General features: G+C 72.4%; 215 protein-coding genes and 1 tRNA gene (1 of these 216 cut by a window edge). 130 read left to right on the top strand and 86 right to left on the bottom strand.

The features are described 5' to 3' along the window. The 4 genes in view from KU893_RS02810 to KU893_RS02795 are tightly spaced (at most 27 nt apart) and all read right to left on the bottom strand, a layout consistent with a single transcriptional unit that may run on beyond the window. Window positions 1-1283, bottom strand: the 5' portion of a protein-coding gene (locus KU893_RS02810; protein WP_218232786.1) for a bifunctional salicylyl-CoA 5-hydroxylase/oxidoreductase. It extends 1093 nt beyond the left edge of the window; the window shows 1283 of its 2376 coding nt (coding positions 1-1283); its start codon is at window positions 1281-1283; its stop codon lies beyond the left edge, outside the window. Beyond that, complete coding sequence (locus tag KU893_RS02805; protein ID WP_218232785.1) at window positions 1280-1525, bottom strand: hypothetical protein; 246 nt, start codon at window positions 1523-1525, stop codon at window positions 1280-1282. Before KU893_RS02805 ends, KU893_RS02810 begins: the two co-directional genes overlap by 4 nt. Then, window positions 1522-2439 (bottom strand): acyl-CoA thioesterase, encoded by a 918-nt coding sequence (locus KU893_RS02800; RefSeq protein ID WP_218232784.1) that lies wholly within the window; start codon window positions 2437-2439, stop codon window positions 1522-1524. Before KU893_RS02800 ends, KU893_RS02805 begins: the two co-directional genes overlap by 4 nt. Window positions 2440-2466: 27 nt before the next feature. Further along, window positions 2467-3273 carry a fumarylacetoacetate hydrolase family protein gene (locus KU893_RS02795; protein WP_246591637.1) on the bottom strand — a complete coding sequence of 269 codons (807 nt, stop codon included), beginning with the start codon at window positions 3271-3273 and terminating at the stop codon, window positions 2467-2469. A 64-nt stretch (window positions 3274-3337) separates the two neighbouring features. On the opposite strand from KU893_RS02795, the gene KU893_RS02790 reads away from it, so the two are divergent. The 3 genes from KU893_RS02790 to KU893_RS02780 are packed head-to-tail and all read left to right on the top strand — an operon-like array spanning window position 3338 to window position 4780. Continuing rightward, window positions 3338-3793: a RidA family protein gene (locus KU893_RS02790; RefSeq protein WP_218232782.1), complete on the top strand. Its 456-nt coding sequence runs from the start codon at window positions 3338-3340 to the stop codon at window positions 3791-3793. Between the two features lie 17 nt (window positions 3794-3810). Then, entirely contained in the window at window positions 3811-4212 is a 402-nt protein-coding gene (locus KU893_RS02785) for a cupin domain-containing protein (protein WP_218232781.1), read from the top strand. A 1-nt stretch (window position 4213) separates the two neighbouring features. Further along, window positions 4214-4780: a fumarylacetoacetate hydrolase family protein gene (locus KU893_RS02780; protein WP_218232780.1), complete on the top strand. Its 567-nt coding sequence runs from the start codon at window positions 4214-4216 to the stop codon at window positions 4778-4780. On the opposite strand, the gene KU893_RS02775 is transcribed toward KU893_RS02780, so the two are convergent. The 3 genes from KU893_RS02775 to KU893_RS02765 are packed head-to-tail and all read right to left on the bottom strand — an operon-like array spanning window position 4743 to window position 8600. After that, window positions 4743-6335: a phytoene desaturase family protein gene (locus tag KU893_RS02775; RefSeq protein WP_218232779.1), complete on the bottom strand. Its 1593-nt coding sequence runs from the start codon at window positions 6333-6335 to the stop codon at window positions 4743-4745. The two genes, KU893_RS02780 and KU893_RS02775, sit on opposite strands and share 38 nt — an antisense overlap. Then, window positions 6332-7804: a flavin-containing monooxygenase gene (locus KU893_RS02770; protein WP_218232778.1), complete on the bottom strand. Its 1473-nt coding sequence runs from the start codon at window positions 7802-7804 to the stop codon at window positions 6332-6334. Before KU893_RS02770 ends, KU893_RS02775 begins: the two co-directional genes overlap by 4 nt. 10 nt (window positions 7805-7814) lie before the next feature. Beyond that, window positions 7815-8600 carry an SDR family oxidoreductase gene (locus KU893_RS02765; RefSeq protein ID WP_218232777.1) on the bottom strand — a complete coding sequence of 262 codons (786 nt, stop codon included), beginning with the start codon at window positions 8598-8600 and terminating at the stop codon, window positions 7815-7817. Between the two features lie 232 nt (window positions 8601-8832). On the opposite strand from KU893_RS02765, the gene KU893_RS02760 reads away from it, so the two are divergent. From KU893_RS02760 to KU893_RS02730, 7 genes are all read left to right on the top strand, one after another. After that, window positions 8833-9795: an AraC family transcriptional regulator gene (locus KU893_RS02760; RefSeq protein ID WP_218232776.1), complete on the top strand. Its 963-nt coding sequence runs from the start codon at window positions 8833-8835 to the stop codon at window positions 9793-9795. A gap of 204 nt (window positions 9796-9999) precedes the next feature. Next, window positions 10000-10818 carry an SPFH domain-containing protein gene (locus tag KU893_RS02755; protein ID WP_218232775.1) on the top strand — a complete coding sequence of 273 codons (819 nt, stop codon included), beginning with the start codon at window positions 10000-10002 and terminating at the stop codon, window positions 10816-10818. 2 nt (window positions 10819-10820) lie between these two features. Further along, a complete protein-coding gene (locus tag KU893_RS02750; protein WP_246591726.1) occupies window positions 10821-11405 on the top strand; it encodes a phage holin family protein in 585 nt (194 codons plus the stop codon). After that, window positions 11402-11986: a DUF3618 domain-containing protein gene (locus KU893_RS02745; protein ID WP_218232773.1), complete on the top strand. Its 585-nt coding sequence runs from the start codon at window positions 11402-11404 to the stop codon at window positions 11984-11986. Before KU893_RS02750 ends, KU893_RS02745 begins: the two co-directional genes overlap by 4 nt. After that, window positions 11983-13029 carry a YihY/virulence factor BrkB family protein gene (locus KU893_RS02740; protein WP_218232772.1) on the top strand — a complete coding sequence of 349 codons (1047 nt, stop codon included), beginning with the start codon at window positions 11983-11985 and terminating at the stop codon, window positions 13027-13029. Before KU893_RS02745 ends, KU893_RS02740 begins: the two co-directional genes overlap by 4 nt. Before the next feature lie 148 nt (window positions 13030-13177). Then, window positions 13178-13873 (top strand): response regulator transcription factor, encoded by a 696-nt coding sequence (locus tag KU893_RS02735; RefSeq protein WP_218232771.1) that lies wholly within the window; start codon window positions 13178-13180, stop codon window positions 13871-13873. Between the two features lie 159 nt (window positions 13874-14032). Then, window positions 14033-19573: an ATP-binding protein gene (locus tag KU893_RS02730; protein WP_218232770.1), complete on the top strand. Its 5541-nt coding sequence runs from the start codon at window positions 14033-14035 to the stop codon at window positions 19571-19573. Between the two features lie 15 nt (window positions 19574-19588). Here KU893_RS02730 and KU893_RS02725 read toward each other — a convergent pair whose 3' ends face one another. From KU893_RS02725 to KU893_RS02715, 3 genes are all read right to left on the bottom strand, one after another. Then, entirely contained in the window at window positions 19589-21154 is a 1566-nt protein-coding gene (locus tag KU893_RS02725) for a non-homologous end-joining DNA ligase LigD (RefSeq protein WP_218232769.1), read from the bottom strand. A gap of 24 nt (window positions 21155-21178) precedes the next feature. Further along, window positions 21179-21415, bottom strand: coding sequence for a putative antibiotic biosynthesis monooxygenase (locus KU893_RS02720; protein WP_246591636.1), 237 nt, complete (start codon window positions 21413-21415; stop codon window positions 21179-21181). Between the two features lie 95 nt (window positions 21416-21510). Continuing rightward, window positions 21511-22395 carry a CPBP family glutamic-type intramembrane protease gene (locus KU893_RS02715; RefSeq protein ID WP_218232768.1) on the bottom strand — a complete coding sequence of 295 codons (885 nt, stop codon included), beginning with the start codon at window positions 22393-22395 and terminating at the stop codon, window positions 21511-21513. 121 nt (window positions 22396-22516) lie between these two features. Here KU893_RS02715 and KU893_RS02710 point away from each other — a divergent pair, with 121 nt between their 5' ends. Both KU893_RS02710 and KU893_RS02705 read left to right on the top strand, forming a co-directional pair. Next, the gene (locus tag KU893_RS02710) at window positions 22517-24448 is read left to right on the top strand and encodes a sensor histidine kinase (RefSeq protein WP_218232767.1); all 1932 of its coding nucleotides are present in this window, start codon (window positions 22517-22519) and stop codon (window positions 24446-24448) included. Continuing rightward, entirely contained in the window at window positions 24445-25104 is a 660-nt protein-coding gene (locus KU893_RS02705) for a response regulator transcription factor (protein WP_257440885.1), read from the top strand. Before KU893_RS02710 ends, KU893_RS02705 begins: the two co-directional genes overlap by 4 nt. 67 nt (window positions 25105-25171) lie before the next feature. On the opposite strand, the gene KU893_RS02700 is transcribed toward KU893_RS02705, so the two are convergent. Continuing rightward, window positions 25172-26800 (bottom strand): GMC oxidoreductase, encoded by a 1629-nt coding sequence (locus tag KU893_RS02700; RefSeq protein ID WP_218232766.1) that lies wholly within the window; start codon window positions 26798-26800, stop codon window positions 25172-25174. A gap of 222 nt (window positions 26801-27022) precedes the next feature. On the opposite strand from KU893_RS02700, the gene KU893_RS02695 reads away from it, so the two are divergent. Next, window positions 27023-28495 carry a calcium-binding protein gene (locus KU893_RS02695; RefSeq protein ID WP_218232765.1) on the top strand — a complete coding sequence of 491 codons (1473 nt, stop codon included), beginning with the start codon at window positions 27023-27025 and terminating at the stop codon, window positions 28493-28495. Here KU893_RS02695 and KU893_RS02690 read toward each other — a convergent pair. The 3 genes from KU893_RS02690 to KU893_RS02680 form a co-directional block, all read right to left on the bottom strand. Continuing rightward, window positions 28479-29054 (bottom strand): HutD/Ves family protein, encoded by a 576-nt coding sequence (locus KU893_RS02690; protein WP_218232764.1) that lies wholly within the window; start codon window positions 29052-29054, stop codon window positions 28479-28481. The two genes, KU893_RS02695 and KU893_RS02690, sit on opposite strands and share 17 nt — an antisense overlap. Window positions 29055-29166: 112 nt before the next feature. Next, a complete protein-coding gene (locus KU893_RS02685; protein ID WP_218232763.1) occupies window positions 29167-29856 on the bottom strand; it encodes a lysoplasmalogenase in 690 nt (229 codons plus the stop codon). 26 nt (window positions 29857-29882) lie between these two features. Beyond that, entirely contained in the window at window positions 29883-30335 is a 453-nt protein-coding gene (locus KU893_RS02680; protein WP_308167160.1) for an HNH endonuclease, read from the bottom strand. Between the two features lie 244 nt (window positions 30336-30579). Here KU893_RS02680 and KU893_RS02675 point away from each other — a divergent pair, with 244 nt between their 5' ends. Then, entirely contained in the window at window positions 30580-31047 is a 468-nt protein-coding gene (locus KU893_RS02675; RefSeq protein ID WP_218232762.1) for a hypothetical protein, read from the top strand. Between the two features lie 37 nt (window positions 31048-31084). Here the strand turns inward: KU893_RS02675 and KU893_RS02670 are convergent, their stop codons facing one another. Next, window positions 31085-32230, bottom strand: coding sequence for a PucR family transcriptional regulator (locus KU893_RS02670; protein ID WP_218232761.1), 1146 nt, complete (start codon window positions 32228-32230; stop codon window positions 31085-31087). 82 nt (window positions 32231-32312) lie between these two features. Here KU893_RS02670 and KU893_RS02665 point away from each other — a divergent pair, with 82 nt between their 5' ends. From KU893_RS02665 to KU893_RS02645, 5 genes are all read left to right on the top strand, one after another. Continuing rightward, window positions 32313-33248 (top strand): proline dehydrogenase family protein, encoded by a 936-nt coding sequence (locus KU893_RS02665; RefSeq protein ID WP_218232760.1) that lies wholly within the window; start codon window positions 32313-32315, stop codon window positions 33246-33248. Between the two features lie 32 nt (window positions 33249-33280). Beyond that, window positions 33281-34918 carry an L-glutamate gamma-semialdehyde dehydrogenase gene (pruA, locus tag KU893_RS02660; RefSeq protein ID WP_218232759.1) on the top strand — a complete coding sequence of 546 codons (1638 nt, stop codon included), beginning with the start codon at window positions 33281-33283 and terminating at the stop codon, window positions 34916-34918. 179 nt (window positions 34919-35097) lie between these two features. Next, window positions 35098-36156, top strand: coding sequence for an alpha/beta fold hydrolase (locus KU893_RS02655; protein ID WP_218232758.1), 1059 nt, complete (start codon window positions 35098-35100; stop codon window positions 36154-36156). 126 nt (window positions 36157-36282) lie between these two features. Beyond that, entirely contained in the window at window positions 36283-36648 is a 366-nt protein-coding gene (locus tag KU893_RS02650) for a DsrE family protein (protein WP_218232757.1), read from the top strand. A gap of 64 nt (window positions 36649-36712) precedes the next feature. After that, window positions 36713-37675 carry a type IV toxin-antitoxin system AbiEi family antitoxin domain-containing protein gene (locus KU893_RS02645; protein ID WP_218232756.1) on the top strand — a complete coding sequence of 321 codons (963 nt, stop codon included), beginning with the start codon at window positions 36713-36715 and terminating at the stop codon, window positions 37673-37675. Between the two features lie 58 nt (window positions 37676-37733). Here the strand turns inward: KU893_RS02645 and KU893_RS02640 are convergent, their stop codons facing one another. Then, the gene (locus KU893_RS02640; RefSeq protein ID WP_257440894.1) at window positions 37734-38669 is read right to left on the bottom strand and encodes a 2-hydroxyacid dehydrogenase; all 936 of its coding nucleotides are present in this window, start codon (window positions 38667-38669) and stop codon (window positions 37734-37736) included. 51 nt (window positions 38670-38720) lie between these two features. Then, entirely contained in the window at window positions 38721-40055 is a 1335-nt protein-coding gene (locus KU893_RS02635; protein ID WP_218232755.1) for an FAD-dependent oxidoreductase, read from the bottom strand. 76 nt (window positions 40056-40131) lie between these two features. Between KU893_RS02635 and KU893_RS02630 the strand changes: the two genes are divergently transcribed. Then, on the top strand, window positions 40132-41052 hold the full coding sequence (locus KU893_RS02630; RefSeq protein ID WP_218232754.1) for a LysR family transcriptional regulator: 921 nt from the start codon (window positions 40132-40134) through the stop codon (window positions 41050-41052). Window positions 41053-41062: 10 nt separating this feature from the next. On the opposite strand, the gene KU893_RS02625 is transcribed toward KU893_RS02630, so the two are convergent. Then, window positions 41063-41959: a phenylalanine 4-monooxygenase gene (locus KU893_RS02625; RefSeq protein ID WP_218232753.1), complete on the bottom strand. Its 897-nt coding sequence runs from the start codon at window positions 41957-41959 to the stop codon at window positions 41063-41065. Between the two features lie 90 nt (window positions 41960-42049). On the opposite strand from KU893_RS02625, the gene KU893_RS02620 reads away from it, so the two are divergent. From KU893_RS02620 to KU893_RS02570, 11 genes are all read left to right on the top strand, one after another. Beyond that, window positions 42050-42481, top strand: coding sequence for an Lrp/AsnC family transcriptional regulator (locus KU893_RS02620; RefSeq protein WP_218232752.1), 432 nt, complete (start codon window positions 42050-42052; stop codon window positions 42479-42481). Window positions 42482-42508: 27 nt separating this feature from the next. After that, window positions 42509-43321 (top strand): SDR family NAD(P)-dependent oxidoreductase, encoded by an 813-nt coding sequence (locus KU893_RS02615; protein ID WP_218232751.1) that lies wholly within the window; start codon window positions 42509-42511, stop codon window positions 43319-43321. Then, window positions 43321-44091 (top strand): SDR family NAD(P)-dependent oxidoreductase, encoded by a 771-nt coding sequence (locus tag KU893_RS02610; protein WP_218232750.1) that lies wholly within the window; start codon window positions 43321-43323, stop codon window positions 44089-44091. The genes KU893_RS02615 and KU893_RS02610 overlap by 1 nt, the downstream gene beginning before the upstream one ends. 311 nt (window positions 44092-44402) lie before the next feature. Next, entirely contained in the window at window positions 44403-44735 is a 333-nt protein-coding gene (locus tag KU893_RS02605; RefSeq protein ID WP_218232749.1) for a prepilin-type N-terminal cleavage/methylation domain-containing protein, read from the top strand. Window positions 44736-44817: 82 nt separating this feature from the next. Further along, window positions 44818-45924 (top strand): type IV pilus twitching motility protein PilT, encoded by a 1107-nt coding sequence (locus tag KU893_RS02600; protein ID WP_218232748.1) that lies wholly within the window; start codon window positions 44818-44820, stop codon window positions 45922-45924. Between the two features lie 16 nt (window positions 45925-45940). Next, complete coding sequence (locus KU893_RS02595) at window positions 45941-47674, top strand: GspE/PulE family protein (protein ID WP_218232747.1); 1734 nt, start codon at window positions 45941-45943, stop codon at window positions 47672-47674. 2 nt (window positions 47675-47676) lie between these two features. Further along, window positions 47677-48882, top strand: a complete 1206-nt coding sequence (locus KU893_RS02590) for a type II secretion system F family protein (RefSeq protein ID WP_218232746.1) — start codon at window positions 47677-47679, stop codon at window positions 48880-48882. Then, window positions 48882-49364, top strand: coding sequence for a type II secretion system protein (locus KU893_RS02585; protein WP_218232745.1), 483 nt, complete (start codon window positions 48882-48884; stop codon window positions 49362-49364). Before KU893_RS02590 ends, KU893_RS02585 begins: the two co-directional genes overlap by 1 nt. Further along, complete coding sequence (locus tag KU893_RS02580; RefSeq protein ID WP_218232744.1) at window positions 49355-50011, top strand: type II secretion system protein; 657 nt, start codon at window positions 49355-49357, stop codon at window positions 50009-50011. Before KU893_RS02585 ends, KU893_RS02580 begins: the two co-directional genes overlap by 10 nt. Further along, window positions 50008-52128 carry a hypothetical protein gene (locus KU893_RS02575; RefSeq protein WP_218232743.1) on the top strand — a complete coding sequence of 707 codons (2121 nt, stop codon included), beginning with the start codon at window positions 50008-50010 and terminating at the stop codon, window positions 52126-52128. Before KU893_RS02580 ends, KU893_RS02575 begins: the two co-directional genes overlap by 4 nt. 32 nt (window positions 52129-52160) lie before the next feature. Beyond that, window positions 52161-52925: a prepilin peptidase gene (locus KU893_RS02570; RefSeq protein WP_218232742.1), complete on the top strand. Its 765-nt coding sequence runs from the start codon at window positions 52161-52163 to the stop codon at window positions 52923-52925. Window positions 52926-52983: 58 nt separating this feature from the next. Here the strand turns inward: KU893_RS02570 and KU893_RS02565 are convergent, their stop codons facing one another. The 3 genes from KU893_RS02565 to cls all read right to left on the bottom strand — a co-directional run bounded on the left by KU893_RS02565 (window position 52984) and on the right by cls (window position 55159). Beyond that, window positions 52984-53190 carry a DUF6458 family protein gene (locus tag KU893_RS02565; RefSeq protein ID WP_218232741.1) on the bottom strand — a complete coding sequence of 69 codons (207 nt, stop codon included), beginning with the start codon at window positions 53188-53190 and terminating at the stop codon, window positions 52984-52986. Between the two features lie 73 nt (window positions 53191-53263). Then, on the bottom strand, window positions 53264-53473 hold the full coding sequence (locus tag KU893_RS02560; RefSeq protein ID WP_218232740.1) for a hypothetical protein: 210 nt from the start codon (window positions 53471-53473) through the stop codon (window positions 53264-53266). A 213-nt stretch (window positions 53474-53686) separates the two neighbouring features. After that, the gene (cls, locus tag KU893_RS02555; RefSeq protein WP_218232739.1) at window positions 53687-55159 is read right to left on the bottom strand and encodes a cardiolipin synthase; all 1473 of its coding nucleotides are present in this window, start codon (window positions 55157-55159) and stop codon (window positions 53687-53689) included. Between the two features lie 27 nt (window positions 55160-55186). On the opposite strand from cls, the gene KU893_RS02550 reads away from it, so the two are divergent. Beyond that, window positions 55187-56092, top strand: coding sequence for an RDD family protein (locus KU893_RS02550; protein ID WP_218232738.1), 906 nt, complete (start codon window positions 55187-55189; stop codon window positions 56090-56092). 106 nt (window positions 56093-56198) lie between these two features. On the opposite strand, the gene KU893_RS02545 is transcribed toward KU893_RS02550, so the two are convergent. Together KU893_RS02545 and KU893_RS02540 are read right to left on the bottom strand one after the other, a co-directional pair. Beyond that, window positions 56199-56369 (bottom strand): DUF8730 family Cys-rich protein, encoded by a 171-nt coding sequence (locus tag KU893_RS02545; protein ID WP_218232737.1) that lies wholly within the window; start codon window positions 56367-56369, stop codon window positions 56199-56201. A 3-nt stretch (window positions 56370-56372) separates the two neighbouring features. Next, entirely contained in the window at window positions 56373-56762 is a 390-nt protein-coding gene (locus KU893_RS02540) for a carboxymuconolactone decarboxylase family protein (protein ID WP_218232736.1), read from the bottom strand. Between the two features lie 135 nt (window positions 56763-56897). Here KU893_RS02540 and KU893_RS02535 point away from each other — a divergent pair, with 135 nt between their 5' ends. Together KU893_RS02535 and KU893_RS02530 are read left to right on the top strand one after the other, a co-directional pair. Further along, entirely contained in the window at window positions 56898-57350 is a 453-nt protein-coding gene (locus KU893_RS02535) for a DUF302 domain-containing protein (protein WP_246591632.1), read from the top strand. Then, window positions 57347-57607, top strand: a complete 261-nt coding sequence (locus tag KU893_RS02530; protein ID WP_218232735.1) for a metal-sensitive transcriptional regulator — start codon at window positions 57347-57349, stop codon at window positions 57605-57607. Before KU893_RS02535 ends, KU893_RS02530 begins: the two co-directional genes overlap by 4 nt. A gap of 22 nt (window positions 57608-57629) precedes the next feature. Here the strand turns inward: KU893_RS02530 and KU893_RS02525 are convergent, their stop codons facing one another. The 6 genes from KU893_RS02525 to KU893_RS02500 form a co-directional block, all read right to left on the bottom strand. Further along, complete coding sequence (locus tag KU893_RS02525; RefSeq protein ID WP_218232734.1) at window positions 57630-58262, bottom strand: serine aminopeptidase domain-containing protein; 633 nt, start codon at window positions 58260-58262, stop codon at window positions 57630-57632. A 45-nt stretch (window positions 58263-58307) separates the two neighbouring features. Further along, window positions 58308-59621 (bottom strand): cryptochrome/photolyase family protein, encoded by a 1314-nt coding sequence (locus KU893_RS02520; RefSeq protein ID WP_218232733.1) that lies wholly within the window; start codon window positions 59619-59621, stop codon window positions 58308-58310. Window positions 59622-59673: 52 nt separating this feature from the next. Further along, window positions 59674-61089: a phytoene desaturase family protein gene (locus tag KU893_RS02515; RefSeq protein WP_218232732.1), complete on the bottom strand. Its 1416-nt coding sequence runs from the start codon at window positions 61087-61089 to the stop codon at window positions 59674-59676. 104 nt (window positions 61090-61193) lie between these two features. Next, window positions 61194-62471, bottom strand: coding sequence for a PucR family transcriptional regulator (locus tag KU893_RS02510; protein WP_218232731.1), 1278 nt, complete (start codon window positions 62469-62471; stop codon window positions 61194-61196). 34 nt (window positions 62472-62505) lie between these two features. Beyond that, window positions 62506-63975 carry a class I adenylate-forming enzyme family protein gene (locus KU893_RS02505; RefSeq protein ID WP_218232730.1) on the bottom strand — a complete coding sequence of 490 codons (1470 nt, stop codon included), beginning with the start codon at window positions 63973-63975 and terminating at the stop codon, window positions 62506-62508. After that, complete coding sequence (locus KU893_RS02500) at window positions 63972-65759, bottom strand: DUF3556 domain-containing protein (RefSeq protein WP_218232729.1); 1788 nt, start codon at window positions 65757-65759, stop codon at window positions 63972-63974. Before KU893_RS02500 ends, KU893_RS02505 begins: the two co-directional genes overlap by 4 nt. A 150-nt stretch (window positions 65760-65909) precedes the next feature. Here KU893_RS02500 and KU893_RS02495 point away from each other — a divergent pair, with 150 nt between their 5' ends. Together KU893_RS02495 and KU893_RS02490 are read left to right on the top strand one after the other, a co-directional pair. Beyond that, window positions 65910-66308, top strand: coding sequence for a homing endonuclease associated repeat-containing protein (locus KU893_RS02495; RefSeq protein ID WP_218232728.1), 399 nt, complete (start codon window positions 65910-65912; stop codon window positions 66306-66308). A gap of 25 nt (window positions 66309-66333) precedes the next feature. Then, a complete protein-coding gene (locus KU893_RS02490; protein ID WP_218232727.1) occupies window positions 66334-66870 on the top strand; it encodes a DUF4334 domain-containing protein in 537 nt (178 codons plus the stop codon). 4 nt (window positions 66871-66874) lie between these two features. Here KU893_RS02490 and KU893_RS02485 read toward each other — a convergent pair whose 3' ends face one another. From KU893_RS02485 to KU893_RS02465, 5 genes are read right to left on the bottom strand one after another with little or no spacing between them, the layout of a single operon-like run. Next, window positions 66875-67258 (bottom strand): DUF1304 domain-containing protein, encoded by a 384-nt coding sequence (locus KU893_RS02485; RefSeq protein ID WP_218232726.1) that lies wholly within the window; start codon window positions 67256-67258, stop codon window positions 66875-66877. 33 nt (window positions 67259-67291) lie between these two features. Further along, complete coding sequence (locus tag KU893_RS02480) at window positions 67292-68215, bottom strand: ABC transporter substrate-binding protein (protein WP_218232725.1); 924 nt, start codon at window positions 68213-68215, stop codon at window positions 67292-67294. Continuing rightward, a complete protein-coding gene (locus KU893_RS02475) occupies window positions 68212-68880 on the bottom strand; it encodes an ABC transporter permease (RefSeq protein ID WP_218232724.1) in 669 nt (222 codons plus the stop codon). The genes KU893_RS02480 and KU893_RS02475 overlap by 4 nt, the downstream gene beginning before the upstream one ends. Next, window positions 68877-69530: an ABC transporter permease gene (locus tag KU893_RS02470; RefSeq protein ID WP_218232723.1), complete on the bottom strand. Its 654-nt coding sequence runs from the start codon at window positions 69528-69530 to the stop codon at window positions 68877-68879. The genes KU893_RS02475 and KU893_RS02470 overlap by 4 nt, the downstream gene beginning before the upstream one ends. A 7-nt stretch (window positions 69531-69537) precedes the next feature. After that, entirely contained in the window at window positions 69538-70350 is an 813-nt protein-coding gene (locus KU893_RS02465; protein ID WP_218232722.1) for an ATP-binding cassette domain-containing protein, read from the bottom strand. A gap of 287 nt (window positions 70351-70637) precedes the next feature. Between KU893_RS02465 and KU893_RS02460 the strand changes: the two genes are divergently transcribed. Next, window positions 70638-71117, top strand: coding sequence for an SRPBCC family protein (locus KU893_RS02460; protein ID WP_218232721.1), 480 nt, complete (start codon window positions 70638-70640; stop codon window positions 71115-71117). A gap of 98 nt (window positions 71118-71215) precedes the next feature. Here KU893_RS02460 and KU893_RS02455 read toward each other — a convergent pair whose 3' ends face one another. The 4 genes from KU893_RS02455 to KU893_RS02440 all read right to left on the bottom strand — a co-directional run bounded on the left by KU893_RS02455 (window position 71216) and on the right by KU893_RS02440 (window position 75313). Beyond that, complete coding sequence (locus KU893_RS02455; protein ID WP_257440922.1) at window positions 71216-71629, bottom strand: nuclear transport factor 2 family protein; 414 nt, start codon at window positions 71627-71629, stop codon at window positions 71216-71218. Then, window positions 71626-73629 (bottom strand): NADPH-dependent 2,4-dienoyl-CoA reductase, encoded by a 2004-nt coding sequence (locus KU893_RS02450; protein WP_218232720.1) that lies wholly within the window; start codon window positions 73627-73629, stop codon window positions 71626-71628. The genes KU893_RS02455 and KU893_RS02450 overlap by 4 nt, the downstream gene beginning before the upstream one ends. Then, window positions 73626-74171 carry a PadR family transcriptional regulator gene (locus KU893_RS02445; protein WP_218232719.1) on the bottom strand — a complete coding sequence of 182 codons (546 nt, stop codon included), beginning with the start codon at window positions 74169-74171 and terminating at the stop codon, window positions 73626-73628. The genes KU893_RS02450 and KU893_RS02445 overlap by 4 nt, the downstream gene beginning before the upstream one ends. Before the next feature lie 68 nt (window positions 74172-74239). Continuing rightward, window positions 74240-75313 (bottom strand): nuclear transport factor 2 family protein, encoded by a 1074-nt coding sequence (locus KU893_RS02440; RefSeq protein WP_281426583.1) that lies wholly within the window; start codon window positions 75311-75313, stop codon window positions 74240-74242. Window positions 75314-75432: 119 nt separating this feature from the next. Between KU893_RS02440 and KU893_RS02435 the strand changes: the two genes are divergently transcribed. After that, window positions 75433-76326: a LysR family transcriptional regulator gene (locus KU893_RS02435; RefSeq protein WP_218232717.1), complete on the top strand. Its 894-nt coding sequence runs from the start codon at window positions 75433-75435 to the stop codon at window positions 76324-76326. Here the strand turns inward: KU893_RS02435 and KU893_RS02430 are convergent. Both KU893_RS02430 and KU893_RS02425 read right to left on the bottom strand, forming a co-directional pair. After that, window positions 76290-77141, bottom strand: a complete 852-nt coding sequence (locus KU893_RS02430) for an SDR family oxidoreductase (RefSeq protein WP_218232716.1) — start codon at window positions 77139-77141, stop codon at window positions 76290-76292. The two genes, KU893_RS02435 and KU893_RS02430, sit on opposite strands and share 37 nt — an antisense overlap. Before the next feature lie 238 nt (window positions 77142-77379). After that, on the bottom strand, window positions 77380-77970 hold the full coding sequence (locus KU893_RS02425; RefSeq protein ID WP_218232715.1) for a hypothetical protein: 591 nt from the start codon (window positions 77968-77970) through the stop codon (window positions 77380-77382). 368 nt (window positions 77971-78338) lie between these two features. On the opposite strand from KU893_RS02425, the gene KU893_RS02420 reads away from it, so the two are divergent. From KU893_RS02420 to sigJ, 3 genes are read left to right on the top strand one after another with little or no spacing between them, the layout of a single operon-like run. Beyond that, window positions 78339-80489, top strand: a complete 2151-nt coding sequence (locus tag KU893_RS02420) for a DEAD/DEAH box helicase (protein ID WP_257440930.1) — start codon at window positions 78339-78341, stop codon at window positions 80487-80489. Between the two features lie 35 nt (window positions 80490-80524). Next, window positions 80525-81268: an SDR family oxidoreductase gene (locus tag KU893_RS02415; RefSeq protein ID WP_218232714.1), complete on the top strand. Its 744-nt coding sequence runs from the start codon at window positions 80525-80527 to the stop codon at window positions 81266-81268. Beyond that, entirely contained in the window at window positions 81261-82157 is an 897-nt protein-coding gene (gene sigJ / locus KU893_RS02410; RefSeq protein ID WP_257440933.1) for an RNA polymerase sigma factor SigJ, read from the top strand. The genes KU893_RS02415 and sigJ overlap by 8 nt, the downstream gene beginning before the upstream one ends. A 13-nt stretch (window positions 82158-82170) precedes the next feature. Here sigJ and KU893_RS23095 read toward each other — a convergent pair whose 3' ends face one another. Next, window positions 82171-82767: a TetR/AcrR family transcriptional regulator gene (locus tag KU893_RS23095; protein WP_308167159.1), complete on the bottom strand. Its 597-nt coding sequence runs from the start codon at window positions 82765-82767 to the stop codon at window positions 82171-82173. Window positions 82768-82843: 76 nt separating this feature from the next. Here KU893_RS23095 and KU893_RS02400 point away from each other — a divergent pair, with 76 nt between their 5' ends. The 3 genes from KU893_RS02400 to KU893_RS02390 all read left to right on the top strand — a co-directional run bounded on the left by KU893_RS02400 (window position 82844) and on the right by KU893_RS02390 (window position 86274). Continuing rightward, window positions 82844-84292, top strand: coding sequence for an MFS transporter (locus KU893_RS02400; RefSeq protein WP_257440935.1), 1449 nt, complete (start codon window positions 82844-82846; stop codon window positions 84290-84292). A gap of 218 nt (window positions 84293-84510) precedes the next feature. Continuing rightward, window positions 84511-85770 (top strand): DUF445 domain-containing protein, encoded by a 1260-nt coding sequence (locus KU893_RS02395; protein WP_257440937.1) that lies wholly within the window; start codon window positions 84511-84513, stop codon window positions 85768-85770. 270 nt (window positions 85771-86040) lie between these two features. Beyond that, window positions 86041-86274 (top strand): RNA-binding S4 domain-containing protein, encoded by a 234-nt coding sequence (locus KU893_RS02390; protein WP_218232805.1) that lies wholly within the window; start codon window positions 86041-86043, stop codon window positions 86272-86274. A 33-nt stretch (window positions 86275-86307) separates the two neighbouring features. Here KU893_RS02390 and KU893_RS02385 read toward each other — a convergent pair whose 3' ends face one another. Further along, complete coding sequence (locus KU893_RS02385) at window positions 86308-86679, bottom strand: FKBP-type peptidyl-prolyl cis-trans isomerase (protein ID WP_218232711.1); 372 nt, start codon at window positions 86677-86679, stop codon at window positions 86308-86310. A gap of 118 nt (window positions 86680-86797) precedes the next feature. Here KU893_RS02385 and KU893_RS02380 point away from each other — a divergent pair, with 118 nt between their 5' ends. The 13 genes from KU893_RS02380 (at window position 86798) to KU893_RS02320 (ending at window position 108601) form a co-directional block, all read left to right on the top strand. Next, window positions 86798-87655, top strand: coding sequence for a PP2C family protein-serine/threonine phosphatase (locus KU893_RS02380; protein WP_218232710.1), 858 nt, complete (start codon window positions 86798-86800; stop codon window positions 87653-87655). Continuing rightward, the gene (locus tag KU893_RS02375; protein ID WP_218232709.1) at window positions 87652-88752 is read left to right on the top strand and encodes an FHA domain-containing protein; all 1101 of its coding nucleotides are present in this window, start codon (window positions 87652-87654) and stop codon (window positions 88750-88752) included. Before KU893_RS02380 ends, KU893_RS02375 begins: the two co-directional genes overlap by 4 nt. Window positions 88753-88754: 2 nt before the next feature. Next, complete coding sequence (locus KU893_RS02370) at window positions 88755-90311, top strand: serine/threonine-protein kinase (RefSeq protein ID WP_218232708.1); 1557 nt, start codon at window positions 88755-88757, stop codon at window positions 90309-90311. Continuing rightward, window positions 90308-96451: an Ig-like domain-containing protein gene (locus KU893_RS02365; RefSeq protein ID WP_218232707.1), complete on the top strand. Its 6144-nt coding sequence runs from the start codon at window positions 90308-90310 to the stop codon at window positions 96449-96451. Before KU893_RS02370 ends, KU893_RS02365 begins: the two co-directional genes overlap by 4 nt. A gap of 25 nt (window positions 96452-96476) precedes the next feature. Continuing rightward, window positions 96477-97448, top strand: a complete 972-nt coding sequence (locus KU893_RS02360) for an AAA family ATPase (RefSeq protein WP_218232706.1) — start codon at window positions 96477-96479, stop codon at window positions 97446-97448. Next, window positions 97445-98731, top strand: coding sequence for a DUF58 domain-containing protein (locus KU893_RS02355; protein ID WP_218232705.1), 1287 nt, complete (start codon window positions 97445-97447; stop codon window positions 98729-98731). The genes KU893_RS02360 and KU893_RS02355 overlap by 4 nt, the downstream gene beginning before the upstream one ends. Continuing rightward, entirely contained in the window at window positions 98728-101196 is a 2469-nt protein-coding gene (locus KU893_RS02350) for a transglutaminase domain-containing protein (protein ID WP_218232704.1), read from the top strand. The genes KU893_RS02355 and KU893_RS02350 overlap by 4 nt, the downstream gene beginning before the upstream one ends. Window positions 101197-101236: 40 nt before the next feature. Further along, window positions 101237-102628: a lipase family protein gene (locus KU893_RS02345; protein ID WP_218232703.1), complete on the top strand. Its 1392-nt coding sequence runs from the start codon at window positions 101237-101239 to the stop codon at window positions 102626-102628. Window positions 102629-102747: 119 nt separating this feature from the next. Continuing rightward, window positions 102748-103623, top strand: coding sequence for an esterase/lipase family protein (locus KU893_RS23450; RefSeq protein WP_218232702.1), 876 nt, complete (start codon window positions 102748-102750; stop codon window positions 103621-103623). Next, window positions 103620-104402 (top strand): lysophospholipid acyltransferase family protein, encoded by a 783-nt coding sequence (locus tag KU893_RS02335; RefSeq protein WP_218232701.1) that lies wholly within the window; start codon window positions 103620-103622, stop codon window positions 104400-104402. The genes KU893_RS23450 and KU893_RS02335 overlap by 4 nt, the downstream gene beginning before the upstream one ends. A 67-nt stretch (window positions 104403-104469) precedes the next feature. Continuing rightward, on the top strand, window positions 104470-106098 hold the full coding sequence (locus KU893_RS02330; RefSeq protein WP_218232700.1) for an AMP-binding protein: 1629 nt from the start codon (window positions 104470-104472) through the stop codon (window positions 106096-106098). After that, window positions 106095-107621, top strand: coding sequence for a WS/DGAT/MGAT family O-acyltransferase (locus KU893_RS02325; RefSeq protein ID WP_218232699.1), 1527 nt, complete (start codon window positions 106095-106097; stop codon window positions 107619-107621). The genes KU893_RS02330 and KU893_RS02325 overlap by 4 nt, the downstream gene beginning before the upstream one ends. Beyond that, window positions 107618-108601: an alpha/beta fold hydrolase gene (locus KU893_RS02320; protein ID WP_218232698.1), complete on the top strand. Its 984-nt coding sequence runs from the start codon at window positions 107618-107620 to the stop codon at window positions 108599-108601. Before KU893_RS02325 ends, KU893_RS02320 begins: the two co-directional genes overlap by 4 nt. A gap of 40 nt (window positions 108602-108641) precedes the next feature. On the opposite strand, the gene KU893_RS02315 is transcribed toward KU893_RS02320, so the two are convergent. Both KU893_RS02315 and KU893_RS02310 read right to left on the bottom strand, forming a co-directional pair. Further along, window positions 108642-109073, bottom strand: a complete 432-nt coding sequence (locus tag KU893_RS02315) for a CBS domain-containing protein (protein WP_218232697.1) — start codon at window positions 109071-109073, stop codon at window positions 108642-108644. 10 nt (window positions 109074-109083) lie between these two features. Then, the gene (locus KU893_RS02310; protein WP_218232696.1) at window positions 109084-109992 is read right to left on the bottom strand and encodes an inositol monophosphatase family protein; all 909 of its coding nucleotides are present in this window, start codon (window positions 109990-109992) and stop codon (window positions 109084-109086) included. Window positions 109993-110082: 90 nt separating this feature from the next. Here KU893_RS02310 and KU893_RS02305 point away from each other — a divergent pair, with 90 nt between their 5' ends. Further along, window positions 110083-110541, top strand: a complete 459-nt coding sequence (locus KU893_RS02305) for a DUF2231 domain-containing protein (protein WP_218232695.1) — start codon at window positions 110083-110085, stop codon at window positions 110539-110541. Window positions 110542-110668: 127 nt separating this feature from the next. Here the strand turns inward: KU893_RS02305 and rsgA are convergent, their stop codons facing one another. From rsgA to KU893_RS02290, 3 genes are read right to left on the bottom strand one after another with little or no spacing between them, the layout of a single operon-like run. Next, the gene (gene rsgA / locus KU893_RS02300; protein ID WP_218232694.1) at window positions 110669-111670 is read right to left on the bottom strand and encodes a ribosome small subunit-dependent GTPase A; all 1002 of its coding nucleotides are present in this window, start codon (window positions 111668-111670) and stop codon (window positions 110669-110671) included. Beyond that, window positions 111670-112968, bottom strand: a complete 1299-nt coding sequence (gene aroA, locus KU893_RS02295) for a 3-phosphoshikimate 1-carboxyvinyltransferase (protein ID WP_218232693.1) — start codon at window positions 112966-112968, stop codon at window positions 111670-111672. Before aroA ends, rsgA begins: the two co-directional genes overlap by 1 nt. A 13-nt stretch (window positions 112969-112981) precedes the next feature. Beyond that, window positions 112982-113494: a DoxX family protein gene (locus KU893_RS02290; protein WP_218232692.1), complete on the bottom strand. Its 513-nt coding sequence runs from the start codon at window positions 113492-113494 to the stop codon at window positions 112982-112984. A gap of 62 nt (window positions 113495-113556) precedes the next feature. Between KU893_RS02290 and KU893_RS02285 the strand changes: the two genes are divergently transcribed. The 4 genes from KU893_RS02285 to rsrA all read left to right on the top strand — a co-directional run bounded on the left by KU893_RS02285 (window position 113557) and on the right by rsrA (window position 116050). Continuing rightward, entirely contained in the window at window positions 113557-114354 is a 798-nt protein-coding gene (locus KU893_RS02285) for an SOS response-associated peptidase (RefSeq protein WP_218232691.1), read from the top strand. Further along, window positions 114351-115010, top strand: a complete 660-nt coding sequence (locus KU893_RS02280) for an alpha/beta hydrolase family protein (RefSeq protein WP_218232690.1) — start codon at window positions 114351-114353, stop codon at window positions 115008-115010. The genes KU893_RS02285 and KU893_RS02280 overlap by 4 nt, the downstream gene beginning before the upstream one ends. A 69-nt stretch (window positions 115011-115079) precedes the next feature. Continuing rightward, on the top strand, window positions 115080-115742 hold the full coding sequence (locus KU893_RS02275) for a sigma-70 family RNA polymerase sigma factor (protein ID WP_246591630.1): 663 nt from the start codon (window positions 115080-115082) through the stop codon (window positions 115740-115742). Further along, on the top strand, window positions 115742-116050 hold the full coding sequence (gene rsrA / locus KU893_RS02270; protein WP_218232689.1) for a mycothiol system anti-sigma-R factor: 309 nt from the start codon (window positions 115742-115744) through the stop codon (window positions 116048-116050). The genes KU893_RS02275 and rsrA overlap by 1 nt, the downstream gene beginning before the upstream one ends. Window positions 116051-116268: 218 nt before the next feature. Here rsrA and KU893_RS23755 read toward each other — a convergent pair whose 3' ends face one another. From KU893_RS23755 to KU893_RS02255, 4 genes are read right to left on the bottom strand one after another with little or no spacing between them, the layout of a single operon-like run. After that, window positions 116269-116343, bottom strand: a complete 75-nt coding sequence (locus KU893_RS23755) for a 50S ribosomal protein bL37 (protein WP_370249596.1) — start codon at window positions 116341-116343, stop codon at window positions 116269-116271. A 47-nt stretch (window positions 116344-116390) separates the two neighbouring features. After that, the gene (locus KU893_RS02265) at window positions 116391-116774 is read right to left on the bottom strand and encodes a thioesterase family protein (RefSeq protein WP_218232688.1); all 384 of its coding nucleotides are present in this window, start codon (window positions 116772-116774) and stop codon (window positions 116391-116393) included. Between the two features lie 31 nt (window positions 116775-116805). Continuing rightward, window positions 116806-118500: an acetolactate synthase gene (locus KU893_RS02260; protein ID WP_218232687.1), complete on the bottom strand. Its 1695-nt coding sequence runs from the start codon at window positions 118498-118500 to the stop codon at window positions 116806-116808. Between the two features lie 40 nt (window positions 118501-118540). Further along, the gene (locus KU893_RS02255; RefSeq protein ID WP_218232686.1) at window positions 118541-119398 is read right to left on the bottom strand and encodes a DUF2785 domain-containing protein; all 858 of its coding nucleotides are present in this window, start codon (window positions 119396-119398) and stop codon (window positions 118541-118543) included. A 103-nt stretch (window positions 119399-119501) separates the two neighbouring features. Here KU893_RS02255 and KU893_RS02250 point away from each other — a divergent pair, with 103 nt between their 5' ends. After that, window positions 119502-120980, top strand: coding sequence for a sensor histidine kinase (locus KU893_RS02250; RefSeq protein WP_218232685.1), 1479 nt, complete (start codon window positions 119502-119504; stop codon window positions 120978-120980). 63 nt (window positions 120981-121043) lie between these two features. Here KU893_RS02250 and KU893_RS02245 read toward each other — a convergent pair whose 3' ends face one another. After that, window positions 121044-121298: a WhiB family transcriptional regulator gene (locus KU893_RS02245; RefSeq protein WP_038678054.1), complete on the bottom strand. Its 255-nt coding sequence runs from the start codon at window positions 121296-121298 to the stop codon at window positions 121044-121046. Between the two features lie 209 nt (window positions 121299-121507). Here KU893_RS02245 and KU893_RS02240 point away from each other — a divergent pair, with 209 nt between their 5' ends. Continuing rightward, on the top strand, window positions 121508-121933 hold the full coding sequence (locus KU893_RS02240) for a hypothetical protein (protein ID WP_218232684.1): 426 nt from the start codon (window positions 121508-121510) through the stop codon (window positions 121931-121933). An 88-nt stretch (window positions 121934-122021) separates the two neighbouring features. On the opposite strand, the gene KU893_RS02235 is transcribed toward KU893_RS02240, so the two are convergent. The 7 genes from KU893_RS02235 to sodN all read right to left on the bottom strand — a co-directional run bounded on the left by KU893_RS02235 (window position 122022) and on the right by sodN (window position 127236). Continuing rightward, the gene (locus tag KU893_RS02235; protein WP_218232683.1) at window positions 122022-122789 is read right to left on the bottom strand and encodes a hypothetical protein; all 768 of its coding nucleotides are present in this window, start codon (window positions 122787-122789) and stop codon (window positions 122022-122024) included. Between the two features lie 147 nt (window positions 122790-122936). Further along, the gene (locus KU893_RS02230) at window positions 122937-123755 is read right to left on the bottom strand and encodes an RNA polymerase sigma factor SigF (RefSeq protein WP_218232682.1); all 819 of its coding nucleotides are present in this window, start codon (window positions 123753-123755) and stop codon (window positions 122937-122939) included. After that, window positions 123752-124174 (bottom strand): ATP-binding protein, encoded by a 423-nt coding sequence (locus KU893_RS02225; protein ID WP_218232681.1) that lies wholly within the window; start codon window positions 124172-124174, stop codon window positions 123752-123754. The genes KU893_RS02230 and KU893_RS02225 overlap by 4 nt, the downstream gene beginning before the upstream one ends. Before the next feature lie 99 nt (window positions 124175-124273). After that, window positions 124274-124837: a hypothetical protein gene (locus KU893_RS02220; RefSeq protein WP_218232680.1), complete on the bottom strand. Its 564-nt coding sequence runs from the start codon at window positions 124835-124837 to the stop codon at window positions 124274-124276. 200 nt (window positions 124838-125037) lie between these two features. Then, entirely contained in the window at window positions 125038-125592 is a 555-nt protein-coding gene (locus KU893_RS02215) for a hypothetical protein (protein ID WP_218232679.1), read from the bottom strand. Window positions 125593-125776: 184 nt separating this feature from the next. Beyond that, window positions 125777-126592, bottom strand: a complete 816-nt coding sequence (locus KU893_RS02210; RefSeq protein WP_218232678.1) for a hypothetical protein — start codon at window positions 126590-126592, stop codon at window positions 125777-125779. Window positions 126593-126810: 218 nt separating this feature from the next. Beyond that, window positions 126811-127236, bottom strand: a complete 426-nt coding sequence (sodN, locus tag KU893_RS02205) for a superoxide dismutase, Ni (RefSeq protein ID WP_218232677.1) — start codon at window positions 127234-127236, stop codon at window positions 126811-126813. A gap of 58 nt (window positions 127237-127294) precedes the next feature. Here sodN and KU893_RS02200 point away from each other — a divergent pair, with 58 nt between their 5' ends. The 4 genes from KU893_RS02200 to KU893_RS02185 all read left to right on the top strand — a co-directional run bounded on the left by KU893_RS02200 (window position 127295) and on the right by KU893_RS02185 (window position 131629). Then, window positions 127295-127618: a S24 family peptidase gene (locus KU893_RS02200; protein ID WP_218232676.1), complete on the top strand. Its 324-nt coding sequence runs from the start codon at window positions 127295-127297 to the stop codon at window positions 127616-127618. 176 nt (window positions 127619-127794) lie between these two features. Continuing rightward, window positions 127795-128910 carry an NAD(P)-dependent malic enzyme gene (locus KU893_RS02195; protein ID WP_218232803.1) on the top strand — a complete coding sequence of 372 codons (1116 nt, stop codon included), beginning with the start codon at window positions 127795-127797 and terminating at the stop codon, window positions 128908-128910. 21 nt (window positions 128911-128931) lie between these two features. Further along, window positions 128932-129906: a zinc-binding dehydrogenase gene (locus KU893_RS02190; protein WP_218232675.1), complete on the top strand. Its 975-nt coding sequence runs from the start codon at window positions 128932-128934 to the stop codon at window positions 129904-129906. A 238-nt stretch (window positions 129907-130144) separates the two neighbouring features. Next, a complete protein-coding gene (locus KU893_RS02185; RefSeq protein ID WP_218232674.1) occupies window positions 130145-131629 on the top strand; it encodes an MDR family MFS transporter in 1485 nt (494 codons plus the stop codon). Window positions 131630-131750: 121 nt separating this feature from the next. Here KU893_RS02185 and KU893_RS02180 read toward each other — a convergent pair whose 3' ends face one another. Continuing rightward, the gene (locus tag KU893_RS02180) at window positions 131751-132809 is read right to left on the bottom strand and encodes a polyhydroxyalkanoate synthase family protein (protein WP_218232673.1); all 1059 of its coding nucleotides are present in this window, start codon (window positions 132807-132809) and stop codon (window positions 131751-131753) included. 113 nt (window positions 132810-132922) lie between these two features. After that, window positions 132923-133549 carry a TetR family transcriptional regulator gene (locus tag KU893_RS02175; RefSeq protein WP_218232672.1) on the bottom strand — a complete coding sequence of 209 codons (627 nt, stop codon included), beginning with the start codon at window positions 133547-133549 and terminating at the stop codon, window positions 132923-132925. A 129-nt stretch (window positions 133550-133678) separates the two neighbouring features. Between KU893_RS02175 and KU893_RS02170 the strand changes: the two genes are divergently transcribed. Genes KU893_RS02170 through KU893_RS02160 form a run of 3 tightly spaced genes read left to right on the top strand, consistent with a single transcriptional unit; the run spans window position 133679 to window position 136278 of the window. Further along, window positions 133679-134836: a ferredoxin reductase gene (locus KU893_RS02170; RefSeq protein ID WP_218232671.1), complete on the top strand. Its 1158-nt coding sequence runs from the start codon at window positions 133679-133681 to the stop codon at window positions 134834-134836. A gap of 10 nt (window positions 134837-134846) precedes the next feature. Continuing rightward, window positions 134847-135989 carry a fatty acid desaturase family protein gene (locus KU893_RS02165; RefSeq protein WP_218232670.1) on the top strand — a complete coding sequence of 381 codons (1143 nt, stop codon included), beginning with the start codon at window positions 134847-134849 and terminating at the stop codon, window positions 135987-135989. A gap of 25 nt (window positions 135990-136014) precedes the next feature. Then, on the top strand, window positions 136015-136278 hold the full coding sequence (locus KU893_RS02160) for a hypothetical protein (protein WP_218232669.1): 264 nt from the start codon (window positions 136015-136017) through the stop codon (window positions 136276-136278). Window positions 136279-136327: 49 nt separating this feature from the next. Here the strand turns inward: KU893_RS02160 and KU893_RS02155 are convergent, their stop codons facing one another. From KU893_RS02155 to KU893_RS02145, 3 genes are read right to left on the bottom strand one after another with little or no spacing between them, the layout of a single operon-like run. Further along, a complete protein-coding gene (locus KU893_RS02155) occupies window positions 136328-136933 on the bottom strand; it encodes an acetoacetate decarboxylase family protein (protein ID WP_218232668.1) in 606 nt (201 codons plus the stop codon). Beyond that, window positions 136930-137598, bottom strand: a complete 669-nt coding sequence (locus KU893_RS02150) for a hypothetical protein (RefSeq protein ID WP_218232667.1) — start codon at window positions 137596-137598, stop codon at window positions 136930-136932. Before KU893_RS02150 ends, KU893_RS02155 begins: the two co-directional genes overlap by 4 nt. 10 nt (window positions 137599-137608) lie before the next feature. Continuing rightward, complete coding sequence (locus tag KU893_RS02145) at window positions 137609-138268, bottom strand: TetR/AcrR family transcriptional regulator (RefSeq protein ID WP_218232666.1); 660 nt, start codon at window positions 138266-138268, stop codon at window positions 137609-137611. An 80-nt stretch (window positions 138269-138348) separates the two neighbouring features. Here KU893_RS02145 and KU893_RS02140 point away from each other — a divergent pair, with 80 nt between their 5' ends. After that, complete coding sequence (locus KU893_RS02140) at window positions 138349-140481, top strand: MMPL family transporter (RefSeq protein WP_218232665.1); 2133 nt, start codon at window positions 138349-138351, stop codon at window positions 140479-140481. 77 nt (window positions 140482-140558) lie between these two features. On the opposite strand, the gene KU893_RS02135 is transcribed toward KU893_RS02140, so the two are convergent. The 4 genes from KU893_RS02135 to KU893_RS02120 all read right to left on the bottom strand — a co-directional run bounded on the left by KU893_RS02135 (window position 140559) and on the right by KU893_RS02120 (window position 145353). Next, complete coding sequence (locus tag KU893_RS02135; protein ID WP_179650634.1) at window positions 140559-140735, bottom strand: DUF6104 family protein; 177 nt, start codon at window positions 140733-140735, stop codon at window positions 140559-140561. Continuing rightward, the gene (locus KU893_RS02130) at window positions 140735-144433 is read right to left on the bottom strand and encodes a multifunctional oxoglutarate decarboxylase/oxoglutarate dehydrogenase thiamine pyrophosphate-binding subunit/dihydrolipoyllysine-residue succinyltransferase subunit (RefSeq protein ID WP_218232664.1); all 3699 of its coding nucleotides are present in this window, start codon (window positions 144431-144433) and stop codon (window positions 140735-140737) included. The genes KU893_RS02135 and KU893_RS02130 overlap by 1 nt, the downstream gene beginning before the upstream one ends. Before the next feature lie 187 nt (window positions 144434-144620). After that, a complete protein-coding gene (gene rnhA, locus KU893_RS02125; RefSeq protein ID WP_218232663.1) occupies window positions 144621-145088 on the bottom strand; it encodes a ribonuclease HI in 468 nt (155 codons plus the stop codon). 192 nt (window positions 145089-145280) lie between these two features. After that, window positions 145281-145353, bottom strand: a tRNA-Arg gene (locus KU893_RS02120). A 96-nt stretch (window positions 145354-145449) separates the two neighbouring features. Here KU893_RS02120 and argS point away from each other — a divergent pair. Together argS and lysA are read left to right on the top strand one after the other, a co-directional pair. Continuing rightward, window positions 145450-147120, top strand: a complete 1671-nt coding sequence (argS, locus tag KU893_RS02115) for an arginine--tRNA ligase (RefSeq protein WP_218232662.1) — start codon at window positions 145450-145452, stop codon at window positions 147118-147120. Beyond that, complete coding sequence (gene lysA / locus KU893_RS02110; protein WP_218232661.1) at window positions 147120-148505, top strand: diaminopimelate decarboxylase; 1386 nt, start codon at window positions 147120-147122, stop codon at window positions 148503-148505. The genes argS and lysA overlap by 1 nt, the downstream gene beginning before the upstream one ends. 26 nt (window positions 148506-148531) lie before the next feature. Here the strand turns inward: lysA and soxR are convergent, their stop codons facing one another. Further along, window positions 148532-148993 (bottom strand): redox-sensitive transcriptional activator SoxR, encoded by a 462-nt coding sequence (gene soxR, locus KU893_RS02105; protein WP_218232660.1) that lies wholly within the window; start codon window positions 148991-148993, stop codon window positions 148532-148534. A 36-nt stretch (window positions 148994-149029) separates the two neighbouring features. Between soxR and KU893_RS02100 the strand changes: the two genes are divergently transcribed. Both KU893_RS02100 and KU893_RS02095 read left to right on the top strand, forming a co-directional pair. After that, window positions 149030-149989 carry a zinc-binding dehydrogenase gene (locus KU893_RS02100; protein ID WP_218232659.1) on the top strand — a complete coding sequence of 320 codons (960 nt, stop codon included), beginning with the start codon at window positions 149030-149032 and terminating at the stop codon, window positions 149987-149989. Further along, a complete protein-coding gene (locus KU893_RS02095) occupies window positions 149986-151329 on the top strand; it encodes an MFS transporter (RefSeq protein ID WP_218232658.1) in 1344 nt (447 codons plus the stop codon). Before KU893_RS02100 ends, KU893_RS02095 begins: the two co-directional genes overlap by 4 nt. Here the strand turns inward: KU893_RS02095 and KU893_RS02090 are convergent. Next, window positions 151326-152273 (bottom strand): GlxA family transcriptional regulator, encoded by a 948-nt coding sequence (locus KU893_RS02090; protein ID WP_218232657.1) that lies wholly within the window; start codon window positions 152271-152273, stop codon window positions 151326-151328. The two genes, KU893_RS02095 and KU893_RS02090, sit on opposite strands and share 4 nt — an antisense overlap. 103 nt (window positions 152274-152376) lie before the next feature. Here KU893_RS02090 and KU893_RS02085 point away from each other — a divergent pair, with 103 nt between their 5' ends. The 22 genes from KU893_RS02085 (at window position 152377) to KU893_RS01980 (ending at window position 172941) form a co-directional block, all read left to right on the top strand. Then, on the top strand, window positions 152377-153318 hold the full coding sequence (locus KU893_RS02085; protein ID WP_218232656.1) for an NADP-dependent oxidoreductase: 942 nt from the start codon (window positions 152377-152379) through the stop codon (window positions 153316-153318). A gap of 106 nt (window positions 153319-153424) precedes the next feature. Then, entirely contained in the window at window positions 153425-154729 is a 1305-nt protein-coding gene (locus KU893_RS02080; protein WP_218232655.1) for a homoserine dehydrogenase, read from the top strand. Window positions 154730-154731: 2 nt separating this feature from the next. Then, the gene (gene thrC / locus KU893_RS02075; protein WP_218232654.1) at window positions 154732-155802 is read left to right on the top strand and encodes a threonine synthase; all 1071 of its coding nucleotides are present in this window, start codon (window positions 154732-154734) and stop codon (window positions 155800-155802) included. A 4-nt stretch (window positions 155803-155806) separates the two neighbouring features. Continuing rightward, on the top strand, window positions 155807-156721 hold the full coding sequence (thrB, locus tag KU893_RS02070; RefSeq protein ID WP_218232653.1) for a homoserine kinase: 915 nt from the start codon (window positions 155807-155809) through the stop codon (window positions 156719-156721). A gap of 192 nt (window positions 156722-156913) precedes the next feature. Continuing rightward, window positions 156914-158854 carry a transcription termination factor Rho gene (gene rho, locus KU893_RS02065; RefSeq protein WP_372449654.1) on the top strand — a complete coding sequence of 647 codons (1941 nt, stop codon included), beginning with the start codon at window positions 156914-156916 and terminating at the stop codon, window positions 158852-158854. A 123-nt stretch (window positions 158855-158977) separates the two neighbouring features. Continuing rightward, window positions 158978-159193 (top strand): 50S ribosomal protein L31, encoded by a 216-nt coding sequence (gene rpmE, locus KU893_RS02060; RefSeq protein WP_218232652.1) that lies wholly within the window; start codon window positions 158978-158980, stop codon window positions 159191-159193. 157 nt (window positions 159194-159350) lie between these two features. Then, entirely contained in the window at window positions 159351-160424 is a 1074-nt protein-coding gene (gene prfA / locus KU893_RS02055) for a peptide chain release factor 1 (RefSeq protein ID WP_218232651.1), read from the top strand. 2 nt (window positions 160425-160426) lie between these two features. Further along, window positions 160427-161311 (top strand): peptide chain release factor N(5)-glutamine methyltransferase, encoded by an 885-nt coding sequence (gene prmC, locus KU893_RS02050; protein ID WP_218232650.1) that lies wholly within the window; start codon window positions 160427-160429, stop codon window positions 161309-161311. Then, window positions 161308-162048 carry an L-threonylcarbamoyladenylate synthase gene (locus KU893_RS02045; RefSeq protein WP_257440971.1) on the top strand — a complete coding sequence of 247 codons (741 nt, stop codon included), beginning with the start codon at window positions 161308-161310 and terminating at the stop codon, window positions 162046-162048. The genes prmC and KU893_RS02045 overlap by 4 nt, the downstream gene beginning before the upstream one ends. Continuing rightward, window positions 162041-163210: a glycosyltransferase family 4 protein gene (locus KU893_RS02040; protein ID WP_218232648.1), complete on the top strand. Its 1170-nt coding sequence runs from the start codon at window positions 162041-162043 to the stop codon at window positions 163208-163210. The genes KU893_RS02045 and KU893_RS02040 overlap by 8 nt, the downstream gene beginning before the upstream one ends. Window positions 163211-163328: 118 nt before the next feature. Beyond that, entirely contained in the window at window positions 163329-163727 is a 399-nt protein-coding gene (locus tag KU893_RS02035; protein ID WP_218232647.1) for a hypothetical protein, read from the top strand. 30 nt (window positions 163728-163757) lie between these two features. Then, on the top strand, window positions 163758-164021 hold the full coding sequence (locus KU893_RS02030; RefSeq protein ID WP_218232646.1) for an AtpZ/AtpI family protein: 264 nt from the start codon (window positions 163758-163760) through the stop codon (window positions 164019-164021). Between the two features lie 16 nt (window positions 164022-164037). Then, window positions 164038-164835: a F0F1 ATP synthase subunit A gene (gene atpB / locus KU893_RS02025; RefSeq protein WP_257440973.1), complete on the top strand. Its 798-nt coding sequence runs from the start codon at window positions 164038-164040 to the stop codon at window positions 164833-164835. Between the two features lie 74 nt (window positions 164836-164909). Next, window positions 164910-165128 carry an ATP synthase F0 subunit C gene (atpE, locus tag KU893_RS02020; protein ID WP_036542107.1) on the top strand — a complete coding sequence of 73 codons (219 nt, stop codon included), beginning with the start codon at window positions 164910-164912 and terminating at the stop codon, window positions 165126-165128. Window positions 165129-165176: 48 nt separating this feature from the next. After that, a complete protein-coding gene (locus KU893_RS02015) occupies window positions 165177-165737 on the top strand; it encodes a F0F1 ATP synthase subunit B (RefSeq protein WP_218232645.1) in 561 nt (186 codons plus the stop codon). Continuing rightward, window positions 165737-166543: a F0F1 ATP synthase subunit delta gene (locus KU893_RS02010; protein ID WP_246591626.1), complete on the top strand. Its 807-nt coding sequence runs from the start codon at window positions 165737-165739 to the stop codon at window positions 166541-166543. The genes KU893_RS02015 and KU893_RS02010 overlap by 1 nt, the downstream gene beginning before the upstream one ends. A 62-nt stretch (window positions 166544-166605) precedes the next feature. Next, a complete protein-coding gene (atpA, locus tag KU893_RS02005; protein ID WP_218232644.1) occupies window positions 166606-168243 on the top strand; it encodes a F0F1 ATP synthase subunit alpha in 1638 nt (545 codons plus the stop codon). 3 nt (window positions 168244-168246) lie between these two features. Next, entirely contained in the window at window positions 168247-169161 is a 915-nt protein-coding gene (locus KU893_RS02000; protein ID WP_218232643.1) for a F0F1 ATP synthase subunit gamma, read from the top strand. A 31-nt stretch (window positions 169162-169192) separates the two neighbouring features. Beyond that, window positions 169193-170647 (top strand): F0F1 ATP synthase subunit beta, encoded by a 1455-nt coding sequence (gene atpD / locus KU893_RS01995; RefSeq protein ID WP_218232642.1) that lies wholly within the window; start codon window positions 169193-169195, stop codon window positions 170645-170647. 2 nt (window positions 170648-170649) lie between these two features. Next, a complete protein-coding gene (locus KU893_RS01990) occupies window positions 170650-171057 on the top strand; it encodes a F0F1 ATP synthase subunit epsilon (protein ID WP_218232641.1) in 408 nt (135 codons plus the stop codon). 18 nt (window positions 171058-171075) lie between these two features. Continuing rightward, complete coding sequence (locus tag KU893_RS01985) at window positions 171076-171519, top strand: DUF2550 domain-containing protein (protein ID WP_218232640.1); 444 nt, start codon at window positions 171076-171078, stop codon at window positions 171517-171519. A 9-nt stretch (window positions 171520-171528) separates the two neighbouring features. Beyond that, window positions 171529-172941: an MFS transporter gene (locus KU893_RS01980; protein WP_218232639.1), complete on the top strand. Its 1413-nt coding sequence runs from the start codon at window positions 171529-171531 to the stop codon at window positions 172939-172941. Between the two features lie 188 nt (window positions 172942-173129). Here the strand turns inward: KU893_RS01980 and KU893_RS23090 are convergent, their stop codons facing one another. From KU893_RS23090 to KU893_RS01965, 3 genes are read right to left on the bottom strand one after another with little or no spacing between them, the layout of a single operon-like run. Continuing rightward, complete coding sequence (locus tag KU893_RS23090; protein ID WP_218232638.1) at window positions 173130-176297, bottom strand: DEAD/DEAH box helicase; 3168 nt, start codon at window positions 176295-176297, stop codon at window positions 173130-173132. 57 nt (window positions 176298-176354) lie between these two features. After that, the gene (locus KU893_RS01970; RefSeq protein ID WP_218232637.1) at window positions 176355-176888 is read right to left on the bottom strand and encodes a hypothetical protein; all 534 of its coding nucleotides are present in this window, start codon (window positions 176886-176888) and stop codon (window positions 176355-176357) included. Between the two features lie 54 nt (window positions 176889-176942). Then, complete coding sequence (locus tag KU893_RS01965) at window positions 176943-177521, bottom strand: cob(I)yrinic acid a,c-diamide adenosyltransferase (RefSeq protein WP_218232636.1); 579 nt, start codon at window positions 177519-177521, stop codon at window positions 176943-176945. Window positions 177522-177650: 129 nt separating this feature from the next. On the opposite strand from KU893_RS01965, the gene KU893_RS01960 reads away from it, so the two are divergent. Together KU893_RS01960 and KU893_RS01955 are read left to right on the top strand one after the other, a co-directional pair. Next, a complete protein-coding gene (locus KU893_RS01960) occupies window positions 177651-178001 on the top strand; it encodes an STAS domain-containing protein (RefSeq protein WP_218232635.1) in 351 nt (116 codons plus the stop codon). Window positions 178002-178109: 108 nt separating this feature from the next. Further along, the gene (locus tag KU893_RS01955; RefSeq protein ID WP_218232634.1) at window positions 178110-180149 is read left to right on the top strand and encodes an ethylmalonyl-CoA mutase; all 2040 of its coding nucleotides are present in this window, start codon (window positions 178110-178112) and stop codon (window positions 180147-180149) included. Window positions 180150-180235: 86 nt separating this feature from the next. On the opposite strand, the gene KU893_RS01950 is transcribed toward KU893_RS01955, so the two are convergent. Continuing rightward, window positions 180236-180601: an ArsC/Spx/MgsR family protein gene (locus tag KU893_RS01950; protein ID WP_257440985.1), complete on the bottom strand. Its 366-nt coding sequence runs from the start codon at window positions 180599-180601 to the stop codon at window positions 180236-180238. Between the two features lie 83 nt (window positions 180602-180684). Here KU893_RS01950 and KU893_RS01945 point away from each other — a divergent pair, with 83 nt between their 5' ends. Further along, window positions 180685-180891 (top strand): hypothetical protein, encoded by a 207-nt coding sequence (locus KU893_RS01945; protein WP_218232815.1) that lies wholly within the window; start codon window positions 180685-180687, stop codon window positions 180889-180891. A 33-nt stretch (window positions 180892-180924) separates the two neighbouring features. Beyond that, window positions 180925-181452: a ferritin gene (locus KU893_RS01940; RefSeq protein WP_218232633.1), complete on the top strand. Its 528-nt coding sequence runs from the start codon at window positions 180925-180927 to the stop codon at window positions 181450-181452. Between the two features lie 7 nt (window positions 181453-181459). On the opposite strand, the gene KU893_RS01935 is transcribed toward KU893_RS01940, so the two are convergent. Together KU893_RS01935 and nucS are read right to left on the bottom strand one after the other, a co-directional pair. Further along, window positions 181460-182074, bottom strand: coding sequence for a DUF952 domain-containing protein (locus tag KU893_RS01935; RefSeq protein ID WP_218232632.1), 615 nt, complete (start codon window positions 182072-182074; stop codon window positions 181460-181462). After that, window positions 182071-182769, bottom strand: a complete 699-nt coding sequence (gene nucS / locus KU893_RS01930; RefSeq protein WP_218232631.1) for an endonuclease NucS — start codon at window positions 182767-182769, stop codon at window positions 182071-182073. Before nucS ends, KU893_RS01935 begins: the two co-directional genes overlap by 4 nt. Window positions 182770-182794: 25 nt before the next feature. On the opposite strand from nucS, the gene KU893_RS01925 reads away from it, so the two are divergent. The 3 genes from KU893_RS01925 (at window position 182795) to KU893_RS01915 (ending at window position 185157) form a co-directional block, all read left to right on the top strand. After that, the gene (locus KU893_RS01925) at window positions 182795-183106 is read left to right on the top strand and encodes a DUF167 domain-containing protein (RefSeq protein WP_218232630.1); all 312 of its coding nucleotides are present in this window, start codon (window positions 182795-182797) and stop codon (window positions 183104-183106) included. A 68-nt stretch (window positions 183107-183174) separates the two neighbouring features. Further along, window positions 183175-184347, top strand: a complete 1173-nt coding sequence (locus KU893_RS01920) for a 3-hydroxyacyl-CoA dehydrogenase family protein (protein WP_218232629.1) — start codon at window positions 183175-183177, stop codon at window positions 184345-184347. Between the two features lie 9 nt (window positions 184348-184356). Further along, entirely contained in the window at window positions 184357-185157 is an 801-nt protein-coding gene (locus KU893_RS01915; RefSeq protein WP_218232628.1) for an alpha/beta fold hydrolase, read from the top strand. A gap of 7 nt (window positions 185158-185164) precedes the next feature. Here the strand turns inward: KU893_RS01915 and KU893_RS01910 are convergent, their stop codons facing one another. After that, entirely contained in the window at window positions 185165-185701 is a 537-nt protein-coding gene (locus KU893_RS01910; protein WP_218232627.1) for a CGNR zinc finger domain-containing protein, read from the bottom strand. Between the two features lie 39 nt (window positions 185702-185740). On the opposite strand from KU893_RS01910, the gene KU893_RS01905 reads away from it, so the two are divergent. Next, window positions 185741-186703, top strand: coding sequence for an EamA family transporter (locus KU893_RS01905; protein WP_218232626.1), 963 nt, complete (start codon window positions 185741-185743; stop codon window positions 186701-186703). Window positions 186704-186712: 9 nt separating this feature from the next. On the opposite strand, the gene KU893_RS01900 is transcribed toward KU893_RS01905, so the two are convergent. The 3 genes from KU893_RS01900 to ccrA all read right to left on the bottom strand — a co-directional run bounded on the left by KU893_RS01900 (window position 186713) and on the right by ccrA (window position 190615). Continuing rightward, window positions 186713-187855 (bottom strand): AI-2E family transporter, encoded by a 1143-nt coding sequence (locus KU893_RS01900; RefSeq protein WP_218232625.1) that lies wholly within the window; start codon window positions 187853-187855, stop codon window positions 186713-186715. After that, window positions 187852-189078 carry a coiled-coil domain-containing protein gene (locus KU893_RS01895; protein ID WP_218232624.1) on the bottom strand — a complete coding sequence of 409 codons (1227 nt, stop codon included), beginning with the start codon at window positions 189076-189078 and terminating at the stop codon, window positions 187852-187854. Before KU893_RS01895 ends, KU893_RS01900 begins: the two co-directional genes overlap by 4 nt. Before the next feature lie 199 nt (window positions 189079-189277). Beyond that, on the bottom strand, window positions 189278-190615 hold the full coding sequence (ccrA, locus tag KU893_RS01890) for a crotonyl-CoA carboxylase/reductase (protein WP_218232623.1): 1338 nt from the start codon (window positions 190613-190615) through the stop codon (window positions 189278-189280). Window positions 190616-190817: 202 nt separating this feature from the next. Here ccrA and KU893_RS01885 point away from each other — a divergent pair, with 202 nt between their 5' ends. Genes KU893_RS01885 through KU893_RS01875 form a run of 3 tightly spaced genes read left to right on the top strand, consistent with a single transcriptional unit; the run spans window position 190818 to window position 193062 of the window. Then, window positions 190818-191582, top strand: a complete 765-nt coding sequence (locus KU893_RS01885; RefSeq protein WP_218232622.1) for a LamB/YcsF family protein — start codon at window positions 190818-190820, stop codon at window positions 191580-191582. Then, entirely contained in the window at window positions 191579-192214 is a 636-nt protein-coding gene (locus KU893_RS01880; protein WP_218232621.1) for a 5-oxoprolinase subunit B family protein, read from the top strand. The genes KU893_RS01885 and KU893_RS01880 overlap by 4 nt, the downstream gene beginning before the upstream one ends. Then, window positions 192211-193062 carry a 5-oxoprolinase subunit C family protein gene (locus KU893_RS01875; RefSeq protein WP_218232620.1) on the top strand — a complete coding sequence of 284 codons (852 nt, stop codon included), beginning with the start codon at window positions 192211-192213 and terminating at the stop codon, window positions 193060-193062. The genes KU893_RS01880 and KU893_RS01875 overlap by 4 nt, the downstream gene beginning before the upstream one ends. A 217-nt stretch (window positions 193063-193279) precedes the next feature. On the opposite strand, the gene mce is transcribed toward KU893_RS01875, so the two are convergent. Beyond that, a complete protein-coding gene (gene mce, locus KU893_RS01870) occupies window positions 193280-193735 on the bottom strand; it encodes a methylmalonyl-CoA epimerase (protein WP_246591615.1) in 456 nt (151 codons plus the stop codon). 139 nt (window positions 193736-193874) lie between these two features. On the opposite strand from mce, the gene KU893_RS01865 reads away from it, so the two are divergent. Together KU893_RS01865 and meaB are read left to right on the top strand one after the other, a co-directional pair. After that, window positions 193875-195074, top strand: coding sequence for an acetyl-CoA C-acetyltransferase (locus KU893_RS01865; RefSeq protein ID WP_218232618.1), 1200 nt, complete (start codon window positions 193875-193877; stop codon window positions 195072-195074). Between the two features lie 10 nt (window positions 195075-195084). Continuing rightward, window positions 195085-196065 (top strand): methylmalonyl Co-A mutase-associated GTPase MeaB, encoded by a 981-nt coding sequence (gene meaB / locus KU893_RS01860; RefSeq protein WP_246591613.1) that lies wholly within the window; start codon window positions 195085-195087, stop codon window positions 196063-196065. Here meaB and KU893_RS01855 read toward each other — a convergent pair. Beyond that, complete coding sequence (locus KU893_RS01855) at window positions 196058-197158, bottom strand: polysaccharide deacetylase family protein (RefSeq protein ID WP_218232617.1); 1101 nt, start codon at window positions 197156-197158, stop codon at window positions 196058-196060. The two genes, meaB and KU893_RS01855, sit on opposite strands and share 8 nt — an antisense overlap. 122 nt (window positions 197159-197280) lie before the next feature. Here KU893_RS01855 and dxr point away from each other — a divergent pair, with 122 nt between their 5' ends. The 4 genes from dxr (at window position 197281) to KU893_RS01835 (ending at window position 201870) form a co-directional block, all read left to right on the top strand. Further along, on the top strand, window positions 197281-198378 hold the full coding sequence (gene dxr, locus KU893_RS01850) for a 1-deoxy-D-xylulose-5-phosphate reductoisomerase (protein WP_218232616.1): 1098 nt from the start codon (window positions 197281-197283) through the stop codon (window positions 198376-198378). 22 nt (window positions 198379-198400) lie between these two features. Next, complete coding sequence (locus KU893_RS01845) at window positions 198401-199756, top strand: M50 family metallopeptidase (protein WP_281426574.1); 1356 nt, start codon at window positions 198401-198403, stop codon at window positions 199754-199756. A gap of 81 nt (window positions 199757-199837) precedes the next feature. Then, window positions 199838-200989: a flavodoxin-dependent (E)-4-hydroxy-3-methylbut-2-enyl-diphosphate synthase gene (gene ispG / locus KU893_RS01840; protein WP_218232615.1), complete on the top strand. Its 1152-nt coding sequence runs from the start codon at window positions 199838-199840 to the stop codon at window positions 200987-200989. 35 nt (window positions 200990-201024) lie between these two features. Beyond that, a complete protein-coding gene (locus KU893_RS01835) occupies window positions 201025-201870 on the top strand; it encodes a GNAT family N-acetyltransferase (RefSeq protein WP_218232614.1) in 846 nt (281 codons plus the stop codon). A 9-nt stretch (window positions 201871-201879) separates the two neighbouring features. Here the strand turns inward: KU893_RS01835 and KU893_RS01830 are convergent, their stop codons facing one another. Beyond that, window positions 201880-202500 (bottom strand): TetR/AcrR family transcriptional regulator, encoded by a 621-nt coding sequence (locus tag KU893_RS01830; RefSeq protein ID WP_218232613.1) that lies wholly within the window; start codon window positions 202498-202500, stop codon window positions 201880-201882. 146 nt (window positions 202501-202646) lie between these two features. Here KU893_RS01830 and KU893_RS01825 point away from each other — a divergent pair, with 146 nt between their 5' ends. From KU893_RS01825 to KU893_RS01810, 4 genes are all read left to right on the top strand, one after another. Further along, entirely contained in the window at window positions 202647-204395 is a 1749-nt protein-coding gene (locus KU893_RS01825; RefSeq protein ID WP_218232612.1) for a hydroxysqualene dehydroxylase, read from the top strand. Between the two features lie 129 nt (window positions 204396-204524). Further along, window positions 204525-206276: a proline--tRNA ligase gene (locus KU893_RS01820; protein WP_246591645.1), complete on the top strand. Its 1752-nt coding sequence runs from the start codon at window positions 204525-204527 to the stop codon at window positions 206274-206276. A gap of 2 nt (window positions 206277-206278) precedes the next feature. Continuing rightward, window positions 206279-207784 carry a succinyl-CoA:acetate CoA-transferase ScpC gene (gene scpC, locus KU893_RS01815; RefSeq protein ID WP_218232610.1) on the top strand — a complete coding sequence of 502 codons (1506 nt, stop codon included), beginning with the start codon at window positions 206279-206281 and terminating at the stop codon, window positions 207782-207784. A gap of 2 nt (window positions 207785-207786) precedes the next feature. Continuing rightward, window positions 207787-208497, top strand: a complete 711-nt coding sequence (locus tag KU893_RS01810; RefSeq protein ID WP_218232609.1) for an HAD family hydrolase — start codon at window positions 207787-207789, stop codon at window positions 208495-208497. 602 nt (window positions 208498-209099) lie between these two features. Here the strand turns inward: KU893_RS01810 and KU893_RS23445 are convergent. Continuing rightward, window positions 209100-210050 carry a ferritin-like domain-containing protein gene (locus KU893_RS23445; RefSeq protein WP_218232608.1) on the bottom strand — a complete coding sequence of 317 codons (951 nt, stop codon included), beginning with the start codon at window positions 210048-210050 and terminating at the stop codon, window positions 209100-209102. A gap of 77 nt (window positions 210051-210127) precedes the next feature. On the opposite strand from KU893_RS23445, the gene rimP reads away from it, so the two are divergent. From rimP to KU893_RS01760, 9 genes are all read left to right on the top strand, one after another. Then, a complete protein-coding gene (rimP, locus tag KU893_RS01800; protein ID WP_218232607.1) occupies window positions 210128-210676 on the top strand; it encodes a ribosome maturation factor RimP in 549 nt (182 codons plus the stop codon). Continuing rightward, window positions 210676-211644, top strand: a complete 969-nt coding sequence (nusA, locus tag KU893_RS01795) for a transcription termination factor NusA (protein ID WP_218232606.1) — start codon at window positions 210676-210678, stop codon at window positions 211642-211644. Before rimP ends, nusA begins: the two co-directional genes overlap by 1 nt. Before the next feature lie 207 nt (window positions 211645-211851). After that, complete coding sequence (locus KU893_RS01790; RefSeq protein ID WP_218232605.1) at window positions 211852-212178, top strand: YlxR family protein; 327 nt, start codon at window positions 211852-211854, stop codon at window positions 212176-212178. Between the two features lie 93 nt (window positions 212179-212271). Beyond that, window positions 212272-215172, top strand: a complete 2901-nt coding sequence (gene infB, locus KU893_RS01785) for a translation initiation factor IF-2 (RefSeq protein WP_218232604.1) — start codon at window positions 212272-212274, stop codon at window positions 215170-215172. A gap of 91 nt (window positions 215173-215263) precedes the next feature. After that, on the top strand, window positions 215264-215710 hold the full coding sequence (rbfA, locus tag KU893_RS01780; RefSeq protein ID WP_218232603.1) for a 30S ribosome-binding factor RbfA: 447 nt from the start codon (window positions 215264-215266) through the stop codon (window positions 215708-215710). After that, complete coding sequence (truB, locus tag KU893_RS01775) at window positions 215710-216579, top strand: tRNA pseudouridine(55) synthase TruB (protein WP_257441001.1); 870 nt, start codon at window positions 215710-215712, stop codon at window positions 216577-216579. The genes rbfA and truB overlap by 1 nt, the downstream gene beginning before the upstream one ends. 25 nt (window positions 216580-216604) lie before the next feature. Continuing rightward, window positions 216605-217564 carry a bifunctional riboflavin kinase/FAD synthetase gene (locus tag KU893_RS01770; RefSeq protein WP_218232602.1) on the top strand — a complete coding sequence of 320 codons (960 nt, stop codon included), beginning with the start codon at window positions 216605-216607 and terminating at the stop codon, window positions 217562-217564. A gap of 10 nt (window positions 217565-217574) precedes the next feature. Continuing rightward, window positions 217575-218582 carry a hypothetical protein gene (locus tag KU893_RS01765; protein ID WP_218232601.1) on the top strand — a complete coding sequence of 336 codons (1008 nt, stop codon included), beginning with the start codon at window positions 217575-217577 and terminating at the stop codon, window positions 218580-218582. Beyond that, complete coding sequence (locus tag KU893_RS01760; protein WP_218232600.1) at window positions 218579-219355, top strand: nucleoside hydrolase; 777 nt, start codon at window positions 218579-218581, stop codon at window positions 219353-219355. The genes KU893_RS01765 and KU893_RS01760 overlap by 4 nt, the downstream gene beginning before the upstream one ends. A gap of 81 nt (window positions 219356-219436) precedes the next feature. Here the strand turns inward: KU893_RS01760 and arfB are convergent, their stop codons facing one another. Both arfB and KU893_RS01750 read right to left on the bottom strand, forming a co-directional pair. Continuing rightward, the gene (gene arfB, locus KU893_RS01755) at window positions 219437-219868 is read right to left on the bottom strand and encodes an alternative ribosome rescue aminoacyl-tRNA hydrolase ArfB (RefSeq protein WP_218232599.1); all 432 of its coding nucleotides are present in this window, start codon (window positions 219866-219868) and stop codon (window positions 219437-219439) included. A 21-nt stretch (window positions 219869-219889) separates the two neighbouring features. Further along, on the bottom strand, window positions 219890-222013 hold the full coding sequence (locus KU893_RS01750) for a molybdopterin-dependent oxidoreductase (protein ID WP_257441003.1): 2124 nt from the start codon (window positions 222011-222013) through the stop codon (window positions 219890-219892). 141 nt (window positions 222014-222154) lie between these two features. Between KU893_RS01750 and rpsO the strand changes: the two genes are divergently transcribed. After that, window positions 222155-222430: a 30S ribosomal protein S15 gene (rpsO, locus tag KU893_RS01745; RefSeq protein WP_107776975.1), complete on the top strand. Its 276-nt coding sequence runs from the start codon at window positions 222155-222157 to the stop codon at window positions 222428-222430. A 243-nt stretch (window positions 222431-222673) separates the two neighbouring features. Continuing rightward, window positions 222674-224902: a polyribonucleotide nucleotidyltransferase gene (locus tag KU893_RS01740; protein ID WP_218232598.1), complete on the top strand. Its 2229-nt coding sequence runs from the start codon at window positions 222674-222676 to the stop codon at window positions 224900-224902. Window positions 224903-224980: the final 78 nt, after the last annotated feature.

Below are 224980 nucleotides of genomic sequence, written 5' to 3'. Positions count from 1 at the left end.
TCCGTCGGCACGCCCTCGACGGCGCAGTACTGGTCCATGGGCGAGAGCATGACCCGGTTCTTCAGCTCCAGCTCGCCGATCCGGACGGGCTGGAACATGGCCGGTGCGGCCTCGTCGCCGCCCTGGTTGCGGGCGAACTCGCTCTCCATCAGGCCGGCGAAGACGGCGTCGCGGTCCTTGAGGTTCTCGAAGGTGATCCGGCGCGAGCGGGTGAGCAGGTTGAAGACGAACTGCGCGGGGTCCTGGGCGGCGTACATGCCGATGTTCTCGAACCACTCCAGCGAGGCCTGGGCCGCGCGCTGGGTCGACTCGACCACCGGCTTCCGCTCGGTCTGGTACGCCGCCAGGGCGGCCTCGACGCTCGGGTGCTCGTGCAGGCAGGCGGCCAGCGCGAGCGCGTCCTCCATGGCGAGCTTGGTGCCCGAGCCGATCGAGAAGTGCGCGGTGTGGGCGGCGTCGCCGAGCAGCACGACGTTGTCGTGGTACCAGCGCTCGTTGCGGACGGTGTGGAAGTTGAGCCACTTGGAGTTGTTGGTGAGGATCCGGTGGCCCTGCAGCTCGTCGGCGAAGATCTCGGCGATCCGCTCGACGGCGTACTCGTCGGAGACGCCCGGCCCGAAGAGCTCGTGCTCGGTGCGGTCCAGCCCGGCGCGGCGCCACACGTCGTCGTGCATCTCCACGATGAACGTCGAGCCCTCGGCCGAGTACGGGTAGCCGTGGATCTGCATGGTGCCGAACTCGGTCTGCTTGACGAAGAACTGGAAGGCCTCGAAGACGAGGTCGGTGCCGAACCAGATGTACTTGTTGTCCCGCCGGTCCAGTGTCGGCCGGAAGATGTCGGCGTACTTGGTGCGGACGGCGGAGTGGAGGCCGTCGGCGGCGAGCACGAGGTCGTACTCCGCGCGCAGCTGGTCGGGGTCCGGGGCCTCGGTGCGGTAGTGCACGCTCACGCCGAGCTCGGCGACCCGCTCCTGCATGATCTGCAGCAGCTCCTTGCGCGACATCGCGGCGAAGCCCTGGCCGCCCACGGTGAAGGGGGTGCCGTTGAACTCGACGTCGATGTCGGTCCAGCGCGCGAACCGGGTCTCCATCCGGTCGTGGATGACCTGGTCGGCGCCCTCGATGCTGCCGAGGGTCTCGTCGGAGAACACGACGCCGAACCCGAAGGTGTCGTCGGGCGCGTTGCGCTCCCAGACAGTGATGTCGTGGCTGGGGTCGAGGGTCTTCATCAGGGTGGCGAAGTAGAGCCCACCGGGCCCGCCACCGACGATCGCGATCTTCATGCTCGGTTCTCCGATTCGCTGAGCTGGGGCAGCTTGAGGTGCTGCGGCTTTCCACTGGTGGTGTGCGGCAGGGCGGTGACGCACCGCACCTGGCGCAGGTCGTTGGTCTCGACCGCCGCGTCGAGAGGCTCGGGGTGTCGCAGGAGCGGCGTGGTGGGCTCCGTGGGCGGCCCCGGCTGCGTCGGCGGTCGGTGGTCGCGGGCGAAGGAGTCCGCCCCGACCGTGGGACGCGGTGCGCTCACGACACCGGGCCGGCCGCGCGGATCAAGCCCTCCTGCACCACGGTGGCGACGAGCTCGCCCTCGGGTGTGAAGAAGCGGCCGATCGCCGAGCCGCGGCCGTTCTCGACGGACACGGCCTCCTGCGCGTAGAGCAGCCAGCCGTCCATCCGGACCGGCCGGTGGAACCACATCGCGTGGTCCAGGCTGGCCGTCACGAGTCCCTCGTCGGCCCAGGCCAGGCCGAGCACCCGCAGAGCGGGCTCGAGGATCGTGTAGTCGCAGACGTAGGCGAGCGCGGCGAGGTCCCGCTGCTCGTCGGTGAGGCCCTCGACGGGCCGCAGCGCGTCGTACGGCTTGACCCAGACGGCCTGGTGCGGCGTCCGCTCGCCGTCGACGGTCAGGTAGACGGGGCCGGGCGTGTGGCGCATGTCGAAGCTGCGGCCGCCGGACCAGTACGCCTTCGACGCCTCGGTCATGGTGCCGCCCGCCCGGTCCGCGAGGTAGGCCGCGGAGGTCGGCAGGTCCTCCGGGGCCGGGAACCCGGTGGGGAGGCTGGCCTGGAACGAGCCGCCCGGCTCGCCGGCGGCGAAGCTCGCCAGGCAGACGTAGACGACCTTGCCGTTCTGGAAGGCCCGCACCTGGCGGGTGCTGTAGCCGCGCCCGTCGCGGAGCAGCTCGACCTCGTAGCGGACCTCCGCGCCGATGTCGACGGGCCGCATGAAGTAGGAGTGCATCGAGTGCAGCGACTTGGCGTCCGGCCCGGCCGAGGGCACGGTGCGGACCGCGGCCACGACCGCCTGCGCGACCATGTCGCCGCCGTAGGCCTTGGGCCACGGGCACGGCTGGGTGGTCGCCGTGAACGCCACGTCGAAGACCTCGGCCTGGCTCTCCTTGAGGGTGATGGCGTCGGTGAGGATCGAGCTGGTCGGTGCCATGGGAGTGTCCTTCGGTCGGGTGGGGGATCAGGCGATGCGGACGGTGTTGGACAGCAGGCCGATGCCGGGGATCTCGGTCTCGACGACATCGCCGTCGCGGAGGTAGGTGGGCGGCTCCATGCCCATGCCGACGCCGCCGGGCGTGCCGGTCAGCACGACGTCGCCCGGGCGCAGCACGGTGAAGGTCGAGATGTAGGACAGGAGCGCCGCGCTGTCGAAGACCAGCGTCTTGGTGTTGCCCCGCTGTCGCTCGACGCCGTTGACCCGGCAGACCACCTCGACGCCGGACGTCGGGTCGAGCTCGTCGGGCGTGACGACGACCGGGCCCAGGGGGGTGGTCGCGTCCCAGGCCTTGCCCTGGAACCACTGCAGGGTGCGGCGCTGCCAGTCGCGCACCGAGATGTCGTTGGCGACCGTGTAGCCCGCGATCGCTGCCTCGGCCTCCGCGGGCGTGGCGTGGCGCAGCTCCGCGCCCACCACGACGGCGAGCTCGGCCTCCCAGTCGAGCTCGAGGCCGTCGTGGGCGGGCAGGACGATGTCGGCCCCGGGCGCGAGCAGCGTGTCGGCGTACTTGGCGAACAGCGTCGGGTACGACGGCTTCTCGCGACCGGTCTCGGCGATGTGGTCGCCGTAGTTGAGCCCGCAGCAGATCACCTTGCCCGGTCGCGGCAACGGCAGGGTCGGCCGGGCGCCCGCCAGCTCGTCGCCGGGGACGGGGGCGATGCCGGCTGCCAGCAGCTCGCTCAGGTCCGCGGCCGGCAGGGCGTGCCACCGGCCCTCGATCTCGATCGCGGCGGTGGTGCCGACGGTGTCGGGCAGGGTGACGGTCGCCATTCGCATATGACATTTTTGACACGAACGTTGCGCTGATGTCAATACGCAACCTATGGTTGTCCCCATGACCACCGACCTGACAGCCCCGCTCGCGAAGGACCTCACGCCTGTCGCGGTGAATCCCGCCGAGCTCGCCGCCCCGAGCGGCTACTCGCACGGCACGTTGAGCGGCAACACGCTCTACCTCGGGGGGCAGACCGCTCTCGACGCCGACATGCGGATCGTTCCCGGCGGCATCGTCGAGCAGTTCCGCCAGGCCTTCGGCAACGTGCTCGCCACGCTGCGCGCCGCCGGTGGCGTGCCGGAGGACCTCGTCTCGATCACGATCTACCTGACCGACATCCCCGACTATCAGGCCCACGGCCGCGAGATCGGCGCCGCCTGGCGCGAGCTCGCCGGTCCGGTCTACCCGGCCATGGCCGGGATCGGCACCACCGGCCTGTGGCAGCCCGAGGCCCTCATCGAGATCCTCGGCGTCGCGGTCATCCCCGACGAGCGGCTCGTCCGCCCCGCCAACTGAACCCGAAGGAGAACGCCATGCCCGCCATGACCCCGTACGCGGACGAGCTCAACGCCCTTCCGCCGCTCGCCTCCCGCTACGTGCAGGTCGACGAGCTGCCCTGGAAGCCGACCGGCTTCCCGGGCATCGACATGAAGGTCCTGCTCCGCGAGCCGGAGACCGGCCTGCTGACCGCCCTGTTCCGCTGGGAGCCGGGCGCCGTCCTCCCGCTGCACGAGCACGTCGAGATCGAGCAGACCTACGTGCTCGAGGGGAGCATCGTCGACGAGGAGGGCGAGACCACGCCCGGCAACTTCTCGTGGCGTCCCAAGGGCAACCAGCACCGCGCGCACGCACCCAACGGTGCGCTGCTGATCGCCTTCTTCCTCAAGCCGAACGTCTTCCTCGAGGGCGCCGAGGCCGGCACCACCCTCGAGTGACGTGAGGATCACGACCTTCCGGCACGTCGGCGGGATCGGCTGGGGCCTCGTCGAGGGCGACGGCATCGTCGACCTCAGCGCCGACCCTTCGTTGCCGTACGCCGACGCGTCGGAGGCGCTGCGGAGCGAGACCGTCCTCGACCTCGCGATGTCGGCCTGCGGGCTGGCGCCCCAGCACCGGCTCGAGGAGGTCACCCTCCTCGCGCCCCTCCCGGCGCCGGGCCGGGTGCTCCTCGCCGACGGTGGGCGGATCACGCACCTCCCGCAGCCGGTCGTGCACGCCGCCGGCAGCGAGGTCCCCGACGGCCTCCGGATGCTCGCCGTGGTCATCGGCAGCCCGACCCGGCAGGTCGCGGTGGAGCGCGCCGTCGAGCACCTGCTCGGCGCCGCCGACGCCGTCCTCGGCAACGACCGCCTCGCGCTCGGCCCCTGGGTCGTCAGTCGCGACGAGACGGGGGACCTCGACCTCCTCCACAACGCCGAACGAGGCCTCGCCGACATCGTCAGCGAGGCCTCGTGGCAGTGGTCGCTCAGCTCCGGCGACGTCGTCCTGCTGCCCGGCGCCTGATCAGCTGCTGGGCGACGAGGTGGCCGGAGCCGCCGCCGAGGCCCGGACCCGGGTGCGTGAACGCCCCGATGTGGAAGACGTTCGGTACGCCGGTGCGGTGCCCGGTGGCCGTTCCGGGACGCCACAGCAGCGACTGGTCCAGCTCCGCCGCGCCGCCGTACGGGTCGCCGTGCACCGCGTTGGCATTGGCCGCGGCCAGCCCGGTCGGGTCGATGACGTGACGCGCGATCACGCTGTCCGCCAGCCCGGGAGCGAACTGCTCGATCCGGTCGATCACGCGCTCGGCGTACGCGTCGGCGAGGGCGGGTGTCCAGCCCTCGCTCGTGTCGAGCCGCCCCGCGGCGTCGCCGACCGGCCGCCACGGGAGCTCCTGCAGCTGGATCCACAGGGTCGCCCCGCCCTCCGGGGCGCGCGTCGGGTCGAGCACGCACTGCTGGCCGACCACGACGGTCGGCTCGGCGGGCAGCAGGCCCGCCTCGGCCTGCGCGCAGGCGATGGCGGTGCTGTCCGAGCCGTTGCTGACGTGGACCAGCGGGACCGTGTCGAGCCGGCTGTCGCTCCAGCGGAGCGGAGCCTCGAGCGCGAGGTGGATCTGCGCGGCCGCGCGGCCGGGGCGGTGACGCGCGACCGCGGCGCGGCCCGCCGGGCCCACGGCGTCCGGGGGGAGGAGCCCGTCGTACAGGCGACCGGTCGAGGTCGATGCCAGCACCGCTCCGGCCCGCAGGTGGCCGGCGCCGGTGTCGACACCGACCGCGCGGCCGGACCGGACGGCGATCGCCTTCGCCGGCGTCCCCCGCAGGATCTCGACCCCGCGCTCCATGAGCAGCGCCTCGAAGGCCGCGACGAAGCTCGCCGCCCCGCCCTCGACGACCGGCAGCCCGATCTCGTGCATGGTGAAGGCCATCACGGGCAGCATCAGGCCGCCCGTGGCCTGGTCGGGGGCGAGGCCGGCGTGCAGCAGCCAGGGCGCCCACAGCTGGTCGACCTCGGTCCCGGCGAAGCGCTCCCGGGTCAGGCCGCGGCCGCTCTGCGTCGCGACCCTGGCCAGCTCGGTCAGGCCGTCGCGGCCGAGGCCGCGCACCGCGCCGAGCCCGAGCCGGGCCAGGTCGCGGGCGCGCAGCTCCGAGCCGAGCGCGCCGAAGACGTGCGGCGCCCAGCGCCCCAGTTCCGCCAGCATCGCGCCGTACGACGCCCGGTCGGCGGCGCGGGCGAAGCCGGCCGCCGTCTCCTCGGGATCGCGGTGCGCCACCACGGCTCCACGTTCGGAGACCGAGGCGGTGACGGGGCCCTCGGCGTTGCGGTAGCTGAGCCCGTGCCGGTGGAGGTCGGCGCCGAGGTCGGCGTAGGCGCCGCCGGCCTGGAACAGCGGGTGCCAGGAGCTGAAGGTGTCGTGCACGAACCCGGGCACGGTGAGCTCGTCGGAGGCGATGAAGCCGCCGAGGCGGTCGCGCTCCTCGAGCAGCGCCACCGACCGGCCGGCGCCGGCGAGCTCGGCCGCGGCGACCAGCCCGTTGATCCCCGAGCCGATCACCACGACGTCGTAGCTGTCCCTCATCGGCTGTCGACACCCATCCGGCGCGCGAGCCGCGGCGTGATCCGGCGGTAGTCGGCGGGCTTGACCGGCATCAGCCACTGCTTCGCCTTGGTCCGCCGCGGCACGTCGAGGCCGACGTCGGAGAGCACCTCGTCCACGTTGTGCATCGAGAACGGGATGATGTTGGTGCCCCGTGCGTGCATCCCTCCGGTGCGCTCGCGCATCCAGGCGAGCCGGGCGCGGGTCTGCTCCAGCATCTCCTCCCGCGACGGCACCTGGTGGTGCCCGCCGAGGTGGGAGCCGATCCAGATCGCCGAGACCTCGGCTGACAGCGGCGAGAAGAAGGACGAGTTGTAGCCCGCGAAGCTCAGGTCCGCAACGTTGATCGGGTGGATCTGCCGGTAGAGCAGGAAGTCGCCGTTCTCGTCGAGGAGCTGGTCGAGCACCTCCCGCGGCAGGAACGGGATGTCCTGCGTCCAGCCGGTGGCCGCGATCACGACGTCGGCGCGGAGCACCTGTCCGTTGGCGAGCTCGGCGTGGGGCTTGCCGTCCTTCTCGAGGAAGCGGCTGATCACCGTGTCGCGGTGGACCCGGATCGCTCCGGTCGAGACGCCCTCGAAGAAGCCCTCGGTGGCGAGGGAGACCGTCGACTTCGCGATGTCGGCGAAGGTGCCCTGGGGGATGAGGCCGAGCTTGTCGAGCTTGAGCTGCTTGGTCGTGACGCTCTCGACCGTGCCGAGCATGTTGTTGGCCATCATCGAGTCCTTGGCGTGGAGCAGCCGCTCCGCGCCGTTGACCGAGCGGTAGCGGAACAGGCCCTCGCCGAGGCGGGTGAGCATCAGGTACTTGTAGTTCACGACGCCGCTGACCTTGCGCGGCATCTTCCAGAGCAGCTCGCGGGCGACGACGGAGGTGGCGGCCGCCTCCTTGGCGATCTCGACGGTGATGTCGCAGGCCGACTTGCCGTAGCCGAGGACCACGGTGTGCTTGCCGCGGACCTGGTCCATGCTGTGGAACTCGCTGGAGGGGAGGTACTGCCCGCCGGCCTGCTCGAAGTCCTCGAGGCCCTCGACCGGCGGCACGAAGGGCCGCGAGAAGATCCCGCTCGCCAGCACGAGGTGGTCGAAGTGCTCGGTGCCCTGGGCCGTGGTGACGTCCCAACCGCCGCCGGGCGTGGGGGCGGCGTGCTGCACCTCGGTGTCGAGCCGGACGTACGGCGTGACGCCGAACTCGTCGGCGTAGGACGAGAGGTACGCCGCCACCTGCTCGCCGCTGGGCCACTCGGGGTAGTCGCGCGGCATCTTTTTGTCGGAGAGGCAGTAGGTGCCCTTGTTGTTCTGGGTCTTCAGGCCCGGGTAGCGGCGGGTGCGGCTCCACACGCCGCCGATGTCGGGGGTCTTCTCGAGGACGGTCACGTCGTGACCGAGCTGGCGCAGGACCTTGGCGGAGGAGATGCCGGCGAACCCGGCTCCGACGATCGCGATCTTCATGACGGTGTCCTCACTCGGAGAGCTGCGGGATGGCGGGAACGGCCCCTTCGGGGCCGAGGGCGGAGTAGCCGCCGTCGGCGGCCCAGTCGGCGCCGGTGACGACGGAGGCGGCGTCGGAGACGAGGAAGGCGACGACCGCGCCCACCTCGGCTCCGTCGCCGACGCGGCCGGTCAGGTGGAACGGCGCGGCGACGGCGTCGGTCTTCTCACGGTTGCCGCCGGAGAGCTCGTCCATGATCTTCGACCAGGTCCAGCCGGGGCTGACCGAGTTCACCCGGATGCCGTCGGGCGCGAGGTCCATGGCCATCGAGCGGGTCAGCGAGACGATCGCGGCCTTGGAGGCGGGGTAGACCCAGCGGCCGGTCTGCGCGACCTTGCTGGAGATCGAGGTGAAGTTCACGACCGCCGCGTGCTCGCTGGCCCGCAGGTGCGGATGGGCGGCTCGGACGACCTCCACCATCGACACCACGTTGACGTCGAGGGCCTTGAGCCAGTCGCCGCGGGGCGTGGCGAAGCCGTCGTCCAGGTAGGTCGCCGCCAGGTTCACGACGATGTCGATGCCGCCGAAGCGGTCGACGGTCCCGGCGACCAGGTCGGCGACCGAGCCGTCGTCGGTGACATCGGCGCGGAGGAAGACCACCTCGTCGCCGAGCTTCTCGGCGGCCCGGCCGCCCTCCTCGTCGATGTCGGCGACGACGACACGCGCCCCGGCCCGAGCGAGCGCGCTCACGACCCCGTGGGCCAGCAGCGTTGCGCCGCCGGTGACGATCGCGGTCCGACCGGTCAGATCGGTCATGGTGGGATACCTCCGCCTCAGAGCTGTGCGATGCAGGTCACATCGCGTTGCCGGGAACGTAGACATGCCGGCGAGCGCGCACTATCCGGAAAGCGCGGCCGGCGTCCGCGAACCGCGACGGATCGCAGATCCGCCCCCGCCGGGCGGTGTGGCTTGCCCGTGACGATCGTGCGGGCATTGACATGCACGCCGGAGAGGTGCGCCAATGGGCCAGCCGACCGAAGGAGCAGAGGTGACCCGGACGCTGCTCGCCGAGCACCGCCAGATCGAGACGGCGGACGTCGATGAGGCGCGCCGCGAGGTCGGCGAGCGCTTCTGCGCCCACCGGCTCGAGCTGACCCGCCGTGACGGCCGGCTCGACATGGTGCACAGCTCGGCCTCGATCGGCGCCGACGTCAGCCTCAACTACCTCCGCTACGGCGACGAGGTCCGGATCACGCCCGGCACCTTCGACGACTTCTTCCTGGTCCAGGTCCCGCTGCGGGGCACCGCGCGGGTCCGCGTCGGGGACCAGGTCGTGGCCTCCTCCCGAAGCCGCGCGTCGGTGGGCTCGCCGACCGAGGCCGTCGACATGGTGTGGAGCGACGGGTGCGAGCAGCTGCTCGTCTACCTCCGGCGCCGCGCCGTCGAGGAGCTCGGCGCCGACGGCGACGAGCCGACCCCCGTGGTCTTCACCCCGGCGATGGACCTGGAGACGCCGGCCACCCGCGCCTGGCTGCGCCTGGTCCACCTCGCCCTCGACGACATCGAGGCCGGCGGCGCCCTGTTCCGCTCGCCCCTCGCCTCGACCCACTTCGAGCAGACCCTCATCGCCGGGCTGCTCTCGGCCCAGCCCAACAACCGGCGGCCCGTGGCCGCGCCCGAGACCTCCTGTCCCCGCGTGGTCCGCACGGTGGTCGACCTGATCGAGGCCGAGCCCGAGCGCGCCTGGCGCCTGGCCGAGCTGGCCCGGCACGCGGGCGTCTCGGCCCGCACCCTGCAGGAGGCGTTCCAGCGCGAGCTCGGCATGACGCCGCTCGAGCGGCTGCGGAGCGCACGGATCGCCCGGGCGCGCGCCGACCTGCTCGCCGCGGACCCCGCGACGGTGTCGGTCACCGACGTCGCGGCGCAGTGGGGCTTCTTCCACCTCGGCAGGTTCGCCCAGGCCTATCGCGCGGCCTACCAGGAGCTCCCGTCCCAGACGCTCAAGCGCTGAGCGGGCCGGCTCGGCGCGGACCGGGTCGGGGTCCACGCGTCGTGACAGCCGATGGCCCCGCCGGGATCGAGGAGACGAGCCGGAGACCCGGCGCCGACAGGCCTCGGTCGTCCCCCACGTGGGGGCACCTTTGGTTGCAGTGCGCATGTTTCGCCCGTCGCGGGTACCTCCGATGCACTCGACGATCGAAGGGAGGAACCGCGCATGAGCACGTACGACTTGGGAGCCTCGGCGCTCGACCCGGACAACCCGGGCGATGCCCAGGCAGGCGCCTACGCCGGGACCGGCAGCGGCAGCGGCACGCAGAGCGACAGCAGCGGCGCCACGAGCGGAACGCAGCGTGGTGGTGACAGCGGTGGCGGCGGTGGCGTCAAGGAACAGACGCAGGCCGCGGCGGGCACCGCGAGACAGGAGGCGCAGCACGTCGCCGAGGTGGCGAAGGGTGAGGCGCAGAGCGTCGTGGGGGAGGCGAGGACCCAGGCGAGCCAGCTGCTCGACGACGCCCGCCTCCAGCTCGAGGAGCAGTCCAGTACCCAGCTCGACCGGCTCGTCGGCGTCCTCCGCGAGCTCGGCGACGATCTCGACCGCATGGTGCGCGGCGAGCCCAGCCACGGAGGTCCCGCGCGGGAGCTGGTCGGTGAGGTTGCCGACAGGGCACGAGCCCTGCGCTCCCAGCTCGAAGGGCGCCAGCCGGCGGAGCTCCTCGACCAGGTGCGCGGCTTCGCCCGGCGGCGCCCCGGGACGTTCCTGCTGGGCTCGCTCGTCGCCGGCGTCGTCGCCGGCCGGCTGACGCGAGGCGCTCAGCAGGCCAGCAGCGACGACAGCGACACGCACACCGGGGCGCCGGCAGGGACCGCGTCGGCCGGTGCGCCCGGGTCCGGTTCCGCAGGGCCGCTGGCAGGGACGGCCAGTCCGGTCGCGGGCACGGGCGCCCCCCTGGACCCGCTCTCACCCGGCGCCACCCCGCCCGCGGGCACGCCGCCGCCGGCGACGGGCACCGGCCCGACCGGGGGGATGCCGTGAGCATGCAGCCGCCCACCGATGCCCCGGGCGGGCGGGGCGAGCGGCTGGGCGACCGGCTGGCAGGGATGCCGTCCAGCGCCCCGGACGCCGCGATGCCGCCGCCACCGACGGCCGACCTGTCCGGAGCACGGGACGCTGCCCCACCCGGCGTCCCCCGGGGCGGGGCCCATCTGGAGGAGCGCCCCGACCTGCCTGCCGGTCCCGGGGAGACCCGGTCGCTCGGTGACATCGTCGGCGACATCGCCGGCGACCTCACCACGCTGGTCAAGCAGCAGCTCGACCTCGCCAAGGCCGAGGCGAAGACCGAGGCGGCCAAGGCCGGCAAGGGCGCCGGCTTCCTCGCCGGTGCCGGCGTCGCCGCTCACCTCATGCTCCTGTTCGTGTCGTTGGCACTGATGTTCCTGCTCGGCAGCTGGATGGACCTCGGCTGGGCAGCCCTCATCGTCGGCGTCCTGTGGGCCGTCGCGGCCGCGCTGCTCGCCCAGACCGGACGCCGAGAGCTCATGACCATGAACCCGACGCTGGAGACCACCCAGCGGACCCTGAAGGAGGACGTGCAATGGGCGAAGCAGATGAAGCCCGAATGAGCGCGGAGATCGCCGGCACCCGTCGAGAGCTCTCCCGCGATGTCGACGAGCTCTACGACAAGGTGGCGCCGAGCCGACTCATCGAGCGCCGCAAGGCGTCGTTGCGTGGACGAGTGACCTCGGTGAAGGACCGCGTGATGGGTACGGCCGAGAGCGGTGCGCAAAGCGCGGCGGGCACGGGAAGGAGTGCGGTCAGCACCCTCTCCGACACCGCGTCCGGTGCCGTCCACGGCGTCGAGGGGACTGCCCAGAGCGCCGTGCACGCCGTCGAGACCCGAACCCAGGGCGCACCGCTGGCGGCGGGACTCATCGCGTTCGGGGCCGGCATGGTCGTGTCCGCGCTCGTTCCGGCCTCCGAGGCCGAGACCGCAGCAGCCCGACGGCTGACCGAGGCCGCCCAGGAGCACGGCCTCGTCGACGAGGCCAAGGCCATGGGGCAACAGGTCGGCGAGGACCTCAAGGAGAGTGCCGCCGAGGCGGCCGACCAGCTGAAGGCGTCGGTCCAGGACTCGGCCCAGAGCATCAAGGAGGAAGGACGCACCTCGGCCGAACACGTCCGCGACGACGCCCCGGGAACATGACGAACCACGACCGCGACGCCGACTACCCGGGGGCGGGAGCGGAGACTCCCGTGGAGATCCCGCCCCGCGGGTGGTGGCAGATCACCCGGCGTGCGTGGCGGGAGGCGAAGGCGGACCAGGTGCCGCTCATGGCGGCCGGCGTGGCCTTCTACTCCTTCCTCGCCCTGTTCCCCGCGATGATCGCCGGGGTCCTGCTCTACGGGCTGGTCCGCGACCCGCAGGACGTCGAGGCCCAGGTGCGCGACCTGGGCCGAGCACTGCCGGCGGATGCGACCTCCCTGCTGACCGACCAGCTGAGAGCCATCGCCTCCACGCCCCAGCAGTCGCTCGGGCTGGGGCTGATCGTGAGCCTCGTTCTCGCCCTGTGGAGCGCGTCGGGCGGTGTCGGCAACATGGTGACGGCCATCAACGTGGCCTACGACGAGGAGGAGACCCGGGGGTTCGTCAAGCGCAAGCTCCTCTCGCTCGGGCTGACCCTCGGTGCCATCGTGTTCGTGGTGGTCGCGTTGACCCTGGTCGCCGCGGCGCCCGCCGTGCTCGACGACCTCATCGGCTCCGGGCCGCAGCGGTGGCTGCTCGAGGGCCTCCGGTGGCTCGGGCTCGTCGCGGTCATGACGGTGATGCTCGCACTCCTGTACCGGCTCGCACCCGACCGCGACGACCCCCGCCTGTCGTGGGTCTCGGTCGGCGCGAGCGTCGCCACCGTGATCTGGGTCGTCGCGAGCCTCGGGTTCTCGCTCTACGTCAACTCCTTCGGTTCCTACAACGAGACCTACGGCGCGTTGGCTGGTGTCGTCATCCTCCTGCTGTGGCTGTGGCTCACCATGTTCGTCGTCCTCCTCGGAGCCGAGGTCAACGCCGAGGCCGAGCAGCAGACCGTCACGGACACCACTGTCGGGCCGCCGCGACCCCTCGGGGAGCGGCATGCGGTCAAGGCGGACACCCTCCCCGGCGAGCGGGTACCGGACCGCGCGGAACCACCGCGACGGCAGGGTGAGCCGGGTCGGGGCGGAGCGCCCACCGACTCCCGCCGACGGAGCTGACCGGCCGGCAAGAATGGGGTACGCCGCACCCGAGGTGCTGGCGCCGTGAGGGTGATGCGCGCATACTCACCCCCACGGCGGGTCTGGCAGTAGGCCACCGGTAGGAGCGTCGAACGGGAGCGCCTGCGGTGGATGACGGGAAGCACGCATGACGGCGGGCGCGCGGCCGACCCGGTTGACGATCGTCGAGGACCACGTGCTCTTCGCGGAGTCGGTCGCCGCGACCCTGGCTCACGAGGGCTACCTGGTCAAGCGCATCAACCTCGCCGACTCGCGGGCGACGCTCGCGTCCGTGCTGGCGTGCGTGCTGCGCTCGGTGCCCCGCGTGGTGCTGCTCGACCTGGACCTGGGCCGGATCGGCGACGGCATCCGTCTGGTCGCCCCGTTGGCCGGCGCGGGGGTGTCGGTCGTCGCCCTCACCGATGGTCGGCGCCGCGGGGGAGAGTGCCTGCGGCGGGGGGCGAAGGCCGTCGTACCGACGACGGGCTGTCTCGAGGAGGTCCTGGCCGCCGTCGGCCGCGTCCGGGACGGGCTCCCGGCGATGGCCGCCGCCGAGCGCGCGGAGCTGGTCGAAGCCGCGCTGCGCGATCGCGAGGAGGCCCGGAGGCTACGGGCCCGGCTGGAGCACCTCACCCCGCGCGAGAGGGAGATCCTCGGGGCCCTGATGGACGGTGCGCAGGTGCGTGACATCGCGCGTACCTGTGTCGTCGCCGAGGCGACGGTGCGCACGCAGGTCAAGTCGATCCTGGCGAAGCTGGACGTGCGCTCGCAGGTGGCGGCCGTGGGCGCCGCCGCCCGGGTGGGCTGGCGCCCGCCCGGGCCCGACCGGAGCCGGGCGAGCTGACCGGTCGGCGCCTCGACCGCTCGCCGCTGGACGGATCCCACAACGATTCGCCACCAAGCCTGTGGGATCCGCGCTGTCCCGTGCGCGTCGCGAGATGGAAGGGTCGAGAACGTGCCAACGGTCTCGCGAATCGCCATCGTCAACCGCGGTGAAGCCGCGATGCGTCTGATCCACGCCGTGCGGGACATCAACGCCCGGCCCACGTCCGGGAACGAGCAGATCCGCACCATCGCGCTGCACACGGACGTCGATGCCGGCTCGGCCTTCGTGCGGGAGGCCGACGAGGCCTACCTGCTCGGCGCGGCCGCGGACCGGCCCTATCTCGACCTCGCCGTCCTCGAGCGGGCGCTGACCGCGAGCGGGGCGGACGCGGCCTGGGTCGGGTGGGGCTTCGTGGCCGAGGACCCGGCGTTCGCCGAGCTGTGTGCGCGGCTCGGGGTCACCTTCATCGGCCCCGGCGCCGAGGCGATGCGCCGGCTCGGCGACAAGATCGGCTCGAAGCTGATCGCCGAGGAGGTCGGCGTACCCGTGGCGCCGTGGAGCCGCGGCGGCGTCGACAGCCTCGAGGCGGCGCTCGCCAGCGCCGAGCGGATCGGCTACCCGCTGATGCTCAAGGCCACCGCCGGTGGCGGCGGTCGGGGCATCCGGAAGGTCACGTCCGCCGAGGAGCTCACCGACGCCTACCAGCGCACCCGCGACGAGGCCGAGCGCGCGTTCGGCAGCGGCGTGGTCTTCCTGGAGAAGCTGGTCACCGACGCCCGCCACGTCGAGGTCCAGGTGATCGCCGACGGCCAGGGCACCGCGTGGGCGATCGGCGTGCGCGACTGCTCCGTGCAGCGCCGCAACCAGAAGGTCATCGAGGAGTCGGCCTCGCCGCTGCTCGAGGACGCCCAGACCGCCGACCTCAAGGCGGCGGCCGAGCGACTCGCCAACGCGGTCGGCTACGCCGGCGCCGGCACCGTCGAGTTCCTCTACCACCCCGGCGAGCGCACCTTCGCGTTCCTCGAGGTCAACACCCGGCTCCAGGTCGAGCACCCGATCACCGAGGAGGTGACCGGCACCGACCTGGTCGCCCTGCAGATCCAGGTGGCGCGGGGCATCCCCCTGTCCGGCGAGCGGCCGGTCGAGCGGGGCCACGCCGTCGAGGCCCGACTCAACGCCGAGGACCCCGACCGCGACTTCGCGCCCGCCCCGGGCCGGATCAGCCGGCTCGAGCTGCCCGCCGGACCGGGCATCCGGGTCGACACCGGCGTCGCCGAGGGCGACGTCATCCCCGCCGACTTCGACTCGATGATCGCCAAGGTCATCGCGTGGGGCGCCGACCGCGAGCAGGCGCTGGCCCGCCTGCGCCGCGCGATGGGGGAGACCACCGTCGTCATCGAAGGCGGCGCCACCAACAAGAGCTTCATCCTCGACCTGCTCGACCAGCCCGAGGTCGTCGGGCCCGCGAGCGAAGCGAGCCTGGCCCGGCGGGAGGCAGGGAGCGGGGAGCGAAGCGACCACGATGCCTCGTCGGGGGGCACACGGGGGGCGAAGCCCCCCGTGCGGTGGGCCGACACCGGCTGGATCGACCGGGTCCGCGGCGAGGGCCGGCTGCAGTCGGCCCGGCACTCCGGCGTCGCGCTCGTCGCGGCCGCCATCGAGGCCTACGACGAGGAGGAGCGCGCCGAGATCGCCCGCTTCCTGCAGGCTGCGCAGGGCGGGCGCCCGCAGGTCCAGCACGACCCGTCCCGCACCATCGAGCTCAAGCTGCGCGGGACGACCTACGCCCTCACGGTGCGGCAGACCGGACCGGCGCAGTACGACGTGACCGTCGCCGGCGGAGGTGCCGAGCGCACCGTGACCGCCGTGCTCGACCGGATCGACGACGTGCACGGTCGGCTGACGCTCGACGGCCACCGCTACCGGCTGGTCACCGCCACCCACGGGACGGTCCACGTCGTCGAGGTCGACGACGTCATGCACCGGGTCAGCCGCGACGAGGGCGGCATGGTGCGCTCGCCCGCGCCGGCTCTCGTGGTCGCCACCCCGGTCGCCGTCGGTGATGAGGTCGCCGCCGGGCAGCCGGTGCTGGTGCTCGAGTCGATGAAGATGGAGACCGTCCTCTCCGCGCCGTTCGCCGGCCGGATCAAGGAGCTGATGGTCCGCGTCGGCGGCCAGGTCGAGACCGGCGCGCCGCTGGTGCGCCTGGACCCGACCGGCGACGCCGACGAGGCCGCCGCCGACGCCGGCGCGGCGTCGGCCGTCGACCTCGACCTGCCGACCTCGCACCGGGCGAGCGTCGCCACCGACTGCCTGGGCGCACTCAGCGGCCAGCTCCTCGGCTACGACGTCGCGCCCGACCAGCGCGGCACCCTGCTCGCCACTCACCTCGCGACCCGCGAGCCGGGCGCGCTGCGCGCCGAGATGGACCTGCTCGCCCTCTTCGCCGACTTCGCCGAGCTCAGTCGCAACCGGCCCGCCGGCGACGAGGGGCACACCGAGCTGCGGGTGCACAGCTCGCGGGAGCACTTCCACACCTACCTGCGCAGCCTCGACCCCGACCGTGGCGCGTTCCCGGACCACTTCCGCGACAAGCTGCTCCGGGTGCTCGGGCACTACGGCATCACCGACCTCGAGCGCACGCCCCAGCTGGAGCGGGCGGTGTTCCGGGTGTTCCTGGCCCAGCAGCACCCCTCCGACGTCGACATCGCCGTCGGTGTGCTGCAGCGCTGGCTGAGCACGCCGCCGCCGCCCCCGGCCGAGGAGCGGGCCGAGGCGCGGGCGCTGCTCGAGCGCCTCGTGCGGGCCACCCAGCTCCGGTTCGCGGTGGTCGGCGACCTGGCCCGGTCGGTCCGGTTCGCCTGGTTCGACCAGCCGCTGGTCGACGACGAGCGGCGCGCGGTGCTCGAGGGCGTGGCTGCCGAGGTCGCCGCCCTCACCGACGACGCCACTCCCGACCGCGACGCCCGGATCGCCGCTCTGACCGCGATCCCCGAGCCGCTCGTCGGCTTCCTCCGCGACCGGCTCGCCGACGGCCTGCCCGGGCGGGAGCCCCTGCTGGAGGTGCTGATCCGGCGCCACTACCTCGAGTACGACCTGCACGACCTGACCGTCACCTCGGCCGGCGAGCACGGCGACCGCCCGGTGGTGCACGCCGAGTACGCCACCGACGACAAGGGCGCCACGCGGGTCGTCTCCACGATCGGCGACGTGGCCGAGCTGGCCGACCCCGCCAGTGCCCTCGGCGCGGCGATCACCGCCGCGCTGACCGAGGACCACGACGATGTCGTCGAGATCTACCTGCGCTGGCCCGACGCTCCCGCCGACCCCGACAGGGCCTCGGCCGAGGTCGCCAAGATGCTCGCGGGCCAGGACTTCGCCGCCCGCGCCCGTCGCGTCTCGGTCGCGATCTGCCCGAGCGCGCCGCAGCCGGTCGACTACTTCACGTTCCGTCGCGACGGTGGCGAGCTGGTGGAGGACACCCTGATCCGCGGCATGCACCCGATGGTCGGGCGCCGGCTCAACCTGTGGCGGCTGCGGGAGTTCGACGTGACCCGGCTCGCCGCGCCCGACGACGTGCTGCTCTACGAGTGCGTCGCCCGCACCAACCCCGCCGACCGGCGCCTGGTCGCCGCGGCGCAGGTGCGCCAGCTGGCCGTCGTCCGCGATGACGAGGGGCGGGTGATCGCGCTCCCGCACGCCGAGCGCGCCGTCGAGAACTGTCTCGAGGCGATCCGCCGGGTGCGTACGGCGCGTGGCCGCGAGGGCACCAAGCTCGACGTCAACCACGTGTGGGTCACGGTGTGGCCGGTGGTTGACGCCGACCTCGACCAGCTGACCGCGCTGCAGGGCAAGATCACGCCGCTCAGCGAAGGCGCGGGCATCGAGGAGGTGCTCGCCGAGGGCCGGGTCGCGGGCCCCGACGGCGGTGCGCCGACCCCGCTGGCGATCCGCTTCCATGCCAAGCCCGGCGCGGGCGTCGTGGCCGACGTGGTCGCGCCGCCGACCGAGCCGCTGGCCCCGCTCGACGACTACGCCGGCAAGGTGCTGCGCGCCCGCCGGCGCGGGCTGGTCTACCCCTACGAGCTGCAGCCGGTGCTCGCCGGCGGCGGCACCGTGGTCGAGCACGACCTCGACGCGAACGGTGTCCTGGTGCCCGTCGACCGGGCGCCGGGGCAGAACACCGCGGGCATCATCGTCGCCGTCGTCTCCACCCCGACGTCGCTGCACCCCGAGGGCGTCACCCGCGTCGTGCTCTGCGGCGACCCGCTCATGTCCCTCGGCGCGCTCTCGGAGCCCGAGTGCGCCCGGGTGATCGCGGCGATCGACCTCGCCGAGCAGATGGGTGTCCCGGTCGAGTGGTTCGCCGTCTCCGCCGGTGCCCGGATCTCGATGGAGAGCGGCACCGAGAACATGGACTGGGTGGCCGCCGCGCTGCGCCGGATCGTCCACTTCACCCAGGCCGGCGGCGAGATCAACATCGTGGTCGCCGGGATCAACGTCGGGGCCCAGCCGTACTGGAACGCCGAGGCCACGATGCTGATGCATACCAAGGGCATCCTCGTGATGACCCCGGACAGCGCGATGGTGCTCACCGGCAAGCAGTCCCTCGACTTCTCCGGTGGCGTCTCGGCCGAGGACAACCACGGCATCGGCGGCTACGACCGGGTGATGGGGCCCAACGGCCAGGCGCAGTACTGGGTCCCCGACCTGGCTGGCGCGTTCGGCGTGCTGATGGCGCACTACGACCACACCTACGTCGCTCCCGGCGAGACCGGGCCGCGGCGCGCGCCCTCGACCGACCCGGTCGAGCGCGACGTGACGTCGTACCCGCACCCGGGCGCGGACTTCTCGACCGTCGGCGAGGTCTTCTCGCCCGAGCACAACCCCGACCGCAAGAAGCCGTTCGACATCCGCACCGTGATGCGGGCGCTGGCCGACGCCGACCACGAGATGCTCGAACGCTGGGCCGGCATGGCCGACGCCGACACGGCGGTGGTCGTCGACACCCGGATCGGTGGCTATCCGGTCAGCCTGGTCGGCATCGAGTCGAAGCCGGTGCCGCGCGCCGGCTTCCCGCCCACCGACGGCCCGGACACCTACACCGCGGGCACCTTGTTCCCGCGGTCGTCGAAGAAGGTGGCGCGCGCGATCAACGCCGCCTCCGGCAACCGGCCGCTCGTCGTGCTGGCGAACCTGTCGGGCTTCGACGGATCCCCGGAGTCGATGCGCAACCTCCAGCTGGAGTACGGCGCCGAGATCGGCCGCGCGATCGTCAACTTCGAGGGCCCGATCGTGTTCTGCGTGATCTCCCGCTACCACGGAGGCGCGTTCGTCGTGTTCTCCAAGCAGCTGAACCCGGGGATGACGGTGCTCGCGATCGAGGGCTCCTACGCGTCGGTGCTCGGTGGTGCCCCGGCCGCGGCCGTCGTGTTCGCCGCCGAGGTCGCCAAGCGGGCGGCCTCCGACCCGAAGGTCGCCGAGCTCCAGGAGCGGATCGACCACGCCCAGGACGGTGAGCGCGGCGCCCTGGTCGTCGAGCTCGCCGAGCTGAGGGCACAGCTGCGGGCCGACAAGATCGCCGAGGTCGCGGCCGAGTTCGACGGCGTCCACGACATCCACCGCGCGGTGCGGGTCGGCTCGGTCGACGAGGTGATCGCGGCGAGCGACCTGCGGCCGAAGGTGGTCGAGGTGATCGAGCGGAGCTGGCGCGGCTGATCTCGGCCAGGTCCCTCAGCTGATCTCGGGCAGCTCCTGGCCCGCGCCGAGCAGCGCCCGGAACGGATCGCCTCGGGCGGCCAGCCGGTCGAGGACCGTCCGGATCGTCCAGCGGTCGGGGCGCAGCTCGGGGTCGTCGAGCTCGCCCCACCCGATCGGCACCGAGACGGGCGCCCCGGCAGCCGGGCGCGGCGAGTACGGCGCGACCAGGGTCTTGTTGACCGCGTTCTGCGTGTAGTCGAGCCGGGCCCGTCCCTTCCGGGCTCGGACCTCCCACTTCCAGCTGACCAGGTCCGGGAGGACCTTGCCGACCGTCCGGGACAGCCGCTCCACCCAGGCCCGCGTGTCGTCGAAGGTGTAGCCGGCGACCACCGGGATCCACACCTGGATGCCGCGGCGCCCGGTGACCTTGGGCCGCGCGAGGACACCGAGGTGGTCCAGCGCGGTGCGGTGCAGCCGGGCGAGGGTCAGCACCTCCTCCCACGTGGTGTGCTCGCCCGGGTCGATGTCGACGAGGGCGTACGTCGGCTCCTGCGGTGAGGCCACCAGAGACGTCCACGGGTGCCACTCGAGCGCGCCGAAGTTGGCGGCCCACACCAGCGCGGCGGGCTCGTCCGCGACGACGTAGGTCGTCGTCTCGCCGGGATCGGCGTCCGGGTTGTCCCAGGCGCCGAGCCACTCCGGCGCGTGGTCGGGCCGCTGCTTGTGCCAGAACCCCGGCGCGTCGGCGCCGTCGGGGTAGCGGTGCAGGTTGAGCGGCCGCCCCCGGAGGTAGGGGAGCGCGACGGGAGCGATCCGGGCCGTGTAGGCGAGCAGCTCCCGTTTGGTGACCGGCGGGTCGCCGGGGAAGAGCACCTTGTCGAGGTTGGTGACCTTCAGCCTGCGGTCGAACACCTCCCAGGTGCCCTGCTCGCCGAGGTCCTCGAGCTCGGCGACGGCCTCGTCCGGCAGGGGATCGGGCAGCAGCACCTCCTCGGCCTCGGAGGCCGGGGCGCCCGAGCGCCAGGCCCGGTCCGGGTCCGCGGCGACGTCGTCGTTGGTGCGCCCGGTCAGCACGGAGCGCGGGTGCTCCTCGGGGTCCCAGCCGTCGACTGCGTGCTGGTCGCGCTTGTGCAGGAGCATCCACGACTCCCGGTCGCCTTCGTCGCCGGTCCGCACCAGCACGAGCCGGCCGTGCAGCTTGTGGCCGTGCACCTCGGCGTGCAGCTCGCCGTCGCGTACGGCGGCCCGCGGGTCGTCGGTCTTCACCGGCTGCCAGGTCCCGGTGTCCCACACGATGACGTCGCCGCCGCCGTACTGCCCGGACGGGATGACGCCCTCGAAGTGCAGATACTCGATGGGGTGGTCCTCGACGTGCACGGCCAGCCGCCGCGTCCCGGGGTCCAGGGTCGGCCCCTTCGGCACCGCCCAGCTCACCAGGACACCGTCGATCTCGAACCTCAGGTCGTAGTGCAGCCTGCGGGCCCGATGGCGCTGGACGACGAACCGCGCGCCGTCGCGACCGCCCGCCACGGCGCCCGCGGGCTCGGGCGTGCGCGTGAAGTCCCGCTTGCGCCGGTACCGCTCGAGCAGCTCACCCATGCGCGAGCGGTGCCCGCCCCGGCCTCATCCATGCGGGCCGCGCAGCACGCGGGCGCGTAGGCGGTGCAGGCGCGGGACGATGCCGTAGACCACGATCGGCACCGCGATCGTCGCGAGCACGAAGGTGCGCAGCACCACGGGCAGGTCGCCGAGCCAGCCGCCGAGCAGCAGGTTGAGCACGGTGAGCGTCGGGAACACCGCGAGCCAGATCATGAGGGCGAGCTGGTGGCGCGAGGGGGCGGGGACGGCGAGCTCGGACATCGTGCTCCTCAGGTCGGCCGGCCGGAAGGGGCCGGGTCTGGTGAACACCCCCGAGGGGCCGGGGTAGTCCCGGCCCCTCGTGTGACCTGCGCCGCTCAGCGCGCCGTGCGCCACCACCGCGCGGTGGCCCCGACGGCGAGTGCGGTCCCCACCGCGGTCAGCAGCGCGCCCTCGCCGAGGTACCACTCCGTGCGGGGACCGGCCACGGTCAGCAGGTCGCCGACGAAGTAGATGCTCGCGTTCAGGCCGGCGTGGAGCACCAGGACCGGCCAGATGCTGCGGCTGTCCAGGCGCAGCCACACCAACGGCCAGGCGAGCGCGGTGGTCTGGGTGAGGAACAGGGCGACGGCGTACGCCAGCGGGATCCCGTCGGGGACGGCACCCGGGATGAGCACCATGAGCGGGACGTGGGCGAGCCCCCACGCGATGCCGTACGTCGTCGCGACCGTGCCGCGCCCCGCGACCTCCGCCATCCGCACGACCAGCCAGGAGCTCCAGCCGAGCTGCTCTCCGAGGGCCAGGGCGATCCACGGGACCAGGCCCGGCAGCAGGGCGACGAGGACGGCGACCGGCGCGGGCAGGCCGCCGAATTGCTCCTCGAGCTCGGTGACCTCGAAGCCGGCGACGTCGCTCAGCCAGGCCGGGAGGTAGGCGAACGCGGCGGAGAGGACCGGGACCAGCCAGGCGACCGCGAGCAGCCGGAGCCGCACGCGCCGGAAGCCCCAGTCGGGGCCGATCCGGCTGACCAGCCAGGCCACGAGCATCGAGACGGTCGGGACGAAGGCGCCGCCGAACAGCGCCAGCTGGCCGGCGACCGGCACGTCGTCGAGGTTCCCGACGTCGGCGCCGTTGGCCCGGGCCACCAGGACCAGGCCGACGGTGGCGACCACCTCGGTGGCGGCGAAGGCGGCGAGTCCGCGGCGCAGACGCCGGGTGCGGTCGGGGGAGTGCGGCGGTGCCGCGAGGGGCGTGGTCGTCATGGCCGCACTCCATCGCTCGGACCCGTCCCGGCGCAGGAGGCTGCAGTCCCGTCCTGGTCACCGGTGGAGTCGGGACCGGTGTCCCTGGTCGGCACCCGGCGGGGTCCGCGAGGATGTGCCGGTGACTCGACCGTCGGCCCTCCTCGTGCCCGTGACGGTCCTGGCGTTGCTGGTCGCCGGTGTGGCCCTGGCCTGGTACGCCGAGGCGCCCGAGCCGGGCTACCTCGGTCTCGACGTGGCGGTCGGCCTGAGCTGTGCCGCCGTCGGTGGGCTGGTGCTGTCCCGGTTGCCGCGCCAGCCGATCGGCTGGCTGTTCGGCGTCTGCGCCCTGGGGCTGGCCGCGCAGGCCGCGGCCGGCGGGTACGCCGTCGCCGCGCACGCCCGCGGCTGGCCGCTGGAGGCGCTCGCGTTCTGGACCACCAACTGGGTCTTCGTCGTCGGCCTGGTGCCAGCACTGCTGCTCCTGCTGCTCCTGCCGGACGGCCGGTTGCCGTCTCGCGCGTGGCGGCCCGTCATGGTCGGCGAGGTGGTCCTCGGCGTCGCGCTCACGGTGGTCCTCATGCTGCGCGACGAGGCCTGGGCGTGGGGCGTCGTCGTCGAGAACCCGGTCGGCCGGCTCTCGACCGACGACGTGGCCGGCCCGGCGTTCGCCACGGTCATGGTCACCGCGGTCGTCGCCGGCTCGGCCGCCCTGGTGAGCCGGCTGCGCGGCGACCGCGGCGAGGCCGAGCGCCGGCAGATGTACCCGCTGCTCGGCGCGGGGCTCGCCGTCGCCGTCGCGGTCGTCGTCGACGCGGCGCTGCCGGTCGGGTCGGTGCTCGGGCTGTGGCTGGTCGCCCTGGCCCTGACGACGCTGCCGGTGGCGGTGGCGTTCTCGGTGTTCCGGCACCGGCTGTTCGAGATCGAGGTCGTGGTCCGCCGTACCCTCGTCCACGTCGTCGCCTCCGCCGTCCTGCTCGGCGTCTACCTCGCCGTCGTCGCCGTCGTCGACGTGCCGATCCTGGGCGCCGCGGTGGTGGCGGTCGGGTTCGCGCCGGTGCGTGACCAGGTGCAGCGGTCTCTTGCCCGGTTGTTGTTCGGCGACCGCAGCGACCCGGCGACGGCGCTCTCGCTGCTGGGGCGCCGGCTCGAGGACGCCTCGGAGACGCCGCTGAGGGGCGCGGCCAACGTCGTCGCGACCACGCTGCGGCTGCCGGCGGCGACGGTCCTCGATGGCGCCGGCCGGACCGTCTCGGCCCACGGCAGCGTGCCGACCGACGGCCTGACCGTGCCGCTCGTCGCGGCCGGCCGCGCCGAGGGTGAGCTGCGGGTGGCGCGGCGCTCGCCCGACGAGCGGCTCTCCGCCGCCGACGAGGCCGTGCTCGCCGAGCTGGCCCGTCCACTCGCGCTGGCTCTCGCGACGGCCCGCCTCGACGCGGAGGTACGACGCTCGCGCGCGCTCCTCGTGTCTGCGCGCGAGGAGGAGCGGCGCCGGCTGCGCCGCGAGCTGCACGACGGGCTCGGGCCGGGGCTGGCGGCGATCGGGATGGAGCTGGACCTCGCCATCGCGCTCGCCGGCGAGCGCGAGGACGTCGGCGTCCGGGCGACCGCGCGGGCCCGGGAGCTGGCCGGGACGCTCATCGGCGACGTGCGTCGCATCGTGCACGAGCTGAGGCCCGCGGCGCTCGACGAGCTGGGCCTGGTCGGGGCGCTGGAGGACCTCGCGCTGACGCCCGGTGCCGGCCCCCGGGTACGGGTGGAGGCGACGACGCTGCCGGAGCTGCCCGCGGCCGTCGAGGTGGCGGCGTACCGGATCGCCCAGGAGGCGCTGGCCAACGCGGTCCGGCACGCGGGGGCGGACGCGGTGACGATCGCGGTCGACGTGCAGGGGGCGTGGCTGCGGGTGCAGGTCCGCGACCACGGGCGAGGGATGCCCGACCCCGTGGTCGAGGGCGTCGGGTCCGCCAGCATGCGCGAGCGCGCCGCCGAGGTGGGTGGCCGGTTCTGGCGCGGAGCGGCACCCGGTGCTGGCACCATCGTGCGCGCCGAGCTGCCGTGGAAGGAGGACCGGTGAACGGACTGCGGGTCGTGCTGGTCGACGACCACCCGATGGTGCGGGAGGGGCTGCGTGCCGTCCTCGAGCACCTCGGTGGCGCCGAGGTCGTCGGCGAGGCCGGGGACGGCGAGGAGGCCGTCCGCGTCGTCGGCGACACCCGCCCGGACGTCGTGGTGATGGACCTGACGATGCCCGGCCTGTCCGGCATCGAGGCGACCCGCCGGCTGGTCGACGCCGACCCCGGCCTCGGCGTCCTCGTGCTGACCATGAGCGAGGACGACGCCTCGGTGTTCGCCGCGCTGCGGGCCGGAGCACGGGGCTACGTGCTCAAGGGCGCCTCCGGCTCCGAGCTGCTCGCCGCCGTGGGCAGCGTGGCGCGCGGTGAGGCGGTGTACGGCGCCGCCGTCGCCGGCCGGATCCGCCGCTTCCTCACCGAGGGCCTGGACCGTGGCCTGCCGGCCGACCCGAGCCCCTTCCCGGAGCTGACGGCGCGCGAGCGGGAGATCCTCGATCTCCTGGCCGACGGTCTCGCCAACGCCGACATCGCCCGCACCCTGTTCCTCAGCCCGAAGACCGTGCGGAACGTCGTCAGCGCGGTCTACGCCAAGCTGCAGGTCGCCGATCGCGCCCAGGCCGTGGTGCGGGCGCGCCAGGCGGGCCTCGGCACGCCCTGAACCGGGCGCACCGCGGCCCCACCACCCCCCAAGGCGGTGGGGCCGCGGCGACCGGGGAGGCCGACGCTCAGATGTCGTTGGCCAGGATGTTGTCGATGTTGCGCTCGGCGAGCGCGGTGATCGTGACGAACGGGTTGACCGTGGTGTTGCCGGGGATCAGAGCGCCGTCGATGACGTACAGGCCGTCGTACCCGGCGAGGCGGCCGTAGTTGTCGGTGGCCTTGTTGAGGACGGCGCCGCCCAGCGGGTGGTAGGTGAGCCCGTCCTGCCAGACCTTGTAGCCGCCGAAGAGGTCGGTGCGGTAGATCGTCCCCTCCTTGCTGTTGATCTTGTCGAAGATCGTCTTGGCCATGGTGATCGAGTCCTGCTTCCACGCGGTCTGCCAGGACAGGTCGACCTTGCCGGTCGAGGCGTTCCAGCTGAACTCCGCGCGCCGGGTGGTGCGGGTGATCGAGAGGTACAGCGAGGCGTAGGTCTCGATGCCGGTCGGCAGGGGAGCGACCTCGGCGAAGGCGCCGCCCGCGTCCCAGTTGTCGATGCCCGAGCAGGGGATCGTCGACTGCAGCTCGCCGGTCGGGTCCCACATGTGGTTGGCGCGCCCGCACATGACGTTGCCGTTGTCGCCCCAGCCCTTGCCGATCTCGCCGTTGAGGTTGGGGAGCACGCCGGTCGCCTTGAGCTTGACCAGCAGCTTGCTGGTGCCGACGCTGCCGGCGGCGAAGAACACCTTCGCGGCGGTGACGGTCTTGGTCGCGACGACGTCGCCGGTGGTGTTGATCTGGTCGATCGTCACCGTGTAGCCGGGACCGCCGGACACGGGGGCGACCGAGGTGACCTTGTGCAGCGGGGAGACGTTGACCCGGCCGGTGGCGAGCGCCTGCGCGAGATAGGTCTGCACGAGCGACTTCTTGCCGTGGTCGTTGCCGTACATGACCTGGCCGTCGAGCGCGGACCGGGTGACGGTGCCGGCCTGCTCGGCCTTCATGTAGTTCCAGTCGTAGACGTCGGGCACGAAGGTCCACGCGAACCCGGAGCGCTGCGCGTGCTTCCGGCCGACCCGGGCGTACTGGTAGCAGGCGGCGGTCTCGAACCAGGTGGGGTCGATGGCGCCGACGCCGAGGCCGGCGTTGGCTCGCGGGTAGTAGGTGTCGTACATCTCGGCGGCGTCGACCGAGGGCAGGATCGAGCTGAACCGGGACTGCTTCGGCGTCACCGCCATGCCGCCGTTGACCAGCGAGCCGCCGCCGACGCCGCGGCCCTGGTAGACCGTGATGCCGGCGAACTCCTCGGCGTCGAGGACGCCGGTGTAGCGCTCGATGTTGCTGTCGATCGGGAAGCCGAAGAAGTTGCTGACCGGTGCCTTCGTCTTCGTGCGCAGCCAGTAGGCGCGCTTGTCGGGCGCGGTGACCTTGGGGAAGATCTTGCCGTCCGAGCCGGGGGTGTCCCACGTCATGCCCATCTCGACCATCTCGACCGGTACGCCGGCCTGCGCGAGCCGGAGCGCGGCCACGGCGCCGCCGTACCCGGTGCCGATGACGAGCGCCGGGACCTGGGCGCCGTTGCCGATGGCCGCGCCGGCGGCCGGGCTGGTCAGCGCCGGCAGTCCGAGGGACGCGGCTCCGACGGCTGCACCGGTGGTCGTCAGGAACCCGCGACGGGTGAAGCCGGACGGCGCGGAACGGGGGCTGGATGACATGTGACCTCCATCACAAGGGGCAGGATCAGAACGTGTTCTACCGGTTGTGGTGAGGGTTCGTCACTACTTACCGGCCGGTAACCTGCGCCGGGCCCGGATTCCTGCCGGCGGCGCCCCCAGCTTTCTGGGTCCCGAAGCACCCCCGGGTTCCGGGATGGTGCCCGGCGCCGGGGGTCTCGATGCTGGGGACGCTCCTGTCCGCTCCGGTCACCAGAGGAACCCATGCATCCCCGAACCAGCCGGCGCCTGCGCGCCCTCGGCGGCCTGGCCGCCCTCGTGGCGGCCCTCGCCGTCCCGGTCCCGGCGGCCGACGCCGCCGCGAAGCCGCGCTGCGGGGGACTGCGCGCCACCATCGTCGGCACCAGCGGCGACGACGTCCTGCGCGGCACTCGTGGCAAGGACGTCATCGTCGGCCGCGGCGGCGACGACCGGATCCTGGGCCGCGGCGGCCGGGATGTCATCTGCGGTGGCGGCGGCAAGGACGTGATCGTCTCGGGGTCCACCGGGGGCTCGCGGCTGCTCGGCGAGGGCGGCGCCGACCGGGTCGCAGGCAACGGCGCCGGCGACCGCGTGGAGGGCGGAGTGGGGAACGACGTCCTCCAGACGACCGCGCGCGGCGTCACGATCACGGGCGGCGCCGGCGACGACCGGCTCACCGGCGGCGCGTACGACGACCGCCTCGACGGCGGCCCCGGCGACGACGCCCTCCATGGCGGCGCGGGTTCGGACATCCTGCACGGCGACGACGGCGCGGACCGGCTCTGGACGGACGGGGGTGTCGGCGACCAGGTGTGGGGAGACGCCGGCAACGACGCGCTCGTCGCGGACGCGGCCAGGGCGCAGCTGATCGGTGGCGCGGGCGACGACCTGCTCCGCGCGCAGGCGGCGGGGGTGCTGCTGCTCGGCGGGGACGGGGACGACCAGCTTGACGGGGCCGACGCACCCGGGGCCGCGGACGGCGGGTTCGGCGACGACCTGATCCTGCTCGGGGACGGCGACGACGCCGACGTGCACGGCGGACCTGGCAACGACGAGATCGATGGCGGGGGCGGGGACGACGTCCTCGACGCCGACGACGGGGTTGACACCTGCCGCGGCGGCCCCGGCGCGGACACCTGTCACGGCGGTGCGCCCGAGGGGCCCGAGAACACCCCGGGCGACCCGGACCGCTGCGACGCCGAGGAGCAGATCTCCTGCCGCGCGGGCGCCCTGCCCGCCCGATGGCGGGTGCACCTCGAGGGCACCGCGGTGCACACGGTCGGGGACAGCGACCAGACCACGACCGTCTGGTCGCTCACGGGCGAGGTCGTCAGCACGCTCGCCCAGGACGGCGTCACCTGGTACTTCCTCGGCGCCGGTCTCAGCGGGACCTGGCACGCCGAGGGCCACTCGCAGTACTGCACCATCAACGGCAGTGGCCCCCTCGAGGACGGTGACCTGTCCTTCGTCCTGGCCCTCGACGAGCCCGGCCGGGCCTACCGCTTCCAGTGGGGCGGCCTGGCCGACCTGACCGCGACGGCGACCTGTCCCTGGGGCGAGGAGCCGCACCAGGTCCACGCCGACACTCAGGGCGAGGTGGTGGCGGACTGGAACCCCGCCGACCTCGCCACCCCGCTGGCCGGGCACCAGGACTCCCAGTCCGGCGAGGCGGACGACACCCTGGCCTACACCTGGACGATCACACCGCTGGACTGAGCACGATCCGGGCGAGCGCCAGCCGAGCCGCGCCGGTGAGCTCGACCCGCTCGCCCGTGGTCGCGACGTCGCCCGCCCCCAAGGTGGTGTCGTCGGTCGCGCCCAGCCGGACGGTGCCCTCAAGGACGACCAGGACCACCGTCCCCGCCGCCGGTACGACGACCGGCGCGTCGCCGTCCGCCAGCACCCGCACGTCCACGGTGGCCCGCGCCGCGCCCCGTCGGGTCATCACGTTGAGGTCGCGGGTGGGCTGCTCGACGGTGCACCGCACGGGCACGCCGCCGTCGAAGGCGAACGGCTCGTCGCGACGCAGCACGCGGGTCCGGTCGGGCAGCCGCAGCGTCATCGTGGAGCCCTCGACCAGCACGATGATCCGGTCGATGCCGGGGAACGCCGAGAAGTCACCGCTCTGCGCGACCTCCGCGAGGCTCACCCGCCAGGTGAAGTCATCGGGGGTGCCGCCGAGGGCGATCTCGGTGGTCATCCCCCGGCCGTTGCGCCACGGGGCCCGCGGGAGGTCGGTGGCGCGCCTGATCGTCGTCCTCGGCTCGGTGCTCATCGTGACCAGTGCACCGGATCGCGGACCGCGACGGAACCGCGAGGGGCGCCGCGGTGTCTGGGATATGAGACACCGCGGCGCGAGGTCGGTATCGGCGCGGCAGCGGGAGGGGTCACCGACCGGCGCGCGCCGCGCCCTCGGCGAGAAGCAGCTGGGCGCCGGTGTAGGTCGCCATCACGACCGACTCCAGCCGCTCGGGCGCGTCGGGCAGCAGGAAGGTGCGGGCGCCGAGGACGGCGTCGGAGGCCAGGAACATCGCGCCGCCGGCGGCGCTCAGCAGCCGGGCGTCCCGGGGCAGCGCCGGGTCGAGGTGGGAGGCGGCCGCAGCCATCGCGGCCAGCAGCGCGGAGTAGCCGAGCAGGGTCGCGCCCAGCCGGGGGTCCCTGCCCGCTGCCTTCGCCGCGACGACCGGCCCGCTGGCCGCCCACAGACCCCCGATGACGCGGGCGGTGCGGCTCGCCGTGATCGGCGTACGACGGTCGCGGTGGCGCAGGAAGCCGGAGAGGTAGGCGAGGTGGCCCACGCCGAACGACGTCGCCCCCGCCGCGAACGCCCGCTCGCCCTCGCCGAGCAGCAGCACGTCGCCACCCCAGCCCCCGACCTGCGCCGCGAGCGTCGTGGTCCGCAGCGGCGACCGCGCGGCGCGCGGGTCGGTCGCCAGCGCGGAGCCGAGGGCCGGCAGCAGCAGCGGCTTGGTGACGTGACGCACCCGGTGCGCCCAGGGGCGGCGTGACCCCGCCAGGGCGGTGTCGGCCGCTGCGAGGGCGACGTAGGCGAGCTTGAGCTTCGTGGACGTGCGCATCCGCCGAACTGTAGTGCTGCGTCGCCTCAGCCGAGGGCCAGCTGGGCGCGGGTCGGCACGAACGGGTCGAGCCGCAGCCGCATGCCGGCCTCGGTCGGCGTGCGGTTGGCCTTGCGCCCGTTGCACGGGCTGCACGCCGCGACGGTGTTGAGCCAGGTCCAGCCACCGCCACGGCTCTGCGGGACCAGGTGGTCGATCGTCGTCGCGTGGTCGCCGCAGTAGGCGCACCGGTGACGGTCGCGCTTGAGGACGTTGCTGCGCGAGTACGCCGCGGGGCGATACATCCACTTCGCGGCGACGTAGCGCACCAGCCGGATCACCCGCGGCCACGGGTGCGGGCCGATCATCCGGTCGTCGTGCGCCTCCTCGACGGTGGCGACCTCGCGGAACAGCATCCGCACGGCGTGCTGGAAGCTCACCGTGCCGAGCGGCTCGTAGGAGGCGTTGAGCAGCATCACGCTCGCCATGGCTGCCGTCACCCCTTCTTGCTCGCTGCCGTCGCCGCTCGGCCCTACGGTGCCTGTCGGAGGGATCGTCCAGGGTCCGTATTTCCGTTCGGCCACGAAGGCATGAAGGGCAGGAGACCTCTGCGCGAGGTCCGACCCCTCGAATGTACGTCGGCGCGTGCGGTGACCTCCACCGAATTGGCCGGACGGCGAGCCGTCGCGTCGAGTCCGTGCTTCCATGGTTCCGGTGAACGGCGCGATCGACAGGACGGCACAGATGGACGACATGACCTGGGACGAGGACCGCAAGCTGCGGGTCAAGGATGCGCTGCGCCGCCGGGCCGAGGCGGCCCTGGCCAGCGCCCGGGAAGCGGTGGCCGACCAGCGCGGGGCGGCCGAGCTCGACCCCGACGACGTGCACGACACCGACGGCCTCTCGCAGTCCGACGCCGGGGGTGACCTGGTCCGGCTGTTCGGCGGGATCGTGGCGCGACGGCAGGCGGACCTGGCGCTCGTCGAGGCGCTCGACGTCACGCCCACCCAGGTCGTGGCGGACGGCTCGATCGTGTCCTTCGGCGGCGACCACTACGTCGTCGGAGTGGCGGCCGAGGCGTTCGACGTCGACGGCACCACGCTCGAGGGGATCGCCGCCGATGCGCCGCTGCACGCGGCGATCGCCGGGTTGAAGGCCGGCGACAGCTTCACGATCAACGGCGCCGAGCACCGGCTCGACCTGGTCGTGTGAGCCGCCGGCTTCTCGTGGCGGTCACCGGCTGCGGGGATCATCGGCTGAGGTACGGCGCGAGCTCCAGCGCGAGGTGCAGGCGAAGCCGGTCCGGGCCGCGGCCCAGGTCGTAGCCCGTGGCCTCCTCCACCTGTCCGATCCGGTGGTAGACGGTCTGCCGGTGCACGGCGAGCCGGGCCGCCGTACGTCCGGCGCTGCCGGCCTCGTCGAGCCAGACCCGGACGGTGTGGAGGACGTCGGGGGCCGCGGCGGCGAGGAAGCCGCGCACCCCGGGGTCGATGACGGCGGCCTCGAGGTCGTCGTCGCGGGAGACGCCGAGCAGCGCGAGCGGACCGAGGGACTCCCAGCGCACGACGGTGCCGGGCTCGGCGGTGCGGGCGACGCGCAGGCTGACCCGGGCGCCGCGGTGGGCCGCGGCCAACGCGTCGACCCCGGGCACGGTGGGGCCGGTGGCGGCGCGGGTGACCCGGTCCAGGCTGTCGACGCGGCGGCCGAGGCCGAGGGCGCCGAGCAGGTCGGTGAGCCCGTCCGTCTCGGCGACGAGGGAAGCGCGGGCCACCGCGCAGGCCACGCCGGGGCTGGACCGGACCCAGACCAGGCCGGCGCGTGACGGGCGGCTGGCCACCTGGTCGAGCAGCTCGGGGCGTTCGAGCAGCACGCACGTGACCGGCTCCTGCAGGTCGAGCCCGCCGGCCTGCGCCAGGTCGACGGCCGACTCCCGGGCAGCCAGACGACCACCGTCGACCAGCTCGCGGAAGAGTGCGTCGCGGTGGGCCTGGCGACGCTCGGCGACGCTGAGCAGGCGGGCCGCGGACTCCGCGATCCGGGTCGCCTCCGGCCAGGTGGACTCCGGGATCCGGCCGTCGGGGTCGATCAGCCAGAAGTACCCGTGCACCCGGTCCAGGTGCCGGGCCGGGACGCAGAGCCGCGCCACGATCCCGAGGTCCGGGTCGGCCGGCGTCCGCAGGGGGCCGGGGGAGTGCTCGATGCCCTGGCCGCGGAACCACGAGCGCACCTCGTCGCTCGAGCGGCGCTGCAGGATCGAGCGCTGCCGGATGGAGTCGACGACGTCGTCACCGCGGTGGTCGGAGAACCCGATCAGCCGGAAGTCGGGGTCCTCGAGGGTGCAGGGCGCGTCGGTCAGGCGGGCCATGTCCTCCACGAGGTCGTCGAGTGAGGTCACTGGACAAGTGTCACACCGTGGCGGTCGAAAGATGTGGCAGATGTCGGTTTCGTGTGATCCGCCACGCTCCTAGCGTGGAGACATGCTGGACCAGGCCCTGAGCCACACCCTGAACCGCGCCTCCCGCAGCGCCCGGGCCCGCCGCGCGGTCGAGTCCTTCCCGATCACCCGCAAGGTCGTCGACCGGTTCGTCCCCGGCGAGACCACCGCCGACGCGGTCGCCGCCACCCGCCGGCTGGTCGCCGGCGGCCGCTCGGTCACCATCGACGTGCTCGGCGAGGACGTCCTCGACCTGGCCGGCGCCCGCGCGATGCGCGACGCCTACCGCGACCTGCTCACCGCCCTCGCCGAGTCCGGCTGTGCCGCCGGCGCCGACGTCTCGCTCAAGCTGTCCGCGATGGGCCAGGCCCTCCCCGGCGGTACGACGATCGCGACCGACCACGCCGCCGAGATCGCCGACGCGGCCGCGGCGCTCGGCTGCACGCTCACCCTCGACATGGAGGACCACACGACCGTCGACTCGACGCTCGCGATCGGCGCCGCCCTGCGTGTGTCGTACCCGTCGGTCGGGAACGTGCTGCAGACCAACCTGCGCCGTACCCCCGCAGACATCGCCGACCTCGACGGCACGGGCGCCCGGATCCGGCTGGTCAAGGGCGCCTACCGCGAGCCGGCGTCGGTCGCGCTGCAGCGCAAGGCCGAGGTCGACCACGCCTACGAGCGCGCGATCGACGCGCTGATGGCCTCCGACTGCTACCCGATGATCGCCACCCACGACCCGGCGATGCTCGAGCGTGCGGTGGCCTCGGCGGTGGGTGCCGGCCGTGACGCGGACCGCTGGGAGGCGCAGATGCTGTACGGCGTACGCCCCGAGCTCGAGCAGCGCATGATCGACCAGGACGTGCGGATGCGCGTCTACGTCCCGTTCGGCACCGACTGGTACGGGTACTTCATGCGGCGGCTGGCCGAGCGCCCCGCCAACGTCGCCTTCTTCCTGCGCGCCCTCGCGCGCCGCTGACCTGTTTCGCTTCCCCCACCGAGAGGACTGACATGGACGCCATCACCACCCCGCCGGCCCCCGTCAACGAGCCCAACCTGACCTACGCCCCCGGCAGCGCGGAGCGCGAGGCGCTCGTCGTCCAGCTCGACGCGCTCGGCGGCGCGACGCGGCAGCTCGACGCGCACATCGGGGGCGAGAAGGTCGTCGGGGGCGGCGAGGAGATCGCCGTCGTCCAGCCGCACGCCCACCAGAAGGTGCTCGGCGTGCTGCGCAACAGCACCGCTGACGACGCCAAGTCCGCGATCGCCGCGGCCCGCGAGGCCGCCCCCGGCTGGCAGGCGCTGCCGTTCGACGAGCGCGCCGCCGTCCTCCTGCGCGCCGCCGAGCTGCTCGCCGGTCCCTGGCGCCAGAGGCTCAACGCCGCCACGATGCTGGGCCAGTCGAAGACCTCCTTCCAGGCCGAGATCGACGCCGCGTGCGAGTTGATCGACTTCTGGAGGTTCAACGTCCACTTCGCCCGGCAGGTCCTGGCCGAGCAGCCGATCGTGAACGCACCCGGCATCTGGAACCGGACCGACCACCGCCCGCTCGAGGGCTTCGTCTACGCGGTCACGCCCTTCAACTTCACCGCCATCGCCGGCAACCTGCCGACCGCGCCCGCCCTCATGGGCAACACGGTGATCTGGAAGCCCTCGCCCACCCAGCAGCTCGCGGCGTCGCTCACCATGGAGCTGCTCGAGGAGGCGGGCCTGCCGCCGGGCGTGATCAACATGCTGCCCGGTGACGGGCTCGCGGTCTCCGAGGTCGCGCTCGCGCACCCCGACCTCGCCGGCATCCACTTCACCGGCTCCACCGCGACCTTCCAGAAGCTGTGGTCGACCGTCGGCGCCCACCTGCCGTCGTACCGGACCTATCCGCGGCTCGTCGGCGAGACCGGCGGCAAGGACTTCGTCATCGCGCACCCCTCGGCCGACCCGGACGTGCTGCGCACCGCCTTGATCCGCGGCGCCTTCGAGTTCTCCGGCCAGAAGTGCTCGGCCGCCTCGCGCGCCTACGTCCCCGCCTCGCTGTGGTCGCGGATGGGCGCCGACCTCGCGGCGCAGACCGATGCCCTGCCCGTCGGAGACCCGACCGACTTCACCAACTTCACCGGCGCCGTCATCGACGCCCGTGCGTTCGCCAAGCACAAGGCGGCGCTCGAGCGCGCCGCCGCCACCCCCGGCCTGCAGGTCGTCGCGGGTGGCACGGTCGACGACACCGTCGGCTGGTTCGTCCGCCCCACCGTCGTGGTCGCCGAGGACCCGGCCGACGAGATGTTCTCCACCGAGTACTTCGGTCCCATCCTCGTCGTCCATGTGTACGACGACAGCCGGCCCGGCGCGTTCGAGGAGGTCGTCACGCAGGCCGAGTCGGCGGCGCCGTACGCCCTCACGGGGTCGGTGCTCGCCACCGACCGCGCCGCCATCGACTGGGCGAGCAACCGCCTGCGCTTCGCGGCTGGCAACTTCTACGTCAACGACAAGCCCACCGGCGCCGTCGTCGGCCAGCAGCCCTTCGGCGGTGGCCGGGCCTCCGGCACCAACGACAAGGCCGGCTCCGCGCTCAACCTGCTGCGCTGGACCTCCCCCCGCTCGATCAAGGAGACCCTGGTCCCCCCGACGGACCACCGCTACCCCCACATGGGCTGATCCTGATCTGTTGAGTCGGCGCAAACTCACCGTTGAGCTGCCGGACTCAAGGGGGCGGGTTGAGGATGTGGCAACTCAACGGGAGAAAGTGGCAACTCAACGGGAGAAAGTGGCGACTCAACGGCCCGGGGTGAGGAAGTCCTGACGGTCGACCCGCGGTGCGGCGTACGCTGCGGTTCGTGGCGAAGGCCGTGACCCAGGAGGTCCGCTTCTGTCGCACCGACGACGGCGTGCGGCTCGCCTGGGCGCGCCACGGGGCCGGTCCGCCGCTGCTCATCGTCTCGTGCTGGCTCAGTCACCTGCAGCACGACTGGCAGAGTCCGGTGTGGCGCCACTTCCTCGACGACCTGGGCGAGGTGGCCACCGTCGTCCGGTACGACGAGCGCGGGTTCGGGCTGTCCGAGTGGGAGGTCGCCGACTTCTCCCTCGAGCGGCGGCTGGCCGACCTGGAGACGCTGGTCGAGGCGACCGGGCTCGAGCGGTTCGCGGTGCTGGGGATGTCCGGTGGCGCGCCTGTCGCGGTCGCGTACGCCCGCGCTCACCCGGAGCGGGTGAGCCGGCTGGTGCTGTACGGCGGCATGGCGGGTGGCGGCATCCAGCAGGAGGACGAGGCGGCCGAGGCGGCGTTCCTGGCGATGATCCGGGCCGGCTGGGCGCGGCCCGACCCGCTGTTCCGGCGGGTGTTCACCAACGCCTTCATCCCGGACGCGACCGAGCAGCAGATGGCCTGGATGGACGAGCTGCAGCGCACCTCGACCAACACCGAGAACGCCGTGTGCAGCCGGATCGCGCGCCACGCCGTCGACGTCCGGGACCTGCTGCCCGGCATCACCGCACCCACGCTGGTCCTGCACGCCGAGGGCGACCGGGTGGCGCCCGGTTGGGGGCCGCGTCTGGCCGCCGCCATCCCCGGCGCACGTCTGGTGATGCTCGACTCCCGCAACCACGTGCTGCTCGCCGACGAGCCGGCCTGGCCGGTGTTCCGGGACGAGGTCGCCGGGTTCCTCGCGGCCGATCGCGTCGTCGTCCCGGCCGACCACCTCTCGGCCCGCGAGCGCGAGATCCTGCTGCTGGCCGCCGAGGGGCTCGACAACGCGGCGATCGCGGACCGGCTGACGCTCAGCGTGCGCACCGTCGAGCGTCACTTCCACAACGTCTACCTCAAGCTCGGCCTGTCCGGGCGTACGGCGCGCGCCGCCGCGGTGTGCCGCGTCCTCGGGCTCGACCCGCGCGGCTGACGCGTACGCGTCCACTGACCCCGGGCGGGCTCCGACTGCGCGTCGGCGCCGATGCCCGCAGCCACTGGGGACTCCTAGCGTCGGCGACATCGGCGAACACGCGCCGCACCGACGGAGGAGACGACGATGTCGAACAAGGCAGTGGTCAGCCTGACCACCGGGATGGAGGACCCTGAGCGGGTCACCGTGGCGTTCCTGGTCGCGCTCGGCGCGGCCGAGCAGGGGCGCCCGACCCTGATGTTCTTGACCAAGGAGGCCGTCCGGCTCGCCGTACCGGGCGTCGCGGTCGGCCGCGCGTGTGAGGGCTGCCCGTCGCTGCCCGAGCTGCTCGAGCGCTACCTCGCGGCGGGCGGGACCTACCTGGTCTGTCCGGTGTGCTTCAACGCCAAGGCGCTCGACCCGGAGAACCTGGTCAAGGGCGCGGAGATCGGCGGCACGATCCCGATGTGGCAGTGGATCGGCGACGAGGGCGCGACGACCTTCAGCTACTGAGCGTTCTCCACAGGCGGCGACGCCGCGGGTGCGGCAGCGGTGCCCAGCGGGAATCCTCGGGTGCATGGTTGCCCGGTTCGACCTGGACGAGCCCGGCATCGCGCACCTGCTGGAGTACGTGCAGTCGGGCGTCGTGGCCCGCTTCCAGCTGGTCGCGGCCGGGGCGAGCGACTCCGACATCGACCGGATGATCCGTCGGCGCGAGCTGACCCGGGCCCGTCCGGGTGTCTACGTCGCGCACTCAGGGGCCCTTGCGCGGGCCCAGCGGGAGTGGGTCGCGGTGCTGGCCGCCTGGCCGGCGGCGCTCGCCGACGCCGCGGCACTCGCGTGGGAGACGAGCGCGCCGATCACCGTGGTCGTCGAGCACGGGCGGAAGGTGACGGTGCCGGCAGGGGTGCGGATCCGCCAGGTCAGGCACCTGCCGGAGCGTCTCCACCCGGGAGCCGAGCCGCCGAGGCTGCGGGTGGAGCACGCCGTGATCGACGCGATGTCCCGCCTGATCGCGTCCGGGGACCTTGCCGAGGCCTACGCGCTGCTGGGCCGCGCGTGCTTCGCGCGGCGTACGACGCCGGACGCGATCGCCACCGTGCTGCGCTCCCGGGCGCGGGTCGCTGGGCGTCGGGTGATCGTCACGATGATCGAGGACCTGCGGACCGGCGCCTGCTCGGTCCTCGAGCGGGGCTATCTCCACCTCGTCGAGCGGGCGCACGGGCTGCCCCGGGCGCGACGCCAGGCAGCGAGCACGGCAACGGGCCGCCGGACCGAGCAGGACGCGCGGTACGAGCCCTTCGGTCTCGTGGTCGAGATGGACGGCAGGAGCACGCACGACACCGCCGCTGCCTACGACGCGGACGCCATCCGCGACCTTGCCGAGAAGGCGCACGGTGACGCGGAGACAGTCCGGGTCACCTACGGCATGGTGTTCCGCACGCCGTGCCGGACTGCCGCGCAGATCGCGACGATCCTGCGGCGACGCGGCTGGACGGGCTCGGCGCACCGGTGTCCGCGTTGCACGGCGGAGCGGTGACGCGCTCGGTGGAGTCATCTGCCGGCACCAGGTGCGGGCGAAGGACTCCACAACGGGTCTAGCGGGCGGACAGCTCGGGGATCGGTGTGCGCAGCGTCCCGTCGGCCAGCCATGCGGCGAGGTTGTCGAGGGTGAGCGCGCGCATCGCCGCCCGGGTGACGTGGGTGCCGGACGCGACGTGGGGGAGCAGGACGACGTTGTCCATCGTGGTCAGCTCCTCGGGAACGCGCGGCTCGTCGGCGTACACGTCGAGCCCGGCGCCGCCCAGTCGGCCCTCCCGCAACGCGGCGACGAGCTCGGGCTCGTCGACCACCGATCCGCGGGCGATGTTGACGAGCACGCCGTCCGGGCCGAGGGCGTCGAGCACTGAGCGGTCGATCAGTGCCTCGGTGCCGGCGCCGCCGGGTACGACGACCACGAGGTTGTCGACGGCCGCGGCCAGGGCGGCGGGGGAGGCGGCGTAGGTGTAGTCGACATCGGGCACCTGCCGCCGGTTGTGGTAGCTCACCGCGCAGCCGAGCGCCTCCAGCCGGGTCGCCACGGCCCGTCCGATCCGGCCCAGCCCGATGATGCCGACCCTGCTGTCGGCGACCTGCGCCGTCAGCGGATAGGGGCCGTCGGGCCAGCGGCCGTCGCGGACGAACCGGTCGGCGGCGACCACCTCGCGTCGTACGGCGAGCAGCAGGGCGATCGCGGTCTCCGCGACCGCGTCGTCGAGCACGTCGGGGGTGTTGCTGATCGCGATCCCGCGAGCGAGGGCGGCCGGCACGTCGATGTTGTCGTAGCCGACGCCGTGGTTGACGATCACGCCCAGCCGAGGCAGTGAGGCGATCAGGTCACCGTCGACGCGGCCGGTGTTCGTGCACACGATGCCGACCACGTCGTCCCGGCGTGCCGGGAGGTCGGCGGGGTCCACGGCGTCGTACTGCTCGCCGACGGCGTCGTGCAGCTGCGGGCTGAGTGGGGGCACGCGGAGGATCGTCGCTCGGCTCACCCGTTCACCCTAGGACGGGCGGGCCGACATGCGGGCGCCGCGCCGCGGCGGTCAGCCGCGGCCGGCCGCCAGCATGTCGGCGCGGGTCGCGACCTTCACCCGGGCCCGGCCCGCGGCCTCGCCCAGCGCGATCTCGTGCGCGTCGAGCCGCTCCCACGAGGCGTGGGTGACGACCTCGACCTCGCGCTCGGCGAAGTAGGCGTCGACGTCCTCGGGACGGCGGGCGGTGGCGGTCGGCTGCGTCTCGGCGAGCAGGTGGCCGACGGTCTCGGCCGCGTCGGACTTGGTGTGGCCGATGAGGCCGACCGGGCCGCGCTTGATCCAGCCGGTCACGTAGGTGCCGGGGATCGGGGTGCCGTCGAGGTCGAGCACCCGGCCGCCGTCGTTCGGGATCACAGCCGCGCGGGTGTCGAAGGGCAGGCCCGGCAGCGCGCTGCTGCGGTACCCGATCGCGCGGTAGACCTGCTGGACGTCCCAGTCGGTCACCTCGCCGGTGCCCTCGACGTTGCCGTCGGCGTGGGGGGAGTGGGTGCGCTCGGTGCGCAGCGTGGTCACCTTGCCGTCGGCGTCGGCGACGATCTCGAGCGGCGCCTCGGCGAAGTGCAGGTGGATCCGGTGCGGCTTGCCGACCGGGTCGGCCCCGACCCAGCTGGTCAGGGTGTTGAGCACCATCTTCTGTGACTTGTGCTGGGCGATGTGCGCCATGCCGTGCTCGTCGACGTCGAAGCCCTCGGGGTGCACGATCACCTCGACGTGGGGCGAGTGGTTGAGCTCGCGCAGCTCCAGCGGCGAGAACTTCGCGTACGCCGGGCCGCGGCGCGCGAAGACGTGCACGTCGGTGATGGTCTTGGCCTCGAGGCCCGCGTGGACGTGGGGCGGGATGTCGGTCACGAGCATCTCGTCGCCGGTCTTCGCCAGCACCCGGGCCACGTCGAGGGCCACGTTGCCGACGCCGAGGACGGCGACACTCGTCGCCTCGAGCGGCCAGGTCTGCGGCACGTCCGGGTGCGCGTCGTACCAGGACACGAAGTCGGCGGCGCCGTACGAGTGCTCCTCGCCGGGGATGCCGAGGTCGCGGTCGGCCATCGCCCCGGTCGCGATGACGACGGCGTCGTAGAACTCCCGCAGGTCCTCGAGCTTCACGTCGACGCCGTACTCGACGTTGCCGAGGAAGCGCACCTCGGGCTTCGCGATCACCCGCTGCAGCGCCTTGATGATCTCCTTGATCCGCGGGTGGTCGGGCGCGACGCCGTACCGGACCAGGCCGAAGGGTGCGGGGAGCCGCTCGAGGATGTCGACGGACACCTCGGCGTCCGATCTGGTGAGGATGTCCGCGGCGTAGATGCCGGCCGGGCCACCGCCCACGATCGCTACACGGAGAGTCATGCTGACGATCCTGGACGGCGGCGCGCCCTCACAGAACGAGGTTGTGGTTGGGTGCTCACAAGGTTAGGTTGTGAGTGTGCTGGGTTCTCACGTCCCCGACCTCCGGGCGCTGGAGCTGCTCGTGGTGGTCGCGCGGACCGGATCGCTGGGCGCTGCGGCGGCCGAGCTCGGCATCACCCAGCAGGCCGCGTCGTCGCGGGTGCGGACCATGGAGGCGCTCGTCGGTGAGCCGCTCGTGGCCCGCAGCAAGCGGGGGTCCGAGCTCACGCCGACCGGTGAGCTGGTCGTGCAGTGGGCAGATCGCGTGCTCGACGCGGCCCAGGAGCTGGATGCCGGCATCACCGCCCTGCGGGCCGACCGGCGCGGCCATCTCGACATCGCCGCCAGCCTCACCATCGCCGAGCACCTGCTGCCCGGCTGGCTGGTCGGCCTGCGCGCCCAGCAGGTGCAACGCGGCCAGCAGCCGACCGAGGTCAAGATGACAGCCACCAACAGCGCCCGGGTGGCCGAGCTGGTCGAGGCCGGCGACGTCGCCCTCGGGTTCGTCGAGGGGCCGGAGGCCCCGCGCGGACTGCGGCGCCGCCTGGTCGGCACCGACGAGCTGCTCGTCGTCGTCGGACCCCAGCACCCGTGGGCGATGCGCGCCCGCCGGCGGGTGAGTGCCGAGACGCTCGCGGCCACGCCGCTCGTCGTACGGGAGGCCGGGTCGGGGACCCGGACCGTCCTCGAGCGCGCCCTCGCCGACCTGCCCGGCGCGACGCCCGTCCTCGAGCTGTCGAGCACGGCGGCCGTGCGGGCCGCTGTCGCCGCGGGTGCCGGTCCGGCGGCCGTGGGCGCCCACGCCGTCCGCGACGACCTCGCCACGGGCCGGCTGGTGCGGATCACGGTCACCGGGCTCGACCTCACCCGGCGCCTGCACGCGGTGTGGAAGGGCGGGCCGCACCCGCCGGAGGGGCCGGCGCGGGAGCTGGTGGCGTGGGCGGCGCGCCGGTCGTAGCCCAGGGCCGTCAGGCGTGGGCGGGGGTGCGGGCCAGGACCCGGGCGATCGAGTCGTCGGTGCACTCGGCCCAGAAGGTGCCGACGACGTCCTCGAGCTGCGTGAACGACTCCGCGACGTACAGCACGTCCTGGTAGTCGGTGATGTCGTAGAGCTGGGTGCCCATCGCGGCGATGTCGAGCGGGCGGATGTTCATGCCGCGGAAGGCCTCGATCTCGCCGGGGGAGGAGAGGATGCCGGCGCCGTACGCCTTGAGCTCGCCGGCCTCCCAGAGCACGCCGAACTCGAGGGTGAACCAGAAGACCTTGCTGACGAACTCCAGCGCCTCGGTCGACACGACGCGGCGCGACGCCTGGCCGGCGAGCTCGTAGAGGGCGGTGAAGCGCGGGTTGGCGAGGGTGTTGCCGTGGCCGACGACCTCGTGGAGGACGTCCGGCTCGGGCGTGTAGAGCGGCACCGAGTGGTGGCGGACGTACTGGGTGGACCAGAACGCCTTGTCGGCCAGGGCTCCGTAGAACTCGCGGAGCGGGACCAGGCCGGCTGCCGGGCGGTAGCTGAAGCCGGTCAGCGGCGCGAGCCACTCACTGACCTCGGCGAGCTGGGGGATGCGGTCGATGGGGAGGCCGAGGGACTCCTTGCCGTCGAGGAACTCGCGGCAGGCGTACGCGCGATGCTTGGTCACGAGCGCCTCGCTGACGACGCGCCAGACCTCGTGCTCCTCGGCGGTGTAGTCCGCCGTGGGGCAGGGCTCGCCGGGACGCCAGCTGCTGGCGAGGGTGGCGAGGGCGTCACGACGCGCGCGGTAGGCCGGATCGGCGAAGCCGGGGTGGTCCGCACCGAGATGGACCTTGAGCGAACCGTCCTCGTCGGCGGTCACGGGCGCGAAGTACTGACCTTCCTCGAACATGCCTGCAGTCTGTGACGCAGTCCACAAGAATGCGAGTCGCGTCGGACGAATGGCTGGCCGCCAGCGCCGATCGGTGGCAATCTGTCCGGCATGGACCCCGTCGACCGCGGAATCCTGGACGTCCTGCGCGCCGACTCGCGGACCTCGATCCGGGAGGTCGCCGAGCGCCTCGGGATCAGCCGCACCAGCGCCTACGCGCGGGTGAAGCGGCTCGTCGACAGCGGTGTGATCCGCGGCTTCACCATCGACGTCGACCACGCGGCCCTGGGGCTCGGCCTGCCGGCCTACATCCACGTCCGGATCAAGCAGAACACCTGGAAGTCGTTCCGCTCGAAGGTGTGGGCCATGGAGGAGGCGGCGCACGTCGCGCTGGTCGCCGGTGACTTCGACTGCGTGATCCTGGTCCGCGCCCGCGACGCCGAGCACCTGCGCGAGCTGGTCCTCGAGCGGATCCAGGCCCTGCCCGAAGTGGTGGCCACCCAGACGGTGCTGGTGTTCGAGGAGCACGTCGGGCACGTGTGAGCCCCCGTGTTTCTATAACCTGTTCTCGTGCAACGACTCGACGGACGCGTGGCGGTGGTGACCGGGGCCGGCAGCGGCATCGGCCGGGTGACGGCCCAGCGCCTGGCGGGCCGCGGCTGCCACCTGGCGCTGGTCGACCTGGCGCCGGAGGGGCTCGCCGAGACGGCCCGCCTGGTCGCGGCCCAGGGGCGGCGGGCCACCACCCACCTCGCCGACGTCTCCGACGCCGATCGGATGGCCGCGCTGCCCGACGAGGTGCGGGAGCGCCACGACGTCGTCCACGTCCTGGTCAACAACGCCGGCATCACCTCGGTGGGCGCGTTCAGCGAGGAGCGGCTCGAGGACATGCGGCGCCTGGTCGACGTCAACATCTGGGGCGTCGTGCACGGCTGCCGCGCGTTCCTGCCCGTGCTGCGCGCGCAGGACGAGGCGCACATCGTCAACGTGTCCAGCATGGCCGGGCTGATGGGGCTGCCGCACACGGCGACCTACGCGATGACCAAGGGCGCCGTGAAGGCGTTCTCCGAGGCGCTGCGCGGTGAGCTGGCGGGCACGACGGTCGGGGTCAGCGTGGTCTTCCCCGGCACCCACCGCACCGGCATCGCCGGGTCCGCCCGGGGCGCCGACGGAGCGCGGATCGCCCAGGTGTCGCAGGGCCCGCTGGGTGTGCTGATGCCGCCGCCGTCCTTCGTGGCGCGGCGCATCGTCAAGGCGATCGAGAAGGACCAGCCCCGGGCCGTCGTCGGTCCCGACGCCCGTGTCATCGACCTCGCCTCGCGCATCGCGCCCGGCCGGACCCGGCTGATCGGCCGGCTCACCGGCAGGCTGGCGAGTCACTGATGGCCGGACTCGCGCTGGTCTTCGGCGGCTCGGAGGGGATCGGCCTCGCGGTCGCGGAGCGGCTGGTCGCCTGCGGGGAGCGGGTGGTCGTGCTGTCGCGCTCGGCGGCCAAGCTGGCCACGACAGTGGACCGCCTCGGCCCCGGGGTCGAGGTGCGCACGGTGGACGTGACCGACGCCGTGGCGACAGGCGCCGTCGTCGACGCGCTCGTCGCCGAGGTCGGCGTACCGGACCTGGTGGTGAACACCGCGGGCTACGCGCGGCCCGGGTACCTCGAGGACCTGCCCGCCGAGGACGTCACCGGGATGGTCGCCACCAACCTGCTCGGCACGATCAACGTCTGCCGGGCGGTGCTGCCGCACCTGCGGTCCTCCGGTCGCGGCACCATCGTGACGACGTCCTCGATGGCCGGCCTGGCGGGCGTGTTCGGCTACACGGTCTACAGCGCGACGAAGTTCGGCGTGATCGGCTTCTCCGAGGCACTGCGCCGCGAGGTCCGCCCCTACGGCCTGCGGGTGCTGGTGCTCTGTCCGCCGAACACGCTGACCCCCGGCTTCGACGAGGAGAACCGCCACAAGCCGGCCGAGGTGCTCGCCGCCGAGGAGAACGTCGCCACCCTCAGCCCCGAGGCCGTGGCCGACACGCTGCTGCGTGCGCTGCGGCGCCGGCGCGGCTTCCTCGTCGTACCGGGGCGGGACAGTCGGCTCGCCGCGGTCGCGATCCGGCACCTGCCGTTCGTGGTGGACCGCGCGCTGCGTCGCCCGGTCTGAGCCGACGTCGAGGAGGTCCTGCACGGGCGCACCGGCAGGACCGGAATCCCCTTGCTGCGCGCGCCCTTCGCCGTGCCGGAGCGGTGCGGCTCGCGGGTCCGGCCGGTGTCGATCACCTCTGACGGGGGCCGGGTCAGGTCGGCGAGCTAGCACGACTCGTCGCCGAAGTCCCCGGATTCCTGAGGTGTACCCAAACGGCGGTAACGGCGAGGGAAAACCCACGAATGCGCGGCGCGGTCGACGTTTGCTTGTCATCAGCACTCGGGGCTGCTCCTTTCACATCCGTCCTCTCTCCTACTGGAGGCTCAGGCATGCGTCGACTCACTGACCGCCTTTCGGCGGTCCGCCGCGACGACCGCGGCTTCACCCTCATCGAGCTCCTCATCGTCATCATCATCCTCGGCGTCCTCGCCGCCATCGTCGTCTTCTCCGTCCAGGGCATCACGGACCGTGGCAAGACCTCGGCGTGCGACACCACCAAGAAGACCGTCGAGACCGCGTACGAGGCATACATCGCCAACAGTCCGACCGGAGCGAAGCCGGCGGCGTGGTCCGACCTGTACCCGAACTACGTCCACTCCGCGACGCAGCCGACGGGCGTCACCATCACCTGGGCCACCGGACAGGTCAGCGGTACCTGCTGACGCAGAGCGCCGGCCCGAGGGCCGTCGCTCCGGCGGCGGCCCTTGCGCGGCAGCCATCGGCACCCCTGACAGGAGGGGCTACATGTTCCATCAACTGCACCGCATCGGTGCTCGGGTCGACGGCCTCCTCGAGGCGCTGTGGAACGCCCGGGGGACCGACCTCATGCTCACGGTGGGTCTGCCGCCGATGATCCGCGTGGACGGCACGCTCACGCCCGTCCCCGGCGAGGCGGCACTGAGCAGCGACGACGCCGACGAGCTGGTGTCCGAGGTGTTGACGCCCGAGCAGCGTGACCTCTGGGAAGGCAGCCACGAGTACGACTTCTCCTTCTCCTGGCGGGAGCACGCACGGGTCCGCGGCAACGCCTTCACCCAGCGTGGGCTGACTGCCGTGGCACTGCGGATGATCCCGCGCACCGTTCCGACGCCCGGCGAGCTGGGACTGCCGCCGGTGCTGCGCGAGCTGTCGATGAAGCACCAGGGCCTGATCCTGATGACCGGGCCGACCGGCTCGGGCAAGTCGACCACGCTCGCCTCGCTCATCGACCTGATCAACACCAACCGCGGTTGCCACATCATCACCGTCGAGGACCCGATCGAGTACGTCCACGACCACAAGACGGCGGCGGTCAACCAGCGCGAGGTCGGCACCGACACCGCGAGCTTCCACGACGCGCTGCGCTCGGTGCTCCGCGAGGACCCGGATGTCCTGCTGGTCGGTGAGATGCGCGACCTGGAGTCGATCCAGTTCGCCCTCACCGTGGCAGAGACCGGCCACCTGGTCTTCGCAACCCTGCACACCAACGACACCGCCCAGTCGCTGGGCCGCATGATCGACGTCTTCCCGGCCGAGCAACAGGCCCAGATCCGGGTCCAGCTCGCGGCGGCGCTGTCGTGCGTCGTCTACCAGCGACTCGTCCCGCGCATCGGCGGTGGGATGGTCGCCGCCTACGAGGTGCTCACGGCCACGCCCGCGGTCCGCAACCTGATCAAGGAGGGCAAGACCCACCAGCTGAGGAACTCCCTCGTCACGGGTGCCCGGGACGGCATGCTCACGCTCGAGAAGTCGCTCTCGCAGCTGATCCAGCAGGGAGTCGTCAGCGAGGACGAGGCGGTCGCGCGCAGCCTCTACCCCCAGGACATCGACGCCCGCCCGCGGTACGCCGCAGTCGTCGGGGCGCACCAGTGAGGCGGAAGTACGTCAGATGAGACTGAAGGGCAAGCACAGCAAGGTCGAGGAACCGCTCGCCGTTCCCCGCACCGACGAGGACGACGAGCGGCTGGGCCGGATCCTCGTCGCGGCCGGGAGGGTCCAGCCCTACCAGCTCGACGCCGTGCGGGGCAGGAGCGGTGCGCTGGGCCGCCGGCTCGTCGAGAGCGGCGCCATCACGGACGAGGTGCTCGCTCGCACGCTCGCCGAGCACCACCAGGTCGGCGTCGCCGACTTCCGTACGCTCGAGCCGACGGCCGAGGCGCTCGCGTTGCTCAGCCGGGACCAGGCTGTCACGCTCGAGGCGCTGCCGATCTCGGTGGACGACGCCGGCGTCGTCGTCGCCGTCCTCGACCCGGCCCCGGAGCGGGTCGCCGCCGTCGTCGCCGTGATCGAGAGGCCGGTCCGTGCGCTCGTGACCACTCGTCGCGACCTCGACCGCGGGCTCGCCACGTCCTACCGAGCGACCCAGGACGTCGGAGGACAGGTCCAGGCCTTCGAGGCCCGCGACGTGCTGCGTCGCGAGGCCGAGGCCCTCGCCGACGTGAGCGTCAACGAGGAGGCGCCGGTCGTCCGGGTGGTCCAGTCGATCATCACCCAGGCCCTGCGCGACCGCGCCTCCGACATCCACGTCGAGCCGGCGGGAGAGCGGGTCCGGGTGCGCTATCGCATCGACGGTGCGCTCACCGAGGTGCTCGACCTGCCGGCCTCGATCGGTCCGGCCATCGTCAGTCGGGTCAAGATCCTCGGCGGGATGAACATCGTCGAGCGCAGGCGCCCGCAGGACGGCCAGATCAGCATGGACGTCGACGACCGTGAGATCGACATTCGGGTCTCGACCACCGCGGTCGTCGGCGGCGAGAAGGTCGTGATGCGGCTCCTCGACAAGAGCCGATCGCTCTACGACCTCGAGCAGCTCGGCATGCCGGCCGACACGGCCGCCCGCTACACCCAGCTGATCCACTCACCCTTCGGGATGGTCATCTGCGCGGGACCGACCGGTGGCGGCAAGACCACCACTCTCTACGCCTCCCTCGGCGAGCTGAACAGCCCCGAGAAGAACCTGATGACGATCGAGGACCCGGTCGAGTACACCTTCGACTCGATCAACCAGATCCAGATCAACGAGCAGGCCGGCATCACCTTCGCCGGAGGGCTCAAGTCGATCCTGCGCCAGGACCCCGATGTCATCCTGGTCGGCGAGATCCGCGACGTCGACACAGCGCGGATCGCCGTCCAGTCCGCCCTCACGGGCCACTTCGTGCTGTCCTCCCTGCATGCCACCGAGGCCGTCTCGGCGCTGTACCGGCTGCTCGACATGGGCATCGAGGCGTTCCTCATCGCCTCCTCGGTGACTGCGGTGGTGGCCCAGCGCCTGGTCCGCCGCAGCTGCACCTCGTGCCTGGCGCCCTACCAGCCCTCGCCCGACGAGCTCGCGTTCGTGCAGCACTTCGGCAGCGACGAACCGATCGACGGATGGCTGCACGGGACCGGCTGCCACCTCTGCGCCCACACCGGGTACCTCGAGCGGATCGGGGTCTACGAGATGCTCGTGGTCACCGACGAGGTGCGGGAGCTGATCGTCGACCGGGCCCCGCAGGACCTGATGCGCAAGCTCGCCCGGAACCAGGGGATGCGCACCCTCCAGGAGCAGGCGGTCCGCCTGGTCAGCGACGGCACCACCACGGCCGCCGAAGTCATGCGCTCGATCTACGTCGCGGGGGTCTGAAGATGCCGAAGTACGCATTCGCCGGGATCGACCTGGAAGGCAGGCAGATCAAGGGCACCGAGAGGGCCGCGAGCCGCGGTGACGCGGAGGTCGCGCTCTACCAGCGCGACCTGCGGGACCTGCGGGTCAGCGAGAAGAAGAGCATCCTTCGGTACGAGATCTCCGGCCCGCGGATCAAGAAGGAAGAGGTGATGCACCTCTCCCGGCAGATCGCGGCCTTCCTGCGCGCGGGCCTGCCGATCCTCGACGCCGTGCATTCGATCGGCGCCGACCACGTCAACTCGTCCGTGCGCCGAATGATGCATGACATCGAGGACGGTCTGCGGACCGGTGAACGATTCTCGGACACGCTGGAGCGCTACCCGAAGGTGTTTCCGGAGTACTACCGCGGCATCGTCCGATCAGCCGAGCTCAGCGGCGAGCTCGACACGGTCCTGTCTCGGCTGGCGCGGTACATGGAACGGGACATCGAAGCCCGACGCAAGATCAAGTCGGCCCTGATCTATCCCGTCGCGGTCGCCGTGATGTCGGTGGCCACCGTCCTCGTCCTGGCGCTGTGGGTCCTGCCGCGGTTCGCGGACTTCTTCGAGGACCTCGATGCGAAGCTTCCGCTGCCGACGCGGATGCTGATGTCCTTCACCGGCTTCCTCGGCCAGTGGTGGTGGGTCATCCTGGCGGTGTTGGCGGCATGGACGGCCCTCTTCCTCGTCTCGCAGCGGTTCGAGCGAGGGAAGTACACGTGGCACAGGTTCCTGCTGGCCGTGCCCGTCCTCGGGACGACCATCCAGTACGCGTTGGTCGAGCGGTTCTGCCGGGTGATGGCGTCCATGGTCAGCGCGGGCGTGAACCTGCCGGAAGCGATCGAGGTCGCCACGGACTCGCTGCGCAACCGGGTGTTCATCAAGCGCCTCAACGGCGTCACCGAGCAGATGCTCGAAGGCCAGGGACTTGCCGGTCCGCTGGCGCGGACGGCCCTGTTCCCCGGAACGGCTACCTCGATGATCCGGGTCGGCGAGGAGACCGGGTCGATGGACACCCAGCTCGAGGTGACCGCCGAGTACTACGAGGACGAGCTCGACTACAAGATCGCCAAGCTGACCGCGCTCTTCGAGCCCATCGTGATCATCGTGATGGGTCTGATCGTGGGATTCGTCGCCGTTGCCCTGGTGTCGGCGATGTACGGCATCTTCCGGCAGGTGGACATCTGATGCACCGACCCCGGCGCGCGACGAGCGATGAGCGAGGCGAGACGCTCATCGAGCTGGTGGTGTCCGTGTCCATCCTCGGGATCGCGGCGGTCGCCATCCTGAGCGGGGTCATGCTGAGCGTGAAGACCTCGACCCTGCACCGGAACGAAGCGACGGGCGGCGCCTACGTCCGCAGCTTCGCCGAGGCCATCCAGAACCACGTCGACAGCACCGGCTACGCGGCGTGCGGGTCTGCGGTCTCCTCCTACCAGGCAGTGGCGGTTCCGAACCTGCCGAGCGGCTACACGAAGACTGTCACCGCGGTGCAGTCGTGGAACGGGTCGGGGTGGGGCAGCTGCACCGCAGATGGCATCCAGCGCGTCGAGCTGACCGTCGCGACCACGGGTGACGCGACGCGACGGGCCGACGAGACGCTCACGGTGGTCCTGCGCCGCCCCTGCAACGGGGCGGCGACGGCGGTCGGGAGCAACCCGTGCGCCTGATTCGCCAACGTCTCGCCCGCGGAAAGGACGACGGTCTCACGCTCGTGGAGCTCGTCGTGACGGTAGCGATCCTCGGCATCGTCGCAGTGGTGCTGCTCGGGGTCGTGATCGAGTACCTCAAGGTGACCGGCTCGACGCGTGCTCGCCTGGGAGAGTCGACCGACCAACAGTTCATCTCGACGTACTGGCAGAACGACGTCAGCAGCCTGGGGCGACGCGACTTCAACCCCGGGAACGCCGACCCGGTGCCGACCGTCCCGTCGGTGTCCGTGGGTACCGCGGGACCGGGCGGCTGCGGTGCGTCCGTCGGCCCGGTCGTCGTGGCCTTCGCCTGGGTGGAGTACCCCGTGGGAGCCTCCGTCCCGGCGAACGCCTGGAACCCGACCTCCCAGGAGGTCGCCTATGTCCGGGCGGGGAGTGCGGCGCCGTTCGTGCTCCAGCGTGTTCGGTGCAAGGGGGGCGTGGAAGGTGCTCCGCTCACCGTCGCCCACAACCTGACCAGAACTCCCACCGTCACCTGCGACACCTCGTGCAGCGGGTCGACCCTGCCCAACCGGGTGTCCATGGAGTTCACGGTCCGTGACGCCTCTGAAGCGGCCAGCGTCGGCTACACCACCACCGTCTCGGCGGATCGGAGGCAAGGATGAGATCCCGACTGCGCAGGTACCGGGACGACACGGGCGCGATGCTGGTGATCGCCCTGGTGGTCATCACGACGGTCGCCCTGGTGACGGGTGCGATGCTCACGCACGGCTTCACCAACTTCAGCACCACGGTGACGCTTCGCGGCGTGGCCGGCACGTCCTATGCATCGGACGCGGCTGCCAAGGTCGCTCTCAACAATCTTCGGTTGGGCGCCACCGCTCCGGGCTGGACGACTCCGTCCTTCCCGGGGGCGTGGACCAACTGGGTCTACACCAACAACGCCGACGGCACGGGGTGCTTCGGTGCCACCGGCGACGTACCGGACGACACGCTGGAGCTGAACGGCGCGTTCTACCCGAAGACCGGCACGCAAGCCAGCGCCACGTCGGCGCGGGTCGAGTGCAGTCCCGTCCCGGGGACCGGCATCTTCGGCGGTGGGGCGGGGGTCGGTATCAACGACCCCGACCCGACCGATGCCTACGCCCGGGCGCTCACGACGATCGGTACGTCGGGCGCCCGGCAGGGGATCACGGTCAATCCCCTGGGCACGGGCGGCGACGCGCCGCTACCGATCCGGGGCGGCGTCGCGTCGAAGTCCTTCATCACCGTGGAGTCCGGCTCGCTGGTCACCGACGGGTACGTCAGGGCCGAGGGCGCATGCGCGGGTGACATCGTGGCCGGCGTCGACGACAACGGTGCCGAGCAGCGCTTCTGCAACGCGAGCGGGTCGGTACCCGTCCCCGCAACGCCGACCGCGCCGCTGACCAGCGTCCCGACCTACCGCAACGCTGCTGACTACGCCGGGAGCTGCGAGTTCCAGCCCGGCTTCTACAACAACGCCGCTGCGCTCACCACGGCCGTCAACGGCTGCGGAACCGCCCACTTCAACAACGGTGCCTATTACTTCGACTTCGTCGACGAGGAGCACGGACTCCAGAACGTCTGGAACATCACGACCACGGTGCTCGGTGGCGACACCACCTCGGACACCACCATCCCGGGGCGTTGTGCGACGCCGATCGCTCGCAACTCGGGTGGAGGCGTCCAGTTCGTCTTCGGCGGCACCAGCCGGATCCAGGTCCAAGACACTGCGCACGTCGAGCTCTGCGGACCGACCAACGGCGGCAGTCCGCCGATGGTGCTCTATCAGCAGGGGACCGGATCGACGGCCTCGCCGACCACGCTGACCGACGTCGCGGCCGCCACGGTCACGAACATGGCCGGGTCGAAGATCGACAACCTCGCGCCCTCGGCGGGCAGTCTGCGCGACTCCGTCGCCGCGGCGGGCGGAGCAACGGCTTCGGTGACGTTCTCCAAGAACAACAACGACGCAGGTCTCGACCTCCGGGACTTTCCAGGGCTCGCCGCCATTCCGGCCGGTTCCGACATCACCTCCGCCCAGGTCCGGGTCAAGTACGCGAAGTCGAGCGCACAGCCGCTGTCGGTGACGATCAAGGACCAGTCACCGACGGTCAACCTGCCGGCACCGACGATCGTCGCGCCCGACGACACCGGTTGGGCGAGCGCCGACGTCGCTGCCCCGTTGCGCACCTCGCTGCAGAGCGGTGCTTTCGGCGTCACCAAGCCGACGGTGCAGCTGCGGCTGCTCAACGGCACCAGGAACGACACCCTCAAGGTCGATGCCGTGACGCTCACCCTCACCTACGTCCCGCCGACGCTCCGGGCGGCAGGCGATGTCGACTTCATCAGCGACTTCGGCGGCAACTTCCACGGCGAGTTCGTGGTCCAGGGAGCGACCTGGGCACCCCACGGCTTCGTGCACCTGGTGCCCGGCTCGTTCGACAGCGCCCTGGTGGCCTTCCGCTGGGGCCTGGTCGCGTTGGGTGTGGACTTCAAGGCCCAGCCGTCCCAGCAGTTCGGCTATCCCCTCGTCTCCATCCCGGATGCGGGGACCGGACTGGGGAGCCGCGTCACTGTCGTGGACCTCAAGGTCTTCGTCTGCGTCGCAGCGGCCACGTGCAGCTCGGGCGGCACGCATGCGTTGACGGTTCGCGCGATGATCACCGACCCGCCGTACAACACGTCGGGTACGTTCGACGGCATCCCGGAACCGGGGCGTCGCAGGATCGAGGTGTTGAGCTGGGCGGAGCAGCACTGACCGAGCAGCAGGTCCTCGACGTCCTCATCCCCGTGTTCGCCGGCCTCCTGGGCCTGAACATCGGGTCGTTCCTCAACGTGGTGGCGCACCGGGTGCCGGCGGGGGAGTCGGTGGTGAGCCCGCCGTCGGCGTGCCCGAAGTGCGGGCACCTGATCCGCAACCGGCACAACGTCCCGGTGCTGGGGTGGATGGTGCTGCGGGGGAGGTGCTTCGACTGTGGCGAGCCGATCAGTGCGCGGTACCCGCTGGTTGAGGCGGGGACGGGTCTCGTGTTCGCGCTGGTGGCGGTGCGGTTCGGGGCGGACGCCGAGGGGTTGCGGCTGCTGCCGGCGTACCTGACGTTCGCGGCCGTGGCGATCGCGCTGGCGCTCATCGACCTCGACGTGCACCGGTTGCCGGACGTGATCGTGCTGCCGTCGTACCCGGTGCTGGCGGTGCTGCTGGCGATCGGTGGGGACGGGCCCGCGTTGCTGCGGGCGGCCGAGGGGGCGGCGGTCCTGGGGGTGTTCTTCTTCGTCGTCTGGTACGTCGCGCCCGGGGGGATGGGGTTCGGGGACGTGAAGCTCGCGGGCCTCGTGGGCGCCATGACGGCCTACCTGACGTGGGGGACCTTCCTGGTGGGGGCGTTCCTGGGGTTCGTGCTCGGGGCGGTGGCCGGGCTGCTGCTGATGGCCGGGGGCAGGGCGGGGCGGAGGACGGCGCTGCCCTTCGGCCCGTTCATGGTGCTGGGGGCGTGGAGCGCGATCCTGGGCGCCGGCTACCTGGGGGACCTCTACCTGGATTCGCTGGGCCGGTGAGCTCACCGTCTCCACCCGACACACGGGAGGAGACGGATGTGACGGGCCCGGGCGCCTCTCAGATCCGGTCGTCGTAGTGGTGCACGGTCCGGTCGCGGCGCCACGGCGGCGCGACGACGAGCGAGAGGACGATCGCGAGCGCGCCCGCGACGATCAAGATGGTGCCCAGGAGGTCGTCGTTGACGTAGTCGATGTCGACCGTGATCACGTCGAGAGCGAGGATCAGGCCCAGGACGAGCAGGACGATGCCGAGTCCGATGTACATGGACCCCCAGTGCCCGTTGTCGGCGTTCCGATACGCCTTCGACCCGCGGCTCGGGGCTCCTCGACCAGCTCGGTCAGCGCTGGCTGAAGCAGACCAGGCAGGAGCGCGGGTCGTGCTGCAGGTGGCTCTCGTGCATCCGGGACGCCCGCGCGAGCAGGTCGTCCAGGGCACGCTCGGACGCGGCGATTTCGACGATCGCGTCCGCGAGCTCGGGTGACATCCGCGCGCCGGACTCCGCCGTCCGGACGTCCGGCTCGGCGTAGGTGGCTTCGAGTGCGCTCATGGTCCCTCCCCAACATCGACGACCGAGACGCTCCTTCGAGGATCGGGGCTCGGGCGGGGAAGGACAACGGCTGGCGGCGAGGTCGGCACGGTTGCACCGGGAGGCTGGTTCGTCCGGGCCAGCCGGCCGGGACCTACCGGCCCGGGTGCCTCGTGACGCTCCCCGCGCACCCCGCCCGACGCCCGGTCGTCGGAGGGCAGTCATCGAGGGCGGTCACTGGAGGGCGGCGGTGAGCCGGGCCACGTTGTCGACGTACTTCGCGCCGGGCGAGCGCTCCTGCCACGCGTCGAGGGTGAGCTCCTTCGACAGGGCGCGGTAGGTGTCCTCGACGCGGCGCATCTTCGCGACCACGGCGGGGTCCGGCATCATCAGCGACACCTCGTAGTTGAGGGCGAACGAGCGCATGTCCATGTTGCTGGATCCGACCACGGCGACCTGGTCGTCGATCGTGAAGTGCTTCGAGTGCAGGACGTACGGCGCCGGGTACAGGTAGATCCGGACGCCGGCCTCGAGCAGCGCCTTGTAGTACGACGCCTGCGCGTGCCCGACGAGGAACTGGTCGGACACCTCGCTGACGAACAGCTCGACGTCGATGCCGCGCTCGGCGGCGGTCGTGACCGCGTAGAGCAGTGACTCGTCGGGGACGAAGTAGGGCGAGGTCAGCGAGATCCGCTCCCTGGCGGCGTACAGCAGCGTGGTGAACATCCGCAGGTTGTTCTCCGCGACGATGCCCGGGCCGCTCGGCACCACCTGGCACGGGACGTCGAAGACCTCCTCGGGGCGGCGGTCCTGTTCGCCGTGAACGGCGACGAGGTCGACGACCTGGCCGGTCTCGACGTACCAGTCGGAGGCGAAGACGGCGTTGAGCGCGCCCACGACGGGCCCCTCGAGGCGCACCATCAGCTCGACCCACTCGCGGCCGAGCCGGTGGTTGGCGGGCTTGTTGTAGCCGGGCTCGGTCAGGTTGAGGGAGCCGGTGAAGCCGACGCTGCCGTCGACGACGAGGATCTTGCGGTGGTTGCGCAGGTCCGGGCGGCGGAACCGGCCCTGCAGCGGGTTGATCGGCAGCATCGGGTGCCAGGCGATCTTCGTGCCGCGCAGCCGCCTGACCATCTTCTTGTAGCCCGGGATCCGGCGCGAGCCGATGTGGTCGAAGAGCAGGCGTACGTCGACGCCGCGCTCGCTCGCGCGGAGCATCGCCTTGAAGACCGGCTCGGTCACCTCGTCCCAGGCGGTGATGTAGAACTGCACGTGCACGTGGCTGCGCGCGCGGTCGATCTCGCGGGCCATCTCCTTCATCAGGGCGCGGTAGTCGGTCCACAGCTCGACCTCGTTGCCGCCGGTGATCGGCAGCGCCCCGAGGTTCTGGTTGAGGGTCGTGACCCCGGCCATCGTGGAGGGCAGCCGGGTCGTGTCGAACGACAGCGGCAGCCGGGCGCTGCGCTCCCGGATCGTGTCGATCGCCGTGCGTTGGCGCCTGATCCGGCGGTTGCCGAGGCGGATCCGGCCGAAGAGCAGGAAGACCGAGAAGCCGATGACCGGCTCGATCAGGATGAGCAGCAGCCAGGCCATGCCGGTCGACGGCTTGCGGTTCCCGGGGATGACGCCGAGAGCGACGAGGCGGAGCACCATGTCGAGACCGAAGACGATCCACCCGAGCGTCGAGGTCGGAACCAGCCAGTCCATGGGCGCAGCCTATGGAATCCTGACCGCATGACGCCCTCCGAGCCGGGTCTGTTCAGCCGTGTCGCCGGTGCGGTGACGGGCAAGGTCGTCGACGCCGTGCCGGTGGAGGAGATCCTCGGGCACGTCGACATCGACGCCGTCCTCGACCAGATCGACGTCAACCACCTGCTGGACCGGATCGACGTCGACCGGCTGCTCGACCGCGTGGACATCGACCGCCTCCTCGCGCGAGCGGACGTCGAGGCGCTGGTGCAGCGTTCCGGGATCCCCGACGTCGTCGCCGAGACCACGAGCCACCTCGCCGGTCGCACCCTCGACGTCGCCCGCAGTCAGGTGACCGGCCTCGACACCGTGGCCGCGCGGGTCGTCGACCGGGTCCTGCGCCGCCGCGGCCCGGCACCGCTCGGGCCGGACCTGCTGATGGACGGGGAGGGCGGGGCGACGGTCACGGGGCGGTACGCCGGCGCGGTGAGCCGGGCCGCGGCGCTCGCCGTCGACGTGGGGGTCGTGCTGGCGTCGTACTCGATCGGGGTGGGGCTGACCGGCTTCCTGCTCGACGCGATCTTCGACGCCTCGCTCGACGGCGTCCCCGGGGTGGTCGCGTCGGTCGTGCTGCTCGGCTGGGCGGGGCTCTACGTCGCGGTCGGCACCACGGTCGCCGGCCGCACCGTGGGCAAGGCGATGGTGGGACTCAAGGTCGTGTCCGGCGCGGGACGACCGGTACGCCCCGCAGCTGCGGTGGTGCGGGTGTGCGCGTTCCCGCTGAGCACGCTGCTGTTCGGGTTGGGGCTGGTACTCGTCGTGCTGCGCCGTGACCACCGCGCGCTGCACGACCTGGTCGCGCGCACCGCGGTGGTCTACGACTGGGGAGACCGACAGGCCCAGCTGCCGGGCCCGCTGGCGGCGTACCTGCGCGCCCACGACGCGGCCTGAACGCCGGGGGTCGGCGCCACCTCGTCGGCCTGCGGGCCGGTTCCGCTCACCGAGAGCCCCAGCGGGCCGCAGCGGGCCGCGGTGGGCCGTGGCGCGGCGGGTCTCCTCAGCGCCCGAAGAGCCGGCGGAACGGGCTCTCGCCGCCGGTCTCGCGGTCGGTCGTGTGCCCGGCGCACCACTGGTCGGCGGGCACCTGCGCCTGCACGGACGCGACGTGCTGGCCGCAGCCGGCCCAGGTCGTCCTGCCGCACGTCTTGCAGTCCACGGGACGGCACACGGCTCAGGCCTCGGTCGAGGGCGCAGCGGCCGGCTCGAGGGCGTCGGCGAACGAGCAGAACGCGTCGTACGCGCGGGCGCCGTGGATGGTCGCGGGACCGCCGTGCATGAGGAACGTGACACCGATGGCCTCCGCCGCCTCCTGCTTCGTGGCGCCGGCGCGCGCGGCGGCCTGGCCGTGCGAGGCGATGCACCCGTCGCAGCCCTCGACCACGCCGATCGCCAGCGCGATCAGCTCCTTGGTGCGCTTGGGGAGCGCGCCGTCGGCGAAGGCGGCCTGGGAGAGCGCGCCGAATCCCTGGTAGACGTCGGGGATCGCGCGGCGGAGCTGGCGGTGCAGCGGGGAGAGCTCGTCGAGGACGGGCTTGGCGTGGGGAGAGTCGTGCTCGGTCATCGTGGTTCCTCTCAGGTGGGCTGGGCTCCATCGTGGCAACGTGGAGAAGATCGGGTCCGTCACCCGGCCGGGGTCGCTTTCGCTTTATCCCCCCAGGGGGTTACGATGGAAACGGTAGCAGATCCCCTAGGGGGGATGGCCAATCTCAAGGAGGACCTGATGGAGCTGACCGACTTCACGATGAGCGCGACCCTCGAGGCGTCGTACGACGACACGGTGGCGCTGGTGCGTGAGCTGCTCGCCGAGGCCGGGTTCGGGGTGCTCACGGAGATCGACATCCGGGCCACGCTGAAGGCGAAGCTCGACGTGGAGGTGCCGGCGCAGCTGATCCTCGGCGCCTGCCGGCCGCAGCTCGCGTACCGCGCCCTCCAGGTCGAGCCGCGGATCGCGACGCTGATGCCCTGCAACGTCGTGGTCGCCGACGCGGGGGAGGGGCGTACCCGGGTCGACGTGATGGACCCCGGCCTGCTCGCCTCGCTGGCGCCGGATCCGGCACTCGCCGAGGTGGCCGCCGACGGCCGCGCCCGGCTCACCGGGATGATGGAGAGCCTGACCGCGACGAGCCGGACCGACGGGAGCAACCGATGAAGCTGGAGCCTGAGGAGATCAAGGCGATCATCACCCGCCTCAAGCGGGCGAACGGACACCTTGCGTCGGTGATCCGGATGCTCGAGGAGGGCAGCGAGTGCGAGGACGCGTTGACCCAGCTCGCGGCCGTCAACAAGGCCGTCGGCCGCGGCGGCTACGCGCTGGTCGCCAGCGGCCTGCAGAAGTGCCTGGTCGAGGGCGGGCCCGACAGCGTCGACGCCAAGAAGATGGAGAAGCTGTTCCTGGCGCTGGCGTGAGCCGGGTGCCCGCCCCACCGACTCAGCCGAGCACCTCGCGGACGCCCGCGGCGGCGTAGGCGTTCCACAGCGGGATCCGGCGCAGCAGGTAGTGCCCGACGGCGCCCATGTCGGTGAACTCCGCGTCGGCGACCTCGGCGGCGCGGGCGACGTAGGCACTTGTGGCGCGGGCGGAGGTGATCCGGTCGAGGCGGCCGTGGGCGGCCCGGAGCATCTTGCCGGCCAGCGGCGCCACCGGGTCGTCGGGCGGCAGCCACGGAGCGAGGGCGACGACGCCGCGGACCGACGGGTGGTCGGCGACGGCGACGCCGGTCCGGGCACCCATCGAGTGGCCGAGGACGGCGACCGGGAGGTCGTGGGTGCGGGCGATCTCGTCGAGGGCCCAACGGGCGTCCGCGACGGGGGAGGGAACCGAGCCGTGGCCGGCGTTCCAGCCGCGGACGCGGTAGCGCAGCAGCAGCACGCCGACGTCGTCGGCGGCGACCGCCGCCGCGACGTGCCGGGCCAGCGCGCGGCCGCGCCGCCACGACAGGCTCCGGCCGTCGAGCGGGTCGGTGCCGTGCTGGGCGCCGCCGTGCAGCACGAGCGTGATCGCCCGGGCGGAGTCGGGGACCCAGGTGTCGGTGAACACCGGTGTCGCGGAGCTGGTCGTCATCTCGGGCATCACCGGGTCTTCGGAGCGGTCGGCGTCGTGGATGGGTCAGCCTCCGTGTCGTCGTAGCAGCTGGTAGGCCTCCAGCGTCGCCGCGCGCTGCTCCGCGTGGTCGACGATCGGCTCGGGGTAGGTGCCCACGGACGGATCGGTGAGCTCGGGCACCCAGCGCCGCACGTACCCGCCGTCGGGGTCGAACTTCTTGCCCTGCGTGGTCGGGTTGAAGATCCGGAAGTACGGCGCCGCGTCGGTGCCGCAGCCCGCGACCCACTGCCAGTTGTGCTGGTTGCTCGCGAGGTCGCCGTCGACGAGGTGGCGCATGAAGTGCCGGGCGCCGTGCTGCCACTCGACGTGCAGGTCCTTGACCAGGAAGGACGCGACGATCATCCGCACCCGGTTGTGCATCCAGCCCTCGGCCAGCAGCTGGCGCATCCCCGCGTCGACGATCGGGTAGCCGGTGCGGCCCTGCGTCCACGCGTCGAGGCGGTGCTCCAGCTCGGCGCCGGTGACGTACGGCAGTCCGCGCAGCTCGGGACGGAAGTACTCGCGCGCCGAGCTCGGCCAGTGGTGCAGCACGTGCGCGTAGAACTCCCGCCAGGCCAGCTCCTTGCGGAAGGTCGCGGCGTGAGGGTTGCGGGCATCCAGGTCGGCGAGCACGGTGCGCGGGTGGATCGTTCCCCAGCGCAGGTCGGGGGAGAGCCGCGAGGTGGCGTCGAGGTCGGGGCGGTCGCGCACGTCGTCGTACGGCGTCCCGCGCCACGCCGTCCAGCGCGCCAGCGCCGCGGCCTCGCCCGCCTCGGGGAGGTCGACGCCCGACACGTCCGGCTCCGCGGGCAGGTCCTCGGACGGTGCGCCGACCCAGTCGACCGACGCCGGGTCCGACTCCGCAGGCGCACGCCAGCCGTGGTCGACCCACGCGCGATGGAACGGGGTGAACACCTGGTAGGGCCTGCCGTCGTTGGTGAGCACCCGGCCCGGCGCGACGGCGTACGGCGACCCGGTGCGCACGAGCGGCACGTCGCCGAGCGCTTCCTCGACGCGGGCGTCCCGGGCGGCACCGTAGGGACCGAAGTCGGCGCTGACGTGCACCGCCTGCGCTGCGACCTCGGCCACCAACGCCGGTACGACGGACTCCGGGCGGCCCGACCGGACCACCAACCCCGGGCCGAACCGGCGCAGGTCCGCGTCCAGCGCGCGGAGCGTGCGCAGCAGGAACGCCCGACGGACGTCACCGGACGTCCCCCACAGGGCCGGGTCGAGCACGAACAGCGGCAGCACCGGTCCGTCCGCGGCCGCGGCGAGCAGGGCCGGGTGGTCGCGGAGCCGCAGGTCGCGGCGGAACCACAGGATGCTCGCACTCACCCGGCCATGCTGGCAGACGGCCCCGAACCCGGGGCGGCCCGCGGTGCCGAGGTCAGCCGTCCAGGCCCAGGTCCTTGAGCGCCAGCCGGGCGGCGCGGAAGCCCGCCATGCCGTGGGCGCCCGGTCCCGGCGGGGCGGCCGCCGAGCAGAGGTAGATCCCGCGAGCGCCGGTGCGGTACGGGTTGCGGCCGGGGCGCGGCCCCAGCAGCAGGGCGCCCGGCGACTTGGCGCCGGTGAGGATGTCGCCGCCGACATAGTTGGCGTTCTCGGCGCTGAACCGGCCGGGTGCGGTGACGTGGACGTCGACGATCCGTTCGCGGAACCCGGGAGCGAAGCGCTCGACCTGGGCGGTGATCGCCTCGGTGGCGTCGCCGTCGAACCCGGCGGGGACGTGGGCGTAGCTGTAGACCGGGTGGACGTCGCCGCGCGAGCGGGAGGGGTCGGCGAGGTACTGCTGGCCGAGCAGCACGAACGGGCGGGCGGGCATCCGGCCCGCCGCGACCGCCCGCTCGTTGGCGATGATCTCGGCCGGACCGCCGCCCAGGTGCACGGTCCCGGCGCGGCCGAGGTCGGCGTCGCGCCAGGGCACGCCCTGCTCGACGGCGAAGTCGACCTTGAAGGCGGCCGGACCGTAGCGGTAGCGGCGGTAGGACCGGCGGGTGCCGGCCGGCAGCCGGTCGCCGTAGAGGTCCAGGGCGGCGGTGGGGGACAGGTTGAGCAGGACGGCGTCCGCCGGTGGCAGCTGGTCCAGTGAGGTGACCCGGACGCCGGTCTCGATCCGGCCGCCGTGGTCGAGCAGGGCCTTGGCGAGCGCCTCGGTGAGAGCCTGGGTGCCGCCGACGACGACCGGCCAGCCGTCGTGGTGGCCGGCGGTGAGGATGCCGGTGCCGATGGCCGAGGAGACGACCTCCGTGAGCGGGCGCATCGCGTGGGCCGTCGTACCGAGGAAGAGGGCGCGGGCCTGCTCGGTGCGGAAGAACCGGGCGAGCAGCGCGGCGGGCAGCACCGTCGGAGCGCCGAAGCGGCCGAGCAGGAACGGGTGCCGGGGCAGGTGCACGACCGGGCCGAGGATGTCGGTGGCCAGCTTGCCGTAGGCCCGTGACGGGCCGCCGAACAGTGCTCGCCAGCGCCGCGCGTCGGCGCCGAGCCCGGCGGCGGTGGCCTCGACCGAGCGGTGCAGCAGCGCGGGGGCGGCGTCGTCGAGGGGGTGGGCCGCGTCGATCTCGGGCCACGCCCACTGCAGCCCGTAGCGGTCGAGGCCGCTCAACGCGGGCGAGCCGACCGCCATCGGGTGGAAGGCGGCGCAGTGGTCGACCAGGATCCCCTCGCCGAACGGCTGGGTGGTCCGGGTGCCGCCGCCGATCTCGTCGTGCGCCTCGAGCACGGTCACGGCCACGCCCGCGCGGGCCAGGGTCAGCGCCGCGGCCAGGCCGTTGGGCCCGCTGCCGATCACGATCGCGTCCGTCATGGTCCGACCGTACGGCGGCCGCGGGCTCGTGCCCCATGTCCCGGGAGGCCTGACTTCGCGGACCCGCTTTGGTCCCGGCGCACAAGGTCGGCCGCCGCCATCGATCAGCCCGCCTCGACCAGGACCGCGCGGCCCAGCCAGTGGCACGCGGTCAGCGCGAGCTCGATCGCCTGCCGGTCCGAGCCGATGGGGCGGCCCAGCGCCTTCGCGGCGGACGCGATCCGGTACTTCACGGAGTTCTTGTGCATCAGCATCGCCTCCGCGGTGGCCGTGTAGCTGCTGTCGTTCTGGAAGAACAACAGCAGCGTGTGGCGCAGCCGCTCGTGCTGCTCGTCGTCGCGGGCGAGGTCGCCCAGCGTCTCGTGCACCCAGGCGCGGGTGGTGTCGAGGTCGTGGGTCAGCAGCGAGGCGACCTTGAGGCCGGGCTCGTCGAAGCTGGTCACCGAGCGACGCGGGTCGTCGCCGACGGTTGCGACCTGCTGGGCCTGCAGCGCCTCGAGGTGGGTGCGCCGGAAGCCGTCGACGCCCGACGTCGGCCGGCCCAGCGCCAGCCGGGGGACCGGCGGCTCGCCCGCCTGCGTGAGCCGGGCGGCGAGCGCGCCGAGGTCGGGCACGGCGTCGGCGGAGTCCTCGGGGACGGCGAACCAGGCCCAGGCGGTGGCGCGGTCGTGTGGCACCAGCAGCGGCGTGCCGCGGGCGCCGAGCACCTCGGCGATGGCCGCCGCGGCGCTGGTGAACCGGGTGAGCTGGTCCTGCTGTGCCCCGGTCTCGTGCACCCACAGCACGGCCCCGAGGTGCGTGACCCGCAGCCGGTAGCCGAGCACCTTCTCGGCGGCGTCGACATCGGTCACGGTGCCGGCGATGAGCTCGTCGACCCGACCGGAGCGTGCGCTGTTGCGCTCGGCCAGCCACCGCTCGCGCTCGTCCTCGTAGACCGTGATCACCCGCTGCGAGATCCAGTCGATGTAGTCGAAGGTGACCTCGACGACCTTCTCGTACGCCGCCGCGCGGTCCGCCGGCGCGACGTCCATCCGCTCGCACTCGGCGAACACCAGCTCCAGCAGGTTCTGCTGACCCAGCCGGTAGGCGCGGACCAGCGCGCTGACCGCCACGCCGCGCTGCGCGAGCCGTCGTGCGTACTCGTAGGCCGCCGACGGCGGCTCGATCTTGTCGAGCGCGATGTCGTGGCGCAACGCGTTGAGGATGTTCTCGATGTTGCCCTCGATGCTCGCGTAGAGCAGGTCGATGATGACCGCGTCACCGTGGAGCTCCTCGATCCGGGTCGCGAGCCGGTCGCGCAGGGCGCCGGTGAGGTCGGCGAGCCGCGACTGCAACGCAGCCGCGACCGCCTCGACGAGTTCGGCGCCGGATCGCTCAGCCACGACCGGCATCCTCGCAGAAGACCGCGCCGTCGAGTCAGACCTGGCTCGGCTCACGCAGCAACCCCTTGACCAGCTTGCCGACGGAGTTCTTCGGCAGCTCCGTGCGGACCTCGAACTCCGCGGGCACCTTGTAGCGCGCGAGGCGCTCCGCGCAGTGGGCGTGCAGCTCCTCGGACGTCACCACGTGACCGGGCCGCGGGGCGACGTACGCGACCGGCACCTCGCCGAGCACCGCGTCCGGCCGGCCGACCACGGCCGCCTCGAGCACCGCCGGGTGCGCGTAGAGGCACTCCTCGATCTCCTTGGGGTAGATGTTCTCGCCGCCGCGGATGATCAGGTCCTTGATCCGGTCGACGATGCTCAGGTACCCGTCCTCGTCGATGATCCCCACGTCGCCGGTGTGCAGCCACCCGTCCCGGATCACCTTCGCGGTCTCCTCGGGCCGGCCGAGGTAGCCGCGCATCACGTTCGCGCCACGGATCACGACCTCGCCGCGCGCGCCCGGCGGCAGCTGCTCGCCGGACGAGGAGACCACCGCGACCTCCTGGCCGGGCAGTGCGATGCCGACCGTGCCGGGCTTGCGCGGCCCGTCGAGCGGGTTGATGTTCGAGGCGACGCTGCTCTCCGACAGGCCGTATCCCTCGACCACAGGGACGCCGAACCGTTCCTCGAACCGCACGATCAGCTCGGCCGGCATCGGCGCCGCCCCACACACCAGGAACCGCAGTGACGAGGTGTCCACCGCCCGCTCGGTGCGGGCCTCGAGCACGGCGTAGATCGTCGGCACCGCCGAGAAGTACGTCGGCCGGTGGGTCTCGACCAGGTCCCAGAAGGTGTCGGGGGAGAACCGCGGCGCGACCACCACGTCGCCCCCGGCGCGCAGCGGCGCGAGGGTGCCGGCGATCAGCCCGTTGGCGTGGAACAGCGGGAGGACCAGCAGGCTGGTGTCTGCGGAGGTCAGCGAGAAGTGCTCGACCAGGGAGGCGCTCATCGCGTCCAGGTTGGCGTGGTCGAGCAGCACGCCCTTGGGCCGCCCGGTCGTGCCGCTGGTGTAGATGATCAGCGCGAAGTCCTCCGCCGTCGCGACCGGTCCGTCGTCCGGCTCCGGGGCGCTGTGACCGGTGTGGATCGACGCCGCGTCCAGCCAGGCGATCCCGACCGAGGCGGCCAGCTCGCGCGCCCGCTCGTCGCCCACCAGCACCGCGGCCGCCGAGTCCTGCAGCTGGTAGCGGGCCTCGTCGTCGGTCAGCACCGCGTTGACGGGGGTCAGCGCCGAGCCGCGGTGCCAGGCCGCGAACATCGTGGTGATGATCTCCGCGCAGTTCGGCAGCATCACCGCGACCGTGTCGCCGGGGGCGACGCCGAGGTCACCGAGCTGCCGCGCGAGGCGGCGTACGTCGGTCGCGAACGTGGCGTTGTCGAGGACCCGTTCGCCGTCGCGGACGCAGGACCCGGTCGGGTCGTGCTCCGCGCGGGCGAAGGGGATCCGGGCCAGCGCGCTCATGCCGAGACCTCGGTGACCGGCCGGTGCTCCGGGTGCCGCCAGGTGACGGTGGTCGGGACCGGGCCGTTGGGCAGCCACGGCTGCTCCTTGACGCAGTCGGAGACCAGCCAGGTGCCGCGCTCGACGATGCCGAGGGCCGCGTCCATCACGAAGTACTCCTGGGTCGGCTTGTGGATCGGCTGCGACTCGACCCAGACCACGACGAACTCACCGGGAGCGAAACCGATCCGCCTCTGGATCGCCTCGATGAGCTGGTCGTCGTGCAGGTGGCCGTCGCCGAAGTTCCAGCCGATGATCGCGTTGCAGCAGAACTCGGCCTCGCGCAGCGAGTAGGTCTCGTACTGCTCACCCAGGTAGTCCTGCATCACCGAGAACAGGCCCCGGCCCTGGCTGTGCATCGCGCGCCAGCTCAGCGTCATCTGCATGGTCATCTCGGCGACCTCGGGCGAGTAGCCCATGCCCTCGACGAGCTGGTCGATCTGGTTCTTCGCGGGCTTCTTGAGCTGGTTGAGCTTCGCCTCCGCCCCGGGCGCGAAGGCCCAGGTCGCCGAGGCCCAGTTGCCGGCGTACTGGCGCATGGAGGGGAGGAAGGAGACCAGGTCGGGGCGCAGGTTGCCGAGCACCGGGAAGAAGACGAGGGCCGCGACGAACACCGGCAGCATCCAGGGCTCGCTGAGGTCGCCCACGCCGTAGCCGTCCCCGGCGAAGTGGCCCGCGAACAGGAAGACCGTGATGTAGGAGAACAGGATGTTCCACTCGAGCGGTACGGCGAGCGGGAACGTCTGCGTGATGAACAGGTGGAAGAGCACCATCGAGCCGACGGCGAGCAGGGTGATCGTCCAGTTGGTGCTGAGCAGCAGGACCAGCGGGACGACCAGCTCGGCCGTCGTGCCGAGGACGTGGGCCATGAACCAGGCGACCTTCGAGGGCTTGAGGTCGTCGGGCAGCGAGCGATAGTGAGCACGCTTGACGCGCTTCGGGGTGAAGGGCGCGTTGGAGACCATCGGCGGGACGACGTTCTCGAAGTGCGCGTTCATCTTGGAGATCGCCGCACCCACCCACACGATGACGATGATCAGCTTGGCCGCGACGATGACGTCGGTGAGGGTGAGCACGCTGCCGGCGAGCGCGGAGACGACCAGGATCGGCAGGTACTGCTCGCCGCGGGCCGCGAGGAACAGGATCTTGTCGCGCAGGCCGCAGAGCACGAGCAGGCCCGCCGAGAGGGCCATCAGCCGCGGGTCGACCATCTCGACGCCGCGCAGGCCCTCGATCGTCGTGCTGCTGCCGGCGACGACGGCGAACAGGAAGCTGGCGAGGGTGGTGAGGTAGAGCAGGACGTCGAACGGGCTGCGGTTGTCGCCGGCGGTGAAGGGCACCTTCCCGGGCCACGGGGGCAGCCGGATGGTGTCCGGCCGCGCCCAGTAGGCGATGCCGCCGGTCATCGGCTTGAAGTGCGCGGCCAGCGGCCCCCACGTGCCGCCGATGCCGAACAGCTCGAGGAAGAGCGTCCAGAGCACCAGCTTCTGGTAGATGACCGGCTGGTCCCACCAATGCCCGACGTCGAGCGGGCCCCCGACGTCCGAGGTGAGCGTCGCGAGCGCCACACCGCCGCCGATGTAGAGGACGAGCAGCTTCACGATGTAGATCGTGTGCACCATCTTCGGGGTGCCGAAGCCGTGCTCGGCCCAGAAGGTGGCGAGGAGGCGGATCCGCTCCTGTCGGGGACGGGCGAGCAGCTCCGCCGGGTCGACGGGCGGGGCATCGGGGGTGAGGAAAGGCATCGGTCTGGCTCCTTCAGGACGGGCCGCCGCAGCGGATGTCCCGACCGTAGGTTCGCCCCTGTGTCGACGGTCACGGCCACGACGACCGAAGATCGCGCGCGCCTTCGTCCCCGACGGACAACAGGCGGCCGGATGGCTACGGTGGGCTGCATGCGGGTCCCTGAGTTCTCCGACGAGCAGATCGCCGCCGACCTCGCCGCCGCGGCAGCCGAGCTCGGCGAGCCGCTGACCGCGGCGGCGTACGACGGCTGGCAGCGCCAGCGTCTCGCCGCCTCGCCCGCGCTGCTGATCCGCCGGTTCGGGTCGTGGAACGCCGCGTGCGCGCAGGCGGGGGTCGCCACCAACAAGACCCGGTCGACCAGCCGTCGGTGGAGCGACGACGACGTCGTGGCGATCGTCGCCCGCTACCTCGCCGAGCCCGGCAGCACCGGCTCGTTCGCCGACTACGCGGCCTGGGCCAAGGGCCACGACGGCGTGCCGAGCGGAGCGACACTGCGGCAACGGTTCGCGTGGGCCGATGTCAAGAAGCGGGCGTCCGGCGGGCGCTGAGCCGCCCGTGCGGAACAATGACAGCATGACTGTCATTCCCAGCGACCGCCTCGCTGCGCTCGAGCCCGCCTGCGCGCTCGACGACGCCCTCGCCCTCTTCGACAGCCTCCCGGCGGTGCGGGCCGAGGAGATCACCGGTCGCTGGCACGGCCGGGAGCTCGCCACCGGCCACCCGATGGACGGGCTGCTGGAGGCGTCGGGCTGGTACGGCAAGCAGTTCGACTCGGTCGACGACGTGCACCCGCTGCTGTTCCGCGCGCCGTCCGGCGACATCGTCTCGGTCGACCCGCGACGGATCCCGTTCGGCCTCCTCGACAAGATCCCGTCCGGCGTGGTCGCCCGCGGACGCACCGTCATGGGGGCGGCGCTGCCGGCGCTGCGGACGAGGAAGGCGCGGGCGCGGCTGCGCAACGTCGAGTACCGCGGCGTCGTCACGGCGGGGATGAGCTACGACCACCTGCCGATCATCGACCTGTTCCGGCGGGTCGACGAGGACACCCTGCTGGGCTGCATGGACCTGCGCGACGCGCCGCCGTACTTCTTCGTCCTGGCGCGGGACTGACGTCTCAGGCCAGCGCGACCGCCAGCAGCGCGACCGCGACCGCCGGGAGGGCGAGCTGGGTGATCGCGGCGCGCGCCTTGTCGGGTGAGGACAGCAGCAGCACCAGGCCCGCGGCGACCATCGAGCCGGCGCCGCAGAACACCAGCGTGGCGCCGACGCGGTCGTCGTCGGCGCCGAACGCGGCGATGCCGCCCGCGGTGATGACGGCGAGGAAGAGGTTGTAGAAGCCCTGGTTGAAGGCCATCTCCTTCGTCGCCTCCGCCTCCGCCGGGCTGATGCCGAACGTCGCGCGGGTGCGGGGAGTGGTCCAGGTCAACGACTCCATCACCCAGATGTAGACGTGGAGCAGGGCGGCGAGGCCGGCGAACGCCAGCGCGGCGGTGGTCATGTCAGAGATCCTCGCGTGCCCCGTGGTCCGCGCTCAGAGCAACCCCTCCTTCTGCAGCCAGTCCTTCGCGATGGTCGCGGCGGGCAGCTCCTCGTCGACGCTGCGGGCGTCGAGGTCGACCAGGTCCTCCGGCGACATCGCCGCGCTCACCTTGTTGATGATGCCCTTGGCCTTGTCGCTGAGGTCGTCGCTGGCGACGGGGACCACGTGCGAGGCCAGGAACAGTCCCTTGGTGTCCTCGAGGGTCACCAGGTCGTTCTTCTTGATCGAGGGGTCGCCGGTGTAGATGATCGCGAGCTGGATCGATCCGTCCTTGAGCGCCTTGACGGTGAGCGGGCCGCCGCTGTCCTCGATCGGCGTGAAGGCCACGTCGACCCCGTAGGTGTCCTTGAGGCCCTTCGGGCCGTTGGGGCGGCTCTCGGCCTCGGAGTTCGCGCCGAAGGTGAGCTTCTCGGTGACCTTCGCGAGGTCCTCGATCGTGGCGAGGTCGTACTTCTCGGCGAACGCAGCGGTCACGACGTAGGAGTCCTGGTCGGTGGCGGGGGACTGGTCGAGCACCTCCAGGCCCTTGTCGTCGGCGGCGTCCTCGAGCTCGTCGTACACGTCGTCGGCGAGGCGGGCGGTGGTGTCGGGCTGCCAGACCTGCAGCAACGGGCCGGTGTACTCCGGGAACAGGTCGATCGAGCCGTCCTCGATGCCGGGGAGGTAGGCCTCGCGCTGGCCGATCCGGAAGTCCCGCTCGACCTCGATGTCGGCGGCCTCGAGCGCCTGGGCGTAGGCCTCGGCGATGATCTCGTTGGAGTAGTAGTCCTGCGAGCCGATCACGATCTTGTCGCCGCCCTTGCCGCCGTCGCCGGAGCTGAGCGGGTCGTCGCTGCCGCAGGCGGTGAGGGAGAGCGCGGCGGCCGCGACCAGGGCGAGACCGAGCTGCCTGGACCGGAGCGGGGTGCGGGTCATGAGGGAACCTTTCGGGTGGTGGGTCGGCTGGCCCGCTGGAGGGCAGCCATGGTGAGGTCGAGCACGAGCGCCAGGGCGGCGACGAGGAGTGCGCCGGCGAGCATCTGGTCGTACTGGCGGGACTTGAGGCCGGAGAAGAGGTAGCGGCCCAGCCCCGTGTCGGAGATGTAGGCCGCCAGCGTGGCCGTCGCGACGACCTGCAGCGTCGCGGCCCGGATCCCGCCGAGGATGACGTCGGCGCCGAGGGGGATCTCGACCCGGGTGACCAGCTGCCACTCGCTCATCCCGACGGCACGGGCGGCGTCGACCGCCCCGCGGTCGGCGGCCTCGATGCCGGCGTACGCACCGGCCAGGAGCGAGGGGAAGGCGAGGGCGACCAGCGCGATCAGCGGCGCCTGGATGCCGATGCCGAGCGCCAGCCCGAGCAGGGTGAGCAGGCCGAGGGTCGGGACCGCCCGCACCGCGCCCGCCAGGGCGACCACGACCAGCCGACCGCGGCCGGTGTGGCCGATCAGGATCCCGAGCGGGAGTGCCAGCACGGCCGCGAGGGCGACCGCGGCGAAGGTGACGAGCAGGTGCTGCACGACCCGGTGGTCGATGCCGCCCGGGCCGCCCCAGTGGGCGCCGTCGGTGATCCAGGCCAGGGCGTCGCCGAACAGGTTCACGACGCGCCTCCCGCCGGGGTGGCCGCCCGCCAGGGGGTGACGACCCGTCCGAGCGCGACCAACAGTGCGTCGAGGGTGACGGCGAGCAGCATGGTGCCGAGCACGCCGGTCACGATCTCGGCACGGATGTCGCGCTGGAAGCCGTCGGTGAGGAGGTTGCCGAGGCTCGGGATGCCGACCAGCGCGCCGATCGTGACCAGGCTGACGGTGCTGACGGTGACCACCCGGATCCCCGAGAGCAGCACGGGGACGGCGAGCGGCAGGTCGACCTTCCAGAGCAACCCGGCCCGCGAGTAGCCCATCGCCTCGGCCGCCTCCCGCACCCGCGCGTCGACGGAGCCGAACGCGTCGGCCGCCGTACCGGCGAGCAGGGCGGTGCCGTAGACGGCCAACGCCACGACGAGCGTGAGGCCGGAGCGCAGCGGGATGCCGAGCAGGACCGGGATCACGATGAGCAGCGGCAGCGCGGGCACCGAGTAGAGCAGGCTCGCGCTGCCGAGGACCACGGTGCCGGCGCGGGGCCAGCGCCAGGCGACCCGGCCCAGGACCACCGCGACCAGGACGCTGATCACGATGGCGGGCACGGACAGCCGGACGTGCTGGAGCAGCATGTCGAGGACGTAGTCGCGGTTGGCGTCGAGCCAGCTCACCGGGTGATCACTCCAGCACCCCGACCGGTCGGCCGTCGCCGTCGACCACGACGCTGCGGCCGTCGACGTCGACGGTGCGCAGCGCCCGCTCGGCGCGGTCGGCGCCGATGAAGTCGCGCACGAACTCGTCGGCCGGCGCGGCCACGATCTCCTTGGGCGTCCCGGTCTGCGCGACGATCCCGCCGGTGCGCAGGATCACCACCTCGTCACCGAGCCGGAAGGCCTCGTCGATGTCGTGGGTGACCAGCACGATGGTCTTGCCCAGCTCGGCCTGCAGCTGCAGCAGCTGGTCCTGCAGGCCGCGGCGCACGATCGGGTCCACCGCCCCGAACGGCTCGTCCATGAGCAGGATGTTGGGCTCCGCGGCGAGCGCCCGAGCCACCGCCACCCGCTGCTGCTGGCCACCGGAGAGCTGCGCGGGGTAGCGCCTGCCGAGCGCGGGATCGATGCCGACCCGCTCGAGCAGGGCCAGCGCGGCGTCGCGGGCCGCGCGCCTCGGCGTACCGGTCAGGACCGGGACCGTCGCCACGTTGTCGACCACCCGCCGGTGGGGGAGCAGTCCGCCGGCCTGGGGCACGTAGCCGATCGAGCGGCGCAGGGCGACCTTGTCGAGCTCGCGCACGTCGCGCCCGTCGATGAGCACCGAACCCGTCGTCGGCTCGACCATCCGGTTGACCATCCGCATCAGCGTGGTCTTCCCGGACCCGGACGTGCCGACGAGGGCGAGGGTGCGGTGGGAGGGGACGGTGCACGAGAAGCCGGTCACCGCGACGGTGCCGTCGGGGTAGGTCTTGCCGACGTCCCGGAACTCGATCCCCATGCGGGGAACCCTACGGTGCGGCGGGGACAAGGGGCACGAGCTTTGCGCCAGCAGGGTCGGGGCACCGTGACAGGCGGGGCGGTGAGGGAGTTTCACCGGCCGGCCGGTGAAACTGGCGCTGGGACGAGGAAACTTCCTCGTCCCAGCGCCAGTTTCGTCGTCCAGGTTCGCGTTATGTCACGCCGGATCGCCGGTCTGCTCGATCTTCTCGGTCCTCTCGATCAGCCCGGTTCCGCTCGGACGGACTCGGGTACTGCCCGGGTGAACCGACGAGAGGAGCACGAAGCATGAGCACGATCGAGAAGTCCGTCGTCGTCGACGTTCCCGTCCGCACGGCCTACGACCAGTGGACCCAGTTCGAGACCTTCCCGTCCTTCATGGAGGGCGTCGAGGAGGTCCGCCAGCTCGACGACACGCACCTGCACTGGCGCGCCGACATCGCCGGCGTGCGCCGCGAGTGGGACGCCGAGATCGTCGACCAGACCCCCGACGAGAGGATCACCTGGCGTGCCCTCGGTGGGACGAAGAACGACGGCACCGTGTCCTTCGCGCCGGGCGAGCTCGGTCATTCGACCCGGGTCACGCTGCGGATGGAGTTCGAGCCCGAGGGGATCGTCGAGAAGGCGGGCGACGCGTTGCAGATCGTCGACCGCCGCGCCGAGGGCGACCTGGTGCGCTTCAAGGACTTCATCGAGTCCCGCGGCGCCGAGACCGGTGGCTGGCGCGGCGACGTGAGGCCCGGGGACGCCGACAACCCGGCTTTGTGAGGGCAGCCGAGGACAGATTCGCCGGCCGGCCGGTGAAACTCACGCTGGGACGAGGAAACTTCCTCGTCCCAGCGCCAGTTCTGTCGTCCAGGCTCGCGTTATGTCGCGTCCGACTCGGCCAGGGCGACGATCCGGTCGAACCGGGCGCCCATCTGCTCGGCCAGGGCCTGGGCGGCCCTGAGCGGGCGGACCATCACCATGAAGTCGCTGATCAGGCCGTCGTCGTCGAGGACGAGGAAGTCGCAGCCGGTGAGCTCGAGGCCGTCGACCGTCGCCTCGAAGACGAGGGCGTGCCCGGTGGTGTCCTCGAGCTCGCGGACGTAGCGGAAGTCCTCGAAGACCTCGATCACGTTCGCCAGGATGGCGCCGGTGATCGCCTTGCCCGCGTAGGGCTTGTGGGCGACCGGGCTGCGGAACACGACGTCCTCGGCCAGGCAGGCCCGCATCGCCGCGATGTCGCGGGCCTCGACGGCGGCCCGGAACGCGGATCCGTCGCTCGCCGGGGCGCTCACAGCGCCGCCGCCAGCTCGGTGCCCTGCTTGATGGCGCGCTTGGCGTCGAGCTCGGCCGCGACGTCGGCGCCGCCGATCAGGTGGACGCGGCCGGGGAAGGACGAGGCAAGCAGGTCGTCGTACAGGCCGCGGACCGACTCCTGTCCGGCGCACACCACGACGTGGTCGACGTCGAGCACCTGCGGGCGCCCCTCGACCGAGATGTGCAGGCCCTGGTCGTCGATGCGCTCGTAGGTGACGCCGCTGAGCTGGTGCACGCCGAGGTCCTTGACGGCGGCGCGGTGCACCCAGCCCGACGTCTTGCCGAGGCCCTTGCCCTGGGCCGACTCCTTGCGCTGCAGCAGCCACACCTCACGGGCCGGGATGCGGGGCGCCTTGTCCGTCACGCCCCCGCGGACGACGGCCGGGTCGGCCACCCCCCAGTGCGCCTTCCACTCCTCGACGGTCTCGGGCGTGTGCGCCAGCAGCTCGGACACGTCGAAGCCGATGCCGCCCGCCCCGATGACCGCCACCCGGGCGCCCACAGGAACGCGGCCGGTGATCGCGTCGGGGTAGGAGACGACCTTGGCGTGGTCGATGCCGGGGATGGTCGGGGTGCGCGGCGCGACGCCGGTGGCGACCACGACCTCGTCGTACCCGGCAAGCAGGTCGGGGGTCGCCCGGGTCGCCAGCTTCACGTTGACGCCGAGCACCTCCATCCGGCGGCGGTAGTAGCGCAGGGTCTCGGCGAACTCCTCCTTGCCGGGGATCTGCATGGCCAGTCGGAACTGGCCGCCCAGCTCGTCGGCGGCCTCGAAGAGCGTGACGTCGTGGCCGCGCTCGGCGGCGCTGACCGCGGTCGCCAGGCCGGCGGGGCCGCCGCCGACGATCGCGACCCGCTGGGCGCGGCGGGTGGGGCTGAGCACCAGGGTGGTCTCGTGGCAGGCGCGCGGGTTGACCAGGCAGGAGGCCCGCTTGGCCTGGAAGGTGTGGTCGAGGCACGCCTGGTTGCAGCCGATGCAGGTGTTGATCTCGTCGGCGCGACCGTCACGGGCCTTCGCGACGAGGTCGGCGTCGGCGAGGAACGGACGGGCCATCGAGACCAGGTCGACGCCCTGCTCCAGCACGGACTCCGCCACGTCGGGGGTGTTGATCCGGTTGCTCGCGCACACCGGGATCGACACGACCTCCTTGAGCCGCAGCGTGCTGTCGACCCAGGCGCCGCGCGGGACGCTGGTGACGATGGTGGGGACCCGTGCCTCGTGCCAGCCGATGCCGGTGTTGAAGACGCTGGCGCCGGCCTCCTCGAGCCGGTGCGCCAGCTCGACGGTCTCGGCCCAGGTCTGGCCGTCGGGGACGAGGTCGAGCAGCGACATCCGGTACATGACGAAGAAGTCCGGCAGCTCCTGCCGGATCCGGCGCACGATCTCGACCGGGAAGCGCATCCGGTTCTCGGCCGAGCCGCCCCACTTGTCGGTACGACGGTTGGTGCGTGCCGCCAGGAACTGGTTGATCAGGTACCCCTCGGAGCCCATCACCTCGATGCCGTCGTACCCGGCCTTGCGGGCGAGCTTGGCGGAGGCGACGAAGTCGTCGATGGTCCTCTCGACCGCGCGCCCCGACAGGGCGGAGGCCTTGAACGGGGTGATCGGCGACTTGGTCGCGCTCGCCGAGACGCTGAACGGCGTGTAGCCGTAGCGGCCGGCGTGCAGCAGCTGCAGCGCGATCTTCCCGCCGTTGGCGTGGACCGCCTCGGTGACCCGCTGGTGGCGGTGCGCGTTGAGGCGGGTGGTCATCTGCGAGCCGAACGGCAGCAGCCAGCCGCGCACGTTGGGGGAGTAGCCGCCGGTGACGATCAGGCCGACGCCGCCCGCCGCGCGCTCGGCGAAGTACGCCGCCAGCTCGTCGATGTGCCACGGCCGGTCCTCGAGCCCGGTGTGCATCGAGCCCATCACCGCCCGGGACTGGAGCTCCAGCCCGCCGACCGTGGCGGGGGTGGTGAGGAGGGGGTAGGCGGTCATCGGGACTCCTTGCGGGTGTGGGCGTCGAGGTACTCGGTCAGCCAGCGGATCCAGAACTCCTCCATCAGGAGGCCGCCGCGCAGCACGAGGTAGATGTCGAGGTCGGCGTCGGTGAGCGCGCCGGGGTCGGGGAAGTCGCGGGCGGCCAGGAACTCGTAGAGGGAGTGCCGCTTGGTGTGCTCGTCGAGCTGGCGGCGCAGGTCGTCGAGGAGCGCCGCGCGGTCGCCGTACGACGCCCCGCGCATCTTGACGCTCACGCTGCTGCGCATCGCGTCGGGCGTGGTGGGCTCGGCGATCCAGCGGGCCAGCTCGGCGCGTCCGGCGTCGGTGACGGCGTAGACCTTCTTCGTGGGGCGGTCGGGTTGGGCGACGGACTCGGAGGAGATCCAGCCGTCGCCCTCCATCCGGCCCAGGACCCGGTAGATCTGCTGGTGGGTCGCGGACCAGAAGAAGCCGATCGACGCGTCGAAGCGCCGCACCAGGTCGGAGCCGGACGCGGCGCGTTCGCTCAGCGACACGAGGATCGCGTGCTCGAGGGCCATGCCCGTCAGGATGCCCGAACACCCGGGGCTATGCAACTAGTTGCGCAACTCGTTGCAGGTGGACTCGGTCACGCGCGGTGGTACGTCTTGTTCGCGATCCGCCAGGCACCGTCGACCCGCAGCAGGACGAAGGAGTCGGTGAAGACGTCCGGGCCGTGGTGGAGCGTCATGGTGGCGGTGCCGGTGGTGCCGGTGACGCTGACCTGGTCGACTCGTCGCCACCGGGCGGCCTCGTCGGGGGCGGGGGAGCCGGTGAACAGGGCGCAGTACTCCTCGAGTGTCCACGACGTGAAGCGCCCCTCGCGCAGGCCCTCGACATGGGCGGTGGGCAGGAAGGCCCGGCGGTGGTACGACGAGTCTCCGGTCGCGTGCCCGGCCGCGTAGTCGTGCAGTGGCGCGAGCACGGCGGGGTCCGCCTCGGCGGGCGTCATCAGGGCGGCGATGTCGGCGTCCGAGGCGGTGGGAGCGAGCGCGGCGGCCAGGAGGGCGACGTCCTTGCCCAGGGCGGCGGCGGTGAAGTCGGCCCCGGGCCTCTCGCCCGGGTCCGCCGAGCCCGTCGCCAGCCGATCGCGCTTGGCCCGCACCAGCGCGCCGAGCGCGGTGCGCTCCAGCACGTCGAGGGCCAGGTCCGTGGGCAGGTCGAGGCGCGCGGCCCGGACGAGGCCGTCGCGGACGGTCAGCGCGGCGCCGGCGAGCACGCCGTTGGCGACCAGCTTGGCGGCCGCCGCCTGCGCGGCGTCGCCGCAGGCCAGCACGTCGCCGAGGTCGACGAGCACCGGTGCGGCGCCGCCGGGGTCGCCGCCGGCCAGCACGGTGAGCCCGCCCGACGCGGCCGCGCTGGTCGAGCCCAGCACGGGCGCGTGCAGGTACCGGGCGCCGGTCGTGGCCACCTGCTGCGCGAGGGTGGCGGCCTCCTGTGGCCCGACGGTCGCGGTGTTCACCACGACCGCACCGGGGGGCAGGTGTCCGGCCACCTCGTCGAGCACGGCGGCGCAGGCCGCGGCGTCGTACAGGCAGAGCACGACGACGTCCGCGGAGGCGACCGCGCCCCGCGGGGGGCGCGCGGCCCCGCCCGCGGGGGGGCCGCGGGGGGGGGGGGGGGGGGGGGGGGGGGGGCGCCGCCCCCCCACGGCCCGGCCCATCCGGCCGAGTCCGAGAAGGGTGATCTGGCGAGCCATGTGCTCATGCTCGGCCGGATCGTGCCTTGCGACAAGCGCAGATATCTCATGCCTGCCATGCCTGGTACGCATAGAATGCCGGCGTGGTGCTGACCTCGTGGCGGACCTTCCTCGCCGTGTGCCGGCTCGGCTCGCTGTCGGCCGCAGCGGCCGAGCTGGGCTACACCCAGTCCGCGGTCTCGCGCCAGGTCGCCGCCCTCGAACGGGAGGTCGGGCAGCCCCTGCTCGAGCGGCGCCCGCGCGGCGTCGCGCTGACGCGAGCGGGGGAGGCCTTCGCCCAGCGCGCTCGGGCCGCGGTGTCCGCCGCCGACCGGGCGTTGCGTGCCGCGGCCGAGGCGGGCGGTGCCGAGCGGGTGCTGGCCGTCGGCGCCACGCCGTCGGCCGTCGCCGGGCTGGTGCCGACGGCCCTTCGCGAGCTCGGTGCGACGCCGTGGTCGCTCGCCACCGGGTCCTCCGACGAGCTCGAGGAGCTGGTCGCGACCGGCGGCCTCGACGTCGCCGTCGTCACCGATGCGCCTCCGGGGCGCTCCGACGACGACCGGTTGGTCCGCCACGCGCTCGGTGCGGACCCGATGTGCGTGGTGGTCCCCACGGGCCATCCCGCGGCCGGCCGGGACGAGGCGGACCTGGGCGTCTTCGCGGCCGAGACCTGGGTCGAGGACGACGACGGCTCGGCGGCGCTGCTGCGAGCCGCCGCCGCCCGGGCCGGCTTCGAGCCGCGGATCGACCTGGCCGCCGCCGACCTCGCGGGCAAGGTCGCGCTCGTCGCGGCGGGGCACGCCGTCGCGCTGGTGCCCGGTCTGCTGGTGCCGGCGCTGCGTCGCGACGTCGTGGCGGTCGGCCTCACCGGCGGCCCGATGCGCCGGCTCTACGCGAGCGTCGCGGCGGGACCCCCCGACCCGCCGGCGGCCGCCGTGCGCCTGGTGGAGGTGCTGGTCGATCAGTACGCGCGGAACGACCTCATCCGCGCCAGGTAGCGGCGCAGCCGCACGGCCGGTACGGCGCGCGGCCAGTCGTCGGCGCGGAACCACGCGTCGGAGCCGCCGTCGACGAAGACCACGCTGCCGCACAGGAAGTCGGCGGCGTCGGAGAGCATGAAGACCACCCACGCGGCCAGCTGTCCGGGGTCGCCGAACCCGCCGATCGGGACGGGGAAGGCGTTGATCCGCTTCGCCTCGGCCGGCGTGGCGAGCTGCTGCTCGAGCAGGGGGGTGAGGATCGCGCCGGGCGCGATGGCGTTGAGCCGGATGCCGGCCCCGGCCCACTCCCGGGTGACCGCCTGGCGCCGGACCCACTGGCTGACCGCGATCTTGCTGGCGCCGTACGCGAACGACGGCGCCATCTTCCCGAACATCCGCAGCGAGCCGAGCGCCTTCGGGACGTCGCGGTCGAGCAGTGCGCGCACGGCGCGTCGGGGCACCATCGGCATCGTCGTGGTCGAGTTGCTCGAGAAGACGACGACCTTCGCCCGCTCGGCGGCGGCCAGCGCCGGACGCCACGCCTCGAGCAGCTCGACGACGCCGAGGTAGTTCACCTCGGCGATCAGCCGCGCCCGGTCGCGCCCCGGGGCCGGGCCGAGCCCGGCCGCGAGCACCGCGCCGTCGAGCACGCCGCCGGCCCGGTCGAGGACGGCGGTGGCCGCGGTACGCCGGCCCTCGGGGGTGGAGAGGTCCGCGACGACGTCGGCCTCCTTGATGTCGACGCCGATGACGGTGTGGCCGTCGCCGACCAACCGGTCGACGACGGCCGCGCCCATGCCGGAGGCGGCGCCGGTGACTGCGTAGGTACCCACGCCGGAGATACTAGAACGAGTTCTACTCGGGTGGGTGCGCGATCGTCCTGTTGTCCGGGAGCCGTCGCCCCGAAGGTGCCTCGGAGCCTGCTGAACGATCCGCGCGGCTGCGCGGCGCCGGCTGGAGCGTTCGCTGCGTTCGGCTCGGTTGAGGTGACCCGCCACGCCTGTCCTCGCCGCTCTGGCGACCGCACGCACCCGGCGTCGCTCGCGCTCGCCCGTCTTGTTCAGCCGGCTCCTAGCGCGGGCCGCCGAGCACGCCGGCGTCGTACGCCTTGAGGACCGAGGCGCGGTCGCCGGCGGTGAGGTCGCCGTCGGTCACCGCCTGGTCGAGACGATCGGAGAGGTCCTGGCGGCGCTCGGCCTCGTGGGCCGCGCGGACCTCGTCGAGGGCGGCGCTCACCTTCGCCTCGCCGAGGCCGAGCTCGGCGGCGAGCGCCTTCGCGAGGGCGGCCTCCCGCTCGGTCCGCTCGGCCTCGGTCGGGGGCGTCGGCCGCTCGCCCGTGGCCGGCTTCGTGGCGTCGTCGGGCGCGAGCTGGTCGCGGACCGCGACGAGCGCGTCGCGCACCTGGTCCTCGCCGACCCCGAGGGCCTCGGCCAGAGCGGCGGCGTCGAGGCCGGGCCCGTGCCCGGGGCCGCCGGGGCCGCCCGGGCCGGGGCGCCCGTCCTGGCCGGTGGCCTGGTCGGTGGCCTGGTCGGTGGTCTGGCCGGTGGCGCTGGCAGTGCCGGTCGTGTCGTCGGCGTTCGCGGCCAGGCTGGTGGCGGTGACGCCGCCGGCGACGGCGCCGGCGGCCAGCAGGGCGGCGGCACGGATGCGGTACTTGCTCATCGGGTGCTCCTCTCGGGTGGCCCGCTCGGTGCGGGCCTGCGGCGACCTTCCCGGCGGCTGCTGGGTCCGGGCTGCGGCGATGCTGGGAGGAGCCTGTGAGTCCGAACCGCACCCCATGCGTTCTGGTCGTCATCCGGCTGGATCGCCGACCAGACCGCATGGGGTGCGGTGCCACCACGCCCAGGGTGACGCTGCCCACGGGCCGACCGGTGGTGGGGTAGGGTGGACCCACCACCGGACGCCGTCCTCCCGACGGGAACCCGGTGTCGTACGCCGATCGGCGCCCTCCCGCAGCAGCGCGAGCCGCCGGTCGAACCTGCCGAAGAACCGGGGTCGTCGCATCGCGGCGGCCGCTTGGAAGGACACCTGTGGCTCGAGGAGGCCAGCGGGGAGCGACGCAGCAGCGCCGCAACTCGCAGCCGGCGCGCACGCGCCGCAACGAAGTCGGCATCATCCCCCAGCTCGCCCGCGCGGTGCGCGAGGTCGAGGCGGCGGTCGCGCGGCGCTCGGCCATGCCGGAGGTGCGCGCGAAGTTCCAGGTCGTGGCGCTGCTGGCGCGCGAGGAGAGGGCGCGGGTCAAGTCCGACCCCGGTCTCTCCGAGAGCCGGCGGGGCGAGGAGCTCAAGCGGCTCGACGGGATCGCGACGATCCTGGCCCAGACCGCGGCCCGCGACAGCACGCTGTTCACGCTGCTCGACGAGAACGCCGAGGTGTCGGAGTCGGCCAAGGCGATGCGCCGCGAGCTGCTGCGCAAGGCCGGGGTCGACGAGCCGGAGCCCGAGCCGATGCCGGTGGTCGTCGACCCCGAGCTGGCGGCGCTCGCCGAGAAGCGGGTCACGCCGCTGTCGGTGCAGGCCTACCAGCTCTCGCACCCGTTCCTCGCGCCCGACTTCGCCCACGCCCGGGTCAAGGTCCCGCCGCGGCGGCTGGCCGGCTGGGAGCTGCTCGAGCCGCTGTTCCGCTCCTTCGAGCGCGCCGCGCCCGACGCTCCGGCGTGCATGCCGCTGCCCGACGCGGACCAGCTCACCGCCCTCACCGGCCGGCACGCGCCGGTGGGCCGCGAGCTGATGGAGCACCAGGCCCAGCTCATCGCCTCGGCCGCCGAGGGGCACCGGACCTACCTGCTCGCCGACGAGCCGGGTCTCGGCAAGACCGCCCAGGCGCTGCTCGCCGCCGAGGCCGCGGGCGCGTTCCCGCTGCTGGCCGTGGTGCCCAACGTGGTCAAGACCAACTGGGCGCGCGAGGTCGAGATCTGGACGCCGAACCGGCGCGCCACCGTGCTGCACGGCGACGGCGACGATGCCGACGGCTTCGCCGACGTGTTCGTCGTCAACTACGAGATCCTCGACCGTCACGTCGGCTGGCTCGGCAACCACGGGTTCCGCGGGATGATCGTCGACGAGGCGCACTACATCAAGAACAAGTCGTCGCAGCGCTCGCAGAACGTGCTGGAGATCGCCTCCCGCATCCGCTCGCGGATCGCCCGGCCGTTGATGATGGCCCTGACCGGCACCCCGCTGATCAACGACATCGAGGACTTCCGGGCGATCTGGCAGTTCCTCGGCTGGATCGACAACGTCGTGCCGCAGGGCGAGCTGATGGAGGCGCTGGAGGAGACCGGGCTGACCCCGGCCGACCCGGCGTTCTACCCGGCCGCCCGCCGCGCCGTCATCGAGCAGGGCATCGCCCGGCGCCGCAAGATCGACGTCGCCGCCGACATCCCGGCCCGCCGGATCGCCGACATCCCGGTCGAGCTCGAGGGCGAGGCCGGCCGCTCCATCCGCAAGGCCGAGCAGGAGCTGGCCCGCCGCATGGTCGAGCGGTACGACGCCGCGATCGCCACCCGCCGTACCGGGGCCGAGGTCGAGGGCATCGACCACCGCCTGGTCCGCCAGGTCGCCGGCTGGGAGCGCGAGGACAACTCGACCAAGACCGGCGAGAACGTCTTCACGATGATGCGCCGCATCGGCCAGGCCAAGGCCGGTCTCGCGGCCGACTACACCGCCCAGCTGGCCCGCAACGTCGGCAAGGTGGTGTTCTTCGCCAAGCACATCGACGTCATGGACACCGCCGAGCGGACCTTCACCGAGCGCGGCATCATGTACAGCTCGGTCCGTGGCGACCAGAGCTCGACCACCCGGCAGAAGGAGATCGACGCCTTCGTCAACGACCCGGACGTCCAGGTCGCGGTCTGCTCGCTCACCGCGGCCGGCGTCGGCCTCAACCTGCAGGTCGCGTCGAACCTGGTGCTCGCCGAGCTCTCCTGGACCGACGCCGAGCAGACCCAGGCCATCGACCGGGTGCACCGGATCGGTCAGGCCGAGCCGGTGACCGCCTGGCGCGTCATCGCCACGCAGACGCTCGACACCCGGATCGCCGAGCTGATCGACAAGAAGGCCGGGCTCGCGGCCCGCGCCCTCGACGGTGCCGGCGAGGAGGTCGGGGGCGGGGCCATCGACCTGCAGACCGAGGCCCTGGTCGCGCTGCTCACCGGCGCCCTGGAGGCCCGCGGGGACTGATGTCACACCCCGCCGACCCGTCTCGTCCTCCTGGCATGGAGACGAAGATCGCCGTGGCAGGCGGAACGGGACTGGTCGGCGCGATGGTGGTCGAGGAGGTACGACGCACCGGCGCGACACCGGTCGTCATCGCCCGCTCCCAGGGCATCGACCTCACCACCGGTGGGGGACTGGCGCAGGCGCTGGACGGCGTCGACGCCGTGGTCGACGCCAGCAACGTCGACACGATGAGCGCGCGGAGGTCGGTCGCGTTCTTCGAGGCGGCGACCGGCCACCTGCTGGCCGCGGGCGCCGCGGCCGGCGTGCGCCACCACGTCGCGCTCTCCATCGTCGGCTGCGACCGGGTGGACCTGCCCTACTACCTCGGCAAGCGTCGCCAGGAGGAGCTGGTCGCGGCCGGTCCGGTGCCGTGGTCGGTGTTGCGCGCCACCCAGTTCCACGAGTTCGCCGCGCAGCTGGCCGCCCGCAGCCCGCGCCCGTTCGCGTTGGCGCCGCGGATGCGGACCCGGCCGGTCGCGGCCCGCGAGGTGGCCGCCGCCCTGGTGAGGGCCGCGCGCGGCGAGCCCGCCGGGCGGCTGCCCGACCTGGGCGGTCCGCGAGCCGAGGACATGGGGCGGATGGTGCGCGACCTGGTCCGGGCGCGCGGGATCCGCCGGATCGTCGTACCGGTGCCGATGGCGGGCCGGGCGGGCCGCCAGGTCGCGGCCGGTGGCCTGCTGCCCGGTGAGGGTGCCACGCTGGGCAGCGTGACCTTCGACGACTGGCTCGCGCGTGGGTGACCCGCTCGCGCGGGTCCAGGCGCTCGCGGGGGAGTACGACGCCCTGCGCCCGCGGATGGTCCGCGTCGCCTACGCCATCCTCGGCAGCCGCGCGGAGGCCGAGGACGTGGTCGCCGACTGCTGGACCCGGCTGGTCGAGGCGGACGCCCGCGAACCGGTCCGCGACCTCGCCGGCTGGTTGACCGTCGCGGTCGCCCGCGCCGCCACCGACGTGCTGCGCTCGGCCCGCGTCCGCCGCGAGGAGTACGTCGGCCCCTGGCTGCCCGAGCCGTTCGTGAGCGAGGGCGGGACGGGCGCGGATCCCGCCGACCGGGTCACCCTCGACGAGACCGTGAGCTACGCGCTGGCCGTGGTCCTCGAGTCGCTGTCCCCTGCAGAGCGGACCGCCTGGGTGCTGCACGACGTCTTCGGCATGGGCTTCCCCGAGGTCGCGCGAGTCGTGGGCCGCACCCCGGCGGCCGTGCGCCAGCTGGCCTCGCGCGCCCGGACCCACCTCGCGGCCCAGTCCGCGCGCTTCGAGGTCGACCGCACCACCCACGAGGAGGTCCTCGGCCGTTTCCTCGCCGCGGCCGCCGGCGGCGACCTCGCCGGGCTCCTGGAGGTCCTCGACCCTGACGTCGTCTGCACCTCCGACGGCGGCGGTGCCGTCAGCGCCGCCCGCCGGCCGGTCCGTGGTGCGGACCGGGTGGCGCGGTTCCTGGTGGGCCTGGTCGCCAAGTACGTCGGGGACGTGGAGGTCGGGCTGGTCGAGGCCAACGGCGCCCCGGCGCTCGCACTGCGCGAGGACGGGGTGCTGACCTCGCTGCTGGTGCTGACGGTGGTCGGCGGCCGGGCGTGCCGGGTCGACCTGCTGCGGGCGCCGGCCAAGCTGGCGGCCGTGGACCGCTGAGCCCGGTCCGCGCTCAGGGGGTGTCGGGCGGGGTGAGCAGCCGCTGGATCGCGTCGCCGTACGTCGCGATGACGACCTCGGGGTCGGCGGCGGTGACGATCGGGTCGCGCTGGAGGAAGAGCAGGTTGAGCAGGCCGCCGAGCTGGGCGACGGCGAGTGCGACGCGTAGCTCGGGGTGCGGGCCGGTGAGCCGGGGCGCCAGCGGGCCGACGTACGTCTCGGCGGTGTGCCGGATCATCTCCTCGCGGACCTGGTCGTGGTGGGCGGCCTGGGCGAGGGCGACGTACCGCTGCCGGATCACGGGCCGGCGCGGGTCGAGGAAGTACGCCACGAGCCGCCGCCCGAGCGTCTCCAGCGGGCCGTCGAGGACGGTGCCGATGCCGAGCGAGGTGTCGACGGTGCGCAGGAACAGCGCCTCCTTGGACCCGAAGTGCCGGATCACGAGCGCGGGGTCGACGCCGGCCTCCGCGGCGATCGCACGCACGGAGGCGCCGTCGAAGCCGCGCTCGGCGAACAGGCTCCGGGCGGCGTCCTCGATCGCGGTCCGGGTGGCGAGTCCGGCGGGCCGGAGCGCTCGGGGCCGCTGCGCGCCGGGGGAGGTCTGGGTCACACGGCAACCGTAGGCCATGGGGAGCAACGGTCAACGGTGTTGACACAACCACGTCAACGCCGTTGACTCAGCGCTCGTGACAGCGACCTCTCCCGCGTCGGCGACCGGCGCTCCCAGCGCCGGTACCCCGCAGCACGCCTCCCGCTCCGCCTTGCTCACCGTGGCCGTGCTCTGCTTCGGCGGCCTGGTCGCCTCGGTGAGCCAGACCATGGTGATCCCGATCCAGGGCGAGCTCGGACGGCTGCTCCACACCAGTGAGGCCAACGCCTCCTGGGTGGTCACCGCGACCCTGGTCGCGGGCGCGGTCGCGATGCCGATCTCCGGACGCCTCGGCGACCTGTACGGCAAGCAGCGGGTGCTCGTCGTCAGCGCGGCGCTGCTCGTGGTCGGCTCGCTGGTCTGCGCGCTCAGCAGCAGCCTGGTCCCGATGCTCGCCGGCCGCCTGCTCCAGGGCTTCGCGATGGGCTTCATCCCCGTCGGCATCGCGCTGCTGCGCGAGGTCACCCCGCCGCGCCTCACGCCGACCGCGATGGCCGCGATGAGCGCCACGCTCGGCGTCGGCGGCGCGATCGGCCTGCCGCTGTCGGCCTGGATCGTCGAGGACTTCAGCTGGCACACCCTGTTCTGGGTGTCGACCGGACTCGCCGTCGCGGTCGCCCTCGCGGTGGTCCTGCTGGTGCCCCACGTCCGCGACGCCACGCCCGGCCGGTTCGACGCCGTCGGCGCGCTCGGCCTCGCCATCGGCCTGGTCGCCGTCCTGGTCGCCGTGTCCAAGGGCAACGCGTGGGGCTGGGGCCAGGGCCGGACCCTCGGCCTGCTCCTGGCCGGTGGGCTCGTGCTCCTCGCCTGGGGACGCCACGAGCTGCGCGTGAGCGACCCGCTGTGCGACCTGCGCGTCTCCGCCCGCCGCCCGGTGCTGCTCACCAACGCCGCCGCCATCGCGGTCGGCTTCGGGATGATGGCCCAGGCGATCGTCGTACCCCGGCTGCTGCAGTCGCCGGTCCAGACCGGCTACGGCCTCGGCCAGAGCCTGCTCGAGACCGGCCTGTGGATGGCGCCCGGCGGCCTGGTGATGATGCTCTTCTCGCCGGTCTCCGGCCGCCTGATCCGCGTCGTCGGCGCCCGGGTGACGCTGATGATCGGCGGCACCGTGCTCGGCCTCGGCTACGTGTTCGCGTTCTTCCTCATGGACGCGCCGTGGCAGCTGATGGTCGCCAGCTGCATCAACTCCGCCGGCGTCGGCATCGGGTACGCCGCCATGCCGACCCTGATCCTGGAGTCGGTTCCCCTCGCCGAGGCCGGATCGGCGGTCGGCGTCAACGGGCTGATGCGCTCGATCGGCACGAGCGTCTCGTCGGCCGTGATGGCCGCGATCCTGACCGCCTCGACCCTCGACCTGGGTGGGTACGCGCTGCCGACCGAGCGGGCTTTCGCGATCTGCTTCGGGGTCGGCGCCGCGGCAGCGTTCGTGGGCGTGCTGCTGGCAGCCTTCGTCCCGCGCCGTCAGGGCGCCGGCGCGAGCTGACGAGCGCGACATCGGCGCGACGACCCATCACGGGTAGGTCCGGAACCTCTCCGTTCACCGTTCGTTGTTACCGACGTACGACGGCGCGGTGACTGGGGGGTTCCGCAGCTGTCGCGAGCGGCCCCGGGTCATCGACCCGGGGCCGCTGCTCGTCGGACGGCGCGCCGCGGGAGCCGGCGCCCGGGCGAGACCGGTCGCGGATGGTCGAGGATGGTGTCGTGTCCGGCCCGCTGATCCCGTCCGACCCCTCCGCCGATGCCGTCCGCCGCAGCGCGCTGCGGCGGATGCGCACCGTGGCGGTGTCCCTGCTCCTGTTCGCCGCCGCGGTCTACCTGCTGACCCTCGGGGAGGACGGCTTCTGGGGCTACGTGAACGCCGGCGCGGAGGCCTCGATGGTCGGCGCGATCGCCGACTGGTTCGCGGTGACCGCGCTGTTCAAGCACCCGTTGGGCCTGCCGATCCCGCACACCGCCCTGGTGCCGAAGCGCAAGGACGAGCTCGGGAAGGGGCTCGAGCAGTTCGTGGGGGAGAACTTCCTCCACGAGGACATCATCCGCGAGCGGGTCCTCGGGGTGCAGGTCGCGCAGCGGGTCGGTGACTGGCTCGCCGTCCCGGCCAATGCCGAGCGGGTCGTCACCGAGGGCTCCGAGATCGCCGCGCTCGCGCTCGGCAAGGTCCGCGACGACCACATCGAGGCGCTGGTGACCGAGGCGCTCGTGCCCCGGTTCCGCGAGGAGGCGATCGCGCCGCTGCTGGGCGGGCTGCTCGCCGAGGCGATCCGCGACGACCTGCACCACGGGCTGGTCGACCTGATGCTCGAGGAGATGCACGGCTGGCTGCTCGCCAACCCCGACACGGTCCACGACGTGCTGGGCGAGCGGGCGCCGTGGTGGGCGCCCGACTCGGTCAACACCTACGTCATCAACCGGCTGCACCTGGAGATGGTCCGTTGGCTCGCCGAGATCCGCGAGAGGCCCGAGCACCGGGCCCGCCGCGCGCTCGACTCGATGCTCGGCCAGCTGGCCGAGGACCTGCTCGCCAACCCCGACACCCAGGCACGGGCCGAGCGGCTCAAGGACCGGGTCCTCGACCATCCGGCCGTGATCGCCACCGCCATCTCGTTGTGGCAGGCCCTGCGCAAGGCACTGCTCTCCTCGCTCGGCGACCCGCACGGCGCCGTACGCCGCCGGCTGCTCGTCGAGATCGACGGCGCTGCTGCGCGGCTGCGCTCCGACGCTGCGTTGCGCGCCCGGATCGACACGATGGCGGCCGACGCGGCCGTCTTCGCCGTCGACCGGTACGGCGCCGAGCTGACCGCCGTCATCACCCACACCATCGAGCGGTGGGACGGCAAGGAGGCGGCCCGGCGCATCGAGCTGCACGTCGGGCGCGACCTGCAGTTCATCCGGATCAACGGCACCATCGTCGGCGGCCTGGTCGGCGTCCTCATCCACAGCGTGTCGGTGGTGGTCCCCTGACGCGGGCCGGACTGGTGCGGTTCAACGACCGGAACGGTCGCGATCGGGCCGCGGCCCCGACATATGCGGTAGTTGAACCGCAACGAGGGCGTGTCTCCCAAGTCCCCGCCTGCTCCGCGACGTTTCCGACTCGATCTGGCGGCGTTGGCGTCGCTCGAAGGGCGATCCGGCACGACTTCGCTCCGCCGCCTTGCCAGATCGGCCGCAAACGCCGCTCGCGACGGCGCTCACTTGGGAGACACGCCCTAGGCTGGCCCCGTGCTGGAGCCGATGGACGTCCCGATCCGTGACGAGTCGATCCGGCTCGGTCAGTTCCTCAAGCTCGCCAACCTGGTCGAGTCCGGCGCCGAGGCCAAGCCGGTGATCGCCGACGGCCTGGTCAAGGTCAACGGCGAGGTCGAGACCCGGCGCGGACGCCAGCTCGTCGTCGGTGACGTCGTGGAGCTGCAAGGGCAGGCCGCCCGGGTGTCCGACGAGGACGTCCCGGACAACCTGCCCTGGTGAACGACGGGGCGCGAGCCCCGCGCGGCGGCTGCCTCAGCTGACGGCCAGCAGGTCCACCACGAAGATCAGCGTCTCGCCCGGCTTGATGACGCCGCCGGCGCCCCGGTCGCCGTACCCCAGGTGCGGCGGGATGACGAGCTGGCGGCGACCGCCGACCTTCATGCCCTGCACGCCGGTGTCCCAGCCCTGGATGACCTGGCCGATGCCGAGGCGGAACTGCAGCGGGGTGCCGCGGTTGTAGGACGCGTCGAACTCCTCGCCGCTCGACAGCGCGACACCGACGTAGTGGACGGACACGGTGCTGCCGGAGGTGGCCTCGTCGCCGTCGCCGACGGTGAGGTCGGTGATGACGAGGTCGGTGGGCGGGGTGGGGTCGACGAAGTCGATCTCGGGCTTCTGGCTCATCGGGCCAGCGTAGAGGAGGGGACGGAGCGGCACGGCCCGCCTTCCCATCGATGCCTCACCACTCCGGGACGCGGGTTAGGCTGCGCGCAGCGCGTCCCAGCCGCCGGGTGGTTGGGGCATGGGGATGGTCTCGGGGGTGGGAGAGGTGCGGGTCAACGCGACGGGAGCCGAGTCCTGGTCGTCGCCGGGGCAGGCCACGCGGCTCGTGCACGCCGCCGGCACCCATCCGGGCCGGGTCCGGCAGGTCAACGAGGACTCCTCGCTGGTTGCGCCGCCGCTCTTTCTCGTCGCCGACGGCATGGGCGGCTACGCCCGCGGTGACGTCGCGAGCCGGCTGGTCGTCGAGTCCTTCGAGTCCCTCGCCAGCCTCCACGAGGTGCAGCCGGCCGACGTCGAGGCCGCGATCTCCGCCGCCCAGACCCGCGTCGCCTCGCTCGCCGCCGAGTTCAGCTCCGCGCCCGGCTCGACCCTGGTCACCGCGGCCTACGTGCTCGAGGACGGCCGCGGCTACTGGCTGCTGGCCAACATCGGCGACTCCCGCGCCTACACCTACGCCGGCGGCGTGCTCGAGCAGATCTCCACCGACCACTCCGTCGTCCAGGAGCTGATCGACGCCGGCCAGCTGACCCGTGACGAGGCCCTCGGGCACCCCGAGCGGCACGTCATCACCCGCGCGATCGGCGCGCTGACCCGCTCCGAGGCCGACTTCGCCCTGGTCCCGGCCGAGCCGGGCTCGCGGCTGCTGCTGTGCTCCGACGGGCTCACCTCGGAGCTCTCCGACACCGCGATCCTGCACATCCTGTCCGAGGGGATGGCGCCGGACCGGACCGTGCTGACCCTCGTCGAGGCCGCGGTCGCGGCCGGCGGCCACGACAACGTCACCGTCGTGGTGGTCGACGTCGAGGCCGTCGGCGCCGTCGCCGCGGTCGCGCCGGCCTGTGAGGACACCGCCCCCAACCCTCGGGTGCGCGGATGACGACCTACCTCCCGGGCGACCTGCCCACCCTCGTCACCGCCGAGGGTGTCGTCGTCACCACCCCCGACCGGCTCGCCGAGATGGTCGCGCTGCGCGAGCGCGACCTCGAGGCGCCCACCGTCGTCGAGGTGCTCTCCCGCGGCGACCTGCGCGCCCTGCCCGACTTCGCCGCGGTGCGGCTCGAGGGCGCGGAGGCCCGGATCCTGGTCCGTGGCGCTCTCGTGGTCCGCGTCGACGGGTTCGCCGTCGACGGCCGCGACGCGACCATGTGGACCGAGGCCTCGGCGACGCTGGTCCCCGGCGCGGTGGTCGAGGTCGCCCCGTCCGGTACGACGCCCGCCGGGCCCGCCCTCCCGCTCACCGCCGGCGTGGTCCGCAGCGCCGGTGTCACCTGGCGCCCGGTCGTCGTCGCGACGAGCACGCCGGTCCCGGCCGCTCCGGTCCCGGCGGCGGCGCCGACCCCGCCCGCGTCCGAGTACACCGTCGTGCGCGGCAGCCAGCGGGCCGCCGTACCCCCGCCCACGTCCCCGCCACCGACGTCCCCGCCACCGACGTCCCCGCCACCGACGTCCCCGCCACCGACGTCCCCGCCGCCGTCGGCCCCGCCGGCCGGCTGGCAACCGCTCCCGCCGGGCGACCAGTCGGTCGAGCACGACGGCCGTACCATCACCCCGGCCCAGCTCCAGGCCCTGCGGGCGGGTGCGGCCGTGTCCGTCCCGTCGCCGACGTCCCCGGCGCCCGTCCCCGTGCGGCCCACGGTCGCGCTCGCGCTGTCGACGGGCCGGGTGGTCCCGGTCCGGCGCCGGGTGCTGATCGGCCGCAGTCCTCGCATCCAGCAGGTCGGCGGCAGCCAGAACCTCCCGGCCCTGGTCACCGTGGACGACCCCTACGTCTCGAGCACCCACCTCGAGGTCGCGGCCGACGGCAGCCGGGTGACGGTCACCGACATGTCGACCAACGGCACGCTGCTGGCCCGGCAGGGTCGGGTCCCGGTGCCGCTCGACCGCGGGGTCGCGACCGAGGTCGCGCTCGGCGACGTGCTCACCCTCTCCAAGGGCCTGACCGCCACCGTCGTCCCGGCGCCGGACGAGGTCTGAGCATGCAGCACCCGCCGCAGATCCCGGGCTTCACCTTCGTCGACCTCGTCGGCGAGGGCGGGTTCGCCGACGTGTTCCGCTACCAGCAGGAGCTGCCGACCCGGCAGGTCGCGATCAAGGTGCTGCGCAGCAGCGGCGACGCGGCGTCGATCGAGCTGTTCCGGGCCGAGGCCAACGTGATGGCCCAGCTGTCCAACCACCCTTCGATCGTGCCGATCTACCAGGCCGGGGTGAGCTCCGACGGCCGGGCCTTCCTGGTCATGGAGTACTGCCCCCCGCCCCACGTGGCCCAGCGCTACCGGACCCGGCCGCTGGCCGTCGCCGAGGTCCTCGACATCGGGGTGAAGATCGCCAGCGCGGTCGAGACGGCCCACCGTGCGGGGATCCTGCACCGCGACATCAAGCCCCACAACATCTTGACCAGCACCTTCGGCGTCCCGCTGCTCACCGACTTCGGCATCGCCTCGGTGGTGGGGGAGACGGGTGCCGGCGCCCAGGGCCTGTCGATCCCGTGGTCGCCGCCGGAGGCGCTGAGCGCCGACAGCCACGACGTGCGCAGCGACGTCTACTCGCTGGCCGCCACTCTCTACTCCCTGCTCATCGGACACCCGCCCTTCGAGCGGCGTGACGCCCCCAACGACAACGCCAGCCTGATGACCCGGATCGAGCGCGGCCAGCTCACCCCGCTTCGCCGCCCCGACGTCCCGGCGTCGCTGGTCGACGTGCTGCGCCGGGCGATGTCCGTCGAGGTCGACCGGCGTCCGGTGTCGGCCATGGTGCTCGGTCGCCAGCTCCAGGACGTGCAGATCGAGCTGCGCCAGTCACCGACCCGGCTCGAGGTCATGGACGCCTCGCCGTCGGCGCTGGTCGAGGAGCATCCCAACGACGCCCGGACCTTGGTCCGGCCGGTCTCGGTGATCATCCCGGCCGCGGTGCACGAGCGTCCCGGCCCGCTGCAACCGGGCCGTGACGAGGACACCCGCCACCCGGACCACCCCGGCGCACCCGGCTCCTCGGGCAGCACCGGCGCCTCGGGCCACGTCGGGCACTCCGGCCCCCGGTACCCCTCCGGTCGCAGCGCGACCGGGGGCAGCGCGCCGCGCCACCCGGGCCCGCAGCGCGCGACGCAGCGGCGTCTCGGCGTACCGGCCCGGATCGGGATCGGCGTGGCCGGTGCCGTGCTGGCCGGTGCGGTCGGCTACGCGCTGCTCGCCGGCAGCCCGGACGACGCTCGCGGCGACGCGGGGACCCTGCGGGGGGAGGACCCGCCCGACCCCGAGGCGTTGGCCGACGCGCCGCCGGCTCCCGTCGTGACGGCCTCCGGCAAGGGTGCGCGGTGGACGTTCGCCTGGGCCCCGGCCGATCCCCAGCCCAACGACGAGTTCAAGGTGCTGCTCTCCGGCAACGGCGTGCAGCCCACGCCGCCCGAGTACACCGAGGCCACGAGCAAGACGGTCACCGTCGCGCCGGGCGCCACCGTGTGCGTCCGGGTGGCCGTGTCCCGCAAGGGCGGCGAGCCGTCCGCCCTGTCCGAGCAGACCTGTGTGGTGGGTCGATGACGACGAAGCTCCGGCGATGGCGCCGTACCGCGTCCGCCTCCGCGCTGACCCTGCTCCTCGGCACCCTCGTGGTGCTCGCCTTCGAGCACGACGGCAAGCCGTTCACCGAGGTGGACCTCAACGACGGCGGCGTGTGGGTCACCAACCGCGACCTGGGCCTGGTCGCGCGGCTCAACCCCCAGATCAAGGAGCTCGACCTCGGCGTCGACGCCGCGAGCGCCGACTTCGACATCTTCCAGCGCGCCGCGAACCTGTACGTCGACGACGAGTCCTCCGAGCGTGCCGTCAAGCCGGTCGACGTGGCGCGGGCCAAGGCGCTCGAACCGACCGGGCTGCCAGCCGGTGCGGTCGTCGCCCAGGGCGGGACGACGTTCGCGGTCGTGGACAAGGTCAGCGGCAAGGCCTGGGTCCGCTCCGCGGAGCGGTTCCGGGCCTTCGCCGCGAAGTCGACGCCGCCCGACCTCGAGCACGCGCTGAGCGCCGCGGTCGGCACCGACGGCCAGGCCTGGGTGCTCGGCCGCGACGGCAGGGCCACGCCGTTCACCCTCGACGAGAGCGGCAACGCCGTCGCCGGCGACGCGGTCGAGCTGGGCGAGGGTGTCGGGTCCGACCCGGAGATGGTGGCGCTCACCGTGGTCGGCGACACCCCGGTGCTGTTCAACCGCCAGTCGCTGGAGCTCACCCGCCCGGACGCGGACCCGGTCGTCGTCGAGACCGCCGACCCGACCCAGGTCGAGCTCCAGCAACCCTCCGCCGCCAGCGACGACGTCTACGTCGCGACCCGCGAGGGCCTGCTGGCCACCCCCGTCGGCGGCGGCAAGCTGCGGACGGTGAGCCGCGGCGACGTGGCCGGCCGGCCGGCCGCGCCGGTGCAGATGACCGGCACCGGCTGCGTCTACGCCGCCTGGTCCGACCCCCAGTCACCCCACAACTACCTGCGCGACTGCGCCGGCGAGACGCACGACGACAGCTCGCCGATCTCCGGGATGCAGGCCGGCGCCTTCCTCCAGTTCCGGGTCAACCGCGACGTGATCGTGCTCAACGACTCGGTCACCGGCGACAGCTGGCTCGTGCAGGATCCCGGCAAGGCCAAGATCGACAACTGGCCCGCCGTGGACCCGCAGAACCAGAACAAGTCCAAGCTCAAGGAGATCACCGAGGAGGTTCCCGACCAGGAGAACCGCCCGCCCGAGCCGCAGGACGACGCCCTCGGTGCGCGTCCGGGCCGGTCGACGGTGCTGCCCGTCGTGGCGCTCAACGACCACGACCCCGACGGCGACATCATCAGCATCTCCAAGGTCGAGCCGCTCGGCGGCACGGACATCGAGGTCAAGATCGTCGGCGGCGGCACCCAGCTGCAGGTCGCCGTACCGGCGGACGCCTCGGGGACCTCGACGTTCCGCTACTACGTGACCGACGGTCGCGTGAACGACGAGGTCTTCGCCACCGTCACCCTGCAGATCAGGGCGAACGGGCAGAACGTCAAGCCGGAGAAGATGCCGAAGCGGGAGCCCCGGCTCACGGTCGCCAGCGGAGCCAGCTCCAGCTACTACCTGCTGGCCGACTACTACGACAAGGACGGCGACGACCTCACGTTGACCTCCGCGACGGTCCGGGGCGGTGAGGTGGAGTGGCGCCCGGACGGCACCATCACCTTCTCCGACACCGGCGCGGGCGGGAAGGTCTCCGAGATCGAGTTCACCGTCGAGGACGGTGCCTCGGTCCTCAGCGGCACGCTGCCGGTCGAGATCCTCGGCGACACCGCGCCTCCCGAGCTGGTGCCCGACCTGGCCACGGGCGTGGCCGACACCGCGGTCGTCGTGCAGCCGCTGACCAACGACCGCAACCCCGAGGGCACCGACCTCACCCTCAAGAGCGTCAAGGTGGTCGGCGACGACGCCGGCACCGAGATCTCCACGGACCTGGAGACCGGCACCTTCACCTTCCGGTCGGTCAAGGCACGCAGCTACTACCTCTCCTACGCCGCCTACAACTCCTCGGCCACCAAGACCTCGATGATCCGCCTCGACATCGAGTCGCCGCCCAAGGACAACCGTCCGCCGATCGCCGTGCGCGACAAGGCAGCGATCGTCCCCGGCGGCACCGCTCAGGTCGACCTCCTGCTCAACGACCTCGACCCCGATGGCGACGTCCTCGTCGTCAAGCGGATCGGCCGCCCGTCGGTGCCGGGCGTGAAGGTGTCCGTGGTCGACAAGCGCCTCGCGGTCGTCAGCTCGGCCGCCGACCTGGTCGGCGAGCCCGCCACGGTCGACTACTGGGTCTCCGACGGGCGCAGCACCGTCGTCGGCCAGCTGGTGATCGCGCAGCGGCGGACCACCGAGCAGAACCGGCACCCGATCGCCAACAAGGACCAGGCGACGGTGCGCGCCGGCGCGGTGACCACCATCCCCGTGCTGGCCAACGACTCGGACCCCGACGGCGCCAAGCCGCGGCTGTTCCAGTCCGACCTCCGCAACGACCAGGACCTCGACGTCTGGGTGGCCGGCGACTCGCTGCGGCTGCGGGCGCCGGAGAAGCCCGGTACCTACTCGGTGATCTACGGCGTGCGCGACGCCGAGGGGCTGCGCGCAGCCGCGGACGTCGACATCTTCGTGATCCCCGACTCCGCCAAGAACAACCAACCGCCGCTGCCCCAGCCGATCACGGACCGGGTGATCGCCGGGCGGCCCAAGGTTATCGGCGTCGACCTCGGGGGAGCCGACCCCGACGGCGACTCGGTGACCTTCCGCAGCATCCTCACCGCCCCGGCGCTCGGCCGGATCATCGACACCGGGGTCGACTGGATCCGCTACGAGGCGTTCGACGACAAGACCGGGACCGACTTCTTCCAGATCCGGGTCCAGGACAAGTACGGCGCGACCGGCGTCGCCCAGGTCCGCGTGGGCGTCGTGCCCGAGGAGACGGAGAACCAGCCGCCCGTCGCCCTCGACGACAGCGTCCTGGTCCAGCCGAACCGGACCATCTCCTACAACGTCCTCACCAACGACGTCGACCCCGACGACGACGCGCTGCGGATCGTGGGGCTCAACAGCACCACGAGACCGGAGCCCAAGCACGACGACGGCTTCGTCGAGCTCGAGGTCGGGGACGCCCCCGAGACCGGTACGGCGGCCACCAACATCGGCTACAGCATCGAGGATGCGGCGGGCGCGAAGGACAACGCGGTGCTCAAGGTCACCGCGAGCCACGACGCGCCGTTCTACGCGCCGATCGCCCGCGACGACGTCGCGGAGCTGGGCGAGGTCATCGGCCGCGACCCCGGTGAGACCGTGGAGATCCCGGTGCTCGACAACGACCTCGACTTCGACGGCGCCAAGGCCGACCTGTCGGTCACCGGCTGCGACGCGGGCAGCAGGGGCGAGTGCGAGGTCGGCGCGGACGAGGCGAGCGTCCGGGTGCGGCTCGCCGCCCAGGACCAGGTCGTGCTCTACAGCCTCGACGACGCCGACGAGGAGTCGACCGGCACCTTCGGGGTCATCTACGTGACCGGCACCGACAACGTCCCGCCGCAGCTGACCACCGACGAGGACCTGGTCCCGGTGAAGGCCGTGGCGGGGGAGCCGGTCGTCTTCGACCTCAAGGACATCGTCGTGACCCGGGCCGGTCGGGAGCCGCGGATCGTCCCCGACGCGTTCCCGACGGCCGTCAACGGCTCGGTCGACGTCGCCGACGCCTCGCCCACCTCGCTGGTGTTCACCCCCGGCCGCAACCGGGTCGGGGCCGCCTCGGTCACCGTCAAGGTGTCCGACGGGCGCACCGCCGCCGAGGACGCCGCCCTCGAGTCGCTGCTGACCATCCCGATCGACGTGCGGCCCTCGGGCAACGTCCCGCCCGAGATGCGCGACGCGTCGCTCGACGTCACCCTCGACGGCGACCCGGGCGAGGTCGACCTCGCCGGGCTGACCCGCGACGCCAACGAGGACGACCTGAAGACGATGACCTGGACGGTCGACTCCGCTGACAGCGGGCTCAGCGCCAGCATCGGGTCCGACAGCAGCGTGCTCAGCATCGAGGCCGGCGGCGGCGCCAGGAACGGCGACACCCCGCAGGTCGAGGTCGTCGCGGACGACGGGCACGGCGGTCGTGACGAGGCGGTCGTGACGGTCCGCGTCGTCGGAACCGACCGGCCGGTCGTGACGGTCCCGCCGATCAGCGTCACGGCGACCCGCGACGAGGAGCTGAGCGTCGACATCGCCGACTACGCCGTGAACCCCTATCCCGGCGAGCCGCTGGAGGTGAGCGACGCGCGGGTGGAGGGCGACGGCCAGCTGCGCGGCCTCGAGACCGACGGCTCCCGGGTCCGGTTCACCCCCACCGCGACCGGTACGTCGGTCGTCCGGCTCACCGTGGCCGACGCCTCGGGCGACCCGGAGCGCAACGGCACGGCGCGGATCACCGTCACCGTGGTCGCGGTGCCCGACGCGCCGCAGCGGCCCCTCCTCTCCTCGGTCGAGGCGTCCTCCGCCGTCTTGTCCTGGCAGGAGCCGGCGGCCAACGGCGCCCCGATCGAGCAGTACGAGGTCACCGCGCCCGGCACCGGCTACCAGCAGAGCTGCGCCGACCCGACCTGCCGCCTGGTCGGTCTGACGCCAGGCGAGGCCTACTCCTTCGTCGTGCGGGCCAGGAACCGCGAGGGGTGGAGCGACCCGAGTCCCGCCTCGGAGGAGATCGTCCCCAACAAGGCGCCCGAGCTGATGTCGCCGCCGACCATCGTCACCGAGGCGAAGCCCACCGGCAGCCGGATGGACCGTCAGCTCACCGTGCGCTGGTCCGCGCCCGCCAACGAGGGCTCGCCGATCACGTCCTACGAGATCAAGGAGGCCGGCGGAGCGACCATCTGGACGGCGAGCGGAAGCGCCCGGTCGCTGGTCATCCCCGGGCTGACCAACGGGACGCCGTACGCCTTCGAGATCCGGGCGGTCAACGACGTCGAGCCCCGGCGCCAGTTCTCCGGGGCGTCCAAGGCGGTCGCCCCCTTCGGCGTGCCGGTCCGGTCCGGTGCCGCGCCGCAGCTGACGGCCAGCGAGGCCGGGGCGGTCACCCAGGAGCCCTGGGTACGCATCGACTGGGCCCGGTGGTCGGAGTCGCAGAGCAACGGCAACCCCGTGTCGAGCTACGAGATCACCTGCAACGGCTGCAACCGGTCGACCTACACCGTCGACGCCGCCACGACCTCGAGGACCTTCGACCCCAGCGACGGCATCGAGAAGGGGAAGATCGTCACCTTCACGGTCGCGGCGACCAACGACGCCGGTACGAGCGACCGGAGCCCGGGGGTGTCCGGGCGGCCGTGGACCAAGGCCGGCCCGGTGCGCAACCTCGGGGAGGTGGGCTCCTCGCCCTCCGACAAGACCGCGGTCATCGCGTGGGACCCGCCGGCCGACGACGGCGGTCTCGCGATCCGGCACTACGTGGTCCAGTCCGGGAGCTGGTCGACCGAGGTCAACGCGGCTCCGGGTGGCGGCGGGCAGCAGATCACCTTCCCGGAGAACGGCAACCACGAGGTCCGGGTCTGGGCCGTCACGATGAACGGCAGCAGCCCGGTCGACGGCGCGTCGTCGAGCGTCTCGAACGTGCTGACCTGGGGCAAGCCGGGGGAGCCCACCACCACCGGTTCGGTCGAGAACGACTGGTACGCCATCAACCTGCCGATCAAGCCCGGCGCCGAGAACGGACTGCCCGTGACGGGCGTCGAGATCAGTGTCGGGGGTGGGGACTTCGCCCGGCTCAACACGGGCAGCTACTACGTGAAGGTCCCCGAGGGCGGCACCCAGCAGACCATCAAGGTCCGCACCGTGTCCCAGGCCGAGGGCGAGCGGAAGTACAGCAACGAGATCTCGATGACCGGCAAGTCGCGGGCCAAGGTGCTCACCATCGACTTCAGCTGCAACAGCGCCGGAGCCAACTGCGGCCTCGAGCTGCACGCCGGGGGCTTCCCCGACGCGCAGAACGCCGCGCATGCCACCTACAGCGAGACGACGCTGCAGAACCCTGACCGGTGCAACCTCGACACGCCCATCGGCATGTCCTACGACGGTCGCTGGTACGGCTCCTGCGTCTTCAGCAACGCCGGCAAGGTCGCCATCACGATCGCCGGCGTGCCGGCCAGGAACTACTAGTCCGCCCGGACGACGAAAGGACACCATGTCGCTCACCACCGAAGAGACCGAGTGGTTCTCGCAGACCTTCGCCCAGCTCGTCGCCAACGTCGAGCAGGCCATCGTCGGCAAGACCGAGGTCGTCCGGCTGGCGTTCGTCTCCCTGCTCGCCGAGGGGCACCTGCTCCTCGAGGACTACCCGGGCACCGGCAAGACCTCGCTCGCGCGGGCCATCGCCCAGACGATCCAGGGTGACCACCACCGGATCCAGTTCACGCCGGACCTGCTGCCGAGCGACGTCACGGGTGTCACGATCTTCGACCAGCGCTCCCAGCAGTTCGAGTTCCACCAGGGCCCGATCTTCTCCAACGTGGTGCTGGCCGACGAGATCAACCGCGCCTCGCCCAAGACCCAGTCCGCGCTGCTGGAGGTGATGGAGGAGAACCAGGTCACCGTCGACGGCGTGACCCACGAGGTCGGTCAGCCGTTCATGGTGATCGCGACCCAGAACCCGATCGAGCAGGCCGGCACCTACCGGCTGCCCGAGGCCCAGCTCGACCGCTTCCTGATCAAGACCTCGCTCGGCTATCCCGACCACGAGCACACCGTGCAGATCCTCGCCAACGCGCCGAAGGGCAAGGCGGCGACGGTGCTCCGTCCCATCATCAGCGGCGAGAACGTGCTCCACCTGATCCGGCTCGCCCAGCAGGTCCACGTCGAGCCGACCGTCTACGAGTACGTCTCGAGCATCACCGGGGGCACCCGCGAGGCCCCCGAGGTCGTCCTCGGCACCAGCGTCCGGGCCGGCCTGGCCCTGGTCCGGGCCGCCCGCGCCCAGGCCCTGTCCTACGGCCGCAGCTATGTCGTCCCCGACGACGTGAAGGCCCTCGCCGTGCCGGTGCTCGCCCACCGGATGGTCCTCGACCCCGAGGAGGACTTCCGCGGTACGACCACCGAGGACGTCGTGCGCCGGGTGCTCGAGCGGGTCTCCGTCCCCCTGGAGCCCGCCCGTCCATGAAGGGTCCCCGCTCCTGGGCGGCCGGCGCCCGCCGTACGCTCACCGACCTGTCCCGGCGCCGCCAGGCGCTGGGCGGCCGGCTGCGCGACGGTGTCGTCGACCGCACCCAGCGGGTCCGTCGTGTCGTCGGGCCGGTCGCCGGCACCGTCACGCCGGCCGGCTGGGTGGTCGCGGTGATGGCGGTCGCGCTGCTGGTGGCGGGGCCGATGCTGCACTGGCCCGAGCTGGTCGTCGGCGGGGCCTTCCTCGCCCTGGTGCTGCTCCTCGCGGTGGTCTTCGTGGTCGGCCGGCTGCCGCTGCTCGCCCGGCTCGACCTGGCCCGGGACCGGGTGATCGTCGGCGAGCGCGCCAACGGCTACCTGAGCGTCGCCAACCCGAGCCAGCGGCGCTCGCGCTCGCTGGTCGTGGAGTTCCCCGTGGGTGCGGGCCGTGCCGCCTTCGAGCTCCCGGGGCTGGCGCCCGGTGCCGAGCACGAGGAGCTGTTCGCCGTCCCCACCGCCCACCGGGCGGTGCTCGACGTCGGCCCGGTGACGGCGGTGCGCGCCGACCCGCTCGGCCTGATGCGCCGCGAGCGGCACCTCAGCGAGATGGACACCCTCTACGTCCACCCCAAGACCCTGCGCGTCGAGGGCTCGGCGGCCGGCCTGGTCCGCGACCTCGAGGGCCGCACGGTGCCGAAGGTGTCCGACAACGACGTCTCCTTCCATGCCCTGCGCGGCTATGTCTCCGGTGACGACCGGCGCCACATCCACTGGAAGTCGAGCGCCAAGACCGGCACCCTCATGGTGCGCCAGTTCGAGGAGACCCGGCGCTCCCACCTGCTGACGATGGTGAGCTCGCGGCTCGAGGACTACGCCAGCGACGACGAGTTCGAGCTTGCCATCTCCGTCGCCGGCTCGCTCGGCACGCAGGCGCTCGCCGACGGCCAACAGCTCAGCGCGGCCTCGTCCCACGGCTCGCTGCCGTCCGCGAGCGCGCAACGCTTCCTCGACGGCCTGTCGGGACTGACCTACGACTGGCACGCGAGCCGCCTGGTCGACGTCGCCCGCCACCTCAGCGCCGGCGAGCTCGCCGCGAGCGTGATGGTGCTCTGCGTCGGCTCCGGGGTCTCGATCACCGAGCTGCGCCGCGCCCGCCAGTACCTCCCCGTCGACACCCGGGTGATCGCGGTGCGCTGCCTGGTCGGCAACGAGCCGTCGGTGCGCTGGCTCGGCGACCTGGGCGTCGCCACGGTCGGCCGGCTCGAGGAGCTCGGCATCGCCGTACGACGGGTGTCGGCATGACCTCACCCCCCACGAACCCCGTGGGTGGCGTCCCCCTCGCGCCTCCCGTGCGATCCGCCAGCCGCAGCGGCCCGGTTCTGATCGTCCCCGACCGCCGCCGCGGCCGGGGCGCGCTTCCGCCGTGGTGGCTGGTGCTCACCGACGCTGCCCTGGTGATCGGGCTCGGCGTGCTCGGCGCCTGGCCGCTGGGGCAGGCCTGGACCGGCCACCGCTGGCTGATCGCCGTCGTGGTCGGCCTCGCCCTCGGCGTGGCGATCGCCTGGGCCGGCGCCCGGTGGCGGCTGGGCCCGTGGCTGACCGCGCTGCTCACGGCCGCCGCCTACCTCGCGGTCGGCTCCGCGGTCGCCGTCCCGAACCGCACGAGCGGCGGCGTCGTCCCCACGGCCGACTCGCTGCACGACCTGGTCGTCGGGCTGGTCCAGTCCTGGCGCGAGTCGCTGACCCTGCCCGTGCCGCTCGGCGAGACCGGGGTGGTGCTGCTGGTCCCGTTCCTCACCGGCCTGCTCGGGGGGCTGGCGGCCGCCGTCCTGCTGTGGCGCTCGCGCTGGCCGGGTCTGGCCGGCGTCGTGCTCGCCCTGGTCCTCGTGGTGTCCTCCGCGTTCGGCGACGTCACGGCGCAGGCCGCGCTCGCCCGCGGCCTGGTGATCGCGGTCGTCGCCCTGGTCTGGCTGCGCTGGCGCTCGCTGCGCCACGTCCGGGCCCGCTGGGGCCGGCGGGTGCTCGCGACGCTCGTCGTCGTCGGGGTGGCCGGGGGAGCGGCGAGTGGGCTGGGCGCCCTCGCCGACCCCGAGGCCAACCGGGTCGTGCTGCGCGACCACGTCGACCCGCCGTTCGACCCCCACGACTACCCCAGTCCGCTGGCGAAGTTCCGCGCCTACAAGAAGGAGCCGCTGCGGACCGAGACCTCGCTGTTCGCCGTCGACGGCCTCGACAGCGGGACCCGGGTCCGGCTCGCGGTGATGGACACCTACGACGGGATCGTGTGGAACGTGTCCGGCGGGCCCGAGGCGGCCCACGACTCCGGCACCTTCCGGCGGCTGCGCAACGATCCCGAGGCCAACGCGAAGGCCACCACCCGCGGCGCGGTCACCGTCACCGGCTACACCGGCGTGTGGGTGCCCAGCGTCGGCGACACCTTGGCGATGACACCGGTCAAGGACGGGCGGACCGACGACGAGGCGGCGGCCGAGCTCGTCGTCAACCGCGAGACCGGCACCGTCGCGCAGATCGGCGGGGTCGAGCCGGGCACCACCTTCGAGGTCGAGGCCCTCGCGCCACCGGTCCCGGTCGAGGAGGACATCGCGACCCGGGAGGCCGACAGCTCCGTCTCGCTACCGGCGCCGGCGGTCGTGCCCGAGGAGCTGGTCGACCGGGTGCAGCGCTGGCAGGCCGAGGACGGCTTCGGCGGCGGCACCGGCGGCGAGCTGGCGCAGTTCCTGCGCGACTCCTTCCGTGAGCACGGCTTCTACTCCGACGGCATCGACGACGACGTCCCCGCAGGCCACGGCGCAGCCCGGCTGGCCGAGCTCACCAAGACTCCGAACCCGGTCGGCAACGCGGAGCAGTACGCCGCCGCGATGGCGCTGATCGGTCAGCGGCTGGGGCTCCCGATCCGCGTGGTCCTCGGGTTCAAGGTGCCGCCGGGCGGCGACGACGTGCGCGGCGAGGACATCAGCGCCTGGACCGAGGTCAAGCTCCGCGACGTCGGCTGGGTGCCGTTCGACCCGACGCCCCCGGAGGACCAGAAGCTCCGCAAGCCCAACGACGACCCCGACGAGGACCCGCAGCCGCAGGTGCTGCAGCCGCCGCGCGTGCCCGGTGAGCCCAAGGAGGCCAGCGACAACCTGCAGCAGGGTGACGGCCAGCGTCGCGAGCTCGACGTCCTCGCGGTGCTCGGCACGATCCTCGGTATCGCCCTCGACGTCGCCAAGGTCGCGCTGCTGCTCTCCCCGCTGTGGGGCGTGCTGCTGTTCAAGTTCTGGCGCCGACGCCGCCGGCGGCGCGCGGACGACCCGACGCTGCGCCTGACCGGTGCCTGGCACGAGCTCGCCGACCGGATGCGCGACCTCGGCGTGCGGCCCCCTCCCGGGGCCACCCGCCGCGAGAGTGCGTACGCCGCCGCCGACCGCTACGAGGCGGTGCCGGTGGTCACGCTGGCCCACACCGCCGACCGCCACGTGTACGGCGAGGGCGAGCCCACTCCCGAGGAGGTCGGCGCCTACTGGGCCGACGTCGACACGGCGGTGCGCCGGATGCGCAGGGCGACCCCGTGGTGGCGCCGGCTGCTGGCCCGGTTCTCGCTGGCGTCGGTGCCGTGGCGGGCGGGGGTGGAGCGGCTGCGCTCCGCCGTCGGGCGGCGCGGGCGGGGCGCCGGTCGCTGGTTCGCCGCTCTCGGTCCGGTGGTCCGGGGTCGGGCCGTCGTGCGGCGTGCCGTGCGGGCCACGACGAGGGTCGTCCGCCGCTGAGCGTTGACAAGTGACGACACTGTCAACAACGATGCCCGCCATGGGGATCTCCAGGGGACGGGTGCGGCTCGCTGCCGCACTGGTGGCAGTGACGGCATCCGCGGCGACGCTGGCTCCGGCCGCCTCGTCGGCCACCTCGTCGGCCGTGCCGTCGGCGGTTTCGCAGGTGGTGTCGCAGGCGCGCGTGGGTGCCGTCGTACCGGCGGTGGCCACTTCGGCGCCGGACCCGTTCTTCACCTACGCGGGCAGCACGCCGCTCGCCGACCTGCCGCCGGGAGCGGTGCTGGCGACCCGAGCGCTGCCGTACCGGATCGCGAAGCTGTCGCTGCCGCTGCAGCTCGTGCAGATCCTGTTCCGCACGACCAACCAGCGCGGCGAGGCGGTCGCCGGCGTCACGACGGTGGTCAAGCCGCTGCTCGGCCGCACTGCCAAGGTGATCGGCTACCAGTCGTTCTATGACTCGCTCAACCCCGAGGACGGCCCCTCGCGCGCCTACTCCGGCGTGTTCAGCCCGGGGGTCATGGCGGCCCACGTCGAGACCACGCTGTTCGCCGGCTTCCTGCTCCAGGGCTACGCGATCGTCGTCGCCGACACCCAGGGGCCGACGGCCGACTTCGCCGCCGGACCCGAGTACGGCCAGGTCACCCTCGACTCGCTGCGCGCCGCCCTGAACGCGCCGGGCACCGGCATCGCGCCGAGTGCCCGGGTCGGCCTGATCGGCTACTCCGGCGGCGCGATCGCCACCAACTGGGCCTCGGTGCTCGCGCCCAGCTACGCCCCCGACATCGACCGGCGCCTGGTCGGCGCCGCCGAGGGCGGCGTCCTGGTGCGTCCCTCGGCCAACCTCGGGTACGTCGACGGCTCGATGGTCTGGGCCGGCGTGATCCCGATGGCCGTGGTCGGCGTCGCCCGCGCCTTCGGCGTCGACCTCACGCCCTACCTCAACGACTACGGCAAGCAGGTCTACGCCCGGCTCCAGCACGCCTCCATCTCTCAGGTGCTCGGCGCCTACCCGGGCCTGACCTGGCAGAAGATGACCAAGCCCGAGTACGCCGACCCGGCGCGGATCCCCGTCTTCGTCGAGACCGTCAACCAGCTCAACCTCGGCACCCGGCCCACGCCGAGCGTCCCGATGTTCATCGGTCAGGGCACGGCCGGGCAGATCGAGGGCACGGCGCGCTCGGCGAGCGTGGGCCCCGGTGACGGCGTGATGATCGCCGGCGACGTGCGCTCGCTCGCCCGCCAGTACTGCGCCGACGGGCTGCCGGTCGTCCACCGCGAGTACCCCCTGAGCCACTTCACGTCGGTGCCGTTCTGGCTGCCCGAGGCGATGGCCTGGCTCAACGCGCGTTTCGCCGGCACCCCGGCGCCGGACACGTGCGCGTCCATCCCGGCCGGCAACCCGCTTACGCCGCTCGTCCCGGCGTCGTAGCGCCGGTCCGGACTGGTCCGGACTGGTCCTGTGATCTCCGTCCCGCGTGGAGGCGGAGTCTTGCCGCGGGGCCGTACCTGTGGGGATACTTCTAGAAACTAGAACGTGTTCTACATGGGGTGAGCAGGGTGTACGACTTCAACGACCACGGTGCGGCGGCGTCGCCGGCCGGCGGGAGCGGACCGCACCGCGGGCTGCTGCTGCTCGAGCTGCCCCGCTGGACGGTGGAGTACGGCGCCTCGCGCCTCGTCGACCTCCTGCACGCCGCGAGCGGTCCGGCGCTGCCGGGCGAGCGGGACCTCGGCCGCGGCCGGCCGGTGCTGGTGCTGCCCGGGTTCTCGGCCAACGACCGGCTCACCGGGCGGCTGCGCGGCCATCTCGTGCGCCGCGGCTGGGAGGTCCACGGCTGGAACCTCGGCAGCAACCACGGGCTCACCGAGACGATCGTCACCGGCCTGCCGCGGCGTCTCACCGAGGTCGCGGACCGGTACGACGAGCCGGTCAGCGTCGTGGGCTGGAGCTTCGGTGGCCTGCTGGCCCGTTGGCTGGCCCACGAGCACCCCGACCGGGTCCGCCAGGTCGTCTGCCTCGGCTCGCCGTGGCGCGCCGAGGGGGAGCGCACCCGCGCGACCGGCCTGTTCGAGAAGTCGCGCGAGAAGCACGGCATCGTCGCCGACGCCCGCGAGATCGTCGACCGGCTGCGCGGCCCGGTGCCGGTGCCGCTCACCGCCGTCTGGTCGAAGAGCGACGGCATCGTCCCGTGGCGCGGCTGCACGGTCGACCAGCAGGACGGCGGCGCCGGCCGGGCGCCGGCCGAGAACGTCGAGGTGGTCAGCAGCCATGTCGGCATGGTCGCCAACCCGCTGGTGCTCTCCGTCGTGGTCGACCGGCTCCGCCAGGACCCGGCCCACTGGCAGCCGTTCGCCTGGTCGCGGGTCGTCCCGGGGCTCGGGGGGGTCGCGGGGCTCGGGGGAGTCGCGGGGGCGGCGTCGTGAGCGCGCTCGCGGGCCGCGACCCGGCGTACCTCGCCAAGGTGCTGCCGCTGCTCAAGCTGGCGATGAAGGGCTACTTCCGCTCCCGCGTGAGCGGCATGGACAAGATCCCCGACGGCGGCGCGCTCATCGTCGGCAACCACTCCGGCGGCCTGACGCCGATGGACGTGCCGATCATCGCCGTCGCGTTCGCCGACACCTTCGGCGCCGAGCGGCCGCTGTACTGCCTGGCCCACGACATGCTCTTCACCGGCGCGGCCGGGCCGGTCATGCGGAAGTTCGGGTTCGTCAACGCGAACCGCGAGGCGGCCCACGAGATCCTCACCAGCGGTGGGGTCACGATCGTGTTCCCGGGTGGTGACCACGACACCTTCCGCCCCACGCTCCAGTCGAAGGTCGTCGACTTCAACGGGCGCACCGGCTACCTGCGCACCGCGCTGCGCGCGGGCGTCCCGATCGTGCCGGTGGTCTCGATCGGCGGCCAGGAGTCGCAGCTGTTCCTGACTCGCGGCGAGTGGATCGGCAAGCGCTCGCCGCTGCGCAAGGTGATGCGCACCGACCTGTTCCCGATCGGCGTCGGCTTCCCGTTCGGGCTCTCCCCGGCGCCGCTCAACCTGCCGCTGCCGACCAAGATCACCACCCGGGTGCTGGACCCGATCGACATCGAGGCGGAGTTCGGGCCCGACCCCGACCTCACCGAGGTCGACCGGGTCGTCCGCGGACGGATGGAGGAGGCGCTCGCCGAGATGGCCCGCACGCGGCGCTTCCCGGTGCTGGGATGAATCACCCCATGAAGTTCTTCGCTTCCCCCGCTTCGCTCCTCCAGCGCACAACTTCAAGGGGACCCCGATGAGGACCGTGCTGCAGCGGCTGCGCACCCAGCTGTGGGTCCTCCGGATGCTCGTTGCCAGCCGGATGCTGGTGCTGATGAGCCCGGCGAAGTACCTCCGGCTGGTGCGGGTCCTGCGCCAGCAGGGCACCAACGCGACCACGAGCTTCGCGCTGGCCGCCGTACGACGCCCCGACGGCCCGGCCTTCGTCGACGAGCGCGGCACCCTGACCTGGCAGGACCTGCAGGACCGCTCGGCAGCGCTCGCCGCCGGCCTGGTCGAGGTGACCGGCGGCCCGGTCGAGACCGTCGCGATCCTGTGTCGCAACCACCGCGGCTTCGTGGACGCGCTGATCGCCAGCTCCCGGCTGGGCGCCAGCGCGCTGCTGCTCAACACCGGCTTCTCCGGGCCGCAGCTGGCCGACGTGATGGAGCGCGAGGGCGCCCGCGTCCTCCTGTACGACGAGGAGTTCGCCGGTGTCGTCGCCGACGCCCGCGCCCGCGTCGAGGGCCTGGTCGAGGTCCTCGGGTGGACCGACGCCCCTCTCCCGGACGGCACACTCAGCATCGAGGGCCTCATCGCGCAGCACACCGGGCGGGTTCCTCCGAAGCCGGCCCAGCGCGGCCGGGTGGTGCTGCTGACCTCCGGCACGACCGGTTCCCCGAAGGGTGCGCGCCGCAGTGGGGGCGGCGCGGACGAGCTGGCGGGGATGCTGGAGAAGATCCCGTGGCGCGGCGAGGAGACCGTCGTCGTCGCTGCGCCGATGTTCCACGCCTGGGGTTTCGGGCAGCTGGTCGTCGCGGCCACGATGACCTGCACCGTGGTCACCCGCCGCAGGTTCGACCCCGAGGCCACCCTCGCGCTGGTCGACGAGCACCGGGCGAGCGGCCTCAGTGTCGTCCCGGTCATGCTCGAGCGGATCATGGACCTGCCGGCCGCGACCCTCGACCGGTACTGCCTGGGCTCGCTGCGGTTCGTCTCGGCCAGCGGCTCGCGGATGAGGCCGCAGTCGGTGGTCGCGTTCATGGACCGCTTCGGCGACCTGGTCCACAACAGCTACAACGCCACCGAGGCCGGGCAGATCAGCGTCGCCCGGCCCGCCGACCTGCGGCACGCCCCCGACACCGCAGGCAGGGCCGTGCGCGGCACCCTGCTCCGGGTCGTCGACGACGCCGGGCGCGACGTCGGCACCGACGTGGTCGGCCGGATCCTGGTCCGCGGCGCCTCGCCGTTCGACGGCTACACCGCGGGGGCGTCGAAGGAGTTCATCGACGGCTACATGGTCAGCGGGGACGTCGGCCGGCTCGACGCCGCCGGCCGGCTCTACGTCGTGGGTCGCGACGACGACATGATCGTCTCGGGCGGCGAGAACGTCTACCCGATCGAGGTCGAGAAGGTCCTCGGCGCCCATCCGGCGGTGCGCGAGGTGGTCGTGGTCGGCGTCGACGATGAGGCGTTCGGTCAGCGGCTCGCGGCGTACGTCGTGCTCGGCGAGGGTGCCAGCGCCGACGCCGACGAGCTGCGGTCCCACGTGAAGGGCCGGCTCGCCGGCTACAAGGTGCCGCGCGACGTCGTCCTCCTCGACGCGCTGCCGCGCAACGCCTCCGGGAAGATCATGGTCCGCGAGCTGCCGGGGGTGGCGTCGTGAGCGAGCAGGGACCGGACCGGCCCGTCCGGCGGGTCCGGCCCGTCCGGCCGGCCATCGAGCGGATGACGGGCATCGACGCGGGCTTCCTCTACATGGAGACGCCGTCGGTCCACATGCACACGCTCAAGATCGCGGTGCTCGAGGCCGACGAGGCGCTGACCTACGACGCCTTCGTGGCCGGCCTGCTCGCCCGGCTCAAGCGGCTCCCACCCCTGCGCCGCCGGGTGGTCGAGGTGCCGTTCGGCATCAACCACCCGGTGTGGGTGACCCAGCCCCGGATCGACGTGCCCCACCACATCCGGCGGCACCGGGTCGGCGGCCCCGACGCCCCGGGCAGCATGCGCGAGCTCGAGCAGCTGATCGGCATGATCGCCAGCACCCCGCTGCACCGCGACCGGCCGCTGTGGGAGCTGCACTACTGCGAGGGCCTCGAGGGCGGCCGGGTCGCCGTCGTCGGCAAGCTGCACCACGCGCTCGCCGACGGCGCCGCCGCCAACGCGCTGCTCGCCAACGTCACCGACGTGCGCACCGCGGCCACCCCCGAGGCGGTCCAGGAGGAGTACGCCTCGACCGACCGCCTGCCCAGCCGGCTGAACCTGGTACGGCACGCCTGGGCCGACGCCGCCGCGCAGATCACCACGATCCCGGGGCTGCTGCTGCGCACCCTGCTCGGCATCCTCGGCGTCCTCCGCGAGCGGCGGGCCGGTGCGAGGTCGCCGGTCCCGGTGCTGCACGCGCCCCGGGTCTCGTTCAACGGCGCGCTGAGTCCGCTGCGCTCCTTCGCCACCGCGACGCTGCCGCTCGCCGAGCTCAAGCGGGTCCGGGCCCAGCACCGGGCCGCCGGTCTCGACGTCACCCTCAACGACGTCGTCCTCGCCGTCACCTCCGGCGCGCTGCGACGCTGGCTGGCCGACCACGGCGAGCGACCGGCGTCCTCGCTGCTGGCGGGTGTCCCGGTGAGCGCCGACGAGCGCGACGCCGTACCCCGCCTCGGCGGGAACCGCGTCTCCAACCTGTTCACCACCCTGGCCACCGACGTCGAGGACCCGGTCGAACGGCTGCGGACCATCGCCGCGACCACGGCGCACGCCAAGCGGATCAACGCCCAGCTCGGCTCCTCGATCCTCGCCGACTGGTCGCAGTTCACCCCGCCGCGGCCGTTCGCGGCGGCGGTGCGGGCCTACTCGCGGCTGAACGCGGCCTCGTGGCACCCGGCCGCGTTCTCCGCGATCGTGTCCAACGTGCCCGGCCCGCGCGAGCCCGCCACCGTCGGCGGCGCCCGCCTCGCCGACCTGTTCAGTGTCGGGCCGCTCGTCGACGGCATCGGCCTCAACATCACCGTCTGGTCCTACGTCGACCGGATGAACTTCTCGCTGCTCGCCTGCCCCGACCTGCTGCCCGACGTGCACGTGCTGGCGTCGTACCTCCCCGACGCGCTGACCGAGCTCGACCTCGCGCCGCCCGCCGCCGACCGGACGCCCGAGCAGGCGCCCGACCAGACCCTTCGAAGGAACCCTGCGTGACCACCCGTGTGATGAAGACCGCGTCCCGTCATGCCCTCAAGGGCTCGCTCGTCGCGGCCGGCTACGGCGGCAAGGCGGCGGTGCACGGCCTGCGGACCGGCATCCGCCGTACCCAGCGCTTCCCGGCCCTGCCCGAGCTGCCGGCCGGCCGGCTCGTCGACCTGCCCGGTCGCGGCGAGGCGTTCGTCGTCGACACCGGCGCCCCCGAGGGCAACCCCGGCGCACCGACCCTGCTGCTCTTCCACGGGCTCGCCACCACGTCGTACCTCACCTGGTTCAGCACCCTCGCCGAGCTCTGCGAGACCCACCGGGTGGTGATGCTCGACCAACGCTGGCACGGCCACGGCATCGTCTCGGAGCGGTTCTCCCTCGAGGACTGCGTCGACGACGCCGCCGCCGTCCTCGACGTGCTGGGCATCGAGAGGGTCGTCGCGGTCGGCTACTCGATGGGCGGCGCGCTGGCCCAGCTGTTCTGGCGGCGGCACGGCGAGCGGACCGCGGGCCTGGTGCTCGCCTCGACCGCCGCGTGCTGGCGGGAGAGCCGCGGCGACGCGCTGTTCTACCCGACCCTGGACCGGGCCAACGACTGGCTGCGCGACCACTACCGCCGCCAGGTCCTCGAGGTGCGGGCCGGCCTCAGCGACCAGCGGCACGTCGGACGGGAGATGTCGGCCTGGGCCTGGGGCGAGTTCCGCAGCACCAGCGCCTGGGCGATGTTCGAGGTCCTCGGCGCCCTCGGCGGCTTCGACTCCCGGCCCTGGCTGGGGGAGATCGACGTCCCCACCGCCGTCGTGGTCACCGGCCGCGACCGGGCCATCCCGACCGCTCGGCAGCGCGCGCTGGCAGCCGCGATCCCGGGCGCGAGCGTGCACGAGACGCCCGGTGGGCACGCCTCGGTGGTGTTCGACGTGCACCGGTGGCGCCCGGTGTTCCTCTCCGCGGTGGAGGACGTCGTGTCCGAGGTCGCCCGGGCCGAGTGACGCGTCGAGACCGGGTGTGCTGCTGCCGGGACCCCCGGGACTAGCTCTGGTGCACGTAGTTGTCGAGCTGGTCGCGCTCGAACTGCAGCTGGTCGATCTTGTGCTTGACGAGGTCGCCGATGCTGACGATGCCGACCACCTGCTCGCCGTCGGCGACGGGGATGTGCCGGAACCGGCGCTCGGTCATCACGGCGAGGACCTCGTCCAGGCCGTCGTCGGGGGAGCAGGTGCTCACCTCGGTGGTCATGATCGCCGAGACGACGTTGTTGATGACCGTGCCGTCGCTGTGCAGACGGCGCACGACGTCGCGCTCGGAGACGATCCCGTCGAGCGAGGTGCCGTCGGTGCTGACCACGACGGCGCCGATGTTGTGCTCGGAGAGCACCGCGAGGAGCTCGCGGACCCCGGCCTCGGGGCTGATGGTGATCACGTCGCGAAGCGACTTGGAGTGGAGCACGTCAGCGATGCGCATGTGACGCAGGTTACTCGGCGTGGTCGCCTTCGTCACTGGTCTCGTCCGACACGCGGTGCCGGTGCGAGCGCAGGTCGGACACGCTGCCCGGCCCGGTCCGCGGCCAGTCGGGGTCCTCGTCGAGGTCGCTGACGCTGCCGAGGAACGACAGCGCGGCCTCGTGCAGGTGTGCGTTGCTGGCCAGCGCGTTGCCGCCCCACGGGCCGTCGCGGCCCTCGAGCGAGGTGAACCGGCCACCGGCCTCGCGCACGATGATGTCGAGCGCCGCCATGTCGTACACCTCGAGCTCGGGCTCGGCCGCCAGGTCGACGGCGCCCTCCGCGAGGAGCATGTAGGACCAGAAGTCGCCGTACGCCCGGGTCCGCCAGACCCGGCGCATCAGCGCGAGCAGGTCCTCGCCGAGGCCGCGGTCCTCCCAGCCGCTGATCGAGGAGTACGAGAACGACGCGTCCTCGAGCCGTCGTACGTCGGAGACACGGCACTCGGTCGCCTTCATCAGCGACTTGCCGGTCCACGCGCCCTGGCCGGCCGAGGCCCACCAGCGGCGCTGGAGCGCGGGCGCCGACACGACGCCGAGGACGACCTCGTCGTCGACGGCCAGCGAGATCAGCGTCGCCCAGACGGGGACGCCGCGGACGTAGTTCTTCGTGCCGTCGATCGGATCGATGATCCATCGTCGCTGCGAGTGCCCGGAGGTGCCCTGCTCCTCGCCGGTCACCGCGTCGCGGCTGCGCGCCTTCGAGAGGGTCCGGCGGATCGACTCCTCGACGGCCTGGTCGGCGTCGGTCACCGGCGTCAGGTCGGGCTTGCTCATCACGTGCAGGTCCAGCGCGCGGAACCGGGCCTGGGTGAGCGAGTCCGCGTCGTCGGCGAGGAGGTGCGCCAGACGCAGGTCGTCGGTGTAGTCGGGGGCTGCCACAGGGGCACCCTAGCCGCCGCTCGCAGCGGGGACGGCGCGGGGACGGCGCGGGTCTGCCCCGAGCGACCGGCGCTCGTGCAGGATTCAACCATGGAGATCAACGGCCTTCCGCTGCACCCGCTCGCCGTCCATGCAGCCGTGGTGCTCGCGCCGCTCGTCGGCGTCCTCGCCCTGGCCTCCCTCGTCCCGTCCTGGCGCGACCGCCTTCGATGGCCGCTCGTGGTCGGTGCGCTGGTCGCGATCGGCGCGGTGGTGCTGGCGTTCGTCTCCGGCAACAGCTTCCGCAACGCCAACGACTTCTTCTCCACCCCGCCCTCGCAGGTCACCCGCAAGATCGACCACCACCACGCGCTGGCCCTGACCACCGTGCGGGTCACCGTCGGCTTCGGCGCCGTCGCCCTGCTCTCCGGCCTGCTCCACCCCAAGGACGGCCCGCTCCGCTGGCTGCTCGGCGCCCTCCTCGCCGCCGGCGCGATCGCCGTCATCGTCCTCGTGGCCCTCACCGGCGACGCCGGCGCCCGGGCCGTCTGGGGCGGCTTCAACGGTTGACCTGCCACTTACTCACCGTTGACCTGCCACTTTCTCACCGTTGACTTGCCGCGTCCTCGCCGTTGACCTGCGCACTCGACGGTGAGGAACCGGCAGGGCAACGGTGAGGAACCGGCAGGTCAACGCGTCAGTAGTCGGTCACCGACCGGGCGGCGAGGAGCCGGCGGAAGGACGCCACTCGCTCCGGGTCGGCGTCGCCGGCCGCGACCGCCTCGTCCAGGCCGCACTCCGGCTCGTCCTCGCCGTGGGTGCACCCGCGCGGGCAGTCCTCGGTCATCTCGTCGAGGTCGGGGAACGCCTCGATCAGGTGCTCGGGACGGACGTGCGCGAGCCCGAACGACCGGATGCCGGGAGTGTCGATGATCCAGCCGTCGCCGTCCGCCAGCGGCAGCATGAGCGCGGAGGTCGAGGTGTGCCGACCCTGGCCGGTCACCGCGTTGACGTGCCCGGTCTCGCGGCGGGCATCGGGGACCAGCGCGTTCACGAGCGTCGACTTGCCGACCCCGCTGTGCCCGATCAGCACGCTGGTCTCGCCGCGCAGCCGGTCGTGCAGCGCGTCCAGGCCGATGATCGTGCGGTTGCGGTCGCGGCGGGTGACCTCCCACGGCACCCCCAGGGAACGGTACGTCGCCAGCAGGGTCTCGGGGTCCTCCAGGTCCGCCTTGGTCAGGCACAGCAGCGGCGTCATCCCGCCGTCGTACGCCGCCACCAGGGCCCGGTCGATCCAGCGCGGTCGCGGTTCGGGGTCGGCGAGGGCGGTGACGATGACGAGCTGGGTGACGTTGGCGACGATGACCCGCTCGACCGGGTCGTCGTCGTCGGCGGTACGGCGCAGCGTGCTGCTGCGCTCGAGGACCTCCACGATCCGCGCGAGCGAGCCGTCGGCGCCGGTCACGTCGCCGACCACGCGCACCCGGTCGCCCACGACCACGCCCTTGCGGCCGAGCGGGCGGGCCTTCATCGCCATCACGGTGCGGCCCTCGATGAGCAGGGTGAACCGGCCGCGGTCGACGGTGACGACCAGGCCCTCGACGGCGTCGTCGTGGGTGGGGCGGTCCTTGGTCCGGGGGCGGGTACGACGGCGCGGTCGCTCGTAGTGCTCGACGTCGTGCTCGTCGTACCGCGGCATCAGAACAGCCCGGACCAGAAGCCGGCGAAGTCGGGGAAGGTCTTGCTGGTGGTGGCGACGTTCTCGACGAGGACGCCGGGGACGGCGGCGCCGACGATCACGCCGGCGTGGGCCATCCGGTGGTCGGCATAGGTGTGGAACACCCCGCCGGTCAGTGCGGCCGGACGCAGGGTGAGGCCGTCGGGGTGCTCCTCGACGTCGGCGCCGAGTGCGCCGAGCTCGGTCGCGAGCGCTGCCAACCGGTCGGTCTCGTGGCCGCGGATGTGCGCGATGCCGGTCAGGCGCGAGGGGGTCTGGGCGAGCGCGCACAACGCCGCGATCGCCGGGGCCAGCTCGCCGACGTCGTGCAGGTCGGCCTCCAGCCCCCGCAGCCCCCGCCACCCGTCGGTCGGGCCGGTCACCCGCAGCCCCTCGGGCGCCCGGGCCACGGTGCAGCCCATCCGGGTGAGCAGGTCGCGCAGCGCGTCGCCCGCCTGCGTGGTCGCCTCGGGCCAGTCGCGCACGACGACCGAGCCGCCGGACACGGCCGCGAGCGCCAGGAAGGGCGCGGCGTTGGAGAGGTCGGGCTCGATCGCCTCGTCGTACGCCGCGATCGGGCCGGGCGCCACGGTCCAGCGGTTGGCGTCGCTGTCGTCGACCGTGACGCCGCGGTCGCGCAGCATCGCGATCGTCATCTCGATGTGGGGGAGCGAGGGGATCGGCTCACCGTCGTGGCGGACGTCGACGCCCGCCTTGAACCGGGCACCCGCCAGGAGCAGGGCCGAGACGAACTGCGACGACGCGGACGCGTCGATCACGACCGTCCCGCCGGGCACGGCCCCGGTGCCGTGGACGGTGAACGGCAGGGCCCCGTCGCTGTCGTCGATCGCCATGCCGAGCCCGCGCAGCGCCGCGAGGATCTCGCCGACCGGCCGCTTGCGCATGTGCTCGTCGCCGTCGAACGCGACCTCGCCGCGCACCAGGCCGGCCGCGGGCGGGACGAACCTCATCACGGTCCCGGCCAGGCCGCAGTCCACGGCCGCCCGGTCGCCGGGCACCGAGCCGTCGAGTGGCGTCACCGTCCAGTCCTCGCGCGACGTGTCGACCGAGGCGCCCAGCGCGGTCAGCGCCTGCGCCATCAGCAGCGTGTCGCGCGAGCGCAGCGCCCGGCGTACGACGCACGGCCCGTCGGCGAGCGCCGCGAGCACCAGCGCCCGGTTGGTGAGCGACTTGCTGCCGGGCAACGTCACGGTCGCGTCGAGCGGCCCGGTGGTGGTGGGCGCGGGCCAGGGATCGGCGTACGTGGCGGGAGTCGTCATCTCCCGCGTGAGTCTAGTGAACCCGAGCGCGAACCCGGGCGCCCACCAGCGCGGCCTCCCGGCGTGCGTCGTGGGTGGCGTGCCGGGCCCGCCAGGCGACGCCGGGCCGGCCGGCGGTGTCGAGCGCGGCGATGAGCAGACCGCCGGCGAGCGCGGTGTTCTTCAGGAAGTGGGTGAGCTGCTCTCGCCGCTGGTCCTTGTCGGTGGCCTCCCAGAACCGGTACCGGGCCGCCGTCGACGGCACCAGGGTGGCGCCGAGGAGTGCGGACGACAGACGGGGGAGGTGGCCCGTCGCCAGCGCCAGTCCGGCGACGACCTGGACCGCGCCGCTGGCCCGCACCCACAGCACGGGGTCGCGCGGTACCGGCAGCCCCTCGGGCGTCGCGCTGTCCAGCACCGGCGCGACCGCCTCGGTCACGGGTGCGGCCTGCGCCGCCAGGGCGGGGGCGTCCTTGAGGTCCTGCGCGCCGTTCGCGAGGAAGTACGACGCCAGCAGCGGTCGGGCGATCAATCTGCTCAGAGCCATGGCCGGTCGGTACCCGGTCGCGGTCCGGCCAGACCGATGCCCAGGCCGATACATTGGCTCGCATGTGCGGCCGCTACGCCTCCAGCCGGAGCCCGGAGGACCTCGCGGAGGAGTTCGAGGTGCTCGACCCGCGCCTCGAGCGGGCCATCGCGCCGTCGTGGAACGTGGCGCCCACCGACGAGGTGTACGCCGTCATGGAGCGGGCCTCGCGCGACGCCGAGGGCCACCAGGCCGACGAGCCGACCCGTCAGCTGCGTGCCCTGCGCTGGGGCCTGGTCCCGTCGTGGGCCAAGGACGCCAGCATCGGCAGCCGGATGATCAACGCGCGGATGGAGACGGTGGCCGAGAAGCCCGCCTTCCGCAAGGCGTTCGCCGCTCGGCGCTGCATCGTGCCGGCCGACGGCTACTTCGAGTGGTACGAGACCCAGCAGAAGACGGCCAAGGGGAAGCCGAGGAAGCAGCCCTTCTTCATCACCTCCGGCGACGGCTCGTCCCTCGCGATGGCCGGGCTCTACGAGATCTGGCGCGACCCGTCGAAGCCCGAGGACGCCGAGGACCGGTTCCGCTGGACCTGCACGATCCTCACCACCGAGGCCACCGACGACCTGGGCCGGATCCACGACCGGATGCCGCTGCTGGTCGAGCCCGAGCGTCGCCACGACTGGCTCGACCCGCGCACCCCGGCGGCCGACCTGCCCGGCCTGCTGCAGCAGCTGCGGCCCGCGCAGCAGACCGGCCTGACGGCGTACCCGGTCTCGACGGCGGTCGGCAACGTCGCCAACAACGGACCGGAGCTGGTCGAGCCGATCCCGTTCACCGACGCCGAGGAGCCCGACGAGGGACAGGGGACGCTGCTGTGAGCGAGGAGCGCATCGTCGAGACCGCGTACGGCGAGGGCCGGCTCGTCGTCCGCCGCGCCCGCAAGCCGCTGGTGACCCTGCTCGTCAGCCACGGCGCCGGCGGCGGCATCGACGCCCGCGACCTGGCGGCGCTGGCCGCCCAGCTGCCGGGGCAGGGCATCACCGTGGCCCGGTTCGAGCAGCCCTGGCGCCGCGCCGGGCGCAAGGTCGCCAGCCCGCCCGCCACCCTCGACGTCGGCCTGCGCGCGGCCGCGAAGGCGCTGCGCACCCGCACCCCGCTGGTCGTCGGCGGCCGCTCGGCCGGCGCCCGTTCGGCGTGCCGCACCGCGCGCGAGCTCGGTGCCGCCGGCTGCCTGGCGCTGTCGTTCCCGCTGCACCCGCCGGGCAGGCCGGAGCGCTCCCGGCTCGACGAGCTCGCCGGCGCCGGCGTGCCGACCCTCGTGGTGCAGGGGGAGCGGGACCCCTTCGGCCGCCCCGAGGAGTTCCCCGACCCGCTGCCGGGGCGCACCGACCTCGCCGTCGTTCCCGGAGCGGACCATGGCCTGGCGGTCCCCAAGCCTGGAGTGCTGAGCCAGGAGGAGGCGATGGGCGTCGTCGTCGAGTCGACCCTGGAGTGGATCGTGCGCGAGGTCGTGGGGAATGCCACCCGCCGGTGAGGCGTTCTGGCTTCCATGATCGCGACGCTGGAGCGCCCCCGAACGGGGAGCACCGTAGTCTGGGACGCGATGACCGAGATTTCCGATCTTTCGTCCCTGGACGCCGACGCCTCCCACCCCGAGGACACCGTCGACGTCGCCTCGGAGACCCCCGACGAGCGGGCCGCGCGCTTCGAGCGTGACGCCCTGCCCTTCCTCGACCAGCTCTACGGTGCGGCGATGCGGATGACGCGCAACCCGTCCGACGCCGAGGACCTGGTCCAGGAGACCTTCGCCAAGGCGTTCTCCGCGTTCCACCAGTTCAAGCCCGGCACCAACCTGAAGGCCTGGCTGTACCGGATCCTGACCAACACCTTCATCAACACCTACCGCAAGAAGCAGCGCCAGCCGCAGCAGGCGCTCGTGGGCGACACGGGGGACGTCGAGGACTGGCAGCTGGCGCGTGCGGAGTCGCACACGTCGAGCGGGCTGAAGTCGGCGGAGATGGAGGCGCTGGAGCACCTCCCCGACAGCCAGGTGAAGGACGCTCTGCAGCGGCTCCCCGAGGAGTTCCGTCTCGCGGTCTACCTCGCCGATGTCGAGGGCTTCGCCTACAAGGAGATCGCCGAGATCATGGAAACCCCGATCGGGACCGTCATGTCCCGCCTCCACCGCGGCCGGCGCCAGCTGCGCGACATGCTCTCCGACTACGTCCGCTCCGGCGGCGACGCTCCGCTCGAGGGGGACAAGTGATGTCCGACCTGACACACGGTCCCGCCGGCCACGAGCACGTGCACGTGTCGGACGACCCCAGCAACGCCGAGTGTGCCGACTTCCTCGAGCGCATCGTGCGGCTCATCGACAACGAGCTCGAGGCCGGCGACTGTGCCGTCGTCCGGGCCCACATCGACTCCTGCAGCCCCTGCCTGGAGCGCTACGACCTCCAGCGCACGGTCAAGGCCGTCGTCGCGCGTTCCTGCGGCGAGACCGCGCCGGCCGACCTGCGTGAGCGGGTCCGGATCCAGATCCAGCAGATCCAGGTCCAGATCACCGAGGGCTGAGCCGCCCGGCCCGAGCTCCTCGGGCGGGCGGCCCCGAGTTCGTCGACAGCCCGAGCCCCTGGGCGAACTGGCGAGCTGTCGTGAGGGACGAGCGAAGATGTATCGAGACGCCCCAGCGGCTCTCGACACGAGCGATGCGACCTCGCGGCGCGGCGGGCCGGTGAAAAGTGCCGAACCCCCGGACCGCGAGGGTCTCGGGGGTTCGTCGGTGCCTGCGCTCAGCTGTTGGGGCGCTTGCCGTGGTTCGCGCCCTTCTTGCGGCGCGCGCGGCGCTTGCGGCCGGTCTTGCCCATGGTTCCTCCTGAAGTCGTGAATCGCGCCATTCTCTCAGCCGAGGCACTCAGCCCGAAATCCGGGCCATGAAGCGCTCGGCGTCGACCACGACCCGGGTCACCTCGCCCGACCCGACCAGCTTGCCCGGCCGGCCCTCGGGGCCGACCTCGCGGGCGGAGACGGCGAAGTGGCGCAGCCGGCCGTCGGCGTACACCTGCCGGGCGCTGACCTCGACCGTCCCGCCGACGGCGGTGGCGGCGAGGTGCTCGAGGTCGACCCGGGTGCCGACGCTGGTCTCGCCCTCGGCCAGCGCGTCCTCGACGGCCGCGCAGGTCACCGCCTCGCACCACGCCAGCAGCCGTGGGGTGCCGAGGACCGGAAGGCTGCCGGACCCGACGGCCAACGCGGTGTCGGCGTCGGTCACCGTGAACCTCGAGGACGCCTCATTCATGATCCGCCTCCTCAACTGATCGCAGTGGGTATCAGATGCCGAACGTGGCGCGCGGGTAGGCGGCCTCGACGTCGGTGATCACGTTGACCAGGTAGGGCACGTTCGCCGCGAACGCCCGGTCGAGCGCCGGCCCGATCAGGCGCGGGTCGCTGACCGTCTCCCCGGCGCCGCCGAGGGCGGACACCACCTGGTCGTACGCCGTGCGCGGGGCCAGGTCGGCCGCGACGTCGTAGCCGTAGAGCATCTGCATCGGGCCCTTCTCCAGCCCCCAGGCGGAGTTGTTGCCCATCACCATCACGACCGGCAGGTCGTGGCGGACCAGGGTGTCGACGTCCATCAGCGAGAAGCCCGCGGCGCCGTCGCCGAGGAGCAGCACGACCTGCGACGAGGGGCGGGCGATCCGGGCAGCCACCGCGGCGCCGAGCCCGGCGCCGAGGCAGCCGTACGGGCCGGGGTCGAGCCAGCAGCCGGGCCGCTTCGGCTCGACGAACTTGCCGGCGAAGGAGACGAAGTCACCGCCGTCGCCGATCACGACGGCGTCGTCGGCGAGGCGGGGCACCAGCTCGCCGTAGATCCGGGCCGGGTGGACCGGGTCCGCCTCGGCGCCGAGCAGCGCGGCGTCCTTGGCGCTCGCGGCGGCGACGGTGTCCTGGAGCAGGGCGAGCCAGGCCGAGCGGTCCGGCTGGTTCGTCCTGGCCAGCGCCTCGAGCAGGCCGTCGAGGACCCGGGTCAGGTCGCCGCTGACCGATGCCGCCAGGGCGGCGTGGCCGGAGACCTGGCCGGGGGAGTCGGCGATGTGGACGACTGGTGTGGGGGTGGCCGGCGCGCCGCTGCCCGACGCGCGCGCGCCGAACACGCCGTAGCCGAGCCGGAAGTCGAGCGGCGTGCCGATCACGACCACCAGGTCCGCGCCGTTGAAGGCGGCCCCGCGCGCCTTGGTCACGAGCAGCGGGTGCCCGCCGGGCACCACGCCGCGGCCCATGCCGTTGGTGATCGCCGGCAGGCGCATCTCCTCGACCAGGCGCAAGACCGCCTCCTCCGCGTGGTCGGCCCACACGTCCGTGCCGAGGACGAGCACCGGCCGGTGCGCGTCGGCGACCAGCCCGGCGACCCGGGCCACGGCGTCGGGGTCCGGCTCGGCGCCGCGCAGGTCGCCGATCGAGGGGACCGGGCCGACGCCGGTGTTGAAGAACTCGTCCATCGGCACGTCGACGTAGGTCGGGCCCCGGTGCGAGGAGCGGGCCTCGGTGAACGCCGTGTGGAACCCCGCGGCCACGTCGTTCGCGGTCATCAGGGTGGCCGCGTGCTTGGTGACCGGCGCGACGATCGGCAGGTGGTCGATCTCCTGCAGCGCGCCGGTGCCCCAACGGTTGTTGGGCGCCCGGCCGCCGACGACCACCATGGGGGAGCCGGCGAACCGGGCCTGGGCCAGTGCGCTGACGCCGTTGGTGACGCCCGGGCCGGCGGTCAGCACCGCGAGCCCCGGCACCCGGGTCAGCTTGCCGGTCGCCTCGGCCGCGAAGGCCGCGGTCTGCTCGTGGCGCACGTCGACCAGCCGCACCGGCGTGCCGCCGTCCTGCTGGGACTTCACGGCGCCGTCGTACATCGGGAACACGTGGGCGCCCGAGAGGGTGAACATCGTCTCCACGCCGTGGGCGCGAGCGACGGCGGTGGCGATCTCGCCGGCGTGGCCGGTGAGCTGGTCGGTGTCCGGGGTGGTGGTCACTCCGGCACCTTAGCCAGCGCCGCGGCCCCGGTGAGCCACCTCAGCCGACGTCGTCGAGGAAGTACGGGTGCACCCGGCGCAGCGAGGCGACGAGGGCGAGCAGCAGGTCGGGGCGCACCGCCGGGTGCCGCGGCGAGATGGTGAGCTGGAGGTAGAGCGCACGCAGCACGAGCTGGGCGTTGCCGGTGGTGCGGTAGGGGTCGCGACCGCTACGGGTCTTGGCCCGGGCGCCGTGCTCGAGGCGGACCACCCACGGCTCCAGGACGCTCAGCGGGACCCGGTCGCGCCGCAGCACCTCCATCACCGCGTGCGCGATCCGGTCCGGCTCGCCGTGCACCAGCGGTGGGGTGTCGGGGTTGAGCACCCGGTCGGCGATGACGTCGAGGAGCACGGTCAGCTCGGTCATCCCGAAGTGGCGGGAGGCGGCCAGGGCGGCCAGTGCGTCGGCGCCGTGGGCGGCCGCGTGCGCCCAGCCCTTGCCGGGCACGAACCCGCGCAGGTCGCGCTCGCGCACGTACCAGGCCGCGATCCGGTCGCCCCAGTGCAACACCTTGCTCGGGGGCAGGCGGCGGATCCGGGTGTCGCGCTGGATGCACTCGGCCAGCAGCAGCACCGAGAAGCTGCGTCGGAACACCGAGTCGGTGTCGCGCTCGCCCAGGCCGGTGTTGAGCCCGGCGCACATGCCGTCGCCGAGGCCGGCCAGCAGGTCGTCGTAGGCGCCGTGCTCGATCCAGGTCGCCAGGAAGGAGTACGCCATCCCGTCGCGGACCTGGGGGTCCGGGTCGCCGAGCATCTGGGTCAGCTGGGCGGTCAGGTCGCCGATCGGGTGGTCGGCGGGCGGGCGCCGTTCACCGTCGCGGAGGGCCTGCTGGAGGCGCGCCCAATCCACCGACACCATCAACCCACACCCTCCGGAGCAGCCGAGCCTTGTTCCCCCTGCTCCCTATCCTGCCAAACAATCTGAAGGCGCCCTAAGTGGGGACGTGCCCTAAGTTGTGCTCGTGCCTTCCCTGTCCGCGATCGCCCGGCGTCACACCGACCTCGACGACGCCGACATCGCCTGGCTCCAGCTGATCCAGGCCGACTGGCAGGTCATCGCCGACCTCTCCTTCGCCGACCTGGTCCTGTGGTTGCCCGACCGGGGCGGAGCCGGGTTCTGGGCGGGGGACCAGATGCGTCCCACCACCGGCCCGACGGCGTACGTCGACGACATCGTCGGCACCTTCGCGCCGACCGGGCGGCGGGCGCTGGTCGACGCCGCCTTCGAGCTCGGCCGGATCGCGCGCGAGGGCGACCCCGAGTGGCGCGACGACGTGCCGGTCCGGGTCGAGGCGATCCCGGTGCGTCGGGCCGGCAAGGTGATCGCGGTGATCAGCCGCAACACCAACCTGCTCGGCGTACGGACCCCCAGCCTGCTGGAGATCAACTACCTGCAGGCCGCCACCGACCTGTCCCAGATGATCGCGGCGGGCCTGTTCCCGTCCACCGCGCAGCGCAGCGACCACGCCGACTCCCCACGGGTCGGTGACGGCTTCCTCCGGGTCGACGCCGACGGCCGGGTGATCTATGCGAGTCCCAACGCGCTGTCGACGTACCGCAAGCTCGGTCTGACCGGTGACCTCACCGGCCACCGGCTGCCCGACCTGACCCGCGAGCTGGTCCCGCCGAAGAAGCGCCCCGACGAGGAGACGCTCAGCGCCGTCCTCGGCGGTCGCGCGCACCGCGACACCGAGCTCGGCGCCTCGGGCGGCCCCGGCGACGGCGCCGCGCTGATCGTGCGGTCGATCCCGTTGCGCCCCAAGGGCGAGCACATCGGCGCGATCATCCTGCTGCGCGACGTCACCGACCTGCGTCGCCGCGACCGCGAGCTGGTCACCAAGGACGCCACCATCCGCGAGATCCACCACCGGGTGAAGAACAACCTGCAGACCGTCGCCGCGCTGCTGCGCCTCCAGGCCCGCCGGATCGGCTCACCCGAGGCCGCGTCGGCGCTCGAGGAGGCGGTGCGCCGGGTCGGCTCGATCGCGATCGTCCACGAGACGCTGAGCCAGGCCGTCGAGGAGACCGTGGAGTTCGACGACATCGCGGACCGGCTCGCCCGGCTCGTCGTCGACGTCGGCTCGACCACCGCCCAGGTCGGGGTGCGCCGCGAGGGCAGCTTCGGGGTGCTCCCCTCGGAGATCGCCACGCCGCTCGCGATGGTGGTGATGGAGCTGCTGCAGAACGCCGCCGAGCACGGCTACGACGCCGGCGGCTCCGGTCAGATCCTGATCCACGCCGTCCGGCACGGTGCCGTGCTCGAGGTCGCGGTCGAGGACGACGGCCGGGGCCTGCCCGAGGACTTCGACATCGACACCGCGACCAGCCTGGGGCTCTCGATCGTGCGTACGCTGGTCGAGTCCGAGCTCGGTGGACACCTGACGCTGGGGCACGCCCCGGACGGTGGTACTCGGGCAGGCTTCAGCATCCCGATCGAGTAGGGAGACCGAGGCTCGCTGCCCGTCGACGGCGCGGGCCGGGGCCTCGGCCGAGTGGCCGAGGCGTCAGACGGGGGTGCGGACGCGGGCCCGGGCGTTGCGGCGCTTGAGCGCGCGACGCTCGTCCTCGCTCAAGCCTCCCCAGACACCATGGTCCTGCCCCGCCTCGAGCGCCCAGGCGAGGCACTGCTCGCGCACGTCGCAGCGACGGCACACCGCCTTGGCTTCCTCGATCTGGAGGATCGCCGGGCCGGTGTTGCCGATCGGGAAGAACAGCTCCGGATCCTCGTCGAGGCATGCGGAACGGTGTCGCCAATCCATGGGTGAGGATGCCCTCTACTTTCCACTGCCGGTGGTGCCCCCCTATGGGCACGCGTGAACCCGCAAAAGTGAACGGCTTCACGATCGCTCGTGCAAGGTTTCCAAGGATTGCGTCACGAATCAAGGGATTCGGGTGGTCTGTTGGGTCACAACCGGAGGTTGGCCCCCCGCTGCGGCTCCTCGTCGACCCCGCCGCCTAGGCTGCGCCCGTGACCGAAGGGCCGAACGACCACCCGGACGAGCCGGACGCGAGTGCCTCGACCGTGCCGCCGCCGTTGACCGTCGCGGCCTCGGTGGCCGCTGTCCAGGGGTTCGTGCTCCTCGTCCTGGCGGTGCTCGAGCTGGCCAACGTCTCCTCGGACCGGCTCGGTTTCGGGCTGTCGACGGCCGTCTTCTTCGCGGTGTACGGCGCCGTGCTGATCGGCGCCGCCCTGGCGCTGTGGCGCCGGCACGGCTGGGCGCGGGGCCCGGTGCTGATCACCCAGCTGATCGTGCTCGGCCTGGCCTGGAACCTGCGCGAGCACGTGCTCGTCGCGCTCGGCCTGGCCGCGGTCGCGGTCGTCGTGGTGGCCGGGGTCGTCCACCGCGACACGATCGCCGCTCTGGAGGATCGGCCCGACGACGAGGACGCCTAGCCTTGGGATCTCACGAGGCTCGGCGGTCGAACGCCGACGGCCCGGCACCCCCGAGAGGGAGCCGGGCCGCCCGTGCGGTGCCGGGTGGTCAGGCGACGACGTTCACCGTGATGACGTTCGACGAGAAGTAGTCGTCGAAGCCCGCGTCCTTGGTGTAGTACGCCTGGAACGTGATCGTCTGGCCGGCGGTGGCCGGCGCCATCTTCGAAGTTCCCGAGATGACGCGGCTGCAGACACCGGTGCTGAAGTCGAAGGCACCGTACGGAGCGCGGACGCTCGCCATCGTCAGGTAGTCCGGCGACTGCGAGCCGCCGACCGCGTTGCCGTTGCGGTAGATGTCGACGTACCCGCCGGTGGCCGGGGCACCCTTGTACTTGACCGTGCCGGTGAGTGCCGTGCGGTTCTTGTAGTTGCTGATCGAGCAGGTCAACGACGTGGTGCTGAGGGAGAGAGCCGAGTCGTAGACCTCGAACTTGGTCTTGCCCTTGCGGCCCTTGAAGCCGGCCTTCACGGAGTAGTGGCCGGTGCCGAGCGCGGGCACGAGGAGCTTGGCCTTGCCCTTCTTGACCTTGGCCTTCTGGCTGACGACGGCGCCGTTGTCGCCGGTGATCGTGAACTTCACCTTGCCGCGGCCCTGGACCTTGGCGGTGAGCACCAGCTTGCTGATCCCGGGCTGCACGCCGGGAGCGGACTTCTTGATCTTGAACTTCTTCGCCATCGCCTTGGCCGCCACGGTGGTGGAGGCGGCCGCGCGGTCGGCGGTGCCGGGGGTGGCGTGGGCGGTGGACGTCAGGGCCGGCGTGGCGAGGGCGAGCGAGGTGATCGCGACGACGCCAGCGGAGACGAGCCTGCGCATGGAGGAGCTCCTTCGAGATGAGACCGACCCGCATGACGAGGTCTCTGGGATCGGTCAAGAGATGAGACGCATGGGGTACTTCCCGCGCCCTCCCGCGGCAAACGTCGTCCTCGCCAGAATCGCGGGCATCCCTGCTCGGGGAGCTGCTCAGGCCTCCGACTCGAGCGACTCGCGCAGCTGGGCCAGGGTCCGGCTCAGCAGCCGGGAGACGTGCATCTGGGAGACGCCGATCTCCTCGGCGATCTGCGACTGCGTCATGTTCTTGAAGAACCGCAGCAGCAGGATCTTCTTCTCCCGCGGCGGCAGGTTCTCCAGCAGCGGCTTGACCGACTCCCGGATCTCGACGTGCTCGAGCGCCTCGTCGTCGACGCCCATCGCGTCGAGCATGCTCTGGCCGCTGCCGCCGTCGGAGTCGTCGTCGGTGGCGTCCAGCGAGAGCGTCGAGTAGGCATTGCTCGACTCGAGGCCCTCGACGATCTCCTCGACGGAGCAGCCGATCGCCTCGGCGAGCTCACGCGGTGTGGGGGAGCGGCCCAGGCTCTGGGTCAGCTCCGCGGTGCTGGCGCTGATCTGCATCCGCAGCTCCTGGAGCCGCCGCGGCACCCGGATCGCCCACCCCTTGTCGCGGAAGTAGCGCTTGATCTCGCCGATGATCGTCGGCGTCGCGTACGTCGAGAACTCGACCCCGCGTTCGGTGTCGAACCGGTCGACGGACTTGATCAGGCCGATCGTGCCGACCTGGACCAGGTCCTCGTAGGGCTCCCCGCGGTTGCGGAAGCGCCGGGCGCAGTGCTCGACGAGAGGCAGGTGGAGGTGGACCAGGGCGTCGCGGGCGGTGTCGCGGGCGGCCTGGGAGGCGTGCTCGTCGCGCAGCTGCGTGAAGAGCTCGGCGCTGCGCTGACGGGTGAGCTCGATGTTCGTCGGCGTCCCACGCTGGCCGCCGCCCCGAGAGAGGTCGGTGGTCATGACGCCAGGGACGACCGAACGAGGAGGCGCACGGAGTAGCGGCCGGCGACGGCGTCGATGGCCGCCTCATCGGCGAGGGTCGCCAGCACCTGCCATCCGAAGCTCTCGTAGTCGGGGGCGGTGGGGGCCTGGGCGTCGGCGGCGATCGTGAGCGCCAGCTCGCTGGTGCCCAGCTGGAAACGGCACTCGAGGACGGCGTCGTCGTCCGCCTCGTCGAGCACCATCGCGGCGGCCTCCGAGACGGCGATCCGCAGGTCCTCGATGTCGTCGAGGGTGAAGTCGAGGCGGGCGGCGAGCCCGGCGGTCAGGGTCCGCAGGACAGAGGCGTAGGCGCCGTCCGCGGGCAACCGCAGCTCGACCTCGTCGGGTCGGCTGTCGGCCGTCGTACCGCCGACAGCAGGGCTGCTCGTCTCCGACATGCCGCAATCCTCCGGGGTCGCGTGGGAATCAGGTCGGCACGACCCTACGCCAACGGCCGTGCCCTCGAAGGACACGGCCGTCGGACGGGTGGTGCGGGATCAGCCGCGCAGGGCACCCAGGCCCAGCAGGTCGAGCAGACCCATCTGGTCGAGCAGGTCGAGCACGGCGTCGAGGCCGAGGGCCCGCACCAGGTCGCCGAGCCCGATGCTGGCGAGCAGCTCGCCGACGTGGTCCAGCAGGTTCTGGTTGTCCGGGATGACGATCGGGGCGACCTGGCCCTGCTGGCACGAGGTGAACGCGGCACTCGTGGCCGTGGCGACGGTCTCCGCCTTGGCCCGGAAGATGCGGGCCTGGCGGATCTTGACCCGCTTGTTCTTCAGCTTCTTCTTCAGCTTCGCGACCTTGGCAGGCTGGTGGGCGCGGTGGGCCTTCTTGATCCGCTTCTTGAGCTTGGTGATCTTCTTCTTCAGCTTGGCGACGCGCGCGTCCGCGGCGGCGTGGTTCGCCTTGGCGCTCTCGGCCGCGGTCTTCTGGACGGTGCAGCTGACGGCACGCTCGACCGGGGCGGCCGACGGAGCCGCCGAGGCGACCGGAGCAGTGGACAGCGTGAGGCCGAGCGCCACGGCGAGGCCGAGGATCAGCTTGAGCAGGGCACGATTCATGCCGGTTTCTCCCTCAGGTGAAGTCGGCTGCCGCACGCCCCCCATTGGCGGCGGCCGAGAATGCGGCCGGGCGCATGGGATGCCCGGCTCGGGGGTCACCCTAGAACACGTGGTGGTGGGGCAACGCACAGGGCCCCGGGACGATGTCCCGGGGCCCTGCTCGGCGTGTCCAGCCGGCGTGCTCGACGCACGCCCGGCGGTCAGTCCAGGATCGCGCCGAGGCCGAGGGCCTCGAGCAGCGGGCGCAGGCCCAGCATGTCGACGACCAGGTCCAGGCCCAGCAGGTCGACGAGGGCACCGACCCCGAGCATGTCCAAGATGTCGCCGAGGAAGTCGAGCGGGCTCGTGTTCTCGGGAACCTGGCTCGGGATCGGGGTCTGTGTACCACGCTGGCAGGCGGCGTACGCCGAAGCGGTGGCCGTCGCGGCGGTGGTGGCCTGGGCGCTGAACGCCCGGGCCTTGCGCAGGTGCTTGCGGGTCTTCTTGGCCTTCTTCTTCAGCTTCAGGGCCTGGGCGCCGTGCGCCTTCTTGGCCTTCTTCTTGAGCTTCTTGACCTTCTTGGCCAGCTTGGCGGCCTTCGCGTCCGCTGCCGCGCGAGTGCTCTGGGCACCCTGGGCGGCGGTGTACTGGACGCTGCAGCTGACCGCGCGCTCGGCCGGGGCCGCCGGAGCGGCGGAGGCCACGGGGGCGGCGGCGAGCGTCAGGCCGAGTGCGACGGCGACGCCGATGATCATCTTGAACAGGGCACGGTGCATGCCGGTTCCTCCCTCGGGTGTGCCGGTCGTCGTCGTGTCCCTCCGCGACGACCGGTCGTGGTGCCGGGTGCATGGGACACCCGGTTCGGGGGTCACCCTAGGGCATTTGGTGAGCCCTGACGCAGAAGACCCCGGGGGCGGATGCCCCCGGGGTCTCGGTCACTGCTTGTTCAGCTGGCTGCGATCAGCACACGCCCGGAAGCGGGAGGATGGCGCACAGCGGGTTGTCGCTGCCGGTCGGCAGGCCCGGGAGACCGGGAAGGCTCGGCAGGTCACCCGACGGGATGCCGCCGGCCAGCAGGCCGAGGAGCGTGTCCACCAGGTCGAGCACCGGCGCGAGCGCGTCGACGACGGCGCCCAGGCCCAGGCTGGTCAGGGTCGACTTGAGGATGTCGACGAGGCCCGCCAGCTGCGCGGGGTCGGTGAGACCGCCGCCGCTGATCGCGTCGCACAGCGGCTGCATCTGCGGGACCGCGGTGCACAGCGTGTCGAAGGACGCGCCCGCGCCACCGACGCCCGGCAGGTTGCCGAGAGCGTCACAGACCGGCTGCAGCTCCGGGATCGCGTCGCACAGGGACTGGATCGGGCTGGCCGTGCTGGTCGGGGCGGACTGCCGCCAGCAGGTCGTCAGGGCGACGGTGGCGCTGTTGCGCTGGGCGGCGGCCTGGTCGCGGTAGGCGATGCCGGCGGCGCGGGCCTTCTTGGCCTTCTTGAGCTTCTTCTTGAGCTTCTTGACCTTCTTGACCGGCGCGTGGTGCTTCTTGGCCTTCTTGAGCTTCTTCTTGAGCTTCTTGACCTTCGCGTCAGCGGCCGCGACGTAGGCGTTGGCGGCGTTGTAGTTGCCGTTGGCGCTGTTGTACGTCGTCTGCTGGGTGGTGCAGTTCGGCGCGGCCTGTGCCGCGGCTGCCACGGGCGTGGCCGACGCGACGGATGCCGTCGTGAAGGTCAGGCCGAGCGCAACCGCCAGGCCGAGGAACATCTTGAAAAGGGCGCGATGCATCGCGTCTTCTCCCTCCGGATGGTGTGGGTCCCCGCCGACCCTGTGCTCCCTGGCCGGGGGGATGGATATCTCAGTGCAGACAACGACTTGCCCGACTCGGTGTCACGCTAAGGGACCGTCGAGTTTCGTGGGACATGAAACACAGGCCGCACGCCCGAAATGGACGTGCGGCCTGTGGGGGGTGGGCACATCGGCCCGGGATGACTAGTCCGTTCGGATCAGGCCTTCTTCGTGGCCCAGAAGATCTCGGCGATCTCGTCGATCTTCGCGAGCAGCTCGTCGGCCTTGGCCGCGTCGAGGGTGCCCTTGGTGCCGGCGGCGCCGGCCAGCTTGGTGGCCTCGTTGACCAGCGTGTGCAGCTGCGGGTAGGCCTCGAAGTGCGGGGGCTTGAAGTAGTCGGTCCACAGCACCCACAGGTGGTGCTTGACGAGCTCCGAGCGCTGCTCCTTGATCAGGATGGCGCGGGTACGGAAGTCCGGGTCGTCGCTGTCGAGCGCCTTGGCGATGACGGCCTTGATGGACTCGGCCTCGATGCGGGCCTGGGCGGGGTCGTACACACCGCACGGCAGGTCGCAGTGGGCGGAGACGTCGACAGTGGGGGCCGTGAAGGCGGCACGGATGTTCGCGGTGATGCGGGAGAACATGTCGGTCCTCTCAGAGGTTCAGGCGGGCAGGGACTTGCTGGCTGCGACACTACTCGGCATGGGGCAGGCGGCAACGACAGGTCGACGCAGGGTCGGCATCGCGGTCGTGCGTGGAGACTCCATGAGGCCCGCGTTGCGCCCCGGGCAGCGCCTGCTCGTCCTGTACGGCGCCCGCGCGCGCCCCGGGCGGATCGTCGTCGCGCGCTTCGCCGACGGCACCCTGGCCGTGAAGCGGGCTGCCGAGCGGCGGGGGAGCGGCTGGTGGCTGCTGAGCGACAACGCGGGCGTCGGCGTGGACTCGCGGCACCGGGGTGTCGTGCCGGACGCTGATGTCGCGGGCGTCGTACGGGCCCGGTTGTGGCCGTGGCCCCGCCCGTTGTGAAGCGAGCGTGGTGAGCCGGCGGCTGTGAACCGGCCGGCCGCTGTGACCTGTCCCATGCGGACACCTCCGTTGCCCGGGCGGTCGGTGTGAAAGGATGGGGAATCGTGGCTGACGACGTTCTTCCCTCCCACCCGCACGCGGGTGAGCCGGTCTTCGATCTGCACCTCGGCGGGAAGATGGCGACCGTACCGACGGCCGATGTCAGCACCCGTGACCAGCTCTCGCTGGCCTACACCCCCGGCGTTGCCGAGGTGTGCGAGGCGATCGCCGCCGATCCGGAGATGACCCGGCACTACACCTGGGTCCCCAACACCGTCGCGATCGTCACCGACGGCACCGCGGTCCTCGGCCTCGGTGACATCGGCCCGGCAGCGGCCATGCCGGTGATGGAGGGCAAGGCGGTCCTGTTCAAGCAGTTCGGCGGCGTCGACGGCATCCCGATCTGCCTGGCGACCACCGACGTCGAGGAGATCATCGAGACCGTCGTCCGGCTCGCGCCCAGCTTCGGCGGCATCAACCTCGAGGACATCTCGGCGCCGCGCTGCTTCGAGATCGAGGACCGCCTCAAGGAGGCCCTCGACATCCCCGTCTTCCACGACGACCAGCACGGCACCGCGGTCGTGACCCTCGCGGCCCTGTCCAACGCCCTCAAGCTCACCGGCCGCACGCCCGAGTCGACCCGGGTGGTGATCTCGGGTGCCGGTGCGGCGGGCGTGGCGATCGCGAAGATCCTGCTCGCCGCGGGCATCAAGGACATCGCGGTCACCGACCGCAAGGGTGTCGTCAGCTCCGACCGCACCGACCTGACCTCGGCCAAGAAGGCGCTCGCCGAGCTCACCGCCGACCAGTGCGGTCGTCGCGGCACGCTGGCCGACGCCTTCGACGGCGCCGACGTCTACATCGGTGTCTCCGGCGGCACCGTGCCCGAGGAGGTCGTCGCCACCATGGCCGACGACGCGATCATCTTCGCGATGGCCAACCCCAACCCGGAGGTGCACCCTGACGTCGCGCACCGCCACGCGCGGGTGGTCGCGACCGGTCGCTCCGACTTCCCCAACCAGATCAACAACGTGCTGGCCTTCCCCGGCATCTTCCGCGGTGCGTTCGACGTCCACGCCAGCGCGATCACCGAGGGGATGAAGGTCGCCGCGGCCGACGCGCTCGCCGCGCTGGTGGGCGAGGACCTGTCCGAGGACCTGGTCATCCCGTCGCCGTTCGACCCGCGGGTCGGCCCGGCGGTGGCCGCCGCTGTGGCGGACGCCGCACGCCGAGACGGTGTCGCCCGGATCTGATCGCCGGATAGCGTCGGACGCATGTTCGCCGTCTACGCCGACTCGTTCGCCAGCTCCTCCGAAGACCCGCTGAAGGGCCTCGTCGTCGGGGAGCGCCCCGACCCGGTCGTCCCCGACGGCTGGACCACGGTCACGGTCAAGGCGGCCTCGCTCAACCACCACGACCTGTGGTCGCTGCGCGGAGTGGGCCTCAAGGCCGAGGCGCTGCCGATGATCCTGGGCTGCGACGCGGCGGGGTACGACGAGGACGGCAACGAGGTCGTCGTGCACGCCGTGGTGTCCGACCCCGACTGGTCCGGTGACGAGACCTTCGACCCGCGCCGCTCGCTGCTCTCCGAGCGGCATCAGGGCACCTTCGCCGACAAGGTGGTCGTGCCGCGGCGCAACGTGGTGCCGAAGCCCGCCTCGATGTCCTTCGAGGAGGCCGCCTGCCTGCCGACCGCCTGGCTGACGGCGTACCGGATGCTGTTCACCCAAGGTGGGCTCAAGGCTGGTGACACCGTGCTGGTGCAGGGCGCCGGCGGCGGCGTCGCCACGGCCCTGATCGCGCTCGCCCGGGCCGGTGGCCTGCGGGTGCTCGCCACCAGCCGCGACGAGGCCAAGCGGGCCAAGGCGCTCGAGCTCGGCGCGCACGAGGTGTTCGAGTCCGGTGCCCGGCTGCCCGAGAAGGTCGACGCCGTGATGGAGACCGTCGGGCGCGCGACCTGGTCGCACTCCATCCGCGCGCTGCGCCCGGGCGGCAAGATCGTCATCTCCGGCACCACCTCGGGTCCGAACCTGGACGACGCCGAGCTGACCCGGATCTTCTTCCTCCAGCTCAGTGTCATCGGCTCCACCATGGGCACCCGGGGCGAGCTGGCTGCACTGGTCAACCTGCTCGACAGCACCGGCGTGCGGCCGGTCATCGACCGGGTGCTGCCGATGACCGAGGCGCGCGAGGGGTTCGCCGCGATGGCGACCGGCGACGTCTTCGGGAAGGTCGTCTTCACCCGCTGACCGGCCTCCCCAGGCTCTGGTGAGACCTTTTTAACCATTGGCGGGAATGGCTGTCGGTGGGGGACGATTGACTCCTGTCAGCGCCCCGACGAGGCAGACCGATGAATCTCCTCGGTTCGCCATGTCGATCTGGTGAGGCCCGGTTCGTCGTACTTGTGAAGCGACGGCCGGCCCGAGCCGCCCGGCGTCATGGGACCGGCCACCGCCGGACCCTGCCACCCAACCGATAGGACCTGTCATGACTGCGCCCTCCGGACCCGCTGAGACCGGCGACCTCGCCGCGCTCGAGCAGGAGCTCACGCGTGCCCCGGCGACCCCGGGGCGCACGCCGCTCGTCATCAAGCTCCTGGTCGCGGCCACCTTCGTCGTGATCCTCAACGAGACGACGCTCGTCAACGCGGTCCCGCGGCTGATGGCCGACTTCCGCATCACCGAGACGACCGCCCAGTGGTCGCTGACGGTGTTCATGCTGACCATGGCCGCGGTCATCCCGGTGACGGGCTGGTTCCTCCAGCGCGTGACCACCCGCACGGCGTACGCCACCGCGATGATCACGTTCAGCATCGGCACCCTGATCGCGGCGGCCGCCCCGACCTTCGGCCTGCTGCTCGTCGGCCGGATGGTCCAGGCCGGCGGTACGGCGGTCATGATGCCGCTGCTCATGACGACCCTGATGACGGTCGTGGCCGCCGAGGACCGTGGTCGCGTGATGGGTCAGGTCACCCTCGCCATGTCCTGCGCCCCGGCGCTCGGTCCGGCGGTCTCCGGCGTGCTGCTCCACTTCGGCTCGTGGCGGCTGATCTTCATGGTGGTCCTCCCGATCGCCGTGCTGGTGGGCTTCTTCGGCTTCCGTCAGCTCGAGAACGTCGGCGAGACCAACCGCAGCCCGATCAGCTGGCTCAGCGTCGTGCTGGCCGCGTCGGGCTTCAGCACCTTCGTGTTCGGTCTGAGCAAGGTCGGCAAGGCGGACTGGCCCGAGCCGGCGCTGCTCATCGGTGCGGGTGTCGTGCTGATCGGCGCCTTCGCCGCCTACCAGCTCTTCCTGCAGCGCTCGGACCGCCCGCTGATGGACCTGCGCACCCTGAAGGTCCGCAACTTCACGGTGTCGCTGATCCTGATGTCGGCCGGCTTCATGGCCTTCCTCGGCTCGATGCTGCTGCTGCCGCTCTACTTCCAGAACCTGCGCGGCCTCAGCGAGCTGCAGACCGGCCTGCTGGTCATGCCCGGTGGCCTGACCATGGGTCTGCTCGGCCCACAGGTCGGCAAGGTCTTCGACCGGATCGGCGCCCGCCCGCTGGTCATCCCCGGCTCGGCCGTGATGGTCGCGCTGCTGTTCGCGCTGAGCCGGATCGGCGTCGAGACGCCGTACCTCCTGCTCGTCGCCCTGCACGTCGCGCTGATGGCCAGCCTGGCCACCATCTTCACGCCGGTCTTCACCATCGGCCTGGGCGACCTCGCGCCGCACCTGTACTCGCACGGCAGCTCCCTACTCGGCACGCTCCAGCAGGTCGCCGGCGCGATCGGTACGGCGCTGCTGGTCGTGATCATGACCAACCGCACCGAGAGCCTCGCCGAGTCCGGCAGCTCCCCGGCCGACGCCTTCATGGGCGGCCTGCAGTGGGCGTTCTTCGCAGGCGCGGTGATCGGCCTCGTGGTGATCGCGATGTCGCTGCTGCTGCCGTCGAAGTCGAACCTGCCGGCGGGTGCGCACGGCGGGCACTGACCGGCCGGTCGCAGGTGCATGGATCCCCGGATGTCCGGGGATCCATGCGCTGGTCAGGGGTTGCAACCCCTGACCAGCGCATGAACTGCGTCTGCCGTGTGACCGGTGGGGCCCGTGTGCTTCAGTCCAGGAACGCGTCGAGCAGCGGCCAGCTGACCTCGGCCGCCTTCGGGCCGGCGACCAGGCCGAGGTGACTGAGGCCGTCGGCGGCGGCGTACCGGGCGCCGGGGACGACGTCGACGCCGGCCCGCACGGCCGGGCCGTCGGCGATGTTGTCGGTCTCGCTGCCGACGAACAGCACCGGCGTGCGTACGTCGGCCAGCCGGACCTCACGCTTGCGGCTGAGCCGGACGGTGCCGGATGCGAGCTCGTTGCGGACCATCAGCCGGGTGTGGATCTGGTGGTAGGCGCGGCCGGGATAGCCCGGCATCTCGCCGATGAACTCGTCGACGGCGCTGGTACGGGCGAGCGCCTCGGTGTCCAGGATGTTCTTCGCCAGGTGCACGGCCTTGGTCAGCTCGCGCTTCGGCGCCATCGCCCGGTAGCTGGCCCGCACCAGGTGGCGGGGCACGCCGCCGAGGGCCGCGGTGGGTGCGGTGACGGCCCGGGTGCCGAGCAGCCGGTCGGCCACGACGAGCGGTTGGATCGCCGGGATCTGCGCGTAGTCGATCGGTGTGCCGAAGGCGGTCAGCGACGCGATCGGCAGGTCGGGGTGTGCCGCGGCGGTGAGCAGGCTCATCGTGCCGCCGAGCGACCAGCCGACCAGGTCGACGCCGTCGACCTGGTCGCCGCCGGCCGCGTGGTCGGCGAGCACCGCGTGGATCGCGGTCGGGAGGATGTCGTCGATCCAGGCCTCGAACCCCATGCCGCGGTCGGCGAAGGTGATCCGCCCGTAGTCGACGAGGTACGTCGCCCGGCCGGCCTCGAGCAGGTGGGCGGCCAGGCTCTGCCCGGGGCGCAGGTCGAAGCAGCGGGCCGAGACCGCCAGCGGTGGGACGAGCAGTACCGGGCGTGGGGCGCGGGCGGCCGTGGTCCGGTCGAAGCGGACGAGCCGTCGGTGCGGCGCGTCGGAGAGCACGGTGGCCGGCAGGCCGTCGTACTGCTCGACGCCGTCGCCGAGGGGCGAGATGGCCCAGGCGTTGCGGGCGGCGGTGCTCAGGAGGTCGGTCGCGGTCGGCACCGCGCCATGGTCCCTGCCGGGCTCGCCGGGCGTCCACCGAACGTGACGAGCGTGACGCCCGGGCGGCCGGGCTCGCCCGCAGCGCACGGTGGCGCGCGGCCCCGGCTCGTGGTTCAGGTCGTGCGGGAGCGCCAGTTGCGGGCGCCGACGAGCATCATCCGCAGCTGGGTGCGGGCGGCCTCGGCGACCCGCTCCTCGGCTGCGGAGCCGGGGGCGGTGCCGAGCAGGCGCTCGGCCGTGGTGACCATGGAGCCGACGATGAGCTCGGAGAGCACCTGCAGGTCGCGCTCGGTCCAGGTGTCGGCGCCGGGCAGGTGGGCGATGTCGGTGGCCAGCTCGCGTTCGGCCAGCTCGATGCCGCGGGCGATCGCCTCGCGCACCCCGGCCGGACCGGCGAACCGCTCGCGCGCGATGAAGGCGTAGTGGGCGTGATCCTGGCGGACCTGCTCGACGAGCACGGCGACCGAGCCGTCGATGATGGTGCCGGCGTCCTCGCCCGCCGTACGACGCAGTTCGCGCAGCAGCGTGCGCAGGGTGTCGAGCGACTCCGCGACCAGCGCCAGCCCGAGGTCCTCGATCGACGGGAAGTGCCGGTAGAAGGCCGTCGGCACGATGCCGACCTCCTTGGCGACCTGGCGCAGGGACAGGGCCACCAGGGTGGAGTCCTCGGACAGTGCGAGGGCCGCGTCGAGGATGGCGCGGCGCGTCCGCTCCTTCTGCTCGACGCGGGTCTGTGCCATGGCCACAGTCTACGTGAGTGAACATGTGTGCACTGTCACGCGGTGGGCCGGTTGACCGCTTCCGTGCGAGCGGGAGAGAGTTTCGGTGTACGGATGTACACCGAAATTCCCGTCACCGAAGGAGGCGCGATGTCCGCGCTCATCTCTCCGCCGGGTCCCGGCCGCGCCGGTCACGTGGTCCAGCGGCTCCTGCGCTCGCGGCTCGCCGCGGCGCTGGCCACGCCGCACGGCGTCGACCGGTACCTCGAGCGGTTCAACCCGATGTGGGCCGCGCACGAGGTGCGCGCTCGCGTCGTGTCCGTCCACCACGAGACTCCCGACGCGGGCGGCAACGCGCCCGTCGCCACCCTGACCCTCCAGCCCACCAGCACCTGGCGCGGCCACCGCGCCGGACAGCACGTGCTCGTCGGAGTCGAGCTGCCCGGCTCGGCCAAGCGGCACACCCGGGCGTTCTCGATCTCCTCGGCCGCCTCGGCGCCGGGGGAGCAGTTCACCCTCACGATCCGCGCCCACGACGAGGGCCAGGTGTCGTCGTACCTCGTCCGCGAGGCGCAGCCCGGCACCCTGCTGCACCTGAGCCAGGCGCAGGGCGAGTTCACGCTCGTCGAGAGCCCGGCCACGCCGACGATCAGCCGGCTGCTGTTCATCACCGGCGGCTCCGGCATCACCCCGGCCATGTCGATGCTGCGCACCCTCCTCCGGGACGGGTACGACGGGCACGCGGGTCGCCGGGTGACCTTCCTGCACTTCGCGCGCAGCCCCGAGGACCAGATCTTCGCGACCGAGCTGGCTGAGATCGCCGCCGCCGACAACGGCGTCGACGTCCACCTGCGCCACGGCGACCAGCTGTTCAGCGAGTTCGAGCTGCGGCGCCTGGTGCCGGACTACCGGGACACCGACACCTGGCTCTGCGGTCCGCCGGGCCTGGTCGAGCTGGTCAAGGCGGCGTACGACGACGGCGAGCCCAACCCGCGCCTGCGGATGGAGTTCTTCAAGCCGGCCGTCGCCCGGGCGGCCCAGCCCGGGGAGCAGGTCGAGGGCGAGATCGCCTTCACCCGCTCCGGCGCGACCGTCGCCGCCTCCGGCGCGAGCCTGCTGGAGCAGGCCGAGGAGATCGGCCTGCAGCCGGAGTTCGGCTGCCGGATGGGCATCTGCTTCTCCTGCACCCGCACCAAGACCGCGGGCACCGTTCGCAACATCCTCACCGGCGAGGAGTCCTCCCTGCCGGACGAGGAGATCCGCATCTGCGTCACTGCCGCTGCCGGTGACTGCCACATCGACCTCTGAGGAGATCACCATGAGCATCGACACGACGGCCGCCCCGGCCGACGAGAAGTACCACGGCCTGACCGCCGAGGAGATCGAGCGGCTCGGCACCGAGCTCGACGCCCTGCGCCAGCGCGTCATCGCCGACCTCGGCGAGGCGGACGCGGCGTACCTGCGCAAGGTCGTCAAGACCCAGCGCAGCATGGAGGTCGCCGGCCGTGCCCTGTTCTACCTGCCCGTGATCGGCTGGCTGCCCGCCGTCGCCTGCCTGAGCGTGTCGAAGATCCTCGACAACATGGAGATCGGGCACAACGTCATGCACGGCCAGTACGACTTCTTGGGCGACCCGGCGTTCAACTCGCGGATGTTCGACTGGGACACGGTGTGCCCCGGGGAGCAGTGGAAGTACTCGCACAACTACATCCACCACACGTTCACGAACATCGTGGGCAAGGACCGCGACGTGGGCTACGGCATCCTGCGGATGGACCCCGAGCAGAAGTGGCACCCCTACTACCTCGGCAACCCGCTCTACGCGTTCCTCCTGATGACCTTCTTCGAGTGGGGCGTCGCCCTGCACGACCTCGAGGTCGAGAACATCGTGTCCGGTCAGCGGAAGCTCGCCGACAACAAGCCGCTCTACCCGGGCCTGCTCAGGAAGATCCGGCGGCAGGCGCTCAAGGACTACGTCCTGTTCCCGGCGCTCACCGGCCCCCTGTTCCCGCTGACCTTCGCCGGCAATGTCGCGGCCAACCTGGTCCGCAACGTGTGGGCGTTCAACATCATCTTCTGCGGGCACTTCCCGGCCGGCGTCGCGTCGTTCTCCGAGGAGGAGACCGAGAACGAGACCCGTGGCCACTGGTACCTGCGGCAGATGCTCGGCTCGGCCAACATCAAGGGCAGCAGGCTCCTGCACCTGATGAGCGGCAACCTCTCGCACCAGATCGAGCACCACCTGTTCCCCGACCTGCCGGCCCGCCGCTACCCGGAGCTGGCCGTCGAGGTCCAGGAGATCTGCGAGCGCTACGGCCTGCCGTACAACACCGGTCGCCTGCACCAGCAGCTGTGGAGCGTCTTCAAGAAGATCTGCCGCTACTCGCTGCCGGGCGGGGAGGCCCGGGTCGCGCCGGTCCGCGGCCCGGATGCCGTGACCGATGACTCGTTGGCAGCCTGAGGTCCTGCGGGGGAGACTGACGGACATGAGCGACGGACGCGACCACCTCAGCAGGGCCGAGATCACCAAGGACGCGCTCCAGGCAGGCGCCGAGGCCGCGGCCCAGACCGTCGGCGAGGTCGCGAGCATCGTGACCCGCGCTGTCGGCGAGGTCGCCGCCGCTGTCGGCGGCTTCGCCACCGAGATCTTCGAGATCAAGGACTCCTCGCAGCGCGCGCTCGCCGAGCACAGTGAGGCGGCCGCGGGGCCCGGTTCGATCGATGCACCTGACGAACCGGCTGTGGACTAGCCCGTTCCGCAGCCCGTTCGTCGGGTGCGACGTCGGGAGGCGAGCCAGGTCAGTCGAACGCGAGCCGGAAGCCCGCCATCCGGAACGAGCCCAGCTGACGGGCCTCGCGCATGAACCCCAGGGGCCCGTCGGCGGCGAAGCTCCACCGGCCGCGGCACGGCAGTGCCTTGGCGTTGCCCTTCATCACCACATCGGCCGTCTCCGGGTGCTCGGGGATGCCGGGCTGCTCGACCAGGCCGGTGAACGGCATCCGGATCGCGGCGCGCGACACGTCGGTGAAGCTGGCCTCGACGATCGGTCGCCGCTCGACGCTGGCCGACCAGTCGGTCGAGGTGACCGGGCCGCGGAAGCTGGTGTCGAGGTCGAAGTCGCACAGCTCCTTGGGGATCGCCCACAGCGCGCGGCCGCCGGCCTGCGAGGCCGGGGAGTCCACCCAGATGTCAGTGATGGTCACCGCGCCCTTGCCCGCACGGTTCTTGACCGTCCGGGCGAGTAGCAGCTCGTGGTAGGTCAGCGGGCTCGGCTCCTCGTAGGAGACCAGCGCGACGCCGTACGTGCCGGCGGGGTGGTGGACGTCGACGTCCCGGGCGAGCCGGAACACGGAGAGCCACAGCGATCCGTGCATGTGCCACGGGGCCGGGGGATAGGCGTTCATTCGTCGTCCTCCAAGAGCAGCTGGGCGGTGTGGGCGAGCTCGGCCTCGATCGCGGCCGGCAGCTCGTCGGTCAGCTCGTGGGCCATCGCGCTGTCGTCGCGCGGTCCGAGGCCGGCGGCCGCCTTCTCGACGGCGGCGCGGACGTCGATGGTCGTGGCGCTGCGGACGTAGGGCTTCTCGAGCTCCTTGGCGACGTAGCGTGCCACGAACCGGCGCAGCTCGCCCTCGACGTTGGCGGCCCTGCTGGTCAGCGAGGCGCGCAGCCCCTGCGCCCTGAGCCGGACGACGACCTGCGCCGAGCGCGGCGGCGTCACGTCCAGCACGATCGCCAGGTCCGCGCGGCCGTGGGCGGTGATCACCAGCGGCACGGTGATCTCGGCGTCGAAGCGCTGCTTGTCCATGCCGAGGTCGACGGTGAACCTCAAGGCGACCGGCAGGTCGACCTGGAACGACACCGGGTCGGCCCCGATCCGCTCGCCGGTGGCGGTGCCGATCGTGCCCGTCGCGGTCACCTTGGCGATCCGGCCGGGCCCCACGCCCAGCGGCCCGACGTCGATCGGGCGTCCGGCCAGCACGTTGACGCCGGCCAGCACCCGTTCGGCGGTCACGGCGGTCGCGAAGAACCGCTCGCCCCAGGCCGCGTGGTCGATCAGCTCCTCGCTCACGGGCGTGAGACTAGTGGGTACGACGTCCCTGCGGGCCGGTCGCCAGTCCGCGGCTGACCATGTCGAGGGTGCGGGCGATCGCGACGTCCTGCTCCTGCTTGCCCAGCTCGGACAGCGGGCCGTCGATGAGCAGCATCGCCAGTCCGTGGACCGCTGCCCACGGGCCGGCCTCGGCGTCGGGGCGGTCCTCGGGAGCGAGGTAGCCCACCGCGACGAGCTGGTCGAGCATCTCGCCGAGCAGCAGGTAGGGAGCGGGTTCGCCCATCCCGTCCGCGCCGCCCTCGTCGCGCAGGCCGCCGGTGAAGCAGGTCCGGAACACGCCCGGCTCCTCGATCGCGAACCGGATGTAGCCGCGTCCGGTGGACCTCAGCCGCTCGAGGGCGCGCTGGACGGGGTCGCCGTCGGTGGGGACCTGCTCGAGGTAGTCGGCCATCGCGGCGACCATCCCGTCCATCGCGAGCGAGCGTGCGGCCCCGAGCAGCTCGGCCTGGTTCTCGAAGTGCCGGTAGGCGGCGGTCGGGGTGACGCCGACCTCGCGCGCGGCGCCGCGGATGGTGACCGCGTCGGGGCCGCCGGTCGCGGCGAGGTGCGCGGCAGCGCGGGCGAGCGCGTTGCGCAGGTCGCCGTGGTGGTAGCCCCGCTTGCCGTCGGCCGGGGTCGAGGTGGTCACGAGGAACATGTTGACACCCGCAAACATCCGTGCCAAGTTAACGGCTACAAAGTTTACGGTCGCACACATTGGAGGGCGCGATGTTCAGCTGGATCGGTGGCTGGGTGACCAGGCGGGCGCGCACGGTGCTCGCCCTCGGCCTGCTCGGCGTGGTGCTCGCCGCGGTCGTCGGCGTCGGCGCCTTCGGCAAGCTGCAGACGGCCGGCTTCGACGACCCCGACTCGGAGAGCAGCCGCGCCGCGGCGCTGCTCGAGGAGCGGTTCGCCGGCGGGGCCGACTACGTGTTCGTCGTCGAGGCCGCGGACGGCGACGTGGACGCCCCGGCCGCGACCGCGGCGGGCGGCGCGCTGACCGAGCGGTTGCGCTCGGACCCGGCGCTGTGCGATGTCGTGTCCTACTTCGACGGCCGGGCGGGCCCGATGCGCTCGACCGACGGCCGCTACGCCCTCGTGACCGCGTCCGTCGCGCCCGGCCAGGAGGCCGACCCGGGGGCCGTGCTCGACGCGTACGCCGGCAGTGACGGCCCCGTCTTTGTCGACGTCGCCGGTGCCGACGTGGTCGGAGAGGAGATCGGCGCCCAGATCGGCCAGGACCTCGGCCTCGCCGAGAGCATCGCCATCCCGCTCATCCTGGTCCTGCTCGTCCTGGCCTTCGGCAACGTCGTCGGCGCCCTCGTCACGCTCGCCGTCGGCGTCGCCGCCATCGTCGGCACCTTCGCCGAGCTGTCGATCCTCGGCTCGGCGACGGACGTCTCGATCTACGCCGTCAACCTCACCACCGGCCTGGGGCTCGGCCTCGCCGTCGACTACGGCCTGCTGATGGTGGCTCGGGTCCGCGAGGAACGCGCCGCCGGACGCGCCCACCAGGCCGCCGTACGACGCGCGGTGGAGACCGCCGGCCGGACCATCGCCTTCAGCGCGACCACGGTCGCGGTGGCGCTGGCCGCACTCCTGGTCTTCCCGATGTACTTCCTGCGCTCCTTCGCCTACGCCGGCATCGGCGTCATGCTGATCACCGCCTTCGCCGCCGTGGTCGTGCTCCCCGCCGGGCTCAGCCTGCTCGGCGACCGGATCGATGCCTGGCCGGTCCCGTGGGTCCGCGGCATCCGGGGCGAGGAGGCGCCGGCCTGGGCGCGGCTCGCCCGTCTCGTCGCCCGGCGACCGCTGCTCACCGCGGTGCCCGTGCTGGCCGGCCTGCTCGTGATGGCGTTCCCGCTGGCCGGCATCGAGCTCGGGACGCCGGACGACCGGGTGCTGCCCACCAGCGCCTCCAGCCGCCAGGCCGGTGACGTGCTGCGCTCGGCCTTCGCCGGTGACGGCACCCACCCGATCCAGGTCGTCACGACCTCGACGGTGCCCGAGGCCGAGCTGGCGTCGTACGCCGTGAGGCTGCGGGAGCTGCCCGGCGTGATCCGGGTCGACACGCAGCCCGGCCGCGGCGCCGACCTGGTCTCGGTGGTCACCGGGCTCGACCCGATGTCCGACGCCGCGCGCGCTCTGGTCGGCGACGTCCGATCCGTGCCCGCACCGGCGGGGACCGAGGCCCTCGTGGGCGGCGCGAGCGCGGAGCTGCACGACCAGATGAGCGGGATCGGCGACCGGCTGCCGCTCGTCGCCGCCTGGCTGGTGCTCACGACGGCGGTGATCCTGTTCCTGTTCACCGGCAGCGTCGTCCAGCCGCTGCGGGCCCTGGCGCTCAACGCCGTCGGCCTCGGTGCCACCCTGGGCGCGATGGTCTGGGTGTTCCAGGACGGCCACCTGTCCGGGGCGCTCGGGTTCACCCCGCAACCGATGGACAGCTCGATGATGGTGCTGCTGTTCTGCGTCGCCTTCGGGCTGTCGATGGACTACGAGGTCTTCGTGATGAGCCGGATCAAGGAGATGCGCGAGCGTGGGCTGTCCAACGACGAGGCGCTGGTGCACGGACTGGCCCACACCGGCCGGATCGTCAGCACCGCGGCGGCCCTGATCGCGATCAGCTTCTTCGCCTTCCTGGTCAGCTCGGTCAGCTTCATCCAGTTCTTCGGGCTCGGCACCGGGTTGGCCATCCTGATCGACGCGACCCTGGTCCGCGGCGTCCTGCTCCCGGCCAGCATCCGGCTGCTGGGGGAGCGGTCCTGGTGGGCACCCGGCCCGCTACGGGCGCTGCACCGCCGGGTCGGGCTCTCGGAGGCCGCACCCGAGACGAGTCCGGATCCGGTTCCGGTCGGCTGACCTCCCACGGTCGCCGGAACGGGGCGAGGGCCCGGCGGAGATCCGCCGGGCCCTCGTCGTACGTGATCGGTCCTGGTTCAGTCCTCGGGGTCGTCGAGGCGGGCCAGCCAGGTGGCGAACCGCTCGACGGCGACCTCGAACTCCGGGTGGGTGTCGACGAACTCCTGCAGCCGCTCGCCGAGCCAGGCCAAGGTGACCTCCTCGTCGCCCCGGCGCTGCTCGAGCTCCTCGATCCCGCGGTCGGTGAAGTACATCAGGCGCCGAACGCTTCGCCGATGAGGACCTTGGCCTCCTCCTGGTGGCGCTTCGCCGTACCGACCGCGGTGGTCGAGGACGCGGCGCGGGTGACCGGCTGGATCGCCCGGCCCAGCTGCGGGACCACGTTGAGGTAGAACGACGGCCACGGACCCTGGTTGTAGGGCTCGTCCTGGACCCACTTCACGGTGGCGTTCGGGTACTTGTCGAGCTCGGCCCGCACCTGCTCGGTCGGCCACGGGTAGAGCTGCTCGACACGCAGGATCGCCACGTCGTCGCGCTCGGACTTGCGGCGCTCGACCATGAGGTCCCAGGTGAGGCGGCCCGAGACGAGCAGCACGGTCTTCACCTTCGCCGGGTCGGCCGTCGCGTCGCCGATCACCGGGCGGAACTCGCCGGAGGTGAAGTCGGCGGGGACCGACGCGGCCTCCTTGCGCTTGAGCATCGACTTCGGGGTGAAGACGATGAGCGGCTTGTGCTCACCGCCGAGCGAGTGCCGGCGCAGCAGGTGGAAGTACGACGCGGGCGTCGACGGCTGGGCGACGACCATGGCGTCGTCGGCGCACAGCGCGAGGAACCGCTCGATGCGGGCCGACGAGTGGTCGGCGCCCTGGCCCTCGTAGCCGTGCGGCAGCAGCAGCACGACACCGGAGTCCTGGCCCCACTTGGTCTTGCCGGCCGAGATGTACTCGTCGATGACCGACTGGGCGCCGTTGACGAAGTCGCCGAACTGGGCCTCCCACAGGACCAGCGCGTCGGGGCGCGCCACCGAGTAGCCGTACTCGAAGCCGAGGGCGGCGTACTCCGAGAGCAGGCTGTCGTAGACGAAGAACTTGGCCTGGTCCTCGGTGAGGTTGGCCAGCGGCGTCCACTCGTCGGCGTTGACCCGGTCGATGATCGTCGCGAACCGCTGCACGAAGGTGCCGCGGCGCGAGTCCTGGCCGGCCAGGCGCACCGGGCGGCCGTCCATCAGCAGCGAGCCGAAGGCGAGGATCTCGCCGGTGCCCCAGTCGATCGGGCCGTCGGCGATCGCGGCCGCGCGGCGCTGGAGCTGGGGCATCACCTTCGGGTGGACGGTGAAGCCGTCCGGCGGCGTGACGTAGGCGTCGGCGATCCGCTTGAGGACCTCCGGCGTCACGGCGGTCTGGGTCTCGCCGACCGGCTTGTCCGGGTAGTCCGGGACCGTGGTCCACTCGGACGGCGCGGCGGTCGCCTCGCGGACCTCGGTGAACACCCGCTCCAGCTGCTGCTGGTAGTCGCGCAGGACCTGCTCGGCCTCCTCGATCGTGATGTCGCCACGACCGATGAGGGACTCCGTGTAGAGCTTGCGGACCGAGCGCTTCTGCTCGATCAGGTCGTACATCAGCGGCTGGGTGTACGACGGGTCGTCGCCCTCGTTGTGCCCGCGGCGGCGGTAGCAGACGAGGTCGATGACGACGTCGCTGTTGAACGCCTGGCGGTACTCGAACGCGAGCCGCGCCACGCGGATGCACGCCTCCGGGTCGTCGCCGTTGACGTGGAAGATCGGCGCCTGCACCATCCGGGCCACGTCGGTGCAGTAGAGCGTCGAGCGCGACGAGCCGGGGGAGGTGGTGAACCCGACCTGGTTGTTGATGACGACGTGGATCGTGCCGCCGGTGCGGTAGCCGCGCAGCTGGGAGAGGTTGAGCGTCTCGGCCACGACACCCTGGCCGGCGAAGGCGGCGTCGCCGTGGATGAGCATCGGCAGCACCGGGAACTCGGCGCCACGGTCGAGGACGTCCTGCTTGGCGCGGGCGATGCCCTCGAGCACCGGGTCGACCGTCTCGAGGTGCGACGGGTTCGCCGCGATCGAGACGGCGATGGTCTCGCCGGTGCCCGCCACGAAGGTGCCCTCGGCACCCAGGTGGTACTTCACGTCGCCCGACCCCTGCACGGTGCGCGGGTCGATGTTGCCCTCGAACTCGCGGAAGATCTGGTTGTAGGACTTGCCGACGATGTTGGCCAGCATGTTGAGACGGCCGCGGTGGGCCATGCCGATCGCGACCTCGACCAGGCCCGCCTGGGCGGCGGCCTCGGCGATCTCGTCGACGACGGGGACGGTGGTCTCGCCGCCCTCGAGCGAGAACCGCTTCTGGCCGACGAACTTGGTCTGCAGGAACGTCTCGAACGCCTCGGCCTGGTTGAGCTTCAGCAGGATCCGGAGCTGCTCCTCGCGGGGCGGCTTGGTGTGGGGCTGCTCGACCCGCTCCTGGATCCAGCGGCGTTGCTCGGGATCCATGATGTGCATGTACTCGATGCCGGTGGTGCGGCAGTACGAGTCGCGCAGGATGCCGAGGATGTCGCGCAGCTTCATGAAGCGCCGGTCGCGTCCGCCGAAGGACCCGGTCGGGAACTCCCGCTCGAGGTCCCACAGGGTCAGGCCGTGCGACTCGATGCGCAGGTCGGGGTGGCTGCGCTGCTTGTACTCCAGCGGGTCGGTGTCGGCCATCAGGTGGCCGCGCACGCGGTAGGCGTGGATCAGCTCGAGGATCCGGGCCTGCTTGTCGATCTGGTCGTCGTGGGACGTCGCGATGTCGGCGTTCCAGCGGATCGGCTCGTAGGGGATCCGCAGCGCGCGGAAGATCTCGTCGTAGAAGCCGTCCTGGCCGAGCAGGTACTTGTGCACCTGGCCGAGGAACTCGCCCGACTGCGCGCCCTGGATGACGCGGTGGTCGTAGGTCGAGGTCATCGTCATGATCCGCGAGATCGCGTTGCGCGCGATGGTGTCCTCGGACGCGCCCTGGAACTCCGGCGGGTAGTCCATCGAGCCCACGCCGATGATGGCGGCCTGGCCCTGCATGAGGCGGGGCACCGAGTTGTTGGTGCCGAGGCCGCCGACGTTGGTGAGGCTGACGGTCGTGCCGGAGTAGTCCTCCATCGTCAGCTTGTTGTCCTTGGCCTTGCGCACGATGTCCTCGTACGCCGTCCAGAACTGCGCGAAGTCCATCGCCTCGCACGCCTTGATGCTGGGCGCGACGAGCTGGCGGGTGCCGTCCTTCTTCTGCTGGTCGATGGCCAGGCCCAGGTTGATGTGGGCCGGCGTCACCATGGTCGGCTTGCCGTCGATCTCGTCGTAGGTGTTGTTCATCGCCGGCAGCGCCTTGATCGCCTTGACGATCGCGTAGCCGATCAGGTGGGTGAACGACACCTTGCCGCCGCGGGCGCGCTTGAGGTGGCTGTTGATGACGATCCGGTTGTCCCAGAGCAGCTTGACCGGGATGTTGCGCACCGAGGTCGCCGTCGGTACCGACAGCGAGATGTCCATGTTCTTCGCGGTGGCGGCCGGGATGCCGCGCAGCACCGTGAGGGTGGGCTCGTCGCTGGCCGTGACCGGCGCCGGACGCGGGGCGTCCTTCGGCGTCGGGGCGGGGGAGTCGGCCTTCGGCGGCGTCGGCGTCGTCGAGGAGGCGGGGCTCACCTGGGGGGCCGGGGTGGCCTTCGGGGTCGGTGCCGCGGCGGGAGCGGCGGGCGCCGCGGCGGCGGCCGGGGCGGGAGCAGTGGCAGTCGCGGTCGTCGTCCCGTTGCTGCTGTCGTTCCTGAAGAACGTCGCCCAAGCGGGATCGACGCTGTTCGGATCGGCCTCGAACCGTTCCTTCATCTCCTCCACGAGCCACTCGTTGGCTCCGAAGTCCTCGGGAACGGGAGATCCGGTGGACTGGTCTGACGACTGCGTCACGACGTGCTTCGCCTCTTCCGATGAGCTGGACGCACCCGCCGCCGATAGCGGGTGGCTGTCGACCGACAAGGCTAGTCCCCCGGGGAAGCAAATACCGCCCTGTGGTCACCCTTTGCGACCGGGTGTTGCGCAACCGACACACAAGCGGCGATTCCCGCCTGTGGAACGTGTTCTCGTCCTGTGCTGCTCAGGCGGTCGTGACGCCGTCACGGGCCTCGCGGGCACCCCGCCCGGCAAGGGCGTCCGCGCGCTCGTTGCCGGGGTCGCCGGCGTGCCCCTTGACCCAGTGCCAGGCCACCTCGTGGGCGGCCGCGGCGACGTCGAGGCGCCGCCACAGGTCCTCGTTCTTCACCGGTGCCTTCGCGGCCGTGCGCCAGCCGTTGGCCTTCCACTTCGCCACCCAGGACAAGATCCCGTTGCGGACGTAGCTGCTGTCGGTGTGCAGGTCGACGGCGGAGGGCCGGTTGAGGAACTCCAGGGCCTGGATGGCCGCCATCAGCTCCATCCGGTTGTTGGTCGTGGCCGGCTCGCCGCCGTACAGCTCCTTCTCGTGCCGGCCGTACCTCAGCAGCGCACCCCAGCCGCCCGGCCCCGGGTTGCCCAGGCAGGCGCCGTCGGTGTGGATGGAGACGCGGGAGGTCGAATCGGTCGGCACGGGGGAAGAGCGTAGCGACGTCTTGTTCGTCGAGTAGCCGCGGAGCGAGGAACGAGCGAAGCGGCGTATCGAGACGCCTCACGATGGTCTCGATACGCGCGTCGCGACCTCGTGCCTCGGTCGCGGCGCTACTCGACCTCCCCGTCTGCTCCGTGACGGTCCTCGTTCCTCGGACCGTCACGGGCCGGTGAGCGCCTCCGGCAGGATTCGAACCTGCGACACCTGGTACCGGAAACCAGTGCTCTATCCCCTGAGCTACGGAGGCATGCGCCCCGATCCGTGAGGTCGGGAGGCGCGGTGAGGAACCTTACCGGGCGTCGTCCGTGCAAAGGAAACCGGTGCCCCTCGATACCCTTGGCCGGTGACTCCAGCGCAGCTCTCCACCACGATCGTCGACGCCCTCTCGACGCTCGTCGACCAGGGTGACCTCGCCCTGCCCGACGGCGTCCCGACCGAGGTGACGGTGGAGCGACCCCGGCAGAAGGGGCACGGCGACTACGCGACCAACGTCGCGCTGCAGCTGGCGAAGAAGGCCGGCACCAACCCGCGCGCGCTCGGCGAGCTCCTGGCGGCTCGGCTCAAGGAGGCCGACGGGATCGCTGACGTCGAGCTGGCCGGGCCGGGGTTCCTCAACATCACCGTCGAGGCCGGGGCGCAGGGCCAGGTGGCGGCCGAGGTGGTCGCCGCCGGCTCGTCGTACGGGCGCACCGACACCCTGCACGGCCAGAAGATCAACGTGGAGTTCATCTCCGCCAACCCGACCGGGCCGCTGCACCTGGGCCACACCCGGTGGGCGGTGCTCGGCGACGCGATCGGGCGGGTGCTCGCGGCGGCCGGCGCCGAGGTGACGCGGGAGTTCTACATCAACGACCGCGGCGTGCAGATGAACCACTTCGCCGACTCGATCATCGCCTCGGCGCTGGGGGAGCCCAAGCCCGAGGACGGCTACGCCGGCGCCTACATCGACGACCTCGCGAAGGCAGTCGAGGCGGCCAGCCCGGGGATCTTCCAGCTCGAGGGCGAGGAGCGGCGCGCCGCCGTACGCGCGAAGGGCTACGAGATCCAGCTCGCCGAGCAGCAGGCGCAGCTCGACTCCTTCAACACCCACTTCGACGTGTGGTTCTCCGAGCTCTCGCTGCACGACTCGGGCTCGGTGCCGCAGACGCTTCAGCGGCTCAAGGACCTCGGCCACGTCTTCGAGGAGGGCGGTGCGCTGTGGATGCGCACCACCGACTTCGGCGACGACAAGGACCGGGTCCTGATCAAGTCCGACGGCGAGCTCACCTACTTCGCCTCCGACACCGCCTACTACCTCAACAAGCGGGCCCGCGGCTTCGAGCACTGCATCTACCTGCTCGGCGCCGACCACCACGGGTACGTCGGCCGGCTGCGGGCGATGGCGGCCTGCGTCGGCGACGACCCCGACCAGACCCTCGACGTGATGATCGGCCAGCTGGTCAAGATCCTGCGCGACGGGCAGGAGCTCAAGCTCTCCAAGCGTGCCGGGACGATCGTGACCCTCAACGAGCTCGCCGAGGAGATCGGCGTCGACGCCCTGCGCTACTCGCTGGCGCGCTACCCGGCCGACTCGCCGCTGACCCTCGACGTCGCGGAGATCACCAAGGCGTCCAACGACAACCCGGTCTACTACGTCCAGTACGCCCACGCCCGTACCTGCCGGATGCTCGCGAACGCCGCCGACCTCGGCATGGCTCTGCCCGGCGACGCCTTCGACCCGAGCCTGCTCGACCACGAGCGCGACGGTGAGCTGCTCCGGGCGCTCGCGGAGTACCCGCGGGTCGTGGCCAGCGCCGCCGAGCTGCGCGAGCCCCACCGGGTGGCGCGCTACCTCGAGGACACCGCGTCGGTCTTCAACAAGTGGTACGACACCAAGGAGTGCCGGATGCTGCCGCAGGGCGACGAGCCGGTCGGCCCGGCCAACCTGGCCCGCCTGGTGCTCGTCGTCGCCACGCAGACGGTGATCGCCAACGGTCTCGACCTGCTCGGCGTCTCCGCGCCGGAGCGGATGTGATGGGACGCGTCCCGCCCGGTGACTACGCCGGTACCTCCCCGCACTGGTTGCGCGAGCCGGCCGACGTCAACGCGCTGGTGCCGGTCCTGTGGCCGGCGTCGGCGCGCAAGGACGACGACGGGGTGCTCCACGTCGGCGGGCTGGCGGTCCCGGACCTCGTGGCCGACGTGAACACGCCGGCGTACGTCCTCGACGAGGACGACTTCCGGTCGCGGGCCCGCGCGTTCCGCGACGGCTTCGCCGGCTACGACGTCTACTACGCCGGCAAGGCGTTCCTGTGCACGGCCGTCGCCCGGTGGGTGGCGGAGGAGGGGCTGTGCCTCGACGTGTGCAGCGACGGCGAGCTGACCGTCGCGCTGCGGGCCGGCACCGACCCGGCGCGGATCGGCTACCACGGCAACAACAAGACCGCCATGGAGCTGCGCCGCGCGGTCGACGCCGGGGTCGGCCGGATCATCGTCGACTCGTTCCACGAGATCGAGCGGGTCGCCGACGTCGCGCGCCAGCTCGGCGTACGCCAGGGCGTGATGATCCGGGTGACCGCCGGTGTCGAGGCACACACCCACGAGTTCATCGCGACGGCCCACGAGGACCAGAAGTTCGGCTTCTCGATCTCCTCGGGCGACGCCTTCGAGGCCGCCTCCCGTGTCGTCGCGCAGGACGGCCTCGAGCTGCGCGGCCTGCACAGCCACATCGGCTCGCAGATCTTCGACACCTCCGGCTGGGAGGTCGCGGCGCGCCGGGTGCTCGCCCTGCACGCCCGCATCGCCGTCGAGCTCGACGTGGTGCTGCCGGAGCTCGACCTGGGCGGCGGCTTCGGTATCGCCTACACGACCCAGGACACGCCGGCGGCCCCCGCCGACCTGGCCGAGCAGATCACGAAGATCGTCGCGGGGGAGTGCGCGGCGCTCGGCATCGCGGTCCCGCACCTGTCCGTCGAGCCCGGCCGTGCGATCGTCGGTCCCGCGATGTGCACCGTCTACACGGTCGGCACGGTCAAGGAGGTCGCCCTCGACGGCGGCGCCACCCGCACCTACGTCTCCGTCGACGGCGGCATGAGCGACAACATCCGCCCGGCCCTGTACGACGCCGACTACTCCTGCACGCTCGCGTCCCGTGCCTCGACCGCGACCCCGGTGCTCGCGCGGGTCGTCGGCAAGCACTGCGAGTCCGGCGACATCGTGGTCAAGGACGAGTTCCTCCCCGGCGACATCGCCCCCGGCGACCTGCTCGCGGTGCCCGGCACCGGCGCCTACGGCCGGTCCATGGCGTCCAACTACAACCACGCCCTCCGCCCGCCGGTGGTCGCGGTCAAGGACGGGCAGGCCCGGGTCGTCGTACGGCGCGAGACGGTCGAGGACCTGCTCGCCACCGACATCGGCTGAGCGGGCGCGCGCCCACCCGGAGCCGCTCAGGCGCCATCGGCCAGCCTGATCGGCCCGTCGCCGTACTCCTGGAGGACGTCGCCGGGATTGGCCAGCGAGCACGACCGTAGCGACAGGCAGCCGCAGCCGATGCAGTCGTCGAGGGTGTCGCGCAGCTTCTCGAGCCGGCTGATCCGCTGGTCGAGCGTGCTGCGCCAGGACCGGGACAGGCGCGCCCAGTCGGCCTTGGTCGGGGTCCGGCCCTCGGGAAGGGTGGCCAGGGCGTCGCGGATCTCGGCGAGCGAGACCCCGACGCCCTGCGAGACCCGGATGAAGGCGACCCGGCGCAGTACGTCGCGGTGGTAGCGCCGCTGGTTGCCGGCGGTCCGGATGCTGGTGATCAGCCCCTCGCGCTCGTAGTAGTGCAGCGCGGAGACGGCGACGCCCGAGCGGTGGGCGACGTCGCCGGGCGTCAGGTCGTGGCTGCGCAGTGCGCGGTTGAGGTCCATTGACCTCAACCCTAGTTCAGGTTGTCGGATGCCGTCATGCACGCGATCCGCCACCACTCCTTCGGGACCGCCGACGTCCTCCACCTCGAGCAGCTGCCCGACCTCGACCCCGCGCCCGGCCAGCTCCGGATCGCGGTCGAGGCCGCCGGGGCCCACCTGCTCGACACCTCGATCCGGGCGGGGGAGTCCTTCGGGGCGGGGCCGGCGCCCGAGCTTCCCGCTGTTCCGGGCCGTGAGGTCGCCGGCACCGTCGACCGGGTCGGCGTGGGTGTCGAGGAGTCGTGGCTCGGCCGACGGGTGGTCGCCCACCTCGGCTTCGCCGGCGGTGGGTACGCCGACCAGGCGGTCGTCGATGAGACCAGGGCCTACCCCCTGCCCGACCACCTCGACGCCGCGACGGGGGTGGCCGCGATCGGTACCGGCCGCACCGCGGCCGCGATCCTCGACCTCTCCGGGATCACGGCCGACGACGTCGTCGCGGTGACCTCCGCCGCCGGCGGGCTGGGCACGCTCCTCCTGCAGGGGGTGCGCAACGCCGGCGCGAGGGCCGTCGGCGTCGCCGGCGGGGCCGACAAGGTGGCGATCGCCGCCGGGCACGGCGCCGACCCGGCGCTCGACCGGCGTACCCCGGGCTGGGCCGACGGCGTCCCCGGCCCGCTCACCCTGGTCCTCGACGGCGTCGGCGGCGAGGTCGGCCAGGTGCTCTACGACCGGCTCGCGCCCGGGGGCCGGCTGGTCCGCTTCGGCTGGGCGTCCGGCACCCAGAACGCGTACGACGACCCGCAGCGTCGCGTCGTCGACGTGCTCGGCCCGCCGATCATGAGCCGCCTGGCCGAGTTCGAGCGCGCGGCCCTCGATGCCGCGGCCGACGGCTCCCGGGTCCCGTACGTCGGCAGCGTCTTCCCCCTCGCCGACGCCGCCGCCGCACACCGTGCGCTCGAGGCCGGCGCGACCACGGGCAAGGTGGTCCTCCTGGTCGAGCGGTCGTCGCGGTGACCGCCCTGGCCGAGCCCACGGCGACCTCGCCGTGGCGGGGCAGGCACGGCCGGACCACGGTCGGCGTCTTCTCGCTCGCCTTCCTCTTCGCCTTCGAGGCGCTCGCCGTCGCCACCGTGATGCCCGACGTCGCCGACGACCTCGACGGCCTGCGCTGGTACGCCGTCGCGTTCGCCGCTCCGCTGGCGGCCTCGATCGTCGCCCTCGCCGCGGCGGGCGCCGAGGTGGACCGCCGCGGACCGGGCCCGGCCCTGCGCCGCGGCCTGCTCGTCTTCTGCGCGGGCGTCGTGGTCGCCGGGCTCGCGCCGTCGATGCCGGTCTTCCTGCTGGGGCGCCTCGTGCACGGGTACGGCGGTGGCGTGCTGGGCGTCGCCCTCTACGTCGTGATCGCGCAGGCCTACCCGGAACACCTGCGGCCGCGGGTGTTCGCGGTGCTGACCACCGCCTGGGTGCTCCCGGCCCTGGTCGGCCCGGTGCTCGCGGCCCAGGTCGCGGCGGCGGTCGGCTGGCGCTGGGTGTTCCTCGGTGTCCCGTTGGTCGCGGTGGCCGCCTGGCTGCTGGTCGCCGGCGCACCGTCGCGGCCCGGGGTCGAGCGCGCCGAGCCGCGCAGGCTCCCGTTTGCGGTGCTGGCCGCCGGCGGTGTCCTGCTGGTCAGCCTCGCCGGCCAGCGCACCCTGCCGGCCTGGCCGCTCCTCGTCGCCCTGGGCCTGGTCGCGATCGGCGCCGGCGGCCGACGCCTGCTGCCGCCGGGCGCCTGGCGGATGGGGGCCGGTCTCCCGGCGGTCCTCGGCTCCCGCGCCGCCATCGGCACCGCCTTCGCGGCGGCCGAGGTCTACGTCCCGCTCCTGCTCACCCTCCGGCGAGGGCTCTCCCTGGCCGAGGCCGGCTGGGTGCTCACCGTCGGCGCCGTGACCTGGTCCGTCGGCGCCGTCCTGGCCGCCCGGTGGCGGGTGCTCGCCGACCAGCCGACCCGGGTCCGGCTCGGTGCCGTGCTCCTCGGCGGTGGCATCGGCTGCTTCGCGCTCGTGGCGGCGCCGGGAGTCCCGCTCGTCGTACCGGTCCTGGGGTGGGCGTGCGCCGGCCTCGGCATCGGGATGGCCTTCTCGACCCTCTCGGTCCTCGCCCTCGCCACGGCCCGGGAGGGAGAGGAAGGACGCACCTCGTCGGCGCTCCAGGTCAACGACTACCTCACCAACAGCGCCGGGCTCGCCCTCGGCGGCGTGGTGTTCGCGAGCTTCGCGGCGACCACGCCGGTCGCCGCCGCCACCGGGCTCGTCGTCGTCGCCGCCGTGGTCGGTGCTCTGGCCCTGGTCCCGGCGGCGCGCCTGGGAGGGTCCTAGGCTGACGCCCGCACGGAGAAGCGGGACCGGTACTGCTGCGGAGGCAGCCCGACGCGGTCGCGGAAGTGCTTGCGCAGTGCGGCCGCCGTGCCGAATCCGGACAGGTCGGCGACCCGGTCGATGCCGGTGTCGGTGGTCTCCAGCAGCTCCTTGGCCCGCTCGACCCGGGCCTGGGCCAGCCAGTTCCCCAGGGTCAGGCCGGTCTCGTCGCGGAACCTCCTGGTCAGCGTCCGCACGCTCAGGCCGAAGGCCCGGGCGACCTCGTCCAGGCTGACCGGCTGGTCGAGGCGGTCCAGGAGCCAGGCACGGACCTCCGCGGTGGTCCCGGGGCCGTCGGCGACCACGGGACGTGCGACGAACTGCGACTGACCGCCGCCGCGGTGCGGCGGGGCGAGCGTCGCCCGCGACACGTCGGCCGCGACGGCCGCGCCGAGGTCCTTGGCGATGATGTGCAAGGTGAGGTCGATGGCGGCCGACGCGCCCGCTGCGGTCAGCACGTCGCCCTCGTCGACGAACAGGGCGTCGGGCTGGAAGTCCACCTGGGGGAAGGTGGCGCGGAAGTGCTCCGCCGTACGCCAGTGGGTCGTCGCGGCGCGACCGTCGAGCAGGCCGGAGGCGGCGACGGTGAAGGCGCCGGTGCAGTACGACACCACCCGCTGCGCCGACCGGTGCGCCAGTCCGACCGGGTCCGCGCCGTCGAGGGCCGTGCCCCACGGGGGTACGACGATCGTGTCGACCTCGTCGAGGACCGAGCGGTCGGCGGCGACCGCGATCGAGAAGTCGGCGGAGGTCGCCACCGGTCGGCCGTCCAGGCTGCACGTGACGACCTCGTACGCGGGCCGGCCGTCCACCTCGGCGGCCCCGAAGAACCGGGAGGCGATGCCGAGCTCGTAGGCGTAGACGCCGGGAAGCGCGACGACCCCGATGCGGTGCGGTGTAGCCATGGCCAGATCATGACACATGTCGTCTATCTGGCCACTGGTTGAGGGCCGGCCCGGCCGGAAGGCTGGAGGCTCCGAGAGACAGCCGAACCCAGAAGGAGCAGTCATGCGTGCAGTGCGCTACACCGGGCCCGGTGCGCCCGCCGAGGTCATCGAGTGGGTAGAGGTGGCCGCGCCCGTGCCCGCGGACGACGAGGTGCTGGTGCGGGTCGCCGCGGTCGGCCTCAACCCGGTCGACGTCAAGATCCGGGCGGCAGCCGCCGACTTCGGGCCGATCGAGTACTCGCCGCTGCCCGGGTGGGACGTGGCCGGCGAGGTGGCCGCCGTGGGGTCGGCCGTGACGTCCCTGGCGGTCGGGGATGCCGTGTTCGGCCTGGCCCGGTTCCCGCGAGCGGCGCACACCCTCGCCGAGCTGGTCGCCGTCCCGGCCGCGGACCTGGCGAAGGCGCCGACGTCGTGGAAGGTCGAGCAGCAGGGCGCCGCCCCGCTGGCGGTCCTCACCGCGTGGCACGCGTTCGACGCGGCCGGCCTGGTCGGCGACGCCGCGGGCAAGCGGGTGCTGGTGCTCGGCGGCGCCGGCGGGGTGGGTCACCTGGCGGTCCAGCTCGCCAAGGCCCGCGGCGCGCACGTGATCGCCACCGCGAGCCCGGCCAAGCACGCCGTGCTGGCCGGCCTGGGTGCCGACGAGACGATCGACTACCGCGACGACGCCGCCCTGGCGGCTCTCGCACCGGTCGACGTCGTGCTGTCGACGGTCGGCGACGGCGTCCCGCCGCTGGGGGCGGTGCGGGAAGGCACGGCGATCGTCACCATCACCGGGTTCCCGGACGGGGCCGTCGAGGAGCTGCGGGGCGCCGGGGCGACCGGCGTCGAGCGGATCATGGTCACCGCCGACGGCCCGGCGCTCGCCGAGGTCGCCGCCCTGGCCGATGCCGGACGACTCACCGTCCTCGTCGACGCCACCTTCCCGTTCGACGAGATCGTCGCCGCCCAGGAGAGGGTGGAGACCGGCCGGGTCACGGGGAAGGTCGTCGTCACGCTGCCCTGAGGCACGCACGCCCGGGCGCGCCCGGGCGGAACCGGATCGCGCCGCAGGTTGTCCGCGTTCTGCCGTCCCTGGCGGGAGGGTCGAGTGCCGCCGATACGATCAGCGCGTGAACAGTCCTCTCAAGGTTGCCGTGCTCGGCTGCGGTTCCGTGGGGTCGCAGGTGGTGCGGCTGCTCGGCGAGCAGGCCGACGACCTGGCCGCCCGGGTCGGAGCGCCCGTGGAGCTCGTCGGGGTCGCCGTGCGGCGCCTCGACAGCCCCCGCGAGGTGGAGGTGCCGGCCGGGCTGCTCACGACGGACGCCGCGGCGCTCGTCGCCCGCGACGACGTGGACGTGGTGATCGAGGTGATCGGCGGCATCGAGCCTGCCCGGTCGCTCATCCTGTCCGCGCTCGAGCACGGCGCGTCGGTCGTCACGGCCAACAAAGCGCTGCTCGCCGAGGACGGCGCGACCCTGTTCGAGGCCGCCGAGAAGGCCGGCCGCGACCTCTACTACGAGGCGGCCGTCGCCGGCGCCATCCCGATCCTGCGCCCGCTGCGCGAGTCGCTCGCGGGCGACAAGGTGACCCGGGTGCTCGGCATCGTCAACGGCACCACCAACTTCATCCTCGACAAGATGGACACCTCCGGCGCGGGCTTCGGCGACGCGCTCGAGGAGGCCCAGGCGCTCGGGTACGCCGAGGCCGACCCGACCGCCGACGTCGAGGGCTTCGACGCTGCTGCGAAGGCCGCGATCCTCGCCAGCCTGGCGTTCCACTCCCGGGTGACCGCCGCCGACGTGCACCGCGAGGGCATCACCGAGGTCACCGCCGGCGACGTCCGCTCGGCGCGCGAGATGGGCAGCGTCGTCAAGCTGCTCGCGATCGCCGAGCTGCGTGTCGACGAGCGCGGCGAGGAGGCGGTCAGCGTTCGCGTCCACCCGGCGATGATCCCGAGGTCGCACCCGCTGGCGAGCGTCCGCGAGGCCTACAACGCGGTCTTCGTGGAGTCCCAGGCCGCTGGGCAGCTCATGTTCTACGGCCCGGGCGCCGGCGGTGCCCCGACCGCGAGCGCCGTCCTCGGCGACCTCGTCACGGTCGCGCGCAACCACCGCCAGGGCACGCGCGGCGTCGGCGAGTCGGCGTACGCCGACCGGGCGGTGCTGCCGATGGGGGAGACCCGCACCCGCTACCACGTCGCCATCGACGTCGAGGACAAGGCGGGCGTGCTGGCGGCGGTGGCGCAGGCCTTCGCCGAGCACGGCGTCTCGATCCAGACCGTACGTCAGGAGGGCAGGGGCAACGACGCCCAGCTCGTCGTCGTCTCGCACGAGGCGACGGATGCGGCCCTGGCCGCGACCGTCGACCAGCTGCGTGACATGGACATCGTCCGCGAGGTCACCTCGGTGATGCGCGTCGAGGGAGCTGAAGAGTGAGCATGAGCACTACCGCGAACGGCCAGTGGCGGGGCGTCATCGAGGAGTACCGCGAGCTGCTCGACATCCCCCAGGACACGCCGGCGGTCACGCTGCGTGAGGGCGGCACCCCGCTGGTCCACTCCGACTGGCTCTCCGGGCTGACCGGAGCCCAGGTGTGGCTCAAGGTCGAGGGCAACAACCCGACCGGTTCGTTCAAGGACCGCGGGATGACCACCGCCCTCTCGGTCGCCGTCCACGAGGGCGCCCAGGCCGTCGTGTGCGCGTCGACCGGCAACACGTCCGCGTCGATGGCGGCGTACGCCGCCAAGGCCCGCGTCACCCCGATCGTGCTGGTGCCCGAGGGCAAGATCTCCGCCGGCAAGATGGCGCAGGCGGTGCTGCACGGCTCGAAGGTGATCCAGGTCCGCGGCAACTTCGACGACTGCCTCCGGATGGCGCGTGAGATGGCGTGGAAGTACCCCGTCGCGCTGGTCAACTCGGTCAACCCGGCCCGCCTCGAGGGCCAGAAGACCGCGGCCTTCGAGATCGTCGACTTCCTCGGCGACGCTCCCGACTTCCACCTGCTGCCGGTCGGCAACGCCGGCAACATCTCGGCCTACTGGCTCGGCTACACCCAGTACGCCGCTCTGGGTCGTGCCACCAAGAGGCCGGTCATGCGGGGCTTCCAGGCCGAGGGCGCCTCGCCGCTGGTGACCGGCGAGCCGTTCCCCGACCCCGAGACGCTCGCGACCGCGATCCGGATCGGGAACCCCGCCTCCTGGAAGCTCGCCGAGGCCGCTCGTGACGAGTCCGGTGGCCGTTTCGCGGCGGTCTCCGACGCCCAGATCCTCGCCGCGCAGAAGGCGCTGGCCAGCAACGACGGCGTCTTCGTCGAGCCCGCATCGGCCGCCGGCATCGCCGGTCTGCTCGCCGAGCTCGAGGCGGGGGAGTCCTACCGGGGATCCGTCGTCGCGATCACCGTCACCGGCCACGGCCTCAAGGACATCGCCACCGCCCTCGAGGGCCTGGTCATGCCCGACATCGTGGTGGAGGCCGACGTCGACGCCGCCGCACAGGCTGCGGGTCTGTGAGCCGATGACCTTCGTGGACGGCCCGGTCCGGGTCCGGGTGCCGGCCACGTCGGCCAACCTCGGCCCCGGGTTCGACACCCTCGGCCTCGCGCTCGACCTGCACGACCGGCTCGAGGCCGAGGTCCTCCCCGCCGGCCTGGTCGTCGAGGTCCAGGGGTACGGCGAGGGCCAGGTCCCGCTCGACGAGCGGCACCTCGTGGTCCGCGCCATGCGCGCGACCTTCGAGCGCCTCGGCAAGCAGCCGACCGGGCTGCGCCTGTCCTGCGTCAATGTCATCCCGCACGCCCGCGGGCTCGGTTCCTCGTCGGCCGCCATCGTCGCCGGCGTGTGGCTGGCCCGCGAGCTGGTCGCCGGCGGCAGCCTCCTCCTCGACGACGACGCGCTGCTCGACCTCGCCGCCCGGCTCGAGGGCCACCCGGACAACGTCGCCCCGGCGCTGCTCGGCGGGTTCGTCATCTCCGGCCAGGACGACGACGGCTCGTTCTGGGCGGTTCGCGGCAGCGTCGACCCGCGCGTCGGCGCGGTCGTGTTCGTGCCCACCACCCCGGTTGCGACCGAGGCGGCGCGCAGCCTGCTGCCGGCCGCCGTACCCCATGCGGACGCGGCGGCCAACGCCGGCCGCGCGGCCCTGCTCGTCGCGGCGCTCTCGGGCCGTCCCGAGGAGCTGCTGCGGGCGACCGAGGACCGACTGCACCAGCAGTACCGCCGCCCGGCCATGCCCGAGAGCCTCGCCCTCGTCGAGAGGCTGCGCGCCGAGGGCATCCCGGCCGTGATCTCCGGCGCCGGACCCACCGTGCTGGCATTCACGGACGGCCCCGGATCGGTGGCGACCGGGGAGCTCCTCGCCCGTTGCCCCGAGGGGTGGGGCGCGCACGCGCTGGCGGTCGACGTCACCGGCGCCGCGCCGGACGAGCGCTGACCACCGTGATCCGCACCACCGTGGTGATACATTGACGCTGCGCCGCAGTTCTCGGCGCCCCGGCGGGCTCGGCTCGCCCCTCTTCCAGGAACGACCCGGCCATCGGCCGGCCGGACCTTCGCAGAACCAGACCAGTGCGTGTTCCGCCGTCGTCCGATCGCGGAGCGCACGAGATACGTGGGAAGGACTCACGTGAGCGAAACTCCCGAATCCACCGCGCCTGCCTCGGACGCCCCGGCGGCTACCGCCGCCGCCCCGAAGAAGCGCACGGGTGGACTCAACGCCATGCTGCTCGTCGACCTCAAGGCGATGGCCGCAGGCATGGGCATCCGCGGTGCCGGCTCGATGAAGAAGGCCGCCCTCGTGGAGGCGATCAAGGCCGCCCAGGCCGGCGCCGCGACGCAGCGCACTGCGCCCGCCGCCGAGCGGCCCAAGGCGGCCGAGTCCGCGTCGACGGCGGAGCAGCCCGCGCGTGAGCAGCAGCCCGAGCGGAAGGCCGAGCGGAAGGCCGAGCAGAAGGCCGAGCAGCAGCCCCAGCCCCAGCCGCAGGCGGAGCAGCCGAGGGCCGAGCGGTCCAAGGCCGACCAGCCCAGGGACGACCAGCCGAGGGGCGAGCAGTCCAAGGCGGAGCAGTCCAAGGCCGAGCAGCCCAAGGCGGACGAGCCGAAGGCTCAGCACAAGCAAGGCGGCCAGCGCCAGCAGAAGCAGGGCGGCCAGAACCAGCAGCAGACGCAGCAGCAGACCCAGCACAAGCAGGGGGGTCAGCCCAAGCAGGACCAGCCCCAGCACAAGCAGCAGAACCAGCAGCAGAACCAGCAGCAGAACCAGCAGCAGAACCAGCAGCAGAACCAGCAGGACCAGGCCCGCGCCGCGGCGGCCGGTGAGCACGACGAGATCGACGACGACGGCGACGGCGAGGGCGGCAGCCGCCGCAACCGCCGCCGCCGCGGCAGGGACCGCGACCGCGACCGCACCAGCCGGACCGGCCGCGAGCCCGACACCGAGGTGCGCGAGGACGACGTCCTGGTGCCCGCGGCCGGCATCCTCGACGTGCTCGACAACTACGCGTTCGTCCGCACCGCCGGCTACCTCGCCGGGCCCGACGACGTCTACCTGTCGCTCTCGATGGTCCGCAAGTACGGCCTGCGCCGCGGTGACGCGATCACCGGCCAGGTCCGTCAGCCGCGTGACGGCGAGCGCCGCGAGAAGTTCAACCCGATGGTCCGCATCGAGTCGGTCAACGGCGTCGACCCGGAGCACGCGAAGAGCCGGGTCGAGTACACCCAGCTCACGCCCGTCTCGCCGACCGAGCGGCTGCGCCTCGAGACCGGACCGGACGACCTGACCGGGCGCCTCATCGACATGGCGGCGCCGGTCGGCAAGGGGCAGCGCGGTCTCATCGTCTCACCCGCCCGGGCCGGCAAGACGACGCTGCTGCAGTCGATCGCGAACGCGATCACGGCCAACAACCCCGAGTGCCACCTCATGGTCGTCCTCGTCGACGAGCGGCCCGAGGAGGTCACCGACTTCGAGCGCTCGATCAAGGGCGAGGTCATCGCGAGCACCTTCGACCGGCCCGCGATCGACCACACGACGGTGGCCGAGCTGGCCGTCGAGCGGGCCAAGCGCCTCGTCGAGCTCGGCCACGACGTGGTCATCCTGCTCGACGGGCTGACCCGCCTGGGCCGCGCTTACAACCTGGCGGCGCCCGCCAGCGGCCGGATCCTGTCCGGTGGCGTCGACTCGTCTGCGCTGTTCCCGCCGAAGCGGTTCTTCGGTGCCGCCCGCAACATCGAGAACGGCGGCTCGCTGACCATCCTCGCCACCGCGGTCGTCGACTCGGGCTCCCGCGTGGACGAGGTGATCTTCGAGGAGCTGCGCGGCACCGAGAACCTCGAACTGCGGCTGCGCAGCGACTTCGCCGAGAAGCGGCTGTTCCCGGCCATCGACGTGGTCGCGTCGGGCACCCGCCGCGAGGAGCTGCTGCTCGGCAAGGAGGAGCTCGAGATCATCTGGAAGCTGCGCCGCGAGCTCGCCGAGGGCGACCGCGCCGAGGCGCACGCGGCCCTGCTGCAGCGATTGCGGAACTCGCGCACCAACTACGAGTTCCTGCTCAAGGTCCAGCGCGACTGATCGCCGCGCGGGGTCGGCGGCCCCGCATTTGGGTGGCGTGGTCGCCGCCCGTAGAATCGACTGTTGGCTCCGGTTCACGTCCCACAACCCGTGGTGCGACCCGGACCCCCGTGAGAGGACACCATGAAGAAGGACATCCACCCCGACTACGTCGTGACCCAGGTGACCTGCACCTGTGGCGCCACGTTCACCACCCGCAGCACCGCGACCTCCGGCTCGATCCACGCCGACGTGTGCTCGCAGTGCCACCCGTTCTACACCGGCAAGCAGAAGATCCTCGACACCGGCGGCCGCGTGGCCCGGTTCGAGGCCCGCTACGCCAACGTCGGCAAGAAGTAGCCGTCTCCGAGCGCCGGTCGTCCGCCCACCGCGGACGGCCGGCGCTTCGCTTTGTCCGACCTTGTCAGGGAGTTCATGCGCTGGTCAGGGGTTGCAACCCCTGACCAGCGCATGGATCCCCGGACATCCGGGGATCCATGCAGCTGAAGGAGTCCAGGTGTTCGAAGCCGTCGAGGGCATGCTCGCCGAGCACGCCGAGCTCGAGTCGAGGCTGGCGTTGCCCGAGACCCACGCCGACGCCCGGCTGGCCCGCACGCTCAACCGCCGCTACGCCGAGCTCAACGCGGTCATCGCCACCTGGCGCGAGTGGCAGCGCTACGGCGACGACGCGGATGCCGCGCGGGAGCTGGCCGCCGACGACCCGGCGTTCGCCGAGGAGGTCGACACCCTCCTCGTGGCCCGCGAGGATGCGGCCGAGCGGCTGCGCCGGCTGCTCGTGCCCCGCGACCCGGCCGACGACAAGGACGTCCTGCTCGAGGTGAAGTCGGGCGAGGGGGGTGAGGAGAGCGCGCTCTTCGCGGGCGACCTGCTGCGGATGTACAGCCGGTACGCCGAGCGTCGTGGCTGGAAGACCGAGGTCCTCGACGCGACCGAGTCCGACCTCGGTGGCTACAAGTCGGTCACGGTCGCGGTCAAGAGCACCGGCAGCGTCGAGCCCGGCCAGGCGCCGTACGCCCTGCTCAAGTACGAGGGTGGTGTGCACCGGGTGCAGCGGGTCCCGGTGACCGAGTCGCAGGGCCGGATCCACACCAGTGCAGCCGGCGTGCTCGTGATGCCGGAGGCCGAGCAGGTCGACGTCGAGGTCAACGAGAACGACCTGCGCATCGATGTCTTCCGCTCCTCGGGCCCCGGCGGTCAGAGCGTCAACACGACCGACTCGGCGGTGCGGATCACGCACCTGCCGACCGGCATCGTGGTCAGCTGCCAGAACGAGAAGTCGCAGCTGCAGAACAAGGAGCAGGCGATGCGCATCCTGCGGGCCCGGCTGCTCCAGGCCGCGCAGGAGGCGGCCGACGCCGAGGCCAGTGACGCCCGGCGCAGCCAGGTCCGCACCGTCGACCGCTCCGAGCGGATCCGCACCTACAACTTCCCGGAGAACCGGATCTCCGACCACCGCACCGGCTACAAGGCCTACAACCTCGACCAGGTGCTCGACGGTGACCTCCAGCCGGTTCTCGACTCCTGCGTCGAGACCGACCTGGCCGCCCGCCTCGCCGCCCTCGAGGAGTGAGCGTGGAGACCCGCGACCTGCTCCGTGAGGCCGCCGGCCGGCTCCGGGCAGCCGGGGTCGCGAGCCCCGAGCACGACGCCGGCGAGCTGCTCGCGCACGTCCTCGGCACGACCCGGGGCCAGCTGTTCCTTGCGCCCGGCCTCGGCCCCGACCAACAGCAGCGGTACGACGACCTGCTGGCCCGCCGCGCCGCCCGGGAGCCGCTCCAGCACCTGCTCGGGGCGGCCTGGTTCCGGCACGTCGAGGTCGCCGTCGGCCCCGGCGTCTTCGTGCCGCGCCCGGAGACCGAGCTGCTGGCCGGTTGGGCGATCGACCAGGCGCAGGCGATCGTGGCGACGGGGCGGACCCCGGTCGTCGTCGACCTGTGCACCGGCTCGGGGGTGATCGCGAAGAGCATCGCCGACGAGGTGCCGCAGGCGGAGGTGTTCGCCGTCGAGCTCGACCCGCCCGCCCACGCCTGGGCCGAGCGCAACCTCGTCGGCACCGGCGTCGAGCTGCGCCTCGGCGACCTCGCCACCGCGTTCGACGACCTCGCCGGGAGCGTCGACGTCGTGGTCAGCAATCCGCCCTACGTACCCCTGGAGGCGTGGGAGTCGGTGGCCGTCGAGGCCCGGGACCACGACCCGCACCTGGCCCTGTTCTCCGGCGACGACGGTCTGGACGCGATCCGGGTGATCGCCGCCCGCGGCCTGGTCCTGCTCAAGCCCGGGGGCGTGGTCGGCGTGGAGCACGCCGACGTCCAGGGCGAGTCCGCCCCGGCGGTGTTCAGCAGCGGCGGGCGGTGGGAGGAGGTCCGCGACCACCGTGACCTCGCCGGCCGGCCGCGGTTCACCACGGCACGCCGCCCGCACCTCGAGCACCACTCGGTGGGAGGATGGCGAGCGTGAGTGCCGAGCGGTTCCCGACCGAGACCGACGAGGAGCGCGAGGCGGCGCTGGACGCGGCGAGCCGCGCAGTCCGGCTGGGCCGTCTGGTCGTGCTTCCCACCGACACCGTCTACGGCGTCGGTGCCGACGCCTTCGACCCCGACGCGGTCGCGCGGCTGCTGGCCGCCAAGGGCCGCGGCCGCGAGATGCCGCCTCCCGTGCTCGTCGGCACGAAGGGCACGCTCGAGGCGCTCGCGACCCGTGTGCCGTCGTACGTCGCGCCGCTGGTGGAGAGGTTCTGGCCCGGCGCGCTGACGATCGTGTGCCACCAGCAGCCGTCGCTGCAGTGGGACCTGGGCGACACCCGCGGCACGGTCGCGATCCGGATGCCCGACCACGCCGTGGCCCGTGAGCTGCTCGACCGCACCGGGCCGCTCGCGGTCAGCTCCGCCAACCTCTCCGGACGCCCGGCCGCCCTCGACGCGGACGCGGCGATCGAGATGCTGGGGGAGTCCGTCGCGGTCGTCGTCGACGCCGGCGCCTCGCCCGGCACGGTTCCCTCGACGATCCTCGACGCCACCGGCGAGCGTCCGCGGCTGCTGCGCCTCGGCGCGATCCCGGTCGCCGACCTCGACGCCGCGCTGTCCGACCTCGGCATCACCGTCCAGGTCGAGCCGGACGAGCAACCGGGGGAGCAACCGGGGGAGCAACCGGGGGAGCAGCCGGGGGAGCAGGAGGCCGCGCCCTCCGATGCGTGAGTACCTCGTCGTCTTCCTCGTCGCGGCGATCGTCACCTACCTGCTGACGGTCGTCGCTCGGGAGATCGCACTGCGCACGGGGGCCGTCGCGAAGGTCCGCGACCGCGACGTCCATGCGGAGCCGATCCCTTACCTCGGTGGTCTCGCGATGCTCGGCGGCCTCTGGGCGGCCTACCTGGTGGCCCAGCAGCTGCCGTTCCTGAGCACCCGCAACCCGTTCTCGGACGACGCGCTCTCGGTGCTCGTCGCGGGGACGTTGGTCTGCGCGGTCGGCGTGGTCGACGACATCTTCGACCTCGATGCGCTCACGAAGTTCGGCGGCCAGGTACTGGCGGTGGGGGTGCTGGTCTACGCCGGCATCCAGTTCAAGTACTTCTACCAGGCCACCGGCGAAGTGTTCGCGCTCGACACCGGCCAGGGTGCGCTGCTGACCGCCTTCGTGGTGCTGGCGACCGTCAACGCGGTCAACTTCATCGACGGGCTCGACGGCCTGGCGGCCGGGGTGATCGGGATCAGCGCGTCGGCGTTCTTCCTGTTCTGCTACGCCCTGTCGGTCCTCAACGACGTCAGCCGGGCCACCACCGGAGCCCTGCTCTCCGCGGCCCTGGCCGGCGCCTGTGTGGGCTTCCTGGTCCACAACTTCCACCCGGCCCGCCTGTTCATGGGCGACAGCGGGTCGATGCTGATCGGCCTGGTCCTCTCCGCAACGGCGATCACGATCACCACCCAGTTCGCCCCCGGTGACCTCGCCCAGGGTGCCGACGGCACCCGGTCGAGCCTGCTCCCGGTGCTGCTGCCGTTCGCGCTGCCGATCCTGATCCTGATCGTGCCCCTGGGCGACCTGGTCCTGGCCGTCGTACGACGCACGCGGGCCGGGCGCTCGCCGTTCGCGCCCGACAAGCAGCACCTCCACCACCGACTGCTCGAGATCGGCCACTCCCACCGCCGGGCGGTGATCATCATGTGGCTGTGGGCCGGCCTGATCGCGTTCGGCGTCGTCCTGGCCAGCGTGTTCACGGGGCCGGTGGTGTGGGCCGGGCTGGGCGTGAGCCTGCTCGTGACCCTCGCTCTCACCTTCGCGCTGCCCCACGTGCACGATCCCGCGGAGGCGCTCAGGGAGCCGGAGGCGACCCCCGATTCGGAGCCCTCCGGGACTTTGTGATAACTTTCACGAACTCCCGGAGGGCAACCTCCGAGACCGCCCAGGACGCACCCGAGCAGAACGGCCGCCGATGCTGACGACCGAGACCCGGACACACCGCGTGGTGTTGCGTGCAGCCTTGGTTGCTGCCGCGGCCGCGGTGCTCCTCGTCGTGGTCGCCGCGCTCGGCGCCGGCTCGTCCGCCGCGCTCGGCGCCGCCGTCGGGGGAGTGATCGCCGTGGGCGTCTTCGCCTTCGGATCGTTCGCCGTCGAGCTGGTCTCGCGGCTGATGCCGACCGCGTCGCTGCTCTTCGCGATGCTCACCTACACCTTCCAGGTGGTGGCCATGGCGCTGGTGTTCGTCGCGCTCAACGAGTCCGGCCTGCTCGACGACGAGCTCGACAGCACGTGGGTCGGCATCGCCATCATCCTCGGCGCGTTCGTGTGGATGACGGTGCAGATCGTGCTCGCCACGACGGCCCGGATCCCGGCCTTCGAGCCGCGGCCCGCGGCCCCGGTCGAGGGCGGTGCGCGATGACCCGGAGCGACTGCTATTGTCCGGGGCGCAATGAGTCAGCCCGAGGAGAAGCCCCAGGGCGATCCGTGGCACGCGTTCGGCTACGTCGTGGCCGGGGTCGCGTTCTACGGCTTCCTCGGCTGGCTGGCGGACCGCTGGTTGGGTACGACGTTCCTCGTGGCGGTGGGCATTCTCGCGGGTGCCGCGCTGGGGATCTTCATGACGGCCCGGCGCTTCCGCATGACGCCCGTGGCGCCACCAGATCCACCAGCTCCACCCGACAGCCCGAAGTCCGACAGTTCAGACGAGCAGTGACCGCAGAGGAGACCTGGTGATCACCGCAGCCAGCGCCACCATCGCCGCCGAGGGTGGCGACACGTTCAACGCGCCCGGCCCGAGCATCTTCGACCTCCCCGGCATCGCCGGCACCGAGGTCACCAAGCCGATGGTCCAGCTGTTCCTCGCGGCGATCTTGGTGTTCGGCTTCTTCTTCCTGGCCGCCCGCAAGCGCGCGCTCGTCCCCGGCAAGCTCCAGTTCGCCGGCGAGGGCGCCTACGGCTTCGTCCGCAACAGCGTCGCCCGCGACATCATCGGCAGCCACGACTTCCAGCGGTTCGTGCCGTACCTGGTCACGATCTTCTTCTTCATCCTGGTCAACAACCTGTTCGCCAGCATCCCGTTCATCCAGTTCCCGACGTTCAGCCGCGCGGGCATGGCCTACGCGCTGGCGGGTCTGTCGTGGGTGGTCTACAACGGCGTCGGCATCGCCAAGCACGGCCTCCTCGGCTACCTCAAGCTGCAGAGCGTCCCGTCGGGTGTCAGCCCGGTGATGTACCCGCTGCTGGTCCCGTTGGAGTTCTTCTCCAACATCCTGGTCCGCCCGGTCACGCTGGCCCTGCGTCTGTTCGCCAACATGTTCGCCGGCCACATCCTGCTGGTGCTCTTCGCCACCGGCGGCCTTTACCTCATCGAGCACGTGGGCGGGATCGGCTACGTCGCCGGTCCGCTCGCCTGGGTGCTGGCGATCGCCATCAGCTTCTTGGAGATCCTGGTCCAGGTCCTGCAGGCCTACGTGTTCGTCCTGCTCAACGCGATGTACATCCAGGGCGCGCTCGCCGACGAGCACTGACCCTCCCCGCTCTCACCACTGCACCACAACCCACAGTTCTCAGCACGAGAAAACAACCCGAAAGGAAAGTAGCCATGGGTGGCTCTCTCAACATGATCGGTTACGGCCTGGCCGCCATCGGCCCGGGTATCGGCATCGGTCTGATCTTCGCCGCGTACATCAACGGCGTTGCCCGCCAGCCCGAGGCGCAGAGCCGCCTCCAGTCGATCGCGATCCTCGGCTTCGCGCTCGCCGAGGCGCTCGCCATCATCGGCATCGCCCTGGCGTTCGTCCTCAAGGCTTCGAACACCTGAGCCGTACGGCCGCCTCCTGTCAGCACGAGATCTAGCTAGGTCAGGTCCATGAAGTCACTGTTGATCGCCGCCACAGAGGCGGAAGAGCACAACCCGCTCGCCCCCGAGTGGATCGAGGTCGTGCTCGCCCTCGTCGCTTTCGCGATCCTCTTCTTCGCCATCAAGAAGTTCGTCGTCCCGAACTTCGAGAAGACGTTCGCCGAGCGTTCCGCGGCGATCGAGGGCGGCATCGCCGCGGCTGCGACCAAGCAGGCCGAGGCGGACGCCAAGCTGGCCGAGCTCGAGCAGCAGCTGGCCGACGCCCGTCACGAGGCCGCGCGCATCCGCGAGGAGGCGCGCGAGCAGGGTGCCGCGATCGTGGCCGAGATGCGGGAGCAGGCTCAGGTCGAGTCCGCCCGCATCGTCGAGCACGGCAAGGCGCAGATCGAGGCGGAGCGCCAGCAGGCGGTCACCTCGCTCCGTGCCGAGGTCGGCACCCTCGCCACCGGTCTCGCCGGTCGCATCGTGGGTGAGTCGCTCGAGGACGACGCGCGTCAGGCGCGGGTCGTCGAGCGGTTCCTCGCCGAGCTCGAGACGGCCGAGGCCGCCGACGCGGGCAAGGACGCCTGATGGTGTCCTTCCGCGGCGCCTCCGCAGACGCCATGGCCGCCCTCACCGACCAGGTCGGTGGGGTGGCCGAGGCGTCGGCCTCCACGGTGGCCGGCGACCTCTTCTCCGCGGCCCGCACCCTGCGGGCCGAGGCGGCGCTGCGCCGGGTGGTCACCGACCAGTCGGTTCCGGTCGAGGCCCGCTCGGGCCTCGTCGGCGACCTGTTCAGCGGCAAGGTCGACGGGGCCACGGTCGGCCTGCTGCGTGACGCGGTCGGCCGGCGCTGGACCCGCCCCCGCGACCTCGCCGACGCGCTCGAGCAGCTCGGTGTGATCGCCGCCGTCCGGTCCGTCGGCCTGCAGGGCGACGCTCTGGTCGACGAGCTGTTCTCCGTGCGCCAGCTGGTCATCGGCAACCACGGCCTGCGCGACGCGCTGTCCGACCCGGTCCGTTCCGCGGCCGACAAGGGCGCGCTCATCGAGACCCTGCTCACCGGCAAGGTGCTCCCGACGACCGTGCAGCTGGTCAAGCAGGCGCTGTCCGGCTCCTACCGGACCGTCGTCGCCGCGCTCGAGGACTACGAGCGCACCGCGGCGCAGGTGCAGGGCGAGGGCGTTGCCACCGTGCACGTCGCCCGCCCGCTCGCCGAGGCCGACCAGCGGCGTCTCGCCGCCGCACTGACGCGCCAGTACGGCCGTCCGGTGCACCTCAACATCGTCGTCGACGCCGGCGTGATCGGCGGCATGAAGGTGGAGATCGGGGACGACGTCATCGACGGAACCGTCCTGGCCCGCCTGGACGACGCTCGCCGCAAGATCGCCGGCTGACGCCGCGATCGCCGTACCACCCCACGACTTCACAGCTGTAGACAAGAGAGAAGGCACCAGAGATGACGGAACTCTCCATCCGTCCGGACGAGATCCGCGACGCCCTCGCCAAGTACGTCGCTGACTTCCAGCCCGCGGCCGCGAGCAAGGAAGAGGTCGGCGCCGTCGCCTCCGCCGCGGACGGCATCGCCCGCGTGTCGGGCCTGCCGTCGGCCATGGCCAACGAGCTCCTCGAGTTCGAGGACGGCACGCTCGGCCTCGCGCTGAACCTCGAGGACCGCGAGATCGGTGTCGTCATCCTCGGTGACTTCGACAAGATCGAGGAGGGCCAGACGGTCCGCCGCACCGGCGAGATCCTCTCGGTCCCCGTCGGCGAGGGCTACCTGGGCCGCGTCGTCGACCCGCTCGGCAAGCCGATCGACGGCCTCGGAGAGATCGCCACCGAGGGTCGCCGTGCCCTCGAGCTCCAGGCCCCCGGCGTGATGATGCGCAAGTCGGTCCACGAGCCGCTCGCCACCGGCATCAAGGCCATCGACTCGATGACCCCGGTCGGCCGCGGCCAGCGCCAGCTGATCATCGGCGACCGCGCCACCGGCAAGACCACGGTCGCGATCGACACGATCATCAACCAGAAGCAGAACTGGGAGTCGGGCGACCCGAGCAAGCAGGTCCGCTGCATCTACGTCGCGATCGGCCAGAAGGGCTCGACCATCGCCTCCGTGCGTGGCGCCCTCGAGGAGGCCGGCGCCCTGGAGTACACCACGATCGTGGCGGCTCCGGCGTCCGACAGCGCGGGCTTCAAGTACCTCGCCCCCTACACCGGCTCGGCCATCGGCCAGCACTGGATGTACCAGGGCAAGCACGTCCTCATCGTGTTCGACGACCTGACCAAGCAGGCCGAGGCCTACCGTGCCGTGTCGCTGCTGCTGCGTCGTCCGCCGGGCCGCGAGGCCTACCCGGGTGACGTCTTCTACCTGCACTCCCGCCTGCTGGAGCGTTGCGCGAAGCTGTCCGACGAGCTCGGCGCGGGCTCGATGACGGGCCTGCCGATCATCGAGACCAAGGCCAACGACGTCTCGGCGTTCATCCCGACCAACGTCATCTCGATCACCGACGGCCAGATCTTCTTGCAGTCGGACCTGTTCGCGGCCAACCAGCGCCCGGCCATCGACGTCGGCATCTCCGTCTCCCGCGTGGGTGGCTCGGCGATGACGAAGGCGATGAAGGCCGTCACCGGTTCGCTCAAGGTCGACCTCGCGCAGTACCGCGCCATGGAGGCCTTCGCGATGTTCGCCTCCGACCTCGACGCCGCGTCCAAGCAGCAGCTGGCCCGTGGCCAGCGGCTGATGGCGCTGCTCAAGCAGCCGGCCTACTCGCCGTACCCGCTCGAGGAGATGACCGTCTCGCTGTGGCTCGGCACCTCCGGCCGCCTCGACGTGGTCGCCACCGGCGACGTGCTCCGCTTCGAGAGCGAGTTCCTCGACTACCTGCGTCGCTCGCACGACGGCCTGCTGGCCGCGATCCGCGAGACGCAGAAGTTCGAGGTCGAGGACGGCCTCGCCGCGGCCTACGACACCTTCCTGAGCCAGTTCGAGACCTCCGACGGCGGCAGCATCAAGGTCGGGCACGAGCCCGAGGCCGGTGCGCTCGCCGACGACGAGCTCGAGCAGGAGCAGATCGTCAAGCAGAAGCGGGGCTGACGCATGGCCGTATCGCTGCGTGAGTACCGCGCGCGGATCAAGTCGACGGAGTCGATGAAGAAGATCACGCGCGCCATGGAGCTCATCGCTGCGTCCCGGATCATCAAGGCGCAGCAGCGGGCGCAGGCGGCAGCGCCGTACGCCCGGGAGCTGACCCGTGCCGTGTCGGCGGTGGCGACGTTCTCCAACGTCGACCACCCGCTGACGCGGGAGCAGGAGAACCCGAAGCGGGCCGCCGTGCTGGTCATCACCAGCGACCGCGGCCTGGCGGGTGCCTACTCCTCGAGCGTCATCAAGGAGACCGAGCGCCTCACCGAGCGGCTGCGTGCCGAGGGCAAGGAGCTCGACTTCTACCTCGCCGGGCGCAAGGCGGAGGCGTACTTCAAGTTCCGCCAGCGTCCCTACGTCCAGGCCTGGACCGGCTTCTCCGACCAGCCGACCTACGACAAGGCGGCGGAGATCGGGGCGGCGCTGATCGAGGCGTTCCTCAAGGAGCAGGGTGAGGACGGTGACGTGGACGAGGTCCACGTGGTCTACACCCGGTTCCGCTCGATGCTCACCCAGGAGCCGACCGCGATCCGGCTGCTGCCGCTCGAGGTCGTCGAGGGCGAGGAGGCCCCCGCGGCCGACGAGCTGCTGCCGCTCTACGAGTTCGAGCCGTCGGCGGCCCAGGTGCTGGACGGACTGCTTCCGCAGTACGTCCAGAGCCGCATCTTCTACGCCCTCCTGCAGGCCGCGGCCTCCGAGCTCGCCGCCCGCCAGAAGGCCATGAAGTCGGCGACCGACAACGCCGAGGAGCTGATCAAGAAGCTCACCCGGATCGCCAACCAGGCGCGCCAGGCGGGCATCACCCAGGAGATCAGCGAGATCGTCGGTGGCGTGAACGCGCTCGCCGACGCCCAGGCTGCGAACGACTGACCCACCAGAGAAAACATCAACGGAGTAAGACATGACTGCAACGGTTGAAGAGACCACCGCCAGCGGTGCGGCCTCGGTGGGTCGGATCGCTCGGGTCATCGGCCCGGTCGTGGACATCGAGTTCCCGACCGACGCGATGCCCGACATCTACAACAAGCTCGAGGCCGAGATCACCCTCGACGGCGAGACCTCGGTGCTGCCGCTCGAGGTGGCCCAGCACATCGGTGACGGCATGGTCCGCGCCATCTCGCTGAAGCCGACCGACGGCCTGGTCCGCGGCCAGACCGTGTCCGACACGGGCAGCCCGATCAGCGTCCCCGTCGGCGACGTCACCCTCGGCAAGGTCTTCAACGCCACCGGTGACTTCCTCAACCTCGAGGAGGGCGAGACCGTCGAGGTGACCGAGCGGTGGGGCATCCACCGCAAGGCGCCGGCCTTCGACCAGCTCGAGTCGAAGACCCAGATGTTCGAGACCGGCATCAAGGTCATCGACCTGCTCGCGCCGTACGTGACCGGTGGAAAGATCGGTCTGTTCGGTGGCGCCGGTGTCGGCAAGACCGTGCTCATCCAGGAGATGATCGCGCGTGTCGCCAAGAACCACGGCGGTGTGTCGGTGTTCGCCGGTGTCGGCGAGCGCACCCGTGAGGGCAACGACCTGATCGTGGAGATGAAGGAGGCCGGTGTCTTCGACAAGGTCGCCCTCGTCTTCGGCCAGATGGACGAGCCGCCGGGCACGCGTCTGCGCGTCGCGCTCTCCGCGCTGACGATGGCGGAGTACTTCCGCGACGTCCAGGGCCAGGACGTGCTGCTGTTCATCGACAACATCTTCCGGTTCACGCAGGCCGGTTCCGAGGTGTCGACCCTGCTCGGCCGCATGCCGTCCGCCGTGGGCTACCAGCCCAACCTGGCCGACGAGATGGGCACCCTGCAGGAGCGGATCACCTCGACGCGCGGCCGCTCGATCACCTCGATGCAGGCGATCTACGTCCCCGCGGACGACTACACCGACCCGGCCCCGGCCGCGACCTTCGCGCACCTCGACGCCACGACCGAGCTCTCCCGTGAGATCGCGTCGCTGGGTATCTACCCGGCCGTCGACCCGCTGACCTCGACCTCGCGGATCCTCGACCCGCAGTACATCGGTCAGGCGCACTACGACTGCGCGATCCGGATCAAGCAGATCCTGCAGCGCAACAAGGAGCTCCAGGACATCATCGCGATCCTCGGTGTCGACGAGCTCTCCGAAGAGGACAAGATCATCGTGTCCCGCGCGCGTCGTATCCAGCGGTTCCTGTCGCAGAACACCTACGTCGCCAAGCAGTTCACCGGCATCGAGGGCTCGACGGTTCCCGTGGCCGAGACCATCGAGGCGTTCAACAAGATCGCCGACGGTGAGTACGACCACGTCGCCGAGCAGGCCTTCTTCATGTGCGGTGGTCTCGACGACGTCGAGCGCAACTGGGCCGAGATCCAGAAGAGCCTCTGATCATGGCTGACACCACGGTCGAGCACCTGCACGTCGAGCTCGTCGCTGCCGACCGGACCGTGTGGTCCGGTGAGGCGGCGATGATCATCGCGCGCACGCTCGAGGGAGACATCGGCGTGCTGCGCGGCCACGCGCCCACGCTGTCGCTGCTCTCCGCCTCGGTGGTCGAGATCCAGGTCGCGAACTCCAACGAGCTGGTCGTCGTCGCCGTCGACGGTGGCTTCCTCTCGGTGGCGGGCGACCGCGTGTCGATCCTGGCCGAGCGGGTCGAGCTCGCCGAGGACATCGAGGTGTCCCAGGCGCGCATCGACCTCGAGGAGGCCAAGCGGCTGCTCGACTCGAGCAACGAGGCCGAGCAGCGTGTCCGTCACGCCGAGGCGCGGATCCGCGCCGCGGAGAAGGTCTCCTAGAAGGTCACTGATACGCAGATGGCATGGTGGGAGTGGCTGCTCGACATCTGTGGCGCGCTCCTGCTCCTGTGTGTGCTGTACGGCGCCGGACTCATCGTCCGGCGCCGTACGCTCTCCCGCAACGGTGGCACGTTCGAACTGAGCCACCGGTTGCAGACCGGGGCCGAGGGTCGGGGCTGGGTCCTGGGTCTGGGGCGCTACTCGGGCGAGACCCTGGAGTGGTTCCGTGTCTTCACCCTGTCGCCGCGTCCAAAACGCGCGTGGCGACGTGACGAGCTCGAGTACGACGGCCGCCGCGAGCCCGTCGGCACCGAGCAGGCCTCGCTCTACCCCGACCACCTCGTGATCCGCTGCCAGTCGCCCGAGGGCCTGGTCGAGCTTGCGATGAGCGTCTCCTCGCTGACCGGCTTCCAGGCGTGGCTCGAGGCCATGCCGCCCGGGACCGACTGGGACCGGCGCTAGTCTCGCTCCGTGGAGCCGACCTGCGCCGAGGTCACCGTCGGGTCGCGCACCGGGCGCACGGTGCTCGCCGCGGCGATCCTCGGCTCCTCCCTGGCACTGCTCGACAGCACCGTCGTCAACGTCGCCCTGCACCGGATCGGCGATGACCTCGACGCCAGCCTGGGCGAGCTCCAGTGGGTCTCCAACGGGTACCTGCTGAGCCTCGCCTCGCTGACCCTTCTCGGCGGCTCCCTCGGCGACCGGTTCGGGCGCCGGCGTATCTTCATGACCGGGGTGCTCGGCTTCGCCCTCACCTCGCTCGCCTGCGGTCTCGCGCCGACGGCCGCCCTGCTCATCCTCGCCCGCGTCGCCCAAGGCGTCGCCGCGGCGCTCCTCGTCCCGGGCAGCCTCGCGATGATCCAGGGCTCCTTCGCCCGGTCCGACCGCTCCCGTGCGATCGGCACCTGGTCGGGTCTCGGCGGCGTCTCCACCGCGATCGGTCCCTTCCTCGGCGGCTGGCTGGTGCAGTCGGTCAGCTGGCGCTGGGTCTTCCTCATCAACCTGCCCGTTGCGGTCCTCACGTTGGTGGTCGCCCGCCGGGTGCCGGAGACCAGCGACCCGTCGGCCGTGCGTCGCTTCGACGTGGGCGGCGCGGTCCTCGGTGCCCTCGGGCTCGGCTCGATCACCTACGCGCTGATCGGGTGGACGACACAACCCGCGCTCGCCGTACCCGCGCTCGGGGTGGGGTTGGTCGCCGGACTCGCCTTCGGGGTGCACGAGCGGCGGACTCCGGCGCCGATGCTGCCGCCGTCGCTGTTCGCATCACGCCAGTTCAGCGCCGCCAACGCGATGACGCTGCTGACCTACGCCGCGCTCGGCGGCGTGCTGTTCTTCCTCGTCCTGCAGCTGCAGACCGTCGCCGGCTACGACCCGCTCGAAGCCGGCCTGGCCACGCTGCCGATCACGGTCGTGATGCTGCTGCTCGCCGGGCGCGGCGGCGCCCTCGCCGGCCGGATCGGTCCCCGGCTGCCGATGACCGTCGGCCCGGTGCTCTGCGCCGTCGGCGCGCTGCTGCTCAGCGGGGTCGACGCCGACGTCCGCTACTGGACCGGGGTCGCCCTGCCCCTCACGGTCTTCGGGCTGGGACTCGCCTCCCTCGTCGCGCCGCTGACGGCGACGGTGCTGGCCGCCGTCCCCGACCACCACGCCGGCGTCGCCTCGGGCGTCAACAACGCCGTCGCCCGTGCCGGCTCGCTGCTCGCCGTCGCCGCGCTACCGCTGGTCGTCGGGCTCGCCGGCGCCGACTACCGGCGCCCGGACGCCTTCGACGCGGGCTACCGTTCCGCGATGCTGTGCTGCGCAGGCCTGCTGCTCGCCGGCGGAGTGCTCTCCTGGCTGCTCATCCGCAACCCGGTGAAGGCGCCGAGCGGGCCGAGCCGGTAGACGGGGGCGGGTCGAGACGTCGGGGCAGAGCAGCTTCGGCGGCCCAGGTACGGCGCCGGTGGCCGGCGGTTTCGCGAGGACGGCTGCGGGGTCTCGATACGCGTCGTCGCGGGTTCGTTCCTCACCCGCGGGCGCTACTCGACCTTCGCTCGCGACACCGCGCTGCTCCTTCGTCGCAGCGCGGTTGCTCATTCGAACAGGCCGCGGATGTCGTCGGCCCCGATCGACGTGCTCATCGCGCCGTCACCGTCAATCACCTGGGCGAACAGCTCGGCCTTGCGGGCCTTGAGCTCCATCACCTTCTCCTCGATGGTGTCGGTCGCGACCAGCCGGTAGACGTGCACGTGGCGCGACTGGCCGATCCGGTGGGCGCGGTCGACGGCCTGGGCCTCGGCGGCAGGGTTCCACCACGGGTCGAGGACGAACACGTAGTCGGCCTCGGTCAGCGTCAGGCCGGTGCCGCCGGCCTTGAGTGAGATGAGGAAGACGGGGGCGACACCCGAGCGGAACCTGTCGATGACGCCGGCGCGGTCGCGGGTGGTGCCGTCGAGGTAGGTCGCCGCGATGCCCGCGTCGTCGAGGCGGGACCGGACCCGGGTCAGGAACGAGGTGAACTGGCTGAACACCAGCGCCCGGTGTCCCTCTGCGGTGATCTCGGCGAGGTGCTCGACCAGGACGTCGAGCTTCGCGGAGCCGACGGTCTCGTGCTCGTCGTCGACGAGTGCGGCGTCGAGAGCGAGCTGGCGGAGCCTGGTGAGGGCGCTGAAGATCGCGACCCGGTTGCGGTCGAAGTCCTCGACCAGGCCCAGGATCCGCTGCCGCTCCTTGGCGAGGTGGGTGTCGTAGATCTTGCGGTGTGCGGCCCCGAGGTCGACCTCGAGCACCTGCTCCTGCTTGGGCGGCAGGTCGTCGGCGACCAGCTCCTTGGTCCGGCGCAGCAGGAACGGCTTGATCCTCGCGCGGAACCGGTCGAGGACCACCTGGTCGGCGTCGCGCTCGACCGGGCGCACGACCTTCTCGGCGAAGGTCCGCGGCCACGGGTACAGCCCGGGCACCGTGATCGACAGCAGTGACCACAGCTCCATCAGCCGGTTCTCGAACGGCGTCCCGGTGACGGCCAGCCGGAACGGCGCGCTGATCGTGCGCACCGCCTGGTAGGTCTTGCTCTGGTGGTTCTTGGCCTGCTGCGCCTCGTCGAGCACCAGCCCGGACCAGGCAAGTGCGCCGTACTCCTCGTGGGCCAGCCGCAGCAGCGTGTAGGTCGTCACGACCACGTCGTGGTCGCGGGCCAGCGCCGCCACGTCGTCGGTACGACGAGAGGCGACCGCCACGCGCAGGCCCGGCGCGTGCCGGGCGGTCTCGGTGGCCCAGGCGGTGACCACGCTGGTCGGCGCGACGACGAGGAACGGGGCGTCGTCGGGGCGCTCGGCGCGCGCGTGGGTGATCAGGGCGAGCACCTGGAGGGTCTTGCCGAGGCCCATGTCGTCGGCGAGGACCCCACCGAGGCCGTGCTGCCACAGGAACGCGAGCCACCAGAACCCCTCGCGCTGGTAGCTGCGCAGGTCGGTGACCAGGCCGCGGGGCTCGGGCCGCGGGATGTCGGTGAGGTCGCGCAGCGCCTGCGCCCGCTCGACCCACTCGGCGACCTGGGCGTCGACCAGCCCGGTCTCGGCGAGCTGCGCCCACAGGCCGAGGTCGTGGTGGCCGATGCCGATCCGGTTGCCGTCGCGCTCGCGCAGCTCGGCGGCCGCGGTCACCACCTCGCGCAGCCGGTCGAACTCGGGTCGGTCGGTCGTGACGTAGAGGCCGCTCGGCAGCACCAGGAACTCGAGGTCGAGCGTGAGCGCGGCGAGCACGTCGGGCAGCGGGATCTGCTCGCCGTCGACGCGGACGGTCACCGCAAGGTCGAGCCAGTCGGTGGTGCTGGCCTCCGGCTCGACGAGGTCGAACCGGATCTCGGGCGCCACGTCGGCCTCGCGGAAGTCGGGCCGTTCCTCCTCGACGACCCGCACGCCCTCGATCTCCCGCAGGCGGGGCAGGTCGTGGATCGCCAGGGTCAGGGCGTCGCCGTCGGTGAGCGTCGAGACCTGCAGCAGCCCGGGCGGGACGGTCGCCAACAGGGCCTGCTCGGCTGCCCGGTCGCGGACGCCGCCGAGGGACTCGAGGCTGGTGAGTGGGCAGCTGCGCTGAGGATCGTCGCCGTACTGCCAGTGCCACGACAGCCCGGCCTTCGTCGAGGTGTGCCACGAGACGGTCAGCACCAGGCTCGGCGCCAGCGGCTCGGGCAGGTCGAGCGCGGAGGTCTCGGCGCGCACCGGGACCAGCCGCATCAGGCCGGGCAGCGTCTCGCGGAAGTCGGCGAGGTCGGCGGGCGGCACCAGGATCGGCGGCCCGTCGACCAGGTGGCGCAACGCGGGCGGCACCGGGGCGGTGGTCGCCGCGACGACGAGGTGACCGGCGTCGTCGAGCAGCCCGACGACCGAGGCGGGGGAGCCGACGAGGACGACGGAGTCGTCGCGCCAGGTCCGACCGCCCAGGGTGACGGCCGCGCGCATCGTCGTGCCGCCCTCGACGTCGTCGAGCTCGGCCACCACCTCGGCCGGCTCGTCGGCCACGGCGACCGACACGAGCGGCCGTGCGGCCAGGAGGACGACCCCGGCGTCCCGGGCGTTGCGCAGCGCGCGGACGACCTGGTCGCCGAACTCGTCGAGGGCGGGGGAGACCCCGGCCGCGTGGTAGCCGCGGTGGCCGGCCCATTGCGTGTGCAGGGCCGCCAGCGCGTCGGCCTGGCGCTCCACGAATCCGAGCGGGCTGCCGCCGACGTCGCTCCACTCCGCGCCACTCTTGATCCACGGCTTGCTCTTGCCCTGGCGCAGCGGCCGTACCCGCAGCGTCGGTCCGGCCGCGCGGTAGCTGCTGCGCCCGCGGTCGAGCGTGAACTCCAGCGCCAGCGGCACCTCCTCGCGCAATGACGGCTGCTGCCGCTCCAGCTCGCCCACGAGGCGCTCGAGGGACCGCCGCCAGGCCGCCTCGCCGGACGGCTGCGTGAAGGTCTGCCGCAGCGTCAGGGCGAGCGCCGCACCGTGCTTGCACACCGAGCGCACCGGGCACGTGCACACCGTGAACACCCAGCCCGCGTAGCTGGCGGTGGGCGCCTCCACGTGGAGCTGCACCTGGTACGGCGTCGCGCGGCTCCCGAGCACCTCCGCCGTCGCCGTGACCGACGCGGCCGAGCGCATCCCGATCTCGGGTCGGCGCACACCGCCCGCCGCAACGATCCCACGGGCGCGCTCCAGCGTCCCGGCGTCGAAGTGGCGCGCCAGGAAGTCGTCGGTCAGCTCGGCGAGGACGTCCACAGTCTCCTCATCGTGGCATGCACCTGCGACGAAGCGGAGATCCTCACGCAGCGCCGGTCACCGCGTGGTCCGGCGGCGCCTCCCGGTGCCCTCGGGGAACGGCCATGCGAGCGTGATCGAGCCGCCCGGGTCGAGGGCGGCCCAGCGGCCCGCGAAGTCGTCGTACCGCTCGAACAACCGGTCCAGCAGCCCGGTGTCGACCCCGCTGCTCCCGACCGCGCCGGGCCAGGCCGGGTCCGGCCGCCGCCGGCCCCGCGCCACCTCCCACAGCGCCACGGTCAGCGACGCGAGCCGCTCCGAGCGCGCCATGTCGGCCGACTCCTCCGGCGTCGGCGGGCGTCGCTTCCTCAGCGAGGTGCGCCGTGCGGCGGGGTCGGCCGGCCAGAACATGCCGTCGTCCCCGTCCGCCGCAGCCAGGCGTCCGTAGACGCCGCCGCGGATCCCGGCCTCGATCTCGACCAGGAGGTGGGCGACGTCGTGCGGCACGGCGTCGCTGTGGCCCGGCCCGTTGCGCGGAGCCAGCGGCGCGCCGACCGAGCGGTCGACCGCGATCTGGTAGCGCCCCGCCAGCTTCGTGAAGGTCACGTCCACCAGGCCCATCGTCCGGGGGTGCCCCGGGGGCCGCAACGGGTTATCGGGCGGCGCTCACTCGCCCCGCTCGCCGCCCGGCACCCAGAGCACGTCGCCCTGCTCCCGGTTCGCGTGCCGGGCGAGGATGAAGACGAGGTCGGAGAGCCGGTTGAGGTAGGTGATCGCCAGCGGGTTCATCACCGCGCCATGGACCTCGTACGCCGCCCAGGCCGCCCGCTCCGCGCGGCGGATCACCGTGCGGGCGACGTGCAGGTGGGCGGCGCCAGGGGTGCCGCCGTTGAGGATGAACGAGCGCAGCGCGGGCAGCGCCTCGTTGTAGTGGTCGCACCACCGCTCGAGGCGGTCGACGTACTCCTGCTCGATGCGCAGCGGCGGGTACTCCGGGTCGGGCACCACAGGGGTGCACAGGTCGGCGCCCACGTCGAAGAGGTCGTTCTGGACGCGGACGAGCACCTGCACCACGTCGTCCTCGAGCCCGCCGGTCGCGACCGCGACGCCGATCACGGCGTTCGCCTCGTCGACGTCGGCGTAGGCCTGCAGCCTCAGGTCGGTCTTGGTCGTCACGCTCATGTCGCCGAGGCGGGTCTCGCCGGCGTCGCCGGTGCGCGTGTAGATGCGGGTGAGATTGACCATGACTCGGAGGGTAGTCCGACCGGGCGGCGGAAAAACTCCCGCCCGGGATGCAACCGATCGGACTGCTGCAGCGTCATGGTGGGTAACAGGCGTGTGGGGCGCCTGTCCGGACCGTCTCGGGAGGGAACCATGGGAGCACGGCAGCCAACAGCCATCCGCGTCGAGCGCGTCCTCGGCGAGCCCGTCCTGGTCCTGGCCGGCGATCTCGACGTCCGCAGCACCGGAGTCCTGCGTGCTGCGGTCCACGACCACATCCGCAGCTGCGGCACCGACCTGGTCGTCCCGGTCGTGCTCGACATCAGCGCGGTCCGCTCGGTCGACGCGACCGCGCTCAAGGTGATCGCCGCCGCGTGCCGCCAGGCCCACCGGTACGGCGTGCGCGTGGTGCTGCGCGGTGCCCAGCCCGCCGTTCGGCGGATGCTGCACCTCACCCACCTGATCCGGCTGATCGAGCTCGAGCGGGAGTCCGTCCCCGCCTGAGCCGGCACGGTCGCCGTCCCAACGTCGCCTGCTCGGGGGGCGACGTTGTGGAGAAGCCCACATGGACGGCGGTTACCAATAGGTAGTGATCGGCCTACGCTTCGGCGTATGAGCACCTCGCCCGACGCAGCCGGCACCGCCGGGAAGGCAACGCACGTCAAGGACCGCCCCTGGGTGATGCGGACCTACGCCGGTCATTCGACCGCGGAGGCGTCCAACGCGCTGTACCGGACCAACCTCGCCAAGGGCCAGACCGGCCTGTCGGTGGCCTTCGACCTGCCGACCCAGACCGGCTACGACCCCGACAGCCCGCTGTCGCGCGGTGAGGTCGGCAAGGTCGGCGTACCGGTGCCGCACCTCGGTGAGATGCGCAAGCTCTTCGACCAGATCCCCCTCACCGAGATGAACACCTCGATGACGATCAACGCGACGGCCATGTGGCTGCTCGCTCTGTACCAGGTCGCCGCGGAGGAGCAGAACCCCGACCTGGCGCCGTCGGAGGTCGCCCACCAGCTCGCGGGCACGACCCAGAACGACATCATCAAGGAGTACCTCTCGCGCGGGACCTACGTGTTCCCGCCGGAGCACTCGCTGCGCCTGATCGGCGACATGATCGCCTACACGGTTCACGAGATCCCGAAGTGGAACCCGATCAACATCTGCAGCTACCACCTGCAGGAGGCCGGCGCGACGCCCGTGCAGGAGATCGCGTACGCCATGTGCACCGCGATCGCGGTGCTCGACCAGGTCAAGAACTCCGGCCAGGTCTCCGACGACGACTTCGAGAAGGTCGTCGGCCGGATCTCCTTCTTCGTCAACGCGGGCGTCCGTTTCGTCGAGGAGATGTGCAAGATGCGCGCCTTCGTCGAGCTGTGGGACGAGATCACCCGCGAGCGCTACGGCGTGACCGACGAGAAGATGCGCCGCTTCCGCTACGGCGTCCAGGTCAACAGCCTGGGCCTCACCGAGGCGCAGCCGGAGAACAACGTCCAGCGCATCGTCCTCGAGATGCTCGCCGTGACGCTGTCGAAGAAGGCGCGCGCCCGCGCCGTCCAGCTGCCGGCATGGAACGAGGCGCTCGGTCTCCCGCGTCCGTGGGACCAGCAGTGGTCGCTGCGTCTCCAGCAGGTCCTCGCCTTCGAGTCCGACCTGCTCGAGTACGAGGACATCTTCGACGGCTCGCCGGTCATCGAGGCCAAGGTCAACGAGCTCATCGCCGGCGCCAAGGCCGAGATCGACCGGGTCCAGGCGATGGGTGGCGCGATCGCCGCGGTCGACTCCGGCTACATGAAGCAGGAGCTGGTCTCCTCCCACGCCCGCCGCCGCGCGGCGATCGAGGCCGGCGAGGAGATCATCGTCGGAGTCAACAAGTTCGACACCACCGAGCAGAGCCCGCTGACCGCGGACCTCGACGCCGCGATCATGGTCGCCGACCCCGAGGCCGAGAAGTCCGCCCTCGCCTCCGTCGAGGCCTGGAAGGCCCAGCGCGACCAGGCCGAGGTCGACGCGGCGCTGGCACGTCTGGCCGAGGACGCCAAGACCGGCACCAACCTGATGGCCGCCACCCTCGCCGCCGCCCGCGCGGGCGCGACCACGGGGGAGTGGGCCGGCGTGCTGCGCGAGGTGTTCGGCGAGTTCCGTGCCCCGACCGGCGTGGCCGGCGCCGTGGGCGTCGCCGAGGCCGGCGCCGAGCTGACCGCTGTCCGTGAGGCGGTGCAGCGCACGGGTGACGAGCTCGGCGGGCGGCTGCGGCTGCTGGTGGGCAAGCCCGGGCTCGACGGCCACTCGAACGGCGCCGAGCAGGTCGCCGTCCGCGCCCGCGACGCCGGGTTCGAGGTCATCTACCAGGGCATCCGGCTCACCCCGGAGCAGATCGTCGCGGCCGCCGTGGCCGAGGACGTCCACTGCGTCGGCCTGTCCATCCTCTCCGGATCCCACATGGAGCTCGTGCCCGCCGTGCTCGACGGCCTCAAGGCCGCCGGCATGGGCGAGGTCCCGGTCATCGTCGGCGGCATCATCCCCGAGTCCGACGGCAAGGCGCTCGCCGAGCTCGGCGTCGCCGCGGTCTACACGCCGAAGGACTTCGGCCTCACCGAGATCATGGGCGGCATCGTCGAGGTGATCCGGAAGGCCAACGACCTGGACTGACGGCGCGCCGCTTGTAACTAAGTGTTACAGCAGCCATTTGGGGCTGGTGTGACCAGTGTGGTGGATAACCGAGCTGTAACACTTAGTTACATGTCGCTGGCCGCGATCACCCGGGACAACGACTCGGGGTCGCGGCCGACGACCGTCGTACCGTCGGAGGCGGTGAGGATCGGGCGCTGGATGAGCCGGGGGTGGTCGACCATCGCCTCCAACCAGTCCCTGCGGTGCGTGGTGTCCTTGGCGGGCAAGGTGACGCCGAGCCTGCCTGCGTCCGCCGTACGTGCGATGTCCCACGGCTCGAGCCCGAGGCGGGCGAGCACGTTCTCGAGCTCGGCGACGGTCGGCGGCTCGTCGAGGTAGCGGCGGACGGTGTACTCGACACCGGCGGCCTTCAGCTCGCTCTCGGCGGTGCGGCACTTCGAGCACGCGGGGTTCAGCCAGATCTCGATCACGAACCCAACCCTAGTGGCGGCGCACGTGTGAGCCGCCTCACGTCGCTTAGGTCTGCCTACCCTCAATCGCGTACCCTCGTGTCGTGGGCAAGGACAAGAAGAAGTCGAAGGGGAAGGTGCGCAAGCTCCCCAAGACGAAGTGCTGCGTGTCGAAGTCGCGGTGCGCTCGCTGTCCCCTGCGCATGCTCAAGGAGGGCACCCTCCCCGAGGGCTACACGGTCAAGAAGCGCGTGCTCGTCCGCGCCGACGGCAAGAAGGTGACCAAGAAGGGCCTGCAGAAGGCCGCCTGAGCGCTCGCCGCGGCCCCGACTAGGCTGGTGCCCATGGCTGCCCCTCGCTTCACCGACCAGCTCAACGCCCAGATCGGCAACGAGTTCGCCGCGCACAACCAGTACCTCGCGTGCGCCGTCTACTACGACGGGCTGACGATGCCGCAGCTGGCCGGGTTCTTCTACGCCCAGGCGATGGAGGAGCGCGAGCACGCCATGATGATGGTGCAGTACCTGCTCGACACCGACGCGCCCGTGGAGATCCCGGGCGTCGAAGCGCCGGTCGCGAAGTTCGACGACATCGTCGGCCCGATCGCGCTGGCCCTAGAGCAGGAGAAGCGGGTGACCGAGCAGATCAACGGGCTGCTGCGCACCGCCCGCGAGGAGTACGACTTCGCATCCGAGCAGTTCATGCAGTGGTTCATCAAGGAGCAGGTCGAGGAGGTCGCGACCATGAACGACCTGCTCACCGTGGTCACCCGCAGCAAGGACGACATCAACGCGATCGAGGACTGGGTAGCCCGCGAGCAGGGTGCCGGTGGCGCCGACCCGACCGCTCCGCCGGCCGCCGGCGGCGCCTGAGCGCTGGTCAGCGCCCGGTGCGCGGGAAGCGGTAGCGGTACACGCGCACCGCGAGTACGGCGCCGAGCGCGACGCCGAGGATGCCGCCGACGGCGGGACCGGCGTCACCGGGCAGCGTGGCGCCGAGCGCCATGCCCGAGGTCCCCACGACCAGCACGATGCTGCCGACGGCGAGGTTGAAGAACATCTCTCGGAAGTAGGCGCGCGAGAAGCTCTCCGGCGGCCGGACCGTCGGGACACTCGGGGCACTCGGGACACTCGGGGCAGCCGCCTCGTGGGCCGGGCGGTCGAGGGGGATCGCCTTGACCACCGCGGACACCGGCAGCGGTCCGTAGACGTGCGGGAAGGTCTCGGTCGCCCCCGGGGCGGGCGGCTCGTCGAGGACCGGTACGTCGAGCAGCGCCGGGTCGATCTGCAGCAGCACCATCGGCGCGGTGACGTCGCTGTAGAACCGGTCGCGCACACCGGTCCACTGGTCTGCCCGGCTGGCATGGATGAAGCCCACCTCGGCGAGGCTCCGGCCGCGCGTGGAGATCGTGTAGCTGCCCGCGCGCTGCGCCGCCTGCCAGTCGCTGAGCAGGGCGAGGTGGAAGATCGGCGACATCGCGGCGGGCGTCGTCAAAACAGCCGGTCCTCGGCGTTGTCGAGCCCGCGCAGGGCGTCGTAGTCGACGACGGCGCAGGTGATGCCGCGGTCCTCGGCGAGGACTCGTGCCTGGGGCTTGATCTCCTGCGCGGCGAAGATGCCGCGCACCGCGCCCTTGCCCGTCAGCAGCGGGTCGCGGTTGAGCAGCTCGAGGTAGCGGGTGAGCTGCTCGACGCCGTCGATCTCGCCGCGGCGCTTGATCTCGACAGCGACCGACAGGCCCTCGCCGTCGCGGCACATGAGGTCGACCGGACCGATCGCGGTCGGGAACTCGCGGCGGACCAGGGTCAGCCCCGTGGCGAGGGTGGCCGGGTGCTCGGCGAGCAGCTCCTGGAGGTGCTTCTCGACACCGTCCTTCTGCAGGCCGGGGTCGATCCCGAGGTCGTGCAGCGTGTCGTGGTGGATCTCCTCGATGAGGATCCGCAGGGTGTCGGGCGTCTGCCCCTTGGCGGCCCTCGCCGTGACCGTCCACTCGACCCGGCCGTCCTCGGCCTCGCCCTCGCGGACCGTGCACGGGGGCGACATCCAGTTCAGCGGCTTGTAGGAGCCGCCATCGGAGTGCACCAGCACCGATCCGTCGGCCTTGATCATGAGGACCCGGGTCGCCATCGGGAGGTGGGCGGTCAATCGGCCTGCGTAGTCCACCTGGCAACGCGCAACGACGAGTCTCACGGGCGACGAATCTACAGTCTGTTGCGTGGAGATCGACGAACAGCCGTGGTGGCGCTCCGAGGAGACCGACGAACAGGGGCGTACGACGACCTGGCTGCTCGCCGTCCGGGTGCAGCCGGGTGCGTCCCGGACGGGTGCGGCCGGGGCGACGGGCGTCGCCGGCACGGAGCTGAAGGTGCGCCTGGCCTCGCCGCCCGTGGACGGACGGGCCAACGACGAGCTGGTGCGTTGGCTGGCCAAGGCGCTCGGCGTCCCCCGCTCGGCGGTGACGCTGGTGCGCGGGCAGACCTCGCGTTCCAAGCTGGTCCGGATCGACGTGACGTCGCGCCGGGTGTGACGTCTGTCTCTGTCCAGATGGTTACCGACGGGTAGTCAGTGGCCCGGGCGGGTGCCACACTGCGAGCCATGACTTCGAGCGAGCAGATCTTCAACACGCTGGTGCTGCCGTACCTCAACCACGCGGTGCGCACCTACGAGTCCGGCTACGCCTCGGTGACTGACATCGACGCCGCCATGCGGTTCGGCTGTGGCTACCCGAAGGGCCCGCTGAGCGTCGTCGACGAGATCGGCGCCGCCCAGGTCCGCGACCTGCTCGCCGCGCGCTACGCCGAGACCGGCGACCACCTGCACGAGCCGGCGGGCCTGCTCGAGAAGCTCGTCGCCGAGGGACGCACCTTCGCCGACGAGGCCGCCGCCGCGGGCGAGGCCGCCGCGCCGGAGTTCAAGCACGACGTCAACAAGGTCGGTGTCGTCGGCACCGGAACCATGGCCTCGGGCATCGTCCAGGTCTTCGCCCAGGCGGGCTACGAGGTCATCTACGTCGGCCGCAGCCAGGAGAAGCTCGACGGCGTCGTCGGCTACATCACCAAGAACCTCGACCGGGCCATCGCCAAGGGCAAGGGCACCGAGGGTGACAAGGACGCGCTGCTGGGCCGCCTGACCGGCTCCACCGAGCGCGAGGCCCTGGGCGGCGTGGACATCGTCGTCGAGGCCATCGCCGAGGACCTCGACCTCAAGCTCGAGCTCTTCCGCGACCTCGACCGGATCTGCAAGCCGGGCGCCATCCTCGCGACCACCACCTCCTCCCTGCCGATCACCAAGCTGGGCGAGGCCACCGGCCGCCCGCAGGACGTCATCGGCATGCACTTCTTCAACCCTGCGCCGGTCATGAAGCTGGTCGAGATCATCACGACCTCCGCCACCTCCGCCGACGTCGACGAGACCGTCCGGGCGCTGACCGCCAACGTCGGCAAGGTCGGTGTCTCCGCCGGCGACCGTGCGGGCTTCATCGTCAACCTGCTGCTGTTCCCGTACCTCAACGACGCGATCAAGCTCGCGGAGGGCGGCGAGGAGCTCGCGACCATCGACGCCGCGATCAAGGAGACCGCCGGGTTCCCGATGGGGCCCTTCGAGCTGCTCGACGTCGTCGGCAACGACGTGTCGCTGGCCATCCAGAAGGAGCTGCACGGCGAGTTCGACGAGCCGGGCTTCGAGCCGGCCGGCACCCTGGTCGCCAAGGTCGACGCCGGCGAGCTCGGCCGCAAGACCGGCAAGGGCTTCCACGACTACGCCAAGTAACCTTCAGACGTGACGCTTCACCACACGGCTCTCGGGACCACCGGGAGCCGTGTGGTCTTTCTCCACGGTCTCTTCGGCCAGGGCAAGAACTGGACCGGCATCGCCAAGCAGCTGGCCGAGAGGCACCGGGTGCTGCTCGTGGACCTGCCCCACCACGGCCGCTCGCCGTGGTCGGGCCGTTTCGACTTCGTCGAGGCGGCGTCGGACGTCGTGACCACGGTCGCTGACTGGACGGGGGCCGACGACGAGCCGGTGACCCTGGTCGGCCACTCGCTCGGCGGCAAGGTGGCGATGGTGCTCGCCCTGCTCCACCCCGAGCGGGTCGCCCGCCTGTGCGTCGCCGACATCTCGCCGGTGGCCTATGCCGAGAGCCGCGAGTTCCCCGGCTTCATCGCGGCGATGCGCGGCATGGACCTGACCCAGGTGGTCCACCGCTCCGACGCCGACCGCCTGCTGGAGCCGGCCGTTCCGGACGCGACGGTGCGCTCGTTCCTGCTCCAGAACCTCCGCCGAGACCCGGCCGCCCCCGGCGGCTGGAGCTGGCAGGTCAACCTCGACGTGCTCGACCGCGACCTGCGGGTCATCAGCGACTGGCCTGCTGCCGAGCTCGCCGACGTGCCGCCGTACGACGGGCCGGTGCTGTGGCTCGCCGGCGGCCGCTCGACGTACGTGCTGCCGGAGTACGAGCCGGCGATGGACCACTGGTTCCCGCGCAACCGGAAGGTGACGCTCAAGGACACCGGCCACTGGCTGCACTCCGAGCGGCCGGAGCTGTTCCTCGAGGTGCTCCGGCGGTTCCTGGGCGACTGAGCGGCCCTCAGGCGTCGGCCTGCCGGGCGCGGTAGGCCGCGACGGCGTTGCGGTTGCCGCACGTGACCGAGCAGAACCTCTTGGACCGGTTGCGGGACAGGTCGAGGACGACGCCGTCGCAGGTGTCGTCGGCACAGACCGACAGGCGCGACATCTCGTCGGCCCGGATCACGTCGATCATCGCCATCGCCGTCTCGACGACGATCCGCTCCGCGAGCGGCGCCTCGTTGTCGACGGCGTGCAGGTGCCAGTCCTGGCCGTCGTGACGGCGCAGCTGGGGGAGGGCCGAGGCGTCGCGCAGCATCGTGTTGACGATGACCGCTGCCTCGTCGCGGTCGGCGGTGAGCAGGGCGCGCAGCCGGGGTGCGATCGCCAGGACCGCGGCCACCTCGGCCGGGTCGCCGTCGTGACGCCCGGTGTAGCCGTGGTCGGCGAAGAACGCGTCGAGGTCGTCGGGCGTGCGGATCGTCACTGGTTCCAGGCTGCCGTTGACGAGCGCCACGGCTGCCTGCAGGGACAGGGAGGTGTCATGGGCGAAGACCACTTTGACAGGTTACCGCACGACGGCCTACCGTCATGAGTCATGACGACGTTGACTCGTGACATCTCGCGGGACACTGCCCGGACCGGGCTGGCCCTCGCGCTCACCTCCGCGATCACGTTCGCACTCTCCGGCGCCCTCGCCCGGCCGCTGCTCGACAGCGGCTGGACCGCCGGCAGCATCGTGCTCCTGCGGATCACCATCGGCGCCGTCGTCGTCCTGCCCTTCGGCATCGTCGCGCTGCGCGGCCGTTGGGCGCTGCTCCGCAAGGCCGCGCCGACCGTCGTCCTGTACGGCGGCCTGGCGGTCGCCGGCGCCCAGTACTGCTACTTCTCGGCCGTGCGGACCATGGAGGTCGGGCCGGCCCTGCTGATCGAGTACACCGCACCCGCCGCGGTCGTCTTGTGGATGTGGCTCGCCCACGGCCAGCGTCCCGGCCGGCTCACCGTGGCCGGCGCGCTCGTCGCGGCCCTCGGCCTGGTCCTCGTGCTCGACCTCTTCGCCGGCGCCGACGTCGACGTGCGCGGCACCGCCTGGGCGCTGGCCGCGATGGTCGGTGCGGCGGCGTACTTCGTCATCTCCGCCGACGAGCGCAGCGGGATCCCGCCGATCACCCTCGCGGCCGGTGGGCTGGTTGTGGGCGGCGTGCTGCTCGGCCTCCTGGGCCTGCTCGGCCTGATGTCGATGGCCGCCTCGACCGATGCGGTGACCTACGCCGGCCTCGACCTGGCGCCGTGGACCGTGCTGCTGCTCCTCGGCCTGGTGACCGCCGCGCTCGCCTACACCACCGGCATCGCCGCCAGCCGTCGGCTCGGCTCCCGCCTGGCGTCCTTCGTCGCGTTGAGCGAGGTCGTCGCAGCCGTGGTCTGGGCCTGGCTGCTGCTCGACCAGCTGCCTGCACCGGTGCAGTTCCTCGGCGGCGGGCTCATCCTCGTCGGCGTGGTCGGTGTGAAGCTGGGGGAGAGCAGCGTCGTGATGGAGCAGGACGAGCCGGTCCTCGTCTGAGCGCCCCCGCTAACGCAGGTCCTGCTGCTTGACCACGACCTCGCGCATGATGAGCAGGATCGCCGCCGCGACCGGGATCGCGAGCAGCGCCCCGACCACGCCGAGCAGGCCGGCGCCGATCAGCGCGGCGATCACGATGACGGCGCCCGGCAGGTCGACCGACTTGCTCATCACGCGCGGGTAGACGACGTAGTTCTCGACCTGCTGGTAGATGATGTAGAACACCACGCAGGCGATGCCGGACTTGACGTCGGTCGCGAAGGCGATCGCCGAGACGATCACGGCGCCCAGGGTCGCTCCGATCATCGGGATCACGTCGAGCACGGCGACCACGAAGGCCAGCGCGACGGCGTACTCGCTGATCTCGGTCAGCGAGAGGAACACGAGCGACGACAGGCCGGCGCACAGGGCGACCACGAACGCCCCCGAGACGTAGCCGCCGATGTTGGCGATGACCTTGTCGCCGAGCCTCGCCACCCGCTCGCGACGGGACTCGGGGGCGAGCTTGTAGAGGGCGCCCGTGGTGGTCTTGAGCGACGACAGGAAGTACAGCGTGAGCACCAGGATGATGAACAGGTTGAACAGCGCCGAGATGATCTTGAGGCCGACGCCGAGCACTCCGCCGAACAGCCCGGAGAGGAAGTCGCCGTCCTCGATGTAGGCCTTGGCCTTGTCGATGATGTCGTACTCGCGGTTGAGGTCCTGGATCCGCCTGTTGCGCTGGAGCTCGTCCAGCCATCCCGGCGCGTTCTTGGTGATCGCCGTGACCTGGTCGGTGATGACCGGGACGATCGCGACCAGGAACAGGCCGAGCGCCGCGAACGCGACCGCCAGGACGATGGAGACCGCGAACGGTCGGCGGAGGCGACGACGCTCCAGGAACTCGACGGCGGGGTTGAGGCCCGCCGCGAGGAAGAACGCCACCACCACGAGGATCAACACCGAGCCGATGCCGAGCACGGCCTGGAAGATCCAGAACGCGGTCAGCGCGCCGAGGCCGCCCACGAAGCCGTAGTAGAACGGCGAGCGCCGGTCGAACGGCTTGCCGAGGCGGCCGTACGGCGCCGGCTCGCCGTCGACCGCGGCCGCCGGGTCGACTCCGGCGTGCTCGGCCACGCCGTCGGCAAGGGGCTGCTCGGGGGCGCCGCTCAACTCTCGTCCTCGCCGAAGCCGGCGACGAGGTCGGCGAGCGAGGACAGCTGGGCGGTGATGGCGGCCCGGCGCTTGGTGAGCCGGTCGAGCTCGGAGCGGCGAGCGGCGATCTCGCGCTCGAGCTCGGCGTCGCCGCTCGCGGCGATCGCCTCGGCCTGGGTGCGGGCGGAGGCGACGACCTGCTCGGCCTCGCGGCGCGCCCGGCTGAGGAGGCCCTCGGCCTCGGCCTGGGCCGCGGCGCGGTTGGCGGTCGCCTGCTTGCTGGCCTCGGCGGCGCGGGCCTCGGCGGCGTTGGCGCGCTGCTCGGCCTCCTCGACCAGGCGTCGGGTCTCCGCGACCGCGGTGTTGTGGTGCTCGGTCGCCTCGCGGGCGAGACGCTCCTTCTCCATGGCGAGAGCGCGCCGTGCCTCCTGGACCTCGCGGTCGACACCGGCCCTGGCCTGCTCGACCTCGCGCTGCGCCTGGCTGCGCTGCTCGGTCGTCTCCTGCTGCGTGGCGAGCCGGAGCTGGTCGGACTCGCGACGGGCGGCCGCGAGGGTGTCCTCGGCCTCGGTCCTGGCCAGGGCGCGCTCCTGCTCGGCGTCCGCGAGCAGGCGGGTGCGGTTCTCCTCGAGCTCGCGCAGCTGGACGGCGCGCATGTCGTCGGCCTCGCGTGCGGCCTCGGCCCGGATCGCCTTGGCGTCGCGGGTGGCCTGGTCGCGGATCTCGCGGGCATCGGCCTCGGCGGTCTCGCGGATCTCCGCGGCCTCCTCCTCGGCGAGGCGCAGCATCGCGCTCGCGCGGCCACCGAGGCCGGCGTACGACGGGTTGTCGGACTCGGCCAGCTCGGCACGGGCCCGGGCGAGCTCCTGCTCGAGGTCGATGACGCGCTGCTCCGACTCGGCCAGGCTGGCGCCGAGCGTCGCCTTCTCGCTGGACAGCTGGCGGATCTGGGCGTCGACCGCGTCCCGGTCGTAGCCGCCCTTGCGGACGATCGGCAGGCCGCCGGTGGCGCCGGGGGCGTTGAAGCCGACCGGGCGGGCGGGCGTGCCGGCGGGGGCGTTGGCGGGCCGCGTCGAGGGCGCCGGGTGGGCGGCGGGCGCGGCCGCGGCGGGGGTCTCGGCCGTCTTCACCGCCGGGATGACCTGGGTGGGCTGGTCGTCGGTGGCCTTGGTCGTCACGGTCTTGGACTCCTCGGTCGGGGTGGGCTCGTCGTCGAAGATGGACAGACCCTCGTCGCTCATGGAACTGAGCCTCCCTGGCTCTCGCTGCGGTCATGGGGGGTGTTCGCGCACGAACCCGCCCCATGATCCCTGATCGCCCCAGCGATTCCCACCCCGCCTCGCCGGGGCGGACGAGCCTCGCCTCGGTGAGACGCAGGACGGGCCGGTGCGCAGTGCACCGGCCCGTCCGTCGTACGGCTGGATCTGGATCAGCGGGAGGTCAGATCCCGCGGAACAGGTTGATCTTGTCGAGGTGCTGGGCGCGCAGCTCCTCGTTCTTGACGCCGAGGCCCTCCTGCGGCGCGAGGGCGAGCACGCCGACCTTGCCCTGGTGCAGGTTGTGGTGGACGTCGAGCGCGGCCTGGCCGACCTCGTCGAGGGTGTAGACCCGCGACAGGGTGGGGTGGATCTTGCCCTGCGCGATGAGGCGGTTGGCCTCCCACGACTCGCGGTAGTTGGCGAAGTGGCTGGAGATGATCTTCTTGAGGTTCATCCACAGGTAGCGGTTGTCGTACTCGTGCATGTAGCCCGAGGTCGACGCGCAGGTGGTGATGGTGCCGCCCTTGCGGGTGACGAAGACCGAGGCGCCGAACGTCTCGCGACCCGGGTGCTCGAAGACGATGTCGATGTCCTCGCCGCCGGTGAGCTCGCGGATGGCCTTGCCGAGGCGCAGCCACTCCTTCGGGTTCTGCTGGGTGCCGTCCTCGTTCCAGAACTTGAAGTCCATCTCGGAGCGGTTGATGATCTTGTCCGCGCCCATGGCCCGCACGATGCCGGCCTTCTCCTCGTTGGAGACCACGCAGATCGGGTTCGCGCCGCCGTTGAGGGCGTACTGGGTGGCGAAGCCGCCGAGGCCGCCGGAGGCGCCCCAGATCAGGACGTTGTCGCCCTGCTTCATGTTGCCGCCGTTGGCGGAGACGAGCTGGCGGTACGCCGTGCAGTTCACCAGGCCCGGGGACGCGGCCTCCTCCCACGTGAGGTGCTCGGGCTTCGGCATGAGCTGGTTGGCCTTGACCATCGCGACGTCGGCGAGGCCGCCGAAGTTGGTCTCGAAGCCCCAGATGCGCTGGGAGGGGTCCATCATCGTGTCGTTGTGGCCGTCGGGGGCCTCGAGCTCCACCGAGAGGCAGTGCGCGACCACGCGGTCGCCCGGCTTCCACTTGGTGACGCCCGCGCCGACGGCGAGCACGACGCCGGACAGGTCCGAGCCGACGATGTGGTACGGCAGGTCGTGGCGCTTGCCGAGGTCGGACTCGCGGCCGTAGCGCTCGAGGAAGCCGAAGGTGGACACCGGCTCGAAGATCGAGGTCCACACGGTGTTGTAGTTGATCGCGGAGGCCATGACCGCCACGAACGCCTCGCCCGGGCCCAGCTCGGGGAGGGCGACCTCGTCGAGGTGCAGCGACTTGCGGGGGTCCTTCTCCTTCGAGGGGACGCCCTCGAACATGTCGACCTCGTCCTTGTGGACCGTCACGGCCCGGTAGGACTCGGGAAGCTCGAGGTTGGCGAAGTCCTCCGCGGAGGCCTCCGCCTGGATGGCGTCGAGGATGTGCTGCACGGTCGTTATCTCCCTGACCTGAGTGTTGACGGGGGCCCACGGGGGCGGAGCCCCCGTGCGTGTGGCAATACGGCCGCCGCGAAGATACCCGTCGGTAACCTCTGGGTGACGGGTTCGTGACACGCGTCTCACCGAAAGACGCGGCCTGCGGCAGCTGCACCGTCCTGGGCTCGGCGGCGCATCGATGGGCCACGATAGGGCCATGACGTTGCATCCGGGTTCTGCGTCCACGCCGGACCCGACCGGGGTGGTCGATCTCAACGCCGACGTGGGGGAGTCCTTCGGGCGCTGGCAGCTCGGCGACGACGATGCCGTGCTGCCGCACCTCACCAGCGCCAACGTCGCCTGCGGGTTCCACGCGGGCGACCCGCTCACGCTGCGCCGTACCTGCGAGACGGCCGTGTCGCACGGAGTGGTGATCGGCGCGCAGGTGGGCTACCGCGACCTCGCCGGCTTCGGGCGCCGGTACCTCGACGTCCCGACCGACGAGCTCGCGGCCGAGGTGCTCTACCAGCTCGGCGCCCTCGACGCGATCGCCCGGGCCGCGGGCGGCCGGGTCGCCTACCTCAAGCCACACGGTGCGCTCTACCACGCCGTCAGCCGCTACGAGGAGCAGGCGCAGGCGGTGCTCGACGCCGTGCTCGCCTTCGGCGGCCTGCCGGTGCTCGGCCTCGCGGGCTCGCCCTTCCTGGCCGCCGTGCGATCAGCCGGGCTGGAGGCCGTCGCCGAGGGCTTCGTCGACCGCGCCTACCAGCGCGACGGGACCCTGGTGCCGCGCTCGGCGGCCGGCGCCGTGCTGACCGACCCGGTCGTGGTGGCGGCCCAGGCGGTCGAGCTGGCGCGGTCCGGCGAGGTCCGATCGTTGTGCGTCCACGGCGACTCCCCGGGGGCGCCGGGGCTGGTCGCGGCGGTGCGTGCGGCGCTGGCCGAGGCCGGCATCCCCGCCGGCGCCTTCACGAGCGCATGAGGCTGCTGCGGTACGGCGACCGCGGGCTGCTGGTCGAGGTCGCCGACACCGCAGCCGTGGTCGCCGTGGCCGAGCTGGTCCGGAGCCACCCGCTCGCGGCCGAGCTGGTCGCCGACGTCGTCCCGGGCGCGCGGACCGTGCTGCTCGTGGCGCGCCCCGGGGTGCCCGTGGCTCGCCTCTCGGACGTCGCACCTGACGAACGGGCTGTGGCCGGGGCGATGGCGCAGCCCAGGCGTCAGGTGCGAGGCGAGAACCCGACCCGGATCCCCGTCCGGTACGACGGCCCGGACCTGGCGGCGGTGGCGGCCCTGACCGGGCTGAGCGAGCGGGGGGTCGTCGCGGCACACACGGGGACGCCGTGGCGCGTGGCGTTCGGTGGCTTCGCGCCCGGCTTCGCCTACCTGGTCGGCGGTGACCCGCGGCTGCGGGTGCCGCGGCGCGACGAGCCGCGGACCCGTGTCCCGTCCGGCTCGGTCGGCCTGGCAGGGGAGTTCAGCGGGGTCTACCCGCGCCCCTCGCCGGGCGGGTGGCAGCTGATCGGGCACACCGACCTGCCGTTGTGGGACCTCGACCGGGACCCGCCGGCGCTGTTGGGCGCCGGTGCGACCGTGGTCTTCGTGGAGGTCCGATGACCCGGCTCCTCGTGCACGCGGTCGGCGGGCCCTGTCTGGTGCAGGACGCCGGACGGCCCGCGCACGCCGCGATCGGCGTCGGCGTGAGCGGCGCGGCCGACCGCGCGTCGTACGCGCTGGCGAACCGGCTGCTCGGCAACGCCCCCGGCGCCGCGGTCCTCGAGGTCGCCCTCGGCGGGCTGGAGGTGGAGGCGACCGGCCTGGCCTGGGCCTGCGTGACCGGTGCCCCCGCTCCGTTGGCCGTCGACGGCCGGCCCGAGCCCACGGGCGCGGTGCTGGCGCTGCGCCCCGGCCAGCGGTTGTGTCTGGGGGTGCCGGCGAGCGGCCTGCGCAGCTACCTCGCCGTCCGCGGCGGGGTCGACCTCCCGCCCCTGCTGGGCTCCCGCGCCCGCGACACGCTGGCCGGCCTCGGTCCGGAACCGGTGCGCGCCGGCGACAGCCTCGCGGTCGGGCGCGAGGTCGCGGGGGAGATGCTCGTCGACGCCGTCCCCCCGGCGACGTACGACGAGCGCCCGGTGCTGCGCGTCGTGCGCGGGCCGCGCGCCGACTGGGTGGCCGACGCCGACCGGCTGGTGGCCCAGGCCTGGCGGGTCGGCGCCGCCAGTGACCGGGTGGGCCTGCGGCTCGAGGGCGCGCCGTTCACCGCGGCGCCGGGGAAGGGCGAGCTGGCGAGCGAGGGGGCGCTGCGCGGTGCCATCCAGGTCCCCCCGGGCGGCGGGCCGGTTGTGTTCGGTCCGGACCACCCGGTGACGGGCGGCTATCCGGTGGTCGGCGTGGTCATCGATGCCGACACCGACCGGCTGGCCCAGCTGCGTCCGGGCGAGGAGCTCCGGTTCCGCTGGGTCTGAGGCGGGATCAGCGGCCGTCGACCGCGGGCTCTGGGTTTCGAGACGGTTCGCACACCCCGTCGCTGGCGCTCCGGTGTGTGCGAACCTCCTCAACCTCCCGCCTGGTCGCTCAGTGCGCTGCCGCGCCCTGGGCGGGCTCTAGGTTTCGAGACGGTTCGCACACCCCGTCGCTGGTGCTCCGGTGTGTGCGAACCTCCTCAACCTCCCGCCTGGTCGCTCAGTGCGCTGCTGCGCCCTGCGCGGGCTCGACGAGCTCGACGAGGACGCCGCCGGCGTCCTTGGGGTGCACGAAGTTGATCCGGCTGTTCGCCGTACCGCGGCGGGCCTCGGGGTAGAGCAGGCGCAGGCCGCGCTCGCGCAGGATCGCGGAGACCTGGTCCAGGTCGGTGACCCGGTAGGCGAGCTGCTGCAGGCCGGGGCCGCTGCGGTCGATGAACTTCGCGATGGTCGACTCGGCGTTCAGCGGGGCGAGCAGCTGGATCTTCGAGTCGGTGTCGCCGACGGCGACCATCGCCTCGCGCACGCCCTGCTCCTCGTTGGTCTCCTCGTGCGCGACGTGCATGCCGAAGTTGTCGCGGTAGAACGCGATCGCCTCGTCGAGGTCGGGGACCGCGATGCCGACGTGGTCGATCGCGGTGAACAGGTGGGTGGGGACGCCTTCAGTGATGCTCATGCGCGTCATTGTGCCGGTGCCGCCCTCCTCCGAGGGTGTGACGAGTGCCTCACGGCCCGCACGATGGACCCCTCGCCCGCGTCGACTACCCACGAGTACGCTCGAAGGAGTTCCGACCACACGTCTGCACGGAGGAAACATGTCCGACAACCCCAGCGTCATCGTCGCCGGCGCCCGTACGCCGATCGGTCGCCACCTCGGCGCCCTCAAGACCCTGTCGGCCGCGGACCTCGCCGGTGTCGCGATCAAGGGCGCGCTGGAGAAGGCCGGTGTCTCCGGCGACCAGGTCGACTACCTGATCGTGGGCCAGGTGCTGCAGGCCGGCGCCGGCCAGAACCCCGCCCGCACCGCGGGCCTCGCTGCCGGCCTCCCGGCCAGCGTCCCCTCGATCACCGTCAACAAGGTCTGCCTGTCGGGCATCAACGCGATCGCCCAGGCCGACCAGATGATCCGTGCGGGCGAGGCCGACATCGTCGTCGCCGGCGGCACGGAGTCGATGACCCAGGCCCCCCACCTGCTCCCCAAGAGCCGCGAGGGCTTCAAGTACGGCGACACCACCCTGGTCGACTCGCTGGCCTACGACGCGCTCTTCGACCAGGCCACCCAGCAGGGCATGGGCAACCTGACCGAGTCGACCAACTCGTGCCGCACCACGCCGCTGACCCGCGAGGAGCAGGACGCCGTCGCCGCCCGCTCGCACCAGCTCGCCGCTGCCGCGCAGAAGAACGGCATCTTCGACGACGAGATCGTCCCGGTCACCATCCCGCAGCGCAAGGGCGACCCGATCGTGGTCAGCCAGGACGAGGGCGTGCGCGGCGAGACCACCGTCGAGTCGCTCGCGGGCCTGCGTCCGGCGTTCGCCAAGGACGGCACCATCACCGCCGCCTCCTCCTCGCAGATCTCCGACGGCGCGGCCGCGGTCGTCGTGACCAGCAAGAAGAAGGCCGAGGAGCTCGGCCTGCCGATCCTCGCCGAGATCGTCAGCCACGGCCAGGTCGCCGGCCCGGACTCGACCCTGCAGTTGCAGCCGGCCAACGCCACCAAGAAGGCGCTCGACAAGGCCGGCCTCTCCGCCGCCGACCTCGACCTGGTCGAGTTCAACGAGGCGTTCGCCGCGGTCGGCATCGAGTCGGCCCGTGCCCTCGGCATCGACGAGGACAAGCTCAACGTCAACGGTGGCGCCATCGCCATCGGTCACCCGCTGGGCGCCTCCGGTGCGCGCATCACGCTGCACCTGGCCCTCGAGCTCAAGCGCCGTGGTGGCGGCCTGGGTGCCGCTGCCCTCTGCGGCGGTGGCGGCCAGGGCGACGCCCTGGTCATCCGGGTCCCCTCCGCCTGAGCGGACCGCGTTGCCTGAAGGAATCATCCAGGGCGGCCGTCGCGGGATCACCGCGGCGGCCGTTCCTGGCTTGGTGGACAAGGCCCGCGAGGGTGACCCCCGGTCCGTCGGCCGGCTGGTCTCGCTCGTCGAGGACGAGTCGCCGTTGCTGCCGGAGTTGATGCGGGCGCTGGCGCCGTACGCCGGGCATGCCCACGTCATCGGCCTCACCGGCTCCCCGGGCGTCGGCAAGTCGACGTCCACCAACGCGCTGATCGGCGAGCTGCGCCGCCGCGGCCGCCGGGTCGCCGTGCTCGCGGTCGACCCGTCCTCGCCGTTCTCCGGGGGCGCCCTGCTGGGCGACCGGATCCGGATGGGCGACCACGTTCTCGACCCCGGCGTCTTCATCCGCTCGATGGCCGCGCGCGGCCACCTCGGCGGGCTGGCCTGGACCACGCCGCAGGCACTGAGGGTGCTCGACGGCGCCGGCTTCGACGTCGTCCTCGTCGAGACGGTGGGCGTCGGCCAGAGCGAGGTCGAGGTCGCCGGCCAGGCCGACACCACCATCGTGCTGCTCGCACCCGGCATGGGCGACGGGATCCAGGCAGCGAAGGCCGGCATCCTCGAGATCGGCGACCTCTACGTCGTCAACAAGTCCGACCGCGACGGTGCCGACAAGGTACGCCGCGACCTGCGCTCGATGCTCGGCCTCGCCGAGCGCCGCGACGGCGCGTGGCGACCGCCGGTCCTCAAGACCACCGCGTCGACCGGTGACGGCGTCGTCGACGTCGTCGACGCCATCGAGGAGCATGGGGCCTGGCTGCGGCACAGCGGCGAGCTCCAGCGCCGTCGGGTGCGCCGCGCCCGCGACGAGATAGAGACCCTGGCCCTGACCACGCTGCGGCGGCGCTGGGGCGGCGTCGGCGAGGGCGACCGGCTCGACGAGCTGGCGGCCGCGGTCGTCGCCGGCGAGGTCGACCCGCACACGGCGGCAGCGGAGCTCGTCAGCTGAACTTCGGGCCGAGCGGCAGGAAGGGCGGCCCGGGCAGGTCGATCCGCGGCGCCGACGCCGCGTCGACGAGGGTGACCGGCGTGGCCTCCTGGGCGGGTTCGAGGCCCTCGGGGTCGCGCAGGTGCACGGTGAAGGTCTCGTTCGGCTCGAGCACCGCGTCGGCGCTGACCGGGATCCGCACCTCCACCTTCACGCTGCCCGCCGGCACCGCGACGCGGGCGCGGAAGGCGGGCAGGTCGGAGCCGACGCTCGCCGTACCGGACCCGGCCTCGACGACCACGGCGGTGTCGCGCCCGGCCGGCTGGTCGAGCTCGAGGCTCACGACCGCGTCGGTGCCCTCGACGGCGTCCTTCGCGACCACCCGGACACGCGGCGTCGGGAACCCGGGGCGGCCCCGTTCGTCGAGCGCGGTGAAGCAGAAGCCGCGGCGCTTCGCGACCCGGATGACGCGGTCCACGGCGCCGACCGAGATCGGGGACCGGTTGACGCCGTCGTGCTGCAGCACGATGTTGCGGCCCGGTCGCAGGCCGGCGAGGATCCGGGCCGCGATCTGCTGGGAGCTGCCGTCCTTCCAGTCCAGCGAGTCGTCGGTCCACAGCACCGGGACGTAGCCGGCGTCGCGGATCGCGCGCCGCGCGGGCTTCGCCAGGGCGCCGTACGGCGGGCGCATCAGGCCGGTCGGATGCAGGCCGGCGCGCTCCATCGCGCGCCGGGTGGCCCGCAACGAGCTCCGGACGTCGGGGTAGGACTGCTTGCTCATGTCGCGGTGTGCCCAGCTGTGGTTGGCCACCAGGAACCCGGCCCGCTCGACCTCGAGCGCCACGCGTGGGTAGGCCTGGACGCGCTGGCCCACCATGAAGAAGGTCGCGGGGACCTTGTTCCTGCGCAGCACCTGCACCAGCCGGTGCGTCGTACGCCGGGACGGGCCGTCGTCGAAGGTCAGCGCCACCTGCCCCTTGCAGCCCTTGTCGCGGTGGAGCGTGGGCAGCTCCGTCATCGCCGGCGCCGGCGCCGGGGACGCGGTCGCCACGCCCAGCAGGGTGACCAGGACGGCCACGAGACGGCGGACGAAGGCGGGAGCGGGACGATGCACGGGCACATCATGAACGGTGTTCACGTCTCCGACCGGCATTTCGCGCGTTTCTGGGCGCGTGAGCAACCTCGCGTCCCGAGGCAGCCGCGGTGCGGCCGGCCGGTGGCTGCAAGGATGACGGGGTGAAGGACGTCGTCATCCTCGGCTCGACCGGCTCCATCGGCACCCAGGCGCTCGACCTGGTGCGTGCCAACCCCGGCCGCTTCCGCGTCGTCGGGCTGACCGCCGGCGGCAGCAACCCGGACCTGTTCGCGCAGCAGGTGGCCGAGTTCGCGCCCCGGTTCCACGGGCTCGGCGAGCAGGCGAGCGTCGAGGCCGCCCAGCAGGAGTGCGACGTCGTCCTCAACGGCATCACCGGCGCCGTGGGCCTGCTGCCGACCCTGGCCGCGCTCGAGGCCGGGACGACGCTGGCGCTGGCCAACAAGGAGTCGCTCGTGATGGGCGGTCCGCTCGTGCTGGAGAAGGCGGAGCCGGGCCAGATCGTGCCGGTCGACTCCGAGCACAGCGCGCTGGCGCAGTGCCTGCGCAGCGGCGCCCCCGACGAGGTACGACGGCTGGTGCTCACCGCCAGCGGCGGCCCGTTCCGCGGGAGGTCCCGCGCCGAGCTCGCCGACGTCACCCCCGAGCAGGCGGGCAACCACCCGACCTGGGACATGGGCCCGGTCATCACCATCAACTCCGCGACCCTGGTCAACAAGGGCCTCGAGGTGATCGAGGCGCACCTGCTGTTCGGCATCCCGTACGACCGGATCGAGGTCGTGGTGCACCCGACGAGCGTCGTGCACTCGATGGTCGAGTTCGTCGACGGCTCCACGCTCGTGCAGGCCAGCCCGCCGACCATGCTGATCCCGATCGCGCTCGGCCTCGCCTGGCCCGAGCGGGTCCCGGACGCAGCGCCCGCCGTGGACTGGACGAAGGGCGAGACCTGGGAGTTCTTCCCGCTCGACGACGAGGCGTTCCCGGCCGTGGCGCTGGCCCGGCAGGCGGGGGAGCAGGGCGGCACCGCGCCCGCCGTCTACAACGCCGCCAACGAGGTGGCCGTCGACGCCTTCCGGACCGGGGGGCTGTCGTTCACCGGCATCGTCGACGTGGTGGCGAGCGTGCTAGCCGCCCACGACGTACCCTCGAAGGGACAGCTCTCCCTCGACGACGTCCTCGGTGCGGACGCGTGGGCCCGGGAGGCTGCCCGCACCGCCATCGCCCGGGCCACGGCCCCCTGATCGAGGACAGCACGGACTCTCCATGACCGCTCTGCTCTACCTGCTCGGCGTCGTCGTCTTCGCGGCGGCGATCCTGGCGTCCATCGGGCTCCACGAGCTCGGGCACATGATCCCGGCGAAGAAGTTCGGCGGCAAGGTCACCCAGTACTTCATCGGCTTCGGCCCGACGGTGTGGAGCAAGCAGGTCGGCGAGACCGAGTACGGCGTCAAGGCGATCCCGCTCGGCGGCTACGTCAAGATCGTCGGGATGCTTCCGCCCGGCGCGGTCGAGCTCGCCGACCAGGTCGAGACCGACACTGACGGCAACCAGGTGGTGCGGGTCCGCAAGTCCAACACCGGCATGTTCACCCAGCTGATCTCGGACGCCCGGGCAGCCGAGTGGGAGACGATCCGACCCGAGGACGCCGACCGGCTCTTCTACACCTTCCCGTGGTGGAAGAAGGTCATCGTCATGGGCGGCGGCCCGACGGTGAACCTCGTGATCGCGTTCCTGCTCTTCGCCGGGGTGTTCGCGACCTACGGCAACCCGGGCGACCCGACCATCGAGACCACCATCGACGAGGTCAACGCCTGCGTGCTCCCCGCCGAGGAGTCGGGCCGGGTGTGCACACCGGAGGAGCTGGCGCAGAGCCCGACCCCGGCCCACGCTGCCGGCATCCAGGCCGGGGACCGGTTCGTGTCCTTCAACGGAACCGAGGTCACCGACTGGGCGCAGGTACAGGAGCTGGTCAAGGCCAACGGCACCCGGCAGGCGGAGGTCGTCGTCGAGCGCGAGGGCCAGGAGCTCACGTTCCACACCCAGACGGTCGTCAAGCCGCCGCTGAGGGCCGGCGACAAGGTCGACGAGAGCGTCGGCTTCCTCGGCGTCGTCCCGCGCTCGCACCCGACGACCGGTGGGGTGATCTACACCGTCGACCAGATGGGCACGATGACCGTTGAGGTCGTGAAGTCGATGGCCACCTTGCCGGCCAAGGTCTGGGGCGTCGCGAAGGCGATCGTCGGGGCCGAGGAGCGCGACCCGACGGGTCCGGTCAGCATCGTCGGCGGCGGCCGCCTGGCCGGCGAGACCGCCTCCCACGACGAGATCCCGCTGCAGGCCAAGCTCGTGTCCCTGCTGCTGCTCGTCGCCGGGTTCAACTTCTTCATCGGCATGTTCAACTTCGTGCCCCTGCTGCCGCTCGATGGCGGCCACATCGCCGGAGCGCTCTGGGAGGCCGTGCGCCGCGGCTGGGCGCGGCTGCGCCGCCGTCCCGACCCCGGGTACGTCGACGTCGCCAAGCTCCTCCCCGTCGCGTACGTCGTCGGGCTGGCGATCCTCGTGATGGGCATCGTGCTCATCGTCGGCGACCTCGTCGTGCCGCTGCACCTCGAGTCCTGACCGTGCGAGCAGCTCCCGCTCGTGCCTCGGGAGGGCTGCTCGATGACCGAAAGCGACAGCGCGGAAAGTAGTCTTGACACCATGACGTCGATCAGCCTGGGCATGCCGGAAGCGCCCCCGCCGGTGCTCGCTCCCCGCCGCCGGACCCGCCAGATCCGGGTCGGCAAGGTCGGGGTCGGCAGCGACCACCCGATCTCGGTGCAGTCGATGACGACGACGCTGACCTCCGACGTCAACACCACGCTCCAGCAGATCGCCGAGCTCACCGCCGCGGGCTGCGACATCGTCCGCGTGGCGTGCCCGAGCCAGGACGACGCCGACGCGCTGCCCGAGATCGCCAAGCACAGCCAGATCCCGGTCATCGCCGACATCCACTTCCAGCCGAAGTACGTCTTCGCGGCGATCGAGGCCGGCTGCGCCGCCGTGCGGGTGAACCCGGGCAACATCAAGAAGTTCGACGACCAGGTCAAGGAGATCGCCCGGGCGGCGCAGGACCACGGCACGTCGATCCGGATCGGCGTCAACGCGGGCTCGCTCGACAAGCGGCTGCTCGAGAAGTACGGCAAGGCCACCCCGGAGGCGCTCGTCGAGTCGGCCGTGTGGGAGGCGAGCCTGTTCGAGGAGCACGGCTTCCGCGACTTCAAGATCTCGGTCAAGCACAACGACCCGGTGGTGATGGTCCGCGCCTACGAGCTGCTCGCCGAGCAGGGCGACTGGCCCCTGCACCTCGGTGTGACCGAGGCCGGCCCGGCGTTCCAGGGCACCATCAAGTCGGCCACCGCCTTCGGGGCGCTCCTCTCGCGCGGCATCGGCGACACCATCCGGGTCTCGCTCTCGGCCCCGCCGGTCGAGGAGGTCAAGGTCGGCATCCAGATCCTGCAGTCGCTCAACCTGCGCCCGCGCAAGCTCGAGATCGTCTCCTGCCCGTCCTGCGGCCGCGCCCAGGTCGACGTCTACACCCTCGCCGAGCGGGTCACCGCCGGCCTCGACGGCCTCGAGGTCCCGCTCCGCGTGGCCGTCATGGGCTGCGTCGTCAACGGTCCGGGCGAGGCCCGCGAGGCCGACCTCGGCGTCGCGTCCGGCAACGGCAAGGGCCAGATCTTCGTCAAGGGCGAGGTCATCAAGACCGTCCCCGAGGCCGAGATCGTCGAGACGCTGATCGAGGAGGCGATGAAGATCGCCGAGTCGATGGAGCCGGTCGAGGGCGCGGAGCCCACGGTCTCGGTCTCCTGAGGACCGGCGGCCCGGGAAGGCCCTAGGGTGGTCGCGTGTTGACCACCCGGCACGGCGTGCGCGTCCTCGCGCAGGCCGATCTCCCCGCGTTCTTGGCCCTGGCGGGTCGTGACCCGGTCGTCAACGTGTTCGCGATCCACCGCGCCCACACGACCAACCTGGAGCCGCGCTGGCTCGGCGGGGAGATGTGGGGCCGGTTCGAGGGCGGCCGTCTCGTCGCCGCCTGCCATGTCGCGGCCAACCTGGTGCCCGTCCAGGCCACGCCCGAGGATGCCGAGGCGTTTGCCGGCCGCGCCCTGGCGCGGCGTCGCACCGCCTCCACGATCGTCGGTCCGCAGGAGGCCGTCCGCGCGTTCTGGGGCCACGTCGCTCCGGAGTGGGGCCAGCCGCGAGACGTGCGCTGGGACCAGCGGCACCTCGCGATCGACACCGAGCCGCTGGTCACGCCGGATCCCGGCGTGCGTCCGGGCGCACCCGGGGACATCGCGACCCTCTACCCGGCCTGCGTGGCCATGTACACCGAGGAGGTCGGGGTCTCGCCCGAGCTCGGTGGGGGAGGAGACCTCTACCGGGCCCGGGTCGCGCAGCTCGTGAGCCGTGCCTGGTCCTTCGTCCGCTACGACGGCGACGAGCTCGTGTTCAAGGCCGAGGTGGCGTGTGCGACCCCCGACGCGGCGCAGATCCAGGGGGTGTGGGTGCCGCCCCACCGGCGCGGCGAGGGGATCGCGACCGCCGGCATGGCGGCCGTCGTGCGCCAGGTGCGAGCGCGGATCGCGCCCACCGTCTCGCTCTACGTCAACGACTGGAACCACGCCGCCCGGACGGCGTACGAGCGGGTCGGGTTCACCGAGACGGCGCGCTTCGCCACCGTCATGTTCTGACCGTCGCGCTCAGGGCGTCGCCAGGCGCGGCAGCCCGTTCCACAGCAGCCGCGCGGCGACGTCGGTGACCTCGTCCAGCGTGGCCACCGGGTGCTCCTGCCACCAGCGGGCGACCCCGTCGACGCCGGTGATGAGGAGCTCGACGACCACCTCGGCGGCGGTCGAGCCGTGGGGGAGGCCGGACCGGGCGAGGTCGGAGCCCAGCATGGTCGCGACCGCCTGGGTGCGGGCGGTGCGGAAGGTCCGCAGCGCCCGGTCCAGCTCGGGGTCACCGGTGGGGATCGGGTCGACGAGGATCCGCCGGGCGGAGGGGCGCTGCCGGGCGAAGGACAGGTACGCCGCCACGGTGGCCCGCATCCGGTCGCGGCCCGCCCCGGCGCCGGTGATGCCCGCGCCGACCTCGGCGAGCATCGCGGCGTTCTGCGTGTCGAGGACGTGCAGGTAGAGGTCGCGCTTGGAGCGGAAGTGGTCGTAGAGCACGGTCCGGCTCACGCCCGCGGCCCGGGCGATGTCGCCGACCGACGCGGCGTCGTACCCGCGGGCGGCGAAGACCTCGACCGCCGCGGCCTCGATCCGCTCGCGGCGGGCCGGGGCGCTGAGCCGGCGGCGGACCGCCTCGCTGGTGCTCACGCCGCCTCCTCGTTGTCCGACGCCGTCACCGACGGGAGTGTCGGTAGTCCCGCAGCATCCCTTGACCGCACGTGGTCTGGCTCACGATACTGCGGACAACCAACCACCGACACAGGTGTCGGTTGGAGATCATGGGGTGATCGCCGATGGCGCAGCTGGACCGTCGTACCTTGCTCACGTCCGCGGGCGCCGTCGGCGCCGGCGCGGTCCTCGCCGGCACCGGCCTCGCGCCCGCGTTCGCCGCCACCCCCGGCAGGCGGGTGGTCGTCCTGGGCGGCGGCATGGCGGGACTGACCGCCGCGCACGAGCTGGTCGAGCGGGGCTTCGAGGTCACCGTGTTCGAGCCCTCGGCCTGGGGCGGCAAGGCGCGCAGCATCCCGGTCGCCGGCACCGGCGGCGGCGGCCGCGCCGACCTCCCCGGCGAGCACGGCTTCCGCTTCTTCCCGGGCTTCTACCACCACGTCCCGGAGACGATGCGCCGGATCCCGTTCGGCAACGGCACGGTCGGCGACAACCTGGTCGCCGCGACGGGCGGCAAGTTCCTGCGCTCCGGCGACCACGCCGACGCCTTCGTGTTCGGCATCGGCCCCGACCCGCAGCAGGTCCTCACCGTCGACGGGCTGCGCCGGTTCCTGTGCGACACGCTCGGCGGCCACGCCGTACCCCCGCACGAGCTGACCTACTTCGTCGAGCGGCTCCTCGTCTTCCTCACGAGCTGTGACGAGCGCCGTCTCGGGCAGTGGGAGAAGGTCAGCTGGTGGGACTTCGTGGGCGCGCAGACGCGGTCGAAGCCCTACCAGCAGATCCTCGCCGCCGGCCTGACCCGCAACCTGGTCGCGGCCAAGGAGACCATCGCCAGCACCCGCACGATCGGCAACATGGGCGAGGCGTTCGTCTACAACCTGATGGGCCGCGGCAACGACGGCGCCCTCGACCGGGTGCTGGACCTGCCGACCAACGAGGCATGGATCGACCCCTGGTTGACCTACCTGCGCGGACGTGGGGTCCGTTTCGTCGCCGGCCAGGGCCTGGTCCGCTACGAGACAGCCGGTGGCCGGGTCACGGCCGCGGTCCTCGCCGACGCCGCCGGCACGACGAGCCGCGTCGAGGCCGACTGGTTCGTCAGCGCGATGCCGGTCGAGCGGGTGGTGCCGACGCTGACGCCCGACGTCCTGGCGCTCGACCCCGGCCTGCAGCGGCTGTCGTCGCTGAAGACCGACTGGATGGTCGGCATCCAGTTCTTCCTGCGCGCCCCGGTCGAGATCACCCGGGGGCACATCACCTTCATCGACTCGCCGTGGGCTCTGACCGCGCTCACTCAGGGCCAGTTCTGGGCGGACCGCACCATCACCCGTGACTACGGCGACGGCGACGTGGTCGACATCCTCTCGGTCGACATCTCCAACTGGGACGCACCCGGCATCCTCCACGGCAAGCCCGCCAAGGAGTGCACCCGGCAGGAGATCGCCGAGGAGGTGCTCGCGCAGATCCGCGAGCACCACACCGTGGGCGACCTGCTGCCCGAGGGCATCATCCACTCCTGGTTCCTCGACCCCGGCGTGCAGTGGAACGCCGCCGCCGGCCGCAACACCAACCAGACCCCGCTGCTGGTCAACACGGTCGACTCCTGGTCCAGCCGGCCGACGGCCCGCACCCGGATCCCGAACCTCGTGATGAGCGGCGACTTCGTGCAGACCGACATCGACCTCGCGACGATGGAGGGCGCCAACGAGTCCGCGCGGCACGCTGTCAACGCGCTGCTCGACGAGTCCGGCTCGACGGCGGCCCGGGCGAGGACCTTCCGGCTCTATGACCCGCCCGAGTTCACCCTGCTCAAGCAGACCGACAAGCTGCTCTACAGGCTCGGCCGCCGCAACCTGCTCGACCTCGGCTGATCAGGACCGGGCGGACCGTGCGGCCCGGGCCGACCGGGGTGGCCGGCACCCGCGCCTGAGCGCCGTCCTGGCCTCACTGGTTCGCGGCTGCGCCGGGAGCGGTCGTAGTCTTCGGCTGTGCTGATGCGGATGTCGACCCTGTTCGTGCGGACCCTGCGGGAGGACCCCTCCGACGCCGAGGTCCCGAGCCACCGGCTGCTCCTGCGGGCCGGCTACATCCGTCGCGCCGCGCCGGGCATCTACACCTGGCTGCCGCTCGGCCTCGCCGTGCTGCGCAAGATCGAGGGCATCATCCGCGACGAGATGAACGGCATCGGCGCGCAGGAGGTGTCCTTCCCCGCGCTGCTCCCGCGCGAGCCCTACGAGGCGACCAACCGGTGGACCGAGTACGGCGACGGCATCTTCCGGCTCAAGGACCGCAAGGACGCCGACTACCTGCTCGGTCCCACGCACGAGGAGATGTTCACCCTCCTGGTCAAGGACATGTACAGCTCCTACAAGGACCTGCCGCTGAGCCTCTACCAGATCCAGACCAAGTACCGCGACGAGGCGCGTCCGCGTGCGGGCCTGCTGCGCGGTCGCGAGTTCACGATGAAGGACTCCTACTCCTTCGACGTCGACGACGCGGGCCTGGAGACGTCGTACCAGAAGCACCGCGAGGCCTACGTCCGGGTCTTCGACCGGCTCGGCTTCGACTACGCCATCGTCAAGGCGACCGCCGGCGCGATGGGCGGCTCGAAGTCGGAGGAGTTCCTCGCCAAGGCCGAGGTCGGCGAGGACACCTACGTCCGTTGCACCAGCTGCGACTACGCCGCCAACGTCGAGGCCGTCCAGGTCCGCCCGCCCGCGCCCACGTCGTACGACGCCGTGCCGGCCGCCCACGCCGAGGCGACCCCCGACACCCCGACCATCGACACGCTCGTCGGCCACCTCAACGCGGCGTTCCCCCGCGAGGACCGGCCCTGGACCGCCGGCGACACGCTCAAGAACGTGCTCGTCGTGCTCAAGCACCCCGACGGCACCCGCGAGCCGCTCGCCATCGGCCTGCCCGGCGACCGCGAGGTCGATCAGAAGCGGCTCGAGGGCCAGCTCGAGCCGATCGAGGTCGAGGCCATGGACGAGGCCGAGCTCGCCAAACACCCGGCGCTGGTCAAGGGCTACATCGGGCCCGGCGTGCTCGGCGAGGAGAGCACCTCCGGCATCCGCTACCTGCTCGACCCGCGCGTCGCCGAGGGCACCCGCTGGGTCACCGGCGCCGACGTCGCGGGGTCCCACGTGATCGACCTGGTCGCCGGCCGCGACTTCACCGCCGACGGCACGATCGAGGCCGCCGAGGTCCGCGACGGCGACGCCTGTCCCAACTGCGACTCCGGCACCCTCGAGTCCGCGCGCGGCATCGAGATGGGCCACGTGTTCCAGCTGGGCCGCAAGTACGCCGAGTCCCTCGACCTCAAGGTCCTCGACGAGAACGGCAAGCTGGTCACGGTCACGATGGGCTCCTACGGCATCGGAGTGACCCGCGCCGTCGCCGCCATCGCCGAGAACACCCTCGACGAGATCGGCCTGTGCTGGCCGCGCCACGTCGCCCCTGCCGACGTCCACGTCGTCGCCGCTGGCAAGGACGAGGCGGTCTTCGCCGCGGCCGAGGAGCTCGTCGCCGGGCTCACCGCCGCCGGCCTCGACGTCATCTACGACGACCGCGCGGGCAAGATCAGCCCCGGAGTGAAGTTCAAGGACGCCGAGCTGATCGGCGTCCCGACGATCGTCACCGTCGGCCGGGGCGTCGCCGACGGTGTGATCGAGGTCAAGGACCGGCGCACGGGGGAGCGGAACGACGTTGCCGTCGCCGACGCGGTCGCCCACCTGGTCGGACTCGCCTGAGCATGGAGCGGATCACCTGCCCGGTCCTCGCCACCCGGCGCGCGACGGCGGAGGAGGCGGCGGCGCACATCCGTCCCGGGAACGCGGTCGGGATGAGCGGGTTCACCGGTGCCGGCTATCCCAAGGCGGTGCCGGGGGCACTGGCCGCCCGGATCGACGCGGCACACGCGCGCGGCGAGGACTTCCAGGTCTCGCTGTGGACCGGCGCCTCGACGGCGCCGGAGCTCGACGGCGCCCTGGCGGGCGTGGACGGCCTCGCCAAGCGTCTGCCGTACAACAGCGACCCGACCCTGCGTCGCCTGATCAACGACGGCAAGGTCGACTACGTCGACACCCACCTGAGCCACTCCGCGCAACAGGCATGGTTCGGGTTCTACGGCGACCTCGACGTCGCCGTCGTCGAGGTCGCCGCGGTCCTGCCCAACGGCCTGCTCGTCCCGAGCAGCTCGGTCGGCAACAACAAGACCTGGCTCGAGCGCGCGAACAAGGTGATCCTCGAGGTCAACCACTGGCAGCCGCGCGAGTTCGAGGGCTTCCACGACGTCTACTACGGCGCCGCGCTGCCGCCGCACCGGATCCCGATCCAGCTCACGCACGCCATGCAGCGGATCGGCGACCCCTACCTCCGCGTCGACCCCGCGAAGGTCGTGGCCATCGTCGAGACCGATGCGCCCGACCGCAACGCTCCTTTCGACCCGCCCGACGCGTCCTCGCAGCGGATGGCCGGCCTGCTCGTCGACTTCCTGCGTCACGAGGTCAAGCAGGGCCGGCTGCCGGCGTCGCTCCTGCCGCTGCAGTCGGGGGTCGGCAACGTCGCCAACGCGGTGATGGAGGGTCTCCTCACCAGCGAGTTCGAGGAGATGACCGCGTTCACCGAGGTCATCCAGGACGGGCTTCTCGACCTGCTCGACGCCGGCAAGCTGAGCGCGGTGTCCGCGACCTCCTTCGGGCTCTCGCCGGACGGGGTGCGACGCTTCCTCGCCAACCCGGGGTCCTACAAGGGCCGGATCCTGCTGCGCAGCCAGGAGATCTCCAACCACCCCGAGCTGGTGCGCCGGCTCGGCGTCATCGCGATCAACGGGATGATCGAGGCCGACATCTACGGCAACGTCAACTCCACGCACATCATGGGCTCCTCGATCATGAACGGCATCGGGGGCAGCGGCGACTTCGCGCGCAACGCCTACCTCAACTTCTTCGTCTCCGACTCGCTGGCCAAGGACGGCGCGATCTCGTCGATCGTGCCGATGGTCAGCCACGTCGACCACACCGAGCACGACGTCCAGGTGCTGGTGACCGAGCAGGGGCTCGCCGATCTCCGCGGTCTCTCGCCCTCGGACCGCGCCACCCGGATCATCGACCGCTGCGCGCACCCGGACTACCGCGACCGGCTCCGCGACTACGTCGCCCGCGCGCGGGCGGCGCGCCCGCACGCCCAGCACACGCCACACCTGCTCGACGAGGCGCTCGGCTGGCACGCGAACTACGTGCGCGACGGCAGGATGTGACCATGGCGGTCGACGCGGTGATCTTCGACTGGGGCGGCACCCTCACCGCCTGGCACGACATCGACTTCCATGCGGAGTCGCTGGCCCTCGCCCAGGCCGTGCTGACCACCCCCGACACCTCGGACGACCACCACGCCCACGCCGCCCGCCTGCACGAGGCCGGCAGCGTGATCTGGGGCCGCAGCCGCGACCACCAGCGCAGCGCGACCATCGGCGACCTGTTCGACGCGGCCGGGCTCGACCACGATCCCGACCTGCTCGACGCCTACTACGCGTTCTGGGAGCCGCACACGCTCACCGATCCGGAGGTCGCGCCGCTGTTCGGGTGGCTGCGGGCCGAGGGGATCAAGGTCGGCGTGCTGTCGAACACCATCTGGCCGCGCGCCTGGCACTGCGGGTTCTTCGAGCGCGACGGGGTCCTCGACCTGATCGACGGCGACGTCTACACCAGCGAGATCCCCTGGACGAAGCCCTCGCCCGACGCCTTCCGCGTCGCCATGGAGGCCGTCGGCGTCACCGACCCCGCCGGCTGCGTCTACGTCGGCGACCGGCTCTTCGACGACGTCTGGGGCGCCCAGAACGCCGGCCTGCGCGCCATCCACGTCCCGCACAGCACGATCCCGGCCGACCAGGTCGGTCACACCGAGGGCGAGCCCGACGCCGTCGCCCGGCGCCTCGCCGACATCCCCGGCCTGCTCGCCTCCTGGCGCTGACGGGTGCTGACGGGTGCTGACGTACCCGTCGGTGCGCGTCCCGGCCCGCCGTGCACCCGCTCGACGGGCCTCGCTGCGACCCCGGGCGAGGGCGGCCTTGTCTGCAGGTTTATGCAGTGCACATTTATGAGGATCGCGATGGCGGGCCCTGGTACCCGTTCTGCTGCATGATTGTGCACACGGCGATCGGTGAGCCCCACCTCTCCCAGTCGTCAGATGACCGTTGTCCCCGGTCACCAGCGGTTCGCGGCCCCGACTTCGGGGGACGTCTCGGGAGTTCCCCGGATGTCGGAGGTCGCGAGCCGCTGGCGTTTTTACCGGCCCGCTGCACTGCGAGGAACGAGCAGTGCAGCGGATCAGCCGGGAAGATCGAGTAGCGCCGCGACCGAGGAACGAGGTCGCGAGGCGCGTATCGAGATCTGCAGCGGATCGGCCGGGAAGGTCGAGGAGGGCCGCGGCTGAGGGACGAAGCCGCGACGGCCGTATCGAGACCTCGTGCGGCACGCGAAGCAGAGTCCCGGCAGCATCGTGAGGCTTCTCGATACGCGGCTCGCCGCTGCTCGACGAACGTGGGGCGCGGGCTGCTCGACGAGCCCGGGAGGTCACAGACCGGGCAGCGGGTCCGGTCGGGCACCGAAGGCGACGGCGCGCACGGCGGCGTCGATGCACGCGTCGATCGCCCATGCGCGGGCATCGGCGTTCGTGTTGGCCACGAGGTAGGCGTAGGTCGTGGCCGCCGACTCCTCGAGCTCCTGGGCGCGCGCCCGGACGGCGGCGGGCGTACCGAGGTCGGCGGGCAGGCCGTAGCCGGGCTCGGCGGCGACCGGATCGGCGCCGGCGGCGGTGAGGCGGGCGGTGAGCTCGTCGCGGCGAGAGCGGTGGGTGGTGTACGCCGAGGTGACGGCGTCGTAGAGCACGGGTGATCCGGACCGGGAGGTCTGCCCGCCGAGGGCGCCGTAGACGAAGACGGCGGCGTGCTCGGCGGCCAGGGTGGTCTGCAGGGCGGCGACGGCGGGCCCGGTGTCACCTGCGGCCGCGGGCAGCGAAGCGGGCGCCGACGTGTTGCGGCCGACCAGGGCCTGGCCCAGGGCGGCGGCCATCGAGGCCAGCACCTGGGCGAGGCCTCCGCTGTCGGCCTTCCGGGCGGCGTCGACGAGCTGCTGCTGCAGGGCCCCCTCGGCGCTGAGCAGCGCCTGCGGGTCCGCCGGCGCGACCGCGCCGGGTGCGGCGGACGCCACGGTGCCGCCGAGCTCGGTCGCGTGGATCCGGTGGATCCGGGCCAGCCGGGCGGCGGCCCGGTGCCCGGGGTCGGCGGCGGCGGTCGCGGCAGCGAGCCCGCCGGTGGTGGAGATCTCGGCGAGCACGCCCTCGACGAGGGCGCTGTCGGCGTCGGCCGGGGGAGCGGTCGGTGTGACCGCGCCCGACACGCCCGGGTCGTCGTCGGAGCCGAGGACGTCGTCGAGGACGTCGCAGCCGCTCAGGGCCAGCGTGGCGACGCCGATCCCGCCGCCGAGGACGAGCCGTCGTGAGACGGGGCGGGGGCGGACGGGCACCCGGCGACCCTATCTGGCCGGGGCGGGCGGGTATCGTGTGCCTCGCACAGCCACAACAGGACACGGGGAGACTCGCCATGGGTACTCATTCCGCTCAGGGAGCGACAGTAGAGCGGATCGAGCACGTCCTCGTCGCTCCGCTCGCCGCGCTGGGCCTCGACCTCGAGGCCGTGGAGCTCACCCCGGCCGGGAAGCGCCGCGTGCTGCGGATCGCCGTCGACACCGACGGCGGGCTCACGCTCGACGACGTCGCATCCGCGACCAAGGTGATCGACCGGGTCCTGGAGGACGACGGCCCCGACGGGGGCGCGAAGGCCCTCGGCGCGCTGCCGTACACGCTGGAGGTCACCTCCCGCGGCGTGGACCGGCCGCTCACGCTGCCGCGCCACTGGCGCCGCAACGAGGGCCGCCTGGTGAAGGTGTCGCTCGCTGACGACGTGACCGTGACCGGCCGGATCGGCGCCTCGGACGACGAGGGCGTGGACCTCGAGGTCGAGGGCGCGCAGCGGCGGGTCGCGTACACGGAGGTCCGCAAGGCGCTGGTGCAGATCGAGTTCAACCGCAAGGACAGCAACGACACGATGGTCGACCCGATGGACGACCCGATGGACAAGGACGCCGACTGATGGACATCGACCTCAGCATCCTCCGGACGCTGGAGCGCGAGAAGGAGATCAAGTTCGACGTCCTCGTCGAGGCGATCGAGCAGGCGCTGCTCACGGCGTACCACAAGACCGAGGGCTCGGTCCCGCAGGCGCGGGTCGAGCTCAACCGCAAGACCGGGCACGTCACCGTGCTGGCCGCCGAGATCGACGCCGAGGGCAACAAGGTCGGCGAGTTCGACGACACGCCGGACGGCTTCGGCCGGATCGCCGCGACGACCGCGAAGCAGATCATGCTGCAGCGGCTGCGCGACGCCGAGGACGAGATCAAGTTCGGTGAGTTCTCCGGCAAGGAGGGCGACATCATCTCCGGGGTCATCCAGCAGGGCCGCAACCCCGACGACGTGCTGGTCGACCTCGGCCGGATCGAGGCGCAGCTGCCCGCCAGCGAGCGCGTCCCGGGTGAGGACTACCGCCACGGCACCCGGATCAAGTGCCTGGTCGTCTCGGTCCGCAAGGGCATGCGCGGCCCGCAGGTCACCCTGTCCCGCTCGCACCCGAGCCTGGTCAAGAAGCTGTTCGCGCTCGAGGTCCCCGAGATCGCCGACGGCACCGTCGAGATCGCGGCGATCGCCCGCGAGGCCGGTCACCGCACCAAGATCGCGGTGAAGTCGACCGTTTCGGGCGTCAACGCCAAGGGTGCCTGCATCGGCCCGATGGGCCAGCGGGTCCGCAACGTGATGGCCGAGCTCGGCGGCGAGAAGATCGACATCGTCGACTGGTCCGACGACCCCGCCCGGCTGGTGGCCAACGCGCTCTCGCCGGCCCAGGTCCAGTCGGTCACCGTGGTCGACGCCGCTGCCCGCTCGGCGCGGGTGGTCGTGCCCGACTTCCAGCTCTCCCTCGCGATCGGCAAGGAGGGCCAGAACGCCCGCCTCGCCGCCCGCCTCACCGGTTGGCGCATCGACATCCACTCCGACGAAGAGGCCTGAGCCAGGTCAGGCACGGGCCGGCGGGCCGGCGGGCCGGGCCCGTGCTGCCCGCCGTGGCGACGTACGGACAGACCGACCAGTGCGTCCGGTGTGACTGGGATCGCCCCCGGAGCCGGTGCCGGTTCGGCTTCCCAGCCATCCAAGCGGTAGAGTTCATCTCTGGTGGCACACCGACCGAATTCCCCTGCACGCCCAGACGTCGTCCCGTTGACCGGGCCCGTCCGGACCTGCATCGGCTGCCGGGCACGCGCCACCAAGAGCGAGTTGTTGCGGGTGACCGCCGGCTCGGGATCCGACGGCCGGCCGGCCGTCGTCCCCGATCCTGGTGGCACCGCGCCGGGACGGGGAGCACACCTGCACCCCACGACCGGTTGCTACGACCTCGCGGTACGACGGAAGGCCTTCTCCCGTGCGCTCCGGATCGCTCCGGGCGCGGGTGGGCTCTCCAGCGTGCCGGTGGGGGAGTACGTCGCCGACCTGGCCGCGACAGCTCGGACCGATCCGACCGACAGAGACTGGAGCAACAGCTCATGAGCACTCGATGAGTACCTCGCGATGAGCCAGTTCGTTCTGCACCACCCACCAACGGTCTGAGATCCACCCCGGGTCTGGGCCAGAAGGAGAACCGTGGCCAAGACCCGAGTTTCCGAACTCGCGAAGCAGTACGGCATCAAGAGCGCCGACGCGCTCAAGATGCTCAGTGACATTGGAGAGTTCGCCAAGACGGCGTCCTCGAGCATCGAGCTCCCCGCCGTGAAGAAGTTCGAGGCGACCTACGGGGCCGAGCTGCTCGCCAAGATGAAGCCCGCCGGCGACTCTGCGGGCGAGGCTGCCAAGCCCGCTCCCAAGGCGCCGGCGAAGAAGGCTGCTGCCGCGCCCGCGCCCGAGGCGCCCGCCGCTGCCGCGCCGGCTCCCGCCGCCGAGGCTCCGGCCGCCGTGGCTCCCGTGGCCGAGGCTCCCGCCGCTGCCGCGCCCAAGCCGGGCGGCCCCCGCCCGGGCCCGCGTCCCGGTCCCAAGGCCCCCGCCGCCCCCGAGGCGCCGGTGGTCGAGGAGAAGCCCGCCGCCGCCGCGGCTCCGGTTGCTCCCGAGGCCCCCGAGGCTCCGGCCGCCCCGGCTGCTCCGGCTGCCAAGCCCGGCGCGCCCAAGCCCCCGACGCCCAAGGCCCCGGCCCCGGCGCCGCGTCCGGTCGGCAAGCCCGGTGGCACGCCGCGTCCCGGCAACAACCCGTTCGCGCCCAGCCAGGGCATGGGCCGTCGTCCCGCTCCGCCGCCGCGCGAGGGTGAGGCCGGTCCCGCCGGCCCGCGTCCGCCGGCCGGCGCCGGTGGCGGTGGCCGTCCCGGCATGCCGCGTCCCAACCCGGCGATGATGCCGAAGTCCGCTGGTGCCTTCGGGCAGGGCGGCCCCGGCGGTCGCGGTCCGGGCGGTCCGGGCCGTCCCGGCCCCGGTGGCCGTGGTCCGGGTGGTCCCGGTCGCGCTGGTGCTCCGGGGCGTCCCGGCGCCGGCGCAGGTGCCGGTGCCCCCGGCGGTCGCGGTCCCGGTGGCTTCGGCCCCGGTGGCGGCGGTCGTCCCGGTGGCGGCGGTCGTCCCGGCCAGCGTGGCCAGACCCAGGGTGCCTTCGGCCGCCCGGGCGGTCCCGCGCGCCGCGGTCGCAAGTCGAAGCGGGCGCGTCGCCAGGAGTTCGAGGCCATGGAGGCCCCGACGATCGGCGGCATGCGGGTCCGCAAGGGCAACGGTGAGACGGTCCGTCTCGCCCGGGGCTCCTCGCTGACCGACTTCGCCGAGAAGATCGGCGTCGACGCCGCCTCGCTCGTCCAGATGCTCTTCCACCTCGGCGAGATGGTCACGGCCACCCAGTCGGTGGGCGACGAGACGCTGGAGCTGCTCGGCGACGAGCTCAACTACGTCGTCGAGGTCGTCTCCCCGGAGGACGAGGACCGCGAGCTGCTCGAGTCGTTCGACATCGAGTTCGGCGCCGACGAGGGCGGCGAGGACGACCTGGTCGTCCGCCCGCCGGTCGTGACCGTGATGGGTCACGTCGACCACGGAAAGACCAAGCTCCTCGACGCGCTCCGCGACGCCAACGTGGTGGCCGGCGAGGCCGGTGGCATCACCCAGCACATCGGTGCCTACCAGGTCCACACCGAGGTCGACGGCAATGACCGTCGGATCACCTTCATCGACACCCCGGGTCACGAGGCCTTCACCTCGATGCGTGCTCGTGGTGCCCAGGCGACCGACATCGCGGTGCTCGTGGTCGCGGCCGACGACGGCGTCATGCCGCAGACGGTCGAGGCGCTCAACCACGCCAAGGCGGCCAACGTGCCGATCGTGGTGGCGGTCAACAAGATCGACAAGGAGGCGGCCGACCCGACCAAGGTCCGCGGCCAGCTCTCCGAGTACGGCCTGGTTCCCGAGGAGTACGGCGGCGACGCGATGTTCGTCGACGTCTCGGCCAAGGCCGGGCTCAACCTCGACAAGCTGCTCGAGGCGATCGTGCTCACCGCCGACGCGTCGCTCGACCTGCGGGCCAACCCGGTCCAGGACGCTCAGGGTCTGGTCATCGAGGCACACCTCGACCGTGGCCGTGGACCGGTCGCGACCGTCCTCGTCCAGCGCGGAACCCTGCGCGTCGGCGACTCGATCGTCGCCGGTCCGGCCCACGGTCGCGTGCGTGCCATGCTCGACGAGCACGGCAACGAGCTGACCGAGGCCGACCCGGCCCGGCCCGCGATGGTTCTCGGCCTCTCGTCCGTCCCGGGCGCCGGCCAGAACTTCCTCGTGGTCGAGGACGACCGGATGGCCCGCCAGATCGCGGAGAAGCGTGAGGCGCGCGAGCGGGCGGCCATGCAGGCCAAGCGCCGCGTGCGTCGTACCCTCGAGGACTTCATGGCCTCCATGGAGAAGGGCGAGAGCCAGGAGCTCAACCTCATCCTCAAGGGCGACGTGTCCGGTTCGGTCGAGGCCCTCGAGGACGCCCTCGCCCAGATCGACGTGGGCGAGGAGGTCAGCCTGCGGGTCATCGACCGCGGTGTCGGTGCGATCACCGAGACCAACGTCGACCTCGCTGCCGCCTCCGACGCGATCATCATCGGCTTCAACGTCCGCCCGCAGGGCAAGGCGGGTCAGATGGCCGAGAAGGAAGGCGTCGAGATCCGCTACTACTCGGTCATCTACCAGGCGATCGAGGAGATCGAGGCGGCCCTCAAGGGCATGCTCAAGCCGGAGTACGAGGAGCACGCTCTCGGCCAGGCGGAGATCCGGGCGATCTTCCGCTCGTCCAAGATCGGCAACATCGCCGGTTGCATGGTCACCGGTGGAGTCATCCGCCGCAACGCCAAGGTCCGCGTCCTGCGCGACGGCGCCGTGGTGGCCGACAACCTCGACCTCGCCTCGCTCAAGCGGGAGAAGGACGATGCGGCCGAGGTCCGGGAAGGCTTCGAGTGCGGTCTCGTGCTCAAGAACTTCCAGGACATCAAGGAGGGCGACATCGTCGAGGCCTTCGAGATGCGGGAGATCCCGCGCGCCTGACGCGCACCAGCATCACCGTGCGGTGCCGCCCGTCCCCTCGAGGGGCGGGCGGCGCCGCCGTTCTACCGAGCTGAACTGATAGGAACAGACCATGGCCAGCCCGCGGGTACGCAAGATCGCCGACCGGATCCAGGTGATCGTCGCCGAGATGCTCGAGCGTCGGATCAAGGACCCGCGTCTCGGCTTCGTCACCGTCACCGAGGTACGCCTCACCGGGGACGCGCAGAACGCGACCATCTACTACACGGTGCTGGGCGAGGACGCCGACCAGCAGGCCACCGCTACGGCGCTGGAGTCGGCCAAGGGCCTGCTCCGCTCCGAGGTCGGCAAGCAGCTCGGCATGCGGCACGTCCCTTCGCTCGCCTTCGAGCTCGACGCCGTCCCCGAGACCGCGCGCCACCTCGACGAGGTGCTGGCCCGGGCCCGGGAGGCCGACGCCGCCGTCGCCGCCGCTCGCGAGGGCGCGCAGCCGGCCGGCGAGGCCGACCCGTACAAGAAGCCGCGCGAGGTCGTCGACGAAGAGGCCGAGGACGCGTAGTGGCCACCCCCGCCGTGCCGTCGGGCCTGGTCGTCGTCGACAAGCCCGCCGGCATGACGTCGCACGCCGTCGTGTCCCGGGTACGCCGGGCCGTCGGCACCCGCAAGGTCGGCCACGCCGGCACCCTGGACCCGATGGCGACCGGGGTGCTGGTGCTCGGCGTCGAGCGCGCCACCCGGCTGCTCGGCCACCTGATGCTGACCGAGAAGGCGTACGACACCACGGTGCGCCTCGGCGCGTCGACCACCACCGACGACGCCGAGGGTGAGGTCGTCGCCGCCACCCCGGCCGGCCACCTGCTGCCCGAGGCCGTCGTGGCCGCGTTCGAGACCCAGGTCGGCGAGATCCTCCAGGTGCCCACGGCCGTCAGCGCGATCAAGGTCGACGGCAAGCGCGCCTACCAGCGGGTGCGCGACGGCGAGCAGGTCGAGCTCAAGGCCCGGCCCGTGACCGTCCACGCGCTGACCGTCCACGACCAGCGGGTCGAGGGGGACTTCCTCGACGTCGACATCACCGTGCACTGCTCCAGCGGCACCTACATCCGGGCCATCGCGCGTGACGTGGGCGCCGCACTGGGCGTGGGCGGACACCTCACCGCGCTGCGGCGTACCGCCGTCGGGCCGTTCACCCTCGACGGCGCGGTCACCGACCTCGAGCAGGTGAGCGTCACCCCGCTCGCCGACGCGGCCCGGGCGAGCTTCCCGGCGATCGACCTCGACGCCGACCAGGCGCAGGCCGTCCGCTACGGCCGTCCGCTCCCGCTCGCGATCGACACGCTGACCGGCGTGTTCGCCCCCGACGGCGAGTTCCTCGCGCTCTACCGACCCGAGGGCGGAGCGGCGCGCCCGGCGGCCGTCTTCGTCGGCTGATCGACGATGTGGGAGAGTTGCCGCCGTGCGAGTGTGGCGTGACCTCTCCGACGTGCCCGGCGACCTCGGTCGCACCGTGGCGACGATCGGGAACTTCGACGGCATGCACCTGGGCCACCAGCACGTCGTACGACGGGCGCGCGAGGTGGCGGGCGAGGTCGGTGTCGACACGGCGATCGACGGCGTCGTCGCGGTGACCTTCGACCCGCACCCGATCGCGGTGCTGCGCCCCGAGCACGCCCCGCCGACGCTGACCACGATCGAGCAGCGGCTGCGCCTGCTGGGCCAGGCGGGGGTCGACGAGGTTCTGGTCATCCCGTTCTCCCGCGACGTCGCGGCCTGGACGCCGGAGGAGTTCATCGACCGGATCCTGGTCGACACGCTCCACGTGAAGGCCGTGGTCGTCGGCGCGAACTTCCGCTTCGGCAACCGCGCGGCCGGTGACTGCAACCTGCTGCGCAGCGCGGGGCTGGAGCATGACTTCGGGGTCGAGGAGGTCAGCCTCGACGGTGGACCGCAGGTGTGGTCCTCGACCTACGTCCGGACCTGCCTCGCCGCCGGCGACGTCACCGGTGCGGCCGAGGCGCTCGGCCGGGTCTTCACGGTCACCGGCACCGTCATCGAGGGCGACAAGCGCGGCCGTGAGCTCGGCTTCCCGACCGCGAACGTCCCGGTCCGCCCGGGAGCGGCGGCGCCGGCCGACGGCGTCTACGCCGGGCGGCTGACGATGCTCGACGGGCCGGACGCCGAGACGTCGTACCCCGCGGCGATCAGCGTGGGCACCAACCCGACCTTCGCCGGCGAGCGTGAGCGCCGCGTCGAGTCCTACGTGCTCGACCGCACCGACCTCGACCTGTACGGCCGTGAGGTCGAGGTCGCGTTCATCGAGCGGCTGCGCGGCATGGTCCGCTTCGACTCGATCGACGACCTCCTTCTCGCCATGGCCGACGACGTCGACCGGGCCCGGGCGATCCTCGCCGACTGACGGGCCGGACGTGACGGGCGCGCACGACGACCTCGCCGCCGCCGAGCGGTGGTTCGTCGACCACGGGCTGCCCTACTTCGTCGATGCCTACCGTGCCGACGTCGCGCGCGGGCTGCGCCGGGCCCGTCTCGTCCCTGCCCTGACCGCGGCCGGCGTGGTCGCCCTCGTGGCCGGGCTGGTCACCGGTCCCTGGCTGGGCCTGGCCTCCGCGCTGGGCGCCGCACTGACGGCGTTCGGGGTGGTCGTCGCGGTCTACGCCGTCGCGGTGCTGCGCGCCTGGCTGATCGTGGGCTGGGCGATCCGGCGGACCTTCCGCTCGATGGGGTTGATGCTGCCCCTCGTCACCCGGGCGCTGCCGCTGCTGCTGCTGTTCATCACCTTCTTGTTCATCAACACCGAGGTGTGGCAGGTCGCGGCGAGCCTCGACGGTGGCGTGCTCTGGGTCGCGGTCCTGCTCTTCGCGGCGATCGCCGTCGGGTTCTTGCTGACCCGGCTGCCCGAGGAGCTCGACGACGTCGACGACGAGGTCGAGGCGCAGCAGCTGATCGAGGCCTGCACCGGCACCCCGCTCGAGCCCGCGGCGCGTCGGATCGCCGCGCGGGTCGACAAGGTCGGTGCCGTGCACGCCGAGGTGGGCGGGCTGCAGAAGGCCAACCTGGTGCTCGTCCTGCTCGTCGCGCAGGCGGTGCAGGTGCTGCTGCTGGCGCTCGCGGTCTTCGCCTTCTTCATCGTGTTCGGGCTGGTCGCGATGGAGCCCGAGGTGCTCGAGCTCTGGCTCGCGCACCCGGTGCACGCCCTGGACGGTCCGGCCGGGCAGCTGTTCGGCGAGCGGCTCAGCGTCGAGCTGCTCCGGGTCTCGACCTTCCTGGCCGCGTTCAGCGGGCTCTACTTCACGGTGTACGCCGTCACCGACGAGCTCTACCGCCGCCAGTTCTTCTCCGTGGTCATCCGCGAGCTGGAGCGGGCGGTGAGTGCCCGGGTGGCCTACCGCTCGCTGCGCGACGAGGACCTGGCATGACCCCGGTCCCGGTGGTCGTCGTCTGCGACGCCGAGACCGACGACGCCATCGCGATCCTGCTCGCCGCGCTGGACCCCGGCCTCGACCTGCTCGGTGTCTCGACGGCGAGCAGGCAGGAGGCGGCCGAGGTCCGGGCGTTGGTCGCGAGCGGTGGTGTCGACGTCGCCGTGCACGCCGGCGTCGACGGGCTGGTCGCCGCCGTGCGGGATGCGGCCGAGCCGGTCACGCTGGTGACCACCGGGCCGCTGACGAACCTCGCCGCGGCGCTGGCCGCCGACCCGTCGCTCCCGCGTGCGGTGCGCCGGTTGGTCGTCCTCGGTGGAACCCACCGCGAACCCGGCGTCACGCCGTACGCCGACCGGAACGTGTGGGCCGACCCGCAGGCCGCGGCCGACGTCCTCGCGGCCCCCTTCCGCGACGTGCTGCTGGTGACTGCCGACGCGACCGCCTCCGTTGCCCTGGACGGTGCCGACCTGGCCCGGCTGCGCGCTCTCGGCACCCCGGCGGCCCGCGCCGCCGCCGACCTGGCTGCCGCCCGGCTCGACCGCGGCGCGCGCGTCCACGACCCGCTCGCGGTGGCGGCCGTCCGCGAGCCGGGCCTGCTCACCACGCTGCGGGCGGCGGTCCGGGTGGAATGCACCGACCCGACGACGTACGGCGCCACCCGGTTCGCCGCCGAGGTCGACGAGCGGCGCGGGCGGATGTCGGTGGCCGTCGGTGCGGACAAGGCGCGCTACGTCGAGGTTCTCGTCGCGGCCCTCGGCCCGTCCTGACACCGGGCGCGACCACGACCACGGGGTCGACGTCGGCCCCGCGAGCTCCCCGCGCCTCAGTACCCCGTTGGGACGCGCTGCTCAGTCGTCGATCCGTCCGCGCAGCTGCTTGGTCTGTCCCCGGCGACGCTTCGCGTCGAGCCGCCGCTCCTTCGAGCCCCGGGTCGGCTTCGTGGCGCGGCGCGTCGGCGGAGGTGGGGCGAGCAGCTCACGCACCCGGGCGGCGAGGCGCTCCCGGGCGGCGACCCGGTTGCGGTGCTGCGAGCGGTGTTCGTGGGCGACGACGCTGATCGGCCCGGCCACGCGGGCGAGCAGCCGGGTGCGCTGGGCCTCGGTGAGGACGGTCGAAGCCGCCGGGTCCCAGACCAGCTCGACCCGGCTGTCGGTGGTGTTGACCGACTGCCCGCCCGGACCGGGGGAGCGCGAGAACCTCTCGACCAGCTCGGTGTCGGGGATGAGCAGCCCGGCCGGCAGGCCCGGGCCGGGCGGAACGCTGAGATCGTTCAGGGCCATCTCACACGAGACCGAGGACTGTCACGTGACCGTGACCGGCACGCCGGACAAGGCCGCGTTGCCCGACACGTCCAGCCGGTCGGCGTCGGTCAGGTCGTTGATCGACACCCCGGCGACGCCGGCCGCGACGGCCAGCCGGGCGCCGGTGCGGCCGTGCCCGTAGCCGTGGGGGAGCGAGACCACGCCCGGCATCACGTCCTCGGTGGCTGCCACCTCGACCCTCACCTCACCGACGCGTGAGCGCACGGTGACGAGCGCGCCGTCGCTCAGTCCCCGGGAGGCGAGGTCGGTCGGGTGCATGAGCAGCTGGTGCCGGGCCCGGCCACGGGTCAGCCGGTCGGTGTTGTGCATCCACGAGTTGCAGTCACGCTGGTGGCGGCGGCCGATGAGCAGCAGCTCCCCGTCGCGGGGCAGCGCGCGCTGCCGCAGCCGGGCGACGTCCTGGGCCACCAGCGCGGGCAACGCGTCGATCCGGCCGCTGCGGGTGCGCAGGCGGCCCGGCAGCTGGCCCGCCCGCAGCGGACCGAGGTCGACCCCCTCGGGGTGCCGGCGCAGCTCGGTCAGCGTCGTCTGCGAACGCCCGGACCGCAGCAGCATCCCGATCAGGAAGGTGGGACTCATCCGCATCCGTGCCTCGGTCGCGATCCGCCGCTTCAGCGGCGGCTTGCGGCGCCGTCGGCGGGTCACCCGCAGGTAGAGGTCGCGGAAGATCTCCCAGTCGTGCCGCTGGTCGCGCTTCTTCGCGAACACGGCCGGCGTGAAGCGCGCCGTGTTGCGCACCGCCAGCAGGTGGAACACGAGGTCGTAGTGGTCCCGCTCGAGCAGCGTCGTCGGCGGCAGCACCACGTCGGCGTGCCGGGTCGTCTCGTTGAGGTAGATGTCGATCGCTGCGTAGAAGTCGAGCCCCTGGATCGCCCGGTCCAGGGAGGCTCCGTCGGGTGTCGACAGCACCGGGTTGCCGGCGACGGTGAGCAGCGCCCGGACCTGGCCCTCGCCCGGCGTCTCGATCTCCTCGCGCAGCACCGCGACCGGCAGCTCGCCGCCGAACTCGGGCACCTGCCGGACCCGCGAGCGGTACCGGTCGTGATGGCCGCGCCCGATCAGCCCGCGCCCGACCGCGTCGATCGCCGGGTTGGTCAGCAGCGCGCCGCCCTCGCGGTCGAGGTTGCCGGTGACCAGGTTGATCATCTGGACCGCCCACTGGCAGAGCGTCCCGAACTCCTGGGTCGACACCCCGATCCGTCCGTACGCCGCCGCGCCGTCCGCGGCGGCGAAGTCCCGTGCGATCCGGCGGATCTCACCGGCCGGAACCCCGCTCGCCTGCTCGGCGAGCTCGGGAGGGAAGCCCGCCACCAGCTCCTCGACACCCGCCAGCCCGTCGACGTACGCCGGCGGCCGGGTCAACCCCTCCGCGAACAGCACGTGCAGCAGCGCGAGCAGCACCCAGGCGTCGGTGCCGGGCCGGACGAAGTGGTGCTCGTCGGCCACCTTCGCGGTCTCGGTGCGCCGCGGGTCGAGGACCACCATCCGGCCGCCGCGGGCGCGCAGCTCGCGCAGCCGGCCGGGGAAGTCCGGGACCGTCATCAGCGAGCCGTTGGACGCCATCGGGTTGGCGCCGAGCACCAGGAAGTAGGACGTGCGGTCGATGTCGGGCACCGGCAGCAGCAGCTGGTGGCCGTAGAGCAGGTAGCCCAGGACCTGGTGGGGGAGCTGGTCGACCGAGGTCGCGCTGAACTTGTTGCGCGTGCGGAACGACTGCGCCAGCGCGACGCCATGGGTCATCGAGCCGAGGCTGTGCACGTTGGGGTTGCCGAGGTAGATCGCCAGCGCGTCCTCGCCGTGCTCGTTGACGGCCCGCGCGAGCCCGTCGGCGACCAGGTCGAGCGCCTCGTCCCAGCCGATCTCCTCCCAGCGCGCGTCGTCGCCGCGGCCGATGCGTCGTACCGGACGGCGCAGGCGGTCCGGGTCGGCGTGGACATCACCGATCGCCACGCCCTTCGGACAGACGTGCCCGCGCGAGAGCGGGTCGTCGGGATTGCCGCGGACGCCGGTCACGGACCCGTCCTCGATGGTCAGCAGCAGGCCACAGGTGGCCTCGCACAGGTTGCACACGCCCACCCGCTGTTCGGCCCGTCGCGTCTCCACCTCGGCATCGTCGCACAGCGATTCGGACCGGCGTCACGTCCGCTGTTAGCCTTGTGCGGTTGCCGTCAGAACGGCCGCGGACCAAGAGAGCTCCAGGATTTCAGGCTGGGGCGCCGCGCAACGAGCGAACAAGGAGTTCCCATGGCAGTCGGTACCGACGCTGAGACCAAGAAGAAGATCATCGCTGAGTACGCCACGACCGAGGGTGACACCGGTTCGCCCGAGGTGCAGATCGCGCTGCTCTCGCACCGCATCAGCCACCTGACCGAGCACCTCAAGAAGCACAAGCACGACCACCACAGCCGTCGTGGCCTGCTCCTGCTCGTCGGCCAGCGCCGCCGTCTTCTCAACTACCTGAAGAAGACCGAGATCGAGCGCTACCGCTCGATTGTCGAGCGCCTCGGCCTGCGCCGCTGATCTCCGCCGCCCGGCGGAGCGTCTCCGGCGTTGCGGGCCCTCGACGGCCCGCTTCGCTTGAAGGCCGCCTTCGGGCCCGCGCCTTGGAGCCGCACGCGCCGGGCGACGGAGATACTCGAGAACGGGTGACCCCTCCGGGTCGCCCGTTCTGCTTTTTCCCTGCCGATCGATAAAGTGGCAGGCGTCATTCAAGTCCGATTCCGCGGGGCAGCGCGTCCCGCACCGCACGAACAAGAGAAAACATTGACTGAACCCGTCATCTCCGAGGTCGAGACCGTTCTCGACAACGGCAAGTTCGGCACCCGCACCATCAAGTTCGAGACGGGCGTCCTCGCCCGCCAGGCCGCCGGTTCGGTGAGCGCCTACCTCGACGGCGACACCATGCTGCTGTCGGCCACGACCGCCGGCAAGCACCCGAAGGACCACTTCGACTTCTTCCCGCTGACCATCGACGTCGAGGAGCGGATGTACGCCGCGGGCCGCATCCCCGGCTCGTTCTTCCGTTCCGAGGGTCGCCCGGGCGAGGACGCGATCCTCGCCTGCCGCCTCATCGACCGTCCGCTGCGCCCGACCTTCAAGAAGGGCCTGCGCAACGAGGTCCAGGTCGTCATCACCGTGATGGCGCTCAACCCCGACACGCCGTACGACGTGCTCGCGATCAACGCCGCGTCGCTGTCCACCCAGCTCTCCGGCCTGCCCTTCAGCGGCCCGGTCGGCGCCACCCGCGTCGCCCTCATCGAGGGCCAGTGGGTCGCGTTCCCGACCCACAGCCAGCTGGAGAAGGCCGTGTTCGACATGGTCGTCGCCGGCCGGGTCACCGAGACCGGTGACGTCGCGATCATGATGGTCGAGGCCGAGGCCACCGAGGAGACCATCGAGCTGGTCCGCGGCGGCGCCCAGGCCCCGACCGAGGAGGTCGTCGCCGGCGGTCTCGAGGCCGCCAAGCCGTTCATCAAGCAGCTGGTCGAGGCCCAGGTCGAGCTCGCCAACGTGGCCGCCAAGCCGGTCCAGGAGTTCCCGATCTTCCTCGACTACGAGGACGACGTCTACGCCGCCGTCGAGGCCGCCACCAAGGACGACCTGCTCGCCGCGATGACCATCGGTGACAAGCAGGAGCGCGAGGCGCGCACCGACGAGCTGAAGGCCGGCCTCCTCGAGAAGCTCGCCGGACAGTTCGAGGGTCGCGAGAAGGAGATCGGCGCGGCCTTCCGCTCGGTCAACAAGCAGGTCGTGCGCGAGCGCGTGCTGCGCGACAAGATCCGCATCGACGGTCGCGGCCTCGCCGACATCCGTCCGCTGCACGCCGAGGTCGACGTGATCCCGCGTGTCCACGGCTCCGCGCTGTTCGAGCGTGGCGAGACCCAGATCCTGGGTGTCACGACCCTCGACATGCTCAAGATGGAGCAGCAGATCGACACGCTGTCGCCGGAGAGCCACCGGCGCTACATGCACAAGTACATCTTCCCGCCGTTCTCCACCGGCGAGACCGGTCGCGTCGGCTCTCCGAAGCGCCGCGAGGTCGGCCACGGCGCGCTCGCGCGGCGTGCGCTGCTGCCCGTGCTCCCGAGCCGCGAGGAGTTCCCCTACGCGATCCGCCAGCTCTCCGAGGCCATGGGCTCCAACGGCTCCACCTCGATGGGCTCGGTCTGCGCCTCGACCCTGTCGCTGCTGCAGGCCGGTGTGCCGCTCAAGGCGCCGGTCGCCGGCATCGCCATGGGCCTCATCTCGGGCGAGATCGACGGCAAGACCGAGTACGTCGCGCTGACCGACATCCTCGGTGCCGAGGACGCGTTCGGCGACATGGACTTCAAGGTCGCCGGCACCAAGGAGTTCGTCACCGCGCTCCAGCTCGACACCAAGCTCGACGGCATCCCGGCCGAGGTCCTCGCCGCGGCGCTGACCCAGGCCCGCGACGCCCGCCTGACGATCCTCGAGGTCATGGGCGAGGCGATCGACGCCCCCGAGGAGATGTCGGTCCACGCCCCGCGGATCATCACCGTCAAGGTGCCCGTCGACAAGATCGGCGAGGTCATCGGGCCCAAGGGCAAGGTCATCAACCAGCTGCAGGACGACACCGGCGCCTCGATCTCGATCGAGGACGACGGCACGGTCTACATCGGTGCGACCAACGGCGAGGCGGCCGAGGCGGCCCGGGCCGCGATCAACGCGATCGCGAACCCGACCATGCCCGAGGTCGGCGAGCGCTACCTCGGCACGGTCGTCAAGACGACCAACTTCGGTGCCTTCATCGCTCTCATGCCCGGCAAGGACGGCCTGCTGCACATCAGCAAGCTGCGTGGCCTCGCCGGTGGCAAGCGCGTGGAGAACGTCGAGGACGTCGTCGCGGTGGGCCAGAAGCTGCAGGTCGAGATCGCCGAGATCGACGACCGCGGCAAGCTGTCCCTCATCCCCGTGGTCGACGAGGCGGACGCCGCCGAGTCGACCGAGGGCGAGGAGTCTGACTCCGAGTGAGCATCACCAGCTCCACGACGGCCGGGCCCCCCGGCGGCGGGCGGCGCGGGGGCGGGGGACGGGGGGGGGGGGGGGGGC

It is taken from the genome of Nocardioides daeguensis, assembly GCF_019192965.1.
Lineage (GTDB): Bacteria > Actinomycetota > Actinomycetes > Propionibacteriales > Nocardioidaceae > Nocardioides > Nocardioides daeguensis.
This window is presented reverse-complemented; position numbering and strand designations above follow the sequence as displayed.

Coding starts and splice junctions, on each gene's coding strand:
- KU893_RS02620 (WP_218232752.1), top strand. CDS start 42,050: ATGGACCCCGTCGACCGCGGAATCCTGGACGTCCTGCGCGCCGACTCG.
- KU893_RS02100 (WP_218232659.1), top strand. CDS start 149,030: ATGCACGCGATCCGCCACCACTCCTTCGGGACCGCCGACGTCCTCCAC.
- KU893_RS02625 (WP_218232753.1), bottom strand. CDS start 41,959: ATGTTCGAGGAAGGTCAGTACTTCGCGCCCGTGACCGCCGACGAGGAC.
- KU893_RS02440 (WP_281426583.1), bottom strand. CDS start 75,313: ATGGGCCGGGCCGTGGGGGGGCGGCGCCCCCCCCCCCCCCCCCCCCCC.
- KU893_RS02425 (WP_218232715.1), bottom strand. CDS start 77,970: ATGAGCAAGTACCGCATCCGTGCCGCCGCCCTGCTGGCCGCCGGCGCC.
- KU893_RS01895 (WP_218232624.1), bottom strand. CDS start 189,078: ATGAGCGACGAGGGTCTGTCCATCTTCGACGACGAGCCCACCCCGACC.
- KU893_RS01920 (WP_218232629.1), top strand. CDS start 183,175: ATGACTTCGAGCGAGCAGATCTTCAACACGCTGGTGCTGCCGTACCTC.
- KU893_RS02690 (WP_218232764.1), bottom strand. CDS start 29,054: ATGAGCACCGAGCCGAGGACGACGATCAGGCGCGCCACCGACCTCCCG.
- KU893_RS02725 (WP_218232769.1), bottom strand. CDS start 21,154: ATGGGTGAGCTGCTCGAGCGGTACCGGCGCAAGCGGGACTTCACGCGC.
- KU893_RS01985 (WP_218232640.1), top strand. CDS start 171,076: ATGGCATGGTGGGAGTGGCTGCTCGACATCTGTGGCGCGCTCCTGCTC.
- KU893_RS02370 (WP_218232708.1), top strand. CDS start 88,755: ATGCAGCACCCGCCGCAGATCCCGGGCTTCACCTTCGTCGACCTCGTC.
- thrC (WP_218232654.1), top strand. CDS start 154,732: ATGAGCACTACCGCGAACGGCCAGTGGCGGGGCGTCATCGAGGAGTAC.
- KU893_RS01845 (WP_281426574.1), top strand. CDS start 198,401: ATGACCGCTCTGCTCTACCTGCTCGGCGTCGTCGTCTTCGCGGCGGCG.
- KU893_RS01955 (WP_218232634.1), top strand. CDS start 178,110: ATGAGCACCTCGCCCGACGCAGCCGGCACCGCCGGGAAGGCAACGCAC.
- KU893_RS02480 (WP_218232725.1), bottom strand. CDS start 68,215: ATGACCCGCACCCCGCTCCGGTCCAGGCAGCTCGGTCTCGCCCTGGTC.
- KU893_RS02525 (WP_218232734.1), bottom strand. CDS start 58,262: ATGACGACCAGCTCCGCGACACCGGTGTTCACCGACACCTGGGTCCCC.
- rsgA (WP_218232694.1), bottom strand. CDS start 111,670: ATGCCGCGGTACGACGAGCACGACGTCGAGCACTACGAGCGACCGCGC.
- nusA (WP_218232606.1), top strand. CDS start 210,676: ATGGACATCGACCTCAGCATCCTCCGGACGCTGGAGCGCGAGAAGGAG.
- KU893_RS02605 (WP_218232749.1), top strand. CDS start 44,403: ATGCGTCGACTCACTGACCGCCTTTCGGCGGTCCGCCGCGACGACCGC.
- KU893_RS02355 (WP_218232705.1), top strand. CDS start 97,445: ATGAAGGGTCCCCGCTCCTGGGCGGCCGGCGCCCGCCGTACGCTCACC.
- KU893_RS02040 (WP_218232648.1), top strand. CDS start 162,041: ATGCGTGAGTACCTCGTCGTCTTCCTCGTCGCGGCGATCGTCACCTAC.
- mce (WP_246591615.1), bottom strand. CDS start 193,735: ATGAGCATCACTGAAGGCGTCCCCACCCACCTGTTCACCGCGATCGAC.
- KU893_RS02700 (WP_218232766.1), bottom strand. CDS start 26,800: ATGTCATCCAGCCCCCGTTCCGCGCCGTCCGGCTTCACCCGTCGCGGG.
- lysA (WP_218232661.1), top strand. CDS start 147,120: ATGGGACGCGTCCCGCCCGGTGACTACGCCGGTACCTCCCCGCACTGG.
- KU893_RS02765 (WP_218232777.1), bottom strand. CDS start 8,600: ATGACCGATCTGACCGGTCGGACCGCGATCGTCACCGGCGGCGCAACG.
- ispG (WP_218232615.1), top strand. CDS start 199,838: ATGACGTCGATCAGCCTGGGCATGCCGGAAGCGCCCCCGCCGGTGCTC.
- rsrA (WP_218232689.1), top strand. CDS start 115,742: ATGTCCGACCTGACACACGGTCCCGCCGGCCACGAGCACGTGCACGTG.
- KU893_RS02675 (WP_218232762.1), top strand. CDS start 30,580: ATGGACGACATGACCTGGGACGAGGACCGCAAGCTGCGGGTCAAGGAT.
- KU893_RS02140 (WP_218232665.1), top strand. CDS start 138,349: ATGTTCAGCTGGATCGGTGGCTGGGTGACCAGGCGGGCGCGCACGGTG.
- KU893_RS01820 (WP_246591645.1), top strand. CDS start 204,525: ATGTCGACCCTGTTCGTGCGGACCCTGCGGGAGGACCCCTCCGACGCC.
- KU893_RS02750 (WP_246591726.1), top strand. CDS start 10,821: ATGCAGCCGCCCACCGATGCCCCGGGCGGGCGGGGCGAGCGGCTGGGC.
- pruA (WP_218232759.1), top strand. CDS start 33,281: ATGGACGCCATCACCACCCCGCCGGCCCCCGTCAACGAGCCCAACCTG.
- KU893_RS02610 (WP_218232750.1), top strand. CDS start 43,321: ATGGCCGGACTCGCGCTGGTCTTCGGCGGCTCGGAGGGGATCGGCCTC.
- KU893_RS02775 (WP_218232779.1), bottom strand. CDS start 6,335: ATGAGGGACAGCTACGACGTCGTGGTGATCGGCTCGGGGATCAACGGG.
- KU893_RS02015 (WP_218232645.1), top strand. CDS start 165,177: ATGAAGTCACTGTTGATCGCCGCCACAGAGGCGGAAGAGCACAACCCG.
- KU893_RS02365 (WP_218232707.1), top strand. CDS start 90,308: ATGACGACGAAGCTCCGGCGATGGCGCCGTACCGCGTCCGCCTCCGCG.
- KU893_RS02345 (WP_218232703.1), top strand. CDS start 101,237: ATGGGGATCTCCAGGGGACGGGTGCGGCTCGCTGCCGCACTGGTGGCA.
- arfB (WP_218232599.1), bottom strand. CDS start 219,868: ATGGCCCTGAACGATCTCAGCGTTCCGCCCGGCCCGGGCCTGCCGGCC.
- KU893_RS02755 (WP_218232775.1), top strand. CDS start 10,000: ATGAGCACGTACGACTTGGGAGCCTCGGCGCTCGACCCGGACAACCCG.
- KU893_RS02790 (WP_218232782.1), top strand. CDS start 3,338: ATGACCACCGACCTGACAGCCCCGCTCGCGAAGGACCTCACGCCTGTC.
- KU893_RS02000 (WP_218232643.1), top strand. CDS start 168,247: ATGGCCGTATCGCTGCGTGAGTACCGCGCGCGGATCAAGTCGACGGAG.
- KU893_RS02165 (WP_218232670.1), top strand. CDS start 134,847: ATGAGCATCGACACGACGGCCGCCCCGGCCGACGAGAAGTACCACGGC.
- KU893_RS02495 (WP_218232728.1), top strand. CDS start 65,910: ATGCGGGTCCCTGAGTTCTCCGACGAGCAGATCGCCGCCGACCTCGCC.
- KU893_RS02585 (WP_218232745.1), top strand. CDS start 48,882: ATGCACCGACCCCGGCGCGCGACGAGCGATGAGCGAGGCGAGACGCTC.
- KU893_RS02720 (WP_246591636.1), bottom strand. CDS start 21,415: ATGTCCGAGCTCGCCGTCCCCGCCCCCTCGCGCCACCAGCTCGCCCTC.
- KU893_RS02305 (WP_218232695.1), top strand. CDS start 110,083: ATGGAGATCAACGGCCTTCCGCTGCACCCGCTCGCCGTCCATGCAGCC.
- cls (WP_218232739.1), bottom strand. CDS start 55,159: ATGGACTGGCTGGTTCCGACCTCGACGCTCGGGTGGATCGTCTTCGGT.
- KU893_RS02600 (WP_218232748.1), top strand. CDS start 44,818: ATGTTCCATCAACTGCACCGCATCGGTGCTCGGGTCGACGGCCTCCTC.
- KU893_RS02550 (WP_218232738.1), top strand. CDS start 55,187: ATGACGCCCTCCGAGCCGGGTCTGTTCAGCCGTGTCGCCGGTGCGGTG.
- KU893_RS01940 (WP_218232633.1), top strand. CDS start 180,925: ATGGCTGCCCCTCGCTTCACCGACCAGCTCAACGCCCAGATCGGCAAC.
- KU893_RS02315 (WP_218232697.1), bottom strand. CDS start 109,073: ATGCGCATCGCTGACGTGCTCCACTCCAAGTCGCTTCGCGACGTGATC.
- KU893_RS02515 (WP_218232732.1), bottom strand. CDS start 61,089: ATGACGGACGCGATCGTGATCGGCAGCGGGCCCAACGGCCTGGCCGCG.
- KU893_RS02375 (WP_218232709.1), top strand. CDS start 87,652: ATGACGACCTACCTCCCGGGCGACCTGCCCACCCTCGTCACCGCCGAG.
- KU893_RS02800 (WP_218232784.1), bottom strand. CDS start 2,439: ATGGCACCGACCAGCTCGATCCTCACCGACGCCATCACCCTCAAGGAG.
- rpsO (WP_107776975.1), top strand. CDS start 222,155: ATGGCAGTCGGTACCGACGCTGAGACCAAGAAGAAGATCATCGCTGAG.
- KU893_RS02390 (WP_218232805.1), top strand. CDS start 86,041: ATGGACGTCCCGATCCGTGACGAGTCGATCCGGCTCGGTCAGTTCCTC.
- KU893_RS01905 (WP_218232626.1), top strand. CDS start 185,741: ATGACGACGTTGACTCGTGACATCTCGCGGGACACTGCCCGGACCGGG.
- KU893_RS02195 (WP_218232803.1), top strand. CDS start 127,795: ATGGCGACCGTACCGACGGCCGATGTCAGCACCCGTGACCAGCTCTCG.
- KU893_RS02735 (WP_218232771.1), top strand. CDS start 13,178: ATGACGGCGGGCGCGCGGCCGACCCGGTTGACGATCGTCGAGGACCAC.
- KU893_RS01865 (WP_218232618.1), top strand. CDS start 193,875: ATGTCCGACAACCCCAGCGTCATCGTCGCCGGCGCCCGTACGCCGATC.
- KU893_RS02275 (WP_246591630.1), top strand. CDS start 115,080: ATGACCGAGATTTCCGATCTTTCGTCCCTGGACGCCGACGCCTCCCAC.
- KU893_RS02485 (WP_218232726.1), bottom strand. CDS start 67,258: ATGACCACCGCCGCGCTGGCGTTCGCCGGCCTCGCCGCCCTGCTCCAC.
- KU893_RS02220 (WP_218232680.1), bottom strand. CDS start 124,837: ATGAATCGTGCCCTGCTCAAGCTGATCCTCGGCCTCGCCGTGGCGCTC.
- KU893_RS02665 (WP_218232760.1), top strand. CDS start 32,313: ATGCTGGACCAGGCCCTGAGCCACACCCTGAACCGCGCCTCCCGCAGC.
- KU893_RS02465 (WP_218232722.1), bottom strand. CDS start 70,350: ATGGGGATCGAGTTCCGGGACGTCGGCAAGACCTACCCCGACGGCACC.
- KU893_RS02535 (WP_246591632.1), top strand. CDS start 56,898: ATGGCCAATCTCAAGGAGGACCTGATGGAGCTGACCGACTTCACGATG.
- KU893_RS02715 (WP_218232768.1), bottom strand. CDS start 22,395: ATGACGACCACGCCCCTCGCGGCACCGCCGCACTCCCCCGACCGCACC.
- KU893_RS01965 (WP_218232636.1), bottom strand. CDS start 177,521: ATGGTCAATCTCACCCGCATCTACACGCGCACCGGCGACGCCGGCGAG.
- KU893_RS02540 (WP_218232736.1), bottom strand. CDS start 56,762: ATGACCGAGCACGACTCTCCCCACGCCAAGCCCGTCCTCGACGAGCTC.
- KU893_RS02155 (WP_218232668.1), bottom strand. CDS start 136,933: ATGAACGCCTATCCCCCGGCCCCGTGGCACATGCACGGATCGCTGTGG.
- KU893_RS01960 (WP_218232635.1), top strand. CDS start 177,651: ATGGGAGCACGGCAGCCAACAGCCATCCGCGTCGAGCGCGTCCTCGGC.
- soxR (WP_218232660.1), bottom strand. CDS start 148,993: ATGGACCTCAACCGCGCACTGCGCAGCCACGACCTGACGCCCGGCGAC.
- KU893_RS02235 (WP_218232683.1), bottom strand. CDS start 122,789: ATGCGCAGGCTCGTCTCCGCTGGCGTCGTCGCGATCACCTCGCTCGCC.
- KU893_RS02185 (WP_218232674.1), top strand. CDS start 130,145: ATGACTGCGCCCTCCGGACCCGCTGAGACCGGCGACCTCGCCGCGCTC.
- rpmE (WP_218232652.1), top strand. CDS start 158,978: ATGAAGAAGGACATCCACCCCGACTACGTCGTGACCCAGGTGACCTGC.
- KU893_RS02285 (WP_218232691.1), top strand. CDS start 113,557: ATGTGCGGCCGCTACGCCTCCAGCCGGAGCCCGGAGGACCTCGCGGAG.
- KU893_RS02445 (WP_218232719.1), bottom strand. CDS start 74,171: ATGGCCCTCGAGCACGCGATCCTCGTGTCGCTGAGCGAACGCGCCGCG.
- KU893_RS02530 (WP_218232735.1), top strand. CDS start 57,347: ATGAAGCTGGAGCCTGAGGAGATCAAGGCGATCATCACCCGCCTCAAG.
- sodN (WP_218232677.1), bottom strand. CDS start 127,236: ATGTTCTCCCGCATCACCGCGAACATCCGTGCCGCCTTCACGGCCCCC.
- KU893_RS02210 (WP_218232678.1), bottom strand. CDS start 126,592: ATGCATCGCGCCCTTTTCAAGATGTTCCTCGGCCTGGCGGTTGCGCTC.
- KU893_RS02685 (WP_218232763.1), bottom strand. CDS start 29,856: ATGCGCACGTCCACGAAGCTCAAGCTCGCCTACGTCGCCCTCGCAGCG.
- KU893_RS01880 (WP_218232621.1), top strand. CDS start 191,579: ATGAGGCTGCTGCGGTACGGCGACCGCGGGCTGCTGGTCGAGGTCGCC.
- KU893_RS02565 (WP_218232741.1), bottom strand. CDS start 53,190: ATGTACATCGGACTCGGCATCGTCCTGCTCGTCCTGGGCCTGATCCTC.
- KU893_RS02795 (WP_246591637.1), bottom strand. CDS start 3,273: ATGGCGACCGTCACCCTGCCCGACACCGTCGGCACCACCGCCGCGATC.
- KU893_RS02215 (WP_218232679.1), bottom strand. CDS start 125,592: ATGCACCGTGCCCTGTTCAAGATGATCATCGGCGTCGCCGTCGCACTC.
- KU893_RS02730 (WP_218232770.1), top strand. CDS start 14,033: ATGCGTCTGATCCACGCCGTGCGGGACATCAACGCCCGGCCCACGTCC.
- scpC (WP_218232610.1), top strand. CDS start 206,279: ATGGAGCGGATCACCTGCCCGGTCCTCGCCACCCGGCGCGCGACGGCG.
- thrB (WP_218232653.1), top strand. CDS start 155,807: ATGACCTTCGTGGACGGCCCGGTCCGGGTCCGGGTGCCGGCCACGTCG.
- atpD (WP_218232642.1), top strand. CDS start 169,193: ATGACTGCAACGGTTGAAGAGACCACCGCCAGCGGTGCGGCCTCGGTG.
- KU893_RS02175 (WP_218232672.1), bottom strand. CDS start 133,549: ATGGCACAGACCCGCGTCGAGCAGAAGGAGCGGACGCGCCGCGCCATC.
- rbfA (WP_218232603.1), top strand. CDS start 215,264: ATGGCCAGCCCGCGGGTACGCAAGATCGCCGACCGGATCCAGGTGATC.
- KU893_RS02090 (WP_218232657.1), bottom strand. CDS start 152,273: ATGGCTACACCGCACCGCATCGGGGTCGTCGCGCTTCCCGGCGTCTAC.
- KU893_RS02350 (WP_218232704.1), top strand. CDS start 98,728: ATGACCTCACCCCCCACGAACCCCGTGGGTGGCGTCCCCCTCGCGCCT.
- KU893_RS02225 (WP_218232681.1), bottom strand. CDS start 124,174: ATGTCGGAGACGAGCAGCCCTGCTGTCGGCGGTACGACGGCCGACAGC.
- KU893_RS02330 (WP_218232700.1), top strand. CDS start 104,470: ATGAGGACCGTGCTGCAGCGGCTGCGCACCCAGCTGTGGGTCCTCCGG.
- KU893_RS02010 (WP_246591626.1), top strand. CDS start 165,737: ATGGTGTCCTTCCGCGGCGCCTCCGCAGACGCCATGGCCGCCCTCACC.
- KU893_RS02190 (WP_218232675.1), top strand. CDS start 128,932: ATGTTCGCCGTCTACGCCGACTCGTTCGCCAGCTCCTCCGAAGACCCG.
- KU893_RS02360 (WP_218232706.1), top strand. CDS start 96,477: ATGTCGCTCACCACCGAAGAGACCGAGTGGTTCTCGCAGACCTTCGCC.
- KU893_RS02785 (WP_218232781.1), top strand. CDS start 3,811: ATGCCCGCCATGACCCCGTACGCGGACGAGCTCAACGCCCTTCCGCCG.
- KU893_RS02505 (WP_218232730.1), bottom strand. CDS start 63,975: ATGAGCGCGCTGGCCCGGATCCCCTTCGCCCGCGCGGAGCACGACCCG.
- KU893_RS02590 (WP_218232746.1), top strand. CDS start 47,677: ATGCCGAAGTACGCATTCGCCGGGATCGACCTGGAAGGCAGGCAGATC.
- KU893_RS02085 (WP_218232656.1), top strand. CDS start 152,377: ATGCGTGCAGTGCGCTACACCGGGCCCGGTGCGCCCGCCGAGGTCATC.
- KU893_RS02695 (WP_218232765.1), top strand. CDS start 27,023: ATGCATCCCCGAACCAGCCGGCGCCTGCGCGCCCTCGGCGGCCTGGCC.
- KU893_RS02385 (WP_218232711.1), bottom strand. CDS start 86,679: ATGAGCCAGAAGCCCGAGATCGACTTCGTCGACCCCACCCCGCCCACC.
- atpE (WP_036542107.1), top strand. CDS start 164,910: ATGGGTGGCTCTCTCAACATGATCGGTTACGGCCTGGCCGCCATCGGC.
- KU893_RS02200 (WP_218232676.1), top strand. CDS start 127,295: ATGGGGCAGGCGGCAACGACAGGTCGACGCAGGGTCGGCATCGCGGTC.
- KU893_RS02135 (WP_179650634.1), bottom strand. CDS start 140,735: ATGTACTTCACCGACCGCGGGATCGAGGAGCTCGAGCAGCGCCGGGGC.
- KU893_RS02460 (WP_218232721.1), top strand. CDS start 70,638: ATGAGCACGATCGAGAAGTCCGTCGTCGTCGACGTTCCCGTCCGCACG.
- KU893_RS02170 (WP_218232671.1), top strand. CDS start 133,679: ATGTCCGCGCTCATCTCTCCGCCGGGTCCCGGCCGCGCCGGTCACGTG.
- rimP (WP_218232607.1), top strand. CDS start 210,128: ATGGGTACTCATTCCGCTCAGGGAGCGACAGTAGAGCGGATCGAGCAC.
- aroA (WP_218232693.1), bottom strand. CDS start 112,968: ATGACGACTCCCGCCACGTACGCCGATCCCTGGCCCGCGCCCACCACC.
- KU893_RS01990 (WP_218232641.1), top strand. CDS start 170,650: ATGGCTGACACCACGGTCGAGCACCTGCACGTCGAGCTCGTCGCTGCC.
- KU893_RS02160 (WP_218232669.1), top strand. CDS start 136,015: ATGAGCGACGGACGCGACCACCTCAGCAGGGCCGAGATCACCAAGGAC.
- KU893_RS02745 (WP_218232773.1), top strand. CDS start 11,402: ATGAGCGCGGAGATCGCCGGCACCCGTCGAGAGCTCTCCCGCGATGTC.
- KU893_RS02030 (WP_218232646.1), top strand. CDS start 163,758: ATGAGTCAGCCCGAGGAGAAGCCCCAGGGCGATCCGTGGCACGCGTTC.
- KU893_RS02595 (WP_218232747.1), top strand. CDS start 45,941: ATGAGACTGAAGGGCAAGCACAGCAAGGTCGAGGAACCGCTCGCCGTT.
- KU893_RS02635 (WP_218232755.1), bottom strand. CDS start 40,055: ATGACTCTCCGTGTAGCGATCGTGGGCGGTGGCCCGGCCGGCATCTAC.
- KU893_RS02500 (WP_218232729.1), bottom strand. CDS start 65,759: ATGCCTTTCCTCACCCCCGATGCCCCGCCCGTCGACCCGGCGGAGCTG.
- KU893_RS02380 (WP_218232710.1), top strand. CDS start 86,798: ATGGGGATGGTCTCGGGGGTGGGAGAGGTGCGGGTCAACGCGACGGGA.
- KU893_RS02740 (WP_218232772.1), top strand. CDS start 11,983: ATGACGAACCACGACCGCGACGCCGACTACCCGGGGGCGGGAGCGGAG.
- KU893_RS01825 (WP_218232612.1), top strand. CDS start 202,647: ATGGCGCAGCTGGACCGTCGTACCTTGCTCACGTCCGCGGGCGCCGTC.
- KU893_RS02255 (WP_218232686.1), bottom strand. CDS start 119,398: ATGGTGTCGGTGGATTGGGCGCGCCTCCAGCAGGCCCTCCGCGACGGT.
- KU893_RS01875 (WP_218232620.1), top strand. CDS start 192,211: ATGACCCGGCTCCTCGTGCACGCGGTCGGCGGGCCCTGTCTGGTGCAG.
- KU893_RS02265 (WP_218232688.1), bottom strand. CDS start 116,774: ATGAATGAGGCGTCCTCGAGGTTCACGGTGACCGACGCCGACACCGCG.
- KU893_RS02575 (WP_218232743.1), top strand. CDS start 50,008: ATGAGATCCCGACTGCGCAGGTACCGGGACGACACGGGCGCGATGCTG.
- KU893_RS02450 (WP_218232720.1), bottom strand. CDS start 73,629: ATGACCGCCTACCCCCTCCTCACCACCCCCGCCACGGTCGGCGGGCTG.
- KU893_RS02415 (WP_218232714.1), top strand. CDS start 80,525: ATGGAGACGAAGATCGCCGTGGCAGGCGGAACGGGACTGGTCGGCGCG.
- KU893_RS02290 (WP_218232692.1), bottom strand. CDS start 113,494: ATGGCTCTGAGCAGATTGATCGCCCGACCGCTGCTGGCGTCGTACTTC.
- KU893_RS02560 (WP_218232740.1), bottom strand. CDS start 53,473: ATGAGCGCACTCGAAGCCACCTACGCCGAGCCGGACGTCCGGACGGCG.
- KU893_RS01760 (WP_218232600.1), top strand. CDS start 218,579: ATGACCCCGGTCCCGGTGGTCGTCGTCTGCGACGCCGAGACCGACGAC.
- KU893_RS02645 (WP_218232756.1), top strand. CDS start 36,713: ATGGTTGCCCGGTTCGACCTGGACGAGCCCGGCATCGCGCACCTGCTG.
- KU893_RS02650 (WP_218232757.1), top strand. CDS start 36,283: ATGTCGAACAAGGCAGTGGTCAGCCTGACCACCGGGATGGAGGACCCT.
- KU893_RS02230 (WP_218232682.1), bottom strand. CDS start 123,755: ATGACCACCGACCTCTCTCGGGGCGGCGGCCAGCGTGGGACGCCGACG.
- KU893_RS02490 (WP_218232727.1), top strand. CDS start 66,334: ATGACTGTCATTCCCAGCGACCGCCTCGCTGCGCTCGAGCCCGCCTGC.
- KU893_RS01810 (WP_218232609.1), top strand. CDS start 207,787: ATGGCGGTCGACGCGGTGATCTTCGACTGGGGCGGCACCCTCACCGCC.
- KU893_RS02245 (WP_038678054.1), bottom strand. CDS start 121,298: ATGGATTGGCGACACCGTTCCGCATGCCTCGACGAGGATCCGGAGCTG.
- KU893_RS01885 (WP_218232622.1), top strand. CDS start 190,818: ATGACGTTGCATCCGGGTTCTGCGTCCACGCCGGACCCGACCGGGGTG.
- KU893_RS02770 (WP_218232778.1), bottom strand. CDS start 7,804: ATGAAGATCGCGATCGTCGGAGCCGGGTTCGCCGGCATCTCCTCCGCC.
- atpA (WP_218232644.1), top strand. CDS start 166,606: ATGACGGAACTCTCCATCCGTCCGGACGAGATCCGCGACGCCCTCGCC.